177 protein-coding genes, 7 tRNA genes, 12 pseudogenes and 1 other annotated feature (1 of these 197 only partly in view) are annotated in these 230,686 nt (G+C 37.6%); of the genes and pseudogenes, 133 read left to right on the forward strand and 63 right to left on the reverse strand.

The window, feature by feature from the left end; translation table 11 throughout:
* Nucleotides 1-75: 75 nt before the first annotated feature.
* From cysD to O1449_RS04950, 4 genes are all read left to right on the forward strand, one after another.
* Entirely contained in the window at nucleotides 76-984 is a 909-nt protein-coding gene (cysD, locus tag O1449_RS04935) for a sulfate adenylyltransferase subunit CysD (protein WP_004663051.1), read from the forward strand.
* 83 nt (nucleotides 985-1,067) lie between these two features.
* A complete protein-coding gene (cysN, locus tag O1449_RS04940) occupies nucleotides 1,068-2,681 on the forward strand; it encodes a sulfate adenylyltransferase subunit CysN (protein ID WP_269239335.1) in 1,614 nt (537 codons plus the stop codon).
* Between the two features lie 199 nt (nucleotides 2,682-2,880).
* A complete protein-coding gene (locus O1449_RS04945) occupies nucleotides 2,881-3,396 on the forward strand; it encodes a hypothetical protein (RefSeq protein WP_004663047.1) in 516 nt (171 codons plus the stop codon).
* Nucleotides 3,397-3,448: 52 nt separating this feature from the next.
* Nucleotides 3,449-3,712 (forward strand): ribosomal protein L7/L12, encoded by a 264-nt coding sequence (locus O1449_RS04950; RefSeq protein ID WP_004663044.1) that lies wholly within the window; start codon nucleotides 3,449-3,451, stop codon nucleotides 3,710-3,712.
* A 33-nt stretch (nucleotides 3,713-3,745) separates the two neighbouring features.
* Here the strand turns inward: O1449_RS04950 and O1449_RS04955 are convergent, their stop codons facing one another.
* Both O1449_RS04955 and O1449_RS04960 read right to left on the reverse strand, forming a co-directional pair.
* Nucleotides 3,746-5,074 carry a hemolysin family protein gene (locus O1449_RS04955; protein WP_269228335.1) on the reverse strand — a complete coding sequence of 443 codons (1,329 nt, stop codon included), beginning with the start codon at nucleotides 5,072-5,074 and terminating at the stop codon, nucleotides 3,746-3,748.
* Between the two features lie 145 nt (nucleotides 5,075-5,219).
* Complete coding sequence (locus O1449_RS04960) at nucleotides 5,220-6,209, reverse strand: LysR family transcriptional regulator (protein ID WP_004663040.1); 990 nt, start codon at nucleotides 6,207-6,209, stop codon at nucleotides 5,220-5,222.
* Nucleotides 6,210-6,743: 534 nt separating this feature from the next.
* Between O1449_RS04960 and O1449_RS04965 the strand changes: the two genes are divergently transcribed.
* Entirely contained in the window at nucleotides 6,744-8,348 is a 1,605-nt protein-coding gene (locus O1449_RS04965) for an isocitrate lyase (protein ID WP_269239336.1), read from the forward strand.
* A 95-nt stretch (nucleotides 8,349-8,443) separates the two neighbouring features.
* Here O1449_RS04965 and O1449_RS04970 read toward each other — a convergent pair whose 3' ends face one another.
* The 3 genes from O1449_RS04970 to cysS all read right to left on the reverse strand — a co-directional run bounded on the left by O1449_RS04970 (nucleotide 8,444) and on the right by cysS (nucleotide 10,702).
* Nucleotides 8,444-8,917, reverse strand: coding sequence for a copper resistance protein NlpE (locus tag O1449_RS04970; protein WP_269239337.1), 474 nt, complete (start codon nucleotides 8,915-8,917; stop codon nucleotides 8,444-8,446).
* A gap of 225 nt (nucleotides 8,918-9,142) precedes the next feature.
* Nucleotides 9,143-9,218 (reverse strand) — tRNA-Gly (locus tag O1449_RS04975).
* 62 nt (nucleotides 9,219-9,280) lie between these two features.
* The gene (cysS, locus tag O1449_RS04980; protein WP_269239338.1) at nucleotides 9,281-10,702 is read right to left on the reverse strand and encodes a cysteine--tRNA ligase; all 1,422 of its coding nucleotides are present in this window, start codon (nucleotides 10,700-10,702) and stop codon (nucleotides 9,281-9,283) included.
* A gap of 225 nt (nucleotides 10,703-10,927) precedes the next feature.
* On the opposite strand from cysS, the gene O1449_RS04985 reads away from it, so the two are divergent.
* The 12 genes from O1449_RS04985 (at nucleotide 10,928) to O1449_RS05040 (ending at nucleotide 22,217) form a co-directional block, all read left to right on the forward strand.
* On the forward strand, nucleotides 10,928-11,269 hold the full coding sequence (locus tag O1449_RS04985; RefSeq protein WP_269228332.1) for a DUF6896 domain-containing protein: 342 nt from the start codon (nucleotides 10,928-10,930) through the stop codon (nucleotides 11,267-11,269).
* 147 nt (nucleotides 11,270-11,416) lie between these two features.
* A complete protein-coding gene (locus O1449_RS04990) occupies nucleotides 11,417-12,394 on the forward strand; it encodes a KpsF/GutQ family sugar-phosphate isomerase (protein WP_269239339.1) in 978 nt (325 codons plus the stop codon).
* Between the two features lie 3 nt (nucleotides 12,395-12,397).
* A complete protein-coding gene (locus O1449_RS04995) occupies nucleotides 12,398-12,937 on the forward strand; it encodes a KdsC family phosphatase (protein WP_046739681.1) in 540 nt (179 codons plus the stop codon).
* Between the two features lie 39 nt (nucleotides 12,938-12,976).
* The gene (gene lptC / locus O1449_RS05000; protein WP_005217281.1) at nucleotides 12,977-13,525 is read left to right on the forward strand and encodes an LPS export ABC transporter periplasmic protein LptC; all 549 of its coding nucleotides are present in this window, start codon (nucleotides 12,977-12,979) and stop codon (nucleotides 13,523-13,525) included.
* Nucleotides 13,509-14,057, forward strand: coding sequence for a lipopolysaccharide transport periplasmic protein LptA (gene lptA / locus O1449_RS05005; RefSeq protein WP_269239340.1), 549 nt, complete (start codon nucleotides 13,509-13,511; stop codon nucleotides 14,055-14,057). The genes lptC and lptA overlap by 17 nt, the downstream gene beginning before the upstream one ends.
* Nucleotides 14,057-14,803 (forward strand): LPS export ABC transporter ATP-binding protein, encoded by a 747-nt coding sequence (lptB, locus tag O1449_RS05010; protein ID WP_004663024.1) that lies wholly within the window; start codon nucleotides 14,057-14,059, stop codon nucleotides 14,801-14,803. Before lptA ends, lptB begins: the two co-directional genes overlap by 1 nt.
* A gap of 297 nt (nucleotides 14,804-15,100) precedes the next feature.
* Complete coding sequence (locus tag O1449_RS05015; protein WP_269239341.1) at nucleotides 15,101-16,636, forward strand: TolC family protein; 1,536 nt, start codon at nucleotides 15,101-15,103, stop codon at nucleotides 16,634-16,636.
* Nucleotides 16,633-18,774 (forward strand): type I secretion system permease/ATPase, encoded by a 2,142-nt coding sequence (locus O1449_RS05020; RefSeq protein WP_269239342.1) that lies wholly within the window; start codon nucleotides 16,633-16,635, stop codon nucleotides 18,772-18,774. The genes O1449_RS05015 and O1449_RS05020 overlap by 4 nt, the downstream gene beginning before the upstream one ends.
* Nucleotides 18,771-19,961: an HlyD family type I secretion periplasmic adaptor subunit gene (locus O1449_RS05025; protein ID WP_269239343.1), complete on the forward strand. Its 1,191-nt coding sequence runs from the start codon at nucleotides 18,771-18,773 to the stop codon at nucleotides 19,959-19,961. Before O1449_RS05020 ends, O1449_RS05025 begins: the two co-directional genes overlap by 4 nt.
* Before the next feature lie 89 nt (nucleotides 19,962-20,050).
* Nucleotides 20,051-20,653, forward strand: a complete 603-nt coding sequence (locus O1449_RS05030) for an IMPACT family protein (protein WP_269239344.1) — start codon at nucleotides 20,051-20,053, stop codon at nucleotides 20,651-20,653.
* The gene (locus O1449_RS05035) at nucleotides 20,643-21,260 is read left to right on the forward strand and encodes an acyltransferase (protein WP_269239345.1); all 618 of its coding nucleotides are present in this window, start codon (nucleotides 20,643-20,645) and stop codon (nucleotides 21,258-21,260) included. The genes O1449_RS05030 and O1449_RS05035 overlap by 11 nt, the downstream gene beginning before the upstream one ends.
* A 114-nt stretch (nucleotides 21,261-21,374) precedes the next feature.
* Entirely contained in the window at nucleotides 21,375-22,217 is an 843-nt protein-coding gene (locus O1449_RS05040) for a universal stress protein (RefSeq protein WP_269228326.1), read from the forward strand.
* A gap of 119 nt (nucleotides 22,218-22,336) precedes the next feature.
* Here O1449_RS05040 and O1449_RS05045 read toward each other — a convergent pair whose 3' ends face one another.
* The 4 genes from O1449_RS05045 to mutS all read right to left on the reverse strand — a co-directional run bounded on the left by O1449_RS05045 (nucleotide 22,337) and on the right by mutS (nucleotide 27,255).
* Nucleotides 22,337-23,005 carry an O-methyltransferase gene (locus tag O1449_RS05045; protein WP_018677296.1) on the reverse strand — a complete coding sequence of 223 codons (669 nt, stop codon included), beginning with the start codon at nucleotides 23,003-23,005 and terminating at the stop codon, nucleotides 22,337-22,339.
* 138 nt (nucleotides 23,006-23,143) lie between these two features.
* The gene (locus O1449_RS05050; protein WP_269239346.1) at nucleotides 23,144-23,857 is read right to left on the reverse strand and encodes a D-Ala-D-Ala carboxypeptidase family metallohydrolase; all 714 of its coding nucleotides are present in this window, start codon (nucleotides 23,855-23,857) and stop codon (nucleotides 23,144-23,146) included.
* Nucleotides 23,858-23,993: 136 nt separating this feature from the next.
* Nucleotides 23,994-24,323: a ferredoxin FdxA gene (gene fdxA / locus O1449_RS05055; RefSeq protein ID WP_004663008.1), complete on the reverse strand. Its 330-nt coding sequence runs from the start codon at nucleotides 24,321-24,323 to the stop codon at nucleotides 23,994-23,996.
* 274 nt (nucleotides 24,324-24,597) lie between these two features.
* Nucleotides 24,598-27,255, reverse strand: coding sequence for a DNA mismatch repair protein MutS (gene mutS, locus O1449_RS05060; protein WP_269239347.1), 2,658 nt, complete (start codon nucleotides 27,253-27,255; stop codon nucleotides 24,598-24,600).
* A 224-nt stretch (nucleotides 27,256-27,479) separates the two neighbouring features.
* Between mutS and O1449_RS05065 the strand changes: the two genes are divergently transcribed.
* The 6 genes and pseudogenes from O1449_RS05065 (at nucleotide 27,480) to O1449_RS05090 (ending at nucleotide 33,916) form a co-directional block, all read left to right on the forward strand.
* Nucleotides 27,480-28,841 (forward strand): tyrosine-type recombinase/integrase, encoded by a 1,362-nt coding sequence (locus tag O1449_RS05065; protein WP_269239348.1) that lies wholly within the window; start codon nucleotides 27,480-27,482, stop codon nucleotides 28,839-28,841.
* 64 nt (nucleotides 28,842-28,905) lie between these two features.
* Nucleotides 28,906-29,058, forward strand: a pseudogene (locus O1449_RS05070) (tyrosine-type recombinase/integrase); the annotation flags it as partial.
* 346 nt (nucleotides 29,059-29,404) lie between these two features.
* Nucleotides 29,405-30,564, forward strand: a protein-coding gene (locus tag O1449_RS05075; protein WP_269238047.1) for an IS3 family transposase whose coding sequence is annotated in 2 segments (ribosomal slippage) — nucleotides 29,405-29,639 and nucleotides 29,639-30,564 — 1,161 coding nt in all. Because the reading frame shifts where the segments join, the coding sequence is not laid out codon by codon here.
* Between the two features lie 24 nt (nucleotides 30,565-30,588).
* A complete protein-coding gene (locus O1449_RS05080; RefSeq protein ID WP_269239349.1) occupies nucleotides 30,589-31,851 on the forward strand; it encodes a hypothetical protein in 1,263 nt (420 codons plus the stop codon).
* Nucleotides 31,852-32,048: 197 nt separating this feature from the next.
* Nucleotides 32,049-32,999, forward strand: coding sequence for a YagK/YfjJ domain-containing protein (locus tag O1449_RS05085; RefSeq protein ID WP_269239350.1), 951 nt, complete (start codon nucleotides 32,049-32,051; stop codon nucleotides 32,997-32,999).
* A gap of 53 nt (nucleotides 33,000-33,052) precedes the next feature.
* Nucleotides 33,053-33,916, forward strand: coding sequence for a hypothetical protein (locus tag O1449_RS05090; protein ID WP_269239351.1), 864 nt, complete (start codon nucleotides 33,053-33,055; stop codon nucleotides 33,914-33,916).
* Nucleotides 33,917-34,015: 99 nt separating this feature from the next.
* Here the strand turns inward: O1449_RS05090 and O1449_RS05095 are convergent.
* A pseudogene (locus tag O1449_RS05095) lies at nucleotides 34,016-34,525 on the reverse strand (hypothetical protein).
* Between the two features lie 113 nt (nucleotides 34,526-34,638).
* Nucleotides 34,639-35,760 (reverse strand): hypothetical protein, encoded by a 1,122-nt coding sequence (locus O1449_RS05100; protein ID WP_269239352.1) that lies wholly within the window; start codon nucleotides 35,758-35,760, stop codon nucleotides 34,639-34,641.
* A gap of 800 nt (nucleotides 35,761-36,560) precedes the next feature.
* Here O1449_RS05100 and O1449_RS05105 point away from each other — a divergent pair.
* From O1449_RS05105 to O1449_RS05220, 23 genes are all read left to right on the forward strand, one after another.
* Nucleotides 36,561-36,878, forward strand: coding sequence for a hypothetical protein (locus O1449_RS05105; RefSeq protein ID WP_269239353.1), 318 nt, complete (start codon nucleotides 36,561-36,563; stop codon nucleotides 36,876-36,878).
* Nucleotides 36,879-36,941: 63 nt separating this feature from the next.
* The gene (locus tag O1449_RS05110) at nucleotides 36,942-37,997 is read left to right on the forward strand and encodes a DUF932 domain-containing protein (protein WP_269239354.1); all 1,056 of its coding nucleotides are present in this window, start codon (nucleotides 36,942-36,944) and stop codon (nucleotides 37,995-37,997) included.
* Nucleotides 37,998-38,143: 146 nt separating this feature from the next.
* On the forward strand, nucleotides 38,144-39,271 hold the full coding sequence (locus tag O1449_RS05115; protein WP_004801545.1) for a YqaJ viral recombinase family nuclease: 1,128 nt from the start codon (nucleotides 38,144-38,146) through the stop codon (nucleotides 39,269-39,271).
* Between the two features lie 146 nt (nucleotides 39,272-39,417).
* Nucleotides 39,418-40,320, forward strand: coding sequence for a recombination directionality factor (locus O1449_RS05120; protein ID WP_269239355.1), 903 nt, complete (start codon nucleotides 39,418-39,420; stop codon nucleotides 40,318-40,320).
* An 88-nt stretch (nucleotides 40,321-40,408) separates the two neighbouring features.
* Complete coding sequence (locus O1449_RS05125) at nucleotides 40,409-40,636, forward strand: helix-turn-helix transcriptional regulator (protein ID WP_269239356.1); 228 nt, start codon at nucleotides 40,409-40,411, stop codon at nucleotides 40,634-40,636.
* 539 nt (nucleotides 40,637-41,175) lie between these two features.
* On the forward strand, nucleotides 41,176-42,306 hold the full coding sequence (csm6, locus tag O1449_RS05135) for a CRISPR-associated ring nuclease Csm6 (protein WP_269239357.1): 1,131 nt from the start codon (nucleotides 41,176-41,178) through the stop codon (nucleotides 42,304-42,306).
* 185 nt (nucleotides 42,307-42,491) lie between these two features.
* Nucleotides 42,492-43,259 (forward strand): methyltransferase domain-containing protein, encoded by a 768-nt coding sequence (locus O1449_RS05140; protein ID WP_269239358.1) that lies wholly within the window; start codon nucleotides 42,492-42,494, stop codon nucleotides 43,257-43,259.
* Nucleotide 43,260: 1 nt separating this feature from the next.
* Nucleotides 43,261-44,022 (forward strand): alpha-ketoglutarate-dependent dioxygenase AlkB family protein, encoded by a 762-nt coding sequence (locus O1449_RS05145; RefSeq protein ID WP_269239359.1) that lies wholly within the window; start codon nucleotides 43,261-43,263, stop codon nucleotides 44,020-44,022.
* Between the two features lie 166 nt (nucleotides 44,023-44,188).
* On the forward strand, nucleotides 44,189-44,869 hold the full coding sequence (locus O1449_RS05150; RefSeq protein WP_269239360.1) for a vWA domain-containing protein: 681 nt from the start codon (nucleotides 44,189-44,191) through the stop codon (nucleotides 44,867-44,869).
* 29 nt (nucleotides 44,870-44,898) lie between these two features.
* Nucleotides 44,899-45,573 (forward strand): PP2C family serine/threonine-protein phosphatase, encoded by a 675-nt coding sequence (locus O1449_RS05155; protein ID WP_269239361.1) that lies wholly within the window; start codon nucleotides 44,899-44,901, stop codon nucleotides 45,571-45,573.
* 2 nt (nucleotides 45,574-45,575) lie between these two features.
* On the forward strand, nucleotides 45,576-46,994 hold the full coding sequence (locus O1449_RS05160; RefSeq protein ID WP_269239362.1) for a protein kinase domain-containing protein: 1,419 nt from the start codon (nucleotides 45,576-45,578) through the stop codon (nucleotides 46,992-46,994).
* Between the two features lie 4 nt (nucleotides 46,995-46,998).
* Nucleotides 46,999-50,343 (forward strand): DEAD/DEAH box helicase, encoded by a 3,345-nt coding sequence (locus tag O1449_RS05165; protein WP_269239363.1) that lies wholly within the window; start codon nucleotides 46,999-47,001, stop codon nucleotides 50,341-50,343.
* Nucleotides 50,327-51,844, forward strand: a complete 1,518-nt coding sequence (locus O1449_RS05170; protein ID WP_269239364.1) for a hypothetical protein — start codon at nucleotides 50,327-50,329, stop codon at nucleotides 51,842-51,844. The genes O1449_RS05165 and O1449_RS05170 overlap by 17 nt, the downstream gene beginning before the upstream one ends.
* Nucleotides 51,845-51,851: 7 nt before the next feature.
* On the forward strand, nucleotides 51,852-54,344 hold the full coding sequence (locus O1449_RS05175; protein ID WP_269239365.1) for an AAA family ATPase: 2,493 nt from the start codon (nucleotides 51,852-51,854) through the stop codon (nucleotides 54,342-54,344).
* Nucleotides 54,341-56,182: a hypothetical protein gene (locus O1449_RS05180; protein ID WP_269239366.1), complete on the forward strand. Its 1,842-nt coding sequence runs from the start codon at nucleotides 54,341-54,343 to the stop codon at nucleotides 56,180-56,182. The genes O1449_RS05175 and O1449_RS05180 overlap by 4 nt, the downstream gene beginning before the upstream one ends.
* A gap of 263 nt (nucleotides 56,183-56,445) precedes the next feature.
* Nucleotides 56,446-59,904, forward strand: coding sequence for a type I restriction-modification system endonuclease (gene hsdR, locus O1449_RS05185; protein ID WP_269239367.1), 3,459 nt, complete (start codon nucleotides 56,446-56,448; stop codon nucleotides 59,902-59,904).
* A gap of 210 nt (nucleotides 59,905-60,114) precedes the next feature.
* Nucleotides 60,115-60,816, forward strand: coding sequence for an IS1-like element ISPa14 family transposase (locus tag O1449_RS05190; RefSeq protein WP_001223318.1), 702 nt, complete (start codon nucleotides 60,115-60,117; stop codon nucleotides 60,814-60,816).
* Nucleotides 60,803-62,326 carry an HsdM family class I SAM-dependent methyltransferase gene (locus tag O1449_RS05195; RefSeq protein ID WP_269239368.1) on the forward strand — a complete coding sequence of 508 codons (1,524 nt, stop codon included), beginning with the start codon at nucleotides 60,803-60,805 and terminating at the stop codon, nucleotides 62,324-62,326. Before O1449_RS05190 ends, O1449_RS05195 begins: the two co-directional genes overlap by 14 nt.
* Complete coding sequence (locus tag O1449_RS05200) at nucleotides 62,323-63,810, forward strand: restriction endonuclease subunit S (protein ID WP_269239369.1); 1,488 nt, start codon at nucleotides 62,323-62,325, stop codon at nucleotides 63,808-63,810. The genes O1449_RS05195 and O1449_RS05200 overlap by 4 nt, the downstream gene beginning before the upstream one ends.
* 173 nt (nucleotides 63,811-63,983) lie before the next feature.
* Nucleotides 63,984-67,292, forward strand: a complete 3,309-nt coding sequence (locus O1449_RS05205; RefSeq protein ID WP_269239370.1) for an STY4851/ECs_5259 family protein — start codon at nucleotides 63,984-63,986, stop codon at nucleotides 67,290-67,292.
* Between the two features lie 2 nt (nucleotides 67,293-67,294).
* The gene (locus O1449_RS05210) at nucleotides 67,295-73,615 is read left to right on the forward strand and encodes a DEAD/DEAH box helicase (protein WP_269239371.1); all 6,321 of its coding nucleotides are present in this window, start codon (nucleotides 67,295-67,297) and stop codon (nucleotides 73,613-73,615) included.
* A 231-nt stretch (nucleotides 73,616-73,846) separates the two neighbouring features.
* Entirely contained in the window at nucleotides 73,847-74,047 is a 201-nt protein-coding gene (locus O1449_RS05215) for a hypothetical protein (RefSeq protein ID WP_269239372.1), read from the forward strand.
* Between the two features lie 93 nt (nucleotides 74,048-74,140).
* On the forward strand, nucleotides 74,141-74,623 hold the full coding sequence (locus O1449_RS05220) for a hypothetical protein (protein WP_269239373.1): 483 nt from the start codon (nucleotides 74,141-74,143) through the stop codon (nucleotides 74,621-74,623).
* Nucleotides 74,624-74,781: 158 nt separating this feature from the next.
* On the opposite strand, the gene O1449_RS05225 is transcribed toward O1449_RS05220, so the two are convergent.
* Complete coding sequence (locus O1449_RS05225) at nucleotides 74,782-75,486, reverse strand: A1S_2505 family phage non-structural protein (RefSeq protein ID WP_269239374.1); 705 nt, start codon at nucleotides 75,484-75,486, stop codon at nucleotides 74,782-74,784.
* Between the two features lie 285 nt (nucleotides 75,487-75,771).
* On the opposite strand from O1449_RS05225, the gene O1449_RS05230 reads away from it, so the two are divergent.
* From O1449_RS05230 to O1449_RS05240, 3 genes and pseudogenes are all read left to right on the forward strand, one after another.
* Nucleotides 75,772-76,371 carry a hypothetical protein gene (locus O1449_RS05230; protein WP_269239375.1) on the forward strand — a complete coding sequence of 200 codons (600 nt, stop codon included), beginning with the start codon at nucleotides 75,772-75,774 and terminating at the stop codon, nucleotides 76,369-76,371.
* 93 nt (nucleotides 76,372-76,464) lie between these two features.
* Nucleotides 76,465-76,875, forward strand: a pseudogene (locus O1449_RS05235) (guanosine-3',5'-bis(diphosphate) 3'-pyrophosphohydrolase); the annotation flags it as partial.
* Nucleotides 76,876-77,246: 371 nt separating this feature from the next.
* A complete protein-coding gene (locus O1449_RS05240; RefSeq protein WP_269239376.1) occupies nucleotides 77,247-77,648 on the forward strand; it encodes a hypothetical protein in 402 nt (133 codons plus the stop codon).
* A gap of 399 nt (nucleotides 77,649-78,047) precedes the next feature.
* Here the strand turns inward: O1449_RS05240 and O1449_RS05245 are convergent, their stop codons facing one another.
* Together O1449_RS05245 and O1449_RS16320 are read right to left on the reverse strand one after the other, a co-directional pair.
* Nucleotides 78,048-79,166, reverse strand: a complete 1,119-nt coding sequence (locus O1449_RS05245; protein WP_269239377.1) for a Fic family protein — start codon at nucleotides 79,164-79,166, stop codon at nucleotides 78,048-78,050.
* A 247-nt stretch (nucleotides 79,167-79,413) separates the two neighbouring features.
* A pseudogene (locus O1449_RS16320) lies at nucleotides 79,414-79,476 on the reverse strand (hypothetical protein); the annotation flags it as partial.
* Nucleotides 79,477-79,745: 269 nt separating this feature from the next.
* On the opposite strand from O1449_RS16320, the gene O1449_RS05250 reads away from it, so the two are divergent.
* On the forward strand, nucleotides 79,746-80,447 hold the full coding sequence (locus O1449_RS05250; RefSeq protein WP_001223318.1) for an IS1-like element ISPa14 family transposase: 702 nt from the start codon (nucleotides 79,746-79,748) through the stop codon (nucleotides 80,445-80,447).
* A 569-nt stretch (nucleotides 80,448-81,016) separates the two neighbouring features.
* Here O1449_RS05250 and O1449_RS05255 read toward each other — a convergent pair.
* From O1449_RS05255 to O1449_RS05285, 8 genes and pseudogenes are all read right to left on the reverse strand, one after another.
* Nucleotides 81,017-81,877, reverse strand: a complete 861-nt coding sequence (locus tag O1449_RS05255) for a hypothetical protein (RefSeq protein ID WP_269239378.1) — start codon at nucleotides 81,875-81,877, stop codon at nucleotides 81,017-81,019.
* A gap of 29 nt (nucleotides 81,878-81,906) precedes the next feature.
* Entirely contained in the window at nucleotides 81,907-84,024 is a 2,118-nt protein-coding gene (locus O1449_RS05260; protein WP_269239379.1) for a TonB-dependent receptor, read from the reverse strand.
* A gap of 92 nt (nucleotides 84,025-84,116) precedes the next feature.
* Nucleotides 84,117-85,238 (reverse strand): tetratricopeptide repeat protein, encoded by a 1,122-nt coding sequence (locus O1449_RS05265; protein ID WP_269239380.1) that lies wholly within the window; start codon nucleotides 85,236-85,238, stop codon nucleotides 84,117-84,119.
* Nucleotides 85,239-85,288: 50 nt separating this feature from the next.
* Nucleotides 85,289-85,528: a hypothetical protein gene (locus tag O1449_RS05270; protein WP_269228320.1), complete on the reverse strand. Its 240-nt coding sequence runs from the start codon at nucleotides 85,526-85,528 to the stop codon at nucleotides 85,289-85,291.
* 15 nt (nucleotides 85,529-85,543) lie between these two features.
* Nucleotides 85,544-87,037 (reverse strand): DUF4331 domain-containing protein, encoded by a 1,494-nt coding sequence (locus O1449_RS05275; protein ID WP_269239381.1) that lies wholly within the window; start codon nucleotides 87,035-87,037, stop codon nucleotides 85,544-85,546.
* A 195-nt stretch (nucleotides 87,038-87,232) separates the two neighbouring features.
* A pseudogene (locus O1449_RS16325) lies at nucleotides 87,233-87,381 on the reverse strand (transposase); the annotation flags it as partial.
* Between the two features lie 2 nt (nucleotides 87,382-87,383).
* Nucleotides 87,384-87,644: pseudogene (locus tag O1449_RS05280) on the reverse strand (hypothetical protein); the annotation flags it as partial.
* 77 nt (nucleotides 87,645-87,721) lie between these two features.
* Nucleotides 87,722-87,976, reverse strand: a pseudogene (locus tag O1449_RS05285) (IS5-like element ISAba27 family transposase); the annotation flags it as partial.
* 252 nt (nucleotides 87,977-88,228) lie between these two features.
* Between O1449_RS05285 and O1449_RS05290 the strand changes: the two are divergent.
* The gene (locus O1449_RS05290) at nucleotides 88,229-88,456 is read left to right on the forward strand and encodes a hypothetical protein (protein WP_004662973.1); all 228 of its coding nucleotides are present in this window, start codon (nucleotides 88,229-88,231) and stop codon (nucleotides 88,454-88,456) included.
* A gap of 196 nt (nucleotides 88,457-88,652) precedes the next feature.
* Here the strand turns inward: O1449_RS05290 and O1449_RS05295 are convergent, their stop codons facing one another.
* Nucleotides 88,653-88,883 (reverse strand): hypothetical protein, encoded by a 231-nt coding sequence (locus O1449_RS05295; protein WP_167249095.1) that lies wholly within the window; start codon nucleotides 88,881-88,883, stop codon nucleotides 88,653-88,655.
* A 289-nt stretch (nucleotides 88,884-89,172) separates the two neighbouring features.
* Between O1449_RS05295 and O1449_RS05300 the strand changes: the two genes are divergently transcribed.
* The 8 genes and pseudogenes from O1449_RS05300 (at nucleotide 89,173) to O1449_RS05335 (ending at nucleotide 96,095) form a co-directional block, all read left to right on the forward strand.
* On the forward strand, nucleotides 89,173-89,784 hold the full coding sequence (locus O1449_RS05300) for a LexA family protein (RefSeq protein ID WP_269228317.1): 612 nt from the start codon (nucleotides 89,173-89,175) through the stop codon (nucleotides 89,782-89,784).
* 4 nt (nucleotides 89,785-89,788) lie between these two features.
* A complete protein-coding gene (locus O1449_RS05305; RefSeq protein ID WP_269228316.1) occupies nucleotides 89,789-91,087 on the forward strand; it encodes a Y-family DNA polymerase in 1,299 nt (432 codons plus the stop codon).
* A gap of 326 nt (nucleotides 91,088-91,413) precedes the next feature.
* Entirely contained in the window at nucleotides 91,414-92,061 is a 648-nt protein-coding gene (locus O1449_RS05310; RefSeq protein ID WP_269239382.1) for a hypothetical protein, read from the forward strand.
* Between the two features lie 17 nt (nucleotides 92,062-92,078).
* Nucleotides 92,079-93,044 carry a 2-hydroxyacid dehydrogenase gene (locus tag O1449_RS05315; protein ID WP_269228314.1) on the forward strand — a complete coding sequence of 322 codons (966 nt, stop codon included), beginning with the start codon at nucleotides 92,079-92,081 and terminating at the stop codon, nucleotides 93,042-93,044.
* 102 nt (nucleotides 93,045-93,146) lie between these two features.
* Nucleotides 93,147-93,734, forward strand: a complete 588-nt coding sequence (locus O1449_RS05320) for a 1-acyl-sn-glycerol-3-phosphate acyltransferase (protein WP_269228313.1) — start codon at nucleotides 93,147-93,149, stop codon at nucleotides 93,732-93,734.
* A 124-nt stretch (nucleotides 93,735-93,858) separates the two neighbouring features.
* Nucleotides 93,859-95,301, forward strand: a pseudogene (locus O1449_RS05325) (M48 family metalloprotease).
* Between the two features lie 28 nt (nucleotides 95,302-95,329).
* Nucleotides 95,330-95,695, forward strand: coding sequence for a GFA family protein (locus tag O1449_RS05330; protein WP_269239383.1), 366 nt, complete (start codon nucleotides 95,330-95,332; stop codon nucleotides 95,693-95,695).
* Between the two features lie 40 nt (nucleotides 95,696-95,735).
* Entirely contained in the window at nucleotides 95,736-96,095 is a 360-nt protein-coding gene (locus O1449_RS05335; RefSeq protein WP_269239384.1) for a hypothetical protein, read from the forward strand.
* An 81-nt stretch (nucleotides 96,096-96,176) separates the two neighbouring features.
* Here the strand turns inward: O1449_RS05335 and O1449_RS05340 are convergent, their stop codons facing one another.
* Together O1449_RS05340 and rpsU are read right to left on the reverse strand one after the other, a co-directional pair.
* Nucleotides 96,177-96,623, reverse strand: coding sequence for a GatB/YqeY domain-containing protein (locus tag O1449_RS05340; protein ID WP_004808327.1), 447 nt, complete (start codon nucleotides 96,621-96,623; stop codon nucleotides 96,177-96,179).
* Nucleotides 96,624-96,652: 29 nt separating this feature from the next.
* Nucleotides 96,653-96,868 (reverse strand): 30S ribosomal protein S21, encoded by a 216-nt coding sequence (rpsU, locus tag O1449_RS05345; RefSeq protein ID WP_004652785.1) that lies wholly within the window; start codon nucleotides 96,866-96,868, stop codon nucleotides 96,653-96,655.
* Nucleotides 96,869-97,013: 145 nt separating this feature from the next.
* Between rpsU and tsaD the strand changes: the two genes are divergently transcribed.
* From tsaD to O1449_RS05365, 4 genes are read left to right on the forward strand one after another with little or no spacing between them, the layout of a single operon-like run.
* Nucleotides 97,014-98,021, forward strand: coding sequence for a tRNA (adenosine(37)-N6)-threonylcarbamoyltransferase complex transferase subunit TsaD (gene tsaD, locus O1449_RS05350; RefSeq protein WP_178883191.1), 1,008 nt, complete (start codon nucleotides 97,014-97,016; stop codon nucleotides 98,019-98,021).
* A 1-nt stretch (nucleotide 98,022) separates the two neighbouring features.
* Nucleotides 98,023-98,475, forward strand: coding sequence for an AAA family ATPase (locus O1449_RS05355; RefSeq protein WP_269239385.1), 453 nt, complete (start codon nucleotides 98,023-98,025; stop codon nucleotides 98,473-98,475).
* Nucleotides 98,475-99,230, forward strand: coding sequence for a tRNA(His) guanylyltransferase Thg1 family protein (locus tag O1449_RS05360; protein WP_241305985.1), 756 nt, complete (start codon nucleotides 98,475-98,477; stop codon nucleotides 99,228-99,230). The genes O1449_RS05355 and O1449_RS05360 overlap by 1 nt, the downstream gene beginning before the upstream one ends.
* A 40-nt stretch (nucleotides 99,231-99,270) precedes the next feature.
* Nucleotides 99,271-99,774, forward strand: a complete 504-nt coding sequence (locus tag O1449_RS05365) for a hypothetical protein (RefSeq protein ID WP_004662957.1) — start codon at nucleotides 99,271-99,273, stop codon at nucleotides 99,772-99,774.
* 79 nt (nucleotides 99,775-99,853) lie between these two features.
* Here the strand turns inward: O1449_RS05365 and O1449_RS05370 are convergent, their stop codons facing one another.
* From O1449_RS05370 to O1449_RS05380, 3 genes are all read right to left on the reverse strand, one after another.
* Nucleotides 99,854-100,771: a DMT family transporter gene (locus O1449_RS05370; RefSeq protein WP_269239386.1), complete on the reverse strand. Its 918-nt coding sequence runs from the start codon at nucleotides 100,769-100,771 to the stop codon at nucleotides 99,854-99,856.
* Nucleotides 100,768-101,346: a TetR/AcrR family transcriptional regulator gene (locus tag O1449_RS05375; RefSeq protein WP_269239387.1), complete on the reverse strand. Its 579-nt coding sequence runs from the start codon at nucleotides 101,344-101,346 to the stop codon at nucleotides 100,768-100,770. Before O1449_RS05375 ends, O1449_RS05370 begins: the two co-directional genes overlap by 4 nt.
* 150 nt (nucleotides 101,347-101,496) lie before the next feature.
* Nucleotides 101,497-102,039 carry an HPP family protein gene (locus O1449_RS05380; protein WP_269239388.1) on the reverse strand — a complete coding sequence of 181 codons (543 nt, stop codon included), beginning with the start codon at nucleotides 102,037-102,039 and terminating at the stop codon, nucleotides 101,497-101,499.
* A gap of 90 nt (nucleotides 102,040-102,129) precedes the next feature.
* Between O1449_RS05380 and O1449_RS05385 the strand changes: the two genes are divergently transcribed.
* On the forward strand, nucleotides 102,130-102,705 hold the full coding sequence (locus O1449_RS05385) for a TetR/AcrR family transcriptional regulator (protein WP_269239389.1): 576 nt from the start codon (nucleotides 102,130-102,132) through the stop codon (nucleotides 102,703-102,705).
* A 161-nt stretch (nucleotides 102,706-102,866) separates the two neighbouring features.
* On the opposite strand, the pseudogene O1449_RS05390 reads toward O1449_RS05385, so the two are convergent.
* Both O1449_RS05390 and O1449_RS05395 read right to left on the reverse strand, forming a co-directional pair.
* Nucleotides 102,867-103,517, reverse strand: a pseudogene (locus O1449_RS05390) (DUF6670 family protein); the annotation flags it as partial.
* A 105-nt stretch (nucleotides 103,518-103,622) separates the two neighbouring features.
* Complete coding sequence (locus tag O1449_RS05395; protein ID WP_269239390.1) at nucleotides 103,623-104,507, reverse strand: ATP-binding protein; 885 nt, start codon at nucleotides 104,505-104,507, stop codon at nucleotides 103,623-103,625.
* A gap of 177 nt (nucleotides 104,508-104,684) precedes the next feature.
* Here O1449_RS05395 and O1449_RS05400 point away from each other — a divergent pair, with 177 nt between their 5' ends.
* The 6 genes from O1449_RS05400 (at nucleotide 104,685) to O1449_RS05425 (ending at nucleotide 107,698) form a co-directional block, all read left to right on the forward strand.
* On the forward strand, nucleotides 104,685-106,193 hold the full coding sequence (locus O1449_RS05400; RefSeq protein WP_269239391.1) for a DUF3336 domain-containing protein: 1,509 nt from the start codon (nucleotides 104,685-104,687) through the stop codon (nucleotides 106,191-106,193).
* Nucleotides 106,168-106,992, forward strand: a complete 825-nt coding sequence (locus tag O1449_RS05405) for a protein kinase domain-containing protein (protein ID WP_269239392.1) — start codon at nucleotides 106,168-106,170, stop codon at nucleotides 106,990-106,992. Before O1449_RS05400 ends, O1449_RS05405 begins: the two co-directional genes overlap by 26 nt.
* Nucleotides 106,993-107,098: 106 nt before the next feature.
* Nucleotides 107,099-107,183, forward strand: a tRNA-Leu gene (locus tag O1449_RS05410).
* A 68-nt stretch (nucleotides 107,184-107,251) separates the two neighbouring features.
* Nucleotides 107,252-107,325, forward strand: a tRNA-Trp gene (locus O1449_RS05415).
* 150 nt (nucleotides 107,326-107,475) lie between these two features.
* A tRNA-Leu gene (locus O1449_RS05420) sits at nucleotides 107,476-107,560 on the forward strand.
* 64 nt (nucleotides 107,561-107,624) lie between these two features.
* Nucleotides 107,625-107,698: transfer RNA gene (locus O1449_RS05425), tRNA-Trp, on the forward strand.
* A 195-nt stretch (nucleotides 107,699-107,893) separates the two neighbouring features.
* On the opposite strand, the gene O1449_RS05430 is transcribed toward O1449_RS05425, so the two are convergent.
* Complete coding sequence (locus tag O1449_RS05430) at nucleotides 107,894-110,608, reverse strand: M66 family metalloprotease (RefSeq protein ID WP_269239393.1); 2,715 nt, start codon at nucleotides 110,606-110,608, stop codon at nucleotides 107,894-107,896.
* Nucleotides 110,609-110,801: 193 nt separating this feature from the next.
* On the opposite strand from O1449_RS05430, the gene O1449_RS05435 reads away from it, so the two are divergent.
* Nucleotides 110,802-111,503, forward strand: coding sequence for an IS1-like element ISPa14 family transposase (locus O1449_RS05435; protein ID WP_001223318.1), 702 nt, complete (start codon nucleotides 110,802-110,804; stop codon nucleotides 111,501-111,503).
* Nucleotides 111,504-111,735: 232 nt separating this feature from the next.
* On the opposite strand, the gene O1449_RS05440 is transcribed toward O1449_RS05435, so the two are convergent.
* A complete protein-coding gene (locus O1449_RS05440) occupies nucleotides 111,736-112,413 on the reverse strand; it encodes an IS1595 family transposase (protein ID WP_269239394.1) in 678 nt (225 codons plus the stop codon).
* 298 nt (nucleotides 112,414-112,711) lie between these two features.
* On the opposite strand from O1449_RS05440, the gene O1449_RS05445 reads away from it, so the two are divergent.
* Together O1449_RS05445 and O1449_RS05450 are read left to right on the forward strand one after the other, a co-directional pair.
* Nucleotides 112,712-125,494, forward strand: a complete 12,783-nt coding sequence (locus O1449_RS05445; RefSeq protein ID WP_269239395.1) for a YDG domain-containing protein — start codon at nucleotides 112,712-112,714, stop codon at nucleotides 125,492-125,494.
* A gap of 2 nt (nucleotides 125,495-125,496) precedes the next feature.
* On the forward strand, nucleotides 125,497-127,170 hold the full coding sequence (locus tag O1449_RS05450; protein WP_269239396.1) for a ShlB/FhaC/HecB family hemolysin secretion/activation protein: 1,674 nt from the start codon (nucleotides 125,497-125,499) through the stop codon (nucleotides 127,168-127,170).
* Between the two features lie 112 nt (nucleotides 127,171-127,282).
* Here O1449_RS05450 and purB read toward each other — a convergent pair whose 3' ends face one another.
* The 9 genes from purB to O1449_RS05495 all read right to left on the reverse strand — a co-directional run bounded on the left by purB (nucleotide 127,283) and on the right by O1449_RS05495 (nucleotide 136,467).
* Nucleotides 127,283-128,671 carry an adenylosuccinate lyase gene (gene purB, locus O1449_RS05455; RefSeq protein WP_269228297.1) on the reverse strand — a complete coding sequence of 463 codons (1,389 nt, stop codon included), beginning with the start codon at nucleotides 128,669-128,671 and terminating at the stop codon, nucleotides 127,283-127,285.
* Between the two features lie 54 nt (nucleotides 128,672-128,725).
* Nucleotides 128,726-129,457, reverse strand: coding sequence for a high frequency lysogenization protein HflD (gene hflD / locus O1449_RS05460; RefSeq protein ID WP_005217064.1), 732 nt, complete (start codon nucleotides 129,455-129,457; stop codon nucleotides 128,726-128,728).
* Between the two features lie 18 nt (nucleotides 129,458-129,475).
* On the reverse strand, nucleotides 129,476-130,609 hold the full coding sequence (gene mnmA / locus O1449_RS05465) for a tRNA 2-thiouridine(34) synthase MnmA (protein ID WP_269239397.1): 1,134 nt from the start codon (nucleotides 130,607-130,609) through the stop codon (nucleotides 129,476-129,478).
* Between the two features lie 4 nt (nucleotides 130,610-130,613).
* Nucleotides 130,614-131,102, reverse strand: coding sequence for an NUDIX hydrolase (locus O1449_RS05470; protein WP_269228294.1), 489 nt, complete (start codon nucleotides 131,100-131,102; stop codon nucleotides 130,614-130,616).
* Between the two features lie 111 nt (nucleotides 131,103-131,213).
* Nucleotides 131,214-133,622, reverse strand: a complete 2,409-nt coding sequence (locus O1449_RS05475) for a hypothetical protein (RefSeq protein WP_269228293.1) — start codon at nucleotides 133,620-133,622, stop codon at nucleotides 131,214-131,216.
* A gap of 27 nt (nucleotides 133,623-133,649) precedes the next feature.
* On the reverse strand, nucleotides 133,650-134,192 hold the full coding sequence (locus O1449_RS05480) for a gamma carbonic anhydrase family protein (RefSeq protein WP_269228292.1): 543 nt from the start codon (nucleotides 134,190-134,192) through the stop codon (nucleotides 133,650-133,652).
* A 90-nt stretch (nucleotides 134,193-134,282) separates the two neighbouring features.
* Nucleotides 134,283-135,431, reverse strand: a complete 1,149-nt coding sequence (gene dacC, locus O1449_RS05485) for a D-alanyl-D-alanine carboxypeptidase PBP5/6 (RefSeq protein ID WP_269228291.1) — start codon at nucleotides 135,429-135,431, stop codon at nucleotides 134,283-134,285.
* Nucleotides 135,432-135,544: 113 nt separating this feature from the next.
* On the reverse strand, nucleotides 135,545-135,946 hold the full coding sequence (locus tag O1449_RS05490) for an MCR_0457 family protein (protein WP_269228290.1): 402 nt from the start codon (nucleotides 135,944-135,946) through the stop codon (nucleotides 135,545-135,547).
* Between the two features lie 146 nt (nucleotides 135,947-136,092).
* Nucleotides 136,093-136,467: an MCR_0457 family protein gene (locus O1449_RS05495; protein ID WP_269228289.1), complete on the reverse strand. Its 375-nt coding sequence runs from the start codon at nucleotides 136,465-136,467 to the stop codon at nucleotides 136,093-136,095.
* A gap of 103 nt (nucleotides 136,468-136,570) precedes the next feature.
* Between O1449_RS05495 and surE the strand changes: the two genes are divergently transcribed.
* The 3 genes from surE to O1449_RS05510 all read left to right on the forward strand — a co-directional run bounded on the left by surE (nucleotide 136,571) and on the right by O1449_RS05510 (nucleotide 139,344).
* On the forward strand, nucleotides 136,571-137,341 hold the full coding sequence (gene surE, locus O1449_RS05500; protein ID WP_269228288.1) for a 5'/3'-nucleotidase SurE: 771 nt from the start codon (nucleotides 136,571-136,573) through the stop codon (nucleotides 137,339-137,341).
* 110 nt (nucleotides 137,342-137,451) lie between these two features.
* A complete protein-coding gene (locus O1449_RS05505; RefSeq protein WP_269239398.1) occupies nucleotides 137,452-138,282 on the forward strand; it encodes a peptidoglycan DD-metalloendopeptidase family protein in 831 nt (276 codons plus the stop codon).
* Nucleotides 138,283-138,414: 132 nt separating this feature from the next.
* Entirely contained in the window at nucleotides 138,415-139,344 is a 930-nt protein-coding gene (locus O1449_RS05510; protein WP_004662927.1) for a LysR family transcriptional regulator, read from the forward strand.
* Between the two features lie 40 nt (nucleotides 139,345-139,384).
* On the opposite strand, the gene O1449_RS05515 is transcribed toward O1449_RS05510, so the two are convergent.
* Nucleotides 139,385-142,012, reverse strand: coding sequence for a Lon protease family protein (locus O1449_RS05515; RefSeq protein WP_269239399.1), 2,628 nt, complete (start codon nucleotides 142,010-142,012; stop codon nucleotides 139,385-139,387).
* 186 nt (nucleotides 142,013-142,198) lie between these two features.
* Here O1449_RS05515 and O1449_RS05520 point away from each other — a divergent pair, with 186 nt between their 5' ends.
* From O1449_RS05520 to rpmE, 6 genes are all read left to right on the forward strand, one after another.
* Nucleotides 142,199-144,373 (forward strand): AmpG family muropeptide MFS transporter, encoded by a 2,175-nt coding sequence (locus O1449_RS05520; protein WP_269239400.1) that lies wholly within the window; start codon nucleotides 142,199-142,201, stop codon nucleotides 144,371-144,373.
* A 2-nt stretch (nucleotides 144,374-144,375) separates the two neighbouring features.
* The gene (gene gloA / locus O1449_RS05525; RefSeq protein ID WP_269239401.1) at nucleotides 144,376-144,777 is read left to right on the forward strand and encodes a lactoylglutathione lyase; all 402 of its coding nucleotides are present in this window, start codon (nucleotides 144,376-144,378) and stop codon (nucleotides 144,775-144,777) included.
* A gap of 132 nt (nucleotides 144,778-144,909) precedes the next feature.
* Nucleotides 144,910-145,875, forward strand: a complete 966-nt coding sequence (locus O1449_RS05530; RefSeq protein ID WP_269239402.1) for a bile acid:sodium symporter family protein — start codon at nucleotides 144,910-144,912, stop codon at nucleotides 145,873-145,875.
* 164 nt (nucleotides 145,876-146,039) lie between these two features.
* Nucleotides 146,040-147,776: an alginate export family protein gene (locus O1449_RS05535; RefSeq protein WP_269239403.1), complete on the forward strand. Its 1,737-nt coding sequence runs from the start codon at nucleotides 146,040-146,042 to the stop codon at nucleotides 147,774-147,776.
* Between the two features lie 31 nt (nucleotides 147,777-147,807).
* On the forward strand, nucleotides 147,808-148,797 hold the full coding sequence (locus O1449_RS05540) for an SDR family NAD(P)-dependent oxidoreductase (protein ID WP_269239404.1): 990 nt from the start codon (nucleotides 147,808-147,810) through the stop codon (nucleotides 148,795-148,797).
* A gap of 270 nt (nucleotides 148,798-149,067) precedes the next feature.
* Entirely contained in the window at nucleotides 149,068-149,292 is a 225-nt protein-coding gene (gene rpmE / locus O1449_RS05545; protein WP_004662919.1) for a 50S ribosomal protein L31, read from the forward strand.
* Nucleotides 149,293-149,380: 88 nt separating this feature from the next.
* Here rpmE and O1449_RS05550 read toward each other — a convergent pair whose 3' ends face one another.
* Genes O1449_RS05550 through epmB form a run of 3 tightly spaced genes read right to left on the reverse strand, consistent with a single transcriptional unit; the run spans nucleotide 149,381 to nucleotide 154,241 of the window.
* Nucleotides 149,381-151,477: an EAL domain-containing protein gene (locus O1449_RS05550; RefSeq protein ID WP_269239405.1), complete on the reverse strand. Its 2,097-nt coding sequence runs from the start codon at nucleotides 151,475-151,477 to the stop codon at nucleotides 149,381-149,383.
* Nucleotides 151,459-153,213: a GTPase gene (locus tag O1449_RS05555; protein WP_269239406.1), complete on the reverse strand. Its 1,755-nt coding sequence runs from the start codon at nucleotides 153,211-153,213 to the stop codon at nucleotides 151,459-151,461. The genes O1449_RS05550 and O1449_RS05555 overlap by 19 nt, the downstream gene beginning before the upstream one ends.
* An 11-nt stretch (nucleotides 153,214-153,224) precedes the next feature.
* Nucleotides 153,225-154,241, reverse strand: coding sequence for an EF-P beta-lysylation protein EpmB (gene epmB, locus O1449_RS05560; RefSeq protein WP_269239407.1), 1,017 nt, complete (start codon nucleotides 154,239-154,241; stop codon nucleotides 153,225-153,227).
* 86 nt (nucleotides 154,242-154,327) lie between these two features.
* On the opposite strand from epmB, the gene efp reads away from it, so the two are divergent.
* From efp to O1449_RS05600, 8 genes are all read left to right on the forward strand, one after another.
* Nucleotides 154,328-154,897 (forward strand): elongation factor P, encoded by a 570-nt coding sequence (efp, locus tag O1449_RS05565; protein ID WP_269239408.1) that lies wholly within the window; start codon nucleotides 154,328-154,330, stop codon nucleotides 154,895-154,897.
* Nucleotides 154,898-155,089: 192 nt separating this feature from the next.
* Nucleotides 155,090-157,195 (forward strand): carbon starvation CstA family protein, encoded by a 2,106-nt coding sequence (locus O1449_RS05570; RefSeq protein WP_269239409.1) that lies wholly within the window; start codon nucleotides 155,090-155,092, stop codon nucleotides 157,193-157,195.
* On the forward strand, nucleotides 157,195-157,497 hold the full coding sequence (locus tag O1449_RS05575) for a YbdD/YjiX family protein (protein WP_269239670.1): 303 nt from the start codon (nucleotides 157,195-157,197) through the stop codon (nucleotides 157,495-157,497). Before O1449_RS05570 ends, O1449_RS05575 begins: the two co-directional genes overlap by 1 nt.
* A gap of 78 nt (nucleotides 157,498-157,575) precedes the next feature.
* Complete coding sequence (locus O1449_RS05580) at nucleotides 157,576-158,535, forward strand: AAA family ATPase (protein WP_269239410.1); 960 nt, start codon at nucleotides 157,576-157,578, stop codon at nucleotides 158,533-158,535.
* Between the two features lie 13 nt (nucleotides 158,536-158,548).
* Complete coding sequence (locus tag O1449_RS05585; RefSeq protein WP_269239411.1) at nucleotides 158,549-159,451, forward strand: DUF58 domain-containing protein; 903 nt, start codon at nucleotides 158,549-158,551, stop codon at nucleotides 159,449-159,451.
* A gap of 4 nt (nucleotides 159,452-159,455) precedes the next feature.
* Nucleotides 159,456-161,444, forward strand: a complete 1,989-nt coding sequence (locus O1449_RS05590) for a transglutaminase family protein (RefSeq protein ID WP_269239412.1) — start codon at nucleotides 159,456-159,458, stop codon at nucleotides 161,442-161,444.
* 34 nt (nucleotides 161,445-161,478) lie between these two features.
* Nucleotides 161,479-161,555, forward strand: a tRNA-Val gene (locus O1449_RS05595).
* Between the two features lie 285 nt (nucleotides 161,556-161,840).
* A protein-coding gene (locus tag O1449_RS05600; RefSeq protein WP_269239058.1) for an IS3 family transposase occupies nucleotides 161,841-163,000 on the forward strand; the annotation gives its coding sequence in 2 pieces (ribosomal slippage) (nucleotides 161,841-162,075 and nucleotides 162,075-163,000; 1,161 coding nt in all).
* A 504-nt stretch (nucleotides 163,001-163,504) separates the two neighbouring features.
* Here the strand turns inward: O1449_RS05600 and O1449_RS05605 are convergent.
* Nucleotides 163,505-165,391, reverse strand: a complete 1,887-nt coding sequence (locus tag O1449_RS05605; RefSeq protein WP_269239413.1) for a M66 family metalloprotease — start codon at nucleotides 165,389-165,391, stop codon at nucleotides 163,505-163,507.
* A 941-nt stretch (nucleotides 165,392-166,332) separates the two neighbouring features.
* Between O1449_RS05605 and O1449_RS05610 the strand changes: the two genes are divergently transcribed.
* Nucleotides 166,333-166,566 carry a hypothetical protein gene (locus O1449_RS05610; RefSeq protein WP_269228223.1) on the forward strand — a complete coding sequence of 78 codons (234 nt, stop codon included), beginning with the start codon at nucleotides 166,333-166,335 and terminating at the stop codon, nucleotides 166,564-166,566.
* 52 nt (nucleotides 166,567-166,618) lie between these two features.
* On the opposite strand, the gene O1449_RS05615 is transcribed toward O1449_RS05610, so the two are convergent.
* Together O1449_RS05615 and argG are read right to left on the reverse strand one after the other, a co-directional pair.
* Complete coding sequence (locus tag O1449_RS05615; RefSeq protein WP_269228222.1) at nucleotides 166,619-167,302, reverse strand: pirin family protein; 684 nt, start codon at nucleotides 167,300-167,302, stop codon at nucleotides 166,619-166,621.
* A gap of 193 nt (nucleotides 167,303-167,495) precedes the next feature.
* Nucleotides 167,496-168,854 (reverse strand): argininosuccinate synthase, encoded by a 1,359-nt coding sequence (gene argG, locus O1449_RS05620; RefSeq protein WP_269228221.1) that lies wholly within the window; start codon nucleotides 168,852-168,854, stop codon nucleotides 167,496-167,498.
* A 276-nt stretch (nucleotides 168,855-169,130) separates the two neighbouring features.
* Here argG and O1449_RS05625 point away from each other — a divergent pair, with 276 nt between their 5' ends.
* Together O1449_RS05625 and O1449_RS05630 are read left to right on the forward strand one after the other, a co-directional pair.
* Nucleotides 169,131-171,161, forward strand: coding sequence for an NADPH-dependent 2,4-dienoyl-CoA reductase (locus O1449_RS05625; protein ID WP_269239414.1), 2,031 nt, complete (start codon nucleotides 169,131-169,133; stop codon nucleotides 171,159-171,161).
* Nucleotides 171,162-171,247: 86 nt separating this feature from the next.
* A tRNA-Ser gene (locus tag O1449_RS05630) sits at nucleotides 171,248-171,337 on the forward strand.
* A gap of 445 nt (nucleotides 171,338-171,782) precedes the next feature.
* Here the strand turns inward: O1449_RS05630 and O1449_RS05635 are convergent.
* Nucleotides 171,783-173,132 (reverse strand): hypothetical protein, encoded by a 1,350-nt coding sequence (locus O1449_RS05635; RefSeq protein ID WP_004801557.1) that lies wholly within the window; start codon nucleotides 173,130-173,132, stop codon nucleotides 171,783-171,785.
* A 149-nt stretch (nucleotides 173,133-173,281) separates the two neighbouring features.
* Between O1449_RS05635 and O1449_RS05640 the strand changes: the two genes are divergently transcribed.
* The 3 genes from O1449_RS05640 to O1449_RS05650 all read left to right on the forward strand — a co-directional run bounded on the left by O1449_RS05640 (nucleotide 173,282) and on the right by O1449_RS05650 (nucleotide 175,937).
* Entirely contained in the window at nucleotides 173,282-173,455 is a 174-nt protein-coding gene (locus tag O1449_RS05640) for a helix-turn-helix transcriptional regulator (RefSeq protein WP_228127864.1), read from the forward strand.
* A 216-nt stretch (nucleotides 173,456-173,671) separates the two neighbouring features.
* The gene (locus O1449_RS05645) at nucleotides 173,672-175,006 is read left to right on the forward strand and encodes a YagK/YfjJ domain-containing protein (RefSeq protein WP_004699698.1); all 1,335 of its coding nucleotides are present in this window, start codon (nucleotides 173,672-173,674) and stop codon (nucleotides 175,004-175,006) included.
* Nucleotide 175,007: 1 nt separating this feature from the next.
* Entirely contained in the window at nucleotides 175,008-175,937 is a 930-nt protein-coding gene (locus tag O1449_RS05650; RefSeq protein ID WP_004699700.1) for a hypothetical protein, read from the forward strand.
* Nucleotides 175,938-176,008: 71 nt separating this feature from the next.
* Here the strand turns inward: O1449_RS05650 and O1449_RS05655 are convergent, their stop codons facing one another.
* Both O1449_RS05655 and O1449_RS05660 read right to left on the reverse strand, forming a co-directional pair.
* On the reverse strand, nucleotides 176,009-176,518 hold the full coding sequence (locus O1449_RS05655; RefSeq protein ID WP_004699703.1) for a hypothetical protein: 510 nt from the start codon (nucleotides 176,516-176,518) through the stop codon (nucleotides 176,009-176,011).
* A gap of 113 nt (nucleotides 176,519-176,631) precedes the next feature.
* A complete protein-coding gene (locus tag O1449_RS05660; protein ID WP_269239352.1) occupies nucleotides 176,632-177,753 on the reverse strand; it encodes a hypothetical protein in 1,122 nt (373 codons plus the stop codon).
* 800 nt (nucleotides 177,754-178,553) lie between these two features.
* On the opposite strand from O1449_RS05660, the gene O1449_RS05665 reads away from it, so the two are divergent.
* The 4 genes from O1449_RS05665 to O1449_RS05680 all read left to right on the forward strand — a co-directional run bounded on the left by O1449_RS05665 (nucleotide 178,554) and on the right by O1449_RS05680 (nucleotide 182,310).
* Nucleotides 178,554-178,871: a hypothetical protein gene (locus O1449_RS05665; protein ID WP_269239353.1), complete on the forward strand. Its 318-nt coding sequence runs from the start codon at nucleotides 178,554-178,556 to the stop codon at nucleotides 178,869-178,871.
* Nucleotides 178,872-178,934: 63 nt separating this feature from the next.
* The gene (locus O1449_RS05670) at nucleotides 178,935-179,990 is read left to right on the forward strand and encodes a DUF932 domain-containing protein (RefSeq protein WP_269239354.1); all 1,056 of its coding nucleotides are present in this window, start codon (nucleotides 178,935-178,937) and stop codon (nucleotides 179,988-179,990) included.
* Nucleotides 179,991-180,136: 146 nt separating this feature from the next.
* On the forward strand, nucleotides 180,137-181,264 hold the full coding sequence (locus O1449_RS05675; RefSeq protein ID WP_004801545.1) for a YqaJ viral recombinase family nuclease: 1,128 nt from the start codon (nucleotides 180,137-180,139) through the stop codon (nucleotides 181,262-181,264).
* A 146-nt stretch (nucleotides 181,265-181,410) separates the two neighbouring features.
* Nucleotides 181,411-182,310, forward strand: a complete 900-nt coding sequence (locus O1449_RS05680; protein ID WP_004801544.1) for a recombination directionality factor — start codon at nucleotides 181,411-181,413, stop codon at nucleotides 182,308-182,310.
* Nucleotides 182,311-182,413: 103 nt separating this feature from the next.
* Here O1449_RS05680 and O1449_RS05685 read toward each other — a convergent pair whose 3' ends face one another.
* From O1449_RS05685 to O1449_RS05695, 3 genes are all read right to left on the reverse strand, one after another.
* Nucleotides 182,414-182,683: a hypothetical protein gene (locus O1449_RS05685; RefSeq protein WP_004722342.1), complete on the reverse strand. Its 270-nt coding sequence runs from the start codon at nucleotides 182,681-182,683 to the stop codon at nucleotides 182,414-182,416.
* 14 nt (nucleotides 182,684-182,697) lie between these two features.
* Nucleotides 182,698-183,579, reverse strand: a complete 882-nt coding sequence (locus tag O1449_RS05690; RefSeq protein WP_004801541.1) for a copper resistance D family protein — start codon at nucleotides 183,577-183,579, stop codon at nucleotides 182,698-182,700.
* A gap of 67 nt (nucleotides 183,580-183,646) precedes the next feature.
* Entirely contained in the window at nucleotides 183,647-184,027 is a 381-nt protein-coding gene (locus tag O1449_RS05695; protein WP_004722340.1) for a copper resistance CopC family protein, read from the reverse strand.
* Nucleotides 184,028-184,308: 281 nt separating this feature from the next.
* Between O1449_RS05695 and O1449_RS05700 the strand changes: the two genes are divergently transcribed.
* Nucleotides 184,309-186,672 carry a heavy metal translocating P-type ATPase gene (locus O1449_RS05700; RefSeq protein ID WP_004801539.1) on the forward strand — a complete coding sequence of 788 codons (2,364 nt, stop codon included), beginning with the start codon at nucleotides 184,309-184,311 and terminating at the stop codon, nucleotides 186,670-186,672.
* Nucleotides 186,673-186,750: 78 nt separating this feature from the next.
* Here O1449_RS05700 and O1449_RS05705 read toward each other — a convergent pair whose 3' ends face one another.
* Together O1449_RS05705 and O1449_RS05710 are read right to left on the reverse strand one after the other, a co-directional pair.
* A complete protein-coding gene (locus O1449_RS05705) occupies nucleotides 186,751-188,127 on the reverse strand; it encodes a heavy metal sensor histidine kinase (RefSeq protein ID WP_004801537.1) in 1,377 nt (458 codons plus the stop codon).
* Nucleotides 188,117-188,800, reverse strand: a complete 684-nt coding sequence (locus O1449_RS05710) for a heavy metal response regulator transcription factor (protein WP_004722337.1) — start codon at nucleotides 188,798-188,800, stop codon at nucleotides 188,117-188,119. The genes O1449_RS05705 and O1449_RS05710 overlap by 11 nt, the downstream gene beginning before the upstream one ends.
* A gap of 150 nt (nucleotides 188,801-188,950) precedes the next feature.
* Between O1449_RS05710 and O1449_RS05715 the strand changes: the two genes are divergently transcribed.
* The 3 genes from O1449_RS05715 to O1449_RS05725 all read left to right on the forward strand — a co-directional run bounded on the left by O1449_RS05715 (nucleotide 188,951) and on the right by O1449_RS05725 (nucleotide 192,229).
* Nucleotides 188,951-189,301 carry a hypothetical protein gene (locus tag O1449_RS05715; protein ID WP_004801531.1) on the forward strand — a complete coding sequence of 117 codons (351 nt, stop codon included), beginning with the start codon at nucleotides 188,951-188,953 and terminating at the stop codon, nucleotides 189,299-189,301.
* Between the two features lie 89 nt (nucleotides 189,302-189,390).
* A complete protein-coding gene (locus O1449_RS05720; RefSeq protein WP_151956188.1) occupies nucleotides 189,391-191,358 on the forward strand; it encodes a multicopper oxidase domain-containing protein in 1,968 nt (655 codons plus the stop codon).
* Entirely contained in the window at nucleotides 191,345-192,229 is an 885-nt protein-coding gene (locus tag O1449_RS05725) for a copper resistance protein B (RefSeq protein ID WP_269239415.1), read from the forward strand. Before O1449_RS05720 ends, O1449_RS05725 begins: the two co-directional genes overlap by 14 nt.
* 49 nt (nucleotides 192,230-192,278) lie before the next feature.
* On the opposite strand, the gene cadR is transcribed toward O1449_RS05725, so the two are convergent.
* A complete protein-coding gene (gene cadR, locus O1449_RS05730; protein ID WP_269239416.1) occupies nucleotides 192,279-192,683 on the reverse strand; it encodes a Cd(II)/Pb(II)-responsive transcriptional regulator in 405 nt (134 codons plus the stop codon).
* A gap of 84 nt (nucleotides 192,684-192,767) precedes the next feature.
* Here cadR and O1449_RS05735 point away from each other — a divergent pair, with 84 nt between their 5' ends.
* From O1449_RS05735 to O1449_RS05770, 8 genes are all read left to right on the forward strand, one after another.
* Nucleotides 192,768-194,048, forward strand: a complete 1,281-nt coding sequence (locus O1449_RS05735; RefSeq protein ID WP_004912829.1) for a cation transporter — start codon at nucleotides 192,768-192,770, stop codon at nucleotides 194,046-194,048.
* 10 nt (nucleotides 194,049-194,058) lie between these two features.
* Complete coding sequence (locus tag O1449_RS05740) at nucleotides 194,059-194,316, forward strand: FeoA family protein (RefSeq protein WP_269239417.1); 258 nt, start codon at nucleotides 194,059-194,061, stop codon at nucleotides 194,314-194,316.
* A complete protein-coding gene (feoB, locus tag O1449_RS05745) occupies nucleotides 194,306-196,135 on the forward strand; it encodes a ferrous iron transporter B (RefSeq protein WP_269239418.1) in 1,830 nt (609 codons plus the stop codon). The genes O1449_RS05740 and feoB overlap by 11 nt, the downstream gene beginning before the upstream one ends.
* 131 nt (nucleotides 196,136-196,266) lie before the next feature.
* Nucleotides 196,267-196,671, forward strand: a complete 405-nt coding sequence (locus O1449_RS05750; RefSeq protein WP_050041593.1) for a hypothetical protein — start codon at nucleotides 196,267-196,269, stop codon at nucleotides 196,669-196,671.
* A gap of 80 nt (nucleotides 196,672-196,751) precedes the next feature.
* Nucleotides 196,752-198,056, forward strand: coding sequence for a TolC family protein (locus O1449_RS05755; protein WP_269239419.1), 1,305 nt, complete (start codon nucleotides 196,752-196,754; stop codon nucleotides 198,054-198,056).
* Complete coding sequence (locus O1449_RS05760) at nucleotides 198,056-199,546, forward strand: efflux RND transporter periplasmic adaptor subunit (protein ID WP_004699726.1); 1,491 nt, start codon at nucleotides 198,056-198,058, stop codon at nucleotides 199,544-199,546. Before O1449_RS05755 ends, O1449_RS05760 begins: the two co-directional genes overlap by 1 nt.
* A 14-nt stretch (nucleotides 199,547-199,560) precedes the next feature.
* Nucleotides 199,561-202,695, forward strand: a complete 3,135-nt coding sequence (locus tag O1449_RS05765; protein WP_269239420.1) for an efflux RND transporter permease subunit — start codon at nucleotides 199,561-199,563, stop codon at nucleotides 202,693-202,695.
* Between the two features lie 33 nt (nucleotides 202,696-202,728).
* The gene (locus O1449_RS05770; protein WP_004699729.1) at nucleotides 202,729-203,091 is read left to right on the forward strand and encodes a copper-binding protein; all 363 of its coding nucleotides are present in this window, start codon (nucleotides 202,729-202,731) and stop codon (nucleotides 203,089-203,091) included.
* A 50-nt stretch (nucleotides 203,092-203,141) separates the two neighbouring features.
* Here O1449_RS05770 and O1449_RS05775 read toward each other — a convergent pair whose 3' ends face one another.
* Nucleotides 203,142-203,843, reverse strand: coding sequence for an IS1-like element ISPa14 family transposase (locus O1449_RS05775; RefSeq protein ID WP_001223318.1), 702 nt, complete (start codon nucleotides 203,841-203,843; stop codon nucleotides 203,142-203,144).
* 190 nt (nucleotides 203,844-204,033) lie between these two features.
* Between O1449_RS05775 and arsC the strand changes: the two genes are divergently transcribed.
* The 7 genes from arsC (at nucleotide 204,034) to O1449_RS16285 (ending at nucleotide 208,371) form a co-directional block, all read left to right on the forward strand.
* On the forward strand, nucleotides 204,034-204,468 hold the full coding sequence (gene arsC, locus O1449_RS05780) for an arsenate reductase (glutaredoxin) (RefSeq protein ID WP_004699732.1): 435 nt from the start codon (nucleotides 204,034-204,036) through the stop codon (nucleotides 204,466-204,468).
* A gap of 59 nt (nucleotides 204,469-204,527) precedes the next feature.
* The gene (locus O1449_RS05785; RefSeq protein WP_004699734.1) at nucleotides 204,528-204,848 is read left to right on the forward strand and encodes a metalloregulator ArsR/SmtB family transcription factor; all 321 of its coding nucleotides are present in this window, start codon (nucleotides 204,528-204,530) and stop codon (nucleotides 204,846-204,848) included.
* A gap of 6 nt (nucleotides 204,849-204,854) precedes the next feature.
* Nucleotides 204,855-205,328 carry an arsenate reductase ArsC gene (locus O1449_RS05790; protein ID WP_004699737.1) on the forward strand — a complete coding sequence of 158 codons (474 nt, stop codon included), beginning with the start codon at nucleotides 204,855-204,857 and terminating at the stop codon, nucleotides 205,326-205,328.
* A gap of 7 nt (nucleotides 205,329-205,335) precedes the next feature.
* Nucleotides 205,336-206,376, forward strand: a complete 1,041-nt coding sequence (gene arsB, locus O1449_RS05795; RefSeq protein ID WP_004699740.1) for an ACR3 family arsenite efflux transporter — start codon at nucleotides 205,336-205,338, stop codon at nucleotides 206,374-206,376.
* A gap of 5 nt (nucleotides 206,377-206,381) precedes the next feature.
* On the forward strand, nucleotides 206,382-207,086 hold the full coding sequence (arsH, locus tag O1449_RS05800; RefSeq protein WP_004699742.1) for an arsenical resistance protein ArsH: 705 nt from the start codon (nucleotides 206,382-206,384) through the stop codon (nucleotides 207,084-207,086).
* A gap of 18 nt (nucleotides 207,087-207,104) precedes the next feature.
* Nucleotides 207,105-208,055, forward strand: coding sequence for a thioredoxin-disulfide reductase (gene trxB / locus O1449_RS05805; protein WP_004699744.1), 951 nt, complete (start codon nucleotides 207,105-207,107; stop codon nucleotides 208,053-208,055).
* Nucleotides 208,056-208,212: 157 nt separating this feature from the next.
* Nucleotides 208,213-208,371: a hypothetical protein gene (locus tag O1449_RS16285; RefSeq protein WP_324097330.1), complete on the forward strand. Its 159-nt coding sequence runs from the start codon at nucleotides 208,213-208,215 to the stop codon at nucleotides 208,369-208,371.
* Nucleotides 208,372-208,392: 21 nt separating this feature from the next.
* On the opposite strand, the gene O1449_RS05810 is transcribed toward O1449_RS16285, so the two are convergent.
* Nucleotides 208,393-209,664 carry a tyrosine-type recombinase/integrase gene (locus O1449_RS05810; protein WP_004699746.1) on the reverse strand — a complete coding sequence of 424 codons (1,272 nt, stop codon included), beginning with the start codon at nucleotides 209,662-209,664 and terminating at the stop codon, nucleotides 208,393-208,395.
* Between the two features lie 451 nt (nucleotides 209,665-210,115).
* Between O1449_RS05810 and O1449_RS05815 the strand changes: the two genes are divergently transcribed.
* A protein-coding gene (locus tag O1449_RS05815) for an IS3 family transposase (RefSeq protein WP_269239421.1) occupies nucleotides 210,116-211,275 on the forward strand; the annotation gives its coding sequence in 2 pieces (ribosomal slippage) (nucleotides 210,116-210,350 and nucleotides 210,350-211,275; 1,161 coding nt in all).
* Nucleotides 211,276-211,385: 110 nt separating this feature from the next.
* Nucleotides 211,386-212,201 (forward strand): ATP-binding protein, encoded by an 816-nt coding sequence (locus tag O1449_RS05820; RefSeq protein WP_269239422.1) that lies wholly within the window; start codon nucleotides 211,386-211,388, stop codon nucleotides 212,199-212,201.
* A 409-nt stretch (nucleotides 212,202-212,610) separates the two neighbouring features.
* On the opposite strand, the gene O1449_RS05825 is transcribed toward O1449_RS05820, so the two are convergent.
* The 3 genes from O1449_RS05825 to O1449_RS05835 all read right to left on the reverse strand — a co-directional run bounded on the left by O1449_RS05825 (nucleotide 212,611) and on the right by O1449_RS05835 (nucleotide 216,859).
* Nucleotides 212,611-213,424 (reverse strand): IS5 family transposase gene (locus O1449_RS05825; protein WP_269239423.1). Its coding sequence is split into 2 segments (ribosomal slippage): nucleotides 212,611-213,043 and nucleotides 213,042-213,424, totalling 816 coding nucleotides; the frame shifts between segments, so codons are not numbered across the junction.
* Nucleotides 213,425-213,577: 153 nt separating this feature from the next.
* Entirely contained in the window at nucleotides 213,578-214,801 is a 1,224-nt protein-coding gene (locus O1449_RS05830; protein WP_269239424.1) for an HmuY family protein, read from the reverse strand.
* 21 nt (nucleotides 214,802-214,822) lie between these two features.
* On the reverse strand, nucleotides 214,823-216,859 hold the full coding sequence (locus tag O1449_RS05835; RefSeq protein ID WP_269239425.1) for a TonB-dependent receptor plug domain-containing protein: 2,037 nt from the start codon (nucleotides 216,857-216,859) through the stop codon (nucleotides 214,823-214,825).
* A 172-nt stretch (nucleotides 216,860-217,031) separates the two neighbouring features.
* Between O1449_RS05835 and O1449_RS05840 the strand changes: the two genes are divergently transcribed.
* From O1449_RS05840 to O1449_RS05870, 7 genes and pseudogenes are all read left to right on the forward strand, one after another.
* Nucleotides 217,032-218,018 carry a DUF6607 family protein gene (locus O1449_RS05840; protein WP_269228197.1) on the forward strand — a complete coding sequence of 329 codons (987 nt, stop codon included), beginning with the start codon at nucleotides 217,032-217,034 and terminating at the stop codon, nucleotides 218,016-218,018.
* Between the two features lie 10 nt (nucleotides 218,019-218,028).
* Nucleotides 218,029-218,186: pseudogene (locus O1449_RS05845) on the forward strand (hydrolase or metal-binding protein); the annotation flags it as partial.
* Nucleotides 218,187-218,747: 561 nt separating this feature from the next.
* Nucleotides 218,748-219,095, forward strand: coding sequence for a POTRA domain-containing protein (locus O1449_RS05850; protein WP_269239426.1), 348 nt, complete (start codon nucleotides 218,748-218,750; stop codon nucleotides 219,093-219,095).
* 47 nt (nucleotides 219,096-219,142) lie between these two features.
* Nucleotides 219,143-220,391, forward strand: a pseudogene (locus O1449_RS05855) (IS3 family transposase).
* Nucleotides 219,432-219,545, forward strand: a sequence feature (AL1L pseudoknot). It overlaps the preceding pseudogene by 114 nt.
* A gap of 419 nt (nucleotides 220,392-220,810) precedes the next feature.
* Complete coding sequence (locus O1449_RS05860; protein ID WP_004662783.1) at nucleotides 220,811-221,083, forward strand: hypothetical protein; 273 nt, start codon at nucleotides 220,811-220,813, stop codon at nucleotides 221,081-221,083.
* Nucleotides 221,084-221,215: 132 nt separating this feature from the next.
* Nucleotides 221,216-221,730 (forward strand): annotated as a pseudogene (locus O1449_RS05865) (IS5 family transposase); the annotation flags it as partial.
* 272 nt (nucleotides 221,731-222,002) lie between these two features.
* Nucleotides 222,003-224,468 (forward strand): acyl-CoA dehydrogenase, encoded by a 2,466-nt coding sequence (locus O1449_RS05870; RefSeq protein ID WP_269228193.1) that lies wholly within the window; start codon nucleotides 222,003-222,005, stop codon nucleotides 224,466-224,468.
* A gap of 51 nt (nucleotides 224,469-224,519) precedes the next feature.
* Here O1449_RS05870 and O1449_RS05875 read toward each other — a convergent pair whose 3' ends face one another.
* Nucleotides 224,520-225,818, reverse strand: coding sequence for a sigma-54 interaction domain-containing protein (locus O1449_RS05875; protein ID WP_269239427.1), 1,299 nt, complete (start codon nucleotides 225,816-225,818; stop codon nucleotides 224,520-224,522).
* Between the two features lie 192 nt (nucleotides 225,819-226,010).
* Between O1449_RS05875 and O1449_RS05880 the strand changes: the two genes are divergently transcribed.
* The 5 genes from O1449_RS05880 to O1449_RS05900 form a co-directional block, all read left to right on the forward strand.
* Nucleotides 226,011-226,694, forward strand: coding sequence for an MBL fold metallo-hydrolase (locus O1449_RS05880; RefSeq protein WP_269239428.1), 684 nt, complete (start codon nucleotides 226,011-226,013; stop codon nucleotides 226,692-226,694).
* Between the two features lie 10 nt (nucleotides 226,695-226,704).
* Nucleotides 226,705-228,363: a bifunctional protein tyrosine phosphatase family protein/NAD(P)/FAD-dependent oxidoreductase gene (locus O1449_RS05885; protein WP_269239429.1), complete on the forward strand. Its 1,659-nt coding sequence runs from the start codon at nucleotides 226,705-226,707 to the stop codon at nucleotides 228,361-228,363.
* A 106-nt stretch (nucleotides 228,364-228,469) separates the two neighbouring features.
* Entirely contained in the window at nucleotides 228,470-229,273 is an 804-nt protein-coding gene (locus O1449_RS05890) for a sulfite exporter TauE/SafE family protein (RefSeq protein ID WP_269239430.1), read from the forward strand.
* Nucleotides 229,274-229,497: 224 nt separating this feature from the next.
* Nucleotides 229,498-230,484 (forward strand): acyl-CoA desaturase, encoded by a 987-nt coding sequence (locus O1449_RS05895; protein WP_269239431.1) that lies wholly within the window; start codon nucleotides 229,498-229,500, stop codon nucleotides 230,482-230,484.
* Nucleotides 230,484-230,686: the beginning of an NAD(P)/FAD-dependent oxidoreductase gene (locus tag O1449_RS05900; RefSeq protein WP_269239432.1), read on the forward strand. It continues 1,072 nt past the right edge of the window; only the first 203 of its 1,275 coding nucleotides appear in the window; its start codon is at nucleotides 230,484-230,486; its stop codon lies beyond the right edge, outside the window. The genes O1449_RS05895 and O1449_RS05900 overlap by 1 nt, the downstream gene beginning before the upstream one ends.

Consider the following 230,686-nt stretch of genomic DNA (forward strand, 5'->3'; position numbering starts at 1 on the left):
CACACGGTCTTCCAAGTGGTGGTTTAATACCACTTATAGATTTTATGGGTCACATTGATAAGTGGGGATATGTACATGACTGAAAATAGATTAACGCACCTCAAGCAACTTGAGGCAGAAAGTATTCATATTATTCGTGAAGTTGCAGCTGAATTTGAAAATCCAGTGATGCTTTATTCAATTGGTAAAGATTCAGCAGTCATGTTACATCTTGCCTTGAAAGCATTTTATCCTGCTAAACTTCCTTTTCCACTCCTGCATGTAGATACAGGTTGGAAGTTTAAAGACATGATCACATTCCGTGACAACATGGCAAAAACTCATGGCTTTGATTTAATCGTACATCAAAATAAAGAAGGTCGCGATGCAGGGATTAACCCATTTGATCATGGTAGTTCAAAATATACCGATATCATGAAAACTCAGGGTTTAAAACAAGCATTAGATAAATATCAGTTTGATGCTGCGTTTGGTGGTGCGCGCCGTGATGAGGAAAAATCCCGTGCGAAAGAACGTGTTTATTCATTCCGTGATACGAAGCATCGTTGGGATCCAAAAAACCAACGTCCAGAACTTTGGAATCTTTACAATGGTAAAGTGAACAAAGGTGAAAGCATTCGTGTTTTCCCTCTATCTAACTGGACTGAGTTAGATATTTGGCAGTATATCTATTTAGAAAATATTCAACTTGTTCCTCTTTACTTTTCAGCTGTACGCCCAGTTGTAGAGCGTAGCGGTACGTTAATCATGGTCGATGATGAGCGTATGCGTTTAAAGGAGGGTGAAGTTCCTCAAATGAAATCGGTACGTTTCCGTACACTTGGTTGTTACCCATTAACTGGTGCAGTTGAGTCTGAGGCGGATACATTGCCTGAAATTATCCAAGAAATGCTTTTGGCTACCAGTTCAGAGCGTCAAGGTCGTATGATTGACCATGATGAAGCTGGCTCAATGGAAAAGAAAAAGCAGGAAGGTTATTTCTAATTTTCTTAAGCAAGTCCCTCTTTTAAAAGAGGGATTTAGTGAAATTACAAAATTCGATTTCAAATTTTGTGGAGTTTTGAGCAATGTCTCATCAATCAGATCTTATTAGCCAAGATATTTTGGCATATTTAAAACAGCACGAAAATAAAGACCTTTTGCGCTTCTTGACTTGCGGTAACGTCGATGATGGTAAGTCAACGCTAATTGGTCGTTTACTTTATGATTCAAAGTTGATCTATGAAGATCAATTACAAGCGGTAACACGTGATAGTAAAAAAGTAGGAACGACTGGTGATGCGCCTGATCTTGCTTTACTTGTTGATGGTTTACAAGCTGAACGTGAACAGGGGATTACGATTGATGTAGCTTATCGTTATTTCTCAACTGAAAAACGTAAGTTCATCATTGCAGATACACCAGGACACGAACAATATACCCGTAACATGGCAACAGGTGCATCAACGGCTGATCTTGCCATCATTTTGATTGATGCGCGTTATGGCGTACAAACACAAACTCGTCGTCATACTTTTATTGCAAGCTTACTCGGTATCAAGAATATCGTTGTTGCGATTAATAAAATGGACTTGGTTGAGTTTTCTGAAGCACGTTTTAATGAAATTCAAGTTGAATATGATGCATTCTTAAGCCAACTTGGTGAACGTCGTCCAGAGAATATTTTATTCGTTCCGATTTCGGCATTGAATGGCGATAACGTCGTTAATCCATCTGCAAGTACGCCGTGGTACAAGGGTCAAACCTTGATGAGCATTCTTGAATCGGTGGAAATTAAACGCGAATCAAATAAAAATGAATTCCGTTTCCCTGTTCAGTATGTAAATCGTCCAAACCTTGATTTCCGTGGTTTTGCGGGTACGATTGCGCTTGGTGAAATCAACGTTGGTGATGAAATCGTTGCCTTACCTTCAGGTAAAAAATCAACGGTTAAAGAAATTGTGACCTTTGATGGGAATCTTGAACAAGCAATTGCAGGTCAAGCGGTTACTTTAACGTTAAATGATGAAATTGATATTTCACGTGGTAATGTTTTGGTTCGTGCAGGTGAACAACCTCTTATTTCGCGTAGTGTTCGTGCATCTGTTGTATGGATGAATGAACATCCTTTAGTGAAAGGTAAATTGTATAACCTTAAAATCGGTACTCAAACTGTTCCTGCAAAAGTCAGTGCGATCAATTACCGTGTCAACGTAAATACACTTGAACATACTCAAGTTGAAGAAATTGAGTTAAATGCGATTGCAGATCTTGTGATTGAGTTTGATGCTCCAGTGGTATTTGACCAATATCAAGATAGCCGTTATACAGGTTCGTTGATCTTTATTGACCGCTTAAGCAATGTTACTGTTGGTGCAGGGATGATTGAAGCCGCAGTAGAATGGACTGCGCATAGTAATCCTGTGACAGCGGAAGATCGTGCTGCTCGCTTAGGTCAGAAACCTGCTGTGATTGGTGTTTCTGCGCAGTTAATCGAGAATGCACAAGCTTTAGAAAGTTTGTTGATTCAACAAGGTGTTGTTGCAATTGCCAAAGCAGGTCTAACTGCTGAGCAAATTGCATTGTTACGTGAAACAGGTGTGGTTGTGATTACCACTATTGTTGAGGGTACGGATACAAGTTTGACAGCTGATACTGCTGAAGAAGCTGCTGAAAAAATCGTGGAGTTAGTTCGTCTTTAATAGCTTGGACTGACTTCTAAAAGCCTGCTTATGCAGGCTTTTTTATTTTATAAATTCGAGATTTATATGTTTGAAGGTTCTTGATTCTTCGATTTAATTTAAAAATAGTGATAAATATATTGGGCTGATATTTTTTTATTCTGTTTTGAAATGTCTTTTATGAGACAATAGTTCTTTGAATTATTGTCTAAGGACTCCCATGACTGAGCAAACTCCTGAATATTTAAGCGATATCGAAATTTTAGACATTTTACAGTCTATGAAAAAAGATAAGCTTGATGCAGAAGCGAACGAAATCATCCGTAATGGGGGTAAGGCGGGGCGTCAAGAAGCGCACAAGCAAGCTTTGGTTGCACTGAATACAAGTTTTGAAGATAAATTTGTAGAAGCCGTAACACTTGCATTAGGTTTAAATTCTGGACAAGCTAAAAAAATTCGTTATAAAAAAGATCGTATTCGTATTTTAAAAGTGCGAGGTATTGATTATCTTGCGATTGATGGGGCTGAAACAGCTCAAGTTCTGTCTCAAGTTGCTCAAGCAATTGTGCGTGAAGATTCAATAGTGACTCACGATCTACATAACATCTTTCCATTTTGGAAAGAAGGATGGCCAATGGTTCAGTTCGATAATGCATATAAAATCCTGTCAGAAGACATTGCAATTCATTATCAAGCTACATTAGATCAATTAATTTCACTATATGGTGGAAATTAAATTTTCTACGAAATCAAAATAAATTATTATAAATAACAAGGATGTTAAATTTATGAGTTTGAATATAGAGATGCCACGTGAGGCTCTAGATGCTTTAAGAGCAGGTCAGTTGATAGATGCAATCAAAATTACTCGTGAGAAAACAGGTCTTGGGTTGAAAGAATCCAAAGACTTGGTCGAACGATATTTAAAAGAGCATCCACAAGAGCAAGCGCTAATTCAGGAACAGTTAGCCCAACGCAGTCGTGGCGGAATCCAAATCTTTATTTTGATTTTCATCATATTGGTGATTTTAGTTTGGTTTTTGACCAGATAAATTAAGCCCTTCAAAGGGCTTAATTTTTATGAGTTATTCAGTTGTTGTTGACGGCGGCTCATTTTCTAAGCTGGGAATAATTTGAGTGACCAGTAATTGATCGATTTTATAATGGTCAATATCAACTACTTCAAACTTAAAACCCGCATATTCTACCGCATCGGCAGGGCGAGGGATTTTGCGTAGACGATACATGATGAAACCCGCGATTGTTTCATAATTTTCATTTTCTGGAAATTCTTCAATTTCTAAGACATGTTTCACATCTTCAATTGGGGTGCTACCATCAATCAGCCATGAGTGGTTATCACGCTTAATAATTTGTTGATCTTCTTCCATTGGTGTTACCCAATCACCCATCACTGTAATCATAATGTCGCTTAAAGTAATCACTCCAACAACTAGAGCATATTCGTTAATAACGACTGCAAACTTTTCTTTGGTAGAGCGAAAACGATCAAGTACTTCGGATAAAGTTAAGGTGTCAGGAATGATTAAGACGGTGCGGATTGTAGATTCATTGAGTTGAAGTAGAGATTGATTATTTAAGATACGGACTAAAATATCTTTGGTATCGACATAACCAATGACTTGATCAATATGCTCATTACAGACTAAAAATTTTGAATAAGGATATTCAGCGAGTTTTTGGCGAATACTACTTTCATTTTCTTTAAGTGTGAAATAAACAACATTTTCACGCGTGGTCATGCTTGAAGGAACGGTTCTTTCTTCAAGTTCAAAAACATTTTCAATGAAGTGGTGCTCCTGTTTTTGCAAAACGCCAGCTTGAGCTCCTGCATCCATGACAGCAGAAATATCATCAAACGTAATATTGTCATCACGAATGGTATTTACTTTAAATAATCGGAACAACAAGTTTGCAATTGCATTGATTCCCCAAGCTAAAGGCTTACAAATTTTGATAAAAACTTGAATCGGCTCAATAACACGAATAGAAATTTTTTCTGGAGCAATCATTGCCAAACGTTTTGGCATTAGATCCGCAAACAAAATAAAAAGGGAAGTTACTAAGGTGAAGGATAAAGCAAAACCAATCGTTTCTAGCCAAGGCCCCACATAAAACTGTTTAAGCATTTCTACAAAAAATGGGCGAAAAGCTGCTTCACCTAAAATACCGCCTAAGATAGCAACAGCATTTAAACCGATTTGTGAGGCTGCAAAAAAGTCCGCAGACTGTTCCTGTAAATCTAAAACTTTTTGTGCTCGAATTTCACCAGATTCAGCCAAAATTTTTAATTTAACTTTTCGAGCACCAGCAAGTGCAATTTCAGTGAGCGAGAGAAAACCTGCCGCAGTTATGAGCAGAATAATGATAATAATATTTTGGAAGAGACTCACACATCACCTGTGGTTCATCGTTTATTATGAATATGTTGTAACATAAAAAAAGAAGAGAGGTAATTGGGTATTACCTCAGTATAACAATTTTGCTTATGAAACAAGAATATCCGTAGAGGAAATCATATTGTTACAAAGCAATATTTTAGTATTGTGAAAATTGTGAATTATTTAAAAGAAACTCACGATTTTCTTCTTCAATCATTTGGCGTGCAACAAAGAGGATAAGTTGTCTTAACCAACGATGTGCAGGATGATGGTGTAGTAATGGACACCAAGCCATTTTAAGCTCAAATTCTGGAATGTAAAAAGGAGGGTCTTTAATAAGAAGACGAGGATTTTGTGCTTGCAAACGTGCCATACGTGTTGGCAATGTTGCAATCAGATCAACATTCTGCGCTAACAGTGCAGGCATTTGATAGTGGCGAGTAAAAACTGAAATCTTACGACGTTGACCAATTCGTTCCAAAGCTTGGTCAATCCAACCAAGTCCTGCTTGTTTATCTGGATTTACACCAAAGCCAACGCCCATACCTGTTTTAGAAACCCAAATATGTTGAGCATCTAAATAGCTTTTAAGGTTGAGATGGGTTACAGCAGGGTGCTTATCATTTAAAATACAGCTAAAACTATCGCGCCATACCAAAACTTGATGGAAGCTTTGTGGGATTTCATTGAAGCGGTTAATGGCTAGATCAACTTTGCCTTGCTCCATATCTCGATAAGAAACATCACTTGGGGTTAAGAAGTCCAGTACAACATTTGGCGCTTCAGAGCGAAGTGCTTTTACAAGACGCGGTACAAGCGTTGCTTCAGCATAATCGGAAGTCATTATGCGAAAAACGCGCGTACTGGTATAAGGTCTAAATTCGGTGCGTGGTTCGAGAATCATCGACAAATCTGATAATGCATCACGAATACGTGGTTGTAATTCGAGCGCACGCTCAGTTGGTGTCATTCCTTCAGAAGAACGAATGAGTAGAGGGTCGTTAAATAAATTACGTAAGCGACGTAAAATATTACTCATTGCGGGTTGAGTGACACCCAGTTGTTCTGCAGCACGTGTGACATTTTTTTCACGAAGAAGTACATCAAGATAAATTAATAAATTGAGATCAACCCGCTCCAGATTCATAAAAAAAATACCGAAAATAAAATTTTTGAATTGTGATGAATTATGACATAACTAAAGCCGTTTGTGTAACTTAAAACGAGATAAAAGGTATAGCAAATAGTTGAATGGTTTGGTCTTATTAAATTTGAATAAGCTCGTAACAGATTCATTATCATGAGGAAATTATATTCAATATATAAAACACTATAGCCATTTCTGCATTTATTCGAGTTATTCATTCATATGCTTTGGTATTGGATAGTTGTTTTAAATGTATAGAAATAATACGAGTTAGATTGTTTAATGAATAATTTATGATGAATTTTATTTTTAAAAATATTTATATATCAAAGTCTTGGATTGTTATTTTGAATATTCTATATCGTTTTATCTGTATATTTCATAAATAAATACTGAAAATTAACCAAGAATATTGGATTAATCTGTTTGCACAGACTAAGCTGTGCAACATGTTGATGAAGTGCTTAAAATCTAGACTATAAAAGCATGGTTTTTTGCGATCATTCGATGCCAATCCCTCTAAAGGAATATATCATGTCTACATATTTAACAGCGATTGATGCAATCCGCGAATTAAAAGCAAAATTCGGCGACACTTGGCGCGATATTAGCCCAGAAGATGCTGCTCGTATGCAAATGCAAAACCGTTTCAAAACTGGTTTAGATATTGCTAAATATACAGCTGCGATTATGCGTCGTGATATGGCTGCTTATGATGCTGACTCTAGCAAATATACTCAATCATTAGGTTGCTGGCACGGTTTCATCGCTCAACAAAAAATGATTGCGAACAAAAAATACTTCGGTACTACTGAACGTCGCTATATCTACCTTTCTGGTTGGATGGTTGCTGCACTTCGTTCAGAATTTGGTCCACTTCCTGACCAATCTATGCACGAAAAAACTTCTGTTCCTGCATTAATTGAAGAAATCTATACTTTCTTACGTCAAGCTGACGCGAAAGAACTAAACGATTTATTCCGTGCGCTTAAAAAAGCTCAAGAAGCTGGTGACACTGCTAAAGCTGCTGAAATCACTGCTCAAATCGATGGTTTCCAAACTCACGTTGTGCCAATTATTGCTGACATCGACGCTGGTTTCGGTAACGAAGAAGCGACTTACTTACTTGCTAAGAAAATGATCGAAGCTGGTGCTTGTGCGCTTCAAATCGAAAACCAAGTATCTGATGCGAAACAATGTGGTCACCAAGCTGGTAAAGTAACTGTTCCGCACGAAGACTTCATCGCTAAAATCCATGCATTACGTTATGCATTCTTAGAAATGGGTCTTGATGACGGTATCATCGTTGCGCGTACTGACTCTGAAGGCGCTGACTTGACTCAAAAAATCCCAGTGGTTAAAGAGCCAGGCGACATCGCTTCTCAATACATCAGCTACTTAGAAACAACTGAAATTGACATTGCTGATGCTCAAGAAGATGAAATCTTGATCAAACGTAATGGTAAATTACACCGTCCTAAGCGTTTAGCTTCTGGTTTATATCAGTTCCGTGCTGACACTCAAATTGACCGTGTTGTACTTGACTGTGTATCTAGCCTTCAAAATGGTGCTGACCTTCTTTGGATCGAAACTGCGACTCCAAACGTTGAAGAAATCGCTCACATGGTTAACCGTGTACGTGAAACAGTTCCAAATGCTAAGCTTGTTTATAACAACAGCCCATCATTCAACTGGACGTTAAACTTCCGTCAACAAGCTTACGACCGTTGGATTGCTGAAGGTAAAGACGTTTCTGCTTACGACCGTGCTAAATTAATGAGCGCTGAGTACGATGCAACTGAATTAGCTGCTGATGCTGATGAGAAAGTACGTACATTCCAAGCTGATGCTTCTCGTGAAGCGGGTGTGTTCCATCACTTGATCACACTTCCTACTTACCACACTGCTGCTCTTTCTACTCATGAGCTTGCACAAGGTTACTTCGGTTCTGAAGGTATGTTGGCTTATGTTGCTGGCGTACAACGTAAAGAAATCCGTGGTGGTATCGCTTGTGTTAAACACCAAGCAATGGCGGGTTCTGACATCGGTGATGATCACAAAGAAATCTTCTCTGGTGACAACGCTCTTAAAGCGCACGATGATGCTAAAAACACAATGAACCAATTCGCTGCTCACTAAGCCTCGAATGATTCAAAAAAACCCTGCGTAAGCAGGGTTTTTTATTTTAATCATAAAAATGCCCGCAACAGCGAGCATTTAAAATTTAAAAAAGATTATTCAGCTTCTTTTTTGAGTTGATATTTATCAGCCAAATCACCAGTAATTTCTTTACCATCCATATCTAATGCTTTTAAATAACCCTCAGCAACAAAATATTTACGGCTATCACCAGCTTTATCTAATTCAATAATAGATGAATTTTTGCTATCGAATTTGAAACTACCCTTGCTTTCAAATGGTTTGCCATCACCCTTACCAAGATACGTTTCTTTAATCTCATAAGTTTTATCTGAATTAAGTTCTAATTCGGTTTTAATACCTTCACAATCTGCACAAGGCAGTATGCCTTTATATGTGCCATTCCAATCTAATGCATTTTCAGCAGTATGTGCAGTATCAGCTACAGTTGCTTCTGATACAGCTTCAGTTGTAGCTGGTGTTTGCTCTTCAACTTTTTTATTTTCAGTTTTACTACAAGCGACTAATACAAGAGAAGCTAAAGAAATTGCAATAATTGACTTTTTCATTTGGTATTAAACTCTTTTTTGAAAATATTGTTATTTAAACTATGGGATTTTAAGGAGAAAGGGTAGTGACAGTATGTAAGAGTTATTTAACCTTTGGTAAATCTATAAATGGCAGAATTTAAATTTATTATTTAACCTACTTATTGCAAAGTATTAAAATTTTAGAAAACAGTAAATTTTAAATATAAAAAAGCCTTTATCGTTAGATAAAGGCTTTTTAAATTTTGGAGCGGGAAACGAGACTCGAACTCGCGACCCCAACCTTGGCAAGGTTATGCTCTACCAACTGAGCTATTCCCGCAATAGGACGCATTATAGAGAGTTTCATTCAACTGTCAACTCTCGATGTTACTGAGTGTTGAATTAATCAGCACGTCGCCAAATTGTACCTTGGCGCGTATCTTCTAAAACAACACCTTGATCGAGTAAAGACTGACGAATGCTATCAGCTTTTGCAAAATCTTTAGCCTTTTTCGCATCAACACGTTGTTGAATAAAATCTTCAATTTCTGTATCAGAGAGATTAAGCGCTTCTTGACCAATATCAGACTTTAAAAAATCTTCAACATCATGTTGCACTAGACCAAGAATGTTCGTCAAATAACGTAGCGTTGAATAAAGAATAGTTGCTTGTTCAGCCTGTTCTTCTTTAACCGCACGATTTAATTCTTTATTGATTTCAAATAGTACTGCGATTGCTTCCGCAGTATTAAAGTCATCACGCATTGCACTGTTGAAGCGTTCAACAAGCTCTTGCGCTAAAGTTTCAACTGTTTTTTGACCATAAACTTGCTGATAAGCTTTAAATGAATGATAAAAACGACTTAATGTAGTCTTTGCTTCTTTTAATGCAACATCAGAGAAATTGACAGGGCTACGATAATGTGATGAGACAATAAAGTAACGAATCACTTCGGGATGGAATTTTTCCATGACATCGCGAATGGTAAAGAAGTTGCCTAAAGATTTAGACATTTTCTCGCCATCAACATTGATGAAACCAACATGCATCCAATAATTTACATATTGTTCACCTGTTGATGCTTCACTTTGTGCAATTTCATTTTCATGGTGGGGGAACATGAGATCTGAACCACCACCATGAATGTCGAAATGATTGCCAAGGCAGCAAGTTGACATTGCAGAGCATTCAATATGCCAACCTGGGCGACCATTGCCCCATGGTGAAGCCCATGCAGGTTCATTTTCTTTGGCATGTTTCCAAAGAACAAAGTCAAAGGGGTGTTTCTTGTCTACTTCGACATCAACACGCTCTGAAGCGCCAGCCTGCATATCATCCAATTTACGACCAGATAAGCGACCATATTTATCAAATTTAGTCACTTCAAAATAGACGTCGCCATTGGCAGCGGGGTATGCAGCGCCTTTATCAACCAGTGTATTGATCATGTTTTGCATTTGATCAATATATTCAGTTGCTTTAGGCGCTTCATCAGGTTCAGCACAGCCTAAGTTAGCCGCATCTTGATTCATTGCATCAATAAAACGTGCTGTGAGTTGTTGGATGCTTTCACCATTCTCATTGGCACGCGCAATAATTTTGTCATCAATGTCAGTAATGTTACGAATATAGCGAACTTTCCAGCCTTGGCTGCGTAAGAAGCGTATGATGTAATCAAATGCAACCATAACTCGAGCGTGTCCGATATGACAGTAATCGTAAACGGTCATACCACAGACATACATATCGATTTGACCTTCTTGACGTGGGACAAATTCAACTTTTTTACGTTGCTCAGAATTATATAGAACAAAAGGTTGCATAAGGGTTTTCAAACACTCTACAAAAATCGTGATTCATCATAACGTATGCATTGTATTTCATAAAGTTATCAGGTGAAAAAAATGGAGGAGTGATTGCCTTTATAAATGCCTATTTTTTAGCAATATGGCATATTATGATTTTTTACTCTTGAGTTTATGATGCATAGCAATCTCAGATGTCTCATTCTTGCTTATCAAAGTGCAGTATGTGAGGTTCTAGCTCTTATGCAAGAATCTGGTATAAAGCAACCTATTACAAATATTGAATGGGCATGTATGGATATCCCTCAACTTGGTAAATTGATAGGAGGTATTCCATATTTTAAACATGGTTTTGGCTGTAAGGTTAAATTACCTAGAGGTGCCGTAGATTTTGATTTTGGAGAGCAGGGGCAGATCAATGGTTTTGATTTATGGAGATTGCTTGATTTTGCTGATTCAAGATTATTTGAATATGGATTTTCTAGCGAAGCTGCTTTAAAGCAATGTTTTGAAGATGAAGTGAAAGCAGGTCGTTTAGTCTATTCAGGGTATATGCTTTATTACTTAGTAGATTCTAGCAATTAACATAAGTTCAATCTCTCTTCATTTTCGATGAAAACTACTACATTTAGAAACGTGCATATTTTTCAATTATGCTAGAATCAGCATCATTCTTTTGATTAAAATCATCTACCTTCAGGTGGATAGCGTATTATTCTGGGTCAAACTCATATGTCACAAGCCATAAATTTTCAAAAAAGCGCATTAGAGACCCTACGAATCGAGCAACAAGCCTTAGAGGTTCTTGCGAGACAAATTAATGAAAGTTTTAATCTTGCCTGCCAAATTTTGTTGCAGTGTAAAGGGCGTGTTGTTGTGACAGGTATGGGCAAATCAGGTCATATTGGTCGGAAAATGGCAGCTACATTTGCATCAACTGGGACACCATCATTTTTTATGCATCCAGGTGAAGCGGGGCATGGTGATTTGGGTATGTTGGTGCGTGGTGATGTTTTGATTGCCATTTCAAACTCTGGCAAGAGTGATGAAATCATGATGCTCATGCCCTTAATCAAGTATCTAGGCGTACCATTAATTACCATCAGTCGTGATGATAAAGGACCAATGCCACAGAATGCGGATGTTGCATTGACATTAGGTGAGGCGGATGAGGCTTGTCCTCTCGGTTTAGCACCAACGTCTAGTACGACTGCAACACTTGTGTTAGGCGATGCATTAGCCGTCGCATTGTTGGAAGCACGTGGTTTTACTGCCGATGATTTTGCCCGTTCTCATCCTGCGGGAGCATTAGGTAAACGCTTACTTCTTCATGTAAAACATTTGATGCATACAGGTGTTGAACTACCCAAAGTTAAACCCAATACACCGATGAATAAGGTGTTATATGAAATCTCAGATAAACGTTTGGGTCTTACCACGGTTGTTGATGAGAACGATATTTTATTAGGTATTTTTACTGATGGTGATTTACGTCGAATGATTGATCATCAACAAGGTTTTGATGTAAATCTCCCAGTTGCTGAAGTTATGACCAAAAATCCACTCACTATTTCTCAAGAAGCCCGTGCGGTGGAAGCATTGGAAAAAATGCATGAGAGAAAGATTAATCAATTTGTAGTTGTTGATCATACCAATAAAGTGATTGGTGTGATTAGTATGCATGACCTTATTCAGGCAGGAGTAAATTAAGCCATGGCATCTTATGCTTTACAAGAACAAGCACGTCATTTACAAGCATTAGTGCTTGATGTGGATGGAATCTTAAGCGATGGCTTTGTAACCTTAACAAATTCAGGTGATGAACTTAAATCATTTGATATTCGTGATGGTTTAGGTATGAAATTGGTTCAACAAGCAGGAATGAAAGTGATTATTATCACTGGACGTAAGAGCAATATTGTTGAAAAAAGAATGACAGATTTAGGCGTTGATCTTATTTTTCAAGGGCGAGAAGATAAAGGTGTGGCATTACGTGAAGCATGTGCTCAGTTAAATATTTTACCTGAAGATTGTTTATATATGGGCGATGACTGGCCTGATTTATCTGCATTTGCGATTGCTGGCATGAGTATTACTGTTCCCAATGGGCATGAAGAAGTTCGTCGTCGTGCAAATTTAGTCACTCAAGCGATGGGTGGACGTGGCGCAGTTCGAGAAGTATGCGATATGCTCTTATTTTCAAAAGGCGTTTACCAAGAGCTACTTGCAAAATATTTAGCTGTACCACATTAATAGTAGCGTGAATTACCCAAAGGTCAGGTAACTCTGTTTATGGATACCAAGGTTTTATATGTTGTTGCTGTTTTGATTGCTGCTTTAAGTGGTGGCTATTATTATTACAGCGGCAAAGCAAAAAAGTTGGATGTTGATTCAGCGAAAAATATGACTTATTCAGCGCAGGGTGTTCACTTAACACAGACTGATGAGCAGGGTAATTTATACATTCGAGCTGAGGTGAAACAGTTGCAGCAAAATATGCAGCAGAAAACATCCCAACTTGATCAATTAAATGCCGTGATGTACAAGCAGGGTAAGGCTGATGCAACGTTTTATGCAAAACAAGCACAAGGCTATGACGATAATACAAAGATCATATTACAAGGCAATGTCGTTGCAACTAAATTGTCTGATCAGGGGAAAATGGAGTTTCATACTAATGAACTCACAGGATATCCAAAAACCAGAGAATTAGAGACACAACACTCAGTCACTGTACAAACGCCAAGTTCTGAGTTTGTTAGTCAAGGTTTAAAGGCAAATTTGAATAATGGTCAATATGAATTCTATAAAATTCGAGGAAAGTATGCGCCAAGCTCTTAATTCTAAATTTCGTTTCACTTTCCTAAAACAAGCCACTTGTATTGCCGCTGTAGTATTTTCTTCGGCTTCAAGTTTTGCTTTGCCATCAGACCGCAGCCAACAGTTATCATTGGTTGCTGATCGTGCAACCTATAATGATAAAACAGGTGTAACAACCTATACGGGTAATGTAGTGATCGAGCAAGGCACGATGAAGCTTCAGGCTGATTCTATTATTGCGACATTGAATAGCAAAAAAGAAATACAAACGATTACAGCTAAAGGTCAGTTGGCAAAATTTCAGCAGCAAATAGATGCTAAAAAAGGTTTAGCGCGTGGTGAAGCGCAGACCATTGTTTATAATGCCGATACAGGAATTATTACTTTGACTGGTAAGGCATATCTGTATCAAGATGGTTCTAGTATTCGTGGTAATAGTTTGAAATATAGTATGAACAAAGGTGATGTAGAGGCACAAGGTTCTTCATCAAATCGAGTTCAAATTATTATTCCGCCATCAAGTTCTAAGAGTTCTCCAGGGGCGCGTGATTAATGGATCAATCAGTACAGCAATCACAAACTTTATGTATTAAACACCTAGCTAAAAACTATAGTAAACGTTGGGTGGTAAAAGATGTTTCATTTACGATGCAAAGCGGTCAAATTGTCGGTTTACTTGGACCAAATGGTGCAGGTAAAACTACAAGCTTCTATATGGTTGTTGGACTTGTTCGTATGGATAAGGGTGAAATCCATTTAGATAATTTAGATTTATCTGATCTAGCGATGCATGAGCGGGCACGTAAAGGTATTGGATACTTACCACAAGAAGCATCAATTTTTAGAAAGCTCACAATTTCTGAAAATATCATGGCAATTTTGGAAACGCGTAAAGACCTAAATAAACAACAAAGACAGCAACGTTTAACTGAATTATTGAATGATTTTAAAATTAATCATATTAAAGACTCGTTAGGAATGAGTGTATCTGGTGGTGAACGTCGTCGTGCTGAAATTGCTCGTGCCTTGGCTGCTGACCCAAAATTTATGCTATTAGATGAACCCTTTGCAGGCGTCGATCCAATTTCTGTAGGTGATATTAAAGATATTATCCAAACATTAAAGAGTCGAGGAATTGGTGTTTTAATTACTGATCATAATGTACGAGAAACCTTAGCAATTTGTGAAAAAGCTTATATTGTCAGTGAAGGTTCTGTGATAGCAGAAGGAACTCCGCAAGAAATTTTAGATAATGAGCAAGTACGTAAAGTCTACCTAGGCGATGACTTCGTTGTTTGAATCAAATTAAATCAAAAGAGAACCATTTATGGTTCTTTTTTTTATCTAAAATTATTATGAATAATAAATAGATACGTGATTAATGCATTTAAAACTAAAAGGTTTTAATTTTTAGATGATTGATTTTTAATTAATTTTTACTTTTTATTTTATGCTGTTGTTTGCGCATTATTACGAAACTATTTTACAAAAAACAAACACTTAAGTGTGTCCGAATTAGCTGAAAGAGCATAGTTTTTTGTTGGAAAAAGTGAGTAGAATGATTGTGCTTTTAAACGATAATAATATGAAAAGAATATGAGCATAAAGAAAGATATAAACGTCAATAGTAGAACATGGAAAATATATGGAGATATTAAGTGGCTATTTTCTATAGCACTTTTATCGGTACCGATTACGCATGCTGAGACACCCAGTGAACAGTACCATACTTTAAAAAATAATTTGTCGCAGCTGTTTGCACCAAAAAGTAATGAAGACTTTAAAATTGCGAATATGCAGAGACTAAGCAATTTTTCGTTTAATCCTTCTAACGTTGAATTACCTGTAGTTGGTGCTAGTCATGCGATTGATACAGTTCCAAGTGCTTTATGGCAAAGCCAGCTGAAAGTTTTAAAAGATGCGGTAAAAGTAGTGGTACAGAGAAATCCAGAAATTTCCCAAACACTCGCGACTTTAGCAGCACAAAATGCAAATATTGATGTTGCAAAAGCTGGCTACTATCCACAGATTACTGGGGGCATTAACACTGGTGATTTAACAAAAAAAGCAGCTCGTGGACAACAGATCCTTGCATTAAATGCGACACAAATGCTTTTTGACTTTGGAAAAGTGAAATCAGGTGTCAACACGGAACAGGCAAAACTTTCATTAGAACAAGCAAAAGTGCTTATTAAAATTGATGATATTTCATTAGATGTCGCTCAAACGATAATTAATATACAACGTTATCAGAAGCTTATTCAGATTGCGAATCAACAAATTTCTGGAATTCGACGGATTCAAGAAATGGCAAATTTAAGAGCAAATGCAGGAATTAGCAGCCAAGCGGACCCAGTACAAGCACAGTCTTATTTACAGTCTGCTCAGTCTGCTTTAATTGCGCAGCAATCTTTACTTGCCCAATACCAACAGCATTTAAATACTTTACTTGGGTTTGATGTAAATAACGTGCAATGGGCGATTCCAGATGATTTGGTTCAACAGTCAGACTTATATTCAGCTCCACAATTTAACATCATTCCTCAAATGATTGCTGCGCAAGCAGGAATTGACGTTGCTCGTTCGCAGAAACAGCAAACACAATTAAGTCGATATCCTACATTATCTGTGAAAGGTGAATTGAGTCAGGCTTTACATGGCCGAAACCCAAATAATGATAAAGAGGGAGGTTTCGATAGTGCCATTATGTTGGAAGCGACCAGTCAATTTTATCAAGGTGGCGCAACATCCTCACAAATTAAAGCGGCTAGCTTTGCCGAAGAGGCTGCTAAAGCTCAAGTAAATGCAGTCTATCTACAAGTACTTGACCAGATTCGGACGAGTCGAGAACAAATTGAAAATAAACAAAGACAAATGCAAGTTCTCATAAGTCGTCAAGCGACAACCGTGAGAACAAAAGAACTTTATCAAGAACAATATAAATTAGGTACACGATCACTTGTAGATTTATTAAATGCTGAACAGGCAATTCACGGCGCAAATTCTGAGTTAGAAAGTGCACGTTACGATATTTATAGCAGTATTGCGCAATATATAGCGACCACAGGACGTTCGCGTCAAGCCTACGACTTAAATAATATACAAATTCAGGGATTTGAAGTTCAGCCATGATGACTAAAATAAATTATCAGCCTTGGTTACAAGCGGTATTGACAATTGCAAAGCATTATCGTATAGAACCATCAGAAGAGAGAATTCGTTTACAACTGGATTGGAATCAGAACCAGAATTTAGATGAAATCTTATTATTAATGAGTCGGCAGGTTGGACTTAACTTACGAAAAGTTAAATTTAGCGATGATGTGTTCAATCCATGGCGTTTGCCCGTGATTGTTGAACTGAATGATGGTCAAGTTGGTGTTATTGATAAGGCTGATACAGAGGGTAACGTTAGTGTTCAATTAAGTGGTGATCAAGGGTTATCGCAAAAATTTGCTGTTGGAGTACTTAAACATATTGTCAAAGGTGTTTATATCCTTCGACCAGAAAAATCAGTACCAGATGCACGTATCGATGAATACATTAAGCCTTATGAAGCAAGTTGGTTTTGGTCAATTGTATTACAAGATTGGAAGCGTTATATCGATATAATGTTTGCCTCTCTTATGGCTAATATTCTGGCATTAGCCACCATCATTTTCTCTATGCAAGTCTATGATCGAGTTGTTCCATCGCAATCCATCCCCACACTTTGGGTGCTTGCAGGTGGGGTATTTATTGCTGCAATTTTTGAATTTGTACTTCGTGTTTCGCGTGTTTATTTGTCTGATATTATTGGGAAACGTGCAGATTTACGTGTTTCAGATCGGGTATTTGGTCATGCTTTAAGAATAAAAAATAGTGAGCGCTCTAAGTCTACAGGTACGTTTATTTCACAAATTAGGGAACTTGAAGGTGTTCGTGATCTTGTGACATCTACAACGATGGGTGCAATTGCTGATTTACCATTCTTCTTTTTATTCCTCGTGATCTTTGCAATTATTGGCGGTAATTTATTCTGGGTGATGCTAATTGTTGTCCCATTGATGATCTTACCTGGTATTTTTGTACAAAAAAAATTAGCGCAACTTGCACAAGAAGGGATGCGTGAATCTTCTATCCGCAATGCAATTTTGGTTGAAGCAGTTCAAGGTATTGAAGATATTAAATTATTACGCGCAGAATCTCGATTTCAAAATCAGTGGAATCATATGAATGAGGTTTCCGCAGATATTAGTATGCAGCAACGTAAAATTGTTGGCGTTCTAACGGCATGGACTCAAAAAATTCAAGGTTTGACTTATGCCGCAGTAATTTTGGTAGGATGTTTTGCGGTGATGGATGGTGAAATGACTACAGGTGCTCTTGTTGCTTGTTCAATTTTATCATCACGCATGTTGGCACCTATTTCTCAAATTACGGGCATTTTAGGACGGTTACAACAAGCCAAAGTTGCGAAAAAAAGCCTAGACGAACTCATGCAAAAACCTGTAGATCAAGCTGATCAAGCTCATTTAGTACATAAAGAAGTTTTAAACGGTGAGTATGAACTTAAAAATGTAATGTTCCAATATACTGAAGAAGACCCAAGACCCAGCTTAGCAATTCGCCAATTAAAAATTAAAGCGGGTGAAAAAATTGCGATTTTAGGACGTAATGGAGCTGGTAAGTCGACATTACTGCAAATTCTCTCGGCGATGCAGTTTCCTACCAATGGCTCAGTTCATTTAGATGGCTTGGATATTAGTTTAATTGATCCTGCTGATGTGCGTCGGGATATGGGATTATTGAACCAAAATGCGCATTTATTCTATGGAACTATTCGTGAGAATTTAACGCTTGGTGCGCCGTTGGCACGTGATGAAGATATTTTAAAAGCCTTAAAAGTTACGGGCGCTTTAAGCTTTGTACAAGAGAAAAAAGAGGGTTTAGATCATTTAGTTTTAGAGGGAGGCGTTGGGTTTTCTGGAGGACAACGACAGGCATTATTATTAGCACGGTTGCTTATTCGTCAACCTAATATTTTACTTTTAGATGAACCTACAGCTGCAATTGATGATGTTGCTGAGAAACAATTGATTGATCATTTAAAAGGTTGGCTTTCTCACCGAACTTTGGTGGTGGCGACTCATCGCCGTGCTGTTTTAGAATTGGTTGATCGTATTATTGTCATGAATGATGGCAAAGTGGTGATGGATGGACCTCGTGAACAAGTATTAAACCAATCTACTTTACAACAAAAACAAGTTAAGCAAGGGGATAATTCATGAGTGAACTAGAACAAGCCAATAGCCGTCCCATGAATGTTACCTATAAAGAACCAAGTTTACCGCGTTCTAGCTTTGTTATATGGGTTGTAGGAATCGGTTTACTTGTACTTCTAATTTGGGCGTGGTTGTTTAATTTAGAAGAAGTTTCAACAGGAACAGGTAAAGTCATTCCATCTTCTAAAGAGCAGATCGTTCAATCACTTGAAGGGGGTATCTTAACGAGATTGGATGTTCAAGAAGGGGATATTGTGCAAAAGGGGGAGGTTTTAGCTCAACTTGATCCAACACGTTTTGCTTCGAATGTTGGTGAATCCAAATCACTTCTTGTTTCATCTCAAGCGACAGCAGCTCGGTTGCGTGCAGAAGTAAATGGAACACCTTTGGTTTTTCCTGAAGAAGTTTTAAAAGAACCAAAATTGGTTAGGGAAGAAACAGCACTTTATTACTCTCGACGTGAAAATTTGGAACAGTCTTTAGCTGGTTTTCAACAAGCACTTAAGCTTGTGCAACAAGAATTGATCATGACAGAACCGTTAGTTGCTAAAGGCGCAGCAAGCGAAGTGGAAGTACTAAGATTAAAACGTGAAGCGAATGATTTACAAAATAAAATGAACGATACCCGTAATCAGTATTACGTTAAGGCAAGAGAAGAGTTGTCTAAAGCGAATACGGATACTCAAACACAACAACAAGTGGTTATGGGACGCAGTGATAGTTTACAACGTTCGGTTTTTAAAGCCCCAGTTCGAGGAATTGTAAAAGAAATTGATGTTACGACTTTGGGCGGGGTCATCCCTCAAAATGGTAAATTAATGACGATTGTCCCATTGGAAGATAAGCTATTAATTGAGGCACGTATTTCTCCAAGAGATATTGCATTTATTCGTCCCGGACAAGAAGCATTGGTAAAAATCACAGCTTATGATTATTCAATTTATGGTGGTTTAAAAGGTAAAGTGACAGTGATTTCACCAGATACGATTCGTGATGAAGTGAAGCAGGATCAATTTTATTATCGTGTCTACATTCGCACAGATTCTGATAAGCTCAAAAATAAAGCAGGAAAAACCTTTGGTATTACGCCAGGCATGGTTGCTACGGTTGATATTCGTACTGGTGAAAAAACAGTGATGGATTATTTATTAAAACCATTTAATAAAGCAAAAGAAGCTTTACGAGAACGTTGATTCTGATTAAACCTAAACCTCGCTTAAAGCGAGGTTTTTTATTGTCGTGTGAAAAGTTATAATCTCTTTTTAGTTTGTATTTATGTTTTATGCCTTTCACTATCGCAAATACAGTTACTTTTGAAGAAGACATTAAAAAAAGTCGTTTCCAAGCGATTGCCGCAGTTGTTGAGAATGAGCAGCAAGTTAAAAATTTTCTAGAACACACCAAAGATATTTCAACTACACATCAATGTTGGGCATGGAAAATTGGACATCATGTCCGGTTTAATGACGATGGCGAACCTTCTGGCACCGCAGGTCGCCCCATTCTTGCAACCATTGAAGGCAATGATCTAACTAATATCATCGTATTAGTCAATCGTTGGTATGGGGGTGTTAAGCTCGGTACAGGTGGTTTGGTTAGAGCGTATGGTGGATGTGCAGGTCAGTGTTTATTGCTCGCTGAAAAAATCGAATTGATTGAGAAAAAAAAGATTCAATTTGCCTGTCTATTTAATGAATGGGCAATTATTCAATATGAGTTGATGCAACAACAAATTGAATATCAAGAAAGTTACACTGAAACAGGTGTTCTTATTGAAGCACGATTACAAGTACATCAAATTGAACCTTTAAGAAACAAGCTTCAAGATGTGACACGTGGGCGTGAATCACTGAAAGTGATTGAGGAACAAGAGCATGACGACTGATCCTTTATTAAAATATCGAGAACAGCACAAGCATCGTTTGAATTATATGCCTTGGTTGTACTGGTCACTTAAGCCTAAACATCGAGAGTGGGCAGATGTATGGCAGGCTGAATATCAAGCGTATTTGATGGAAATGGAAACTATAGAAATCGGTAAAAATTGTTTCATTTCACCTTTAGCACATATTTTTGCTGAGCGCGGTCGCAAGATCAGCATTGGAGATAATACCTTCATTGCAGCTGATTGTACTTTACATGGACCTTTAGAGATTGGTAACGAAGTCGCGATTAATCATCATTCTATTTTAGATGGTGGTCGAGCAGGGATTAAGTTGCATGATCAGGTTCGAATAGCAGCATATAGTCATTTATATGCATTTGATCATGGAATGGATTTAGACCGACCAATATACCAACAAGCTGTTACCTCCAAAGGAATTGAGATTGGGCGAGATGTATGGCTAGGTGCTCATGTTGGAATAAAAGATGGCGTGAAAATCGGGCATCATGTGGTTGTGGGGATGAATAGTATGGTCACTAAAAATATAGAAGATTTTGCAATTGTGGCAGGTAATCCAGCTAGATTGATTCGTTATCGTACTGAATAAAATCAATTAAAAGCTCATGAGATTCTATACATAAATTTAACCCACCATACTTTGATCTGTGATAAGTTAAAAATAAGTAGAAGACCTAAGGTATATACCTAAAGAGAGGCGAAAATGAACCGTGTCATTGCATGTATCGATTCTTCACCCTGTATTGATGCTGTTGCTGAAGCGGCAGTTTGGGTTGCTAAGCAAACTCAAAGAGAATTAGTACTGTTGCAAATTCTGGACTATTATCCCGCAAGCTATCATTTAGGTGAAATTAGTGGCGTAATTGGTTTTGAAAGTAATGCGATGTTACTCAAAGAGCTAGCCGAACTAGAGCAAAAGCAAAGTGAACTCGCGCTTGATTATAGTAACAATTTACTTAAACATATTTCAGAATTCATAGAGAAACAATACGATTTAACCAGTACCAAGATTCAAGAAAAGGGCGATTTTCTTGAACAAAGTTTTAACATCTTGAAAGAAAATGATGTTGTGATTATTGGCCGTGTGGGTGAGCGAGCAGCAGAAAAGAATAAGCCCATAGGCAGCAATGTTGAAAACTTTATTCGTGGTGCAAACTGTACAGTGATTACAGTAGGTGAGCATTTTGAACCACCGAAACGCTTTATTTTCGCTTATGAGTATTCACCGACCTGTCAAAAAATGCTGCAACGTATAGCACAAAGTGATTTATTGAGAAAGTTACAATGTCATTTGCTGTATGTGGGTGATCATCCAGAAATGCTGGCAGAGCCAGAAAAATATTTAAAAGATGCGGGTTTAGATGTTATACCAATTTATCGATACGGGGATGTTGCACAAAATATTCTTGAATATCAAAGAGAACATGACATTCAACTGATTGTTTTAGGTGCTTTTAGCCATAGTAAAATTCATCAATTTTTCTTGGGGAGTATCACCACAACGATCTTCCGAAATGCCAATGTACCCTTACTCGTTGCTAAGTGATTCATTTTATTCCATATAGTTATCCGCAATTACTGTGGATAACTATATGGAAAAGCACTGTGGATAAATATAATACATTGATATTAAACAACTAATTATTTTAGATTGTTTTTTGATCTTTATTTCACAATTGCAATTGCAAAGCCATCATGTCCCTTTGAGCCAACTGTTTGTAATGCGGTGCAAGACAAAAGTTGAGGATGATCTTTTAATGCTGTGAATGCTTCACGAATGCCTTCAATACTAGGCTTCTTATTATTTTCATCTAAGATAGCACCTGCACGAATGACGTTATCAAGCACAATAATCGTTCCTGAATGAGAAAGTTGCAAGCTTAATTCAAAGTATTCACGATAACTTTGCTTATCGGCATCAATGAAAATCAAATCAAAGGGTTCACTGCCTTCAGCAATGAGTTGCTTCATAATATCTGCACCACGACCTTTCTTGAGCTCGATATTGGTTGGCATCTTGGCAAAATCAATATTTTCCTGAGCAATAATGACGTGGGTATCTCGACCTTCTACTGTGAGTAGATAGCCATCTTCAGGTAATGCTTTTGCAAGCCAAATGGTACTATAGGCACCAAAAGTTCCTAGTTCCAGTACCCGTTTGCATTGGTTCATCTGAATCAACATTTGCAAAAACATGCCTTGATTAGGCGCAACAGCCAAATGATTAGAAAATCCCTGCGTATCGGTATTGTCTAATGCATGTTGAAGTCTTGGGTCTGTGGGAATTAAATGTGAATTGATATAGTCATCAATGTCGGTCCACATCTGTTGCATAATCAAGTTTACCTACGAATCTGTTAGCTGCATTTTAAACATTTATGCTCAGAGTGCAATTTGATTACTGAATTAATCAGTGTCACTGAAATGAAAAAGAGACCGTTTAGATCTCTTCTTGATTTAAGTCTATTTAAATTAGACGTTACACATTGAACTATTACGGGTGAGGTCAGGTCCCCAAGTTCGATAACCTTGAGTATCAATATGAATTTGACCAGAACTGTACAAGCCGATTCCAAGATTTAAACTCTGCCCATGCTGCATCCAAAATTGGCAAAGTTTAAATTTGGTCTGTTCAATATATGCATAGTCTTGCGGTTGCGGTACTTCAGGCCCGATACGGAAGTCGATTGCTGAATTGAACAAATGCTTAGAAGAACCCGCACCACCTGCACATTGGTTTAATGGCAAATCACGGTAAACGGAGGTTACTTCGAAATCGGTGAGAACTTTAGCAGCAATCAGATATTTAAAGACGCGTAAGGTTGAAAGTGAATTATTCCATAGCTCACGATTCGGCACCATATATTCCGAACGACCACATTTTTGCCAATCTCTAGCGGTACGTAATAATTCAAAACTTGGAATAATATGTGCAACATTATTACGATTTAAAAACTGCTCGTATTCGCGGACGCGTGCATAGTTTTCACCTTGATTGAGCCATTGGCGGTAAGAGGTAGGTTCAACTTTATTGGGAATTGGGCGAGTAAAAGTGATTTGTTCTTCAGGAATATAAATTCTTTTACCCTGATTTTGATTCACTTTAGTGGCTGAACTGACACAACCGACCATCATCACAGGGATGATACAAAATGATAAGAGACCCTGTAATTTATTTCGCATCATAAAAAGGTGGTTCACAATCTATAGGTGATAGATGGATTATTTTAATGCAAAATAACGCACAGATAATGGTGCAATTGCAAAGAAATGTGTGATTCGAGTATAAAAAAAGACCAGTCCGTACTGGTCTTTTTTATGATTATTTTTCTAAATATTGCAATTTATTTGGTTTGCCATTCCATTCTTCACGATCAGCAGGTTGTTCACCAATTTGAGTGATGTTATTACCTGCCCATTTTTCAGAGAGTTCAGCATTCAGTTCAATAAACGCTTCTTGGCCTTCAGGTAGCTCATCTTCAGAGAAAATCGCATTTGCTGGACATTCAGGTTCACACAATGCACAGTCAATACATTCATCTGGATTGATGACAAGGAAGTTTGGACCTTCATAGAAGCAATCTACAGGGCAAACTTCAACACAGTCTTGATATTTACATTTAATACAATTTTCGGTGACAACAAAGGTCATGGCGGCAGCTACCTAAAAAATATGGTTTTCATTTTGCATAGTGTATTTTAGGCAAAAAATACCGATAGAAACAATTCCTTTTATTGATATTTATTATTCGTATCAATGAAATGGGCTTATTTATATGACTTTTATTGATAATAAGTCTCAATAACCTGCTAAATTCAAGAATGATCCTCTGAAAAATCGTTTGCCAATTGATACAACAGAGATATTTAAAGTGGTTATTGATTTAAATCAGCTCTAACTAAATGCTAGAGCTGATGATCTAGTCTTAATTTTCGAGGGTTTGACTGGATTTAAACAAGGCTTTGAGCTGATAAAGTTGTTCAAGTGCCTGACGTGGAGTTAGATCATCTACATCAATTTTATCCAATAACTCAAGAACAGGGGATTGAGCTTCCACTTCAACAATTTTCTCAACAACTTGAGTTTCAATTTCATGCTCAAGTGAACTGAATAAATCATTTTGAACTGTATTTTGCAAATGATGATGTTGTTGCTTTTCAAGAATCTTTAAGCGCTTTTGCGCCTCTTTAATTACGCTAGCTGGAATTCCCGCCAGTTTTGCAACTTGTAAACCGTGGCTTTGACTCGCAGGGCCATGTTGCACCTTGTGCAATAAAATTAAATTGCCATTCAGTTCTTGTGCTGTCACATGATAATTATCAATACCAACTTCACCACCAAGTTCGGTTAACTCAAAGTAGTGTGTTGCAAATAAACATAGACATTTCACACGCTTCGTCAAATCAAGTACACATGCCCAAGCTAAAGAGAGGCCATCATAAGTACTCGTACCACGACCAACTTCATCCATCAGAACTAAAGATTGACTTGTAGCATGATGTAAAATCTGTGAGGTTTCAGTCATTTCCACCATAAAAGTAGATTTACCTGTCGACAAATCATCCGCAGAACCGATACGGGTAAAGATTCGATCAATTGAACCCAGTTTTGCCGATTTTGCGGGAACGAAACTACCACAGTAAGCAAGTAAACTGATCAATGCAGTCTGACGCATAAATGTCGATTTACCCCCCATATTTGGACCCGTAATAATGGCCATACGGTGTTGTGGGTCTAGAGTCGTATCATTCGGTGTAAATGGTGCTTTATTTAAAGCTTCAACAACTGGATGACGACCAGCTTGAATTTTGATGCTGGTTTCAGCCGTAAATTCAGGTCTTGTCCAATTATTTAATCTGGCTTGATGTGCAAAATTTGCCAGTACATCAATATGTGCAATTGCTGCGCTCATCATTTGTAATTGAGCAATATTTTGGCGAAGCTCATCTAATAAGGATTCAAACAAAAGCTTTTCACGGGCAAGCGCACGTGATTCACTTGAAAGGACTTTATCTTCAAAGCTTTTTAGTTCAGGTGTGATATAACGTTCAGCGTTTTTGAGGGTTTGACGACGTATATAATCGGCTGGTGCTTGCTCTGCTTGGCTACGAGTCAACTCAATATAGTAACCACTGACACGATTATAACCAATTTTAAGTGTATTGATTCCAGTACGCTGGCGTTCTTTAATTTCTAAATCAATTAAAAATTGCCCCGCATGATCGCGAATTTTACGTAATTCATCCAATTCATCATCATAACCTTCAGCAATCACATTACCATCGCGTAATAATACTGGCGGATTTTCAACAATTGCCGCCATTAAATGTTGATGTAGACTTTTGAAATCACCTAATTGATTATCCAGTTGATTTAATAATTTAGATTGTTGGGTTTTCAGTACAGGTGCTAAAGCATGTCGTAAAAATGGAATTTGTGCGCATGCTTGACGCAGTTGAACTAAATCGCGTGGACGTGCACTGCCCAAAGCAACACGGCTCAGTACCCGTTCAATATCTCCAATCTCTTTTAGTACTAAACGAGCAGGAGACTCATGAAACCCTTTTAATAATTGCTCTGAGGCATCTAAGCGAGCATCTAATATGGCAGTATCACGAATCGGTTGCATAAGCGTTCGACTCAATAAGCGACCACCCATTGCCGTTTGACAATCATTAATTAGTTGGAATAAGGATGTACCATGATCAAATAACGGTTCAATAATTTCTAAATTACGGCGAGTAATGGGGTCGAGTGCAATAAAATCGGTACTTTGCTCAATCTGAATTGAACGAATATGCGGTAAAGCCGTCTTTTGTGTTTCTTTGGCATAATGAATTAAAGCTGCTGCTGCTGCTTTTGCCAAAGGGAGTGGATCTAGACCAAAGCCTGATAAAGTTGAAACTGAGAACTGGTCACACAAAGTTTTTTGTGCATTATTTAAATTAAAATCAACATTTGGACGTTTAGTAATTGGACAGTCTAGATTCTTTTTAATCTGTTCAATAATATTTTTATCAATCAGATCTTCATCAATCAAAATCTCACTTGGCATCAAACGAGCCAGTTCAATCGCCAATTGTTCAGGTTTATAGTCTTGTTGCTGAACCTTAAAAATACCAGCACTTAAATCGAGTAATGCAAACCCAATTTGATTTTGTTGAATACATAAAGCAACCAGATTTGAAGACTGATAACTGCTAAGTAATGCATCATCAGTCAAAGTTCCTGGTGTAAGAATACGAACTACTTTACGCTCAACGGGGCCTTTTCCTGTGACTTCCCCAACTTGCTCACAAATTGCAACTGTGCGACCAGATTTAACTAAGCGGGCAAGGTAGCCTTCGGCTGAATGATAAGGTACACCAGCCATTGGAATCGGTTGCCCACTCGCTTTACCGCGATGGGTGAGGGTAATCCCTAAAAGTTTGGCCGCTTGATGAGCATCTTCAAAGAATAGTTCATAAAAGTCACCCATACGATAGAACAGCAATGCATGTTGATAGTCTGTTTTGACTTTGAGATATTGCTGCATCATTGGGGTGTGGTTGGAAATATCTGCCATGTTGTTATTATCATTCATTGTTGTTAAGTCCTTTATTTTCAATGTGTTTGATAGTTTTTGGCATAAACAGAATATCCGAAGGTGTAGGAGAAAATCTAAGCAAATACAACCCAAGCCAAAACGTTAGTGTAGGTTTTAGTGTAGGTTGTTTTAGTTTAAACTAGCCATCATTCCTTATCAATATTGGAAAATAGGCAGCTTGAAAGGATAACAAATAATTCAATCTTTCTGTGAGGATTAAAGTGGTTCGTTCGATAGATCAACAAACGCCAATAAAAAAAGCACTTTCAGCCAAAGCTATCGAGAAGATGAAAATTGGTGATCCTGATAAAGCTGATATTGGGGAATATGTGGGGTTGCGGGTACATTGCGGCAAAACAGGTATGAAGACTTTTTTCTACCGCTATCGTAGTCCTGTGGATGATTCGATTAAACAATACAAGATTGGAACTTTCCCGCAAGTTACATTGGCGGAGGCTAGGATAGAACTGATTCGTTTAAAGGCTGAACGAAATCAGGGGATTTGTCCAAAACAAAAAAAAGAGCAGGAGAAGCTTCAACAACAGATTGAGCATGAGCTTGCACAAAAAGATATGTCTCAACTTACTGTACATGAAATGATAGAGATGTATTTGACGGAGGTGATTGAAGATCACTGGGTTGCTGACCCTCGGATAGGAGAAAGGAAGAAGGTCTTAGGGGCAAGAAAGCCCAAAGGCCAATCTGAAACACGACGAACCCTGTATGGCGATGCAGTACGAGTTTTAGGTAATCATGTTGCTTTAGAAGTAACACGAAAAGATGTGGTGGCTTTAACCAAGGAAATTATTGATCGTGGTTCTAATGTACAGGCTGGGCGAGTATTGTCTGAATTGACGTTAGCATATGAATACGCTATTGGACTAGAGCGATTTCCAGCCAATTTTGCCAATCCTGCCTTATTAGCCAAAATGAGTATCAAGCAGTCAAGGTTGAAAGTAACTTGTAAAAAGGGCACACGAGTTTTAAATGATCAGGAATTAAAACGTGTATTGGCTTGGTTGCCCACATCAGGATTTACAACCCATCAAAAACATATCCTTTATTTAACGTTGTGGACAGGTTGCCGGACTGGAGAGCTATGTGATGCTAAATGGCGGGATTTTGATTTGGATCATGGAACATGGCATCTAAAAGCTTCTAAAAATAGTACTGAGCGTTATGTGCAGCTATCAAGGCAGTGTGTCAGTTTTTTACGGAATTTATATCAACCAGATCAAGAATATTTGTTTGCCTCATCTCGAACAGGGCTACCTATTCAACAAAAGTCTCTTACAGAAATAAAGTGGCAAATGAAAAACCCAGATAAAGTTCAGGCTAATTTTCGTCCTGAACAGCTTTGGTTAACAGATATGGATGATTGGAATCCACATGATTTGCGAAGAACCGTAAGAACAGGGTTATCTAGATTAGGCTGTCCCACAGATGTTGCTGAAGCAGTTTTGGGACATTCCAAAAAGGGAATCGAGGGAACATATAACCTGCATAATTATGAAAGGGAATGTGCGGAGTGGTTACAGAAGTGGGCAGATCATTTGGATAGCATAATAAAAAATAACATTTAATGGTGGATGATAAATAATCAAAATGTGTTTTTCGTAATTTATTTATAAAGTATTGAATTAAGGAAATCTATTCAATCCTGATGCAATTGAACGTCAGCTTGCACATGTGCCAAAAAATAGAATTCGTTCAGCTTATAGCCGTGCTCAGTATTGGGATGATCGTGTAAAAATAATGGAGTGGTATGGAAGACGGATTAAGGACTGGTTGAATATTTAATTTATTCACTATTGAAGAAGACCTAGCTTTGAAAGTTAGGTTTTTTTATATGTGTTAAAAATGACTAACTTATAGGAGATAGGGGATCCAAAAGTACAACACTATAAAAAATCAGATACAAAGTTTTCTCTTAAGTAAAATAAATATATGTTTTTGATATTAAATATGATGTTATTTTTATACAAAATTATGTTTATAATTTTATGTAACTTATTGAGTAAATTGAATTATGTCTAATATATATGATAAATCAAGGCAAATTTACACTACATTTGATCCTAGCCAAAATAATGGACAGCATGTCCCTCTAAAGATAACGTAACTTCAATCTTTGGAGATCCAAGAAATGGCTAAACGTTTTAGTCCGGAATTTAAACAGCAAGCAATTGATCATGCACTTTCAAACTCCCACGAGCCTATAGCTGCAATCGCCCATAAATTAGGTGTGGGTTATTCAACCTTAGATAAATGGATTCGTGAAGCCAATCCAGTAGGTTCAAGCAAACGTCAACTTTCTCCTGAACAACAGCGGATCTTGGAATTAGAAAAAGAAGTCAAACAGCTCAAGGAAGCCAATGACATCTTAAAAAAAGCGCATGTGTACTTTCTGACAGATCATGCCAAGAAAAGTACACGGTAATTCAAGATATGGATATAAATGAAGTCACTGTGTCTTCTGTCTGTAAATGCCTAGATGTCAGCACTTCAGGCTATTATGCCTGGCGAAAACGCCAGACCAATACAGCGCAGAAATACAATGATTTAAAAGTTGTATATTGGCAGCATCATGCGCGCTTGGGTGCACCGTCATTGGTACATGACATGCGTGATTTAGGTTATCGCATGAGCGAACGTACCGTTGGAAGGATGCTAAAAAAGCTTGGTTTACGTAGTAGGATTGCACGTAAATACAAGCATACGACTGATTCAAACCATCGTTTGTCTACAGCATCAAATTTGTTGGATCGCCAATTTACAGTTACTCAGCCTAATAAAGTTTGGACAACGGATATTACCTATATCCGAACTAAAGAAGGCTGGCTGTATTTATGTGTGATGCTAGATCTATTCAGCCGTCGTATTGTGGGTTGGCAAACCAGCCATCGAATAGACCGCCAATTGGTGTGTGATGCGTTTAATTATGCAATGGCTCGTCAGGGTTATCCAACGGGTGTCATGGTGCATTCGGATCAAGGTAGTCAGTACTGTAGTCGTGATTTTAGGGCGCTATTATTGACGAATAACTGTATTCAAAGCATGTCTAGACGAGGAAACTGTTGGGACAATGCAGTGACCGAAAGCTTCTTCCATACCCTGAAGGGGCATGTAGTACATGGCAGTGTATTTTCTACGAGAAAAGAGGCAAATGCTATCTTGTTTGAGTATATTGAAGTTTACTACAATCGAATCAGAAGGCATTCTGCAAATGGCTGGTTAAGTCCAGAAGCCTTTGAACAGAAATATTTCAAGAATTTAGAGGGATCGGTTGTCCACGATACTGTCTAGGATCAATTCGAAGAAATGATAAAAATGTGGAGTGAGAATGGGTTCTATAGTCAGTACAATATAGGTAAAAGTTTAATAACAAACTTATATGATTTAAGAGATTTAGAGCTTTTTTTATTAGATATTGAGACTACAAAAACAGATTTGTTTTTAAAAAGAGGCTTGTTTACTCGCAACACTGACAAAGGGATTGGAAGTATCAATCAGCCACAAATATCATACATGGCATCTCATTATGCAAAAAAATGGTTCCCATTTACGCTAATTTTCAAAGAATATTTCTTTATAAATCAGATTAATGAATTTAAAGTAATGGAAATTAGTGACAGGCTTGAACTTTTTTATGCATTTTGGGGTTTTTGTATAAAAAATATAAGGGTTGATAACGGGATTATTCATACAGATCCCAACAGTTTTCCAGATAAAGATATTAGATTAAAATTAAAGTTTATTAGCCAAGCTCAAACTTTAGAGTCACTAGCTAACATAGAGGAGATATCAAATGAATCGGTTGAACTTATCAATGAGATGATGATCAGTTACAAAATACTTTTACAAAAAAATAGAAAAACTAGAAATTTAGACAGCGCCTTCAATAAGAAGAAAAAAGAATACACGCTATATGTAAAAAAATTACTAGAACAGCATGGTTCCCTTACAGCATGTTCAATTAATTTTTATATGGATAATTCACAACATTCTATAGATTATGCAAACGCCAAAAGGAAATTCTTGAATAAAATAAGATCTATTAGGAACTTAAGTGTTTTTGTTGGGTATATAGGAACTTGGGAATTCTCTTCAAAAAAAGGATATTACTTTCGTATCATATTTTTTATACCTAGCTATAGTTTGGCTGATCTTAAAAATTTCATAGACTTATTGATATATCAATGGGAAATTTTTAGTGATTTTTCTATTGATAATGAAATAAAAAAAATAAAATTTAGTGCGGCGCCTAGCTATATAAGTTATTCAATAGGTCATTTAAAACAAAATTACTGTGTTATTAAGCATGAAAAATCAAAAAAATTTAGCGATTTTATTGATAGTGCAGTTAATTATACAGTACTAGCTGAAAAATACTTTTTCCCCGCTGAGCTACAAATTTTTCTTTATTGCTATATTGCTCCAGAGAAACAACTTTACGATTCTAATGGGCAGTCAGTAGTTGGTCATTTTAAATATACCTTTTCTCGTTCTTTCCGAGGACACTTAAAGAAGCCTAATGCTGAAAAACTAACTTTAGCTCATCCAAGCAAAGAAAATGTTCGTGATTCAGGCTAAGTTTGCTTCATTGGGTTACGCTTGAGCGGTCGTTAGGTCTTAGTTGGTTTTTAAAGTTATTATAAGTAATTATTAATACTAACTATCAATGGCTTATAGGTTTAGATGGTTCATGGTTCTTTACTCATATATATGAGGCAGAATTTAAAAACTACAGATCAGGCAGTGATATGAATCCAATCAGATGAGTATCCTACATGATTACAGTAACTTGGAATGAAGCAAGCCTGACACATGCAATTGATCAGTTTGTTAAACAGGTTTGTTTTTATCCAATCTCTCAACAAGAATTCTTATTGAGCTTGAATGTGCTTTATCATGCATTTAAGCCAATCTATCAACCGCATTTGGTATATGCCAAAACAATCGAATGTTTTATTCAGTGTATGCAATGGATTGAGTACTTCGTTGGTGTATCCAAGCCACTTAGCTTGGAGCAGTTGGATGAACAGCAAATCTCAATTCTTCAAATGTGTTTACTTCAGTATCAACCATACTACTTTCATGAACAGTACTATCAAGTTCAATTAGAAGTTGCTAATAGAACATCCTTATCGCAGTACTTACAACAACTATTAAATCATTATTCTCAACTGCTATTTGTTCGAGTGGATTTGTCCTATGCAATGGAATACAGGCATTTAATTAACATTGAACAGGTCAAATCTGATCTTGGTATTTTACTCAATCGAATTGCGAATAAAGATACATACTTCTATGGCTTACAGGGATATGCATGGGCATTAGAGCAGGGTCCTGATAAAGGCTATCATTGCCATTTATTACTGATCTACGATCCATCCAAACGTCAGAATGACTGGTATCTCGCTGATCAAGTTGGACAATTATGGAAAGAGATCACTCAGCAACAGGGTATTTTCTATAGCTGTAATACATCAGAAATCAAAGCACATTATGAAAAATTGGGTCGTTTGGGTGTTGGACTGATTAATCGGAACAATTTAGATGAGGTATCCAATGCATTGAATGCAGCAATGTATCTGGTTAATCCTGAAAAGTCTGAACAGTGGCTTTTAGCTAAAGTACCGTATATGCGGACTTTTGGTATTGGGCAGTTTGATGTTGCTTGGCGTAGAGGTGTTGCTCAAACCTTGCAGCGATGTGGATTTAAGTCAAACAACAATTAAAAAACTACGGCACTCCTAGTGATATGAACAAATAACCTAGGATGTGTTTTCTCATGACGACCTACAACGAAGCTCAAACCTTTTGTGAAATTGAAAAATTTATCAAGGATGTGGTGGATGGCCAAATCAATTGTGAACAATTCAAGCAACAAATTATTCCCTTAATCATCAAGTCTAGACGCTTTTTTATTCAGGGTTATACCTATATTGATTCCATCATTATTTTTAAGCTAATTGAACGAGCCTTATTTCAAGCCAATAAATATAGATTGTATGAAAATATTCGTGACCTGCCCGATCATGTGATTGAGTTGATGATCGCTGATATCCAGTCGCAATTTGAACGGATACAGGACGGTCATCAATACGACCAAAAACAGAATAAGGCTGAAACGAAGAAGGTCGAACGTTTCTTATTGAATACCATGCAATACACAGATTGCTTAATGATTTTTCCAATACGATTTGGTATCAAGGAAGGTGTATCGTCATTAGGATTTAACGGTTTTGAGTGTTATGTCAATGCCTTATTAAGAGAGGTCAGGGCAAGGGAGACCAATGTATTCCGTTGCATCCACTCAGTGATTTGGAAGATAAAACATCATCCTGAACAGGGCTACTACCTCCAGATCTACTTTATTTATGCTGGACAAGCACAGGACACGACCTTATCTGACCATGCCAATAAACTGATAGCAAAGTGTGAGGAACTCAGTAATGGTTTTGGTGAAGTCTACATTGAAGAGCAAGCTAAAAAAGGATGGTCAGTGAATTGCCAAGATGACAGGCAGATTCAACGTAACCTGCAATTGCTGAAGAGTGATTTCAATGCGAATAGTAAAAATCATTATTTAAGGGTGATGCGAACTCGTCGCAAAACTTTTGACTGTGAACGCATCCCTTTAACGCTGAATTAGTTTTGTTCAGTAAAGTTAATGGAGTTGTTGTCGAATAGTGGTCTAAGGAAAACAATGCGCTTAGACCACTAATCCACTGAAACATGAATGGGCGAATGCCTAAAAATTATAAGTATAGGTCAAACCGCTATTGGTGGTGACCGTCACTTCACGCACATATTCAGCGGAACAACCAAGATAGACCTTTGCCACAGAACCATAGCGCATATTTTGGTAATCGTATGTGCCTTTGCTTTTACAATTGCCACGATTGATTAAAACGCCTGTAATGGTGGTTGGAGCATCGTTTAAAGACATGATGTTTAATAAATCGGTATAGCCTGTCATGGAGTATTGTGATTCTTAACGACGAACACGGACTTCAAACTGTTCTTGTACAGTGGGTTCAGTCACTTCCTCGGCATTATATGTTTCATCTTCTAAAAAGGATTTATCTACGGGTGGAAAATCATCTTCGGATTGAGGGGGAGTTTCAGTCGTATCAGCAGTGCTATGCTCACTTGTTTGAGTTGGGGTATCCTTTGGTTTTGGTGCATCGTTACCTGAATTACACGCAGTTAAAGTCAGTAGCAACACACTGGATAAAACAATCGATGGAATAAAATTCATTACACATGCCTATATTTAATCGAATATTGTGATCTACAGGGTTGGGTGAAAGCCCAACTCTGTGTATTTAATTGTTTGGTCAATCAATTTTTTACTTTTTATAAAAGTGGGAATTACTCATCGATCTTTTTAAATACCTTTTCGATCGGCGTGTAGTTTTCCAAGCTAAAATCAAAAGGAATTGGCTTTTTCAGTGTCACATCAAATTGCTTTAATCGAGCATTTTCTATGCCGTTGAAATGTTTGCGTTGAAAGGACATGGTGCTCGGTTCAAGGATGGCAATCGGTTCATTCGCAGAATCAGCTTGAGTGTTGTTGGCCTGATAAATGACTAAGCTCTCTAATTCCAATTTATGATTATTGAAGTTAAAAATGTAACCGACATACTTCTGTCCACCAGCCGTAATAATATTTTGTGCTAACTCTGGCGTGGATGGGGCTGTGAAATTCACAATAAGATCAGATGCGAAATTCATATTCTCAAAATGTAATTGTTTCGAATCAGCATCGTAATAAACAAAATTATCAATCGGACCATTTGGTCGATCATTCGGTGTATAGCTGCTTGGCATAAACAGACTTTGACCAGACGTAGCATTTAAACTGAGCTCTAAAAGTTTTAAGTCATAATTTAGATGGGCATTTTTAGTATCCAACTCATTTTGAAGTGTCTGAATACGTTGTTGATATTGTTCTGTACTCTCAAATTGATCTTTTTGTGGTGGAGTCACCTGCATTGTCGATCTTATATAATTGATTGCCGTATCATGCGCTGCACGCAAAGAATAGTCATCACCTAAAGCAAAAGTGAATGCAGGAAACTGTTGATCAGTATGTCCGATCACTAAAACTTGATTGTTTTTTAAAGCCAGCACATTTCTTAAATCATTGAGAATGGACTGGAAATACACGCAGTTTGCACAATAATCTGCAACATCGTCATTTTCAGCAAACATCTGCAATCCATAGATGGTTTTATACGGTGGATAAAAGGAAAAATACCCCTCATCTTTGATGAGTTCCTGAAAGTCTTTTCCTGTTTTGGTGAGCGGAGGTGTAATTTGATTTCGAGCGATAATCAAAGGGGACGAAACAGCCTGTGCAGGGGCAGCATCATTCAATGACATTTTTTCAATCTTTTGAGATAGCTCTTTTTTCTGTACATCATCTTGTTGTGGTTTTGAGCATCCGACCAACGTAAGGCTGGTGAGCAGCGCAATTGAAACGTATTTCATCCTATTATTTCCCCATCCAATATTTTTAAAGTTTTTAAAAATGAATTATGAAATTGACTGTAATTTCAAATACATTCTGCTTGGCTGTCATAGGCTCTAACTATGCTGTTACTGAGCACAATAAGGACAAGCCAAATAAGCTGTGCGATGAATTTCATGATTTTTACCCAGCACAAAACACCACTGACCAAAAAGGATGCAGCAGTTAATTGATGCCTTGAATCAATCAGGGCATAGCGAAAGCGTGCGATAAATGAATTGTAATGGAATGCCGAAGAGGCTTAGAAAGTGCAGGGGAAAAAGCACAGTAAATTGCGTCATGGTTGACTCCTAGATGAATTAGAAGTTCTACCGAATCACTGTCAATTGATTATGGTGGCAGAACGAAAGAGGGTTGACAGACTGGACATACAGAACCAGCACGCGCGAACGCGTCCCCCTCCCGTTCTACCGCAAAGGGGGACGAGAAGGTTTTACGCATACGGGGAATACTCAGAAGAATAAACCCTGATGCGCTGTATGAAACGGTCTGTCAAAACCGACTGACAATGTAGGTCAGCCCTTGCATCATAATCGCTGCTAAAAAACAGGTCAATTGATCTGTTTAAGCATCATTCAAAAATTGCCTAAAACTGATGATAAAAAAACCATTCTAAAAAAATACAAATACATAGCATCTAAATGAGAACGGTGCTTCTCCATTTGAGACAGCACTACTAATACATGCTTTAGCTACATTGCAATCACTTTGCCTGCTTCCCTCAGCAGGCTTTTTTTATTCATTTACAGGAAATACCACAATGAGTTTGCCATGTCCTTATTGCCAGTCTAGAGAGACGGTACAACTGCAATCCCCCCAATATTTACCTAATACCTCAACTAACAATCCTATTTCCAATAGTGTGATGTCACCGATGGCACTTGCCACATTAGGCGTGAGTGTTTCCAAAAGTCTAAATATCCCACCGATTGCAGGCGCGATCGTTGGGGTACTGATTGGTGGTATCTGGATGTTGATCACTGAAGATGAACAGCAACAACCGCTACACCCAACTTATCGCAGACAGTATTACTGCAATCACTGTGACCGCAGCTTTAGCCCAAATTTACGCAATTAAGTATTCAGCAAAATTTAAATCCAACGCTTTACCCATTTTTAAATTAATACAGGAATTATTCTTATGGCACATTTAGTTGAAACTATGGCATTCACTGGACAAACCCCTTGGCATGGACTAGGCAACCAACTCACTCCAAATCAGCCGTTGGAGGTCTGGGCAGAGCAGGCAGGTATGGACTGGCGGATTGAATCTTCCGATGTCAGTTATATGGCACAGAATGAAAAGGGACAAAGCATCATCATGCCTTTTGAGGAACAACGAGTACTTTACCGTTCTGATACTCACGCACCTTTATCCGTAGTCAGCCAACGTTTTCAGGAAGTCCAACCGATGGAAATCCTACATTTCTACAAAGATCTGACTGAGCAATCAGGCTTTGAGCTGGAAACCGCAGGCGTACTCAAAGGCGGTAAGAAATTCTGGGCATTAGCCAAGACTGGACAGACTTCAGCACTCAAGGGTAAGGATGTGAGTAATGGCTATATTCTACTAGCGACGGCTTGTGATGGCACTCTAGCAACCACTGCACAGTTCACCAGTATCCGGGTGGTATGTAACAATACTTTGGCAATTGCTCTCAAAGGACAAAATACCAGTGCAGGTGTGGTTAAAGTCCCACACAGCACTCGTTTCGATGCTGAGAAAGTTAAACAACAGTTGGGTATTTCAGTCCGTGCATGGGATGAACACATGTATGAAATGAAACAACTGAGCCAGCGTAAGGTAACTCAGCAGGAAGCAGCAGCCTTCTTTGATGCGGTGTTTAACAATACCAACCTAACTATGGCTGAACAAGATGAAAGCATCATTCAGTTCTATCGAAATGCTGCTATGCCAAACCAAGGCATCAACACCCCAACCAAAGCGGACAATAAAACCGAGCCAAATGGACGTGCCATGTCGAAAGTCATGACCATGTTTAACGGACATGGACGTGGTGCAGAACTGAGTTCAGCCAAGGATACCGCTTATGGATTATTGTGCAGCATCACCGAGTTCTGTGACCATGAACGTCGAGCGATGAGTACCGATCATCGACTCGATTCAGCATGGTTTGGTGCAGGGGCTGCCATTAAACAGCGTGGTCTGGAACAGGCATTGAGAATGATTGCCTAAATTCAGTTTCAATTAAGCCAGCTCCATTAGCCTAAGCATACAGTAACACCGTACAAGCACAGCAACACCTTTAGCCGCACCCTCATGCGGCTTTTTTATGCCCAAAATTCAGCTTTTACGATTTTATCGATACAGGAATAATTGCAATGAATAGTCATACTCAAATTCAAAACACGCTAAATAACCCACCACTACAACCCTATTTACCGAATCTAAATCAATCCATTCAGCAGATTGAGGTGGGAACCCGAACCAAACGAGATCGACCGAATACGCAACCACGAAAGACCAAAGCCCTTACAGCAAAAAGACTTGCCAACACCAAACAGATGAACTATCAACAATGGTTAGAAGTCAGAAAACAGGGTATTGGCAGCAGTGATGCAGCAACGGCCTGTGGACTGAATCCCTATATGTCGATGCTGGAACTGTGGATGATCAAGACAGGGCGGATGCAACAAAACATCGAGGATGAAAGTGCAGGTTACGCACCCTTGTACTGGGGAAAAAAGCTAGAACCTTTGGTGGCTGAATACTACAGCATGCACACCAATCATAAAGTCCGTCGAGTTAATGCAGTATTGCAACACCCTGATGAAGACAAACAGTTTATGTTGGCGAACTTGGATTATGCTGTAGTCGGTAATGAAGAAGTGCAAATTTTGGAATGTAAAACCGTGGGGGAATATGGCGCAAAACTATGGCGAGATGGCGTGCCTTTATATGTGCTGTGTCAGGTACAGCATCAATTGGCAGTGACAGGTAAACAGGCAGCGCATATTTGTGCCTTGATCTGTGGGCATGAAACCAAAATCTATAAAGTGACTCGTAATGAAACTGTGATTCAGCACATCATTAATGCGGAACGTCATTTCTGGCAATGTGTCGAAACAGGTATTCCACCCAGTGTAGATGCTTCGGATTCAGCAGCTAAAGCCTTGCAACAACTTTATCCTGAACAGATTCCATTAACAGTAGAAGACCTGACCCAAAATGAACAAGCTAATTATTTGTTTAATCAGTTACTAGAGGAGCGACATAAAGTTGAACAACACCAGCAGTATTTTGATGAACTGAAACATCAACTACAAATGATGATGAAAGAAGCAGAGCGAGCGGTATTTACAGGTGGTTCAGTCACATGGAAGAAATCACAAGACTCAATCAGCCTAGACAGTAAATCATTGCTTAAACAGCATCCTGAATACCTACAGCAATTTCCCCAAACCAAAGCAGGAACACGACGCTTTCAGATTTATCCGAATGGTGGATAGGGCTGATACCCAAGTAACCCATTTCAATTTAACTAACACCCCAACCAACTGATCCCATACCCCAAACAAGTATGGGATTTTTTATGCCCAAAATTTATTTATCCAAATTTAAACGCCATTTCAACATCTATATAGAGTACATCATCATGATTAAAGGTTTAGCTATTACCCCACCTGTGTTGGGGCGTATCAGTATCGGCAAAATTGTCGAAAAGAATGGAAAACGTCTGCCTGAAAAGGATGATCAATTTACCATTACCAGTCAAATCCAAAATAAAGAAGGGTGGGTGAAGCATCCACTGGATGAACAACTCCGTGCCAAAGCACCGAATCAGAATCAAAAGTTGAGAAGCATTCCAGTCCGTATGATCTTTAATGATCCTGAACTGAACCTACGGGCAGAGTACAGCCTATTTGACCGCCAAACTGGACGCTTAATCTGCTCAGGCAATGGCGAAACCTGTCAGCGACTCGGACAAAATGGCATTGAACAACACCCATGCCCATCACCTGATTTATGTCCACTGGCTCAAGGTGGGTTATGCAAGCCCTACGGACGGCTGTATGTGAATTTAGATGAATCAGATGAGTTTGGCACCTTCATCTTTAGAACCACAGGCTTTAATAGTATTCGTACCTTAGCAGCAAGGCTTCGTTACTACCACGCAGCATCGGGTGACTTACTTTCATGTCTGCCTCTGCAACTCACATTGAGGGGCAAAAGCACCATCCAAAGTTATCGTACTCCGATCTATTACGTGGATTTAACTTTACGTGATGGAATCAATTTACAGGAGGCAATTTCGTCAGCCAAACAGATAGATGAACAAAGCAAGGCAGCAGGGTTTTATCAGGAGGCGTTGGACCATGTGGCACGACAGGGCTATGGCAATGCCAGCTTTGAGATAGGTGGTGAAGAGGGCTTGGATATTGTTGAGGAGTTTTTTACTGAGGAAGCTAAATCTGAGCAACATCAGCAAACGCATGATTTAACTCATGTTCAGGATATTCAGAAAGGTTTACAGCAATCGGTTCAGGCTGTGAATTGAATGGGTGTAAGCAGGACGTTTTTTCTTACAGCGGGCTCTATTATTTGAGCGAAATCGCGCTCGCATCATTGATTGGGAGAAAAACATCATGAATGCGTTCACAGGTCAAACTTTTCAGGTACATCAACTCATTAGTATTAAACAAGTAGTAGAATATACAGGTCTTAGTCGTTCCACTGTTTATGACATAATGAACGAAAAATCTCCATACTACGATTCGACTTTCCCGAAAAAAATTAAGATGACAAAAAACCGTATTTGTTGGTCAGTTTTGGAAATCAATCAATGGATTGAGTCCAAGATGGCTCAACGCTGAGAGAGCTGATGCTCTCTTTTTTTGCAATTCTATTTATAGCTGTTGATTTATTTTTTGATTTTGTAGCAACAACGATTTAAATTTATTAATAGTGCACAGGCAAATTGATGTGTGCTGAATTAATAGGAGACTTTCACTTGGGAGATTTTAGACAGCTAGCTTGAAAAAGTCTTTTGCCGTTTGATTCAGTGTCTTGAAATTCAAGCCTTTTTGAATTCACTACTAATTATAAAATAGCTCGATGTATTTCGTAATACCTGCTTTTGCTTCTTCTCTACTTCTATAATTAGGATGATGAATTAATTCATTGTTTACCAAGTTAAAGTCTCCGTTTTTGTCTGCACACATCAAAATAGGAACGGGCAATTATTTGGCAAGCTTACATTCTACTATTCTGGATATAGTTGTTAATTAAAATTATGCTATAAAATTTTGGGTGTTTATCTCCATCTAGAGATAAAATTATAGAATTATTTATAGATCATAATTGTTATTGAGCGATCTAAAGTTTATTCAAACCGGGATGTGGGTAGAATTTGATGCAAAAAAATATTTTATTTTTGGTGGTTGGAATGACCCCTCAGATTATTACTGAAACCTTATATGCATTAGCTGTTGATCCTGAAAATTCTGATAGATGGCTGCCTAGTGAAATACATGTATTAACAACAGCTAAAGGTAAAATACAGATTAGATCGCGTTTGTTTAATGATGGTATTTTTGAACAATTCCTTAAAGATTTTGATTTGCCAGATATTAAATTTAATGATTCCAAACTTCATGTAATAACTCATGCTGGTGAAGAGCTAGAAGATCTTAAAACTTTGGATGATAACGAACTTGCTGCAAATGAAACTTGTCGTTTGATTAAGCTATTTACTGAAGATAAAAATTCTACATTACACGTATCAATTGCTGGTGGTAGAAAAACGATGGGATTCTATGCAGGTTATGCCTTATCGTTGTATGGTAGAGCGCAAGATAGCATGTCTCATGTTTTAGTATCTGAGGAGTTTGAGTTTGCGGAAGGTTTCTATTATCCGACCCCGTATGAATATTACGTAGGTAAGTACAATTCTCAAGAAAGATTAAATGCACAAAATGCAAAAGTATTTCTAGCAAACATTCCTTTCGTACGCTTAAGAAATACTCTACCCTCAACTCACCCATTAAAAATGAGTAATTATCAATTTTCTGATGTGATAGAACAACTAAACCAGGTGAATCAGACACTATCTTTAGAAATTAATGTTACTCAACAATATATTCAGGTCAACAATTCTATCAAGGCAGATTTACCACCACGTGAAATGGCACTTCTAATGTGGTTTGCTGATTATAAAATTCAAGGTAAAGCAGGTATAAAAGCTCCTACTGGGTCTCAAAAAGGAGAAATGAGCCTTGCTGAACAAGAATATATTCGTGAACTTACTGCGGAATATTTGATTCATTATGATGAGTTGAAGGATAGTGATACGAATATTGAAATAAGCAAGGATTTTTTTGATAGTACCAAGTCGAAACTTAAAAAACATTTAGAAAAACAGTTAGGTAATGAATTGGCGGCTCGTATTCTGCCAAAGCAGAATGGTAGAAGTACTCCTTTCTCTTTACCGATAGATAAAGACCAAATTGTTGTGATTAATAATTTTAGAGATAGAGTGATTTAATATGTATTGGAATGGCATGCCGTAAGCTTACGTTTTTTATAAGTTGCTGAGGCCTAAATACGCGGTACTTTATTCTATTTACATATTGGGATTATGCATTCCAGACATAAGCTTCCAAAATTTAAAGTTCACAAATCAGTTTATTTAACATGTACCCATAAATTAGATATTTAAAGGGTACTAAGATGAATGATGCTGTTATTAATGCAATTCAACAAAAAATCATGACACCAAAAAGTCTTACTTTCTCATCACTACGTAAGCTTGCTGGCCAAGATATGAGTGCACAATCAAGCTTAAATCGTGGTCGTGCAATTATTGACTGTCCAAGATTGCTGAATCAGTATTTGTATTCGTACGGTTTAATGGTCCAGCGTCAATGGAACCATGTCGTACCGAATATTGTTGAAATGTTGAGTGATAACAATGATCAAGATATTCACTTATACGATTATGGTTGTGGACAAGGATTAGCAACTTTACTTTTAATTGAAAATACTTTCGGTTTACAGGAAAAGATCTCTCAAATCACACTGATTGAACCCTCTGAAATTGCGTTAACACGTGCAAAGAGCATATTGCAATGTAAGTTACCTCATTTAAATATCCAAACATTTGCAAAAGAATTGGATGATGTAGAGGAAAATCATTTAAACATTAATACTGATAAAATGAATGTTCATATTTTCTCAAATATATTGGATATTGAGGGTTTTGATCAATTTAAGTTGTTTAATAAAATTTTAGTTGATGGTGGGACGCATTACCTTATTGCTGTAAGTAATGATCGTAATTGCTACGGTGGAACTGCTCGTCTAGGATCATTGTATAAAACCTTATTAAATATCGAGCAAGATGAAAGTTTGGCGATTTCTTATACAAAGTTTGAACGTTTTAGTGATGAGAAAAATATGAATCATGTTTTCTTCTGCTTGAAGATCGAGATTAACTAAAATGAATGATTTATTTGATACTTTAATTGATAATCCAATTAGAGAGCTTCCATTTACTTTACCTCAAGTTACTGGGTTTTTTAGTGAGTGGGATCAATCACGCCAAGGCTTTATCATTTATATTCCAAATGGCATGCTATTTTATGCACCTCTGTTTTTCTCTAAGAAAATCAGTGATCGTTCAGTAGAATATTTTTTGGAAAATGATATTTATGAGATAAATCAGATTGATTGGAGTGAAATTCAATCTGAAGCTTTTAAAAATATAAAATTTAAAAATATTTTATGGAAACAGGATTTTATCAATCTTTATGGGAAAAAAAATCCTTTACCAAGATTGACCAGTTGGTATGCAGATGAGGGTAAGGCGTATAAGTACTCAGGCATCTTGTCGCAACCGAATCCATGGAATAAAGGCTTACGGTATATAAAACAACAAATTGAAAAAGTTACGGATACACAATTCAACAGTGTCTTAATGAATTGGTACCGAAATGGAGAGGATTACCTTAACTGGCATACAGATGATGAACCTGAATTAGGTAGAAATCCTACAATTGCTTCCGTCAACTTTGGAGAGACACGGGATTTTCAGGTACGTCACAAAGATGACCATCAGCTTAAGTTTACGGTGCCATTACAACATGGTAGTTTGCTGATTATGTTTGGAGAAATGCAGCATTTTTGGGAACATGCAGTTCCTAAACGGAAAAAAATTCATGCTTCTAGATTTAATTTAACTTTCAGGACGATTTACGGATAATCCTTGTGAACTATTTTGTTAGGTATGTTTTTTGGGATAAAAATTAAACTAAGTGACAAATACAAATCTAGTTAAAGCATTGTTCTATAGCATATAATGTTTTAATAAATAACATTTAAAATTATATGATTATTCATATCTAATTATTTAGAGGGTAACAATTAACATGGCAATGCAACAATTTGCAGTGGTAACAGCACGACCTTTACCAGTCATTATTTTGGCTGATGTCAGTGGAAGTATGACACAAGATAATAATATTGGAGCGCTTAATGCTGCTTTAAAAGATTTTCTTAATACATTATCTCAAGAAAGTCGTTTAAATGCTGAAATCCAAGTCTCTATTATCACTTTTGGCGGTTTAAAAGCTGAAGTACATGTCCCTTTGACTCCTGCATGGCAAATTAATCAAACAAATGATTTAGTTGCTTCAGGTGGAACCCCAATGGGAGGGGCGTTTGAGTTGGCTGTAGAGATGATTGAGAATAAAGATATTATTCCTAGTCGTGCATATAAACCAACAATTGTTCTTATTTCTGATGGTATTCCTACAGACAATTGGGAAGCTTCTTTTGATAAGTTGAAAAATTCTGATAGAGCACAGAAAGCATCACGTATGGCTATGGCTATAGGAACAGGTGCTGATAAAAATATGTTAAAAGCATTTGTAAATGATTTAGAAGCATCAGAAGTATTTGAAGCACACAATGCAAAAGAAATACATCGTTTCTTTAGAGCGGTCAGCATGAGCGTTAGTAGTCGTTCACAGAGTAACACCCCTAATCAACTTCCAACGGTGGATTTTTCAAAATTACCTGATGATGAATTAGATCTAAGTGATTTTTAATCGTGTATTTATCACTATGTTCAGTTTCAGTGATTGGTCCACGCAATTTACGCGAAAAAAAATCTAATCAAGATGCTGTGATGCACCGGTTTTGGAATAAGAACTGGTGTATTGCAGTGTGTGATGGAATGGGATCTAAGCCCTTATCTCACATTGGATCAACCTTAGCTTGTCAGTCAGTATGTAATGTTTTAAAACATTGTGATTTTTCTTTAGCTGAAAAAGAAGTAGCGAAGAAAATATATTTACATTGGTTAAAACTATTGAAAGAAAAAAATATTTTACCCTCTGATGCAGCGACAACTTGTCTCTTTGCATGGGGCAATGGGGAGGGAGAAGTGCGACTGTTTCAGCTAGGTGACGGTGCTATTTATTATCAAGCAGAAAGTTTCGGTCATGTTAGTTTGAAGTCTGATGACTTATTTAGCAATCAGACTAATGCCTTGGGTTATTCAAAAAAATGGGATGATTGGGCTTATAAAAAAATACATCTAACCAGTCAAAAACACGGCATCGTGTTACTTACAGATGGGATAAGTGATGATCTATTTAATGAACAGCTATTTACATCGACGTTGATTCAAAAAGCTACATTGCAAAGTGTAAGGCGAATAAAAAAGTATATACAACACGAGCTGCACCATTGGCCTACCCCCCAACACAGTGATGATAAAAGCATTGGCATAGTTTTTTGGAAAAAATAAAGATGATGAATGAAAAGCAAAAAAGAATTGTAAAAGACCTCCACGGAGGTACTTATGAACTTCTAGGAAAGATTGGAGAAGGTGGCCAAGGTACTGTTTTAAAAACAGACCGAGTTAACTTAGTTGTAAAAATTACAAATGTACTGCCAGAAGTTCAATTAAAAGAAGTACGTAAGCAATTTCAAAATGTTATGCGTTTACCACTTCGAGATTTAAAAATTGCTTTGCCATTAAGTTTATTAACGTTAAAGAATCGTGCTGGTTACGTGATGGAGCTTATGGATGGCTTAGAACCACTTTCCGCACAAATAGAACGCATGTACACCTTAGAAGGGCAGCTTGATCTTATTAAGTATAGAGATACAGGTAGTTTCGCACGCCGGTTACTGATTTTAAAAGAACTTGCTGAAACCTTAGCTAGGTTGCATGGCAAAGGTTTGGCCTTTGGGGATTTATCACCTAATAATATTTTTGTATCAACTTCGATTGAGCATCATCGGGTGTGGCTAATCGATGCAGATAATATTCATTATGCGGAGCAATCTCATCAGCATCATTTCTATACCAAAGGTTATGCAGCCCCCGAACTGATTCGCAATGAAACGGGAACAAATGCACAAACAGATGCATGGTCATTTGCTGTCATCGCACTTCAGTTATTAACACATACTCATCCATTCAATCATGGAATTGCTGTTGAGGATGAAGATCTAGATATTGCTGAGGAAAAAGCTGCAAGGGGAGAATTTCCTTGGGTTTTTGATGTTGAAGATGATTCAAATGAAATAGCAGTACAAGGTTTTCCAGTGTTTGAAATGTTAAATAAGCGCTTATTTAATCTGTTTCAGCGTTGCTTTGGATCAAGCCGTTTAGCAGAAAAGTTAAATGAACGTCCTACGATGGCAGAGTGGCATTACGAGTTACATAGAACACTATCCTTACTTTTAATGTGTCAGGAAGAAGGCTGCAGTAGTACTTTTATTGTGAATAAAAGGATGTGCTGTCCTTTTTGTCTAGAACCCAAACCGCTAACTTTAGATCAATATGTTCGTATTAGATACTGGGGCTATGATCAAGATCCAATAATGGTTGAACAACCTTGGTTCGCAAGTTCTGAACAAGTGTTTTTAAGTTTAGGGCAAGAGAAGGCAATTTATCATGAGCCTCATAGCTATTTTGACAATGAAATGCTTAAACCTTGGTTTAGGATTGCCTTAACGAAAGATGGATTAAAAATTACGCCTGAAACAGATGATCATGTCATCTTGCAAAATGTTGATGGAACAAAATCTTATACTTTACATAAGACACAGATGTTAAAAAATCATCAAAAAGGCAATAAAGATCTTCTGATCACGCATTCTTCTTTACAAATGAATAGTGAAAAAATGCATTCTTTCTTTTGGCGTTTTACTTGGTAGTGCTATGAAATTACATGAGTTTAAACTTGCTCAGCTACAAGTGATTCAAGCTGAGTGTCTAGAAAAAATAGACATTTCTGAAAATCATCAAATTTACTTATTTTTAGAAGATGAACAATGCTATTTAGAGTTTGAAAACAATATCTACCCTATAGAATTGATCTCAACCAATTCTATTACAGCCTCATCAGCAAAAGAATTAATTAAACAAAATGGTTTGTGGTTTTTGACCCAGAAACAAAATACAACGCTATTTTTATCAGGTTTCATACCAGATGCAGATACTTTTTTGGATCTAGATATTGCCGTTGATGAAGCGATTACACATGTACTAGCAGATGATGGAAAAATTGCTCAGACTGATATTCCACTTGCAATAGATTGGTTAACAGAAGAGTTTTTGGTTGGTCTTGATGATTCCAAATTTATGGCATTCTCGGCTTTTTATAGCAATCAGAGTGAACGTCAAATTCTATTGATTGGCCAGAATCATCAATTAGAAATTAATGAAATCAAGGGTTACTGGCAAGTAGATAAAATTAGTAAAAAACGACCTAGAGGCAATTACCGTTTAGTTTTATTACAAGGTGAATTACGATTCAAAGATCGTTCAATTGCAAAAAAAATGGACAATTTTGCCCATGAAATTGCATTAAAAGAACATACAGCTCAACATGGTGACTATATTGAAGTATGGAAGCAATATAGTAATGCACAATGGGAAGATGCTGTACATCGTGCAAATCAAATTAATTACTTGAAATATTGTGCTTATGAATCAGCCCATAAAACGGGTTATTGGTATATTTATGTTGAAGATAGAGAAAAATTATTAGATTTTGAAAAAAAATGGAATAGTTTAGATCGAAAAAAAGATGAGCAAGTACAATTAAGTTTGAATATTGCTGATTGGTTAGATAATCAATTGGATGTCAAAGAGACAGGCTTAAACATTGAAAAAAAATCTTGGCGCGCAGAAATTATTCAGATTGAACCACAAAACAAACGCATTTTATTAAAATTTGCAGAAAAAAGAGATCGACGCCCACCGTTAGATCAGGATACCAAGCAAGGCTTTTTATGCTTATCTATATTTGCGGTAAATATTCAACGTAAGCGACAGCAAGAAGCGCTGAATTTAATTATCAGTCGTCGTAATCCTATGCCAAGCTTACACGCTCTCTTACAAGGCATAGAAGTTGAAGCACCTACTAGATCATTACGAAAAGAGAAATGGAAAAGCTCTAAAACCAAAGCACTTTTCAAAGGTGGACGTCCGACGATTAAACAACAAGAAGCCATAGAGCTGGGGTTAAATAGCTCTGACTTGACAATTATCATTGGTCCACCTGGTACTGGTAAAACCCAAGTCATCACTGCATTACAGCAACGTATTAGTGAGTTATCTCATGAATCGATTCAACGTAGTATTTTACTCACAAGTTATCAGCATGATGCCGTTGATAATGTAGTAGACCGTAGTAATGTGATGGGGATTGCAGGTTTACGAGTGGGTGGGAAAATCAGAAATGATGATGATGAGCCTACTGGTGTTAATACAATTGAAAAATGGGCTACACCAATTCAGAAAGAGCTTAATCAGTTAATTCAGAACAATGATTTTATAAGTTTATACCGTAATTTAGAAGAGCATTTACTTAAATTGCGTTTTGGTTCTATAGAGCAAAAACAAAAAAGTATCTTTGAAATACAAAATATTCTAGATCAACTTGCTGATAAATATAAAATTTATCTATCTCATGATTTAAAGCAATGGTGGGAAAAGTTTAAACAACCAAAACAATCATTGTCTATTGCAACAAAAATGATGGAGCTTTATCCACTCATTTATTCGTTAAGAACAAAAATCTCAAGTTTTATCGATGATGGAATCCAGCGTTGCCGTTTAGTATTGGCATCTCTACAAATTTTGCAACAGCAAAATGAAAATCAAACAATATTATTGGCTGAGGAACAAAAAGTTTTAGAGCATTTTATCCGTTTAGATTTAAATAGTAATGAAGAAATTGATTTTACAGCATTAAGCGTATTAAAAAATAAACTAATAGATCGGTGTTTACCTGATTTTAGGCCAAAGCATTTACAGCGTTTATTGGATGAGGATATCTGTCTAAAATTAGACAGTATACTCAACGACATTAATGATAAAGCCAAAAAATCTAAGACATTGGCACATTTAATGATTTTAGATAAATACCGTTATCGCTTAATGACGTCCACAGGTGATATTAAGGAAACGATAGCTCATTATACCGCTGTTCTTGCAGCAACTTGTCAGCAAGCTGCTGGTAATGCGATGCAAGATTTAAAAGCGATTGATAAGAGCATTGTTTTTGAAAATGTGATTGTCGATGAGGCGGCAAGAGCAACGCCTTTAGACTTAATGATTCCGATGGCAATGGCTAAACGACGTTTAATTTTAGTAGGGGACCATCGCCAATTACCACATATGTTGGATGATAAAATTGAAAAAGAATTATCAAAACAAGAGGATTGGAAAACGGTACAAAGTGAAATGCTAGAGCAGAGCTTGTTTCAGCGCTTAGTTGAAAATATGCAAAGTTTAGAAGAAGAAAAACAACAGCCTAAGCGGGTGATCATGCTAGATACCCAATTCCGTATGCATCCTATTCTAGGCGATTTTATTAGTAAAAACTTTTACGAAAATCATAAATTACCGCCGATTAAGTCTGGCAGACCAGAGACAGATTTTGTTCATGCAATTAGTGGCTATGAAGATCTCGTTTGTGGCTTCAAATGCATTCAGGATCAAAAGCAACAACGCCTAGGCACTAGTTGGCATCGTCCGAGTGAAGCAGAATGGATCGCTCAAGAAGCAAAAAGAATTTTGGATGAAAAACCTGAATTAAGTGTCGGTGTAATTAGTTTTTATAGTGGGCAAATTCAGTCTATCTTTAAAGCGATGGAGAATCCTAGAGTTGGATTAACTGTTGGTAATAAAATAGCAGAAAACTATCGAATCATTTCGACTGGTAAAAATATTGGAGACGAACGCTTACGGATTGGAACGGTAGATGCCTTCCAAGGTAAAGAGTTTGATGTTGTTTTTGTTTCATTGGTGCGTACTTTACCAAAAGATTTTAATGTCGATGGTTTAAATGATCGAGAGAAAGATGAAACAATGACACGTGCATACGGATTTTTACGCGTAGATAACCGTTTAAACGTTGCACTCAGTCGTCAACGTTCGTTATTGATTGTTACAGGGGATAAGGAACTCATTGCACATTCTGCAACTCAGGAAGCAGTGCCTGCATTACCTGCATTTTTAAAATTATGTGGAGGTCAGCATGGCAAAATTTTCTAACCAATTTTTATCTTATTATGATGCTTTTCCAAAAGGTAATGCCGAAAAAAATATGGTTTTTTTACCAATCTGGATTTGGAGAATTTGGGCACCGGTTGCTGGGAAAAAAACGGATATTAATGTCTTTCAAAAGACCCTTTTAGAGTTTTTGCATATTGGGCATCAGGATCGTCAAGAACTAGCGCATTGGATTGGTGTAGACTTAGAGTTAATTAATCTTATTATAGATACAGAATTAGTGCCTCGTGGCTTGATTCAGATTGACGTAAAAGATCAAAAAATTACGCTCACTCCTAAGGGTGTGCAGACATTGGATGATGAAATTGAGCGTACTGAAGATTTACAAGCATATTATTTAGTACAGGATGCTATTACAGGAGAATTGTGGCATCGTTTAATTCCAAATGATCTTGCATTGATAGATGTACAAGAGATCGACTCAAATATTTACATCCAAGGAAGTCGAGATTCAGGCAAATCGATCAGTGTTTTTTTAGCGGAGCCAAGAGAACATAAAGAACCTCTAGCACCTACACCCTATAAAATTACGCAAACCATCAAAAATCATAATATGGCAATGCGTGGAACTTTAGTGCGTGATCATGAGCATAGGGGAAAATATTTAGATGGACAAAATTTAAAAAACTATGAGTTTTATTCTCAAAAACCAGAAGCGTTCTTTGTTTTATCGCATTTAGAGGAAAGTTTAGATTCATCGCATGTTTGTCAGTTACAAGACCCATGTCATGTATCACCATATGATGAATGGATACAAAATTTGCATTTTGAACTTGCAACGAAACATCAGGGCTTCTCGAAAAAGGTTAAAAGATATTTAAAACAAGATATCCATAGTGAAGAAACGATAGATGAGTTTGAAACTCGCTTGTTGGAAGAAATCTCTTTTGAGCTGTCTGTAGATTTCCCATTTTCTGAACGTATTGAAAATCTAACCCAACATTTAAAAAGACTTTTAACGCGAAAGAAAAAATTGGAACAAACGGGTAATTACTACGATATCGATGACTTATTAAGCCAGTGCCAAAAGGCGTTAGAAGCCTGTTTTAAACACATGCTATGTTTTTGGAAGCATAAACATGCAAATACAACACCTCTAAAGTTAACTTATGATCAATTGATGAGCATTTTAATATTACAAGTAGGGGAGCTTTTTCCTGAAGAAAGTTTGGAGAAACTAAAAAAAGTTAATTCTGCACAGGTATATAGTGCGAATGGATATTCAGCAGGAAAATTTCCTGAAGTGAGAGTCTCTCTAAAACCTCTTATTTTTTCAAATCTATTATGTATATCAGAGTATCCACAACATCCCTTAATACGTCGTGATCTTTATCAAACTGATTTAGCAAAACTCATAGAAATTTGTGAGCGAAGAAATGAGGGTAACCATGATTCAGGCGAAGAAGTCGATATAACAACAGCATTAAATCTATCTGAATTTACTTTAGATTGGATTTCATTTTATACAGCAATTGAGGCGTAATATTTAAATGGCAAAAGCATCAAAAAAAGCGAATCGTTTTCAAAATAACGGCATACCATCGAGTCAAGTTGAGACGAAAGAAAAAGTTACTATTTCGCCTTTATTTCAGCAAATCACAGGTGTGATTGTTGATAAAGAAAAAGAGGATCTCTTGTTACGTGATGAAGTATTACGTCAGGAAGTGAATAATGCATTGCAAAAATTAGAATCCGCTTTAGAAGAATCACGCCTAATAAAAATCGATTATGAGGAAAAAGTAAAACTGCTTGCAGATGAAGATGAACGATTAATGACACAAGAAAATCGTTTACAAAAGCAAGAACAAGAACTCAAAATTTTAGAGCAAGATATCAATCTTAAAAAAGCTGAATTGATAGAAGAAAATAAAAAAGTTGCTTTAGATAAATCAAATCTAAAATCTGATCAATTGAAATTACAACAACAATTAGTTGAGTTAGCTGAGGTTAAAGCTAATGCTGAGTTAGGTTTTGCGATTGAAAAACAAAAAGCGTTAGAAGAGAAGCGTGAGGAATTAGATCGACTTCAAGCTGAAGCATTAGATAAATTATCGGTCAATGCACAGCGCTTAGCAGAAAAAGAAAAAATGTTACTTGAACGCGAAGAAAATCTTCGTATAAAAGAAGCTGAAGCACTTGCTGGTTTTGTGAATCAGAGACGAGAAATAATTGAACAACAACAAAGTGAAATTGAAACCTTAAAAAATGAATGGCTTCAAGAGAAAGAACAACAAAAAAAAGAATTAGGGCAAGTACAGCATCAGCTGGTTGTTAAACAAGTTGAAATTGAACAAGCGCAACAGAAACTGCAAAATGATCAAGATCAGTTTGATGCGACTATTGAAGCTTTAAGAAATAGTATCCAGCGCGAATTTAGTGTGCAGATCACCAAATTAAAATCATCTCATGAAAGTTTGGAACATAGTCATAATCAAGCTCTAGCAGAAATTGATGCCTTAACCGCAAAATTACAACAATATGCAGACTTAGAAAGACAACTTGAAGGATTAGGTGTACTTGAAATTCAAGAAGAATTGAGTCATTTACGTGAAAAAAACCGTGAATTAAGAATCAAATTAAGCGAACGATCAGAAGAAGGCTTGGAAGAAGAAAACGAGCGCCTTGAAGAATTGTGTGATGATCTAGAATCACAAGTTTTTGATTTGCGTCAAAAAAACAATGAATTGGAAAGTGAACTAAATAATTCACGTCTGAGTGTAATGGCCAAACATCATTTACAACAAGAAAAACGAGTTCTAGAAGAGCACAAGCGAGTTTTAGACACGAGTATTAATCAGTTGCGCACACAGATTGATGATTTAGTAGAGAAACAGCAAGGCGAATTACCCTTTAAAAGCCTTAGTGAAATGGATCAGATCTTTAGAAGTGAAGCGAGAGGTTTACAAGTTGTACCTGAGCTTCAACGATTTGTCTCTATCATGCAGTCAAATATTGCTAAACAAAAGTTTTACTACAGTCTAAAAGACATTCGTTTATTTATTGCTGGTTTAGCAATGAGTAAGCTTCATCTGCTACAAGGTATTTCGGGTACAGGTAAAACCAGTTTGGCGCGAGCTTTTGCAAAGGCAATTAACAACGCAATAGGTGAAGATCAGGAAAAATTATACTGTGAGATTGTCCGAGTACAGGCAGGATGGCGTGACCGTGAAGATTTATTAGGTCACTTTAATGCATTTGAAAAACGTTTTTATACAAAAGAAGCTTTACAAGCATTGTACCGTGCTCAACAGCCCAAGTTTAAAGATACTTTACAGATCATTCTGTTAGATGAAATGAATTTATCTCAGCCTGAACAATATTTTGCAGATTTCTTATCGTTAATGGAAACACCAGATCGTGCGGAAATTAATTTATTAGATAGTGCGAATGAAAAAGCACCAGAACTATTTGTCAATAAACGCGCCATTAAAATTCCACAAAATGTCTGGTTTATTGGTACAGCCAATCATGATGAAACGACAAAAGAGTTTGCAGACAAAACCTACGATCGTGCTCATGTCATGGAAGTTAAACGTAGTGAAGAAGAAATTGATATTACAAATGCCAATACTGAACAGTACTCGTTTACATCATTGATGCAGAGCTTTGAACAGGCCCAAAACAAGCATAAAGCTGTGGTGAAAAACATCTTTGTACAATTGCAAAATAGTTTGCTTGAAGAAGCTTTAAAAGCGGTCAGTGTAAGTTGGGGGAATCGTTTAGAACGTCAAGCATATAGCTTTATTCCTGTATATATCGAGATGGGTGGCTCAATATCAGAAGCACTTGATCATCTCTTTGCGACTAAACTGTTCCGCAAAGGTAAGGTTACAGGTCGATATGATACTCGAGCGGAGAAAATTGAAGACATTATTTCGTGTTTACAAGACGTTTGGTCTGATCTAGGTTTTACTGGTGAACAGCCTGTGATGAGCTTAGAGTTACTGAATCAAGATGTTGAGCGTTTAAAAGGTAATCTATGAAACTTATAGATCGACTTACGCAACAATCTTTACAAGCAGAGGAACTATTGCATCTTGATGCAATAGTTCCAGAACGATATGTTCTTCTAGAGCAAGATGAGCAAATTCAATCTGTAATGATACCAAAATTCAGTTTTTTGTTTGCTGATGGCGGTACAATTCGACTGAATTCAAGTAAAACACTACATACGTATATACCTGATATAACACTGACTATTACTGAATCGATCAAATATATTAGTGAACTTGTTAAAGCCTGCTGTCTTGAAGCATCTTTCCAAAGTTTACCAAACCCACTTGTACCAAACAGTGTTTTTAATGCTGAAACAAAACTAAAGCCTTTAGAGAAAATGCTTCAAGATGTGATCGAAAAAGGTCATTTGCATCATATTGCCTACAATCCTCGGATGGATATGCGTTATGACGAAGAGCTCGTTGATGTTAATCGTGCTAAAAAAATTTCGAATAAGGCACATCGTTATTTGGCAGGGCATTCAGAAACTTGGCAGCAACGTAGCTTGGTGGGTATTCGACCCAAAAAAGTGTTGGCTAGACTAAGTGATGATGAACTGCTGATTTATGAAAACAAGGTATTTGCGCAGTTGCTCGATAAATTAAGATTTTATGTGGCTTCACGTTTAAATGATTTGGTCGAGCAACATGCTAACCTACAAGCAGCTTTAAGCTTGGGGGATTCTTCAGATACCTATTATAAATTGAGTCATGAGTTGTGCGAGCTCTGGGCAGAAAATCTGACCGCAGATGAAACGGAAAATATTTTGTCTCAACTCGAGGAAACGATTTTCTATAATCAGCAGTTACTGTCAACCATTAAAAAACTTCAATCTTCTGGCTTATATGTGCAGATTCCACCACCACACCGTAAAGTGGCGGATCAACTGCATAAAACCAATATTTTGAATTATGACCAACATTATCGGCACTTAAATCGTTTGTGGTTAACGCTGTATGAACAGAAAAATAAAACACCAAGTTTTAAGGAAAAAATATCAAGCTATTGGAGATTTCAGCATGATTATGTTGAAGCGTATAGCTTGCTCATTATTCTAAAAGCGTTCTCAAGTTTAGGGTTTCAAATTAATAGCATGCGAGATCAAAGTTCTACCTATTCATTCCAAAGAGGAAGTTTAGATTTTACATTACAATTAGACATAGATCTGAAAATTTGGAAAATTAGTTCACAACTAGATGTCTTAAACATCGTCCCAATTGCGAATGATATTGATGAACACAGCTTAGAAGAATTAGGGCATCATCCAAATCTGGTCGTTTTTTCATTAGGTACAGAAGAAGCATCTAATCAATCCGATAGATTGGTTTGGGTGAATCCATTTAATTTTGAAGCCGTAGAAAAATTTATCGTTATTCTATTGGAATGGATCTATAAACCGATGTTGCAATCCTATTCTAAAGCATTGCAACTTGGCAGGATCCCTCAATCTGTCAGAAATGAACTCAGTTCACATAGTTATATTGTAAATAAGGATGAGCAAATAAAATTGGTTAATGTGCTCAATCCCCAGCAATTAAGTACTTTAGAAACAGTATGTATTTCATCTAATACTGAGAATATTTATCGAGCAATCAAAAAGAAGCATGATGACTACCTCCATCTTACTCACTGTCCGATTTGCTTATCTAAGGCAGATTTTGAACCTCGACCATCAAACCAAACATTTATTGCTGAATGTTCAAATCCGGAATGTGGGATAAATTACAAACTGGTCAGTAACGCCAATCAAGATAAAAATTTTTATTTACAGGCTGCCGGTGATTGGATGAATGGTGGAAGATGGCAGTTAAATTTTAAAGTGTAATAGCGATGGAAATAGATGCATCTAAATCAAACTCTGACTTGTTAACAGTGTAGCTGCTATCTATATTCCTTTTCACTTATGTTACCGGGTGATATATTTGGGAAACGTAATTATGATTTTTAAATTGGACAATAAATTTCTAAAGTAGAGAAGAAAGAATACAGAGATAAAAATATTTTTCTTAATTTATCAGGTAGTAAATGATATATTCATAATTAATAAATGCTTATAAATGCAATGTAGAATACGGTTAGTTATATAAAATGATGAATAATATTGTTGAATCTCAATTTGAATTTGTAAAAGAAATTGACCCATTAATGCATGCTTTATTAGCAAGTGCAGAATCTTCGTATTATTCAGCGCCAGCGCATACTTTGGTGCAAACACGTAAATTTGCTGAAAGCTTGGTCAATCGACTTGCAATCGCCAATAAAATTGAATTTACAGAACAAACTGACTTTGCAACACGTATTCGCCGTTTGGAAAATACCATTGATATAAAAGCAGATTTTATCTCGGTGCTGCATACATTACGCAAAAATGGCAATAAAGGGGCACACGATTTACAGACCAATCATAGTGATGCACTTGCATCCTTGACGCTTTCTTATAAGGTTGCACAGTGGTTGTATTTGGTGACACAAAAGAAATCTAAAGTGTTTAAACCTTACCAAGCACCAGAAGACCCGACTTTAGAAACTCGTCGTATGCGGGTTGAAGTGATGGAACTGCAACAACAATTACGCACGGCTTATGATAAACAAGCGGTCAATCATGAAATTCAGCAGAAGAATGCTGAGCTTGAAGCGGAAAATCAGAAATTAAAACAACAACAGCATGAAGAGGCTGAGAAATTAAAACAGCAATTGATTCAGCTTGAAGAAAAAGTCAAAACACTGGAGCAACAACCAGTCGTCACAACAGTCGCAGTGATTGATCAGGTGCAATTGACTATTGCAAACCAAAGTTTTGAACTTTCCGAAGCTGAAACACGATTATTGATTGATCAGCAATTGAATCAGGCGGGATGGATTACAGATACTGAATTGCTGACCTATGCAAAAGGTGTTCGCCCGCAAAAAGGTTTGAATCTTGCAATTGCAGAATATCCGACGTTACTGGATGGTGAAGAGGGTTTTGCGGATTATGTACTTTTTGAAGGCTTAATGCCTGTTGCAGTAGTTGAGGCGAAGAAGCAGAACAAAACCGTCAGTCAATACATTCGTCAGGCGGAGCGTTACTCACAAAGTTTTCAATTTGCGACTGATTTAGACAAGCCATACAAGAATACGCCGTGGACATCTGAGGAGAAGGTCTACCACATTCCTTTTGTGTATGCATGTAATGGTCAAAAGCAGTCTAAGCGTTTAGCTGATGAGGGCGGAATCTGGTTTCGTGATGTACGACATCCATCCAACATTTCTAAGGTGTTGCAAGGTTTCCATTCACCAGAAGGGTTGAAGCGAAAACTTGAGCAGGATATTGAACGTGCAGATGAATATTTAGAACAGACCGAGATCCTGCCATTCAATGATCGTGCCTATCAGCGAGAAGGCATTAAAGCGGTTGAGCAAGCCATTGCCAAAGACAAGCAACGTATTTTATTGGCAATGGCTACAGGCACAGGTAAAACGCGTTTAGCGACTGGTCTAATGTACCGATTAATCAAAAGCCAGCGTTTTAAGCATATATTGTTTCTAGTTGATCGTTCTACTTTAGGTACACAGGCATTTGATGCATTTGGTGCTGAAGTCATTGAGCAAGGCCAAACCCTGGCACAAATCTATACGGTTGCCGATTTAGGTGTAGATACTACTGAACGTCCTGAAGTTCAAGTTGCTACAGTGCAAAGCTTGGTACATCGTCTGTTTAACAGTGATGCACCACTGCCGATTGATTTTTATGACTGTATCATCATTGATGAAGCACACCGTGGTTATACCCTTGATAAGGAAATGACCGAAGGTGAGGAAACGATTCGTGATGAGGCGCAGTATCTATCTACCTATAAGCGTGTAATCGACTATTTTGATGCCACCCTGATTGGTTTGACTGCAACACCTGCCCTACATACAACAGAGATTTTTGGTAAGCCTGTCTTCACCTACAGTTTTACTCGTGCTGTAGAAGAAGGTTATTTGGTCAACTATGACAAACCGATTCGCTACATCACCAAGCTTAGTCAGGCAGGTATTGAAATACCTAAAGGGACAAGCGTTCAGGTGATGACTAATGCCACTGGGCAAAAGACCACGGCGCTAATACCCGATGATATGGATTTTGATGTCGCGGACTTTAACCGTCGTGTGATCAATGAAAGCTTCAATAAAGTGATTTGTCAGGCATTGGTTGAAGACCTCAATCCACTCGGTGATGAAAAGACCATGATTTTCTGTGTGACGGATCGTCATGCGGATCAGGTGGTAGCATTATTAAATGAGCTGTTCAAAGAGAAATATGGGAAAGACTGGAATAATGATGCTGTGGTGAAAATCACAGGCAATGCAGATCAGCCGAGCAAATTGGTAGAGAGTTATAAAAAGAACAAGTTCCCGAATATTGCTGTCACTGTAGATTTGCTTACCACGGGTATTGATGTACCTAAAATCTGTAATCTGGTGTTTATGCGTAAAGTTCGTTCACGTGTGCTGTTTGAACAGATGCTTGGTCGTGCAACTCGGTTATGTCCTGATATTGGTAAAACAGAATTCCGTATATACGACGCCGTAGATATTTTTTCGACCTTACAAGCGGTGAATACCATGCAGCCGATTGTTGTGCGTCCAAATATCAGTATTGATCAGCTGATTCGTGAGTTAAGTAATCCGGAGTTGATGCAGAAAGCTAAAGCAATCAATGTTCCTTGCATTGATGAAGTCAAGCGTACGCAAGCGGATATCGTTCTCGATGAATTTATTCAGAAAGTAACCCGTATTTTAGGTAAGGCTGAGAAATTTAAGCATCATCCTGATCAGGTCAAACTGCGTGAAGCACTTGGAAAAATCAAAGAAAACTTCGGGGTTGAGTCCTTTAAGCTACCTCAGATGCTGCGTGCTAAAGGTGTAGATGATCTTGGTACTTGGCTACAGCAAAACAGTGCGATTTTAGAAGCACGTTTGGCTGAGGTTCGTAGTGCTCTCGGCACCTTGGATTTACCAATTATCTCGGACGAGAAAGACGAACTGATTGAACGCGTCGTAGATACGGCACATCAACAGCCTGAAGATTATCTGGAATATTTCGATAGCTTCGTTAAAACAGCCGTGAATGACAATGCTGCGATTAAAGCAGTCGTAACACGACCATCTGATCTGACTCGCGAGCAGTTGCGAGAACTGGAAAACTTGTTGACTAGCAAAGGCTTTACCCAAAGCAAGCTAACCCAGGCACTAGGTGGCAATGAGTCCAATCAGACTTATGCATCACAGATCATCTCTATGATTCGCCGTTCAACATTGGGTGAAGAAATCTCTTCTGTCGAAGAACGTTATCAGCGGGGTCTAAACAGGATTTTACAGCAGCGTGCATGGACGGAAGATCAGAAGCAATGGTTGGCACGTTTAACCCTGTTTATTGCCAAAGAGGTGGTGGTTGACAAGAATATGATTCACCATCAATTCGCCAAAGATGGTGGGGTAAAACGCCTGAGCAAGTTACTTGATAGTGACGTTGAAAAACTGGTCGATGATATCCATGAAGGGTTGTGGCAGGCCTCTTAACTGCTACAATCCACCTGTAATTAAATTTCTATATTTTTCACATTTTCTGATGAAGTGCAGCACATGACACAAAATGATATTGTCCAAAAACTCTGGAATCTTTGCGATGTATTAAAAGATGACGGGATTAACTATAGCGACTATGTGTCTGGGTGGTGTTTCAAAAAGTATGCTGAAACAAAGCAGGTTGAATTTTGATAAAATAGAGAAATGCGAATAACTCTAGAAATCAAATGTCCAACCTGCCTCAGTGACAGTATAAAGAAAAATGGCATCAAAGTAGATGGGAAACAAAACTATCAGTGCAAAGACTGTAAACGTCAGTTTATTGGTGACCATGCTCTGAGCTATCTAGGATGTAATTCAGGCATTACTCGAAAAATATTACAGTTGATGGTCAGAGGTAGTGGTATACGAGATATCGCTGAAGTTGAGCGAATCAGTATCGGTAAAGTTTTACGTACTTTAACCGAATCGACCTACCAAATTCAGCCTAAACAAAGTCATTATGAGTCTCTTGAAGTTGATGAGTTTTGGACTTTTGTGGGAAATAAAAATAATAAACAATGGCTTATTTACGCCTACCATCGAGAAACAGGTGAGATTGTTGCTTATGTTTGGGGTAAAAGAGACTTAGCTACAGTTCAACGATTGAAGACAAAGCTTAAACAATTAGGTATTCACTACACCCGAATTGCAAGTGATCATTGGGACAGTTTCATAACTGCTTTTAAAAACTGCAAGCAAAGTATTGGTAAATTTTTTACTGTAGGTATTGAAGGTAATAATTGCAAAATAAGGCATCGAATTAGGCGCGGTTTTAGAAGGAGTTGTAATTTTTCAAAAAAGATTGAAAACCATTTTAAAGCTTTCGACTTAACCTTTTTTTACATCAATAATGGCTTCATTTAATGTCAGCATACTTTTTGAAACACCACCTGTGTCTGAACTGGTGATGCTGCTCTTTGTCAAAATGGTCGATGAACTGGATGACGAGTTTTCTACGCTTGCCAAGATTTATCCTGAACAATATAAATGGTCGCATTTTAAAGATCATAACGGCATTGAGCTATTAAACTTCTATAAGCAAATGCTCTTGGACTTGTCTCAAAATCAGAATGAACTGATTGCATCGATCTATGCCAATGCTCAAACCCGTTTACGTGAACCACGCCATTTACAGCAGTTGATCAATGAGTTTGACAAGCTGGATTGGTTCAGCATTAAAGCTGATGGTTTAGGTGACCTGTATGAAGGCTTGCTAGAAAAGAATGCCACCGAAACAAAATCAGGAGCAGGTCAGTACTTTACACCTCGTCCACTCATCAACAGTATTGTGCGTTGTATACAACCTAAGCCAAGTGAAGTGATTCAAGATCCAGCATGTGGTACGGCAGGCTTCCTGATTGCTGCGGATGCGTATATACGACAGCACAATGATTTGTATGCACTAACTGAACAAGAAACTCAGTTTTACACTTTAGATGCTTTTGTTGGTGTTGAGCTTGTTCCGAACACGCGCCGTTTAGCGCAAATGAACTGTTTGCTGCATGATATTGGTGGTGAGCAAGGTGCAATTAAACTGGGTAACTCATTAGGTCCTGTGGGGCAGGCGTTGCCAAAAGCGGATGTAATTTTAGCCAATCCGCCATTTGGTACATCTAAAGGTGGTGAAGCGAGTATTACCCGTGATGATTTGCCATTTAACACATCAAATAAGCAATTGGCATTTTTACAGCACATTTATAAGAACTTAAAACCAGGTGGTCGTGCCGCCGTGGTATTGCCCGATAACGTGTTATTTGAAGCTGGGCAAGGGACAGCGATTCGTCAGGACCTGATGAACAAATGTAATGTGCATACGATTTTGCGTTTGCCGACAGGGATTTTCTACGCGCAAGGCGTAAAAACCAATGTGTTGTTCTTTACCAAAGGAACAGAAGTCAATCCGCTACAAGACGAACACTGCACGGTAGAGACGTGGGTGTATGACCTCCGCACCAATATGCCAAGTTTTGGTAAGCGCACGCCATTTACCGAAGCGCATTTGAAAGGCTTTGAAACGGTCTACGGCGCTGACCCGAAAGGTTTATCAGTACGTGCAGAGGGTGAATGGTCTTTAACAGAAGAGAGCCAAGAGCAGACTTTAGAGAACAGCCGTTGGCGTAAGTTTAGCCGTGAATGGATTAAAGAACAGAAGGGTGATTCTTTAGATATTTCATGGTTAAAAGACAATGACGCCGTGGATGCTGCGAATTTGCCTGAACCGCATGTGTTGGCAAGTGAAGCGATGTCAGAACTGACTCAAGCTTTGGTTGAGTTGGATGCGTTAATGCAGGCATTAGGTCAAACCGATGAAGCCAATACACAAAAACAGCTTTTGGCAGATGCTTTAGGTTTGGGTGCAGAGGAACAGGCATGAGTTTAGATAATTTGCCTGTTGAGTGGGAAAAAGTAGCATTAGGTAATTTAGCCACCACCATTACTAAAGGTACAACACCAACTACGATGGGTTTCCCTTTTCAGTCTGCAGGGATTAATTTTATTAAGGTTGAAAGTTTAGGGAAAAATTATATTGATAAATCTTTGATTTATAGTTTTATATCTGAAGGTGCTCATGAGGCATTAAAAAGGTCGCAATTGGTTTCTGGCGATTTATTATTTTCAATTGCTGGCACTATTGGTAAAACAGCTTTAGTCCGAGATGAGGATTTACCTGCGAACACCAATCAGGCATTAGCGATTATCCGTGGTGTATCAGAATTTTTTGATGTAGATTTTCTTAAGTATCAATTAGATTTTTTTGTAAATACATTCAAAGAACAAGCACGTGGCGGAGCAATGAATAATATTTCATTGCAAGACCTTAAAAGTTTTAATGTAATCTTTGTGTCTCAGGCAGAACAACAAGAAATCGTTCGTCAGCTTGATGTGATGCTTGCTCAAGTGGAGCAAATTAAAGCCCGTTTAGATGCTATTCCTGCCATTCTTAAGAAATTCCGTCAGTCGGTTTTGGCGGATGCGGTGAGTGGTAAATTGACGGAAGAGTGGCGAGAGCAAGAGAAGATAAAACCACAAATAAAAGAATTGCAAGATTTGAAAGATAGTCTGATTAAGAGCAAAGAAATCAAAAAAGACTTAGAAGTCATAGGAGCTGAAACTCTATTTGAAATACCTGAAAACTGGGGAAATCTAGCTTTACAATCTTTCGCTTCAAAGATTACTGATGGTGAACATAGCACACCTAAGAGAGAATCTGCAGGTCATTATTTACTATCGGCAAGAAATGTTCGTGATGGTTATATTGATGTGTCGAATGTAGATTATGTTGGTATAGAAGAATTCTCAAAGTTAAGAAAACGTTGTGATCCAAATAAAGGTGATGTACTTATTTCCTGTTCAGGTTCAGTCGGTCGTATAGCATTAGTTGATAAAGATGATGAATATGTCATGGTTAGAAGTGCTGCATTAGTAAAGACGTTAGACTCATTCATAGATAATAAATTCTTAATGTATGTCTTGCAGTCACCATATTTGCAAAAGCAAATTGATGAAAAATCTAAATCTACGGCACAATCAAATCTGTTCTTAGGTCAAATTAAGGAATTATCAATTCCTTACCCTAGTTTAAAAGAGCAGAAAGAGATTGTTCAGCAAGTCGAAAGTTTATTTAAAAATGCTAGTCTAATTGAAACGGCAGTCCAATCAGCTCAAAAACGAGTGAATTTGCTGACTCAATCTATTTTAGCCAAAGCCTTTAGTGGTGAACTGACTGCCGAATGGCGTGAACAGCATCAAGAGCTGATTACAGGTGTCAATAGTGCGGAAAGCTTGCTTGCTAAAATACAGGCGGAAAGAGAAGCGAGTAAGTCTGCTAAAAAGACGCGTAAAAAGAAAGAAGTTTGAACAAAAAATGCCTCGAGGGGACGAGGCATTTTTTTTAATTGTGTTAAAGAGGAAATGATACGTTCAAATTATTTGAGTTATTAATCAATAGGCTTAATTAATCATTTTAAAAGTAACGTATTGAATATGATAGTGATGAGTATTTTAATATTTAAAATTCGAGTGTTTTAATAATGAGCAATTTAAATTTTAGTCCAAGAAAATATTTAGAGCAGATATTAACAACACGAGGATTAACATCTGCTGATGGGCGGGTACTTTATCAATATCAATTATCAGTTGGTGAATTTAAAGAAATTGAAAACATTCTTAAAAAAAGTTTCCCATTTCAAAATTTAAACCGTATAGGCGATGAATGGGCAAGGTTGTTTACACTGTATGCTGCCGAATGGTTTAGACGTGAATATACTGCAAAATGGACATGGGATCCGATTTTAACTGCATTAAATATCGTCAACTTACCCGTAAATACCAGAAATGAAGTTGTAATTAAAGGGCTGAGATTCTGGAAGCGCCCGATTATAAAATATAGTAAAGCCAATAACTACCTGGGTTCGATTTTTAAAGAAGGTGGATTCCCGGCACGCCTGTTAAAAGAGGATGGCAATCGCTATATCTCGATTTTTCAAAAAGTGACCTCATTATATTTAAACAATAAATATGATATTGATGAATTAAGAGCTGAAATTCAGCAAGAATTAAAAACGCTGCCCCAAGCATTTGAGCATGATGAGACATTATCTTTAGTAATTGATATTGTAAAATTAATCATCGAAAAAGTGGAAAAGTATGGATTAAATGTACAGCAAGATCCAATTACCATTTTAGATCAAGAATCAAGGAGCTGGCGTAAAGAATTTCCATTGCCAATTGATGAAGATCAAAGCATTGTAGATGATTTCTTAAGGCATTTATTTAAATCTACCACTGAAGAAATTTCTAAACATCACCAATTACGCCAGGCTTTCAAATGTACACATAGCTTGTCTGAGGATTTTAGAGAGCTATTTAGTACGGTTTATTTGCCTGAAGAACTTTCTTTTACATTGAAAGAAAACACTGAGTTACTTCGAACGCGGGGTCATTTGGTGATTAAAGAAGGCTTGAATAATAAAAGCCACTTTTTATGCATTGCTTATCTTTCTTTGCAAGGGAGCCAACAAGTCATTGCAGAAATTAACCGAGGGTTTTCAAAAGACATTCGCCGACAATCCTGCAATGAAACCTTATATTTGTGTCTAGAGGTAGATGGGGTAGTACTTAGCTATAAGGAATTAGAAGACAGTTCCCTGGATTTTGAAACTTTACCTGTAGCTTTTGAAATACAGGATAAACCAAAGTATATTGCACAAGGTGCGCTAAAAACTAAGGCATCTGAAGTCTTGCTTAGTCTGCCGGCTAGCGCAAAGTTTATCCATACAGAATCAGAAGACTCACCACAGTATATAGGGCAATTTTTAGCATTTGATCTGTATAAAATTAGTGGCCAACAACGGATTCTGACACAAGATGGTGATCAAATTTTCATTAAATGCGGTCACTCTCAAGTTGAATTTGAACAGTTATTATTTAGAACAAATAATATCAGCGCATTACAAACTTCACCCAGTTTAGCATTCACAGGAAAACCAGTATTAAAAACATTTGATACACATACTTTGTTTTGTGGCAAAGAGCCGATTGAAAGTATCCCTTTGCATCGGTTACTTGGAGAACAGATGCTAACTTTAAAAAATAGACAGGGTGAAAGTCTATTAAAAAAGAGAGTAATTGTTTTACCAAAACATTTTGAAGTAAATGTAAGAGCAGGTGCTGTACTTAATCAAGCTATACTTGATATTGAATCAGATACTGAAATTCAAATTGAAGTCTTAAATCCTCATTCAAGCTTAGTCTATGAAAAGACTGGAATATCGTATAAGTGCCAAGTGGAATGTGCAGTTGTACCTTTAGCATTAAACTTAAAAATAACCTTTAAATTTGGTGGAGAGTGTATTGTTACAGTTCCTTTTCCTGCAAGAGGATTCAAACTGATTCGTGAGCAGCAAGAGTTAATATCTACAGATTTAGTCATTCATGATTTATTAAATACAGAATTAACGGTTTATTCATACGATAGACCTGCTAAATTAGGCTTTGATCTTGTCTTAAAAACAAAAAATAATCAAAAACATGCTTTACCTTTTTATCGTACACAGCTGAAAGTAAAACAAGGAATTTCTTCAATTAATTTATATGAGTTTATGGAAGATTTGAAAAGTGTATTGAGTGTCGATGATGACTTGGATAGTTATGTTGAATGTACCGTCAGATATCAGCAGATTGAAAAAAAATTCAATATCCGTCATTACGCACATCAGTTAAATTGGGGGAAAAGTATTCAGGCGTACTATGCTGAAAATGCCTCAAATCATACCGAATCTTTATGCTTTAAACCGCAAGTGATGTCATTGGTGCAACCACAGGTTACACCACTCGATTTAATTGAAAAAAATGAATGGGTAGGGAAAGCTTTTCAAATACCAGAGTTAGATATGAGTCTTGCTCCTTATTTATTAATTCCGAGCAAAGGTTCTACATTATTTAGAGCAAAACTCATTCATAAGTTTGATTATCCTCAAGATGAAGACATTGAGCCTTTAACTGTCGCCACACGTGCATTTGGTCAGAATAAACTATCGATTAAGCAGTTTATACGTACAGTAAATTATGAAAATAATGAGGTGTTTTGGGAACATGTGAAAGCTTTATTACATAATTATGACCATTTGCCTTTAAATACTTTTGAAGTATTAAAAGGTCTAGCAAGTAATTATGATCAATTGGCTATCGCAATATTTAAACTTGATTTATCTCTCGATATTTTACGTCGTTTCGAAACCGAACTGTCGGTGATGTGGTATTTAATTCCTGTTTCATCATGGTTGAATGCAATTAATCAATTGATTCAATATTGGCAGAAAATACTTGGTGATGATGGAGGTTACGGTCGAGGAAAGGCAAAAAATATCTTAGAACGATTGAAGAATTCGACACCTTTGTTGGCTGAATCATTTCATTCATTTTATTTGAACAATCAACGTTCATTTGGGCCTGAGTTTAATTTTCACTTTTTAAATGACTGTATATTTGAAGGTAACTTTATTGGCGGTTTAGAAAACACTGAGTATCAACGTATGTTGCAACGAAATCATAGTGCAATAGAAGATCAAGCATGGCCAACTGCACTTTCGCAAAATAAATGGACTTACTTTGACTGTATGCAGAAGCTCCCTTTTAGCTGTCAATTGGCAAGTCAGTGGAATAAAGATGTGGTCTATTTACCATTTTGTTTAGCTTACATGAACGTAAAGCATCATTCCCAACTCCAATTGAGTGCCTACGATATATTACAAATCAAACAAACCATTGCATTTGATGAGCAATGGTTTAATCAAATTTTTAGTTCAATTGTTAAATATTTAATTTTAGAAGCGAAGTAACAATGTATAAGTATTTTAGTTCTTTAACACAAGAAAGTATCCAAAAAAATAAAGAAGCGACACTGAGTATATTGGGGATTTCGCATCCTGAACTACGTGATGTTTTAGGACAACAAATGTCCCAATTTGTGGGGGAAGATCAATCATTTTTATCTTCACCAGTGATTGAACAAATGTTCGCATGGGAAAAAGGTCAACCCACATTAGATGCTTTGGGTGGTGAATTACTTCATAAGAAAGTAATCGATGCTTTAGATCACTCAGAAAATGGCGCATATCGTTTTAATCGTAACTATCAACCTTATGTACATCAATTACAGAGCTGGAATGCTTTGTTAGAAGATAAAAAATCGATTGTTGTGACTTCAGGAACGGGTTCAGGTAAGACGGAATGTTTTATGGTGCCCATTCTAAATGACTTGTATGAAGAATTTATTCAAGCAGGGCAATCCTTAACTGGTGTGCATGCATTATTTTTATACCCACTCAATGCACTGATTAATTCACAACAAGAACGTTTAGATGCTTGGATGCGGCATTTTCTACCATCTAATGCTATTCGTTATTGTTTATATAATGGTAATACGCCAGAGCATAAATCCCAGAAAACTGGAGAACAAACTCTTCATCCGAATCAAGTATTCACACGTGAAGAACTAAGAACAAATCCGGCTCCTATTTTGGTGACAAATGGCACCATGTTGGAATATATGATGGTGCGCCAAATTGATGCACCTATTTTGCAAAAATCTCAAGGAAAATTGCGTTGGATTGTATTAGATGAAGCACATAGTTATATGGGCTCACAAGCTGCAGAACTTGCGATGCAGTTACGTCGGGTTCTGCATGCTTTTGGTGTGGAAGCAAAAGACGTTCGTTTTGTAGCGACCTCTGCAACTATTGCAGGTGCAGATGCAGAAGAAAAGCTTAAACAATTTTTATCTGAAATCTCAGGTCAAAGCACAGAGAATATTTTGGTGATTGGTGGTCAGCGCGAAGTCCCTGTATTACCTGTGGTTGAAAATCATCAGCAATCTTTTGATGAGTTAGTAGCAATTGATGCTCAACAAGAGATATCTTATGAGCGTTATCAACGATTAGCAGGGCATCCAATTGCATGTGTTTTAAGAGAAAGTATTTGCTCGCAACGTGCTTTAACCTTAGAGGATTTATTTAAAATTACCCGAGAAAAGGGTTTCCAACTTTCTCAACATGAAATTTTGGAATGGTTAGATCTATTAACCTATACAAAACCATCTGATGAAGAACAAGCTTTTCTTAAGATTCGTGTCAATTATTATCAGCGTGTAACTCATGGTCTATGGAGTTGTATAAATGACAAGTGTAATCAAAAAGACGACGATTTAAAAAATTGGAGCTTTGGCCAGGTCTATGCAACACATCAAGAAAATTGTGCGTGTGGAGCACCTGTATTGGAGTTAACGTTCTGTAAGAGTTGTAAGGAACCACATTTATTAGGTTTATTGGGTAGGGAAGATGTTCTTAAACAATGGACTGTTGAAGTCGAAGATGAATTTGCATTACTTATTGATAATGAAACAGAAGAGCAAGAAGAACGTGAATTTAAAAATGCGATAAAGAATCGTTTAGTGGTATTTTCTTCAAATGAAAATAAAGAGAAAAACTATCGTCGACAACAACTGAATCTAGATAATTTAAAACTTGGGCAAATTTCTAAAAATGCGTTAAATGTGCATTATTTTGAGCCTCATAACAGCGGTGATCCAGTTGAATGTAGTAATCCTGAGTGTGGTTCGAAGGGAACAAAATATGACTTACCATTCAGACGTGCGATCTTAGGTGCACCTTACTATATTACACAGACTGTTCCACATCTTTTACAATATTGTCCAGATATTGATCAGAATGAGATTGATGAAGCAAGCAAAAATTTTAGTGATCCGGAATTTATCGAAGGTGAATTCAAAGAGCTCAAAGACTGCACACCATGGGACATGCCAGCGAAGGGTAAGCGCTTAATTACCTTTACAGATAGTCGTCAAGGTACTGCACGTTTATCCGTAAAAATGCAACAAGAAGCAGAACGTTCGCGCTTACGTGGTGCGGTGGTTAAGATACTAATTGAACATACGAAAAAAGCGCCACAACAAACAGTAAATCCTGCTGAGGCAACATTCCGTCAATTATTAATTCAAGCGGAAAAAGATGGTGACATAAAATTAATTAACATTTGTAAGGAGCAATTAGAAGGTTTCGCTGTTAGCAATAATGCATTGGAAATTCCTGAAATGACTTGGGACGAACTGTGTAAGCTAATCGCCAAAGACTTTGATTTTAGAACAGGTATTTTGCTCGCGAATCGTCATATTGCGGGTGAGGTTTTTGACGATGCAGGACCGCTTAAGCTTGCACAAATGCTACTAACACGTGAGTTTTCACGTCGACCTAAAAATGCTAATAGCTTAGAAACTTTGGGGTTAGTAAAAGTTAATTACCAAGGATTAAAAGACTTAAGTGATCTACCTAACTATTGGAAAGAGCAAAAATTAAGTATTCAAGATTGGCAGGATTTTATTAAAGTTGTTTTAGATTACTATATTCGTGAAAATACAGTGATAGATCTTGCTGAAGAATGGAAACAATGGATGGGAGGGCCTGTACGCCCTAAGCATGTTGTAACTCATGAAGATCGAGACAAGTTTAAACAGCGAGATGATGGTTCGAAAAATAATAGTATTTTGGCATGGCCAATGGCATCAGTGTCTAAAAATCACCGTCTAGTCAAACTTTTAGTGTTAGGTGCAAAATTAGATCTAAGCTTGCAAGCACATCGAAATATAGCCGATGATTGGTTAAAAAAAGCATGGCAAGTATTAAAAGATGAATTTCTAGTAAAAGATGGAAATTCAAAATATCATCTTAGAAAGGAAAAACTAACCTTTAGTTTACTGGATAAAGTCTTTTTATGCCCAATTACGCATCGTTTAATAGACACTACTTTTAAAGGATTTACTCCGTATTTACCGATAAGTTTGCCACAAAATACTGATAAATATAAAACCGAAGAAATGGCTTTTCCAAAGCTTTGGAATATTAATACTGCAGATTTAACAGAACTTCATCAAGATTCAGCAGTGCAAAAGCTAAGGTCATTAAATTTATGGACAGACTTGTCGGATAATGCAGTATTGGGAGGATTCTTCTATCGTACAGCGGAGCATTCTGCGCAGCAGTCGGCAAATTTACTCAAGCAGTACGAAACTTACTTTAAGGCAGGTAAGGTTAATGTCTTAAATTGTTCGACGACCATGGAAATGGGGGTTGATATTGGAGGGATATCAACAGTGGTTATGAACAATGTTCCTCCACATCCTGCCAATTATTTACAACGTACAGGGCGAGCAGGACGTGGTAGTCAATCACGTGCTATTTCTTATACTATTTGTAAAAATAATCCACACGATCAGCAAGTGTTTAAGCAACCATTATGGGCTTATAACACAGCAATTCAGGCACCTCATGTGAGCTTTAATTCACAACGGTTGATTCAGAGACATATCAATGCACAGTTACTTGCCATATTTTTAATCAAAGAAATAGGGGAGACTGATATTGATCGACCTAAACTAGATTTGAAATGGTTTTATCTTAAACAAGATGGTCAATCTGATTCAATTTGCGACACCTTTGAAAAATGGTTAGTGGGCAAAGCAGTAAAAGATTATCAACTAGTATTAGAATTTTTGAAAAAAGGCACAGCATTAAAAGATATTGATAATGCAGAAATCATAGATGCTTGTGTGACAAAAATCCGAGAACTGAAGATAGAATGGTTGGAAGAATATGTCATCGTTGAAAGAGAGTATCAACAAGAACTAGCTACGAATCCTAATAGCAGTTATCTCTATCGATTAACATGCGAAAAATACCGTTTAACCCAAGCTTATTTATTATCTGAGCTAGCAATGCGTAACTTTTTACCAAGTTATGGTTTCCCAACAGATGTGATTACCTTTGATAATACGAATAAGCTAGAGAAAGATCGTTGGGATAAGCTTTCAAAGAGCAGAAAAACAAAGGATTTGGAAAGTCGTCTTGATCGCGAGGATAATTTATCGCGAGTAAAAGGCTTACCAAGCCGCAATATTGCTATTGCTATACGTGAATATGCACCAGGTGCAGAAGTCATCGTTGATGGTCGTGTCTATACATCGAGAGGGATATCACTTGCATGGCAAAATATTCATAATGAACATGACAAGAAACCACAGAAATTTGATTATGCTTGGATGTGTCATCACTGTGGTCAAACAGGGCTAACATCGGGTGTTTTGTCGAATGAAGAGCAGTTGATATGTACAAATATTGAATGTGGCGAAATTATTAAAGATGTTAAAAAGGTATTACGTCCGAATGGGTTTAGTGTCGATTTTTATGATAAACCTAATAATGATGTTACTATGCAAAAATATATTCCTGTTCAGATACCTTGGGTAGGTCTTTCAGAAACGGCTTTAAGTTGGTCATTGCCACATGCTAATTTGGGATATTTTAATGTAGATCCAAATGGGCATGTATTTCAATATAGTTCAGGTTTGAACGGCACAGGGTTTGCCATTTGTATGCAGTGTGGTCGAGCCGATTCTATGGAAGAAAGTTATGATGGTGAAGTGAAGTTCCCAATTACCTTAACTCCAGATCGTCCACATAAGGCACTTAAAGCGCAAAAAGATGGTGATAAATTTAAGCGACCAGATTGCGGTGGTTCAAGCGTTGTTAAATCTAATATTCATTTAGGTTGCCAAATTAAAACCGATGTATTGGAAATTGTTTTAAAACATCCGAATCGTAATGAATACATTTTAAAATCTGAAGAAGGTACAATCATTGCGACCACATTGGTTGTGGCTTTACGTCAGGCAATAGCGACTAAATTGGGTATTGCAGCTGATGAATTGGGTTATGGAATAAAAGTTAAGAAAATTGATGATAAAGCAGTTTTAGTTTTACAAATTTTTGATGATCTAAGTGGCGGTGCAGGTTTTTCGACTACAGCGGCCAATTATATTACTGAGGTTTTAAGATTACTCATAGAAAAACTGCACTGTGTAGATGATAGTTGTAATTCAGTTTGTGGCAAATGCTTGCTTGATAATCAAACGAGACATGACATTGAAAACTTAGATCGTACTTTGGCATTGGCATGGTTAGGAGATGATTTTTTAACTTACTTAGATTCTCCAATTGCTAATACAGATTTTATCGCGGGTACTCCATTTTCGATCATTGAGCAATATGTAAATCATGGTGCAACACAAATTACATTCAACCTCACTGGTAATAGTGAAGATTGGGATGTTTTGTGTACTGCAATCAGAAAAAAACTATTTAAATTTTTGAATAGTAATATAAAGCTAGTGGGGGTGGTCTCATTAGATATGAGTTTGACACCACAAATACAGCAAGAAATGTTGGCGTTGGAAAAAATGGGTATTTCATTTACGGTGAATAGCAATATTACCCCTGAATATTTGTATGTTCAGATAGTCAGTCAGGAGAAAGTAATCACCTTATACAATCAGTCGACAGAAGTAAGTTGTTTTAATGAGTTCTGGTTGGAGGGTCAAAGCCCAAGCTATAAATCAATTACTTCCCCAGAGTTGCAATTACAAAAATTTAGTTTTGATTTTAAAGCTATTGAATCTTATGAAAATGAGTTTCAACAAATCAAAGTTGGTAAAGATTTTGATGGTGAATCAGTAAATGATTTTGCTGAAAAATTTTGGGCTAAAGTTTTACCAATATCTAAGCTACACGATTTGGTGAATGATGAGGTTATAGAAATAGAATATTCAGATCGATATTTGCAATCCCCAGCAAATATTATTCTGATAACCAGTTTGTTAAAAGGAATAAAGAAATTATTAGCTATTCGCCCTCGATTAACGATAACAACTTGTTTTAGAAACAAACAAATACAAGATGAAAAATTATATTCAGATTTTAGCAAGCGTGAAGTATTTGATAGTTTTTTTATAAATTATTTTGAAGATCAGTTATCTCAGAAGCTGAATTTGCAGATACCCGACTCAAAAATTGATCATGCGAGATTTTTACTTTTTAGATTGAAATCTGGGAAGAAAATTGAGCTTCGATTAGATCAAGGAGTTGGATTTTGGCAGATAAAATACATTGAGTGGCCAAAAGTGAAAGAAGACAGAGATTTTCCATTTAATGAAAGTTTCCAAAAACAATTGTTGTGGGTAAAACGGCAAGAGACGAATCTATGTGTAAGAAGTGAAGAGAATTTTAAGACTGATTTATATATCACTAAATCTTAAAGTGCATATAAATAGAGTCATTATAGATTGCTAAGAGTATTCATAAGCCTGTACTTTTTACTAATGCTGAAAAGGAAGTTTCAGCATTAGTAAAGGAAGCTCATGAAGCCTTGGAAATCTTTAAAGAGTTAGGAAAAATTTACCATCGATGTTATGAGTTTATTTCTTAGATTGTTGCCTGTGGTGATAAAACCTTGAGTATCTAAGTGAACTTACACTGTATTGTTCTAGATGCTACGTGAGCAAGATGTCAGAGAACACTGGTATGATACTCAAATTCACAATAATCCACGTGAACAAGCGCTGTTAGGTGAATTTGATACAGCACTTGAGACGCTGTCCTGGCATAGCAATGCCGCATATGGAGCAAATGACACAGCTTATGAGCAATTCAACAAAGCCAGGCTGAAAGAGAAGCGAGTAAGCCTGTGAATAAGATGCGTAAAAAGAAAGAAGTTTGATTTTTAAAATGTAATCATTCGTGGGTACGTTTTTTGTTGAATGTTCAACTATTAGGAGAAAAAAATGAAAATCATAGGGTTAGATCGAAAAACAAGAGACTACTTAGAGAGTTTAAATATTGATTTAACTTATAATGAAGAGCGATTCATAGCAATAAACGCATTAATAAAAGCCAATATTGCATTTAAAACCAAACTTGAAAACTTTAAGCAATTTATTGACTGTTTAAGTGCAGATCGTTGTTTTTCTCTATGGATATGGGAAACGGAAGAACTGCTTGCTCAGTCTGAAGAAACGCTTCGCCATTTTTCACAAGACTATATTTCTGAAGATTCTCTAATTGAAACACATTATAAACTCGCAGAAAAAATGTGTGAGTTAACAGAGCGTGTTTACGAAGGACATTGGGAATATGGGGTTTCAAGTGCTGTAGATCGGCAATTTGATGATCTTACCGAATTATGTAGACGTATTTGGTCAAAAGAAAATAAAGCTTGGGTTAAATTGGCTAAGGCATGGAAAAGTTGTAACTCAAGGGTAATATGATTTGGCTAGCGATCAAAACAATTGCCCATTTCATTATTCTAATGACTGCCGCTGCTTAATTATGTGTAATTAATTTACCCTTTAATTAGCTTATAGATCATCGTTCACAAATAACGATGATCTATAAAAAGAAAATAAGGTTTAAAAAATTCTGTTGGTCACATCAGTTCAGAAAATAATAAAGCCTCTTCCTTTCTAAAATTTTCAATCGCTTGATCGAGTTGATTAAACTGCTGTTCATTGAGTGTGAGATATTGAATATTTTGATTGGTATTAATTCTTTCCCAAACATTTGGCTGCATGTTTAAGCGATGCTGGTGATCTAGCTTCAAACGTACAGTTGTTCCAGTGTTTAAAGGCAATTCAATATGTGTATCATCCGCTTTCCACACGTGTTCAATATCTTCTACAGAAAATACCGTTAAATCTTCTAAGAATGGAACAAAGCTGCGTGGAAAATAAATATTGGTCGGTGAGTCTTTAAATAAAGGGCCAATTTGATTTAGGCTGAAATTGGCAAACCCACAGCCAATCTCAGTGAGATAGAACTCAAGATGAGGATTGCTTTTGGCATATTGCTTAAAGTTATTGATATAGTTTTGGATAAGATTTAAATCCAAGACTTCCCCATTTTTAGCAATGGTTGGAATGCCATAAGACTGGCCTTGTCTTCCTTCACCTTGACCTAGTTTTGCACCAAAATGATGTAGAGCCGTTTGTGCATATCCAGAGTAATGCTTACCTAACTCATGACAGCCAAATACTAAGATTTGATCTTCGGAAAAGTTATAATCTTTAATTTCTTGATAATATTGATAAATCATAAAAGGTCCATTTGGAAAACGTTTCGTTGAAGAATGCATGTATATGTATGACTCAAACTCAATTTAGATTTGAAAAGTACATAAATATCTAGCTAATAAGTGAAGTAAAGTGTTTAAAAGATTTGTTTAATTTTCTATTAAATGCTAACACAGAATAATTTCAATTGAAGGGCTGTAGGTTCAATAAAAAATAGTTGGACGACAACTAATGTCGTAAAGATGCTCGATAGGTTTGCTAATTGAATATATAAGCCGTAGAGTAAGTTATGAAATTAATCCTTATAAACCAAATAACTATAATTCGCTTATCGTGAGGAAAAAAATATGTGTGTACATCAAACTGAAAAAACAGTTCAGGATTTAGATATTATCAATCAACTGATATTGGGCGATACTTCTAATGAAAAATCAGGAATCTATATCCTTCCAGTCTTCACCCGTAAAGTCGAAATCGCAGCTGCTTTATTTGGCTTAAAATATACGTTTGAACAGCTGAGTCTGCATTATTCAAATGCTAATGAAAAAGAAAATGGACAATTGTTTTTTTGGGTGAAACAACCCAAGAATTGTGAAGATTCAGTCTTTAATCAAAATATTCTAAAAATTTGTCACTACTTTCAAATCACATCGAAATGTCTACTCAGCATTCAAGATGAGGGCGCCAATATTAGACTTTACGTCAACAAAGAACCTTCACAAACAACCGTTAAAGTGAAAGATGCTGCAGAATGGTTAATGACTTTATTCTGGGATAAATTTCAAAATGAATCTCTAGAAACATTTGTTATCACTCCGGCAAATGAATATGTAGCCGTAGCTGAACCACAAACCAATATGGGCAGAATGGCAAGGAAGTTGAAATCTGATCAGCTTGTAAAAGAATTAGATTTAACCCAGATAAATTTGCCTAATGAGACGACATAAATTGACGTAATAGCTATGATTGAACTTTATTTATTTGCTGTAATTGATTAATATAATTGAATAAAATTTGATTAAATATAAAGGGAATATCATATCGCTACTTTAGAAAAAGCAATTTCCTTCGCAACTGAACGGCATTTGGGGCAAATAGATAAAGCAGGGCAACCCTACATCCATCACCCCTTGCGTGTCATGCAAAATGCACAACATCCTGATGCCAAAATTGTCGCTGTTCTGCATGATATTTTGGAAGATACAGCAACATCGGTAAATGATTTAAGATCACTAGGGTTTGATGAAAATATTATTCATGCAGTTTTAGCCGTCACAAAACAAGATGGTGAAAGTCGTTTTCAGGCAGTGCAAAGAACAGTAAAAAATCCGATTGCTTGCGAAGTTAAACTTGCAGATTTACGTGACAATATGGATTTATCGCGCCTGCCCAAAATATCTGCCAAAGATTTGATTCGCTATAAACAATATCAAAAGGTTCAGAAAATACTAAAAGAGGCTTATGCAATTCATCAGCATATAAATACTTTAGATCTGGATTCTGAATATCCAGAGTTTGAATACGGCAGTATGCAGTTTAATTTTCAATATCTACTGAATGTTCTATTTGATCAATTACATCCAATGGGTGGAAACCAAATTGGTATTGCTCAGGAATGGTGGATTTTATTCGAAGATGCAAGTGAGTATTTTGCCTACTGTAAGCGTAAAAAATTAAAACCTTTTCTAAAACATTTTATTCAATTATTTAATTCGACTGATCGTGATTTTTTTGGCAGTTCATTCCAAAAACCGGAAGATCAAGATATCTTGATGGAAATCTACAATAATGTTCTTGGTCATCATTTTAAGAAGGATATCGTATGATTTTGAAAGAGGACTTAATGATTGATGGATTGCACTACATACTCAAATTTGATCATTATAGTTTTTCCTTTTCTTTAAATAGACCACCCCGTGCCAGAGTCCAAATCAATTACCGTAAACATCCTGAATTAGCCCTATTTAGAGATGATCCCATATATGAAGATATCAACTTAAAGTTACCTGCCATGAAAGTTTTTAATGCGATTAGTCAGAGAGTTGAGGAGCTTATTTATAAGCATGATATTCATTATTGGTCTTTTAGTGCGACCTCAAATAAAAAAGCGAATGTCTACGAAAAACTTTTAAAGCGATGGATGACTCGGAACACCATGGCTTTTAAATATGATCGTGTGGGAAATGATTTTTATGTATATGTAGAGAACAATTTTAATGAGTAACATAGCCAAAATATAGAGAATTTGATGCTGATATTGATTAAAAATTCTTGAAGATCTAGAAAGTATAGATGTAGATGCACACAATCCAGATCTTTGGCAAAGCCATATAGTTTGGCATTTGGAGTATATTCAAAAACTTGGACAAGCATTTAAGCCTTTTATGAGCGAAGCTCATCAGGTTGAACCGTACCGGGATTGTCGGAGACTTTTTATTTAAGTTAGGCCACCTGTAATATAGAATTTAATTTTTGTATATCAGTATCTTGAATTTTAATATGATTGCAACTACTTCATCTAAGCTTTGTAAAAGAAATCAAAGGAATGCTTTGGTTTCTTTTATATTGAATAATACGTTAACCCACTTTAGAAATCTTAGTTGAAATTTTTGATAATTCAGACTTATATTTTTCTAATCTCATACCTCGTATTCCTCCCGCCACCCTCAAGTTTTGCAATACAGCCTTTTTCCAGTAAATCAGTAAGATGACGAGTTGCAGTGGCTCGGCTCACTTTAGCCACTTTCTGATACTGTGAAGCACTGATACCATGCTCAAAGCCATTCTCTCCACCATCAAGCAGTCGATTTAAAACCTTACGCTGTCCCTCATGTAAATCCACTTCTGAAAAATTCTGCCAAAATGTACTTTTTAAAAGTGTCCTTTCAATGCGCTTTAATGTCTGCTCAAGACTTTCATTGAGTGCCTGTAAAAACCAAAGCAACCAATCCGTAATATCAGAACTACCTTTTTGGGTAGCTTCAAGAATTTCATAATAGCTCTTACGCTTATTTAGGATGACAGGTGACATGGCATATAAACGGATACTCTGCTGATCCATCTGGGCTAAAGCCAAGTCAGTCAATGTACGGGTAATACGGCCATTACCATCATCAAAAGGGTGGAGTGTCACAAACCATAGGTGAGTAATTCCAGCACGAATTAATGGGTCAAGCAGGGTATTGGTTCTGCTGGTATTAAACCATTGAATAAACTCATCCACACGTTGTTCTAAACCATCTCGTGGTGGAGCTTCAAAATGCACAGTAGGGTAATCCATACGCCCAGAGACAACCTGCATAGGTTCGTGTCCACGTAATTGCCCAATTCGAATACGTTGCATCGTCCAGTCAGTTTCATTAAATAGCCATTGGTGCCACTGAAATAATCTTTCAGTTGATAGGTCTTGTTCAAAGTTATTTAAGGCATCTAGCATGATATTGGCTAGACCATCTGAACGTTCTGAGCTTGGATAGGGGTGCTCCAGCGAGACACCTAGACGTTTTGCGAGAGATGAACGCAGCGAATAAACATTCAGAGTTTCATTTTCAATCGCTGAAGATGAAACAAGATTAGCAATCAGATTGTCTAGGGTCAGGTGTTCTTTTTCAGGGTTATGCTGACTTTGCCCAAGCAATATGCCGATTTTTTGATGAATGTGTCTGGTGAGTGGAAGGATATTTTCATCTTTCCATGTAAAGGATGTCCAGTTAGGCTGTTTCCAAATCCAGTCATCATACATATTTGGCTATTTCCCTAAATAGTGAAGAATAGGAGTGAGCAGATTGTAGTGTATATTTGACTCATTAAATGAGTCAAATAAATTTATGATTCAGCTCATTCAATTATTAAATCTGATTGCTTATTTGATGGGCGTAAAAAATGGTGGTGAAAGTTGCGGTGTAGGCTGTTTTAATGATTTTGAAAAAGTGTAGGTTGTTGTGTAGGTTTTAAGATTTTGTTAAAAAATTATTTTATAAATCAATACACAGGTATTTCTGCATCATTGGTGTGTGAGAAGATAAGTCAGCCATGATTTCAGCGCTGTTCATGCGTATTAAGTCCTTAAATTTTTAAATAAATTAAAATATAGAAAGTCTAATTGTCTAACTGATAGGGAGTCAACAGGATCTCATCTAGGAAAAAGTATCGCTTTTATATCTAAGAATTGAGCCAATAGTGAGTGAAATCTTATTTTAAACCTAGAACAGCAGTTTTAATAAAGAAAAATGAAATTTAAAAAATGTCATAGTTTGTTATTTGGTGGTGTTTCAAAAAGTATGCTGAAACAAAGCAGGTTGAATTTTGATAAAATAGAGAAATGCGAATAACTCTAGAAATCAAATGTCCAACCTGCCTCAGTGACAGTATAAAGAAAAATGGCATCAAAGTAGATGGGAAACAAAACTATCAGTGCAAAGACTGTAAACGTCAGTTTATTGGTGACCATGCTCTGAGCTATCTAGGATGTAATTCAGGCATTACTCGAAAAATATTACAGTTGATGGTCAGAGGTAGTGGTATACGAGATATCGCTGAAGTTGAGCGAATCAGTATCGGTAAAGTTTTACGTACTTTAACCGAATCGACCTACCAAATTCAGCCTAAACAAAGTCATTATGAGTCTCTTGAAGTTGATGAGTTTTGGACTTTTGTGGGAAATAAAAATAATAAACAATGGCTTATTTACGCCTACCATCGAGAAACAGGTGAGATTGTTGCTTATGTTTGGGGTAAAAGAGACTTAGCTACAGTTCAACGATTGAAGACAAAGCTTAAACAATTAGGTATTCACTACACCCGAATTGCAAGTGATCATTGGGACAGTTTCATAACTGCTTTTAAAAACTGCAAGCAAAGTATTGGTAAATTTTTTACTGTAGGTATTGAAGGTAATAATTGCAAAATAAGGCATCGAATTAGGCGCGGTTTTAGAAGGAGTTGTAATTTTTCAAAAAAGATTGAAAACCATTTTAAAGCTTTCGACTTAACCTTTTTTTACATCAATAATGGCTTCATTTAATGTCAGCATACTTTTTGAAACACCACCTGTTATTTGATAGAAATTAATGAGAGTACAATAATTGTTGACTAGCGTACTGGTCTTTAAAAAAGATAGCTGGTTCTCGTAATTTTAAAGGACAGCAGCATGAAACAAGAAGAACAGTATATGTTGATATCTTTGAAAAATTAGGAGATAGACGGGTAGGTATTATTGTAAGAAAAGATATTGTGGAACTTGTTAAAAGTATTGTTGATCATGGGGTGTAAGTTCAAGCTAGAAGAAATCTATTAGAATTGATCGCTACTTGAGACTATGCTATTGGTTTGGACAAATTTTCAGAAAATTTTTCTAATCCTATTTTATTGGCTAAATCTAGTTTAAAACAAACGCGTATAAAACTTAGTTCGTATAAGCGTAGCAGAGCAGAGTGCTTTTCAGATTCTTGGTTGAAACAATTGTTTTCTCAGTTGTCAGAATCATGTTTGTCTAACTATCATAAAAGTATATTAACGATTGTGCTATCTGGATTGAATCACAAATAATTCCCAAAAAGAGAGTTTTTTAAATCTCTTTTTTTATTTTGAAAATTAAATATTAACAACAAAAGAATAAGCTTTTTCATTTAGATTATTATCTATTAGAATTGCATCAAACGACATGTTTTCTAATAATGATTTGAGCTTATGATCCATTTTCAATGACTCTGAAGAAAGATTAATAAGAATAATTCGATTAACTGGATCGATTATAAATTCAATATTTTCAGGTTTTTTGTTGGTTAAAGCTAAGCGATTTTCATGAAGTAGTTCTGTAATTTGTTCATTAAGTTGATTAATTTTAATTTCTTCTTCACTTGATGAAGTGGCTTTAGAGACATGAATTAAAGAAGAATAACGCTCAAAATCCTTTGGTGTGTCAATAATTTCAACTTTGTAAAAACTGAATGAGTCAGTTTCTGATTTTAAAGAAGATAATTGGTTCTTTTCTAAGAAGTCAGTTTCCATCGGTTTGATATTTGACTGATAAAGATTTGATACGTCTTTTGCTTCTTTTATAGCTTTTTTTGCTCTATTTTGTGCATTCAAGAGCGGGTCATAAGTATGCTCAATTTTTGATGAATTTACATGCTCATCGATACTAAAGAACTCTGGTACTTGATTTTCTGTTGGTGTATTTGCTGGTGCTGTACTATCAAATATTGTTTCACTGATTGGTTGAGGTTGAGGTTGATCGATTGTTGCTGTTGTTTGGGAATCTTTTGAAGACAAAAACATTGCATCTTTATGATTTATACTTGATGCCGAAATTAACGTAATCTTTATATTTGAAGTTATATGATCGTTTTTTTCAACTGTAAAATTTAAAATTACGATTACAATAAAAACATGCATGATAATGCTAAAGAGAAATGCGCTCTGTGAAACATTGAGTTTATTTTGAGACAACATATTTTTCTCCTCAGCATTTATCGCTCAGGTTAGAATAAATAGCGGAAGGTCATTCTGAGGTTTCTTCCCTCAGTAGGATGGATATGTCTATCATAAATTCCTTCACGTTCTGAAGAGTTAGGTGAGCATGAAGGCTCACTGAGATCTTGACGAGTGCATGATGCATAGTAGTATTCGATATCATTCGTTTTTTGATCGAATACATTAAAGAGTTCAACTTGTGCTAGAAAGTTTTTATTAAATTGATAGCTGCCTTGTAAGTTAACTAAAGTTGATGAATCGGAACGAACTGAGTTATCCTCAATCAAAGGGCGAGAACCAAAGTAACGTAAACGTCCTCCAAAATTAATTTGGTCATTCAGTTTATAAGTAAATCCAGCAGCTATAGTCTTTTCTATTGCCCCAGGAATATGATTTCCTTCCGAATTTTCATTTTTAAATCTTGCTTTTGACCAAGCCAGATCTAGATCGATAATCCAAGCATCAGTTGGTTGATAGAATTGTGAAATTTCGATACCTTGTCTTTTACTTGGCCGACTTGCTTCTGTCGTACCAGCATCGCCGATGAATACCAGTTCTGAATCTGAATCAAGTTGCCATAAAGCTATTGTTGAGGTGAGCTCAGGTATAAGTTTTGCTCTTAATCCCAGTTCTGAATTTATTGTTCTTACCAGTGGAGAAACGGGGAGAGTTGGTTTTAAATAGTTACTATCACGAGAATCAATGTTTAGGTGCGTTGTAGTTCCTCTAGCATCATTGCTATGAAAGCCATATGCATAATTAATGTAATACTCAATATTCTCCCACGGACCTAAAATTATGCTCATTTTAGGGCTGAAAATATGATCAGTTTTATGACCACTATTTTCTTGTTTATCAGAATTTACATCAAAAGAATAAAAATCACCACGAACGCCTAAAATAGTTTTTAACCATGGTTGCCACGTGGTTTGATTTTGTCCCCATATTCCAATAGACCATTGATTAACATCATCATTTCTTATCGTGTTGAAACGCTGTCGATCTTGTGTCTGGTAAAGGCCTAAGTTGTTAATATAATCATACCTAAGAGATGATCCAAATGAGTTTAAAAGCTCTTTGCTTGACCATTCACTTAATGAACCTTTTTGAAATTTAAATCCAAGTGTCGTTCGTTCTTCAGCTTGTTCAAACTGGTCTCCATGGACTGGATCATTTAAAAAATAACTAAAGTCAGAAAATAGATTCAGTTTGTTATATACGGCATAAGTGGAGATTGTGGAGTATTTCGTTTTCTCATAATTTTTAGCATTATACCAAATAGCAGTCCGAGCAGACTTACCACCATCACTCTTGTTTAAGCTATCGAAGCGATTAAGTTCACCGCTTTCAATCAGCCGCTCTGGAATTTGATCAGTAGCATCCCATCGTGCTTGATAATGTTGAAAGCTGATGGATTGATTTTTATTATGGTCACCAGTGAAATATTTTAAGAATACATTTTGTTTTGAAAGATTTTCAGGGTTAACCCAAGGTCCGTCACTGTTGATATTCTCAACTGCACCGATTAATTCCCCGTCATTAAGAACTAAGTTTCCAACAGCTAAAAATCTAAGTAAATTATGATTACCTAACGTTATTTGTGCGTAAGGATTATCTAGAGAATGGATACTCGAAATTTTTGCTGTACCTGCTGATGCAAAATCACCATCATCAATCGATACTGCTCCTTTGTGATATTGAATTGATTCAATCAGTTCGGGGATTAGAAAATTTAAGTCTGTGTAACCTTGACCGTGGGCATGACTCACCATGTTAATGGGTTGTTCATCAAATGATGTTGCAAAGTCAGTTCCATGATCTAAGTTAAAACCTCTCAGAAAGTATTGATTTGCCTTACCACTACCACTGTGTTGGGTCACAACGACACCAGGGATCGTTTCTAAAACTTCTGCTGGACGTGATAAAGGTCGAGTTTCAATTTGTTCTTTCGATATTGTTCCTTGGGAGGAAGTAAATGCGACCCCAAAAGTGCTATCTAAATTTGATGATGCTGTTATTTTAATTATAGGAAGGGTTGTTGTAAGTTCACCTCCAGCATGAGTAAGTTGAGCTAAATAGAAATGACTACTTCCTATCAACAAGCAATACAAAATTCTTTTTTTCATTTTTATTCCATTAATTTTATAAATTTTCGTGATTTTCACAAACATGAAATTATTATTCATTTCATGTTTTTAGTTGTTTATCAACTTTAGATTTAGAGTTGCTTTAACATTTGTTTTAATCTTTGAATGTAGGTCGGATTTTGATAGCCAGTCTCATTACTCCAATTTAATAATTTTTCTGTGCTTTCACGATTTTTACTATCAAGTGCAAGGGCAGCATAGACCTCAAAATCATCATTTTCTCTTTGCATATTCCAATTTTTGGCAGCTATGCGTAAACCTTCATCATATTTTTTTGAAACCCACAGGAATTGAGCTTGCTCTCTGAGATGTATGTGATCCTTATGGTCGAGTAGATTTTGTACTCTTTGGGTGAGTTCATTTAGGTCTTTTTCTGCAAGGGGATCGTTTAGTTTCTGTTTGCTTAAAATAATTCTATACAACGCACCATCATGATAACGATATGGGGTCAGAATTTTGATTGCGTTTGAATATTCTTGTTGAGAAATATACCAATTGGATTTAGCAAGAGCATTGGGTAAATTATCTACATTAAGTAATGGAATAGATTGGCTCGCAAGAGTTGGATCATCAAATCTTGTCGCTATTTCCATCATAATATTACCTAACCATTGCTGATCATTTTTATTTAACCTTGTGGCCATTTGAAGAAGTTCATTTGTTCTAGGTTTTATTTCCGAAATATTTTTTGTCATTGCATCCACTTGCAGGACACAACCAGCTTTATAAAGTTTCACACTCTGTTGATCTAATTGATCACATAATTTAAGTGACTGATTAAATTGACCTTGTAATCTATATATATTTGCGAGTTGTAAAATTGCATCATAATTTTTAGGGTCTTTTTTTAATACGTCATTAAGTATTGTTTCTGCTCTGCTGAAATTATGATTTGCTTGAGCGAGTCGAGTTTCTAACAATTTATTCTCTGTGTCTGATGAATTGAAGCTCGATTTCATTAAGTTTTCAGCTTGTTCTAAAAACTCACCGTCGCCTTTTGAATAAGCTTTTTCAAGTAACACATTAACGATCTGATTTCTCAGCTCATCATTATGATTGTTCTTTAATATTAATGAATAATCTGGATGTTCTGAACTCGATGAAGACTCTTCATGGTGATGTTTGGGGTGAGCGAAAGCAGTACTTAAATACAGTGAAGCCATTATTGATAATGTTAGCTGACGAATTAACATTTAAAACTCCTATAAAGACTCTTAACAGAAGTTTGTTAAGAGTCTTAATCTTAAAATTTCACTGCAACGGGTTCTGATTTGTTATCTATAGTAGATTCTGAAATGTCAGTAATACTTTTAGGTTCAGACTGTTCGTAGTTACTTTGAGGTTGATTGGTTAATGACAACGTTTCTTTAAGAACGGGGTCATTTTGAGATTGATTGTTATTATTTGGTTTTGAATTATTGTCATTACCACCACAGCCACTTAATCCAATACCAACCATGAACAGCAAAATGAATTTTCTCATGGTGACTACTCCTAATTATTTGCTAGCTGTATTAAATGGAGAGCCTGCTACTGGAGTATTTAAGTATGGGAAAGCAGTACCAAATTGTTGTGGTGATTGTAGAGCCCCATCAGTAAAGCCTATTCCTCCTGCTTTAGCATCGCTCGCTTTACAACCAACAGCGGTATTGACACCATCTATTGTGCAGAGTAAGCCCATAGCAACTCTAAGCTCAATATCGACGACATCATCACCAGGTCTACGACCGTTCGGGAATCCTGCAGTATCTCCACCGATTACACCAAGACGATTTTGTTTATCTTTTGCTGCTGGAGTAATAGCAGTATTTAGACGCAACATTTCAGATGCTTTTACATTTTTAGGTTGGTTTAAGCCAGGAATACCTAAAAGAAATGCGTTAACTAAGTCAGTTCTTGGGAAGTTTGTTGGCGCAACTACGGCACCACCAGTTGCTTCCTTAAAAAGAACTTCTATTAATGTAGGTAGGGTTGGGTTAGTCACATAGTCAGCAAATTGCCCATCATTCACAGGTTTACTTGCATTAAATTTATCTTTATCTTTAAGACCAATGACGACTTCATTAACTAAAGGCATACCTAAACGTGAAACTTGAGTCCAAGCACCACCAACTTTACTTGCACTGGTAAGATTGCTTTCAGGATTAGGGTTTAATAATGTGGCTTGAGGTAAGCTTGCTGTTGTCCATCCTCCAATCACTGTATCATTTGAAGCAATTAAACAAGATTGTGGAACTTCTAAAGCAATTGTAGTGACGTTTTTATTTGCAATAGTATTCAAGCCTTGATCTTCAGCATTTACGCCTGAAGGTGCGAGTTGAGTAGCAGGAATCTTAATATTCACTAAATCGAATACTTCACCTAGGTTAACAGCAAAAGGATCTTGACGTTGACCTACAAAAACTTTACCAGAACCGCAATTTCCAAAGTTAATGTTTTGGACAAATGTATCTGCGTAGGCTGGATAGTTTGGAATTGATTTTGCGCCAACATTATCGAATGGCTTTTTAAAAGAGCCTAAAGTACTTCGATCACCTTTACGTCGGTCACCTTTAATCATGGTAACAGTATATGTTTCAGCGGTATTTTGAGCTGAACTACTATCATTTGTTATTTTACCAATGTTAGATAATGGTACAGAAACATTCTTGCCACCTACAGGAACTTGTAAGTCTTTTAATTCTTGATTGAATTTAAATTGGAAAGTAACGTCCTCTTGCCCATCTCCGTTGTTGTCAATGTGTATTTCATATAAGGCTTTAGGATCTAAAGCGAAATAATTAGGACCTCCATAAGCATCTTGTAAAGGCTGATAGTTTGCTAGTATGGTTACGAAATTACTTCGGCTCGGCTCATAACTTTTAAACATATAAAAATCTGTAGCGTCAACCTTGGGTGTTTTACTGATTGATGGTGCTTCGCGGTGGCTTGAAGCGAATGATGTCACACTAAAACTACTTAGCATAATTGCTAAAAGTAGGCGAGAGTCCATTTTGTATCTCCTTGACCATGCTGATCTTGGCTATATTTTTGAATAATAGTTATTCGTCTTATAATTTCCTTATATGAATTTAGATCAGTATAAGACTCTTAATATTTATACTGGGTCGATAGTGAAGTTTCTGTGAGCAAGTTTTAATTTAAAAAATTTTTTGTGCTGTAGTAGATAAGATTAAATAAGTAACATCTAAAAAGTAAACATGTATTTATTGCCAAAATATTTTGATATCTGATACACCCAATTTTGTATTTGATTAGCCGTCATTACTTTGCAATCACGCCAATGATACTTCATCTGTCACCATACCACATCTCAATGCGATTTAATTCAGGGCTATTGTAAGAACACTCGGCCTACCTGAACGATGACCTTCTTGAATAGATTCAAATTGGTAGAGTTGCCAATGGCGACGTTGTAACCGTATAGTTTCAGGTATTCGACTTTGAAGTTTAGCTACTTCTGCTACAGTTTTACCTTCGGATAGCCACAATATGGTTTGTGCGCGTTGTCTTTCTCGCCAATGTGCAGCGTGTTTGGTGAGATCAATAAGTTGTTTTTGTTCAACTGGGTAGAGAGGGATTGAAACGATACGTGGCATAGTTGAGCAGCAGCTAATCAAACATACCTTTTCGCATGGTTAGTTTGATTAATCAACTTAATGTATCTTCAACCATTTTTAATGGTTCGATTCACATTACTTTCAGCGATATGGTAATTTTCCGCCAATTCCAATTGAGTGTTGTAATTACGCAAGTAATTGAGTGTTAATAATTGATCCTCTGTAGCTAAAGTATGAGGATGCCCTGATTTCTTTTTGAGTAATTCTAGTTCTTATAAAACCTTTACCATTTCACCAAAAACTGGTCGAGTTACGCCAACCAAACGTTTGAATTCAGAATCTGAAAAACGGTTTAATTTTTGATATATCATAAAATCTATATTGAGGCAGTTTTTACTTTCATAAGAGGTTTAATGTAAAATTTTCTGAAATATTTTTAAATAATATTGTAACTGTATGGTTAGTTTAATATTAAAGAAATTTCTAACCAGTGCTTAATTTCAACCACTTAGTCGTCTAAAAAATAAAAATATAATAGTTATAAGTCTTGTTACAAGCTATTAGTCGACAATCGATAGAAAATTTCCCATAGTCCTATCAACAATATTTTGGGAAGAAGTATTATGGATAAGATTACGGTAATTATTAAAGATCAAGAAGAAAATGAATCGATTGTTGTGGCACAGCTCAATGATTTAGAAGACCAAGATATTCCTTTTTTTAAACGAGTTGAGCATATTGAAGTAGAAGGGAATATCATTTTTCCAAATATCGATTTACTTTTTGAAAGTGATATAGATGGAAAGATTTATAAGTTAGTTGCACCTGTGAATGATAAAAGATTTATCTGACCTCAATCTTCTATTTTCAATACGATAAAAAGACCCACTTATGAGATTCAAATAAGTGGGCTTTTATTTGAGGGCAACGAAAGTGATTTAAATCTTGAATGAAATCTAAAATAAAAATAATGAGCTTGTCGGTTTAAGGTGATCGTACAAGCCCTTGGCCATAGCAAACAGTTGTTGAAAACACTGTTATGTTATCTTAATGAATTGGGTTAAGCCCTTTAACAATGTCATTAAACTCAGAGCCATTGAGCCAAAAAGATTTTTTTAGAAAAAGGGTAGTCATAATACTTTCCGCTGCTTCACTATTTTGGTTTTCACAAAATAGTCCATAGCTCTCACCTAATACAGTGTTGTTCTCGATGAGACGAATAAAGAAAGCATGTTGTTCGTCAGCATAACCTAGAATAGCATCACGTCGATTGTTCATTTTTCATGTCTCCACATCAAAAATCTTTTGAGTAAAATCTACTGCTAACAGATCAAATATATTCTTGAATTAGATCAATGATTTAAGTTGCAAAAGTAAATTTATTTTTTAAGTCATTGATTTTAAATACTAATATTGGCTTATTTCACATCCGTGTATTAGTTAAACAAGCCAAAATTTGATCTATTAAATCCATTGTTATGCAAAATTAATTGTACGTCAACTTGAATTTGTAACTTTTTCAAGTTAAATTGTTTGTAAGTATTTTAAACTTGGGTAAGGAGAAGTTATGTCCAAAAAAAATGAATTTGAGCATGGTGGCGCCCGAAGTAATGCAGGACGTAAAGCACAATTCAGTGAGCCAACTAAAGTCATCCGTGTTCCCGAATCTCAAGTTGATTTCATCAAAAATTGGTTACTGAATAATGTCAAAACCGATACTCGTACAGATTTGATTGGTCAAATGAGAATCCAAAATGTGCAAGTAAAGAATGACCGAATTTATCATATTCCACTTGCAACGGAACGAGTTGCTGCGGGTTTTCCATCGCCTGCCCAAGATCATGTTGAGCAATCACTCGATTTAAATGAATTTTTAATTCGTAACGAAAACTCGACTTTCATCGTCAAAGCCAATTCACTGTCGATGTTGGACGCAGGGATTGATATTGATGATCCATTAGTGGTGGATCGTAGTCTTACAGCGAAGTCTGGGGATATAGTGATTGCTTTGATTGACAATGATTTTACTGTCAAACGTTTGATGATTGATCATCATTTCAGCCCACCAAAGGTATGGTTAAAAGCTGAAAATCCAGATTACCAAAATATTTATATCACAGACGGACAGGAGTTACAGATCTGGGGTGTGGTGACGTATAACTTGAAGCCAATGAGGTAAGCCAATGAGCCTACCGCAACGTATTTTTGCTTTAATTGATGTGAATAACTGTTATGTCAGTTGCGAGCGCGTGTTCAATCCAAAGTTAGAAAAGCGTCCTGTGGTGGTTCTATCTAATAACGATGGCTGTGTGGTTTCCCGCTCTTATGAAGCAAAAAAGCTCGGCATTCGTATGGCTGTGCCATTCTTCCAAATTGAAGATATTATTCGTCAGCATCAAGTGCAGGTCTTTTCCAGTAATTATGCTTTGTATGCGGAAATGTCGCGTCGTTTTATGAACATATTAGGCAATTTTGTAGATCCCTCTGAACAGGAAGTTTATTCGATTGATGAATGCTTTTTAGAGTTGACTGCCTATCAGCGTAGTCACGATTTAACCGAATATGCACACCAAATTCTAGACACAGTGAAAAACTGGTTGGGTCTGCCATGTTGCATAGGCATTGGTTATTCCAAGACTCAAGCTAAACTGGCCAATAATCTAGCCAAGACACACGCCTGTTTTGATAGTGTTTGTAATATCGTTGCTGAAGACCCATGCGTGATTGAAGACTTGTTGCAGAAGATGTCTGTAGGTGAGGTGTGGGGTGTGGGACGAAAGATTCGTCAGCGCTTAGAAAAAATGAATATCTACTCGGTGTTGGATTTGGTTCAAGCCGATCCTAAAATGTTAGGTAAGTATTTTTCTGTGGTCATGGAAAATACGGTTAAAGAATTACAAGGCATGGCTTGCTTAGAAATTGAAGATGTTGTGACAGATCGACGACAGGTGTTAAGCAGCCGTTCCTTTGGTCAGCCGATTGAGGACAAAACTAGCCTGAGTGGCGCTTTAACTGAATTTAGCTTACGTGCTATTGAGCGTTTGCGAAAGCAAAAATTACTGTGCAAAGCTGTTGGCGTTAGCATTCGCACCAATCGTTTTGACAAAGATCAATATTATCGCCCCTATATAGTGATGTATCTATCTGACTATAGCGATGATCGTTTAGAAATTATCAAAGCCGTGTTACAGGGGCTTGATCGAATTTATCAAGCAGGGCATCGTTATAAAAAAGCAGAAGTGATTTTGTTGGATATTATCCCACAACATAGCCATGCAGTAGATTTATTCCATGACACCAATAAGCTCGTTGCTCGAAAAAATCTTTCGATCGCTTTTGATGATATTAATAAAAGATTTGGTCGGGATTGTATGACACTAGGGCGATTAATTACGCCACATGGGCGAGCGTGGCGTATGAATCAAAACCATAAGTCACCGAGTTATCTGACCAAGTGGGATGAGCTTCTAAGGGTTCTGTAAAGTATTAATACTACAGCTTATATTTTTCAATATTAACCTTGAAACTCATTATTTTTCCTTGAGAACGTTTGAATTTAACACAGCAAGATCCTAATTATTTATTGAAGTATTTGAATAAAAATGTAGAAAATAGATGAATGAAAAATTATCTGTTGTTGTTAAATAATTGCCTAAATTAAAGATAAGCATATCTTATTAAATAATGAATTGAATTTGTATTGGTTTGATTGAACAAAAGGAAGCCATTTTGACGAGATCGGTTTATGTTAGACTACTCAGCTTACGGTATCGCAAATTACCGTGAGTAACCAGAATGAGTAGGTAAGATGATTGGGCAGCAGAGAAACAGGCTAGCAGCTTTGGGAATAGATGTTTGGATTCCTCGGGAAGTTGTATGTCAAAAAAACACTGCACCAAGTCTATGGCGAGATCAATTAATTGATGACGTTTCTGAGTCTACAGAACTTACATTTGAAGTTGCACCGATTTTAGAAGATATTCCAGCAACATCTGCACATACGCCACCGATCACCGAAATTGAAGTATTGCATCAAACGAAAGTTGTTACAGAGCCTATTGCTAAAGCAGCGCTTGTTGAAAAAGAACAGATTGTTATTACTGCTCAGATTCAGTCATTTGAATTGCAAATGTATGTGTTGGAAAACTGTGCCATTTTATTAGAAAGCAGTCAGCTTAGTGATGCTCAAAGCCAACTTTGGCAAAATATTCAAAAGGCCAGATTAGGACAGTATGCTGAATTAAAATGGCCATTTCCTTTGGCTGCTTTTCAGGAAAGTCGGGGACTCTCCTCGTATATTCAAGGTTTTCTGGATGCAACCGCAACACAAAAAAAGATATTGTGCTTAGGTCAATTGGATTTTATTCAGCATTCTAATATCTTGCATTTAGCGAGTTTAGAAGAAATGTTAGCCCAACCTTTATTAAAAAGACGGTTGTGGCAGCTCATGCAATAAAGATCGGAAATCGAATCATGAAGAAAGTTGTTGTATTCAGCCAAATAGATCAAGACGTTTTAGCGCAGTTACAGCAAGATTATCGGGTCGTGGTACTTAATCCTAAACTGGGTGATATCAACGAACAGATTCGAACAGAAGTTGTTGATGCTGATGCCATGATTGGCGCAGGACGACTGTTAAATGAAAGTAATTTAGCACCAGCCCAAAAACTTAAAATCATTTCGACAGTGTCTGTTGGTTATGATAATTACGATGTTAGCTATCTTAATCAAAAGAAAATTTGGCTTGCTAATACACCACATGTTTTGACAGAAACAACGGCTGATCTTGCCTTTACTTTGTTGCTGAGTGCCGCACGCAAAGTTCCATACCTTGATGCATGGACCAAACAAGGTCAGTGGAAACGCACGGTATCTACTGAACAATATGGTATGGATGTTTTTGGTAAAACTCTAGGCATTATTGGCTTAGGGAATATTGGTGCTGCCATTGCCCGTCGTGGATTTTATGGTTTTAATATGAATATTTTATACCATAACCGCCGTGAAAAGATTGAGGTGGCTCAAGCATTTAATGCACAATATCGGGACTTAGACCAATTATTGCAACAGTCTGATTTTATTGTAGTTGCTGTCGATTTAAATCATGAATCCCAAGCATTGATTGGCGCAGAACAGTTTGACTTAATGCAAAAACATGCTGTCTTCGTCAATATTGCGCGTGGCTCTGTAGTCAATGAAGACGCTTTAATCGAAGCATTAAAACAAAATAAGATATTTGCTGCTGGATTAGATGTCTATGCCAAAGAACCTCTGCAAAATTCAGCATTATTTGAGTTGCCAAATGCAGTAACCTTGCCACATATTGGTTCAGCAACCGCAGAAACGCGTCAGAAAATGGTGAAACTTGCCTATCAAAATTTAGTGGACGCACTACAAGATAGAACACCTCGTTATCTCGTCAATCCAAAATTCGAATAATTACTTACAACTCGATTGTTGGATTTTTAATCTATATGGTCTTTTTAAGTTGATTAATATTGGTACACTTTCGCCTTTTGAAATTTTGTCTTCGGGGTGTCTGTGTTTGAGAAATTGGCTGAAAAAAGTTTAAATCTAATGGGTTGGGAACTGGATAATCATTGGGATTTGAATGTTGATCAATGTGTGATGATTGCAGCTCCACATACCAGTAATTGGGATGCTTTATATGCACGGTTGGCATTAAAAGCTTTAGGTGTAAATGTTCGTCTTACGATTAAAGATAGTTACATGAAGTTTCCATTTGGTCCATTTGTGCGTGCAATGGGTGGTATTGGGATTGATCGTAGCGCGAAACAAGAAGGACAAGCGCGACCGAGTATGGTTCAACTCATGAGTGACTTGTTCAAAACACATCCTAAGTTAGTGATGTTAGTGACACCAGAAGGGACGCGTGCTAAACAAGAACAGTGGAAAACTGGCTTTTATCATGTTGCAACCACCGCAGGGGTGCCGATTGCATTGGCGTATATGGATTATGCTAAGAAAAAAACAGGTGTAGGAAAAATTGTTTATCCTACGGGAGATTATGAAAAAGATATGGTTGAGATTATGTCTTTTTATGCAGAGATTAATGCAAAGTTTCCAGAGAAATTTAGTGTCGATCAACGTTATGTAAACACGAAATAATCGTGTTGCTTTCAAAAATATAAACTAAGGCAGGATTTTCCTGCCTTTTATAACACTTCGTTGCAAATATCTTCATTTTCTAATGTTATATTAAATTTCTTCATTAGAATCATAGAGAAACGACTTGAGATCGCTGCTGCTTGCATGTGGCTTATTGGCCACCACTCAATTGAGTCATACTCAGATCTTTTTGCCTACGCAGATAACTGGACAAACAGAAGTACCTGAAATTGGCAGTGGTATAGGTTTGCTTGATCAGCAGAAAGAAAAACTGATTGGTGAAAAAGTTTATCGTGAAGTTCATCGACAGATGCCAACAGTACAAGATGCGTGGTTAGAAGATCAATTTTTACAGGTTTTTTCAGGTATTCTTAGTCAGACTCAGCTTGGTCAACCGATTGGTTTAGTGGTTATAAAAGATCCACAAATTAATGCATTTGCAGTGCCTGGTGGTTTGTTTGCATTAAATACAGGCTTAATTACATCTGCAAAAAATTTGGATGAAATAGCAGGGGTCATGGCCCACGAGATCGCCCACGTTGCACAGCGACATTACAGTCGTTCACAAGAAGCATTTAAAGGACAGGGGTTACTTGCTCTCGCAGGTATTCTTGTCGGTGCGGCAATCGCATCTAAAGCGGATGGTGATGTTGGGTCAGCGGTGATGTTAGGCACACAAGCTGCGTTGATGGACAAGCAACTCAGTTATAGTCGTAATCAAGAGCGTGAAGCAGACCGTATTGGTATGCAGTTTATGTATTCTGCTGGATATAATCCACAAAGCATGGCAGATTATTTTGAAACTATGCATCGTGAAACAAGTCGTGTGAGTTTCCTACCTGATTTTTGGCTCACTCATCCACTAACGACAGAGCGTATGAGTGAAGCCCGACTACGAGCAAACCAACTCCCAAAAGTCAAATCAAAAATATATGATCTTGATTTTGAGATTTTAAAGTTATATACGCTCGTAATTTCAAACCAAGCGACAGAAACTCAATTACAAGCTTTTGCCAATCAAAAAAATACAGCTGCATAATTAGCGCTAAGTAAGTTTTATTTAGAACGTGGTGATTATACTCAGGCACAGGCAAATCTAGATTTGGTAAAAGCAAAGCTTAAATATCATGTATTGGTTCCACTGATTCAAACAGATATTTATTTAGGGCAAAATAAATTTGATCAAGCTTATAGTAGTGTAAATTTTATTCAAAAAACGATGCCTGAAAATAGGGCGCTATCTTACAAACTTGCAGAAGTTTTAATTCGGCAAGGGCAGGCTGCTCAAGCTCAAACATTAGTTCAACGGTTTATCCATAAAAACCAGAGAGATATTGAAGGTTGGCAACTGTTGCAACAAGCAACAAACTTAGATAAAAGTTCGCCACTGCAAGCAATTAATGTGCTTTGTTACCGTGCTGAAGCTGAGTATTGGTCAGGATATGAAGAAAATGCGATTAAATCCATGTTGCACGCTCAGCGTTTAGCCAAAGGAAATTTAGCCATGTCAGCAAAAATTGACTCTCGCTTAAAACAAATGCAAGATGATCGACGTATGAAAATTTAATCTTTATCAAGAATTAAGAGAAATAAAAATGATTAAAGGGCAGTGTTTGTGTGGGGGAGTGCAGTATCAATATCATGGTGAAATTGAAAACAGCATTTTATGCTATTGTAGCCATTGCCAACAGGCGCAAGGTTCAATCGCTGGTTGGAACAGCCCACTTGACCAAACACAATTTAAAATTCTATCAGGACGCGATCAGCTCAAAGAATACTTCCACACACCCAATAAAGCACGCGTATTTTGTCAAAATTGTGCCAGCCCACTTTATTCATATCGTACAGATTTACCTAATGTGATTCGTTTACGTCTAGGAACAGTGACTGATGGGAATCTTCCTGCACCAAAAGAAGAATTTTTTTCTGAGCACAAGCCAAACTTTATTGAATTAAGATAAGATGATCTGCGTAAAAAATCGCTGAGAAGTTAGAACATTTATGAAGAAAATTTTAGTTTTTATTTTTGCGATAAGCAGTGTAGGGATTAGCTCAGCAGCATCAGTTGAGCAATATGTGAATTCGGTTGAGAAAATTCGTAGTGTCTATGCACAGGATATTCGTAGTTTTTTACGTAGCCTTAATCCACAGATTTCACAGTTCACACCTGAGCAGCAAGCTCAGTATTGTGGTATTAATCAGCGTTATATTCAGGATATGTCAGATGCGATTGAAAAAAATCGCTCATCCTTGCCGCCACAATATGCAAATATGACTAAACAGGATGTAATCAAACAAGTCACTGAGTCAAATGAGATGCAAATGCTAGTGAAATATAATGTTCAATGTGGTTTTAAGTAAAAATAATCTCTTGGGTTCATTATTTAATGAATCCAATTTTTAAATAGAATAATTTGTATAAAATAGAGGAAATTAAGCAGATTAGCTTAATTTTGCTTTAATTTTAGCAGATACTTGTGCAGGATCGGCACGCCCGGCTATGATCGGACGTAGAGAATTCATCACCTTACCCATATCTTTCATGCTAGTAGCTTCTTGAGCAGCAATCGTTTGCTCAATGATGGAATCAAGTTCTTCCTCAGTCATAGCGGCTGGTAGAAATTGAGAAATAACCTCAACTTCGGCTTGTTCCTTACTAGCTAAATCATCTCGACCAGCGCCAGAAAAGGCCTTGATCGATTCTTTACGTTGTTTAATTTGCTTTTCAATGACCGCAAGAACCTGAGCATCGTCAAGCTCTATGCGTTCATCGACTTCGATTTGCTTAATTGCTGCTTGTACACCACGAATAACCGTTACTGTTGCCATATCTTTGGCACGCATTGAGTTTTTTAATACGTCAGTAATTTGGTTTTTTAAAGTATTCATAGTCTCTTCAGCAGTCAATCACAAATTAATTAGTAAAGGCGAGTAGTACGTACAGATTCGCGAGTCAATTTCTTTTGATAACGCTTAACTGCAGCAGCTTTTTTACGCTTACGTTCTTGAGTTGGTTTCTCATAGAATTCGCGCTTACGAACGTCAGCTAAAACACCCGCTTTTTCGCATGAACGTTTGAAACGACGGATAGCTACGTCTACTGGTTCGCCTTCTTTCAACTTAACTTGTGGCATGTAAAATCCTCTAAGATTATGGATAAGATCTAATGCACGATTGCACTAGATCGCAAGTGAAGGTCAGTATTTTACTCATTTACAACTCAGATCACAAGTCTATAATAGCTCTGATATTATTTTTGATCGTTGTAAAGGCAGTTTAATGATTGTTTTGGGCTTAGAAACTTCGTGTGATGAAACTGGGTTAGCACTCTATGATAGCGAGCTCGGCTTACGTGGACAGGTTTTGTATAGCCAAATTAAACTGCATGCAGAATATGGTGGGGTCGTACCAGAGCTGGCTTCACGTGATCATGTTCGTAAGATGATTCCGTTGATTAATCAATTGCTTGAGCAGAGTGGTGTTAAAAAGCAAGAGATTGATGCTGTTGCCTATACCCGTGGTCCAGGATTGATGGGTGCACTGATGACTGGAGCATTATTTGGCCGCAGTTTGGCGTTTGCATTTAATAAACCTGCAATTGGTGTGCATCATATGGAAGGTCATATGCTTGCGCCATTACTTTCGGAAACGCCACCAGAATTTCCATTTGTGGCTTTATTAGTTTCAGGTGGTCACACTCAACTCATGGCAGCCTATGGGATCGGTCAATATGAATTGCTCGGTGAGTCAATTGACGATGCAGCAGGTGAAGCCTTTGATAAAGTGGCAAAAATGATGAAATTGCCTTATCCAGGTGGGCCGAATATTGCGAAATTGGCGTTACAGGGTGATGCCAAGGCATTTGAATTTCCACGACCAATATTACATCAAGGTTTAGATTTTTCTTTTAGTGGTCTTAAAACAGCGGTTTCTGTACAATTGAAAAAGCTAGGTGAAGAGAATCGTGATGCCGATGTGGCAGCTTCTTTTCAAGAAGCAGTTGTTGATACACTCGCTAAAAAATCAGTGAAAGCTTTAAAGCAAACAGGTTTAAAACGTTTGGTGATTGCAGGTGGTGTGAGTGCAAATCTACGATTACGTGAGCAATTGGAAACATCACTTAAAAAAATCAAAGCTCAAGTCTATTATGCTGAGCCTGCATTGTGTACTGATAATGGCGCCATGATTGCCTTTGCTGGATATCAACGTTTAAAAGCTGGGCAACATGATGGTTTAGCGGTGACGACGACACCAAGATGGCCAATGACTGAGTTACAACCGACCTAAAATGGAACTTATCATTTTTGTAGGTGGGCAAGCTTCAGGTAAATCAACATTCTTTAAGCGATATTTCTCTGATACTCATATTCGTCTCAATCTTGATATGTTGAAAACCAGACATCGTGAGAAAATATTGTTTAATGCCTGTTTAGAAGCAAAACAGAAAGTTGTTATTGATAATACCAATCCAAGTAAACTCGATCGAAAGATATATGTTCAAGATGCAAAAAATGCACACTTTAAAGTGATCGCATACTATTTTGATAGCAGTTTGGATGATGCTCTTTTTCGGAATGAACGACGTGAAGGTAAGGCGAAAATTCCCCGAGTTGGTGTTATTTCAACTTTTAAAAAGTTAGAAATACCTGAACTTGATGAGGGTTTTGATGAAATTTACAGCGTTTCAATTGATCAAGAAAATGACTTTAATGTGAGATTGCTGTATCAAAGAGAACAATAATGAGATTTGAAGATTTAGATATAAGATTAAGAAAATATGAGACGGCTTACGATTTCTGTATTCCGCCCGAAAATTATATTGTCGTAAGGTTGGATGGTCGTGGATTTACACGGTTAACCAAAGATATTTGGCAATTTGAAGCACCATTTGATGTACATTTTAGAGATTTAATGGTAGAAACCACAACCCATTTATTACAGTGTGGTTTTAATATCGTTTATGGTTACACCCAGAGCGATGAAATTTCTCTTTTATTCCATTACCGTGATGAAAGTTTTAACCGTAAGGAACGCAAAATTCTTTCTATTTTAGCAGGTGAAGCCAGTGCAAAATTCTCAGTAATGCATGGTCAAATTGCTACTTTTGATGCTCGAGTTTGTGTTTTACCCAATTCGCAATTAGTAGATGACTATTTCCGTTGGAGACAAGAGGATGCTCATCGAAATGCATTAAATGCACACTGCTATTGGATGTTAAGAAAATCGGGTCATGCAGTAGCTGAAGCAACGGAACAAGTTAAAGGGTTAAATCGTCAAGAAAAGCATGATTTACTCTTTTCACAGCAGATTAATTTTAATGAACTTCCTGCATGGCAAAAACGTGGTACAGGTGTTTATTGGAAAGACGTTGAGAAAACGGGTCTGAATCCGAAAACTGGTGAAATTACACAAACGACAAGAAGGCAATTAGTTGCTGATTTTGATTTGCCTTTAAATGAGTTTTATAGTGAATTTATAGGTCAAAATTTTTTTTGAAAATATTTTTATGAACTAGCGTTCATAATGGAGTTGTAAGTTGAAAATTTCTTATATTTTTACATGTGGCCGATTAGAGTCTTTATTTAAGATTCTCTGTCTCACTCAACAAGGTGAGAAAAAGGTCGAGTCAAAAGAAAAGGTCGTTGAACAATATAGAAAAGACATCGCTTTAGGACGTCCTTTTGAAGAAACTGAACTTTATCAAATAATTGAACAAAGTGAAGAAAAGATTGTCATTAACCGTTTGAGTAATATTCTGCGTGAAAAACCTACTCAGCAGAAGGGTAGCTTTGATGCGGACGAATATAAGACCGGCGCATGGTCTGAGTTTAGTGATTATAAGCTGGCGGTTCGATTCTCAAATGCGAAAACTGAGTTAAGTGAAAAGCACTTTGCAAAAACGGGTGAATACATGACCAGTCGTGGTATTGCAAAATTGACAGGTTTTAATCCAAGCAATATTAAGAATATGCTGCATCATAAAAGAAGTGTGGTGAGAAAAATGCTCACAACCTTAGAGAAGTTAGCAAAAGAGTATTAATATTTAAGCTGTATTTTTGATGCAGAGAAAATTTATTTTCTGCATCAATTCTGAATATCTCTAATCTTAAATAAAAAAATTAATTTGGTTTATCTGCTTTAGACAACACGGCCAAACATACAAAAATCAATGCCATACCAACCCAACCAATCGGTGCCAATTGCTCGCCTACCAATAAGACCGCAAATAAAGCGGCAACCAGTGGTTCAAATAAGGTTAGTGTGGTGGCAGTGCTAGCTGAAATAGTTTTTAAAGCATAACCAAATAATAGATAGCCAAGAAACATCGGAATCAGCATCATATAACCCACTACATACAGATTCATAGGTTCATCAAACAGGTTTGAGCCAGTAAAAAATAATGTTGGTAATAGAATTAAAGCACCGAAACCAAAAATTAATCCCATGGAAGCCTTTGAGTCGACCCCACGGTCAATCATCTTCTTTGCAGCCCAAGAATATAACGAATAGGTCAGTGCCGCGATCAGTCCGAGAATAATGCCAATAGTTTTTTGGTCTGTAGTCATTATTTGTGTCGCACCTTGAGCGTGAAACTCTCCTAGAGATAACAGCAATACTCCTACAACACCAAAAACAAAACTAATAAACCATTTCCCCGAAAGTGCTTTTTTATCAAAGAATTTTTCTAGCAATGCAGTAAATAAAGGTGCTGAACCAATTGAAACGACAGTCCCAATCGTGATCCCCGCCATACGCATTGATGAATAAAAGGCGAGAGGATAGATCGCTACAGAGATCATGCCTATCAAAAGTAAAGGATAATAAGAGCCAATTTGAGGTAAATGACTGCGGATATTTCTATGGGCTAATAAAGCTTGTAATAAGCCACCGCCACCCATTGCGATTGCGCCAATCGCTAAAGGACTTAGATTTGGCGCGTAAGAGGCGGCTGTGCCTGTGGTACCCCATAAAATAGAGGCAATTAAAACGGCGATAAAGCCAGAATGAGTACTGAAATTAAAAGATGAACTACTCAATTTGAAATCTCGCGTTCTAATAAATTTTGAACCATTTGTTTTGCCGAAAATACTTTCTCACTGGAACTTTCTAAACCTGCACGGGCAATCGAGCCTTCTAATATGAAAGAAATAAGTAGCGCAAGTTGTTGGACTTTTTGCGGCTCTTTGAATAATTGTGATAAATGTCCAGCCACAATATTTTCGATTTCATCTTTATGATTTTTAACGGCTAAACGTTCAGGACTATATGCAGGAAATTCGGCTGCTGCATTCAGTAAACCACAACCACGAAAACCTTTTTCATAGGCAAATTCAGCATGGTCTTGATAGGCATCAAATATAGCTAAAATGCCATCCATCGGTGTTTTGATCTGAACTTTTCTTTTCTCATATAAGTCTAACCATTCTTGATGGCGAGCTTCGATATAACAGGTAATTAGGTCAGATTTGGTTGGGAAATTATTATACAAAGACATTTTTGCGACTTTGGCTTTGTCTGTAATGCTATTAATGCCTGTGTTAGTAATCCCATCGTTGTAAAACAGGATGGATGCGGCATCTAGGATTTTTTGTTTTGCTGATTTGGTGCTCATAATTAAATATAAATTAGGTATACCGATCTACCTATTATTGTGGAAAAGTATAATAATTAGCAAGAGAAATTTATTGAATTGATTGATAGAAAGTTTTCTATGAGCTTGCAGGGATGGAGAGAGCTTTGATCTCCTCCATCACAACTTTATTTATTTGATAGTCTTTTTACTATCAATCAATGCTAAACCATAAATTGGCCATTTGTTTTCTGATTTGAGGTTATTGACCAACCAAGCAATCAGTACAAGAGAAGTTGCACCGAGAAGTACAGGAAAAAACAAGAAGCTCCAATGGTATTCAATTGTATTCGCAGTAAGTAGAATGACTAAAGGATTTGCTCCAGCAGGTGGGTGAATACAACGTAAAAATTGCATGGCAGCAATCGCACAGCCAACAGAAAGTGCAATGCTGAATGCAGAGTTACCAAAAAGTTTAAGAAATAATAAACCAATCAATGCCGAGATAAAGTGCCCAAGAATAACATTACGAGGTTGGGCTAATGGCGATTGAGATACGGCATATAACAGTACGCAAGTTGCACCAAACGGTGCCATGATGAATAAATTATTTGTCAATTTACTGAGGAAAATCAGGATTAAAATACTCAGCGTTCCACCGACTAAGCTTCTAATTAGATCACTGGATTGGGGTGCTGGGGCGAGATGCTCTTTACCTTGGAATATTGATAACATTTCATTCTCATTGAATGGTTGCTTTGAAATGATGATATCGCTAAAATCACAAATAGTACAGATCTGTACTATTTGAGCGAGTAAATTTTTATGTCTAAATCGGCCCACAAAATATTGGATACAGCAGAAAAATTATTTTATGAAAATAGTTTTGTTGGTGTGGGTGTTGATTTAATTCGGGATGAGTCAGGCTGTTCAAAAACAACGATGTACACTTATTTTAAAAATAAAAATCAATTGGTGAAGTCGGTTTTACAGGCACGAGACGAAAAGTTTAGGAATAGTTTGGTTGCTTATGTTGCAGGTGAAACAGGGCGACCAGCATTAGATAAATTGATTGATTGGCATCTGTTGTGGTTTCAAGAAGATAATTTTAAAGGATGTCTATTTGTTCGAGCAGTAGCTGAATCGCATTTGGGTGATCAAGATATCATCATGGTTTCGAAAGACCATAAGGTCTGGATTCGAAAATTAATCGCGCAATATTTAGCATCTTTTTCGAATGCGGATGTATTAGTTGAAATTATTTATACTCTAATTGAAGGATTAATTAGCCGTTTTTTAGTTGAAGGTTATGATGTCAAAGTTGCAGCAGAGATCAAAAATTCAATTAGGCAAATTGTTGATACTTTTGCTTTAATTGATCTTAATCCAAAAGAAATTTAATCCTAAATCAATCAGCCTTTGAATCATATCCAAAGGCTTGTTTTACTTAATCAAAAGCTTTTAATCTTTAAAAGCATTTTGATCTTCGACATCAATATATTCAAGATAACCACGACCTTGAACTTTTGGGTTTTGATATTCAACCGTGAAAGTGTATGTACTTGCATAACCGATCCCGTGCCTGCGGCTCTAGCATATTCATAAGTACATAAGCCTTCCGCAAGCGTTGTTTGTCCTTGGTATTCGAGTTGCCCTTTAAATTTTGACAATAAACTAAAGTGATCATAAATCGGGGTTTTAATAAACCAAGAGGCTTGATCTGTAACATCCAAATCAAACTCAAACTTCAATCCATGATAAGCACCTTTGAGGTGAATGTTTGGTAAAGTGCCTTCAATCGAAACTTCTTGTCCCAACTCAATTTGCCAACCATTTTCTTGAATATGAGTCTCTTCAGGCATGATATAGGCTTTTAATAGATGTTCATCTAAAGCGGCAGTACTTGAAAAGAAAGTTGCAGTCTTGCGTGGATCACCTAAGGTAATTTCATCATGATCAAAAGCCAAAGCCCCAGGTGTACCAAGTAAGATCATAATATTCAAATAACGATGTGGCTCAGTTAGCAATGGAAAGAAGATGCCATAGTGTGTCCATGTATAGAATTTTTCTTCAGTTCTAGGACGAATGATTTCTGGTTCAGAAAAAGGAATCGTTGAATATTTAATCGCTTGATCTAAGGTGCTTTGTGCAAGTAATAAACTTTTACCCAAAATTTTGCTTGTAAGGGATGAGGGTGGCAATTGTTTTTTCATCTTGTTTCCTACGTTCTTTCCATACTGAAAAGCTAGGTTATGAAAAACAATTGCCTTTGCTAAGCGGAAATAAGGACAAAGCCAAAGCTTTTTAGGGCAATCTCCCTAAACCTTGTTAGACAATTTTTCAAGGTTTTGCGAACCGATCCAATGCTTAGAGAACTGATAGGCTGCACGTCCTGAACGTTGCCCACGTGCTTGGCACCATTTCAAACTTTCAGCACGAACAATGTCGTTATATTCCAAATTTGCTTGAACAATATAATGCTCAACAATTTCTAAATACAGTTGTTGATCCATTGGATAGAAGGAAAGCCACATACCAAAACGATCAGACAATGAAATTTTTTCCTCAATCGCTTCTTGAGGATGTAACTCGGTATATTGAGGAACATCCACTTTACGCACAGGCGTATTTTCATGCATAAATTCAGGTAATAAATGACGGCGGTTACTGGTTGCATAAATAATAAAATTACTTGAACCCGATTGAAGTGAGCCATCCAAGACACTTTTTAAACTACGATAATTTTCATCTTCTGCGTTAAACGCAAGATCATCACAATAAACAATAAATTTTTCAGGACGATGTTCTATTAATTTTTGGATTTTAGGTAAATCAGAAAGATCATCTCGTTCAATTTCAATTAAACGCAGACCTTGTGCTGAATATTCTGTGAGTAAGGCACGAACAATCGATGATTTCCCTGTACCGCGTGAACCTGTGAGTAAGACATCATTGGCAGGTAAACCATTGAGAAACTGTAAAGTATTTTGAATAATCTTGGCTTTTTGGCGTTCAATCCCTTTTAAATCTTCTAAATACATTTTTTTAGGTTGTTGAATTGCAAGCAATTGTTGATTTTCCCATCGAAATGCAATCGCCGAAAAATCTGTGGGTTGTTTAGGAGCAGGGAGAACTTGTTGTAACTGTGTCAAAACACTTGATAACGATTGGATAATAGATTCGGGTAAATCAAGAATAGCCATAAACACAAACCAAACTCAGTGATTAATGAATAGGGATACTATCATCGCTATAGTCGAAATGCAGAAAATATCATGAAAAATGTTGCAAACGATCAATTTTACCCTTGATTGTTGGTGTTGCTTTTTGCATTGTATAAGTGCGAGATGATAAGAATATAATGAAAAATAGGAATGCTAATGTTTAATAGAGCTCAAGAAAAAAGAAATACATATCAATTGCATAGAGTCGATATGTTAAAAGAAAGCTTGCAACAAGCGAGTTCTTATGCGGAATGGAAAGAAATTGCACTAAAATTGGATGAAGAAGCGGGGCATGAAGCATGGAAATATGACAATCAATCGCCTTACTTTGATGCAGAAATTTTGTCTAAACGATATAACCTATTAAAAAAATATCGAATGCAACATCGAACTTTAGATTTAATTTATGTTCTTCGTGAAGGCTTATCTTATGACTTCGCCAATATTGGTCATCCAATGTTATTTGCACAAACCTATATTGGTACCAAAAGAATTATCGAAAACTATGTGGAAGAAATGAGTGAATGTCTTCGCTATTTAGCTTCTAGTGAATGTATTACTTTTCAACTCAAAGAAAAAATTCAATTTTTTAAAGAATGTCAAAGAGCCTATGGACAACCTGCACTTATGTTCTCTGGTGGTGCGACACTGGGTTTATTTCATACAGGTGTATGTAAGGCTTTGCTCGAACAAGATTTGATGCCTCGAGTTCTGTCTGGTTCAAGTGCAGGGGCGATCATGACTGGCATGTTGGGTGTATCATCGGCTGATAAAATTCCAGAACTGCTCAAAGGTGAACATTTTTTTAGTGATGCCTTTAAATTTAGAAAAATGACTGAATTGATTCGAGGGAATGGTGGAATTGCTGATGTGATGTATTTGAAAAAATTCCTAATGAATAATTTGGGGGATATAACATTTGCAGAAGCTTATCAACAGTCAAAACGCCACATTAATATTGTGATTGCGCCCTATAACACGGCACAAAATCCACGGATTATGAATGCACTGACTGCACCGAATGTTTTGGTTTGGAGTGCGGTTTTAGCTTCCTGTGCTGTACCTGTATTATTTCCGCCGGTGCATGTAACCAGTAAGCGTTATGATGGTCAACATACGCCGTATCTAGCCAATACAAGGTGGGTGGATGGAAGTATGCGCAGTGATTTTCCACAAGAAAAAATGGCACGTCTATATAACATTAATTACACTATTGCTAGCCAAGTAAACCCACATATTGTGCCTTTTATGCAAAGTGATACGGAACGATTTCGTCGAGATGTGCTGAGTTGGCCTGAGCGAATTATTCGGCATCAGGGCAAAGCTATTGCGATGGAATTTCTTGATCTAACGCGCCATTATATGGGGGATTTTTTCCCGATTCGCCGTATTTTAGATCATGGCTATGGAATTTTAGGACAACGTTATTATGGGGATGTGAATATTATCGCCAAGTATGGACTTCGCCATTATCATTACATGCTCAAAAACCCACGTCCAAAACTTTTTAAAATCTTACAGCAAGAGGGTGAAAGGGCAACATGGCCTAAAATTTCCTCCATCGAAATACATGCACGGATTGGTAAAACCATTGAGCATTGTTTAACATCATTGCGAAAGCAGCAAGAAAAGCAGCAGAATGATTTTTACTACGTGGATCTCTGATTCAAACATTCAATGGGATGACTTAACTTTAACAACCAAATCTGAGAGCTATGCGTTTGGGCGGCGTTTATATACTTTTCAGGTCGCACAGCAACAGTACTGGCTCAAATTCCATCTAGCGAATACCCATGATGTGTTAGAGCAAGCTTTTCAGCGTGAATTAGATTTCTATCAACAACATGCCCAAATTGAGCAAACTTTTTTATTAGCACATCAAATTATTCAGCTTCGGGATATCACAAGTGGTATGGATTTTCCTGAGTGTGGGGTAGGGTTACTCAGTCCTGATACAAATCAATTTTTCGATACGATTGTAAATGTAGCGAATACTGAAGCGATTCAGCACAAGATTCTTATTGCATTAAATGCGCTAAACAATATGCATCAACTGGGTTGGATTCATGGAGACTTAAAAGTTGAACATTTCCGATTATATGAAAACTCATGCAAATTGATTGATTTTGAGCAAAGCTGCAAATTAGAGCATTCAATAGAGAATTTAACGGCGACTCCACGTTATATGGCACCTGAACTTTTCCATGGGAAGCCGAAAACCGTACAAACTGATTTATATGCATTCGGCATCATTCTTTATGAATGGTTGTCTCAAACGAGAGTATGTGCAAAAAATTATCATGATTGGGCAGTTTTACATTGCCAAAAACTAGAGATTCAATTGCCTAATGAGTTACAGTGTTTTTTACCTTTGCTAAATGGTCTATTGCACAAACATAAAGAACAGCGGTTGAACTCCGTTGTTGAAGCAAAACATTGTTTAAATGCGATTAATTTGCTGTAAAAATAAACATAAATAATTGATTTGAATATTATATGTGCATTTGGTAGGGTTTTTTATCAGAAAGACTTGTCATAAAGCATGTTTCTCACTAATATGCATACCCATCGGGGGCGTGGCGAAATTGGTAGACGCACTGGATTTAGGTTCCAGCGCCGCAAGGTGTAAGAGTTCGAGTCTCTTCGCCCCCACCAAATTTAAAAAGCAAGATTTTCTTGCTTTTTTTATGATTAAATCAGAAATGAGTTAATCATGCAGTTATAGAGGATTGGTGTAATGGTAGCATGACGGTCTCCAAAACCGTTCGTCAAGGTTCGAGTCCTTGATCCTCTGCCAAATATGAAAAGGAGCTTTAAATAAGTTCCTTTTTTTATTTCAATAATTTTTTCATTTGTATATGAAAAAAGCATTAGCTTTCAGATGCATAGTTTTTTTATAAAAAAGGCTTGTCAGCAAGAAAGTTTATCACTAATATACACATCCATCGGGGGCGTGGCGAAATTGGTAGACGCACTGGATTTAGGTTCCAGCGCCGCAAGGTGTAAGAGTTCGAGTCTCTTCGCCCCCACCAAATTTAAAAAGTAAGTGTTTTACTTTTTATGATTAAGTCAGAGATGAATTAATCATGCAGTTATAGAGGATTGGTGTAATGGTAGCATGACGGTCTCCAAAACCGTTCGTCAAGGTTCGAGTCCTTGATCCTCTGCCAAATAAATAAAAAAGCCCTTGTATTTACAAGGGCTTTTTTATGCTTTTTGATTCAATAATTCAATTGAATGAATATCAGTTTTTAATCACATTTGCTTAACGTATTAATCGTAATCAATCATCTATTCAATTGAAAAAACTAGAAAAAGCATAGGGAGCATATTCGCTCCCTATGCTTATTTTTGATCGTGTTTGATTATGGTGTTGCTAATGCTTTTGCCAATAGTGGTAAATTTTGACCTGTTGCAGCCGCTAAAATAAAGTTTTGACTTGGTGTGGTGATTGTCCATTTTTGATTATTTCCACCGCCACAGCCATAAGTAATTAATGTACCGCGACCATCTGCACTTGGCGCACCACCACCACTTAGATCTAAGCAACTACCACCTTGACGGAACTGTTGAGTTGAACCAGTAATAGGTGTTTCCCAAATTTGATTACTAACACTGTTATTGCAGGCAGCGAGAGTTGCACCTGATAAACAGAATTCAGGATATTGTACGCTGTGAATTTTGCCCACAGCATCATAGATCCATAGGCTAGAATTATCGCCAGTACAATTATTTCTACCACTCATAAATACACTTGGTTTGCCTGTGCTAGTCGAAATTTCAGCTTTGAGGCAAGCTGAATTCATATTTGGCATCACAAACATTGTTGCACCTGCCAGTGGATTGCTACTGGAAAGACCAAGTTGGGTGACAAAGCTTTTTAACGCATCATTTGCAGCGGTGATATTTGCAGTTAAGTCATTGCGATAGACGTTGACCCAACGGTTTAAACGGTATAATTGTGCTTGTTGGTTGCTGAAGCGATCAAACTCTTGGCGTGCGGTTGCTGAAAGCTCATTTTTAAAATTCTTATAAGAATCATAGAGAATTTTATTGTTTGGAGAGAGATTTGCAACAAGTTTACCTTGGTTGCTGAGTAGAGCTTGTTCTAATTGCGGGAGTTCAACTTTGCGTAAAGCTGTAAAGCCTTGTTGCTTACCAATCGTTACAGCAGCAGGGAGGGATTGTGCATAGCTTGGAATGACAATCGATGAGAGTTTGTTGGCTTGTTCATTGGCGCGTTTACAATATAAATCAACGCTTAGCGGTGCATCACTTTGAGCTAAATTAATATGTAATTTATTTGCATTACTGCCCATGCGATTTGGGGCGAGTGCGATATTTTCTTCTGCTTTGGATGCGTATTTGACATTGATCCAGCAGCTTGCATTTGCAAGACTCATCTGTGCTTGAGGCAGTGTGAAAATGTTCCCCCAGTTGCCGCGTGCAGCAGGGTAAAGCAGACCAACTTGGTTGACAGGGTCATAGCCACCTAAAATGGTAAAGACAGGTACACCAAATTGAGTTGGTTTTAGATAATTGCCATCAGGACGGTTGTACCAGACTTGACTTGAATTTGGAACTTTAGGTTGCGTGACATCCATTTGGCGTGTTGTCGCATTCCAACGTTTGTATCCTGTAGTGGAGCTTGCATCCCAAACTGGGCGATCAAATGCGGGTTGTATTCTGATCTTTGTACTATAGCCTGTATAATGAGTGAAACGAGACAGTGCGCTAGAGTAATTACCACCCGCCATGGCATCAGTACCATAGGTATAGGCATTTTGAAAGATAGGCGTGCCACCTAAACGATTGTCTAAATTTGTATTATTCCAGTTTAAATTGCCTCGCATACGATTACGATAGGCAATATAGCCCCAACCACTATCTGGATGATGAGCTGCCCAAAAGTAGTTCTCTCCGTTTTGTCCAGGATAGTGTCCTAAGCCATAGTGATGCCCAATTTCATGGCTAAATTCATTACCTGCTGAATCAATCAGCGTTAAAATACCGTTACCACCACTCAAACCATGACTGACATCACCATTTTCGTATTTACCCCAAGCATGGTGAATGACTGCACTTTGAGTCAGTTGAGGTTGCTGTTGGCTTGACATTGATGCACTGGTTACACCCCAGTTTGCAAGGTTAATTCCTGTACTAAAGGTAGATTTAGCAGTATTTTCTCGCATATCACCACTGTAGACATCACCTGTTGTGGCGCTTTTGTCATTATAAATGACACCACTTGCAACCATAACCTGATTCAGTTGCATGTCATCATACTTTGTGACGATCATTTTTGCCGCAGGAATCGTTTCAAAATAATCAGTACCCGCTTTTTCAGGTTCGTTCAGCATATAGTGACCACTAGATTGTCGAGGTGCGGTGAGCATGCCTAAACGAATGCTTTGAACCACTAATTCACCCGGCGCTCCAAAATCAATCGATTGTGCATTCAGTCGCCCGTTTTTAAGGCTAACAGGATCTACAATACGAATATTTAAACCCGGTTTGACTTCATCCCAATTAAGAGCTGCTGTCCATGTGCGTTTAGAGTATTGAACTCTTGGACGGGCATCACCGTTAGATTGATCTGAGGCGGGGATTTGAGTGGGTTCTTGTAATGCAACACGACGTATTAAACGACTATTTAAATAGATTTCTGCATTCAGTTGTTGCACCTCACCCATGTCGGTATTTGGGGTAACTAAAAGAAGAGCATCTTTTTCACTGGTAAGACGAGGCATACTTTTCGCCTCGTTACCATTTGGGTCTACGGTATGGTTTTGTGCAAATTGGATCATTGCTGCAAAACTACCGACAAGATCATTACGTAAAGGTCGTGTATTTCCTTGTAAGTCGTAATCGTAGAATCCCAGCGTATTTGAATCAAAAACATCTTTACTTGGCTCAGGATAAGCACCTGATGTCGTAAGTGCTTTTGCTTGACCATTTGTCGCCGAATCCGTTTTATTATTATCAGTTGTTTCTTGAGAGTTTCCTCCACAACCAGATAATAATAAGAGTGAAATACATAAGCTTAATGTGCTTATTGAGGGTTTTGTCACATTTTTCATTTTTTAATTAACCAAGTTAATAGAGTGTTAAATAGGAGTTAATTTAAAAATAATATAACTTATATTTAATTGATGAGTATATAAGTAATAAACAAAATAGTTATTTTGTTGTGTGATGTTGTTCTTGTTTTCTTGGTGGTGTTTCAAAAAGTATGCTGAAACAAAGCAGGTTGAATTTTGATAAAATAGAGAAATGCGAATAACTCTAGAAATCAAATGTCCAACCTGCCTCAGTGACAGTATAAAGAAAAATGGCATCAAAGTAGATGGGAAACAAAACTATCAGTGCAAAGACTGTAAACGTCAGTTTATTGGTGACCATGCTCTGAGCTATCTAGGATGTAATTCAGGCATTACTCGAAAAATATTACAGTTGATGGTCAGAGGTAGTGGTATACGAGATATCGCTGAAGTTGAGCGAATCAGTATCGGTAAAGTTTTACGTACTTTAACCGAATCGACCTACCAAATTCAGCCTAAACAAAGTCATTATGAGTCTCTTGAAGTTGATGAGTTTTGGACTTTTGTGGGAAATAAAAATAATAAACAATGGCTTATTTACGCCTACCATCGAGAAACAGGTGAGATTGTTGCTTATGTTTGGGGTAAAAGAGACTTAGCTACAGTTCAACGATTGAAGACAAAGCTTAAACAATTAGGTATTCACTACACCCGAATTGCAAGTGATCATTGGGACAGTTTCATAACTGCTTTTAAAAACTGCAAGCAAAGTATTGGTAAATTTTTTACTGTAGGTATTGAAGGTAATAATTGCAAAATAAGGCATCGAATTAGGCGCGGTTTTAGAAGGAGTTGTAATTTTTCAAAAAAGATTGAAAACCATTTTAAAGCTTTCGACTTAACCTTTTTTTACATCAATAATGGCTTCATTTAATGTCAGCATACTTTTTGAAACACCACCGTTTTCTTATTTAAGTGTTATTGGATTTTTATAAAAATAAAATATGTATAAGGTGTTCTCACCCGCTAAGATATTGTTATTATGTGACATTTATTGGCATATTTTAACAAATATTATAGTGTTTGATGTGTGTCTTTAAACTTTATCTTAAATTATCATTTATTTTAATTTTATATATTTAGTATTAATTTAGGGGCTTAGGAAGTTAAAGAGGGTTGTTACGGAGTATTTTAAGCAAATCAAGGTATAAATTACCATGACGATGATTGAAGCGATATTCCGTTTCTTTAAGATGCAAATAAAACATCTTCTTGTCAATTCCATTAAATTTACTGAGCCGCTTTTTCGCATAGCCCCAAAAGGATTCTATACCGTTAATATGACGTTCCCCACAAGCAAATTCATTGTCACCGTGATTTACTCTTAAGTGCTTATCAAAGCCAATATCAACCAAACCATCATACCCCCTCCATCCATCTGTATTGATGACTGAATCAAGTTCTATATGCCCACGGATAATGCCTTGTAGCGTCGCTTTTGAGCAATCTGGTACAATTTCCGTGTACACATTTCCATCCCGTTTGAGCAACCCAAATACAATGGTTTTTCCTGATGCCCCACGACCTCGCTTACCACGAACACGACGAGCACCAAAGTAAGATTCATCCAGTTCAACAATGCCATTGAAGGGAGATATTTCTTCACATTGGACAGCAATCTTTTTACGCAATTTGATATAAATTGTATTGATGGAGCGAACAGAAATATTGGTAAGTTTAGCAGTATCAGATGCAGTAAAATCCATGGCAAAAAAGCGAATGATTTGCCTGAATTTTGCTTCTGCGATTCTTGAACGGGAATAGTATCTATTTTTTGCTTTCATATAAGGAAGTTACCATACTTTTTAATATGCTTAACTTCCTAAGCCCCTAATTTAAAAATAATATGGTTTTAAAATAAATATAAATATTGTATCTTTGTGCTGATTTTATATGTTTTGGTATTTGTTATTTTTAAATGTGCTTATTATTTAAAAATAATGTGCTTTTATTATCTTTGTTTTATCTAAAATGATATCAAAGACACATAAATTATTTTTTTTGCGTCCATTTTGTTGAAAATTAAAATGAAATGGAAATTTAAAATTGAGCGCTGATATTTAGTTCTGGGGTAGCGTAGAGATGAATAAAGTCTATAAGACAGTATGGAATAAGAGTCTAGGTTGTTGGCAGGTGACTTCGGAATTAACACGAAGTCATTCGCGAGGCGGTCAGAGTTCAACGGTGACAGGGCATGTTAAAGAGACAAAAACTTGGTTTCAGACCCTACGTTTATCTTTATTAAGTTTAGCGCTGCTACCGATCTCGCTTTGGGCAGGAGTATCTGATGTACAATTGCCAACAGGTGGTAATGTCACAGTTGGCTCGGCACAAGTAAGTCAAAATAATAATACGTTAAATGTCCATCAAAATAGTCAGAACGTAGGTATCCAATGGGATACGTTTAACATTGGACAAAATGCGACGGTCAATTTCTATCAGCCAAATACTTCTTCGATTGCAGTAAATCGTGTTTTGGATAGTAACGCCAGTCAAATTATGGGGAAACTGAATGCCAACGGGCAAGTTTTTTTATTGAATCCGAATGGTGTGATTTTTTCTAAAACGGCACAAGTCAATGTCGGTGGGATTGTTGCATCAACACTGAATGTCACAGATAGTGATATTATCAGTGGAAACTTTACCCTTAAAAATCAATCTAATGCTGCCAGTGTTGAGAACTATGGTTCAGTTATTGCCAATGGTGGTGTCGTTGCATTTATTGCACCAACTGTCATCAATGATGGGCAGATTCAGGCACATAATGGTGTGATCCATTTAACCGCAGCAGATCAAGTCACTTTAAAATTACAAGATGGTCAACTGACTGAATACAAAGTTGAAATTGGGACGTTGCAAGGTCTGATTGATAACCGTGGCGCGATTCTTGCCAATAACGGTGCAATTTATTTAACTGCAAAAGCCAAAGATAGCTTAAGCAAAGCCGTGGTGAATCATAGCGGTATTATTGAAGCCAATCGTTTGAGTCAAAATGCCAAAGGTGAAATTGTTTTGGTTGCGGATATGCAACAAGGTACAACCAATGTCAGTGGTGTTTTAAAATCAGAAGGTCATAATGGTCATGCGGGTGGTTTCATTGAAACCAGTGCAGCGCAGGTGAAAATTGCCGATAGCACACACGTTTCGACTTTATCTGATGGCGGTAAAACAGGAACGTGGCTGATCGACCCAACTGATTTTAGTATCAATGCTGGCTCGGCTGCTCAAACGGGTAGTGGTATTGGTGCAACGACATTACAAAATAATTTGAACAGCACCTCCGTCATTTTAGAAACACAAAATGCTGGGTCAGAAAAGGGTGATATCAATGTTAATGCGGCAGTTACATGGAATAAAGACACCACACTGACACTAAAAGCACATAACGATATTAATGTGAATGCCAGTATTACGGCACAAAACCAAGATGGTAAAGTGGTGTTGTTATATGGGCAAAATGGCAGTGAAAGTGCCAATTATTATATTAAAAATGGCGCGAAGATAAATTTAAAAGCGGGGCAAAATTTTAGCACGCAAAAAGGTACGGATGTCAGCAAACGTATTGATTATAAGGTTGTGACTGATTTACAGGCTTTACAAAATATCAATAATGCACTGGCAGGTAATTACGTACTTGGAACAGATATTGATGCCACGGTGACCAAAGATTGGGGTGTTGGAGACGAAAAAGGTTTTAATCCACTCGGTAATGAGTTTGATTATTTTACAGGACGTTTTGATGGCTTAGGGCATACAGTGAGCCATCTCACGATCAATCGCCCCTATAGTTATGACGTTGGATTGTTTGGGCATATTGATGGTGCTGTCATTCGTAACGTCGGTTTGGTTGGTGGTTCAGTCATTGGTGACAGTTTTGTCGGCGGTTTAGTCGGGCAAAGTGGTCATCAAAGTTTAGTTGAGAATGTATTTAATACGGGATCTGTTCAAGGCTATGGGACTGTTGGTGGTCTAGTCGGAGGAAATTTTGATGGCAGTACCATTAAAAATTCTTATGCGACGGGGAATGTCACTGGCGCACAAAACTCAACTTATATCGGTGGTTTAGTTGGGGGGAATGATGGCGCAGTTATCGAGAATGTCTATGCTTCTGGAAATGTGAATGGTACTGATATTGTTGGTGGTCTGGTTGGAGATAATAATCATGGCGGTACAATCAATAATGCCTATGCAACAGGAGCTGTCACTGGCGAACAAAATGTTGGTGGTTTAGTTGGAAATAACTATTATGACGCCGAGGTTAAAAATGCTTATGCGACTGGAGCGGTTACAGGTACTGATCGTGTCGGTGGTTTGGTTGGAGAAAACCTTGCTGCAAAGATTGAAAATACCTATGCACTTGGAAAAGTGACAGGGGCGACAACAGTCGGTGGTTTACTCGGTAAAAATGTTCAGGGTGTAGTAAGTAATAGTTATTGGGATAAGAATAAAACAGGATTAGATACCAGCTCAGGTAGTGCGAATACCAGTGGTTTGACCAGCGATGAAATGTTCAATGCGAATAAGTTTATTGGCTTTGATTTTGATAAAATTTGGGCAAATGCTGATAATCAAACCACGCCGTATTTTAAAGATCATATTGGTCCAAACCAAGTCGTTAACAAACAAGATCAATTGGGCGGTTACTACAGCGTTATCCAAAATCTAAATCAACTACAAAACATAAATCAAAACCTTGCAGGTAATTACCTACTGGGTAATGACATTGATGCCAAAAACTCACAATTTTGGGGTGATGCAACTGGTATTGGCTTTAATCCGCTTGGTGATAGTAGTCACGCTTTTACAGGTAAATTAGATGGTTTAGGTCATCAAATTTCAGATTTATATATTTCTCGTGAAACCACGGATAACGTTGGCTTATTTGGCTATATTCAGAACGCCAATCTTAAAAACTTTGGTGTCGTGAATAGCAATATCAAAGGTCAAAACCATGTCGGTGCTGTCGTTGGAAGCAGTACACAGAGTTCACAACTTTATAGCATTTATAGTACTGGATCGGTTGTAGGTACGGGTGATGCTGTGGGTGGATTGGTTGGACAGCAACAAGATGGTTCAAAAATAGAAAGTGCATATTCAACCAGTCAAGTGACAGGTCAGAATCAGGTTGGTGGTCTGGTCGGTACTAATCAAAATGCAATCATTAAAGATACCTATGCAACTGGTGCTGTCAGTGGATTGAGTAATGTTGCGGGCTTAGTGGGAAGTAACCAAAACCAAGCAACGATCCAAAATGCCTATGCCACTGGGCGTGTTACAGGGAATAGTCTGGTTGGTGGTTTAGTTGGAAATAATAACAACGCAACCGTGAGTAATGGTCACTGGAATAAAGAGACCACGCTGCAAAATGCCAGCGCAGGGAGTAGTGCAAGTTCTGGTTTGACCAATGCTGAAATGAAAGATGCATCTAAGTTTACTTTTCTTGATGCTGATAGCACATTGGGGGGGAAACAGACGGCATGGCGTATTTATGACGGTCTAAGCGTACCTTTACTACGAAGCTTTTTGACGACTAAAGATTTATCTGTCACGGATAAAACCACAACCTATACAGGTAAAGAGCAACATTTTGCGGATGTTTGGGGATTAGACAGCAGCAAATATACTGCCAATGGTCAAACCAGTGGAACGGATGCAGGTCTTTATAAAGCGATTTATTATAGTGATAACCAACACGGCTATGATTTTATCGGGAATGAAGGCACTTTAACGATTAATAAAGCCAAAGTTACTATCACTGGAAATAGTGATTCAACAATCTATAACGGTAAAACTCAATCAATTAACAATCCACATTATACGGTTGATGGATTGGTGAATGGGGAAACTGAGTCATTGCTTGGAAATATCGCGATAACAGGCGCTTCAGGTAAAGATGCAGGGAATTATACCAACAAGGTAACAGGCGAAAATAGCAGTACCAAAAACTATGACATCGCGTATGTTGATGGCAAGTTTGTCATTAATAAAAAGAAAGCAACAGTTTACGCACTAGATGAAACACGTGAATATAATGGTTTTAACCAACAAATTAATAGTTTCCGTGCTGATGGCTTAATTGATGGAGAAACTGAATCTGTTCTCGCAGTAAATGCTGTTGCAACACGTAAAGATGCTGGAAACTATGTACATGCTGTTGCTTATAGTAATGCTGCAAAAGGTGATAAAAACTACGATCTCACCTTTGTAAATGGCACATATACCATTACTAAAGCCACTGCCACAATTAAAGGAAATAGCTTAGCAACGACCTATAATGGTCAGGTACAGAATGTCGCTGGATTTACGATTGCAGGTTTGAAAGGCAATGATGTAAACAATCAAGCAAATATTTTTAGTGGTGTTACTGCTTCTGGTGCGAGCGATCGAAATGCAGGTAGTTATACCAACACTGTAGCTGGAGCAGCATCCACTACGAACTATAATATCGTATATGAAAATGGTTCACTTAATATTGCCAAGAAACAAATTACAGGCGTATTAACAGCTCAAGACAAAGTGTATGACGGTACAACCAATGCGATCATCAATGGTAGCTTGAATGGTTTGATCACGGGTGACCAAGTTAATTTGAATGCCCAAGGACAATTTGCGGATAAAAATGCGGGTTCAAATAAGAATGTAAATGTATCAGGCAATTTAAGTGGTACAGATGCAGGTAACTATGATCTTGCAGCGAATACATCAGCACAAGCCAACATCAGCAAGAAGCAAGTCACAGGCAGCATCACTGCTCAAGACAAAGTTTATGACGGCACAACTAGTGCGATCATCAATGGTAGCTTGAACGGTTTGATCACAGGCGACCAAGTCAACCTGAATGTGGAAGGACAATTTGCGGATAAAAATGCGGGTTCAAATAAGAATGTAAATGTATCAGGCAATTTAACGGGTACAGATGCAGCCAACTACGATCTTGCAGCGAATACATCAGCACAAGCCAGTATTAGTAAGAAACAAATCATAGGCAGCATCACCGCTCAAGACAAAGTTTATGACGGCACAACCAGTGCGATCATCAATGGTAGCTTGAACGGTTTAATTACAGGTGACCAAGTCAACCTAAATGCGCAAGGACAGTTTACAGATAAGAATGCAGGCTCAAACAAGAATGTAAACGTATCAGGTAATTTAAGTGGTACAGATGCAAGTAACTACGATCTTGCAGCAAATACATCAGCACAAGCCAGTATTAGTAAGAAACAAATCATAGGCAGCATCACCGCTCAAGACAAAGTTTATGACGGCACAACCAGTGCGATCATCAATGGCAGCTTGAATGGTTTAATCACAGGTGACCAAGTCAACCTAAATGCGCAAGGACAGTTTACAGATAAGAATGCAGGCTCAAACAAGAATGTAAACGTATCAGGTAATTTAAGTGGTACAGATGCAAGTAACTACGATCTTGCAGCAAATACATCAGCACAAGCCAGTATTAGTAAGAAACAAATCATAGGCAGCATCACCGCTCAAGACAAAGTTTATGACGGCACAACTAGTGCGATCATCAATGGCAGCTTGAATGGTTTAATCACAGGTGACCAAGTCAACCTAAATGCGCAAGGACAGTTTACAGATAAGAATGCAGGCTCAAACAAGAATGTAAACGTATCAGGTAATTTAAGTGGTACAGATGCAAGTAACTACGATCTTGCAGCAAATACATCAGCACAAGCCAACATCAGTAAAAAGCAAATCACAGGCGTATTAACGGCTCAGGATAAAGTTTACGATGGCACAACCAGTGCAATTGTAAACGGTAGTTTGAATGCAAGTGATGTGATCACTGGCGATCAAGTCAGTGTGGGTACAACAGGACAATTTGTAGATAAGAACGCAGGTCAAAACAAAGTTGTTACAGCTTCAAGTAGCTTGGTTGGATTGGATGCAGGCAACTACGAACTCACCACCAATGGACAAGTGACTGCGAACATCAGCAAGAAACAAATCACAGGTGTATTGACAGCTCAAGATAAAGTTTACGATGGGACGACCAGTGCAATTGTAAATGGTAGCCTGAACGCAGGCGGTGTGATCACTGGCGATCAAGTTAGTGTTGGAACAACAGGACAGTTCGTAGATAAGAATGCAGGTCAGAACAAAGTTGTCACAGCTTCAAGTAGCTTGGTTGGATTAGATGCTGGTAACTATGAACTCACCACCAATGGACAAGTGACTGCGAACATCAGTAAGAAGCAGATCACAGGCAACATCACCGCTCAAGATAAAGTTTACGATGGCACAACTAGTGCGATTGTGAATGGTAGCTTGAATGGTTTGATCACAGGCGACCAAGTCAACCTAAATGCGCAAGGGCAATTTGCCGATAAAAATGCAGGCTCAAACAAGAATGTAAATGTATCAGGCAATCTCAGTGGTACAGATGCAGGCAACTATAGCCTACAAGCGAATAGCCAGACTCAAGCGAATATCAGCAAGAAACAAATTACAGGTGTATTAACTGCTCAGGATAAAGTCTATGACGGCACAACTAGTGCGATCGTTAATGGTAGCTTGAATGGTTTGATCACAGGTGACCAAGTCAACCTAAACGCGCAAGGACAGTTTGCTGATAAAAATGCGGGTTCGAATAAAAATGTAAATGTATTAGGTAATTTAAGTGGTACAGATGCAGGTAACTACGATCTTGCAGCAAATACATCAGCACAAGCCAACATCAGTAAAAAGCAAATCACAGGTGTATTAACGGCTCAGGACAAAGTTTACGACGGTACAACCAATGCAATTGTAAATGGTAGCTTGAATGGTTTGATTGCAGGTGACCAAGTCAACCTGAATGCGCAAGGGCAGTTTGCAGATAAAAATGCAGGTTCAAACAAGAATGTAAATGTATCAGGTAATTTAAGTGGTACAGATTCAGGCAACTATAGCCTACAAGCGAATAGTCAGACTCAAGCCAACATCAGCAAGAAGCAAATTACAGGTGTATTGACTGCTCAGGATAAAGTTTACGATGGTACAACCAATGCAATTGTAAATGGTAGCTTGAATGGTTTAATCACAGGCGACCAAGTCAACCTAAATGCGCAAGGACAATTTGCAGATAAAAATGCAGGTTCAAACAAGAATGTAAATGTATCAGGTAATTTAAGTGGTACAGATGCAAACAACTACGATCTTGCAGCGAATACATCTGCACAAGCCAATATCAGCAAGAAACAAATTACAGGCGTATTAACAGCTCAGGATAAAGTTTACGATGGCACAACCAATGCAATTGTAAATGGTAGTTTGAATGGTTTGATCACAGGTGACCAAGTCAACCTAAATGCGCAAGGACAATTTGCAGATAAAAATGCAGGTTCAAACAAGAATGTAAATGTATCAGGTAATTTAACTGGTACAGATGCAGCGAACTATAGCTTACAAGCGAATAGTCAGACTCAAGCCAACATTAGCAAGAAACAAATCACAGGTGTATTAACAGCTCAAGACAAAGTTTACGATGGCACAACCAGTGCGATCGTGAATGGCAGCTTGAATGCAAGTGATGTGATTACAGGCGATCAAGTCAGTGTGGGTACAACAGGACAGTTTGTAGATAAGAACGCAGGTCAAAATAAAGTTGTCACAGCTTCAAGTAGCTTGGTTGGATTGGATGCAGGCAACTATGAACTCACCACCACTGGACAAGTGACGGCTAACATCAGTAAGAAACAAATCACGGGCAGCATTACTGCTCAAGATAAAGTTTACGATGGTACAACCAGTGCGATTGTAAGTGGTGCATTAAACGCAGGTAGTGTCATCACTGGTGATCAAGTCAACCTAAATGCGCAAGGGCAGTTTGCAGATAAGAACGCAGGTCAGAACAAAGTTGTCACAGCTTCAAGTAGCTTGGTTGGATTGGATGCAGGCAACTATGAACTCACCACCACTGGACAAGTGACTGCCAATATTAGCAAGAAACAAATTACAGGTAGTATCACTGCTCAAGATAAAGTCTATGATGGTACAACCAGTGCGATCGTAAATGGCAGCTTGAATGGTTTGATTACAGGTGACCAAGTTAACCTAAATGCCCAAGGACAATTTGCAGATAAAAATGCAGGTTCAAACAAGAATGTAAATGTATCAGGTAATTTAACTGGTACAGATGCAGCGAACTATAGCTTACAAGCGAATAGTCAGACTCAAGCCAACATTAGCAAGAAACAAATTACAGGTGTATTGACTGCTCAAGATAAAGTCTATGATGGTACAACCAGTGCAATTGTAAATGGTAGCTTGAATGGTTTGATCACAGGTGACCAAGTCAACCTAAATGCGCAAGGGCAGTTTGCAGATAAGAACGCAGGTCAAAATAAAGTTGTCACAGCTTCAAGTAGCTTGGTTGGATTGGATGCAGGCAACTATGAACTCACCACCACTGGACAAGTGACTGCCAATATTAGCAAGAAGCAAATTACAGGTAGTATCACTGCTCAAGACAAAGTTTACGATGGTACAACCAGTGCGATCGTAAATGGCAGCTTGAATGCAAGTGATGTGATCACAGGTGACCAAGTCAACCTAAATGCGCAAGGGCAGTTTGCAGATAAGAACGCAGGTCAAAATAAAGTTGTCACAGCTTCAAGTAGCTTGGTTGGATTGGATGCAGGCAACTATGAACTCACCACCACTGGACAAGTGACTGCCAACATCAGCAAGAAACAAATTACAGGTGTATTGACTGCTCAGGACAAAGTTTACGATGGTACAACCAGTGCAATTGTAAATGGTAGTTTGAACGCAAGTGATGTGATTACGGGCGATCAAGTCAGTGTTGGTACAACAGGACAGTTTGTAGATAAGAACGCAGGTCAAAATAAAGTTGTCACAGCTTCAAGTAGCTTGGTTGGATTGGATGCAGGCAACTATGAACTCACCACCACTGGACAAGTGACGGCTAACATCAGTAAGAAACAAATCACGGGCAGCATTACTGCTCAAGACAAAGTTTACGATGGTACAACCAGTGCGATCGTGAATGGCAGCTTGAATGGTTTGATCACAGGTGACCAAGTCAACCTGAATGCGCAAGGACAGTTTGCGGATAAAAATGCAGGTTCAAACAAGAATGTAAATGTATCAGGTAATTTAAGTGGTATAGATTCAGGCAACTATAGCCTACAAGCGAATAGTCAGACTCAAGCCAACATTAGCAAGAAACAAATTACAGGTGTATTAACAGCTCAGGACAAAGTTTACGACGGTACAACCAGTGCGATTGTAAATGGTAGCTTAAATGCAAGTGATGTGATTACAGGCGATCAAGTCAGCGTGGGTACAACAGGACAATTTGTCGATAAGAACGCAGGCCAAAACAAAGTTGTCACAGCTTCAAGTAGCTTGGTTGGATTGGATGCAGGCAACTATGAACTCACCACCAATGGGCAAGTGACGGCTAACATCAGTAAGAAACAAGTCACAGGCAGCATCACCGCTCAGGACAAAGTTTACGATGGTACAACCAATGCGATTGTAAATGGTAGTTTGAATGCAAGTGATGTGATTACAGGCGATCAAGTCAGTGTGGGTACAACAGGACAGTTTGTAGATAAGAACGCAGGTCAAAATAAAGTTGTCACAGCTTCAAGTAGCTTGGTTGGATTGGATGCAGGCAACTATGAACTCACCGCCACTGGACAAGTGACGGCTAACATCAGCAAGAAGCAAATCACAGGTAGTATCACTGCTCAAGACAAAGTCTATGACGGTACAACCAGTGCAATTGTAAATGGTAGCTTGAATGGTTTGATTACAGGTGACCAAGTTAACCTGAATGCGCAAGGACAATTTGCAGATAAAAATGCAGGTTCAAACAAGAATGTAAATGTATCAGGTAATTTAAGTGGTATAGATTCAGGCAACTATAGCCTACAAGCGAATAGTCAGACTCAAGCGAGTATCAGCAAGAAACAAATCACAGGCAGCATCACCGCTCAAGACAAGGTTTACGATGGTACGACTAATGCGATTGTAAACGGTAGCTTGAATGGGTTGATTACAGGTGACCAAGTCAACCTAAATGCGCAAGGACAATTTGCAGATAAAAATGCAGGTTCAAACAAGAATGTAAATGTATCAGGAAACTTAACGGGTACAGATGCAGGTAATTACGATCTTTTAGCCAATACATCCGCACAAGCTAATATCAGTAAAAAGCAAATCACAGGTAGTATCACTGCTCAAGATAAAGTTTATGACGGTACGACCAGTGCAATTGTGAATGGCAGCTTGAATGGTTTGATTACAGGTGACCAAGTTAACCTAAATGCCCAAGGACAATTTGCAGATAAAAATGCAGGTTCAAACAAGAATGTAAATGTATCAGGTAATTTAACTGGTACAGATGCAGCGAACTATAGCTTACAAGCGAATAGTCAGACTCAAGCCAACATTAGCAAGAAACAAATTACAGGTGTATTGACAGCTCAAGACAAAGTTTACGATGGTACAACCAATGCAATTGTAAATGGTAGCTTGAATGGTTTAATTTCAGGTGACCAAGTCAAGCTAAATGCGCAAGGACAGTTTGCGGATAAAAATGCAGGTTCAAACAAGAATGTAAATGTATCAGGTAATTTAAGTGGTACAGATGCAGGCAACTATAGCCTACAAGCGAATAGTCAGACTCAAGCCAACATTAGCAAGAAACAAATTACAGGTGTATTAACAGCTCAGGACAAAGTTTACGACGGTACAACCAGTGCGATTGTAAATGGTAGCTTAAATGCAAGTGATGTGATTACAGGCGATCAAGTCAGCGTGGGTACAACAGGACAATTTGTCGATAAGAACGCAGGCCAAAACAAAGTTGTCACAGCTTCAAGTAGCTTGGTTGGATTGGATGCAGGCAACTATGAACTCACCACCAATGGGCAAGTGACGGCTAACATCAGTAAGAAACAAGTCACAGGCAGCATCACCGCTCAGGACAAAGTTTACGATGGTACAACCAATGCGATTGTAAATGGTAGTTTGAATGCAAGTGATGTGATTACAGGCGATCAAGTCAGTGTGGGTACAACAGGACAGTTTGTAGATAAGAACGCAGGTCAAAATAAAGTTGTCACAGCTTCAAGTAGCTTGGTTGGATTGGATGCAGGCAACTATGAACTCACCGCCACTGGACAAGTGACGGCTAACATCAGCAAGAAGCAAATCACAGGTAGTATCACTGCTCAAGACAAAGTCTATGACGGTACAACCAGTGCAATTGTAAATGGTAGCTTGAATGGTTTAATCACAGGCGACCAAGTCAACCTAAATGCGCAAGGACAATTTGCAGATAAAAATGCAGGTTCAAACAAGAATGTAAATGTATCAGGTAATCTCAGTGGTACAGATTCAGGCAACTATAGCCTACAAGCGAATAGTCAGACTCAAGCGAGTATCAGCAAGAAACAAATTACAGGTGTATTGACAGCTCAGGACAAAGTTTACGATGGTACAACCAGTGCAATTGTGAATGGTAGTTTGAATGGTTTAATCACAGGTGATCAAGTTAATCTGAATGCTCAAGGGCAATTTGCGGATAAGAACGCGGGTTCAAACAAGAATGTAAATGTATCAGGTAATTTAAGTGGTACAGATGCAGGCAACTATAGCCTACAAGCGAATAGTCAGACTCAAGCCAACATTAGCAAGAAACAAATCACAGGTGTATTGACAGCTCAGGATAAAGTTTACGATGGTACAACCAGTGCAATTGTAAATGGTAGTTTGAATGCAAGTGATGTGATTACAGGCGATCAAGTCAGTGTGGGTACAACAGGACAGTTTGTAGATAAGAACGCAGGTCAAAATAAAGTTGTCACAGCTTCAAGTAGCTTGGTTGGATTGGATGCAGGCAACTATGAACTCACCACCACTGGACAAGTGGCGGCTAACATCAGCAAGAAGCAAATCACAGGCGTATTAACAGCTCAGGACAAAGTTTACGATGGTACAACCAATGCAATTGTAAATGGTAGCTTGAATGGTTTGATTACAGGTGACCAAGTTAACCTGAATGCGCAAGGACAATTTGCAGATAAAAATGCAGGTTCAAACAAGAATGTAAATGTATCAGGTAATTTAAGTGGTACAGATTCAGGCAACTATAGCCTACAAGCGAATAGTCAGACTCAAGCGAGTATCAGCAAGAAACAAATTACAGGTGTATTGACAGCTCAAGATAAAGTTTACGATGGTACAAGCAGTGCGATCGTCAATGGTAGTTTGAATGGTTTGATCACAGGTGACCAAGTTAACCTGAATGTGCAAGGACAATTTGCAGATAAAAATGCTGGCTCGAATAAAAATGTAAATGTATCAGGTAATTTAAGTGGTACAGATGCAGCGAACTATAGCTTACAAGCGAATAGTCAGACTCAAGCGAATATTGCAAAAGCCAAAGCACAAGTCATTGGTAATAGTTTAACGACGACTTATAACGGTCAGCAACAACAAGTCAATGGTTTCACTGCTCAAGGCTTAGTGAATGGGGAACGTGCTGAAGTTTTAACAAATGTAACGGCGACAGGTGCAAGCGCCATTTCAACAGGGAACTATCAGAATCAGGTCAGTGGTCATGATCAGAACTATGATCTGACATTTACTGCTGGAATGTTGAAAATTGAAGCGCCATTGGTCGATCCAAAACCACCTATCGGACCTGAAAAACCGAGCCAACCTAATCTCTCAATTTGGCAAGATTTATTAGGTAATCCATATCAGCGAGCGATTCATTTTGCTCCACAAGCAAATAAACCAAAACAGTCGGATAACATCGAAATAGAAATTATTGGTGATGGTATCAACATGGATGGTATTCACACCTTAACGGGGAATTTTTAATTATGTTATATCCGAAGACAACATTATTGATGAGTATGCTTTCACTGAGTAGCTTTTCAGTTTTTGCAGATAATGTGCCAAATGCTGGACTACTTCTTCAACAGCAAACCATACAGCAATACCAACCTCAAGCTGAGGTGAATATTGAGCAGCCTGCACAAATGCAAATCGCGCAAGCAGATGCTCAACAGCAAGTTAAAGTTGAACAGATTGTAATTACAGGAAATCAAAGCATTAGCACAGCAGATTTACATGCTTTGGTTGCCGATGCTGAAACTAAGATGTTGACACTTGCTGATTTACAGCAATTAACGAAATGGATTACGACTTATTATCAACAACAGGGTTATCCCTATAGTCGGGCGTATTTACCTGTACAAAGTTTGAAAAATGGTGTGGTTAAGATTGCGATTTTGGAGGCAAAATATGATCGTATCATTATCAATAATCAAACCAAAACATCGCCACACTTAATCCAAGCTATTTTGCAGCCGTTACAGTCAGGCAATATTATTGACTCGGCGACTTTACAGCAGCAGCTTAAATTGTTGAATCGTTTAGATGGGATTCAAACACGTAATATCATTAGCGCAGGGCGTTATGCTGGAACCAGTGATTTAACAATTGATATTCAGCCAACATCATCACTGACAGGCTATGTCGGTTTAGATAATTATGGCAATGAATATACCCATGAAGTGCGTTTAAATGCTGGCGTTGCAGTCAATAATGCTTTGGGTTTGGGTGATCGCTTGACTGTGGATGGCATGACATCGGGCAATCTAAACTTTGGTCGACTGGGCTACGAAGCAACAATGAATGGTATCGGTACACGTCTAGGTGCGAGTTATTCTGATTTAGCCTATGAATTAGGTAAAGAATATAAAGCTTTAGATGCGACGGGCACAGCACAGCAAATCAGTGTATGGTTGAATCAACCAATATTATTGAATAATCGTAGTGAAGTGATTTTGGGTGTGCAATATGATCATAAACGCCTGAAAGATGATATTAACGTCGCAGAAATTTATCGGGATCGGAATATTGATGTCGGACGTATTCGTTTAGATGCTTCTCAATATGATGATTTTGCAGGTGGCGGTTTAACTCAACTTGGCGTTGCAACAGATATTGGACGGGTTAATTTTAAAAATGCGATGGCAGAACTTGGTGATCAAGCAACGGCAAAAACACAAGGTGAATTTGTTAGTGCCTTTATGAATGTCTCTCGCTTGCAAAATTTAAATGGTTCAAAAACCCAAATCTATGCAGCTTTACAAGCACAATATAGCCCTGATAATTTAGATAGCGCTCAGCAATTTAGTGTTGGTGGTGCGTCGAATATTGCAGGATATAAGAATAGTGCGTTAAGTGGTTCAACTGGATATTACGTTTTGTCTGAACTTAGACAGAGTTTATATGCTTCTGCACAAAATCAACTTGCAGCGAAGATCTATGTCGATACAGCAACGGTTAAACACCAAGCACGAGAGTGGAGTGGTTTAACAGGCAAAAATATAGAACAGATTAGTAGTGCAGGTTTTGGACTAAACTGGTCAAATGCGATGCAATGGCAAGCAGCATTAACTGTAGGGTTCCCGATAGGCTCACAACCTGATAGCGTTGATAAGCGTAATGACGTCGAAGCTTGGCTTAATTTAAGTAAACGTTTTTAAATAAGAACCGAGTTATGATCAGTTAAAATCGTTGGGATTCTGATGATTTTAACGAGCAAAATTAAGAAATAAAAAAGCAAAGCCGAGGCTTTGCTTTTTTAATCAACAAAACTTAGATTTTGCTAATTAGATCATTAATTTGTTTCGCTTGTTCAGCCGCATTACCTGTGTAAGTTGCAGGGCTAAGTTCAGCTAAGCGAGCGCGTTCATCTGCTGGAACTTGTGCAAGTTCATCACCTTTGACAAAGTTCACCATCATCTCACGCGTCATTGCTTGACCACGAGTCAATGCTTTTAATTTTTCGTAAGGTTTTTCAACGTTATAACGACGCATAACAGTTTGGATTGGCTCTGCAAGTACTTCTTGTGCTTGGTCTAAATCTTCATTTAAACGGTTCGCATTCAGTTCAAGTTTACCAATACCTTTTAAGCATGCATCAAAAGCGATCAAGCTTTGTGCAAAACCAACACCCATGTTACGAAGAACAGTTGAGTCAGTTAAGTCACGTTGCCAGCGAGAGACTGGAAGTTTTTCACCTAAGTGACCTAATACGGCATTGGCAATGCCCAAGTTACCTTCAGAATTTTCGAAGTCAATTGGGTTTACTTTATGAGGCATGGTTGATGAACCAACTTCACCGTCTTTTAATTTTTGCTTGAAGTAACCCAGTGAGATATAGCCCCAAACATCACGGTTAAAATCAATCAAGATCGTGTTGTAACGACGTAATGCATCGAACAATTCAGCCATATAATCGTGTGGCTCAATTTGTGTGGTGTATGGGTTAAATGCTAAACCTAAAGATTCTACAAATGCTTGAGCATGTGCAGCCCAGTCAATTTCTGGGTAAGCAGATAGGTGAGCATTGTAGTTACCTACAGCACCATTGATTTTGCCAAGTAATTCTACATTTTCAAATTGCTTGATTTGTCGCGCTAAACGATAAGCAACGTTTGCCATCTCTTTACCCAACGTAGTAGGGCTTGCAGTTTGACCATGTGTACGAGACAACATTGGTTGTTCAGCATGTGTGATTGCCAAAGCAGAAATCGCATTGAGGATTTGTTTCATGCTTGAAACTAAAACTTCACGACCATTTTTAAGCATTAATGCATGAGATAAGTTGTTGATGTCTTCAGAGGTACATGCAAAGTGAATAAATTCGCCCGCATTTTGTAGCTCATCAATATTGGCAATTTTTTCTTTAAGGAAATATTCAACCGCTTTTACATCATGGTTCGTTGTACGTTCAATTTCTTTAATGCGGTTTGCATCTTCTTCAGAAAAATTCGTCACAATCGCATCTAAAGCAGCATTCGTTTCAGCAGAAAATGCAGGTACTTCGATGATTTCTGCACGATTTGCAAGTGCTTGTAACCAACGCACTTCAACCGTAACACGAGCGTGGATTAAACCAAACTCAGACAAAAAAGGGCGTAACGCATCACATTTGCTTGCATAACGTCCATCAAGTGGTGAGAGTGCGGTTAAAGCATTCATACAGATTCCTTAATTTTGGAATAAACATAAAAATAAATTCGTCTTAGCATCGGTTTATACCACCTGATACTGTAAACGAGCGAGAGCTTGAATATCTTGTAATAACTTACGTTTAGTAAAAATCATACTCCAAGAGCTACCACCGAGCTGCTTCCATAAATGTGCAAGTTGTAAGCCAGTAAATAAACATGCACGAATACGGTTGGTATGATTGATGTCTTTAAATGCTTCAGCATTACCACGAACTAAAATGCGAGGATTGATTTGCCCCGCTGTTTCCACATAAGTTTGTGCAAGGTTGGCGATAATACTTGGATGCAAATAGTTGTTATCGAAAAATGAAAGCTGTTTTAATATTTTTTGCTGAGCTGCTTCGATAATTTTGACGTATTCAGGATTGCTATACACTTTCTTTTCTAATTGCAATAACGCCATTGCATAAGACATTGGGAGTTTAGCAGTCGACATTTTCGGAATACGAGATTTAGGCGCAGTATTAAAAGGTTGGGTTATACAACCTTCTAATGTTTTTAAACCAAGAGAGATATCTGCAAGTTGATTAAAAAAATCTAAAGTTTGAGTGGCATTATTGGTGGCTGGGCGAATATTAAGACTGGCTTTAATCAGTAGTTCAAAATAAAAATTACCGCTATCGCCAATACTTTGCTGACCCGCCATTGCAGTCATATGCGTGAGCTGAGTTGCTTGAAACACAGCAGCCAATGCCAAAGCACGATTTTGTCGAACATTCAACGCTTGGGCGTGCTGAAAGGGTAACTCCACCATGCTTCGCTTCCAATTTCCTTAAATAAAATCTGGTTCAGGTGCATTGGTATGGTGAATCACACCACCACCTAAGCACACTTCTCCAGAGTAGAACACCACGCTTTGTCCAGGAGTTACAGCTCTTTGTGGTTCATCAAACTCAACTCGAATACCATTTTCGGTTTGCTCATCACGATAAATTGTACACGCTTGATCAGGCTGGCGATAACGGGTTTTTGCCGTGCATCGGAATCCTGTACTTGGGATGTCCTGTTCACCTTCGACCCAATCAATCGACTCACTCCAAAGCTGTGTGCTTTGCATGAGTGGGTGCTCATGTCCTTGACCGATCACCAAGCGATTATTGGCAATATCTTTATGGAGTACGAACCATGCACCTTCTTGTACACCTTTCATACCACCGATACCAATACCACCGCGTTGACCGAGCGTATAGTACATCAAGCCATGATGTTCACCAACTTCTTTACCTGACTCTAAAACAATTTTTCCAGCTTGTGCAGGTAAATATTGTTTTAAGAAATCGGTGAAACGACGTTCACCAATAAAGCAGATACCCGTCGAGTCTTTTTTCTTGGCAGTTGCCAGATCTAACTCTTCTGCAATGCGACGAACTTCGGGTTTCTCAATTTCGCCCACAGGGAATAAGGTCTTGTTAATTTCACGACCATGTACCGCATGTAAGAAATAAGTCTGGTCTTTATTATTATCGACACCACGCAGTAATGGGGCATAGGTTTCGCCACGTGAATTCTGCATGCTTGCACCACGACGGGCATAGTGACCCGTTGCGATAAAGTCTGCACCCAAGGTCATGGCGTGATCTAAAAATGCACGAAATTTAATTTCTTTATTACACAGAATATCTGGGTTTGGGGTACGACCTGCCGCATATTCTGCCAAAAAGTGCTCGAATACTCGATCCCAATATTCCATCGCAAAATTAGCAGTATGTAGCTTGATACCAATTTTATCTGCAACGGCTTGTGCATCGGCTAAGTCTTCAAGTGCAGTGCAGTAGTCCGTACCATCATCTTCTTCCCAATTTTTCATGAAAAGACCTTCAACTTGATATCCTTGTTGAAGTAATAGTGCGGCAGAAACAGAGGAGTCTACACCACCAGACATACCGACGATGACACGTTGTTGCATCTAATTAAGCATCCAAATGAGAAGTGAATGAGGGAGAAAAAGGGTGCTCGTAAATAAGCGATAAAGGGTATTTTTTGCCAGCAAGAGCATCTTCAACAGCTTTTAAAACCAATGGGCTACGCGCACGAGCAGATTCTTGTAGTTCTTCTAAATTCATCCACACAGCACCAACAATACCTGTATCGAGTTGTGCATTTTCCTCAACTGTCGTGACATGTGCCAAGAAGCAAAAACGGTAATAGGTACGATCTGGAAACATCGGGGGAGTATAGGTATAAATACCGAGCAGATGATCAATTTCAACATGATGACCTGTTTCTTCTAAGGTCTCACGGATGGCTGCTTCAACAATGGTTTCGCCACATTCGACATGACCCGCAGGTTGATTAAACACGGTATGTACAAAGCCTTCGCTGTGTTCTTCAACAAACAGAAAACGTCCGTCTTTTTCGACTACAGTGGCGACTGTGACATGAGGTGTCCAAGCGGTCATAGAAAGCACCATGATTTTAAAAAACGTATTCTACAAAATTTGGGGCGTGCTGGCTAGGTTATACATGTCGGAGTCATTACAAATACAGCCTTTGATTGCTCAGCTAAAATATCAAGTTTTTAAAAAACCTAATTCATAGACTTGTGGGCGTAATTTATCACCCAAAGCAGTATAAGCAGTTTTAAACGCTTCAAACGACACGGGCGTATAATCATCGCTTTCATTGCGCGCAACTAACGCCATACGGATTTGATACCAACCAACATCAGTACGATTGAGTTTAAATTCTTCTCTCACCGTATGATTATCAGTATGTTTAAAGTAGGCTTGCCAGAGTTTTTTACCTTCGGCTAACACTTTTTTTGCTTCACTGCTGAATTTTTTGCCTTTTAAATATTGCAACATAAAATCACTTTCAAAACGGTCTGGCGCACCCACTTCGCTTTCACTAAAAGGAATAAAACGATTCACAATCGACCACTTTTGATTATTCCATTCTAAATCATTGGCACTGGCGGTTAAGTTACTGCCATTAAACAACATCCAGATTAAACAATCCTGTTTAAATTCATCGCTGAGTACTTCGGTCGGTTGTAAAAACTGGTCACGGTCATTGAGCCAAGTGGGTTTTATGAGGCGACGGACTGAAAATATAATCGCCGCTTGCCAAAGGTTTTCGGCGGTGACAAAAAAAGCACCTGCACTACAATAACCAGAAGACAGTAATGCGGTTTGTGTTGCGGCATTTTGAAAATCATTACCTTTACAAATCATGCTACCAATTGCACCATCTGCCCATTTATCACCTCGAACGTCTTTCGTATTTGTCGTTGGTGTAACCGCATTCTTTAATGGAATAGCATCTACTTTATTTGAACGTGGACGTGTAATCCATTCACTTAAAAAATTATCGGTTGATATGTTAAAGAACTGCTTTTCTCCAATCGGTTGAGCTTTTTTATCTATGGTTTCAGTTGTGATTGAGTCAATAACATTTTTATTTTTTGAAAGTTGATTGGTTTTCCAAACTAAAAACCCAATTGGAAAGTTTCCTTTTAAGCCATCAAAGGCTTTACTATGCACTACAAAACCACCTAAATATTGTGCACTCCATTGTTCTCTAAATGCTTGAAAATTAGGTGCGTTAACGTATTTTAGTGTTGAAAACATAGCCAAAGTAGCATTAGGAATTTCAATCGCTAAGCGGACTAGAAACTGAGTAAATAGTTCACGAGAAGCATAACCCATATCTTTCATAAATTGGGCTGTTTGTGTACTTGCAACTCCTGTTTTTACTTCGGCATTTTTACCAGCAGATTTTGTTACATTGTCTACATTCATAGCTTCCGCATAAGGCGGATTGATTAAAATCAGTATTTTTTTGCCTTCAGTAATCGCATCACGTAAGGCTTGCGGTACTTTATTGCTGAGGCTGTAATCAATTTTGCCATCATCAGTAATATCATCATTGAGATAATCATATTGAAAACGTGTCGCAGCCACACAAGTTTTAGTGGCTTTCATCACATCGACATCGGCTTGGTCAAGCGTACTCATAAAAATATTACGGTGGTTGGAATGTTTGACTTCCAAATTGCCCACGCCACAACACATATCCCACACCACATAATTTTTTTGCCAATTTTTGCCTAAAGTTTCACTTAACATATCATAGGCTTTATCCACCACATGCAAGGGCGTATAAAATGCGCCTTTAAAACTACGTTCATCAATGGCAATTAAACTGTCTCGGCGTTCAAGCAAGTAATTACGATATTCTTCTTTAGGCGGACGGTGATAAATCGCCCAAAACCGACGATAACCTTCTTTATTGCCTAACTCATACATATTGCCATTCAGCATAAATGCAGGTTTATCATCCATAAATATCAGTTTGGCAGGTAGGTCTTTATGGGTGCTGATTTTGCCATCATTCATAATATCCGCAAAAAACAGCAAGGCATAATCTTCATTGGCAACACCTAACAGCTCTTTGCCAATCATCACCACCCATTTATCAAACACTTGTTTTAAATTGTCAGGGGTAATTTGGGTACGAATAATATCGCCCGATTTTATGGCTGCTTTGACCGTAGAAATAAATTCTTCTTCATGTGTCGCCAATTTGAACGAGACAAAATATGTCCCAATATAGGCGGAAATCGCTTCTAATGCCTCTTGGGTATATTGGCTAGCAGATTTACCCCATTTTACGGTTTTCTTTTCTAAAAATGGAATTACATCACTGCTTTTCATAATTGCAGCTTTTTCGGTATCAATTACCGCAAGAAAGGGTGGAACAGTTTCGCCTTTATTCAGCGATTGTTGCACATAATGCAAAAGTTGGGTAAACATGGCATAACTGCTGTGTTTACCTGTATCTTTTGCTTCAAACCAAATCTCTTCGGTTTGAATGTCGATTAAACCTTTGGTGTAACCTTTTAGCCCCAATGCTTTAATATAAGCATCTTTAACGTCTTCTTCACTTTTTACTTTTTTTAAAGATTCATACAATGACATTTTAAAATCCTAAAATATATATTTCTATTATTGAGCTTGATCTAAATGATTATCCTTAACTTTCACATAATGGCGTGCTGAATAAGGTAAAAATTCCATTTCTTTTTCAGTCAGCGCACGAACTTGTTGTACTGGACTACCGACATAGAGATAACCGCTTTTTAACACTTTACGTGGTGGCACAAGGCTACCTGCTCCAATCATTACATCATCTTCAATAATCACGTCATCTAAAACAACGGTATTAATCCCGATCAGGACACGATTACCAATGGTACAACCATGTAAAGTCACATGATGTCCAACCGTCACATCTTCACCAATGACTAAAGGTGAACCATTTGGTTTAGCTTGGTTTTTATGGCTGACGTGTAACATACAGTGGTCTTGCACATTACTATTTTTGCCAATTTGAATCGAATGCACATCACCACGAATCACGGCAAAGGGCCAAACAGAAACATTCTCTGCTAATTTGACATCACCAATTACCACAGACATGTCATCTACATAACAGCTTGAATCAACATCAGGTGTTTGATCGAGATACGGACGAATGTTCTTAGTCATTAGAAGCTTCAAAACAAAATATGATGGAATTATAAAATAAAAAAGCATTCATGCCCAAGAGCATGAATGCTTAATTAGTCTATTCTAAAATTAGAATAAGTTACTGAAGAACATTTTGATATGGTCAATCATACGTGCAAAGAAGCTTGCTTCTTCAACAGGCTTTAATGCAACCAGTGGTTTCTCTGCAATGACTTTACCATCAAGGCTTGCCACTAATTTACCCACAACTTGACCTTTGGCTAAAGGCGCATTCAATTTAGGTTGAACTACAAGCTGAGTTTTGATTTTGTCCGCTTGACCTTTAGGCATGGTTACGTTGAAGTTTTCAGCAAGACCAATTTGAACATTATCTTCTTTACCAAACCATACTTTGGCTTTAGCAAGCACTTGGTTAGCAGGTTGTACATTTGCAGTCTCGAAGTTTGCAAAGCCCCATGCTAACAATGTACGAGTTTGACTAGCACGTTCATTCATGCTTGGTGTGCCAAAGATCACTGAGATCAAACGCATTGGTCCACGTTTACTTGAAGTGGTTAGGCAATAACCCGCTTCATCAGTATGTCCTGTTTTTAAACCATCAACACTTGGATCTGTATAAAGCAAAGCATTACGGTTGCCTTGTTTAATACCATTAAACGTAAATTCTTTTTCCGAATAGATTGGATAGTATTTAGAGCTATCTTTAATAATATGTTGCGCTAGTACAGCCATATCTTTAGCAGTTGAGTAATGACCTTCAGCAGGCATACCTGTTGCATTGATAAAGTGAGTATTCACCATACCAATACGTTTGGCTTCTTGGTTCATCATGTGGGCAAATGTACCCTCGTTGCCCGCAATGTGTTCGGCCATTGCTTTAGATGCATCATTGCCTGATTGAATAATAATACCACGTAACATTTCTAGAACAGTTGCTGTACCATTTAATGGTACATACATACATGATTCAGCACTGGTACCACGACACCATGCTGATTCATTCATACGGACTTGTTCGTTGTCTGTTAATTCACCCTTTAAAAGTTTTTGTTCTATGATGTAGCTTGTCATCATTTTGGTCATAGAAGCGGGTGCGAGTTTTTCATTTTCGTTTTTTGCAGCAAGGATTTGTCCTGTCTCGTAATCCATCAATACATAGGATTTATTATTTAATTCTGGTGGAGACGGTAGGACAGTCGCTGCATATGAAAGGCTTGGCAAAAGTAATAATGCAGCAAGAGCGCTTTTTTGAGTCATTCTAGGTGTTCCAATATCTTGTGTGAAGCAGATGAGCCTAGCATTTTAGGACAAAGCAAAGCCGACTTCTACGGCAGAAGTCGGCTTTTTCATGCAGTATTGTAACTAATCAGTTACTTAGAATAATAATTCCGAACATCATCGCAAATTTGACGATTATCATCTTCAGATGCAGCCTTGGCATCTTTACGCGCTTCAGCAAGAGGAGCTTGGAACTCTTTGGTTTTAGCACGTTTATTGAGGATGTCTACAGCATTTGGTTCATTTGATAAATATGATTTGACGAGGTTGTCATATGCTTTATTAAATTTTAGATCTTTGCCAATTAAATCTGGGCAGATTTCTGACAATACATAAATTGCAGCAAGTTCTTGAGGAGTCACGCCTTCAGATGTTGGTGTAACTTCAATTTTTTCAGGTTCAGATTTTTTTTCTGCGGCAAATACAGTTGTTGTGAAAAGACTAGAAGTAATGAGAAATGATAAACCTAGTGTTTTGAAAAAACTTTTCTTCATAAGAACTCAAACTCAGAAACAAGACTTAAAGAATTTGAATAGCTTATAGCATAAAAATATGAATAAATTGTATGTTTGCTGTAGGGAAGTGGGGTTGTGTGGCTTTAAATATTAAAATTTAAAACCACAAATTTGTGATTGAGCTATTAGCCTTCAAAATTCAATACATCGTCACATACTGACTTTTGTTCAGCTTTTTCAACTTCTTTCGCTGCTTCACGAGCATCTTTCAATAAAGATTGGAATTCTCCATCCTTTTGTAGACTCTCAAGGGAAGCTGACTTATCAGAATAGGTGCTTAAATAAGAAGCCACCATCTTTTTGATGTTTTCGTCAAATTTAGCATTTTTTCCAATTATGCTTGGGCACATTTCAATGAGGACTTGCGCATTGGCAATATCATCTTTGATAAGTGCATCTGCTTCTTTAGCTGAAACCGTTGTGTTTGCAAAAATTGCGGGTGCTGTTAGAAGTGAAAAACTTACCCCTAAAACACGGATAAAAGTAGATAAATGTCTCATGGCGGCATAAATTTCTAATACTATGAAGTTACAAATATATATAATTCACTGAATAATTCAATTGAAAAAACTACGTAGTAACATTTAAAGAGACAGGATCAAAGTGAATATTTTAATAGCAAATGATGATGGTGTTTTTGCACCAGGCTTACAGGCTCTAGCACAAGCGTTAAAGCCTTTAGGACGCGTCGTCGTGGTTGCACCTGAAAGTGAGCGTAGTGGTTACTCAAGTGCTTTAACTTTAGATCGTCCTTTACGACCTATTCCAATTGCAGAAGATGTTTGGGCTGTGAATGGAACGCCCGCAGATTGTGTTTATTTATCAATGAATGGTCTATTCGATTTTGAATTTGATCTTGTTGTCAGTGGTATTAATAGTGGCGCAAACCTCGGCGATGATGTTCTATATTCAGGTACGGTTGGTGCTGCATTTGAAGGTCGCCTAATGAAACATCCTGCAATCGCAGTTTCATTAGCAGGTTCAAATGTACGTTCCTATGAACATCCAGAGCATTATGCGAAAGCTGCACAATGGGTTCATGATTTTATTGCGAATGGGCTACCAATTTTGCCGCCCCGTCATATTTTTAATATTAATATCCCAGATGTTGAGCAAATTAAAGGGACACAAATCACCTATCAAGGTCGTAGAGCACAATCCAAACCAATTAGTAGCCATGTTGATCCACGTGGTCGCCAAGTCTATTGGATTGGTTTAGCCGGTGAGGCGGTTACAGAACCTCAATCCGCTTCAAGTCATATTCAGTCTGATTTCTTTGCTGTCGCGAATGGTTATGTCAGTATCACGCCGATTCAAATGGATGCAACTAATTATGCTGTACTCGACAATTTACATCTTCATGTAAATGGTTAGCAGTGGCTATGTTATAACTTTGTGAATATAGAAAGTGAGAACTCGTTTTTTCTCACTTTTTTGGTACTCTTAGGCGCAAATAAATTAAGGTTTTTTCGATGAGGGCGAAGATGCATTTAAACCATGTCTCGATTTTTCTGTCACGAAAAATGATTAAAACAATCGTGTTGTCTATGGCAGTAACAAGCATTGTCGTCGTTACAGGTTGTGCATCAAAACCACAAGCAAAAGGTGGTAATCGTTATGTACAGCAAGCACCCAATTATTACACAGTACGTTCAGGCGATACGCTGAGTGCAATTTCAAATCGTTATGGATTGAATTATTTAGATGTTGCTGCGCTGAATGATATTGCGCCGCCTTATCGTATTTATGTCAATCAATCATTACGTTTAAAAGGTTCTGTTGCACAACGAACGACATCTACACAAGCAGTGGCACAAACCACGCCGATTCAACGTCAAACGATTAACTTACCAACACAACAACCTGTTGTTCCTAAGACACAGCCTGTTATACCAAAAGCTGTTATTCCAGCAAATCCCGTTACACCGTCTTCAACGACGCTTGCTTCGAGTTTACGTTGGGTAAAACCATCAAATGGAGCGATTATTCAAAGTTTCAATTTGGCAAATAACGTCAAAGGAACACGTTACGGTGGTAATGAAGGTGATCCTATTTTTGCTGCTGCAAATGGGCAAGTGGTCTATGCTGCTGATGGTTTAAAAGAATATGGCAATCTAGTCTTGATTAAGCATATTGATGGTTATATTACGGCGTATGCACATAACAGTAAGATGTTAGTCAAGAGTGGGGATAATGTGATTGCTGGTCAAAAAATTGCAGAAATGGGTTCTTCAGGTGCTTCACGTATCATGCTTGAGTTCCAAGTTCGTTTAGATGGTAAGCCTGTGAATCCAATGACAGTTTTACCAAACTAAAATAGTCGAATTAATAATCTTTCAATAAATTATTAATAATCGCTAGTTTAAGGGTAGACTTCCCTGTATACTTATTTGAGATTGCTTTAATTAGAACAATAAGCATATTTTAATAAATTAAGAGGGAAGTCTATGCTAGATCAATTGCGTGCAATGGGGGTCTTCGCTTGCGTTGTTGAAAAAAGTTCTTTTAGTGGTGCAGCACGAGAATTAGGAATTACAACAAGTGCAGTCAGTCAACAAATTCGTTCTTTAGAACATGAAATGGATGTCACTTTACTTCATCGTTCTACTCGAAAACTCAGTCTTACAGAAGCAGGACAAGCATTTTTTCTCAGTTGTCAAGAAATGTTGGCTGCCGCTGAACGTGGCAAAATTCGTATCAATGAACTCCGCGACGATCTTGTTGGAGATTTACGTATTGCGACGACACCTGAATTAGGTGCCTTGCATGTCATTCCAGCACTATCTCATTGGATGTCAGCACATAAAGGTCTAGCGATTCATTTTGAAGCAGACCATCGTTATATAGATTTGATTGAAGAGCGGATTGATATCGCAATACGGATGAGCTTGCGTGTTGATGATCATCAGCTCACCGCAGTACCTTTAGCGAGAGTTGATCAGGTTCTCGTTGCATCGCCAAGTTATCTCAATCAAGCATCACCTATTACTCGCCCAGAAGATTTACGAAATCACGAATTATTACCTGTTACCTTGATGCAAAATTATCAACATTTTGCCTTCCGTCATGGTTTGAGTGGTGAAATTGTCAATGTTGATATGAAAACACGCTTAGGCACAAACAATGTTTTTGTTGCTAAATCCTTGTGCCAGCAGGGGCATGGTATCGCGCGTATTCTCTATATGGATATTCAAAAAGAGTTGATCAATGGGTCTTTAGTTGAAGTTCTACCTGATTGGCAACTTCCTGCATATACACTTCATGCTTTAACTTCTAAGCGTGAACAATACCCAATGAAAGTACATCGTTGTATTGATGCATTAAAACAATATTTTGCTCAATTACCTGGTGGGCGATCTCTACAGGGTGTAGCCTAAGAAAAAAGCCATGTTTATTTAAAAACATGGCCTTTTCATTTTACCTATTCTTCTTACGAAGTAATTTTAAGCTTTTAGCTTCAACAGTAGATTCTTCTGAAGATTTTGTCTCAGTTTCAGCTTTTTTGGTCTTTTTCCGCTTTTTCTTTTTCTTAGGCTCATCATCTTCAACAGCTTCGCCATCTTCAATTGCTTGCCAATACTCAAGTTGTTCCATAACGGCTGCATAGATTGAATTTTTACTATATCGACCTTTCTTATCTAGTGTACCTACTGGACGAGCCATTAGAATTTCTAAGGCTTGATCAATAGTTTCAATCGCATGGACATGGAACTGACCTGCTTGAACCGCTTCAATTACATCTTGACGTAGCATCAAATGTTGCATGTTTTGACGGGGAATAATGACGCCTTGTTTGCCTGTTAAGCCTTGAAGTTTACATGCATCGTAGAAACCTTCGATTTTTGCATTCACTCCACCAATTGGTTGTACTTGACCGAGTTGGTTCATAGAACCTGTAATCGCCCATGATTGATCAATCGGAATTTGAGAGATTGCAGAAATTAAAGCTGAAAGTTCTGCAACAGTGGCACTATCGCCATCCACTTGTCCATAGCTTTGCTCAAACGCCAATGCTGCGGAGAAATGTAAGATTTGTTCACGGCCAAAGTGTGCTTTTAAGAAGCTTGACATGAGCAACACGCCTTTGGCATGAAGCGAACCGCCTAACTCGACACTGCGTTCAATATCTAAAATATCACCACCACCTTGATAAACGGATGCGGTGAGACGAGAGGGTAAACCGAACTCAACATCTGCATAGTGAATTACAGACAAGGCATTGATTTGACCTAGGCGATGTCCTGTAGTTTCAATGAGCTGCGTACCACGTGAGAGATCTTGCCAATAAAGCTCTCTTAAATAGCCTAAGCGATATTGGCGATGATGTAGTGCTTGGTTGACATGCTGATCAGTGACGATTTTATCATCGGCTTTAAAGGCATGATGATGTGCTTCACGAATTAAATCACCGAGTGTAGAGGCATGTAGTGAGAGTGAACTTTGATCTTCCGCCTGACGGCTAGAATCAGTGAGTAAAGCTGCAAGTGCGGAACGATCAAATGGAAGTAATTTATCTGCTTGAACATAGTCTGCAATCAGTTGCATATAGGCTTGTTCATTGCTGTTATTGCGTTGCAAGGTATCGGTAAAATCAGCGCGAATTTTAAAGACACTGCCTAGCTCAGGTTCAACTTCTAAAATTTCATAGTAAATTTCAGGTTCTGCCAGTAAAACGACTTTGATATCTAAAGGAACAGAAGCGGGTTCAATCGAAATGCTGCCTGTTAATGTTAGCATGTGTTCCAAAGATGAAAGTTTGAGCTGACCTGACTTCAATGCACGTTTTAAACCTTGCCATGCATAAGGTTGTTCAAGCAACTGCTCTGCTTCAAGCATTAGGAAGCCACCGTTGGCTTGATGTAATGAACCTGGGCGAATTAAGGTGAAATCGGTGGTAATCGTACCATTATGTGTAAGTTGTTCAACATGACCCAATAAATTGTAGTGTGTTGGAAAATCTTCGAAAATAACAGGTGCGCCGCTATTGGGTTTATTGGCAACGATCACATTGGCTTGATAGCGTGAAGGAACACGGTTGAATAAAGCAGGTGTAAAGTCATCTTCTTCTTGCTCTAAAATTAGCTCGACATTATCAATAATGTCCTCAGCATAATGTTTTAGATATACATCGAGACCTTTTACTTCTTTGTTTTTATTTAAAATCAACTCCATACGTGGTGTAACCACTTGAGTGGCAATTTCACGGTTTAAAATTGATACTTGATCACGAGCATCATCTTCTAAATCACCAAGATGTAACCCTAAACGCTCTAGTTTTTTCTCCATATAACGCATGTTGGATGTGATTTCAGCACGGTCTTTGCTGCTTAGAGCATCAAGATCATTTTTTGTTAATTCTTGATATTCATTTTCTATGAGCTGCATTGGAATAAACACGTGTTTGTCATCACGAGAAATCAATTTTAAATCGAGTTCTTGTCCCTCTTTTGTGAGTTCTATCAACGCTTGCTGTTGGACGTCACCTGTATCTTGACGAATGCGTTCAATGCGATTGTGATAGCTTTCAGCACTAAAACGACGTTCCAATTGTTTTAGTATGATTTGCCATGTTTGCTGTAAAGCATTTTGAAATTTTATACCTTGTCCTGCAGGAAAGCGTAGTGCAATCGGTTGTCTTGGATTTTTGAAGTTATTGACATAAACCCAATCGTTTGGCGTAGGCATGCTTTTAGCGTGTTGCTGAAGCAAGCGTTTAATCATGGTGCGTTTGCCAAGACCCGCTGTGCCTACTGCAAAAATATTATAGCCAGAGTATGGCAAGGAAATACCAGCTTCTACTGAAGCACGTGCACGATCTTGCCCAAGAAAGTTATTAAGGGGTTTGATACGTTTCGTTGAACTCGGAATCTCAGCTAAATTTAGAAGATGCGTGAGTTGTTCAGGGTTTAGTGCTGTTTTCTTAAGTGTCGTTTGAATATCCGTCTGCTCAAAGGCGCTTGGTAAAGAATTGATTTTCGCTGTAGTCGTGTTTCTTGGTGTTGAAGATAAAGTTGTTGCAGTCATTTGATCAAGTTTTTGGGTCACTATTGCTATCCAACAAAGAAACGAAAGTTAAGTAATTAAAGGTATACAGTTTTAGGTCTAAAGATCAAGCGAACTTGTGTTTTTTATCGACAAAACAAAACAATGGTTGCATAAAGCAACTTGCAAGCAAGAGCAAGAAACGATTGAATAGGCACATTCACGCATGTTCATGGAAAATAATAACCAATGACAACTCAAGCCACTGGGTGGGCATCCGCATTTAAAGCTTTTTTAGATCGCCGTGCACTGATTATGCTATTTCTTGGTTTCTCGGCAGGGATTCCCATTTTATTGATTTTTTCTAGCTTGTCTTTATGGCTAGGTGAGGCAGGAATTGATAAAAGTGCTGTGACATTTTTTAGTTGGGCTGCATTGGGCTACTCTTTTAAATTCGTTTGGGCACCGTTGATTGATGAATTGCCCGTTCCATTTTTAACGAAAAGTTTAGGTCGCCGCCGTGCTTGGTTGTTGATTGCACAGTCTTTGATTATATGTGCAATTTGTATTATGGCATTTTCCGACCCAGCACTTGGACAAGGCTATTTAATTCAAATGGCAGTTGGTGCAGTCTTGCTGGGATTCTCCGCAGCGACCCAAGATATTGTGATTGATGCTTATCGTATCGAGCTTGCTGAAAGGGAGATGCAAACGGTTTTAGCTTCAACTTACAACGCAGGTTATCGTATTGGGATGATCGTTGCGGGTGCAGGCGCTTTATTTCTTGCTGCTTATTTAGGTACAGCTAAAGGCAATTATATCTATGAAGCATGGAAATATACTTATCTAACCATGGCAGCAGTCATGGTGGTTGGTATTATTACCACTTTATGTATTCGTGAACCACAAGTAAATCGTGTTGATAAACATTATAAAACTACAGATTACTATCGCTTAGTCTTTGTATTCTTTATTGCTGTTACAACTTTTGTGGTCAGTTATATTTACTCTGGCAATTTGACAGATACTATCGCTAAAGCAGCAAATATTAAAGACACTGCAGCTTTATTTGGTTTAGAAGCCCTGCGTTTTTTAACTGCTACAGCCACAGCTTTATTCGTTGGTTTTGGTTTGGTTAAAACTGGCGTCGTGAATCAACAAATGGCTAAAGAAACTTGGGTTGCCCCAATTTTAGATTTCTTCAAACGTTATGGTATTAAACTTGCCTTAGTTCTTTTGCTGCTGATTGGTTTTTTCCGCATCTCAGACATTATTGCAGGAGTGATTTCCAATGTGTTCTATCAAGATCTAAATTTCACTAAAGAACAAATTGCTGAGGCTGTGAAAATCTATGGTGTGATCTTTAGTTTAGTTGGTGGCTTTCTCGGTGGTTTATTAGCGCAGCGCATGAATATTATGAAACTCATGTTCGTGGGTGCAGTGTTGGCCAGTTCAACCAATTTAATCTTTATCGGCTTGGTCAAATCAGGAAAACCACTTGCTCCACTTGAGGTTCAGGTCGGAAATAAACATTATCAAGTGCAAACTGATGATGTTGGATATTGGAAATTACAAGTGCCGAATGACGTCTTAGCAAAAGCAAATTCGGTACAGGTAAGTACTCAGTACCAAAATCAGAGCGATACCAATGTAACTCTTGCAATACCATATTTAGTAAATGCTCAGCACGCTCAGATTCAACTATTACCTATCAGTAGTGATGACCATTTAACACCAAAAGAGTTAAAACAAAGTTTGGTGGTTAAAGGGCAACTGGCAGGGATTAAAGCTGAAGACTTAAATGAGGAGAAGCCTGTTGTTCTTCAATTAGATGGTCAAGAGTTTACTGCGAAAGTGGATGATAAAGGAATATTTACTGGTGCTGTAGATGGAAAGCTATTACAAGCATCTTCCACTAAAACCATTAAAGCTTTTGTTAATTTCAAAAATAATAGTGCAAGCCAGTTATTTGCAACAAGATCATATCGTATTAATACTGCATCACATGTTGAAACCGCACTCGATGTCGATATTCAGCCAATTGCTGTGGTCGATCCAAGTCAGTCAGGCACAATAGAACTCTCTGGCAAAGTGATTAAAGGCTATAGCTCATTGTGGCTCTATTTTGCCATTATTGTAGATAATTTAGCTTCAGGTTTGGCAGGTGCGGCTTTTATTGCCTTTTTATCGAGCTTAACCAGTGTGTCATTTACTGCGGTTCAATATGCGATTTTCAGTTCTTTAATGACGCTCACACCCAAATTGTTGGGGGGGTATTCAGGAACGATTGTGAGTAATATTGGTTACCCAAATTTCTTTTTAATGACGACTTTGATTGGGATTCCAATTTTGATTCTTGTGGTTTGGGTCGCGAAACTATTGCGTGACCATGAAAACCAAACAACTCAACAGACAGGTGAATAACTATGCGCATGTTACATACGATGTTACGAGTAGGTAATTTAGAACAATCTTTAAAGTTCTACACTGAGGTACTTGGTATGAAATTACTACGCCAACGTGATTATGAAGAGGGGCGTTTTACCTTGGCTTTTGTGGGCTATGGTGATGAAGAAAACAACACTGTGCTTGAGCTGACTCATAACTGGGATACAGCTGGCTATGATTTAGGCAATGCCTATGGTCATATCGCCATTGGCGTAGATGATGCATATAAAGCATGTGAAGAAATCAAAGCACGTGGTGGAAAAGTAGTACGTGAAGCAGGTCCTATGAAAGGTGGTGTCACGGTGATCGCTTTTGTTGAAGATCCAGATGGCTATAAGGTTGAATTGATTCAACAGGATCAAGATGCACGTAATAATTAATTTCGTATCTTGATCTACAATTTCTAATTTAAAGCCCTAGCTTTATTTATACAGCTCAGAATGATGTTTTGATCGAATGGTCAATAACCTCATGTTGGGCTGTATTATTAGTGAACAGATTGGGAAAAAGTTATGTTAAAGCTCTTGGCGCTAGATCGTTTCACAATATTATTAATTGCTATGGTGATACTGGCGACGCTCTTGCCTGTTGCAGGACAGATGGCGCATTATTTTAATATGCTGACAACGGTTGCTATCGCCATACTTTTCTTTTTGCATGGTGCAAAATTATCACGTGAAGCTGTGCTTGAAGGTATGCTGCATTGGAAAATGCATGCTTTAGTTTTTGCTTTTACTTTTGTGATTTTTCCTGCAATTGGGCTTTTAGCTAAACCTGTTTTGGAGCCACTTCTTGGGCAGCAATTGTACTGGGGCTTCTTATTTATGTGCTTCTTACCCTCAACGGTACAATCTTCAATTGCATTTACCTCGATTGCAAAAGGGAATGTTGCAGGAGCGATTTGTAGTGCATCTTTCTCTAATATCATTGGGATGTTTATTACGCCAGTCTTAGTGAGTTATTTTATCTTAGGCCAAAGCCAACATGGCTTTGATCCTACGCAATCGATTGTTCAAATTACCTTGTTACTATTGGTTCCCTTTGTCCTAGGTCAGTTACTTCGCCCTTATGTTTTTCCTTATATGATCAAATTACCAAGCTTAGTGAAAGCTTTCGATCAAGGATCAATCTTAATGGTAGTTTACGGTGCCTTTAGCAGTGCTGTAGTTGCAGGCCTATGGCATCAAATTAGTGGATTAGCTTTGCTGTATTTAGTACTTACATGCTCAGTTTTGCTTACTATTGTAATGTTGCTTGCTTTGTATTTACCAAAATGGTTGGGTTTTAATCAGGCAGATCAAGTTACGATTTTCTTTTGTAGCTCTAAAAAAACGCTAGCGAGTGGCGTGCCAATGGCGCAAATTCTGTTTATTGGTCAGCCTTTAGGTATGATTGTATTGCCAATTATGATTTTTCATCAAATCCAATTAATGGTCTGTGGTGTAATTGCGAATCGTTGGTCTAAGAAAGATAAATAACAATAATTTTTTACTCAAGCTATTAATTTATGTGAATGTAATCGGGTGTCTGCGACATTTAGCCAACATTCAATTTGATGTTTATTAGTAGCTATGTAATATTTATAGATAAAATTGATTAGAAAAATCTAATCAGATTAAAACTTACAACTACTAAGATTAATATGATGAAGAAAAATTTAAAATTAGCGTGCCCGATTTTATGTATTAGTATGGCATGCTTATTAATATCACCTATGACTTTTTCCAAATCATTTCCGTACGATGAACGGGGTAGTGTCAGGATTGATACAATACAAATTCATCTCATTAATCCGACTGAAGATCAATCCTTAAATCAAAGAATTATTGACCAAGTTCGGAAAAACATCGCAATTTTTCCTGGTGAAAGTATCTCAGAGGAAAAGTTAGATTTTATAACGGCTAGAGTTAGAAATAGTCTTCGATTAGACAATCTATCGTATGATGCTGAGACTAGCATGGGTGGCGGCTTAAATCTCACCTTAGAAATAACATTAAATGATAAGCAATCGGTCACAGAAAAAGGTTATTTGATTGATAGAAACAAGAAAACATTACCTTTGCTCTATGATAATAATGGTAAATATCTTAAAGCCAAATTAGAGTTATTAAGTATGTATTATGGCAATAATAATGCTTGGTATGCTCAGCCTGAAAAAATGCTCAACGGAAATCCATTGGTTAATGGAAGTCCAGCAGGCGGAGGTTATGATGATTGGCTAGAAGCTTTTGTTCATACTGGCTTATATGGAATGTATCCTTTAGGTATAAATACTTTTAGTTATGCAGGATTAAGTGGAATAGGTACTCTGTCTACAGGGCAAGAATTGTTTACTGACAAAACTCGAAATCATTTTGCGGTTGAAGATGCATATGTTGGCGTTGTAACAGGAAAAACGACGATGTCTGGAAATAGAATCGTTTCCAATACTTCCATAGGTCGTCAAAAATTCAGTTTGGGTGATGGTTTACTAATTATTAATACTGCATCTAATGGTTCTGATCGAGCCGCGTTACAATCAAATGCTCGTTGGGCTGGTGATCTAGTTTTTCAGTCTCAGCTTCAATATAACAAAACAAAATTTGAATTATTTTATGTAGACCCCGATGAATTACCTGTGATTGATTCCAAAACAAAGATTCAAGGTGTCAATATTCAAACCAATTTTTTTAATGGTATAGATGTTGGGGTGAGTTATTTAAAGGTTCCCCATTCAAGTTCTATATATTATTTGCCAGATGGTTCAACTCGAACTCGTGATGGTTTACGTGTAATAGATGGGCGCTTTAGATGGCAACCTTTAATAAATGGCAAGCCTTCTTGGTTTTTTGCAACAGAATATGCACAACAGTCTCATGAAGATTTCAATATGCGTGCACAGGCATCTAGTTATGAGCTGGCTTATCAATGGTCAGATTTAACGATGTCTCCTTCATTAGGTTATCGCTATGCAAGTTTTTCAGGGGATGATCCAAATACACAACAATATGAAAGATGGGATCCATTATTTTCAGGGGGGAATGGTGAACAATGGGTTCAAGGTGTAAATCATTTTAAGATTGTTCAGAACTCAAACTTAATTACACATCGTTTACAGGCACGCTTCAAGCCTAATCCAAAAGTAGAAATCGTGCCACAGTTTTGGTTATTTAGAGCAGATTCAAAATTAAACTTAGGGGGTAACCCAGCTTTGTCATTCATCGATTCAAAGGATTATGGTAGAGAGTTTAATATTTCTGCAAAATATTATTATTCAAGAAATTTGTATATTCACAGTCAATTGGCCTATACCCAACCTGGCGATGCGGTAAAAAATGTATTAGGTGATGGAGTCAAAGATTGGTGGAGCTCTATGCTTTTTGTTCGATACGCATTTTAATCAATTTAGTATCATTATTGAGGAAATTTCCATGTTTAAGAAAAAAGTAAAAGCAGGATTTGCATTTAGCTCAGTATTGTTATACTCAGCCCTTGTCACTAATGTTTATGCGATTGATGTGCAACCTATTTCAGATCAATACTTTACAAAAGATCGTTTTAAAGGAAAAACTTTGTTAATTACTGGCGGTGCGAGGGGGATTGGAAAGGCATCTGCAATTCGTGCATCGAAAGAGGGGGCGAATATTGTAATTGCAGATGTATTGGCTAAGGAAGGGCAAGAGACTGTTGCTGAAATTAAGAAAATGGGCGGTAGTGCTATTTTTGTACAAGCTGATGTAAGTAAAACACCAGCATGTAATATGATGGTTGAAGAAACAATTAAGAAATACGGGCAAATAGACGGTGTGTTAAATGCAGCAGGGGTTATGGATGCTGTACCACCAGATGCTGAGGTAAATGTTGAAAAACAAAAAAAAGAATTATTTGCTCCTATACATGAAGCTACGGATGAATATTGGAACCAGACTTTAGCAGTGAATGCAACGGGAATGTTTTGTTCGTTACGTTCTGAATTAAAGCAAATGGTGAAACAAAATAAAGGTGGAGCAATTGTAAATATTGGTTCGATTGCTGGCTTGACGGGGTTGGCTGGTAATCCTGCATATGTTGCAAGTAAGCATGCGGTTACGGGTCTCACTAAAAATGCTGCAATTGATTATGCACCCTATGGAATCAGAGTAAATTCAGTAAATATGGCCGCTACAGAAACTGCAATGACAGATGCAGCCTTTAAAAAAGTAGCTACTTTACAAAAAGAACGGGCAAAAAATCCTGAGTTAGCAAAAATGCCAAATACTGCTATGTTAAAGACACAAAGTCTCCTTATGTTTGCCGACTCCAAACATAGAATGTCTACACCAGCAGAACAAGCTAGTGTTATATTATTTTTGCTTTCAGACGAAGCTTCAAATATTACAGGAGCGACATGGGCCACTGATGGTGGATGGACCACTTATTAACTAAAGTTTTTGAATGCTGTGAGAGTTAATGTGTGCATGAGGAGTTGTATACACGTTTTGTTTGGTAGTTATATATTTTAAACCCACTAAAAATGTGTATAATGCTCTCCACTTGTTGGCTTTGCTCTGACCTAAGGGGTCTCGGTGAGTCAAAAGAAATGGTCTGTTGTGGTATTGATCTGCGAGTGTTAACACTCTGCTTTCCTCATCTTGAGAGTGATCAATTGCGATAACAGCTTAAGCCTTTCTTACTAAATAGGAGCATCGACCATGCGCGCCGATATTCACCCTAAATACGAAAAATTAGTTGCTACTTGCTCATGCGGTAACGTAATCGAAACTCGTTCTGCACTTGGTAAAGAAACTCTTTATCTTGACGTATGTTCAGCTTGCCACCCATTCTATACTGGTAAACAAAAGAATGTAGATACTGGTGGTCGTATCGACAAGTTCAAACAACGTTTCTCTGGTATGTCACGTTCTATCAAACGTTAATATCGAGAAAACAAAAAACGGGCAATATGCCCGTTTTTTTATGCTTCAGTTTTATTAAGGTATTTTGCAATCTATTGCGTACAAGACCTTATTGGTCTTGTACGTCAGTTAAACGATCAAGTTTCTTTTGGAAGTAGTTACCTTGTAAGAAGCGGGCCTCGACATTCCATGCATTCGCAAACAAACTCATATCATTAAGTTCGGTGAGTACAATCTCAACTTGCTTGTGAGCAATAAAATGAAGAATTTTCTCTTGTAGAATTGCCATTTCTTTTTCAGATCCTAGCATTTTCGCCAATTTGCGATGGAAGCTTAAATACTGCGTGTCGATCTGTTGAAGAATTGAGTCACTATAAAGAGAATCACCAAAGTTACGAATAGAGATCTCAGCACCGTGTTGACGAAGTGATGCAATCAGAGGTTGAGCCTGTGATAAATTTTGCTGAAGAGCTTGCTCTGAGAATTGCAGAATTAAAGGATGAGCTTGTTTGCTTCCAATAATTGTTAATAATTTAGCAACCAATTCAGATAATTTTCTGTCATTCAATAAAATATGATGGTTCAGATTAATAATTAATTTAGCTTTTGGATATTGGGTAATGAAGTTATGCAATTGCTTACAGGCTTCTACTAATACCCAACGGTCTAACTGAGCTGATAATTCATGATCATCTTTTAGATCACTAAGATCCATCAAGTCTAACCATTGATTATTATGAATAATACCGCCAGATACTTCATAAGTATGAGTGAATTGATCTTGTTTATCATAAAGCTGCTGATATTTTAGATGTATATCACCCTTATCTAATTTATTTCTGAGCTCTTGTAAAAGATTGAGTTCCATCGATATTGAAATTTTATCAGTTGTCAGGCTAATATCACTGTCAATCGCTGCATTTTTCAATAGTGGTAGCGCATGCGTAAATGCTTGGGAAATGATTTTCTCAAAATTAGCATCATCTAATATTTGTTGGTCTAGTTCTTGATAACCCAGTTTTAAATGTAATGGGAAAGTATGGTTTTCAGTGACCAATAATTGAGGTTTTTGTAAACTATTCAAACCAATAAGCAAAGAGTTTAAAACTGTTTTTGATTCAGCTTGAATAAGCCCAACATACAAAGCCGTTTCTATTTGATAAATTGGAACATTGACTTGTTCTTTAATGAAATTTGCAATATTTGAAAAATAAGCTTTAGTTCCGCGCCAGTCTGTTTGAAAAACTTCATTTGGACAATTATTTAAACTAAATAAAATCAGAGCATTTGAGTTTGCTGGGTGATTGGTTAAATGGCGATTAATGTGCTGTAGAGCAGTATTTATATTCGGTGCTTTTTCAGATGATGTTGTCGTTGAAGCAGTACTTGGTGTTGCAATCGCATTTAATGATTCACATTCTATATTGAGTTGTATTTCATCATCATTACCAGAGGCTAAGAACTCAACATGTAAAGAATTATTCTTCACCATTGGATTTTGGGTGCGAATTTCAAAGCGTGCTTGTTCGAATAAGCCTTGGGAAATTCTTTTAAAGCGTAATTTAAACTGACCTAAATCTTCAGGTTGTAAAATATCAAGTATTGGTAAGCCAATGACGTCGTCTTCGCTATCGAAACCAAATAGGTGCGCATATTCAGCATTTGCTTTGATATGAATACCTTCTTGTAGAATTGCAACTGCTTTATGTGTTTCAGCAACAAGTGATTGGGCTTGTGTTTGAGCTGCCTCTAATTCGGTAAGTAAACGGTGTTCTGCTTGTACTAAACGACTGAATGAAAGTGATCTAATAATACTGATATAAAATTCTTCTGGTGCCTTTAAGTTCACAACATCATAAATACCTTTATGAATGTAATTTTGATATAGCGCTGAATTATAGTCATCTGGCTCAAGTAGTAGGATGGGTAAACTTGGTTGTGCTGATGCATGAATAAGAGAAAGCGTTTGTTCAATTTTTAGATCGTAAGCACGCCCAAAAATTACAATATCCCAAGGCAAATTCAATTGTTTTTCAAAAGTTTTTAAGTCATCAAGTAAAATAGCCTGTACTTGGTGTTCTTGCTGCGCAAAGAGCTCTAAAACTTGATTATACCTTAATTGGTTATCATCAATAATGAGTAAGCGCGTTTCAGTTCGTTTCAACTTTTTAGAGAGTAAAGAATTTCTCACTTCAATGCTTCCCATAAATCTTGGTCATTTGTATCCATATTTTTTTGCGCAATAAATTTATTAAGAACGGGTTGTTCTTCTTCATTAAGTAGTTCAAAGTCGAATTGAACAAAACTTTGGGTAATTAGTTGTGCGGTTAACAGATACACTTTTACTTCCTCTTTCCCTAATCTCAAATGAACAGCTTGCTGTTCGCGAAAAATTTGCGAGCCTGGCAAAATTATTGTTGTTTTAGTTTCATCTAAATTTTGATTTTTTAAAATAAGCGCAGGGTGATAATTACTAATATGACGATCTGCTTGTACACGAACTGCACAAGGGAAAATTTCTTGTGCTAAAACCTCTAAGCCTAATTCTAAACTTTTTTCACTTGATTGCTTTAACCAACGAATTACACCGCCACGCCAATGTCCATGAGAGGTTTCTTTTACAAGAATATATTCACCTGTTCTTAGATTTTTTGGCGCTTCGGCTGACCATTTAATCCGATAACCATTGACACTAATATCTAAAATATCTGCTTGATAAATGGCTTTATTTTCTCGGCTTAAACGCTGGATTGAAGATTCTTGATTGCCAGAAGAGTCTTTTTTATCCCAAGTCGATAGAAATTTTGATTCACTTTGTAGTCCATACCCGTGTTCTAAGAGTAATGTTTCACCAAAGTTTTTTGCTTTGGATAAATAGAAATGGGCAGTTAAGAGTCCAAAACAAATATGTAGTTGAGCTGAATATTCATAGCGTTCATGGCGACGTTCCGCCGTAGATCCTAAAATCGTCTGAACGTGGAATTTTAGAGCGGGCGTGAGGTAAATTTTTTCATTCTTAGAAATATATTCAGCATTTTTATGTAATGTTGCTGTCACATGATCAAGTAAACCGTTTGTACTAATAAAGATATTAGGATTAAATCCTGAACTTTGTTTTTTGTTATATATTGGGGGATGATCTTTAGTTGTATCAACAACGTATTTTGTTAAATCAGTCTCTTTAGATAAGAGCTGTAGCATTTTGGCCCAGTCAAAACTGCATTGAAACAGGGCTTGAATTTCTGTTTGACGAATTTGATTAGTATTAAAAATATCCATCAAAATTAATTGAGCATAGGCCTGAGCAATATTATTCAGGCTATTTGGCTTAGTTTGCGCCTGTTCAATAGTCACATGATGATACTTATGTGTCACTGCTGCATCGTACAATTGATGTGCAATGAGCCACTGTCCTGCAACAGGTTCACTATATAACATGTGTTGTTGATAAAGGAGCTGTGTGAGCTGTTGTAATGCTTGGAATGTTGCAAGTGTTCTAGCAGTATTTAAATTTTTCTTTTGGTTCAGTGCAAAAATAGAAAATTTTTGATTTTCCAATTGTTCGCTACTGCGGCGAACAATATTGATATAAATAGCTGCAAAATAGCAGCGTAACAGCATCGCCAGTTCAATAATGTGCTCATTACGATCTGAACTGATTACACCCTGATTAAAAAAGTTTTTTTCTAAGCTGCCTAAGATATTTTCAATCGTTGGGTGTAAGGTCTGGATGAGATCAAAACGTAATGTTTCTGAACAATCTAATTCACAAAGCTCTAATAAGGCTGCAAACAATGCTTTTGAAGTGTCACCCAACTGCATGATTGAGAGGGTTGAAATCCATTCTGTTAAACTTTTTGCGTTTGCATCACAAAAACTGAGTTTATCCCGTCTTAAAACAGTAGGAATTTGAAAAATATCCGAAAATGCATTATTCATCATTGTAATCAATCTCAGAACGTTTGAACCCCAAAAAGCGGTGTTTTATTTTTTTCGCCCGCAATTTCCCTGACGAGTTTTGGAACTAAATATCCAGGTAAACTCGCTAATACATCACTGTATATATGATCTATCTCTGAAGATCTTAAGTCAAAATGTTGAGCACCTTTTACTTTATCCAATAGATGTAAGTAATAGGGCATAACCCTCGCTTCAAATAGTCGATAACTTAGATCAGTTAAAGCTGTTGCAGAGTCATTCACACCTTTAAGTAAAACTGCCTGATTTAACACAGTAATATGATGTAATGATAACTGTAAAAGCTTTGAACACGTGAAATCATCAAGTTCTGAAGCATGATTTGAGTGTATCACTACTATAATGCGTAGCCTACTGTTTTTTAAAATAGAAATAAACTCATCATCGATACGATTTGGAATAACAACGGGAACGCGTGAATGAATTCTCAATATTTTGAGTTGAGGTAAAGATTCTAATCGCTCTAACCAAAGTGCTATTTTTCGATTAGATAAAGTTAAAGGATCGCCCCCACTGAGAATGATTTCATTGATGGCAGGGTTGTCCTCAATATATTGTTTTATATTTAGCCAATCATCATTTTTAGGTAAATTTTCTTGATAAGGGAAATGGCGACGGAAACAATAACGGCAGTGAATTGCACATGCGCCTGTTAAGGTCAGTAAAAAGCGAGACTGGTATTTGTGTAAGACACCAGCCATTTGATTGGCTGCTTCTTCACCTAAAGGGTCAGTAACAAATTCAAGGTGTTCTTCAAGTTCAAGATGATGCGGTAGTACTTGTAAAAGAAGGGGATCAAAGGGATCACCAATGCGCATTTTTCCGACGAATGCACGCGGCACACGTAATTTAAACTGTTCAGAGGCAAGGATTGCCCCTGATAATAATTGCTCAGTCGATAATTCCAGCAGATTTAACAACTCTAAAGGATCAGTAATTAGATCACTGAGTTGTGATTGCCAGTTTTGCTCTTGATGTAAATAGTTTATCATGCAATACGTTAAAATAGTGTTAGCCTAAGCTGTGCGCGTAGTCTAACACTAATAGATTTGAGTTTTAAGTTTGGAGTGAGCCTTTCATGGCCTATTATTCTACAAATGATTTTAAAGCAGGCCTTAAGGTTATGCTTGATGGCAACCCATGTTCAATCATGGAAAATGAATATGTAAAACCAGGTAAAGGTCAAGCATTTAACCGTGTGAAATTACGTAACCTTCGCTCAGGTAAAGTATTAGAAAAAACTTTCAAATCAGGTGACTCTTTAGAAGCGGCTGATATTGTTGAAGTTGAAATGGATTACCTTTACAACGATGGTGAAATGTGGAATTTCATGGATCCAGTATCTTTCGAGCAAATCGCTGCGGACAAAACTGCAATGGGCGATGCTGCGAAATGGTTAAAAGATGATTCTAATGAAAAATGTACGATCATGTTGTTCAATGGTGTACCTTTAAACGTTAGTCCACCAAACTTTGTGGTGTTGAAAATCGTTGAAACTGATCCAGGTGTACGTGGTGATACTTCTGGCGGTGGCGGTAAGCCAGCGAAACTTGAAACAGGTGCAGTAGTACGTGTTCCATTATTCGTTCAGCAAGAAGAAAGTGTTCGTGTTGATACGCGTACAGGTGATTACCTAGAGCGCGCATAATCGTAAATGAGTAGCAATGCTACGTAAGCTATACGATTATCGAAGGGATGATTAAACAATCATCCCTTTTTTTATGCCAAAGTATTAGATAAATCATTTTTAATAACAGATAGACTTACAAAGATATTTCTTCTAAAGAAAATATAGACAGGGAAATCCAAAACTACAGCTTATGTATTTGAGAGGTTCTGAATGGAGACAGTACAAGCAAAGTCGACGCTATCCTCAAAAATTCTGTGGAGTTTAGTTGCCATCATTGGTGCAATTTCATTTGGAATTTTGGCGGTAAGTCGTGGAGAGCATGTCAATGCAGTTTGGCTCGTTCTTGCCGCGGTTTGTGTTTATAGCATTGCATATCGGTTCTACAGTTTATTTATTGCAACAAAAGTCTTTGAATTAAATCCTAAACGCTTAACACCAGCACATCGTTTGAATGATGGTCTGGATTATGTGCCCACTAATAAATACGTTTTATTTGGACATCACTTTGCTGCTATTGCAGGTGCAGGGCCTTTGGTTGGTCCAATTCTCGCAGCGCAAATGGGTTACTTGCCGGGCACCATCTGGCTTTTGGTCGGTGTGGTGATTGCAGGCGCGGTACAAGATTTTCTGGTGCTATTTATTTCAACTCGGCGTGATGGTCGCTCTTTGGGTGAAATGGCAAAGCAGGAGTTAGGTACTTTCGCAGGTGTTATTGTGATGTTGGGTACGCTCGGTGTCATGATTATTATTCTTGCGGTACTTGCATTGGTTGTCGTAAAAGCTTTGGCGCATAGTCCGTGGGGGGTGTTTAGTATCGCAGCAACCATCCCAATTGCATTATTCATGGGCATATATATGCGTTATCTACGCCCAGGGAAAATTGCTGAGGTTTCGATCATTGGTTTTGTGCTAATGATGGCAGCGATTGTCTTTGGTGGTGATGTAGCAAAAGACCCTTACTGGGGGCAATTGTTCACCTTAACTGGAACTCAGCTAACTTGGGCACTTATCATTTATGGCTTTATTGCGTCAGTATTGCCTGTGTGGTTATTGTTAGCGCCTCGAGACTATCTATCAACCTTCCTTAAAATTGGTGTAATTGCAGGTCTGGCGATTGGAATTATCTTTGCAATGCCTGAACTAAAAATGCCTGCGGTGACTCATTTTGTCGATGGTACAGGTCCAGTATTTGCGGGTAGCTTATTTCCATTTCTTTTTATTACCATTGCTTGTGGGGCAATTTCTGGTTTCCATGCCTTAGTATCCTCAGGGACAACGCCAAAGTTGGTTGATAATGAAGTCAACATTCGTATGATCGGTTATGGTGGTATGCTGATGGAATCATTTGTCGGTATCATGGCAATGATTTGTGCGACTGTACTTGATCCGGGGATTTATTTTGCGATTAATGCGCCTGCTGCTGTTTTAGGTACAAATGTTGATACTGCTGCTGAAGCCATTCGTAATCTTGGTTTTGTAGTTCATCCAGAAATGTTGACAGTATTAGCGCAGGAAGTCGGTGAAAGCTCAATCCTTTCTCGAACTGGTGGAGCGCCAACTTTTGCGATTGGTATGGCTCATATCATTTCGGAAATTTTCAATAGTCGTGCAATGATGGCATTTTGGTATCATTTCGCCATTCTATTTGAAGCACTATTTATTTTGACCGCAGTGGATGCGGGAACACGTGCTTGCCGCTTCATGGTACAGGATACAGTCGGGATTGTTGTGCCTGCAGTAAAGCAATCAGGTTCATTCTTTGGAAATTTGGTTGGGACGTCTGTAGCAGTTGCAGGTTGGGGCTTCTTTGTGTATCAAGGCGTGGTTGATCCTCTCGGTGGTATTAACTCTTTGTGGCCATTATTCGGAATTGGAAATCAAATTCTTGCTTCAATGGCATTGATCTTGGGTACGGTTATTTTATTCAAGATGAAGAAAGAAAAGTATGTTTGGGTGACGATTATTCCAACGATTTTCTTATTTATTACTTCTATGACAGCAGGATGGCAAAAGATTTTCCATGAAAATCCGAAGATTGGTTTTCTTGCTCAAGCGAATCGTTTCTCTGATGCAATTGCCCGTGGTGATGTTCTTGCACCTGCGAAGTCAGTTGCTGAAATGCAGACCATTGTGATGTCGAATCAGATCAATGCGGTGTTATGCGGATTTTTCATGATTGTTGCAATTGTTATGATTATTGCATCGATTGGAATTATTCGCCGTGCTTTAAAAAGTCCTGTGCCAACTGTAAATGAAGCGCCTGCAGTATTCACGGAAACTGCAATGACAGCAGAAACAGTGAGGGGAGAATCATGATGGATTTTAAAATTGCTCGGCAAGGCAGTGCTGTGATTGTGAAGATTATTAAATTCACCATCATGTCACAAAAGCATTTGATCTTTTCACCTAAAAATTGGTCTCGTATTGCAGTGTTATGGCAAAACTTGCAAAAAAGTTTTCGTTTGATGGTGGGTGTGCCTGATTATGAAAACTATGTAAAGCATATGCAAGCGCATCATCCAGATTTAACCCCAATGGATGCCAAGACTTTTTATCGTTATTGTGTTGATGCACGTTACCCATCGTCAGGTGGTAATATGAAGAAATGTCCTTGCTAGAAATTATTTGATTTCTTTGAAAAAAAACTAAAACAGTGTATGTTGAATCATGCACTGTTTTAGTTTGGGGATTGCGTTATGTGGGGCATGGAAAAAGCTTCTATTCAAGAAAAACAACAAAAAAATCAAGAAGTAGAGCAAAATATTAAAAATTTTAGTCAGAAAATCGAACGTTTTTTGATTGAAGTGAATCAACTTATTTTAGATAAACCACAACAAACCAAATTAGCGCTGACCTGTTTATTGGCAGGTGGGCATGTATTGTTTGAAGATTTACCAGGATTAGGTAAAACAACTCTAGCGAGTGCCTTAGCTCGTCTAGCAGGGCTGCATTTTCAGCGGATTCAATTTACCAATGACATGTTGGCGAGTGATGTGATTGGGATCAATATTTTTAATCAAAAAGAACATTTATTTGAGTTCAAGAAAGGGCCTATTTTTACTCAGATTTTATTGGCAGATGAGATCAATCGTTGTAGTCCAAAAACACAGAGTGCATTACTCGAAGCGATGGAAGAAGGTGCAGTCACTGTTGATGGAACTCATTATGAATTACCACAACCATTTTGGGTGTTGGCAACGCAAAATCCACTATTTCAAAGTGGAACTTATGCTTTGCCTGAGTCGCAACTTGACCGTTTTTTGATGCGTTTGTCGCTTGGCTATCCATCTCGTCAAGCTGAAAAACTACTGTTACAGCAAAGCTCACGTCAGGTTTTAATTCATCAATTAGAAGCAGTATTTACGCAAGTTGATATTTTGCAATTACGTGAATCGGCAAAACAGGTTTTTTTAAGCGATGCTGTACTCAATTATATTTTAGATTTGGCTGCTGAAACACGTAAACAACGTCATGGCTTATCAACACGTGGTGTATTGGCATTAAAAGCTGCTGCACAAGCTTATGCATTGGTTGAAGGTCGTAGCTTTGTAACCACTGATGATGTGCAAACCGTTTTTGTTGCCGTGGTTGCTCATCGTTTAAGTTTAGGTGAAATAGAGGTAAAACAAATTTTGCAATCAGTTGATGTCTTATAGTTGAGATTGGCTTATGCAAAGGATTCAGCAGTGGATTGCGAAACGCTTTCAAGTTGATGGGACTAAAACCCTGTTACAGAAAGATGTTTTGGTTTTTATTTATAAGCAAGGTTTTTTATATCTCGTTCTGATTTTGATTACCTTTATTGCAGGGATTAACTACGCAAATAACTTGATTTTAGGTTTCTGCTTTTTAATTAGCGCCATTTTATGTATTAGTTTTTATCTCACATTCAAGCAATTGCATGTTCTGCAAATTGATCTGATTGCAGCTGAGGTTGGGCAAGTCGATCAGCCTTTAATTTTAAAACTTCGGTTGAATCAGCCATCCATAATGACCCGATATTTACGTATCCAATGGCTGCAACAAGAGCAACTCATTTACTTAGATCAACAACAGCACACCGTAGAACTTGCTTTTTTTCCAAAGCAGCGTGGTTTATATGAATTTGGTGCGATGAAAATTTATTCGACCTATCCTTTAGGTTTGGTACGAGCGTGGACTTATTTATATCCAAAACATAAAGTTTGGATTGCACCTAAAGCTTATGACTGGCAAAAAGAACATAAAAACCAACCAACCAATGCCAATGATAGTCTAGATGAATTTAAGGAACTTAGAGCCTTTCAACAAGGTGATTCTTATCAAAATGTGGCATGGAAGCAAGTTGCTCGAGGACAGGGATTTTTTATCAAAATGTTTGAGGCTCAAGCCAATCATCAACATTTAGAAATTGATTATCAAAAAATTCCTGCGCAAAGTCATGAGGAAAAATTAAGCTTTATGATGGGCTTAATTGAGCAATGTGAACAACTTGGTAATGATTATGCATTGATACTGCCACATGCAAGATTGGAAAGTGGTCAGGGGCAAATACAGCTTCTTCAAGCAAAACTTCTACTTGCGCAGGCCTAAGATCATGACCAAAAAAATCTATTTTTGCATTTTAGCTGTATTAGCATTTGTATTAATTGGGCAAGTCACTTTTATTCCTGTGACATTGAGTGGGTTGTGGGGTGTTATTTGGCTTACATTGGTATGGCGATATAGAAAACAAAAAATTTCACCATTTCCACGCTTATTTTTAGTTTTTTTCTCTTTATTATCTTTAGGTCTGATTTATTTAAATTATCAAACTTTACTGGGAGTAGAAGCAGGAGTCGCATTTTTAAGTACGTGTTTATTTGCGAAAAGTTTGGAAGCTAAGAATACCCGTGATTTATTGATTGTATTTAACTTTGCCTTATTCGTCAGTGCCAGTTTATTGTTACATAGTCAGGCATTCTGGATGGCTGTTCTGGTTTTTTCAGCATTTGTGATGTGTTTGATGGGTTTGTATCGGATTCAAACTGGTCTATTTAACCAGCATCAATTATTATCCAATCAGTTAAAAAATGATGTTAAACAAATTCTAAAGTTTGTCGGGATTGCAACGCCGTTCTTTATTATATTATTTATTTTCTTTCCTCGTTTGCCGCCGCTTTGGGCAATTCCTATTCATAAAAATCAAGCCACTACAGGAATCAGTGATCGTATGTCTCCTGGAGATATTGCACAACTATCACAATCATCGGCTTTGGCTTTTCGTGTTGTTGCGGATATGAGGCAACTGCCCAACAGACAAGATTTGTATTGGCGTGCTTTGGTTTTGGATGAATATGATGGTACAACATGGACCAGTAGTTTTTATAATCAACAGATTAAAAGCGTAAACTCAAATTCTCATGGGGTTAGCTATCAATACTTAGCTGCTGATGAACAGGCAAATTGGATCATGGGCTTGGAATATTCCATTCCACAAGAACGTTATTTACAATTGTATCAAGATGATAGTATACGCCCATCAAAGCTGATTAAACGTAATCAACCCATACAAATGTTTTGGTTGGGGCGAACATCAACATCATCTGTTTTACTATCGCCACGTCAAATTGAATTTAATACTCGATTTGATCATGATCGTGATCAAAAAGCACAGCAATTAGCCCATCAACTGTTTGAACAAAGTCAGGGACAGCCTGAAAAATATATTAAAAAGGTGCTGAATTGGTATGGAGACCATAACTTCGTTTATACCTTGGCACCAGGGACACTTGGCAGTGATCGTATAGATCAATTTTTATTTTATAGTCGAAAAGGTTTTTGTGAGCATTATGCCTCTAGTTTTGTGATGTTAATGCGTTATGTTGGAATTCCTGCAAGAGTTGTCACAGGTTATCAGGGTGGGCAGTTTGCATTAGATAGAGAAAGTTGGGAAGTACGCCAACTTGATGCACATGCTTGGAGTGAAGTGTATCTAGAGGGTGAATGGCAAAGAATTGACCCTACAGCAATCATTGCACCACAACGTATAGATTCAGGTATGCAAGATTATTTAAGTCAATATCAAAACATCTGGGGGAATGGGGGAAGTCATTCATGGCAACTACAGCAATTTAAATTTTTAACAAATATACGTATTTGGAGCGATTATTTAAGTTATCAATGGCAGTCTAAAGTTGTTGGTTATGATGCAGATAAACAAAAAAATTGGTTATCTAAACTAGGTTTTAATTCAAGTTATAGTTATGTGCTGATCTTAATTATTGGTATTGCTGGAATTTTAGCTGTGTATGTTGGTTTTTATTGGTGGAGACAAACAAAGCAGCAAGAATTATATCAACGTGTCATTATTCAATTTCAAAAGCAATTGCCTAAACATTTGCATAAAAGATCAGGGGAAACATTTCAAGTTTGGATGCAGCGTTTATCAAGTGTAGATAGTGATCAAAAATCATTTCACCAAGTAGTTGTGTTATATCAAAAAATTGTGTTTTTAGAGCAGAATACTCAGCAAAATATTCAAGAATTTAGGAAACTGCTTAAAGTCTGTACGAACGCAATTAAACAGTCTCAAAAAAACTTGTGAACCTGATTAAAAATGAATATCATGCTCTCATTCTAGGTGTATAGCTCAGTTGGTTAGAGCGCTACGTTGACATCGTAGAGGTCTCCAGTTCGAGTCTGGATATACCTACCAAGATTTATCAAAGACTTATAAGCGAATCAGCAGCTTATAGGTCTTTTTTTATACTTATAAGTTGTGTACTATTCTTTGGATTATTTAAGTAAGCATCCGCTGAGCCTCTCTTTTTCTCATCTTAGATCCTAAAATGAAGTGTACAGAGATTAAATTATTAGGAAGAAGCAAGATGAGCTAGTATTTTGCTTCCGACCGATCAAGGTCAAAGTTGATCCTAGCCAAAATAATGGACAGCATGTCCCTCTAAAGATAACGTAACTTCAATCTTTGGAGATCCAAGAAATGGCTAAACGTTTTAGTCCGGAATTTAAACAGCAAGCAATTGATCATGCACTTTCAAACTCCCACGAGCCTATAGCTGCAATCGCCCATAAATTAGGTGTGGGTTATTCAACCTTAGATAAATGGATTCGTGAAGCCAATCCAGTAGGTTCAAGCAAACGTCAACTTTCTCCTGAACAACAGCGGATCTTGGAATTAGAAAAAGAAGTCAAACAGCTCAAGGAAGCCAATGACATCTTAAAAAAAGCGCATGTGTACTTTCTGACAGATCATGCCAAGAAAAGTACACGGTAATTCAAGATATGGATATAAATGAAGTCACTGTGTCTTCTGTCTGTAAATGCCTAGATGTCAGCACTTCAGGCTATTATGCCTGGCGAAAACGCCAGACCAATACAGCGCAGAAATACAATGATTTAAAAGTTGTATATTGGCAGCATCATGCGCGCTTGGGTGCACCGTCATTGGTACATGACATGCGTGATTTAGGTTATCGCATGAGCGAACGTACCGTTGGAAGGATGCTAAAAAAGCTTGGTTTACGTAGTAGGATTGCACGTAAATACAAGCATACGACTGATTCAAACCATCGTTTGTCTACAGCATCAAATTTGTTGGATCGCCAATTTACAGTTACTCAGCCTAATAAAGTTTGGACAACGGATATTACCTATATCCGAACTAAAGAAGGCTGGCTGTATTTATGTGTGATGCTAGATCTATTCAGCCGTCGTATTGTGGGTTGGCAAACCAGCCATCGAATAGACCGCCAATTGGTGTGTGATGCGTTTAATTATGCAATGGCTCGTCAGGGTTATCCAACGGGTGTCATGGTGCATTCGGATCAAGGTAGTCAGTACTGTAGTCGTGATTTTAGGGCGCTATTATTGACGAATAACTGTATTCAAAGCATGTCTAGACGAGGAAACTGTTGGGACAATGCAGTGACCGAAAGCTTCTTCCATACCCTGAAGGGGCATGTAGTACATGGCAGTGTATTTTCTACGAGAAAAGAGGCAAATGCTATCTTGTTTGAGTATATTGAAGTTTACTACAATCGAATCAGAAGGCATTCTGCAAATGGCTGGTTAAGTCTAGAAGCCTTTGAACAGAAATATTTCAAGAATTTAGAGGGATCGGTTGTCCACGATACTGTCTAGGATCAATTGTTGGTAAAAACCATCAGCAAGCATTAGTCTTTATTGTAGATCGGAAGACAGGTTGTTTATGGCTGAAAAATGTAGCTCACGTAAGGCAGATGAAATTTGCTAAACAACCATCAGTCTTCTTGAGCCGATCTAAGATCAGCTCAAGACTATTACTGCAGATAATGGCAAAGATGCGCGAATGAAAATATAAATGGTCTAATCAGACAATATATTAAAAAAGGCAGTAATTTAAATATCTATACGGATGAATATATCTCAGAAATCACTCTACGTTTGAATCATCGCCCAAGAAAAAAATTCAGATTTAAAAGTCCGTGTCAGGTATTATGACAACAACATGCTGTTGCACTTCAAATGATAATATAAGCCTATAGAAAAGCCACCTTGCGGTGGCTGTTTTCTTATAGTGGACTTAAAACTTAATGATTTTAAAATGTATTCTGTAACTACTATTTTTTAAATGTATAATCTTAATTTAAATCAAAACAAATGCTTTTATAGATCTCGACTTGCTAAAATCTTAGCTGATTTATCTAATCCATTTTTCCATAAAATCGGCGTACTTAATATTTCTATTTTGCTAATTTGATTTTCAGCAGGAATATTCATAGCAAATGTTCTAAAACTTTCAGAATTTTTGGGATCAAGTTTATTATCACTAAAATCATCCGATTCTTTAAACCAAGGTCTAAATCCACCTTGTATTGCAAAGTGTTTAGTCGTTTGATTTTTATAGTATACTTTTAGCGTATAATCACATCCACTTTCTGCACAGAAATTTTTATAAATACTGTCACTATTTCTACTAATTTTTGCTAAGTCATTAGCATCTGTTGGATCTATTTGTTTTAATAGATTTCCTGTATAGGTTTTAGATACAGGATATATTTGTGTCATGCCTTTGGTATTCGCATTACTGATAGTAAATACTACTGTTTTGACAAGTACATTTCTTTTATTTGCATAATTTTTATTTATTCCAAATCTTGCTCGATCCCATTTGTCATCGGTTGGATCATAGTCTATCCATTGATAATTTTTTTGATCCCATTTAGAATAATTGGTCAAACTTTTATCATTTATAATTGTTTTAGATTCAACATATTTTTGAATTCTTGCAGCATTATAATCTGAAAATATACCATATTGATATTTTTTAGATCTATCTTCACTACCAGACTCCATTACATCAACTTTGTAGCAATTTCCATTTTCATCTAATGGTCTCACATATCCATGAGATGTATATTTTTTACAGTTTGAGTAGTTTTGCGCATCACTGGTAACGAGATCTGAAATAAAAGTATTTGTACTTATATCAAATCCCCATTCTGAGCCTTTTATGCTTCCTCCGTAGTAGGGGAAGTTATTATCTTTGTATTCTCCTGCTGCATGACCAAGTCCAAAAGCATGTCCACTTTCGTGATTAAATATACCACTATAATAATGGTCTCCAACACTCACATTTCCCCATCCGACTCCGCCTCCTGGATACTGATATTCACCTTTAGAATTCATTTGAACAATAGGCCCATAGTATTGATAATTTAAACTAGAATTTCCACTTGCATAGTAGATCGTAGTAATAGTATTTAGAATTGTATTAATAACTCTTGAATCCTTTTCCAAAACTTTTTCAGCTTCTTTTCCATCGGAAGGAGGAACGATCATATAATCCCATTTAATTTCACCAATAGGATGCTGTTCAAAAATTAATTCTGATATTGGCCAAATATTTTCAAGTTCAGCTTTCTGTTGAGAAGTTGGCGAAATAACTTTGTCGTAAGCGATTAAGTTCGTAGATGCTCCAAATAAGTAAAATGGTAGAATTTGTATTTTTAAATTAGAATGTAATGAAAACTCTACTTCCTTAAAGCTGGATGGTTGAGCATTATCTGATATAACTCTAAATCTAAGCCCTTTTTGCATATATTCTTTTGGAATGTTTGCTATCCAAGTATTTTTTGAAAATGGTAAGGGTTTTACATTTCCATCTACTGAAAATGATTTATAGTCTTGTGATAGATTAATGCTTGTTATTAAATTATGAGACTTATATATCTCAATTTTAGGATTCTGATCACCATTTAAATTTAAATCTAAAAGGATTATTGCTGATTTATTTGGAGTAGCTCTATAAGTTAGTTCACTGCCATCTTTTAACTTCCATACTTTACCCTGTTCAGTTGGTAATATATGTGACTGAATAATATTTACTTTACTTAAAGTTATGGGAATCAATGTTTGTTTTTGTGTTTGTGTTTCAGTTAATTTTAATTCCTTATCCGTATTCATAACTTGATTTGGGGCTGATGATTCACCACCACAAGCAGAGAGGAAAATAGGAATGCTAAGTATTTTTAAAAATTCTATCTTTTTCATAAGATTAATCCTATAAGTGTAATAGTATTAATTTATCAAAAATTTTTTTTATTATCTATATTTATAATTTTGTTTATATTCACAAATAAATTTTTTAATGTCAATTTAAGCACGTATTTAGATATTTTTATGAAAATACAAATATATTTTAATGATACATTAGACCTCTTTTATAAATAAAATTTTATTCATCTCTAAATTATAAATAACTGCAATCAAATTAAATCTTAAGCCAATTTTTTCCTCTATTTCGGTAACTCTCTGCAAGGATTTTGAAAGTCTTTAATTTACCAAATAAGTAACATCTAAATAACAAACATGTTTGCTTTTTAGCTCTTACTTATTTGCTGTGTTTTATAGTGAATGATCGCTTGTACCTTAAATGTATGAGCTTTTTTCTTGCCGCTATAGCTTTTGTTCTGTTTTTAGGTCTTTGAATTGGAATTTGAGTGGCATCTTCGATTACAACATTGCAGTCTATACCTTCCCCTTCAGGCATATCTCTGGGAAACCTGGCTGAATTAAACTATCTTCAACTAGACGAACAGTTCTGGAAGCTATTGGCTCTGATACACCATAATTTGCAGTAACTTGAAATAAACTTCGGTATTCTCTTCAATAGCTTAAACAGGATTCGAGTTAGTTATGCTTGAACAATTTTTATCAGATATTGGAATCTTGACTAACCCTAATATTGGTGCTAATTTAATCAATAAGGAAGTCATATACTATTTGGGATTTAAGAGAAATCTTACCCAAATGAATAAAGATATGACAACCTGAATACACAGCTAACAACGAACGAGACGATTCAGATTGTTTTTAAAAATGTTCAAGGTTGTAGAAAAGCCCGTTAATCGGGCTTTTTTAATGCCGATTATTTTTTGGATAAAATTTAGGCTATAGTGAAATAAAGATTGGAGGAGCAATAGGGGATTGTGATGCTGATATTTATTATTTTGGTCATTGTGATTGGCTTAGTCTTATTAGCCTTCTTCGCAAAGAAAACAGATTCTACACAGGATACATCTGATTATAGTCATCCGTATTCTTCCACAACCTCTTCATGTGATTCTTCTCAGGATAATGTTTCTAGACATTCTGATGAATGTAGCTCAAATGATGATTCGAGCTCAGACTCAAGTAGTTGTGATAGTAGCAGCAATAATGATTAGAAAAAGCTTGTACCCCCTAAGGGGCAAGGGGTACAAGATAAACCGAGTTTAATTAAGGTAGATCAAACCAAATCATTTGGCTTTCTTGCAATGCAGTAATGGTTGCAATTTCATCGAATACTAAAGCATCACCTGCTTTAACCAAATGATTGGCAATCATTACTTCACCTGAAATCACATGCACGTAGTTCACTTTTTTTCGTGCTGTAATTTCTAAATGTTGATCTTTCTCAATGACAGCAGTTTTCACTTCCACATTCTGACGAATCGACATTGGTGCAGATTCATCACCAGCAATCAAGTGCCATTGGTTTGGATGGTTTTTTGGATTCAGCTGTATTTGCTGATAAGTTGGCTCAGCATCTTGTACATTCGGTTGAATCCAGATCTGTAATAGATGCACTGCTTTATCATGCTTGTTCATTTCACTGTGAGTGACCCCAGTTCCAGCACTCATCAACTGCCATTCACCTGCATTGATCTGACCTTCATTGCCCATACTGTCTTTATGGGAAATGGTGCCATCAAGTACACAGGTTAGGATTTCCATATTGTCATGGGGATGGGTACCAAAACCATTGTGAGCAGCAACCGTATCATCATTGATTACACGTAATGCGCTGACACCCATGTATTTCGGGTTATACCAACTACCAAATGAAAAGCTATGATAGGTGTCTAACCAACCCGCTTTGACATGACCACGGTTTTCACTACGATGTAGATAAGCATTCATCTTTCATCTCCCAGTTATTATGTTTTGCTTGATGCTTATATTATCGATTCATAATGGTGATAAGTAGTCTTTAAATACGACATATTGTTCTATAAATGCAATGATTCGGTAATGAGTATTTTCTTGGATAAAATAAAAAAGGCTGAATCAAATATTCAGCCTTTTCAAGTTGGTAAATTAATTTACCAATCTTTTATTTTGATTTATTTTCTAGCTGTGGAATTGCAGAGCCTTGACCCACTGCAAGCAAACCAGTTTCAGTATAGATACCCAATTTTGCACGGGTATCGGTAATATCAAGGTTACGCATCGTTAACTGACCGATACGATCCATTGGTGTAAATACAGAATCACCTTTCTCCATAGTTAAACGCTCAGCTTCATACGTGAGGTTAGGAGATTCAGTGTTCATGATGGTGTAGTCATTGCCACGACGTAATTCTAAAGTCACTGTACCCGTAATGGCTTTAGCAACCCAACGTTGTGCAGTTTCACGTAACATAAGTGCTTGTGAGTCGAACCAACGACCTTGGTAAAGTAGGCGACCTAAACGTAAACCGTTAATGCGGTATTGTTCAATCGTATCTTCGTTATGAATACCAGTTACTAAACGCTCATACGCGATGTGTAACAAAGCCATACCAGGTGCTTCATAGATACCACGAGATTTCGCTTCAATGATACGGTTTTCGATTTGGTCAGACATACCAAGACCATGACGACCACCAATACGGTTCGCTTCTAAAATGAATTCAACTGGATCTTCGATACGTTGACCATTGAGCGCAACAGGCATACCTTGTTCAAAAGTAATGCTCACTTGTTCTGGTTGGATTTCAACGTCATCTTTCCAGAATGCAACACCCATGATCGGATCTACGATTTTAATACCCGCATTCAAATATTCTAAATCTTTGGCTTCGTGCGTCGCACCCAACATATTTGAGTCAGTTGAATACGCTTTTTCCTTTGACATTTTATAGTCAAAACCGTTGTCGATGAGGAACTGTGACATTTCCGCACGACCGCCTAACTCATCAATAAAGGTTTGGTCTAACCAAGGCTTATAGATTTTGAGGGCAGGATTGGTCAATAAACCATAACGATAGAAACGTTCAATATCGTTACCTTTATAAGTTGAGCCGTCACCCCAGATGTTCACATCGTCTTCTTTCATCGCCGTTACAAGCATCGTACCTGTAACTGCACGACCCAAAGGTGTGGTATTGAAATAAGGAACGCCACCAGTACTAATGTGGAATGCGCCACATTGAATTGCTGCAATACCTTCAAGCGCAAGTTGTAAACGACAATCGATTAATCGAGCTTTGACTGCGCCGTATTGTTCAGCTTTCTTTGGAATTGCATCATAGTCATCTTCATCAGGTTGACCCAAGTTTGCAGTATAAGCATAAGGCTCTGCGCCTTTTTGCTTCATCCACAATAAAGCTGCTGAAGTATCGAGACCACCAGAAAAGGCAATCCCAACTTTTTTGCCTACAGGTACGTGCTGCAAGATAGTTGCATTATCAGTCATTGCTTGTCCTAACATTTATTAGTAAAGACTCCGAATAGGTAGTCTTGAGAATAAAAAATCGGAACTATTGTAACACTTTTCATTGAGCTTGTTTTCCTGAAAGAAAAACTAAGCAGAAAAATTATGTTCTAATACATTTGATTTTGGTTTTTTAGATTGGAAATCAAAATAGTTACATTGCTTTTGACTTTAGTGTCAGCATTTTCTTGAAAAGAGTCATAAACACATATAAAAATTCAGTTAAAGTACTATGCAACAAGTTGCAAAGCCAATAAATACAGAAGGAATACCATGACTAGCTATGCAAATATCTTAAAACCATTACATTTAGGGTTTACGACAATTAAAAACCGTGTAGTAATGGGCTCTATGCACACAGGTTTAGAAGATCGTTTCTTTAATTACCCTAAACTTGCAGCTTATTTTGAAGAAAGAGCAAAAGGTGGTGTTGGCCTAATCATCACAGGTGGTATTTCTCCAAATCGCCAAGGTTGGTTATTACCAGCTGGCGGTACAATGAATAGTTTAATGGATATTCCACAGCATCGTTTAGTGACGCATTCAGTTCATAAACATGGTGCAAAAATTTTAATGCAAATTCTGCATTCTGGGCGTTATGGCTATCAACCTTTTGTGGTTTCTTCGAGTGCTGTTAAATCGCCAATTTCACCATTTAAACCGCGTGAAATGAGCAATCAAAATATTTTGGATACGATTCAAGATTACGCACGTTGTGCGAGTATTGCGAAGAAAGCAGGCTATGATGGTGTTGAAATCATGGGTTCAGAAGGGTATTTGCTGAATCAGTTTTTAAGCCGACATGTGAACCAACGTACTGATCGTTGGGGTGGTGATATCGAAAATCGTATGCGCTTTGCAGTTGAAATTGTGAAAGCAATTCGTGCGAAAGTGGGCGAGAAATTTATTATTTGTTTCCGTTTATCAATGCTTGATCTAGTGCATGATGGTAATACGATGCAAGAAGTAACGGTTGTTGCTCAAGCATTAGAAAAAGCAGGTGTTACTTTACTAAATACTGGGATCGGGTGGCATGAAGCACGTGTACCAACAATTGTGACTTCAGTACCTCGTGCAGCATTTGCAGATTACACCGCTTTTGTAAAACAGCATGTTTCTATTCCTGTAATTGCATCAAATCGTATCAATATGCCTGATACTGCTGAAGATATTATTGCTTCTGGTAAAGCCGATATGGTGCAAATGGCGCGTCCATTATTGGCAGATCCATATTGGGTAAATAAAACTGCAACCAATCGTGTAGATGAAATTAATACGTGTATCGCATGTAACCAAGCATGTTTGGATCATAGTTTTAAGAATCAACGCGCAACCTGTCTTGTAAACCCACGTGCAGCATTTGAAACAGAATTGGTTTATATCAAAACTAAAAAACCTAAACGTATTGCGGTTGTTGGTGGTGGTGTTGCTGGAATGTCAGCTGCAACAGTTGCCGCAAGTCGTGGTCACGCCGTTACTTTATTTGAAGCAAGTAATGATGTTGGTGGTCAGTTTAATTTAGCGAAAGTTGTTCCTGGAAAAGAAGAATTCCACGAAACCATTCGTTACTTTAAGGTGCAAATCAAGCAAACAGGTGTCGATTTGCGTTTAAATACGCGCGTAAGCCGTGAACAGCTTGAACGTGAAGGTTTTGATGAAGTTATTGTGGCTACAGGTGTCGTTCCTCGCGCATTGAAAATTCAGGGCAGTACTGCGCCACAAGTATTATCTTATGCTGAAGTGTTACGTGGTGCTGAAGTTGGACAAAAAGTTGCTGTAATTGGAGCAGGGGGAATAGGTTTTGATGTATCAGAGTTTTTATTAAAACCACCGCATCAACCTCAGCCTCAACCTTTAGCAGAATGGCAACGTGAATGGGGGGTTGATCCAAACCCTAATTATATTTCTGAAGGTGGAATGCAACGTCCAGAAGTAGAAATGCCAATTCGCCAGATCTATTTATTACAACGCAAAACTACACCTTTAGGTGTTGGCTTAGGTAAGACTTCAGGCTGGGTACACCGCGCGCAATTGAAAAAGCATGCTGTTCGTATGCTTCGTGGTGTGCAGTATAAAGCGGTAACTGATGAAGGATTATGGGTTGAGCATAATGGTCACGATCAGTTATTGCGTGTAGACACAATTGTCGTGTGTGCTGGGCAAGAATCTGTAAAAGATTTAATGCCTAAAGATGGTGAAAATACTTTAGCGAACTATCATATTATTGGTGGTGCGAAGCTCGCTGCTGAGTTAGATGCGAAGCGTGCAATCCGTGAAGGGGCTGAATTGGCCGCTAAACTCTGATAATTGATGAAACATTATGCGTTTGAATACATTGCACTTAAATTTCTCTTGAATAAAGACAACAAGCTTTGTATTCTTACGCACATGGAAGCGTGGCAGAGCGGTTTAATGCACCGGTCTTGAAAACCGACGAGGGTGTGAGTCCTCCGTGAGTTCGAATCTCACCGCTTCCGCCAAATATTTAAATAAGCCCTTGTTTTTACAAGGGCTTGTTTTTTATCTATGATTTTACCCCTCAACCTACCCCTCATCAAACATTGGATTAGGTGATATCTAAAGAGACATCTTTTTACTTATTTGGACATCATATTAGTTGAAAGAAAATTTCTAGTAGAATTCCAAACTGATTTTAAGGTGGGGAATTTTGCAAATATCCACTTTGGTCTTATGCTTGAATGGTCTGTTGTATTTGGTTTTTTACTGTTGCTTATCTTTACTTTCATCTTGGATGAGTTTTCTTGATCTTATACATTCTGTTTATGAGATTTTATCGATTCATAATTATGGGCAGACTGTAAAAAAATAAATCTACCCATATTCTTTAGATGCTTGTAAGTGATGTTAAACCCATAAATTTGATGATACTGGTATATCATACGGACTGTTAAGTTGTCTGCATCCTTACAGATTGATGATCTCATATAAATTTTCTGGTGATAAATTTTTCACCATATCATTTAGACCTTTACTTAGACTTGCTTTACTAAATGTATGTTCATAAAGTATGTCCCTCATACCACAAGTGATAAATATTGTTGCTTTTTTAGGCTTTATGGTTTTTATATCTTTATCATTTTCAAGTAATTCATAAAGCGTTTGGAACAAATCGGAAAAATAATCCATGCCTGTATGATTGATTGAGTTGCGACGATCTTGATTGATAGCATTCTCAATTATAGTTTGGTTTGCAGAGCCGTGAATTTCACTTAGCATAAATTTAGAATAATTCGCTGATTCAAACTGCTGGATGTTACCCTTGTTGATCTTTGTTTCAAAAATTTTATCGTAGTAAATCAGGCTGATTAGCGCAGTAAGAATTGCATCAGCTCTTTTGAGTACTTCAAGTGAATTTGCACAATCATCTAAAATGATGCTCAAGCTATGAATTTTTTCAGAAACCTTATTGTCAATAATAGGCTGGGCATCTGTCCCATTTCTCTGATTATCTAATCTTGTAGCCATAAATTCATGTATAAATTTACTTAAAAGCACAGGCAGATTGCTAACATCCTCTTCTAGATTTAGATGAAGATTTATGAACTTTGAAGGTGGCAAATTGGCATCTAACGGAGAGCATCCAATAAATGATTTTGTGGACTTCTGTAGTGGTGTACCATAAATTTTCAATCCTTTAATTGCATTCCTAACTTCGTGATATGAAGGGACTTGAGTTATATTTGTGCCTTTTATATCTTTGCTATTCTTAAAATTATGATATTCAATATAAATTTTAAGATAATCCAAAAATAGAGATTTAATATCCCAGAATGGTAACAAGTCAGGTAAGAAATACTTTTCGTTCAAAATACGTTTGAGGTTTGTCGAAAAATTGGGGAATTGTGTCCATTCTTCATAACTTTTGATGTTTTCCCAAAATATGCAATAAAGTTCTTCAAATATTGATGTTAGTTCATCTGGTTGAAGTAAATGGTTTAACAAAAATATATCTTCATCCACTAATTGCCTTGTTTGACAATATCCCATTACATGGTTGAGTAACTGTCTGCCAAAGACAATTATCTCTACTTCAATCTTGATTTGCTCAATAGGTAGTGACTTTCTTTCTTTATATTTTTCAGTTAGCAGGTTGACCAGTTGCCTCAATATTACATCCCTAATACGTATTAACTCGTTATACAGATTTGGGAAAGTTGCTTGAAACTCTCTTGCTTTTACAGCTTGCTTTACTAATTTTTGCATTACAGGGTGAGCTATTCTGTAAATTTCATGATCGAAGACGGGATTACTCATTTAAATACGCTACTTAACAATTGTGAATCTTGTTTTGCTGATGTTTCTGAGGATTCTAGAGCATATTTATATCCGAAGACATCCACATCAGGTTTAAATCGGAGTAAACAATGCAAACCTCAGAAACCAAAAAAAATCAGATTCTTAGAATGAAAGGAGTAACAGAATTAGTCTGTTTAAGTAAATCAAGTCTGTATGACAAAATGAACCCGAAATCCAAGAGATATGATTCGTCTTTTCCTCGTCCGATTAGATTGGGACTATCAGCCGTTGGTTGGTTAGAGCAGGACATAATTGATTGGATCAATTCAAAAAAAAGCTAACCAGATTAGCAAGATATCTTTACAACTCTCACATACCCTATTAACCCTTATAACACTGTAATTCCTTGATTTCGAGGTCATGGGATTACAGTGATTTTTACGCCTGACCATTTGTGTTACTTATATGATCAGTATATCTAATAATATTAATTATTATATAAATTGACTTAATTAACAAATTGTTAGGTGTAATTACGTACAGAGAAGTTCATTATTATGAATCAATCATCCTATCTTATGAGTAATAATCAAACACCTGCTTTAGCACATGAATACTTAACACAAGTACCTGAACACTTTCTAAATCAGCAGACTGAAATAACTGATACTGATTCATCTAATCAGCCCATTCAGATTACAGCACCATTGGAAGAGCAACAGTCTTTACTCAATTCAATGTATGAAGAATGCTTCAATGCAGCAGACGATCAGCATTCAAGCTCATTGGCATTGGATTACTTATTAGATTTCAACACTGAATATAACCAATATGAAATTCGATCAAATCCTGAAGCTGAGAAAATATTCTCAGAAATTGAATTAGTAAAACAAATCTTAAAACACAACTATGTGCAGGCTTATCGTAAGATCAAAGGCACTCTGTATCATGGATGGTATGAGCCTATTGATAAAAAATTCATTGAATTATTAAAGCAAATACTCATCCAAGGGTTTGATCCTCTAGAGCATTATGATTGTGAGCATCATAAGATTGTTATGCAAGCGTATAACGAAATTCTAAAGGGTTATTTTCATGCTGATTTTTATCTACATTACCCCAATGATATTATTCAGCTAAGAAATACTGATGGAACAATAACTTCAATTTGTTATGCAGAATTAATTAATCTATTCATTGAACGTTTGTATTTGCTAACTCAAGAAAAGGAATTCAAATACCAACAGAAAAAACGAAGGGAACGTTCCCAATATCAGCAAAAGGTCGCTACAGAATGTGTAGATACGATACTGGCTAAACATTCGAGAATTGTCATTGCTCGTGTCGATTTTCGTTATGGAAAAACACAAAACCCTGAACTTGCCCAAGTCAAAGCAGATTTAATCACATGCCTTCGTTATTTAAAGCGTACTTCAAATTTACGTATATTGGGCTATCTATGGAAATTGGAATTTGCCGAAAAAACGGGCTATCACTACCACTGTTTTTTCTTTCTCGATGGTCGTAAACACTCACAGGACATTAAGTTAGCACAACAGATTGGTGAGGTCTGGAAAAGAGTGATTGGTGATGAGGGGACTTACTATAATTGCAATATTGATGCTCACAATGGCAAATACAAAGATGTCGGTATTGGCACCTTACATCGCAGTGATAAACAAAAATACGAGTATTTGATTAAAGCCATCCGTTATATAACCAAAAGAGACCAATTCATTGTGCATAAAAGGATTAAGCAGGATGAAGAGAATGAGCAAAACCTTAGAAATGATAAAGCCTACTTCATACGTGTATTTGGTAAAAATATTGCTAAGGATGTTGCGATAAAAATGGGTAAATCTCTTAAAAATACTGGTCAAAAGGAGGCATGAAATGACTCATTATTCAGCGACTCCTCAAGCACACTATATACCGCAGACACCAATTATCCCATTCATGCTGGATGTTAATACTCATTTGTTCTTAGGACAGAGTATTCAAAATGCAGCTCAAATTGAAAATGGGAAACTAGCGGTTATGGATAAACGATCACCCAAATGTTTGGATAAGAATTATCGTATATTTTTAAATTCTCTACCTTGGCTGCATTATCACCGTTTGGTATTACATGGATTTCAACTAAATCCTTATTGGGCTGCAATCTTTGATACAGTAGGCTTTTCTCATTACGGTAATATGAATTACCTTGTAGAGAATGCAGAGCTTATTCATGATCAATTTAAACATAAGTTTCTGAAACGACGGATTGCACTGGAATATACAAAATTTATTGAACCAATTAATGAAAGTATTAAATTCCAAAAGGCATTGTTTAAACGTTGTCTAGACAAACATAAGCAGATCAATTGTATGATCTATGATTTACCTTGTATGTTTACTATTCCCTTACAATTTGATGCCGAAGTTAAATTACCAAAACTTGCTAGTAAATGGCTGGAAAGATTACATCAATCCGAAGAATTAGCTGGCAAGCTGTATGATGTGCAATGGCGTATTGTGAAATCACTGAATGGATTTTATTCAGTCCATGCCATCATTTATGTGATTGGTGATGAGTGTAAATATTCTGATTTTATCTTACGGGTATGGAGAGGGGCTTGTTTACACAAGGGACATGAGCTTGTGCAAGGATCACCTTATTTGGTTTGGGAAAAACACTGTTACTTTGCGGACAGTGATATGCGTAGCTACTGGAGTAAACAGCTTGAGTTTCTAAATGGCCCCCTCAAACTTTATCGGTATATGAGTCAGCATATTTCCTATTTATGGCAAAGCTATACAGGGAATATCCCTGCTAAGTAAACTTTTCAAATATAAGGCGCTCTGATTAGAACGCCTTTTTTATGCTTGTATAAATCGCTGTGATTAAATCTCTAAAAATTATAGGTATAGGTCAAACCACTGTTGGTGGTGATGGTCACTTCACGGACATATTCAGCGGAACAGCCCAAGTAGACTTTTGCCACTGAGCCATAGCGCATATTTTGGTAATCGTAAGTGCCTTTGCTTCTGCAATTACCACGGTTGATTAAAACCCCTGTGATGGTGGTTGGCGCATCGTTCAAGGACATGATGTTTAACAAATCGGTATAGCCTGTCATGGAGTATTGTGATTCTTCACGACGGACACGGACTTCAAATTGTTCTTGTACAGTGGGTTCAGTCCCTTCCTCAGCATTATATGACTCATCTTCCAGAAAGGATTTATCAACGGCTGGAAAATCATCTTCAGATTGAGGCGGAGTTTCAGTCGCATCAGCAGTGCTATGCTCACTTGTTTGAGTTGGGGTATCCTTTGGTTTTGGTGCATCGTTACCTGAATTACACGCAGTTAAAGTCAGTAGCAACACACTGGATAAAACAATCGATGGAATAAAATTCATTACACATGCCTATATTTAATCGAATATTGTGATCTACAGGGTTGGGTGAAAGCCCAACTCTGTGTATTTAATTGTTTGGTCAATCAATTTTTTACTTTTTATAAAAGTGGGAATTACTCATCGATCTTTTTAAATACCTTTTCGATCGGCGTGTAGTTTTCCAAGCTAAAATCAAAAGGAATTGGCTTTTTCAGTGTCACATCAAATTGCTTTAATCGAGCATTTTCTATGCCGTTGAAATGTTTGCGTTGAAAGGACATGGTGCTCGGTTCAAGGATGGCAATCGGTTCATTCGCAGAATCAGCTTGAGTGTTGTTGGCCTGATAAATGACTAAGCTCTCTAATTCCAATTTATGATTATTGAAGTTAAAAATGTAACCGACATACTTCTGTCCACCAGCCGTAATAATATTTTGTGCTAACTCTGGCGTGGATGGGGCTGTGAAATTCACAATAAGATCAGATGCGAAATTCATATTCTCAAAATGTAATTGTTTCGAATCAGCATCGTAATAAACAAAATTATCAATCGGACCATTTGGTCGATCATTCGGTGTATAGCTGCTTGGCATAAACAGACTTTGACCAGACGTAGCATTTAAACTGAGCTCTAAAAGTTTTAAGTCATAATTTAGATGGGCATTTTTAGTATCCAACTCATTTTGAAGTGTCTGAATACGTTGTTGATATTGTTCTGTACTCTCAAATTGATCTTTTTGTGGTGGAGTCACCTGCATTGTCGATCTTATATAATTGATTGCCGTATCATGCGCTGCACGCAAAGAATAGTCATCACCTAAAGCAAAAGTGAATGCAGGAAACTGTTGATCAGTATGTCCGATCACTAAAACTTGATTGTTTTTTAAAGCCAGCACATTTCTTAAATCATTGAGAATGGACTGGAAATACACGCAGTTTGCACAATAATCTGCAACATCGTCATTTTCAGCAAACATCTGCAATCCATAGATGGTTTTATACGGTGGATAAAAGGAAAAATACCCCTCATCTTTGATGAGTTCCTGAAAGTCTTTTCCTGTTTTGGTGAGCGGAGGTGTAATTTGATTTCGAGCGATAATCAAAGGGGACGAAACAGCCTGTGCAGGGGCAGCATCATTCAATGACATTTTTTCAATCTTTTGAGATAGCTCTTTTTTCTGTACATCATCTTGTTGTGGTTTTGAGCATCCGACCAACGTAAGGCTGGTGAGCAGCGCAATTGAAACGTATTTCATCCTATTATTTCCCCATCCAATATTTTTAAAGTTTTTAAAAATGAATTATGAAATTGACTGTAATTTCAAATACATTCTGCTTGGCTGTCATAGGCTCTAACTATGCTGTTACTGAGCACAATAAGGACAAGCCAAATAAGCTGTGCGATGAATTTCATGATTTTTACCCAGCACAAAACACCACTGACCAAAAAGGATGCAGCAGTTAATTGATGCCTTGAATCAATCAGGGCATAGCGAAAGCGTGCGATAAATGAATTGTAATGGAATGCCGAAGAGGCTTAGAAAGTGCAGGGGAAAAAGCACAGTAAATTGCGTCATGGTTGACTCCTAGATGAATTAGAAGTTCTACCGAATCACTGTCAATTGATTATGGTGGCAGAACGAAAGAGGGTTGACAGACTGGACATACAGAACCAGCACGCGCGAACGCGTCCCCCTCCCGTTCTACCGCAAAGGGGGACGAGAAGGTTTTACGCATACGGGGAATACTCAGAAGAATAAACCCTGATGCGCTGTATGAAACGGTCTGTCAAAACCGACTGACAATGTAGGTCAGCCCTTGCATCATAATCGCTGCTAAAAAACAGGTCAATTGATCTGTTTAAGCATCATTCAAAAATTGCCTAAAACTGATGATAAAAAAACCATTCTAAAAAAATACAAATACATAGCATCTAAATGAGAACGGTGCTTCTCCATTTGAGACAGCACTACTAATACATGCTTTAGCTACATTGCAATCACTTTGCCTGCTTCCCTCAGCAGGCTTTTTTTATTCATTTACAGGAAATACCACAATGAGTTTGCCATGTCCTTATTGCCAGTCTAGAGAGACGGTACAACTGCAATCCCCCCAATATTTACCTAATACCTCAACTAACAATCCTATTTCCAATAGTGTGATGTCACCGATGGCACTTGCCACATTAGGCGTGAGTGTTTCCAAAAGTCTAAATATCCCACCGATTGCAGGCGCGATCGTTGGGGTACTGATTGGTGGTATCTGGATGTTGATCACTGAAGATGAACAGCAACAACCGCTACACCCAACTTATCGCAGACAGTATTACTGCAATCACTGTGACCGCAGCTTTAGCCCAAATTTACGCAATTAAGTATTCAGCAAAATTTAAATCCAACGCTTTACCCATTTTTAAATTAATACAGGAATTATTCTTATGGCACATTTAGTTGAAACTATGGCATTCACTGGACAAACCCCTTGGCATGGACTAGGCAACCAACTCACTCCAAATCAGCCGTTGGAGGTCTGGGCAGAGCAGGCAGGTATGGACTGGCGGATTGAATCTTCCGATGTCAGTTATATGGCACAGAATGAAAAGGGACAAAGCATCATCATGCCTTTTGAGGAACAACGAGTACTTTACCGTTCTGATACTCACGCACCTTTATCCGTAGTCAGCCAACGTTTTCAGGAAGTCCAACCGATGGAAATCCTACATTTCTACAAAGATCTGACTGAGCAATCAGGCTTTGAGCTGGAAACCGCAGGCGTACTCAAAGGCGGTAAGAAATTCTGGGCATTAGCCAAGACTGGACAGACTTCAGCACTCAAGGGTAAGGATGTGAGTAATGGCTATATTCTACTAGCGACGGCTTGTGATGGCACTCTAGCAACCACTGCACAGTTCACCAGTATCCGGGTGGTATGTAACAATACTTTGGCAATTGCTCTCAAAGGACAAAATACCAGTGCAGGTGTGGTTAAAGTCCCACACAGCACTCGTTTCGATGCTGAGAAAGTTAAACAACAGTTGGGTATTTCAGTCCGTGCATGGGATGAACACATGTATGAAATGAAACAACTGAGCCAGCGTAAGGTAACTCAGCAGGAAGCAGCAGCCTTCTTTGATGCGGTGTTTAACAATACCAACCTAACTATGGCTGAACAAGATGAAAGCATCATTCAGTTCTATCGAAATGCTGCTATGCCAAACCAAGGCATCAACACCCCAACCAAAGCGGACAATAAAACCGAGCCAAATGGACGTGCCATGTCGAAAGTCATGACCATGTTTAACGGACATGGACGTGGTGCAGAACTGAGTTCAGCCAAGGATACCGCTTATGGATTATTGTGCAGCATCACCGAGTTCTGTGACCATGAACGTCGAGCGATGAGTACCGATCATCGACTCGATTCAGCATGGTTTGGTGCAGGGGCTGCCATTAAACAGCGTGGTCTGGAACAGGCATTGAGAATGATTGCCTAAATTCAGTTTCAATTAAGCCAGCTCCATTAGCCTAAGCATACAGTAACACCGTACAAGCACAGCAACACCTTTAGCCGCACCCTCATGCGGCTTTTTTATGCCCAAAATTCAGCTTTTACGATTTTATCGATACAGGAATAATTGCAATGAATAGTCATACTCAAATTCAAAACACGCTAAATAACCCACCACTACAACCCTATTTACCGAATCTAAATCAATCCATTCAGCAGATTGAGGTGGGAACCCGAACCAAACGAGATCGACCGAATACGCAACCACGAAAGACCAAAGCCCTTACAGCAAAAAGACTTGCCAACACCAAACAGATGAACTATCAACAATGGTTAGAAGTCAGAAAACAGGGTATTGGCAGCAGTGATGCAGCAACGGCCTGTGGACTGAATCCCTATATGTCGATGCTGGAACTGTGGATGATCAAGACAGGGCGGATGCAACAAAACATCGAGGATGAAAGTGCAGGTTACGCACCCTTGTACTGGGGAAAAAAGCTAGAACCTTTGGTGGCTGAATACTACAGCATGCACACCAATCATAAAGTCCGTCGAGTTAATGCAGTATTGCAACACCCTGATGAAGACAAACAGTTTATGTTGGCGAACTTGGATTATGCTGTAGTCGGTAATGAAGAAGTGCAAATTTTGGAATGTAAAACCGTGGGGGAATATGGCGCAAAACTATGGCGAGATGGCGTGCCTTTATATGTGCTGTGTCAGGTACAGCATCAATTGGCAGTGACAGGTAAACAGGCAGCGCATATTTGTGCCTTGATCTGTGGGCATGAAACCAAAATCTATAAAGTGACTCGTAATGAAACTGTGATTCAGCACATCATTAATGCGGAACGTCATTTCTGGCAATGTGTCGAAACAGGTATTCCACCCAGTGTAGATGCTTCGGATTCAGCAGCTAAAGCCTTGCAACAACTTTATCCTGAACAGATTCCATTAACAGTAGAAGACCTGACCCAAAATGAACAAGCTAATTATTTGTTTAATCAGTTACTAGAGGAGCGACATAAAGTTGAACAACACCAGCAGTATTTTGATGAACTGAAACATCAACTACAAATGATGATGAAAGAAGCAGAGCGAGCGGTATTTACAGGTGGTTCAGTCACATGGAAGAAATCACAAGACTCAATCAGCCTAGACAGTAAATCATTGCTTAAACAGCATCCTGAATACCTACAGCAATTTCCCCAAACCAAAGCAGGAACACGACGCTTTCAGATTTATCCGAATGGTGGATAGGGCTGATACCCAAGTAACCCATTTCAATTTAACTAACACCCCAACCAACTGATCCCATACCCCAAACAAGTATGGGATTTTTTATGCCCAAAATTTATTTATCCAAATTTAAACGCCATTTCAACATCTATATAGAGTACATCATCATGATTAAAGGTTTAGCTATTACCCCACCTGTGTTGGGGCGTATCAGTATCGGCAAAATTGTCGAAAAGAATGGAAAACGTCTGCCTGAAAAAGATGATCAATTTACCATTACCAGCCAAATCCAAAATAAAGATGGGTGGGTCAAACATCCACTGGATGAGCAACTACGTGCCAAAGCGCCCAATCAGAACCAAAAGCTGAGAAGCATTCCAGTCCGCATGATCTTCAATGATCCCGATCTCAACTTAAGAGCAGAGTACAGCCTATTTGACCGCCAAACTGGACGTTTAATCTGTTCAGGCAATGGCGAAAGCTGTCAGCGACTCGGTCAAAATGGCATTGAACAACATCCTTGTCCATCCCCTGATTTATGTCCATTGGCACAGGGTGGATTATGCAAGCCCTATGGCAGACTCTACGTCAACTTAGATGAATCAGATGAGTTTGGTACTTTCATCTTTAGAACCACAGGCTTTAACAGCATCCGCACTTTGGCAGCTCGACTTCGTTACTATCACGCAGCATCGGGTGACTTACTTTCTTGTTTGCCATTGCAATTGACCTTGCGAGGTAAAAGCACCACACAAAGTTACCGTACCCCGATCTACTACGTGGATCTGACTTTACGTGATGGCACAAACCTGAAAGATGCGATTAGTTCAGCCAAACAGATGGATGAACAAAGTAAGACAGCAGGGTTCTATCAGGAGGCTTTGGATCATGTGGCACGGCAGGGTTATGGTAATGCCTGCTTTGAGGTGGGAGGTGAAGAGGGTTTGGATATAGTGGAGGAGTTTTACAGCGTTGAATCTCAAACAGAGCATCAGCAAACGCATGATCTCACTCATGTTCAAGATATTCAGAAAGGCTTACAGCAGTCGGTTCAAGCTCTGAATTAAATACTGTTGGGGGCTAAGAAGCCCCCAACAGTAATATTGCTACTATTTTTTATTAAAAAATTTGAACTACTTATTGAATCAATAAACATTACTTAAGTATCGTTTATTTGGAGGGCGGTAGTACGTTAGGCTTTTGTAACATTAATCCATTTATAACTTTTTGTTGTCTACTATCTTCATTACGTAGTTGTTTATCTTTAGAATGATGGTCTTTATTCTCTTCGACTTTGGTGTCGCCATGATTATGATCAGTGATATTACGTAATTCGGTATCATCTAAGGAGCGAATCGTTTTTGAAGTGCTAGGTTCAGCCCATGATGTCGTATTCAAAAAAATGAAAAATAATAAATTGTACTTCATCCATGAAGTCATAGCGTGATCCTTTTTTACTCAATACCGACTACAGTGGTGATATAACCAGTGGCTAAAAGAATTGATAGACCTAATGACATCTCAAATAAAATGGCATAGCCCAATTGTTTCGCAAATTTCGGGTCTTGTAAGCGAGGTGTGAAATACCATTTGTTAAAGGCTGCTAACAATAAAATACTTAGGACAAATAATATTTTAATAATAAATCCATGCCCATAAGGTGTATTGATTAGAGTATTAAAATCTTTAAAGAGTAATAAAGCAATACTAAGACCACAAGCGATGAGTATTCCTACAATAAAGGCTGCTATTTGCCCAAATAGATGCATACGTTCTTTAAGTGGTAAGCCATTAATTTTTTTGCTTGTTTTCCATAATGGATAAAGCGACCCCATCCATAAGGACATTACAAGTACATGTATTGATAACAAAGCTTGAGCGAATAAGGGTAAATTCGTGACGTGTCCGAGTTGTGAAAAACTTAAAACGATTGGTGTGAGCAGTATGGTAAAGATTGCTCCTTCAGTTTTGGAAATATCAATCGTCCCTTTACTAAGTTTGACTATCATAAATATGAGTAAAAGTGCAAAACTGATTGATCGAATGATAGAGACATGTCCAGTAGGAGTATTGACTAGTATATTTATATAGTTGCTATCCCACATACCTGAAAGGCCAGTGTTGGCAAAACTTCCTATAAGAATGAAGAAGCCGAGAACACTTGAAAAAAGGCCTAAACCTGTACCAATAGTCATGTATTTTAGAATAGTCTCCTTGATTTCAACATAACGTCCAAGTAAGAAATAGCAGAAAGCACCGCCAATAACAAATGCAATCCCTAAATATAAAATGACTTTAACCAACCATGTTGCATATATCCAAGTCTCAGGAATCATATTTTTCTCCCTTTATTATAGCAACATGCCAGCAAGCTGCTGGCATGTTGACTATTTTCACTCATTGTTATTTTGCCGATTTAATAGTGAAATTATATTCACCATTCATGTTATGGCCATCGGTACCCATTGTGGTCCAAACCACCGTATATTTTCCTTTTTTTAGTTTTGGAACCGCTACGTCAAATGATTTTTTCATATCATGAGTTATTTGGTAGTTCAAAGGGATATCCTTACGTTGGGCATCAAGTAACTTAACGTTCATTAGCATGACTTCTTCACCAAAATTGAGTGTTATGTTTTTTGGTTGACTTGCTACAGAAGCATTGATCGCAGGAATTGCACTTTCAAGTTTCACGTGTGCAAATGCACTTGAAGCAGTAACAATCAGTGTTGCACCTACGAGAGTGTTACGTAGAGCTGACATTTTATTTTTGAAAATTTTCATTTCTTCATCCTCTTTAAACTAATCTTGGGCTCAGTAATGACCGAATGAAATGCATCAATTGGTTGCTTGGTCATCACCTTTCTCATGCTTATTATTAAAGGATGAGAGAAACATCCCGATGACTTCAAAATTACATTTTTGTCATTTTAAAAATTAAAAAACCACAAGTGGTACACTGGCTTTAAAGAAAACAATGATCACTAAACAAACTAATAAGAGGGAGTCTATTTCCATCTTAATGAAATTATTAATTTAAAAAATTAAATATGAAGGAGGCTTTTATGGACCATCATCATGAAAACAAAGTACTCAATAACAGACTTACTGACCCTGTCTGTGGTATGACAGTTACAGAAGCATCCAAGTTTTATGAAGAAGTTAAAAATAGAACTTTTTACTTTTGTAGTGAGAAATGCCACATAAAGTTTAAAAGTGATCCTCATTTTTATATTACTAAAGTTGAGAATGTAGTTACGTTAAAAGAACCACAAAAGAGGGATGGTGAGGATTCAAATGAAGTTAATCAGCCTGCTCATGTTAATACCTTCACGATATACACTTGTCCAATGCATCCTGAAATTAGACAGAACCATGCGGGAAATTGTCCGATCTGTGGTATGTCGTTAGAGCCTTTACTTCCTGACTTAGATGACGCTGATGAAAACCCAGAACTCAAGAATTTTAAGCATAGATTTTGGTGGACCTTACCGCTAACCATTATTGTAGTTTTCTTAGCAATGTTTGGTCATCAATTGAACTGGTTCGAAATGCAGGTGCAAAGCTGGATTGAACTGGTACTGACTTTACCAATTGTTTTGTGGGCAGGAATGCCATTTTTTGTGAGATGTTGGCAGTCAATCTGGAATCGGAGTCCAAATATGTGGACCTTGATTGGAATAGGTACAGGAGCTGCTTTTATATACAGCCTTGTTGGAACAATAGTACCTCAAGTATTTCCAGACTCATTTGTATCTATGGGGCGTGTTGCTGTGTATTTTGAGGCGACCGCAGCGATTATTTCTCTCACATTGTTAGGTCAAGTGCTAGAGTTAAAAGCACGTTCCCAAACTTCAGCGGCAATTAAATCCCTACTTGGGCTAGCACCTAAAACAGCAAGAAAAATCAGTGTTGATGGTATAGAAGAAGATATTCCACTATCTCATGTACACGTAGGCGATTTATTACGGATACGCCCCGGTGAAAAAGTTCCTGTTGATGGAGTCATTACAGAAGGTTCAAGCTCTGTAGATGAATCGATGTTAACTGGTGAACCTGTGCCAGTTACAAAACGTGTGGGTGATCAAGTCATTGGTGCAACAATGAACATGAATGGTTCATTGGTGATGCGATCAGAAAAAGTTGGATCATCAACCGTACTTTCTCAAATCGTGCAAATGGTTGCTCAGGCTCAACGTTCAAAAGCACCTATGCAGCGGATGGCGGATCATGTTGCAGGACGATTTGTTATGGGGGTTATAGGTATTGCTGTTCTAACTTTTTTGGGGTGGGGGCTATTCGGACCTGAACCTAGTTGGGTTTATGGATTAATCAATGCAGTAGCTGTTTTAATCATCGCATGCCCATGTGCTTTGGGATTAGCTACGCCAATGTCAATTATGGTAGCAACAGGGCGAGGTGCATCAAATGGAGTACTTTTTCGAGACGCTGCCGCAATAGAGAATCTACGTAAAATTGATACATTGATTATTGATAAAACAGGAACTTTGACAGAAGGACAACCATCATTCAATAAAGTAGTAGCCACTTCAGGATATGAAAAGAATGAAGTCCTCCGTTTAGCTGCGAGTTTAGATCAGGGCAGTGAGCATCCTTTAGCAAATGCAATTGTACGTGCCGCCCGTGAGCGAAATCTTACTTTAAGTAAACCTACTTCATTTGAATCAGGTTCAGGTATTGGTGTTAATGGAGAGATAAACGGACAAAAATTAGCGCTAGGCAATACGGCACTGATGAAGCAATTAGGGATATCTGTTAACACTCTTATTCCACAAGCAGAGGTATTAAGAGCTGAAGGTGCCAGTGTTATGTATTTGGCAGCCGATGGAAAACTGCTAGGTCTTCTGGCAGTTTCAGATCCAATCAAAGCAAGCACTCCAGAGGCCCTTTTATCGTTGGAAGACTCAGGTTTAAGAATCATCATGGCAACAGGTGATGGGCTAACTACAGCAAAATCAGTTGGGGCTAAGTTAGGAATTAGTGAGGTTTATGGTGAGGTTAAACCTGCTGATAAATTAGATTTGGTCACAAAATTGCAAAAAGAAGGGAGAATTGTTGCTATGGCTGGTGATGGAATTAATGATGCACCAGCCTTGGCTCAAGCTGATATTGGAATCGCAATGGGCACGGGTACTGATGTAGCAATGAATAGTGCCCAAGTTACATTAGTAAAAGGTGACTTACGTGGTATTGAAATTGCTCGTTCTTTATCAGAGGCAACTGTTAAAAATATGAAACAAAACTTGATGTTTGCTTTCCTCTATAATGGATTAGGTATCCCTTTGGCTGCTGGTGTACTGTATCCATTTACTGGCTGGTTACTCTCGCCTATGATTGCTGCATTAGCAATGAGCCTAAGCTCAGCATCGGTAATTGGTAATGCCTTACGATTACGTCATCAAAAATAATCACGACTTACCACTCATTAGCGTAAGTTAATGAGTGGTAAGCATCATTAGAATGAGTGCTTAATAACCGAGATATCACTAATTTTTAAAGATAATTTTAAAAGAAATATGTCCCTCGTTATAAGTCGCTTGAATGGAAGCTCCATGCACATCAAGAATAGATTTGGTAATTGCTAAACCAAGGCCAGTACCTTCTTCAACTCTCTGTCTAGATACATCTGTTCGATAAAAACGATCGAATAACCGATTAAGTTGTTCTGATGATAGTGGGGAGCTTTCATTTTCAATGATGAATGTTGTTGTATCAAAGTTTTGTTGGCATGTGATTTTGATGACCGAATCTGATTTGCCATATTTAATTGCATTCGATAACAAATTACTTAAAGCGCGGCGTAGCATTAAAGGATCACCTTTTATACTACCTGAACCACTCTGTTCGAGTGACATTCCCTTTTCAGCAGCGATAGCATCATAAAAATCAAATAATGCTGAAACTTCTTTAACTAAATTAACCTGTTGTAGGTTAGGTAAATGTAGACCATGTTCTGCTTTTGCCAAAAATAGCATATCAGAGACCATGCGAGCTAAATGCTCAAACTCTTCTAAATTTGAAAATAGAACTTCCTGATAAGTATTAATATTTCGACTACGAGATAAACATACTTGAGTTTGAGTCATCAAATTGTTAATAGGTGTTCTTATTTCATGAGCAAGATCAGATGAAAAATCTGAAAGTTTTTCTACTGCGGCTTCTAGCCGATCTAACATATCATTAAAAGCGACAGCCAGTGATTTAAGTTCGGTTGGAGTATTTTCGACTTCTAAACGTTCAGAAAGATGTTGGGCTGAGATACCCTCTGCTACTTTTGCCATTTGTTGTACTGGACGTAGCCCTCGCCATGCTGCGAACCACCCTAAGAACATTAAACAAATTGTACCCACAAATCCAATGTATAAAAGTTGACGTCTAAAGTCATTTAAGAAATGTAGATGCTCAGAGGTATCGATTCCAACAATAATCTGAGCTGATATAAACGAGTCATTATGATCAAAAGTCTTTTTATAAATTAAGCCACGATAAGTCTTATTTTTAATTTTCCATTCAAGCCATGGATCTTGTTTTGATTTGTTGAGTGCTTGGGGATGAATTACTGATGGTGCTGAGCTAAAAATAACTTGACCTGTTGGACGTTCAATCTGAACAATCAGATCGTGATGTCCAATTAAGGCATCTTTTAAATATAAATTTAGTTCTTGAGAGTTAGATGGGTTCTGTTCAAGTAGATTCTCTATAAGTTGAATTTTGCCTTCTAATTGAGTTCGGTCTTGAGCTTCAAAATGATGCATTACGAGCTTGTGAATAACCAACCCCATAATCATTAAGATGATAACAGTAGAAAGAGAAAAGATGATTGCTATACGAAAGCTGATTGCATTAAACAATTTACGAGTCATCTTCTACCTCTAAAACATACCCCATTCCACGTATGTTCTGTATCAGCTTTGGGCTAAAATTACTGTCAATTTTACTGCGCAAACGTTTGATAGCGACTTCTACAACGTTGGTATCACTATCAAAATTCATGTCCCATATTTGAGAGGCAATGAGCGTACGAGGTAATATCTCACCACGTCTACGCATAAATAATTCCATCAGCGCGAATTCTTTAGCTGTTAAGTCAATACGTTGCCCAGCGCGAGTGACGCGGCGTTTACGAAGATCAAGTTCAAGATCAGCAATTGTAATAAGGTTACTATCTTCTTTTTGTTGTCCCCGTCGGAGTAAGCTTTTAATTCGTGCTAATAACTCAGCAAAAGCAAAAGGCTTGACTAGATAATCATCAGCACCTAAATCCAAGCCTTTCACACGATCTTCAATTTGATCACGTGCTGAAAGAAAAAGAATAGGCATAGTTTTGCCACTTTTTCGGATATCATAAATGATATCCCAACCATCTAGCTTTGGAAGCATCACATCTAAAATGATGAGGTCATATTCTTCGGAAAGCGCTTGATGTTTACCAGATAATCCATCCGTTACCCAATCCGTTATATACCCAGCTTCAGATAGACCTTGTTTAAGGTAGTCACCGGTTTTTTGTTCATCTTCAACTAGTAAGATTCTCATTGATAAAAATCCCATATCACTCATTAAGAACATAATAACGTTATAAATACGTGATTCGTTGTAGATTACAAAAATGTCATTTTCATGTCACATAGATGTTTAGTAAAGGCCTTTAAGGTATTTACATAAAGTTAATTTTTGGAGCAAAACATGAAAACTCTATTCAGCCGTAGCTTAACCACTCTTATGTGTGTTGGTACTTTAATTGTAGGAACTCAGTCTTGGGCAGCAGATGTGAAACAAGGAACTACAGTTGTGTCTGAAATTAAAGCCGATTCAAAGACGCAAGAGAAATGTCAAAAACCTTGTAATATGAAGAATGATGATAAAACCCAACAGGATCATAGTCAGCATGAGCATGGTAACATGACGGATATGTCTCAGATGGATCATTCTAAGATGATGAATATGGGGCAATCTAAAATGAGTAATATGGATAATTCCAGTATGATGAACATGGACCACTCAAAGATGAACATGTCAAATACATCAAATAAATAACAAATACGATAAATGAAAGATCGGGGGAAATTAAAGCGAATAATAGGTTTGCTTGATTCTCCCATCCTTATATTAGATAGGTGAAATAAATGTCTACAAAATTAACGCATGTCCTTTTAATAGGAGTCGGTTTATTTTCATCAACTTGGGTTGTGGCAGCAGTTAAAGAATATGATTTAACAATCGCTGAGCAAACGGTGAATATCACAGGTAAGCCTTTAAAACGAATTACGGTTAATGGGAAATTTGTTGCACCTCTTCTTGAGTTTGAGGAAGGTGATGATGCTATTATTCGTGTCCATAACAAGCTAAAAAAACAAGATTCTTCTATTCATTGGCACGGGTTAATTCTACCGGGCATCATGGATGGCGTACCCGGATTTAATCAGTTTGACGGTATTGCCCCTAATAAGACCTACGAATATAAGTTTAAGGTACGCCAAAATGGTACCTATTGGTATCATTCGCATAGTAAAGGTCAAGAACAAGAGGGCTTGTATGGTCCGTTAGTCATTTACCCCAAAAATAGGACACCTTTAACTGTAGCTGAGAAAACAGATAAGGATTATGTCGTATTACTTTCAGATTTTCATGATTCAACTAGTGATAAAATCATGAATAATCTAAAGAAAGAAGCTGACTATTATCAGAACCGTCGTGAAACTGTTTTTGATGTTTTTAAACAAATTAAAAAAGATGGTTTAAAAGCAACATGGCAAGACCGTTCGATGTGGAACCAGATGCGAATGCTCAAGACAGATATGTCTGATGTGACAAAATATACTTTTTTGATGAATGGTAAGACTCCAGAACAAAATTGGACTGGTAATTTTAAGACGGGTGAAAAAGTACGTCTTCGGTTTATTAATGCCTCAGCAATGTCATTCTTTGACGTCAGAATCCCTAACTTGAAAATGACGGTAGTCAGTGCAGATGGGCAACCAGTGAAACCTGTTCCGGTTGATGAATTCAGAATAGGGACGGCTGAAACGTATGATGTTATTGTAGAACCCAAACAATCAAATTATCAAATTGAAGCAGAATCAATTGATAGGAGTGGTTTTTCAGTTGGTTCCTTACATGATGAGAATACTCCTCCAATAAATCAAATCAAAATGCCGAAGTCACGTCCTCGTTCTTTATTAACTATGGAAGATATGGGGATGGGGCATGATATGTCTTCTATGGCGGGCATGAATCACGACATGTCTTCAATGAAAGGCATGGATCATGATATGTCGTCTATGACAGACAGCTCAAAAGATCAGTCAATGTCTGGAATGAACCATGACATGTCTTCAATGAAAGGCATGGATCACGATATGTCGTCTATGACAGACAGCTCAAAAGATCAGTCAATGTCTGGAATGAACCATGACATGTCTTCAATGAAAGGCATGGATCACGATATGTCGTCTATGACAGACAGCTCAAAAGATCAATCTATGTCAGGTATGAACCATGGCATGCAAATGACTACATCTAATGCACCTACACAAGAAAAGAATGGTGATGTTGTATATGGCTGGGCAAATGCTTCAACACCTGTTGGTCAAAAAGCACTTCAATATAGTGACTTACAATCTTTAAAGCCTCAACCAGATACTCGTGCCCCTGAACGTGAAATGGAAATCCGTCTTGGTGGGAACATGGAGCGCTATATTTGGACAATTAATGGTAAGAAGTTTAATGAAACAGAACCATTCAAAGTGAAATACGGGGAACGTATACGCTTGAAATTTGTGAATGACAGTATGATGGCTCACCCAATGCACTTGCACGGTATGTTTATGCAGCTTGAAAATGGTCAAGATCCAAGTAATATGCCAAATAAACACACGATCATTGTGCCACCGGGGAAAACAGTTACAACTTTACTTACTGCTGATGAATTGGGTGAATGGGCTATCCACTGCCATTTGTTATATCACATGGCAGCTGGAATGATGAACAAACTCATTGTGGCAAATGTAGATAGCAATGATGATGATACGAAAAGTATCGTTGCCCAACCTCAAACTAGCCATGAGGGAGTGAATCAACATGCACATCACTAAACAGTTATATTCAAAAACAATTTTATCTGTTGCTTTAATTGGCTTAGCGGGTATGGCATTTGCGAATGATAATTCGACTGAAAATCTAAATAAGAGTACGTCAAGTATGAGTGTGCTTTTACGCGAATCAGGCGGATTAGGCTATGTTGAACGTAATACTGATCAAAAGTCTTCAAACAGCAAAGGGTCTGAAACTTTAGCTTTTAGCCAAAATCATATGAACGAGCATGGTGGGCAAATTTATCAGACAACTAAATTTTCCAATGAGTGGATAGTTGATAAAGATGGAAAGGGCAGCTTAGGTTCGAGTTTCGAGGCATTGATTGGAACAGATGAAAATCGAATGTTTGTTGAAGCTAATATGAATAAAGCGGAGAGTAATGATCCCAAATATGATGTATCAGCTCTTTACAGTAGAAATGTTGCACCATTTTGGGATGTACAAGCTGGGGTAAGGTATAGTGAGGACAAAAATAACCGTAATAGTAATCGCATTGATGGCGTTATTGGATTATTAGGCCTTGCACCTTATTTCTTTGAGACAAAAGCCTACCTTTATGGTGGTGAAAATAATTTTTGGGGAGCTAGTTTTGATTTCGACCGTGATTTATTACTCACTCAAAAGTTGATTACTCAGCCATATATTGAAGCAGATGTTGTGTTTAATGATAATTCTGACTTTGCATCAAAGACGGGGTTGTCAGAATTGAAGACAGGTATTAAAACTCGTTATGAGATTACCAAACGTATCAGACCATTTGTTGATATAGCCTATCAATATGAGAAAGGAAAAAAATCAACTCCTTTTCAAGAAGCAACAGATTCTGAAAAGGGATGGCTATATGGTGCAGGTATTGAATTAGTTTTCTAAATATTTCATTAAGAATGAATAATGGTGATATTCCATTGTTCATTCTTAATTATTTTAAACTTACGGATAACCCTTCAAGTACTTTACAATAGTTAATTTCCAAAAAACCAGAGCATTTACTTCTTAAATCAGAAAGTTGTTGCTTAAGCTGAATCTGTTTTTGGATATTTTGTTCTAATTGATGAATATGTTTATCAACTAAGATGTTAATAGAATTACAGTTTCCACAAGGTTTGTCTTTGTATGCTAATAAAATTTTAATTTCGTCCAAGCTCATATTCAAAGTTCGGCAATTAAGAATAAATAGAAGCCGCTCTAAGTGGTCTTTGTTATAAAGTCGATAATTAGCTTCCGAACGATTAGGGGCTAGTAATAAAGCTTCTTTTTCATAAAATCGTATTGTAACAACAGGGCAACCAGATAGCTGGGATAATTCACCAATTTTTAAGTTCATTTCAAGTCACCTAATCTATTGACTCTATAGTAGCTATAGGGATTTTAATATGCAATACGTGAAGATATGACTATAGGCACATCAATGAGTGGTTGCGGTTGTAATCAAGAAAGTTCTTGTGAAGACACTAAGCAAAAACAAAATGAATCAAAAACAGATTCTTGTAAAATTAAAGATTTAGCTACAGAAGAAAGTAAAAGTTCTTGTTGCGATAATGAGGTACAGCAAGAACCTACCCCTGATGAAAAAGATTCCTGCGGTAGTAAGCAGTCGAATTCATGCTGTGGCCCAGATACTATAAATTTACCAGAGCAAGTTCGTGGCAATGAAAGTATAGTGGCTTTCATCAGTGACTATAGCATCCCGAAAATGGATTGTTCCACAGAGGAACAAATGGTTCGGATGACTTTATCTCCATTGGTAGATGTTAAGAGCTTGGTTTTTGATTTGCCGAATCGAAACCTAAAAGTTCTGCATAATGGTGAAAGTAATGAAATCACTGCAAAACTTGAAGCTCTTGGATTTGGGGCAAAATTAAATAAAACTGAAGTTTATGAAAATAAAGAACAAGCACAAGAAGCTAGTACTTTTCTGATTCCGAAGATGGATTGTTCGGCAGAAGAGCAAATGGTAAGAATGGCACTTTCTCCCTTGCATGAAGTTAAAGGTTTATCTTTTGATTTGGCGCAAAGACAGTTAGTTGTTTTCCATACCAATGGGATTAATGAAATTACCACAAAACTTGAAGCCCTTGGCTTTGGTGCAAAGCTTGTGGAAACGGTAAAAGCTACGGGGGAATTGCCTGAAGCACCTGATCCAACTAAGCAGGCGAAAGTACTAAAATTATTATTAGCGATCAATGGTGTTCTTTTTTTTATTGAATTCATAAGTGGCATTATCGCCGAATCTACAGGTCTTATTGCCGACTCTCTTGATATGTTTGCTGATGCTGCTGTTTATGGTATAGCACTTTATGTAGTAGGAAAAGCAGCTAAGTACCAAGTAAAAGCAGCTCATTTCGCTGGTTGGATTCAATTGTCATTAGCTCTTGTTGTTATTGTTGATGTGATTAGGCGCTTTATTCTAGGTAGTGAGCCTGAATCTAGCATAATGATTATTATTGCTTTCTGTGCACTTATTGCAAATGTTGCCTGTCTCTATTTATTGACAGGCCACAAAAATGGAGGTGCCCATATGAAAGCAAGTTGGATATTCACCGCAAATGATGTAATCGTTAATATGGGAGTCATTTTTGCCGGTGTACTTGTGACATGGACTAGCTCAGCTTACCCTGATTTGATTATTGGTATCCTCGTTTCATTGTTCGTGCTTAACGGCGCTAGAAAAATTTTGGCGTTGAAATAAGGTGCAGACAATGAATTTATTTCAAGTAAAGCAAGACCAAATTGTAAAAATCATTGATCTTAAAAAGGGTGATCAGTATCAAGATAAAAATGATCCTGTTCTAGAGCGTTTAGAACTGCTGGGCTTTAGAGTAGGTGAATCCTTACAAGTACTTGCAAAAGGGCTTTTTGGTGGTGACGCCGTATTGGTTCAAATTGAAACCTCACGTTTCGCATTAAGAAAAAATGAAGCAGAACGAATTTTTGTAGAGATTACCAATGAACACTAAAAATATTGCACTCGTTGGTAATCCCAATTGCGGTAAAACATCACTTTTTAACACCCTCACAGGGACTCGTCAAAAAGTTGCTAATTATGCTGGGGTAACGGTAGAACGGAAAGAGGGTTTTTTTAAATTACCTTCTGGCGATACTGTACGAGTACTGGATTTACCTGGGACTTACAGTTTAAAGCCAAGTAGTTTAGATGAAGAAGTAACTAGAGCAGTCTGTTTTGGCGAGTTAAAAGGTGAAGTTATACCTGATATTTTTGTATGTGTTGTGGATGCTACGAATCTTCATCTTCATTTAAGTCTTGTACTTGAAGTCAGAGCTTTAAACAGACCAATGTTACTTGTTCTTAACATGATGGATGAGGTTAGAAAACGTGGTATCTCGATTGACACATCAAAATTATCTCAGCTCTTAGGTATTCCTGTTGTTGAATCGATAGCTGTAAAGACAAAAGGGATTCAGGGTTTATTAACGCAGTTAGACCAAAAAAATTTGTTTATTTCCCCTTATCATTCTGATCTAAATCATTTCGACCAAATCAAAGATATTACAAAACAGGTCATATTGAAGAATGATAATGGTGATAAACGAACGGCTATCTTAGACAAAATATTCTTACATCCATTTTTTGGATTATTAATATTGACCTTTACCATGTTTGTAATGTTTCAGGCTGTTTTCATTTGGGCACAACCCTTCATTGCATTTATTGAAAATTCGATTACATGGTTTAGTGGGGCTGTTGGACCTTTAATTTCGCACCAACTTCTAAGAAGTTTGATTGTTGACGGTGTGATTGCGGGTGCAGGTAGTGTGCTTGCCTATATGCCTCAAATTCTGATCTTATTTTTCTTTATTTTAGTTTTAGAGGAATCAGGTTACTTACCTAGAGCTGCCTTTTTGTTGGATAAACTGATGTCTAAAGCAGGCTTAAGTGGGCGTTCATTTATTCCGTTGCTTTCAAGCTTTGCCTGTGCCATCCCAGGAATTATGGCAACACGGAGTATCAGTTCTGAAAGAGATCGTTTGGCAACGATTATGATTGCACCTTTGATGACGTGTTCTGCACGATTACCTGTATATGCTTTGCTGATCGCTGCATTCATTCCAAACAAGTTGGTTTATGGTTGGCTCAGTTTACAAGGTCTAGTTCTGTTCGGGCTTTACATGTCAGGAATCGTATCCGCTTTATTGGTTTCTTTATTCCTGAAATTAGTAAGAAAAGATAAAACTGAAAGTATTTTCATTTTTGAATTACCTACATACCGTATTCCAGATGTTCGAAATGTAGCTTTGGGGCTTTATGATAGAGCGACTATATTCTTAAAAAGAGTTGGTGGAATTATTGTCGCACTTTCTATTTTATTATGGTTCTTGGTAACGTTCCCATTACCACCTGATAACCCAACAATGCCACCAATCAATTATAGTATTGCTGGACAGTTAGGACATCTAATCCATCCAATATTTGCTCCGATTGGATTTACGTGGGAAATTTGTATTGCTTTGATTCCTGCCATGGCAGCTCGTGAAGTGATTATTGCTGCATTAGGGGTAATCTATGCAATGTCTGGTGATGAGAATGCAGTTACCCAAACCTTATTATCTCAAATATCGGGTCCTGATGGATGGGGACTAGCGACAGGGATGTCACTATTGGTTTGGTTTATCTTTGCTCCACATTGTTTAGCAACATTGGCAACTATCAGAAGAGAAACAGGGAGTTGGAAACAGCCAACCATAATGGCCATCTATCTTTTCTCGTTGGCCTACTTATTCTCTTTCATAACTTATCAAGTTGTGAGTCGTTTTTAATCTAGAGCATGGTTGTTGATTCATATCAACAACCATGCTCTTGTCTAAGTAATTATTTAAATTAATTATAGGATTGTTATTTTACTAAGAATCTGTAAAACTAAAAAAGCTTAAATTTTGGTCATGACATTATGCACTGGTTAAAAACATGCCTTTCGCTGTTTTTATCATTTGCTATCCTCATCGTAGGATCGGCAGCAGCAGCTGCATCTGTACATAGTCCATGTTTAATGTCATCTCAAGATATGCAACCCATGCAAATGATGAATTCTGAAGATCATGAAAAAGCAAGTGCTATGCACATGGATTGTATGAAAGCTGAAGTAAAGATTAAGAAGCAATTACATGATCCATCATGTATGTCTAAGCAAGATTGTATTATGTCATTTTCTAAAATTGCATATACATCTACAGCACTAGGTGTTTTGCAATCTATGGTTTCTTCCCCTGTGGAACAGTCTGCTTTTTCTCCATTAAATCAAAATTTCACCTCATCTGATCCTTCCAATTTATGGAAACCCCCACGCTCTAATTAATTTGATGACTAATCATCATTCATAGAGTTTTCTATGGATGTTCTGCACGTGCGCGTGTACATCATTTTAGAGCTAAAAATATGAACTTTAATAAAGAAAAGCTGTCCCTAAAATGGGGTGGATGCTCAATTGCGACGATCTGTTTTTTCTTGAGTTATGGTCATGCTTATGCCCAGCCATTGACTTTGGATACAGCATTGAAGCTTGCTGAGCAATATGCACCTACTCTAAGGGCCAATAGTGCTCAGATTGAAGGCGCTGAGAATATGGTTTCAGCTTCCGGTATCTTACCCAATCCTAAACTGTTTGTTGGCTTAGATAATTACCCCGTGTCTGGCGATGCCGCATGGTCAGTCACACAAGAAGGCATGACGATGAAAAAGATTGGCATCATGCAAGATTTTCCAAATCGTGCCAAAAGATTGGCCGAAATAGAATTAGCAAAAGCTGAATTGGGTTCAGCTAATGCTCAGACAGAAATTCTTCGTATTGAGTTACGTCAAAAAGTAGCATCGGTATGGCTTAAGCGTTTTTATCTTGAGCGTAAACTGGCCTTATATGATGACCTTCTTTCAGAAAATGGATTGTTATTCCAGATTACGCAGACACAGGTTACATCTGGTCGGACTATGGTTACTAATGCGATTTCCCCTAAGCTGGACAAAACGGTTTTACTTGATCAAAAAGATGATTTACTTCGAGATTTAAATAAAGCAAAGCTAGAATTACACCGATTAATCAGTGCGGATTCTAGTCGTACAACTGAAATAGAAAGTTTGCCTAGCCAAGAACCTGTAATTAATTTTGATACATCACGTTTATATCATCATCTGCATCAACTTCCTGAATTGAAAGCATTTCAAGCAGAAAGGCAAACTGCTGAAGCCAAACTTAAGCAAGCCCAAGCCCTTCAAAAACCAGATTGGGGTATTGAGCTTGCCTATCAGCATCGTGCTCCTGAATTTGGAGATATGATTGGTGTACAACTGACAACAGAACTACCAATATTTTCAAAAAAACGTAGTGGTCCGCTCATTCAGGCAGCATTAGCTGAACAAAATCGGATTACAGCAGATCAGGAGATAAAATACCGCGACCATCTCACCATGTTAGATGAGGGGCTATCGGATTTAAAAGCTCTTGAAAGACAAATCCAACGTACCGTTCAAAGTACACTTCCTTTGGCTAAAGAAAAAGTAACTTTACAGTTAGCAAGTTATCAGGCTGGTAAAGCCAATTTGTCAGATGTCATTGAGACACGACAAGCATTACTAAATCAGCGATTACGTCTCATCGATTTACAACAACAGCAAGCAATTATCAAAGCCCAGCTCTATTTTTCTTTTGTAGAACCCACCTTAAACCATGCTGAGGAGTCAAGATAATGTTAAAAAATAAATTGGCATTTGTAATTGCTGGCTTGATTGTGGGCAGCTTGGGAGTCGGTAGTGGGATTGGATATTGGTATGCGCATCAAAATGATGAAAAGCAAACTGTAAGTGATCAGGCAACTGCTAAAGTGTTGTACTGGTACGATCCAATGAAACCAGAACAGCATTTTGATAAGCCAGGGAAATCCCCTTTTATGGATATGCAGTTAGTCCCTAAGTATGCGGATGAAAGTACTTCTGGAATAACTGAAAGTGCAGGAGTAAAGATTGATCCAGCTCTTCAACAAAATCTAGCCATTCGTTATGCCACAGTCGAACAGGCTGTAATGGGCAATACCTTGTTAACCAATGGCATATTACAAGCGAATGAACGACAGGTAGCAATTCTGCAAACACGAGCAAGTGGTTTTGTTCAGCGTGTTTATGGCCATGCAGTCGGGGATATAGTGACTCAAGGGAGTCCGATTGCTGATATTTCAATCCCTGAGTGGACTGGGGAACAGACTGAGTTTTTGGCAGTACTTAAAATAGGAGACCGTTCTCTTATTCAAGCAAGTCGACAACGCCTACAGCTTCTGGGAATCCCACCAAATGTGATCCATCAAGTCGAACGGACACATCAAGTACAGTCTAATATGACTTTGAGTGCTCCTTTGAGTGGATTCATTGACTCACTAGAAGTTCGTAGTGGAATGGCTTTAGCTATGGGGCAAACACTTGCCACCATTAAAGGCGTGAATCCAATTTGGTTAGAAGCAGCAGTGCCTGAAACGCAAATTGCTGGGATAAAGCGAGGAGATAAAATCGAAGCAACTTTTGCTGCGTACCCTCAAAAAGTGTCTGGCAAAGTCATTGATATTTTACCGACATTAGATACTACAAGCAGAACCATAAAAGTTCGTATTGAGTTACCCAATAGAGAGGGGCAACTCAAGCCCGGAATGTTTGCTTCTGTCAAATTTTCCAACAATCCTCAAAGCAGTTTAGTTGTGCCAGAGCAAGCTGTTATACGTACAGGTACTCGTAATATTATTATTGTCGCACATGAAAAAGGGCGTTTCGAACCTGTTGTTGTACAGTTAGGACAGAGTGACGGAAATAAAATAGCAATTCTACAGGGTTTGAACGCTGGTCAGAAAATCGTGATTTCGGGACAATTCCTAATTGATTCTGAGGCCAATTTACAGGGTGTACTGGATAAGCTGAACACTGGACAATCGATTACATCATCTCAAGTGACTAAGGCATCAATATACCAAGGCATTGGTAAAGTGGAAAAAGTTACAGCTCAAGACATTACCATTTCACATCATGCAATTGCTGAATTGGGGTGGGGGGCTATGACCATGAGCTTTAAACAACCAGTACAACCATTTACCCAAATTCAGCAAGGCGAGCAGGTCAGTTTTCGTTTTACACGTGTTGGGGATGCTTATGTTATTTCTGACATTTCCAAGATGTCTATGACATCTATGCAGAACTAAACGGGAGAACCATTATGATCGCCCGTATTATTCGTTTTTCAATTACAAATCGAGTATTTGTCTTATTAGCTGCTGTAGTTCTTGCCGTTTGGGGAACTTGGGCTGTCAAGAATACTCCGGTTGATGCTTTGCCAGATCTGTCTGATGTACAAGTGATTGTGCGAACTAATTTTCCCGGTCAAGCACCACAAATTGTTGAAAATCAGGTGACTTATCCTTTAACAACGACCATGTTATCAGTACCCGGTGTTAAAGCTGTTCGGGGCTATTCTTTTTTTGGTGATTCGTTTGTTTATGTCATTTTTGATGAACATACTGATCTTTATTGGGCACGTTCTCGTGTATTGGAATATCTCAATCAAATACAAGAAAGAATGCCTGCAAATGCAAAATCTTCATTAGGACCAGATGCTACAGGTGTTGGTTGGATCTACGAATATGCTTTGGTTGATCCAACAGGGCAACATGATCTCTCACAACTGCGAAGCATACAAGATTGGTTTTTGAAGTATGAACTGAAGACAGTACCAAATGTGGCTGAGGTCGCCACAATTGGGGGGATGGTTAAACAATATCAAGTTGTTTTAGACCCAACCAAAATGGCAGCATTCGGTATAACTCAGCGAAGCATAATTGAAGCAATTCAAAAGGAAAATCAGGAAACTGGCGGTTCAGTCCTAGAAATGGCTGAAACTGAATATATGGTGAGAGCTTCAGGTTATTTAAAAACATTAGAAGATTTTCGGCAGATTCCGTTACGTACAAACGATTTAGGTGTTCCAATCACTCTTGGAGATGTTGCAACGATTCAACTCGGTCCTGAAATGCGTCGTGGAATTACTGAACTCAATGGACAAGGGGAAACTGTTGGAGGTGTTGTGATTTTACGTGCTGGTAAAAATGCACGTGAAACCATTACTGCTGTAAAAGAAAAACTTGCTGAATTACAACAAAGTCTACCGAAAGGTGTACAAGTTGTTTCTGTGTATGACCGCAGTCAATTGATTGATCGGGCGGTAGAGAATCTCAGCCATAAATTAATTGAAGAGTTTATTGTAGTGGCTTTGGTTTGTGGGCTATTCCTCTGGCATTTACGTTCAGCAATGGTTGCGATTGTTTCTTTGCCTTTGGGAATCTTGTCAGCCTTTTTATTGATGTATTATCAGGGACTAAATGCCAATATCATGTCATTGGGTGGGATTGCAATCGCGATTGGTGCTATGGTTGATGCATCTGTGGTTATGGTCGAAAATGCACATAAGCATATCGAAGCTTGGCAACATGAACATCCTGATCGAGTTTTAGAAATACAAGAGCGTTGGGACATCATTACACGTTCTGCCAGTGAGGTTGGGCCTGCTTTATTTTTCTGTTTACTCATCATTACTTTATCCTTTATTCCCATTTTTACTTTGCAAGCACAAGAAGGACGATTGTTCTCTCCATTGGCATTTACTAAAACTTATGCCATGGCTGCTGCTGCGGGGCTATCTATTACATTGATTCCAGTTTTGATGGGATACTGGATTCGCGGGAAGTTACCATCTGAACAACGGAATCCATTAAACCGTTTTCTCATCAAAATATACCGTCCTATGTTAGATAAAGTCTTAGCTTATCCAAAGACAACGTTATTAGGTGCGTTACTCATTTTTCTTATCAGTCTTTTTCCTTTAACGCAATTAGGTGGAGAGTTCCTGCCTAATATGGATGAAGGTGATTTACTGTATATGCCTTCAGCTTTACCGGGATTGTCCGCAGCAAAAGCTTCTGAATTACTTCAACAGACTGATCGAATGATTAAAACTGTTCCAGAGGTTGCCACTGTATTTGGTAAAGCTGGGCGAGCAGAGTCGGCTACAGATCCTGCACCTTTAGAAATGTTTGAAACCACGATTCAGTTTAAACCACGATCTGAATGGCGTTCAGGTATGACACCAGATAAGTTGATAAAAGAACTGGATAAAGCTGTTCAAGTACCGGGTTTAACAAATATCTGGGTGCCGCCTATTCGTAACAGAATTGATATGTTGGCGACCGGGGTTAAAAGCCCAATCGGGCTCAAGATTTCAGCAAATGATTTGCAAGATATTGATCGGGTAGCACAACAAATTGAACAGGTTGCCAAAAAAGTGCCCGGTGTTAGCTCAGCTTTAGCTGAACGACTCACTGGTGGGCGATATGTTGATATCGATATTAATCGAATGGAAGCTGCACGCTATGGTCTCAATATCACCGATGTACAGCAAATTGTGTCATCAGCAATTGGTGGGGAAAATATTGGTGAAACTGTTGAAGGGTTAGCAAGGTATCCTATTAATGTACGTTATCCGCGAGAAATTCGAGATTCACTTGAGGCATTAAGAAATTTACCAATTCTGACTGAATCAGGTCAGCAAATTGTTTTGAGTAGTGTTGCCAACATTCAAATCACAGATGGTCCTCCGATGTTAAAAAGTGAGAATGCTCGTCCAAGTGGTTGGGTCTATGTTGATGTACAAGGACGTGATTTAGCCTCCGTTGTTCGGGATTTGAAACAGTCTATTGACCAACAAGTGAAACGCTCTGCGGGTATGAGTATTAGTTATTCAGGTCAATTTGAATTTATGGAAAGAGCAAATGCTCGCCTAAAGGTAGTAATACCAATCACTTTGATGATCATTTTTCTATTGCTGTATCTGATTTTTAGACAAGTACAAGATGCTGCTCTGATTATGCTGACTCTACCATTCGCTTTAATTGGTGGTATTTGGGCAATGTATTTCAGTGGTTATAATTTCTCAATTGCCATTGCAGTAGGCTTTATTGCACTTGCCGGTGTTGCCGCAGAGTTTGGAGTGGTCATGTTGTTTTATTTAAAGCAGGCGATAGAACATGCTCAACAAAATTTATCATCTTTAACTGAGCAGCAACTCAATGATGCCCTTCGTACAGGGGCAGTACTACGGGTTCGCCCTAAAGCGATGACTGTAGCTGTCATTCTGGCGGGTTTGATTCCTATCCTTTTAGGAACTGGAACGGGCTCTGAATTGATGAGTCGTATTGCTTTACCTATGGTTGGGGGCATGATTTCAGCTCCACTTTTATCAATGTTTGTTATTCCCGCTGCATATCAGCTTTTAATCAAAAGAAAACTATCAAAATCTTGATAGTTTTCTTATTTCGTTCAAAGAGGTTTTATTATGTTTAAATTTATTAAAATTGTCGCTCTTGTTGCCACTGTTACTGCGTTAAGTGCATGTAGTAAAAATGAGGCGTCAGAGCAAAAGAAAGCGGAAGCGCCTATGGAGCAGATGAGTAAAGAATCATCTACAGCAACGACAACTCAAGCAGTTGGAGTGATTACGGCTATTGATACGAAAGAAAATATTTTGACACTCGATCATGAGGCAATTCCTGCGATTAAATGGCCTGCGATGACCATGGGCTTTAAAGTTGCTGATCCTGCATTATTGAATGGGCTTGCAGTAGGGCAAAAAGTTGATTTTGAATTAAAGGCTGAGGGAGAAACATACACAGTCGTAGCTGCTAAGTTAAAAAAATAGGATGATTTAGTAGATAGAATTTTGGTGGTGTTTCAAAAAGTATGCTGACATTAAATGAAGCCATTATTGATGTAAAAAAAGGTTAAGTCGAAAGCTTTAAAATGGTTTTCAATCTTTTTTGAAAAATTACAACTCCTTCTAAAACCGCGCCTAATTCGATGCCTTATTTTGCAATTATTACCTTCAATACCTACAGTAAAAAATTTACCAATACTTTGCTTGCAGTTTTTAAAAGCAGTTATGAAACTGTCCCAATGATCACTTGCAATTCGGGTGTAGTGAATACCTAATTGTTTAAGCTTTGTCTTCAATCGTTGAACTGTAGCTAAGTCTCTTTTACCCCAAACATAAGCAACAATCTCACCTGTTTCTCGATGGTAGGCGTAAATAAGCCATTGTTTATTATTTTTATTTCCCACAAAAGTCCAAAACTCATCAACTTCAAGAGACTCATAATGACTTTGTTTAGGCTGAATTTGGTAGGTCGATTCGGTTAAAGTACGTAAAACTTTACCGATACTGATTCGCTCAACTTCAGCGATATCTCGTATACCACTACCTCTGACCATCAACTGTAATATTTTTCGAGTAATGCCTGAATTACATCCTAGATAGCTCAGAGCATGGTCACCAATAAACTGACGTTTACAGTCTTTGCACTGATAGTTTTGTTTCCCATCTACTTTGATGCCATTTTTCTTTATACTGTCACTGAGGCAGGTTGGACATTTGATTTCTAGAGTTATTCGCATTTCTCTATTTTATCAAAATTCAACCTGCTTTGTTTCAGCATACTTTTTGAAACACCACCAGAATTTTGATAGTAATGAGGTTCTTTTCAAAAGAGCCTTATTCTCTAATAAAAAACAAAACATATGGTATTGCATATATATGGTAATTCGAATATAAAGATATTATAAATTATCAAAAGAGCTCAATTCGATGACAACTTCATCAACTGTGACGATTTATCACAACCCAGCTTGTGGGACATCTCGCAACACTTTGGCTTTGATCCGTAATACAGGGATTGAGCCAACTGTGATTGAATATCTCATTACACCACCTAGTCATGACGAATTAGTTAAATTGATTCAGGATGCAAAATTAACAGTAAGAGAGGCCATTCGCCAGAATGTAGATCCTTATCGGGATTTAGACCTTGATCGTAGTGATTTGAGTGATGAGCAGTTACTTAGTTTTATGCTTGATCATCCAATATTGATTAATCGACCATTTGTTGTTACTGAATTAGGCACTCGCTTAAGCCGTCCTTCTGAAGTTGTCTTAGATATTCTACCATTACCTCAGAAGGGTGCCTTTACGAAAGAGGATGGTGAAAAAGTGATTGATGAAAATGGTCAACGAGTGAATTAAAAATTTTACTTTTTGTATGTGATTATCCGCATATCCAAATAAGTGAATGGGAGTTAAGAATGGACCAAGTTAATTTTTTTAAATGCTTATCAGATGAAACTCGACTAAATATCGTGACTTTAGTCGCTGAGAATAAAGAATTATGTGTTTGTGATTTGACTGAAAAGTTGCAACTGAGTCAGCCAAAGATTTCTAGGCATTTAGCGTTATTGCGTTCTTCTGGTCTCTTACAGGACAGGAGACAAAGCCAATGGGTGTATTACAGCATTAATCCGCAATTACCAATGTGGTGCCATGACGTTCTGAATCTTTTGGTAAGCAGTCAAACCATAGTAAATAAAGATTCCCAAAATATCCAAATAAATAGCTATTGTGAGTAATAGAATATGAAATTTCTTTTTTTGTGTACTGGAAATAGTTGCCGTAGCATCCTCTCAGAAGTCCTTTTTAACAGTCGTGCGCCTGAAGGATGGAAAGCATACAGTGCAGGTAGTAAGCCATCAGGGCAAGTACATCCATTGACTATAGAAACTTTAGAAAATCTTGGTCTCTCAACAGATGGTTTGTGGAGTAAAACCATTGATGACTGCGAACAATATCAACCTGACGTCGTGATTACTGTTTGCGATTCAGCAGCTCAAGAAGCGTGTCCACTTTATTTAGGTGGAGCGATTAAGGCACATTGGGGCTTGGCTGATCCTTCACATTTAGATTTGCCGAAAGAAGAAAAATTAAAAGCATTCCAAGTTACTGTTGATCATATCAACCGCCGCTTAGACGCTTTATTGGCACTAGATACAACTCATATGTCTCGCCCAGATTTGATTGCAGCAATCAATCAAATTTCGCATATTGAATGAGAACATCATGGCTCAACAAAGATTATCTTTTCTAGATCGTAACCTCACTCTATGGATTTTTATCGCCATGGCATTGGGGATTGCGATAGGTGTGTTCTTTCCGCAAGCTTCCGTTACTTTAGACAAAATGAGTGTGGATTCCGTCAATATTCCAATTGCGATTGGTTTGATTCTGATGATGTATCCACCTTTAGCCAAAGTGGACTATGCTACTTTGCCACAAGTGTTTAAAGACAAGAAAACCTTAACTTTGTCTTTGGTGCAGAACTGGGTGATTGCGCCTGTATTAATGTTTGCATTAGCAATTATTTTTTTACATAGCTATCCAGAGTACATGACAGGCTTGATCCTGATCGGTTTGGCTCGCTGTATTGCAATGGTCTTGGTGTGGAATGGTTTAGCCTGTGGTGATAACCAATATGTAGCAGCGTTGGTGGCATTCAATAGTATTTTCCAGATTCTGTTTTTTAGTACCTATGCTTGGCTGTTCCTCACATTCTTGCCACCCTATTTCGGTATTGCAGGGCAAGTGATCAATGTTGATTTCTGGACGATTACCCATGCGGTGTTGGTTTACTTGGGGATTCCATTTCTTCTTGGTTTCTTGACTCGTTTGGTTTTGGTCAAAGCCAAAGGCTTAGATTGGTATCAAAATGTCTTTTTACCCAAGATCAGCCCACTCAGTTTATTGGCACTTCTTTTTACCATCGTGGCAATGTTTAGCCTAAAAGGTGGTGATGTAGTGAGCTTACCATTGGATGTTCTGCGTATCGCAATCCCACTCACGATTTATTTTATTGTGATGTTTTTCATCAGCTTCTTTATGAGTAAATGGATGGGCAATGACTATCCTAAAACCACAGCAATTTCTTTCACGGCTGCTGGTAATAACTTTGAGTTGGCTTTGGCTGTAGCGATTGCAACCTTTGGTTTGGCTTCACCTGTGGCATTTACCACCGTGATTGGTCCTTTAGTTGAAGTACCTGTATTGATCGCTTTAGTGAGTGTGTCTCTATGGCTCAGAAAAAAGTATTTTAAATCGGTGTAATTGTAATGAATCTTCCTAATGTTGATATGGAGCTACTTGAACAGCCAACTTTGGAAAAAGTTCAAGCTAAATCGTTAGATCATGCGCCACGTATTTTGTTGTTATATGGTTCTAACCGTGAGCGTTCGTATAGTCGTTTAGCCGTGATGGAAGCAGGTCGAATCTTGGAACAGTTTGGTGCTGAGGTTAAAATTTTTCATCCGAAAGGGCTACCTTTGCCAGAAGATGCGGATATGGAACACCCAAAAGCAAAAGAACTACATGAGCTTTTGGCATGGTCAGAGGGCATGGTGTGGTGTTCGCCTGAACGTCACGGTTCAATGAGTTCGATCTTTAAGTCACAGATAGATTGGATTCCATTGGCAGGTGGTGCGATTCGTGCCACTCAAGGAAAAACACTGGCACTAATGCAAGTCAGTGGTGGTTCGCAATCTTTCAATAGTGTCAATCAAATGCGTATTTTAGGGCGTTGGATGCGGATGATCACGATTCCGAATCAGTCTTCAATTCCAAAAGCATTTTTAGAGTTTGAAGAAGATGGGCGAATGAAAGCATCATCGTATTACGACCGTATCGTGGATGTGATGGAAGAGCTGTATAAATTCACCTTGCTGACACGGGGGCAAAGTCAGTATTTAACTGATCGTTATTCTGAGCGTAAAGAATCTGCTGAAGAATTATCAAAACGTGTTAATCAGCGAAGTTTGTAGAATGCTGGAGAAAATTAAATGCAAAATCAACATTCTCGTTTAATTATTTTAGGTTCGGGACCTGCGGGTTATAGTGCAGCCGTATATGCAGCTCGTGCCAACCTCAAACCAACATTGATTGCTGGACTACAATTAGGCGGGCAATTAACAACAACGACTGAAGTTGATAATTGGGTTGGCGATGCTGAGGGCTTAACTGGTCCTGTACTCATGGAGCGTATGCAGGCGCATGCAGAACGCTTTGGTACAGAAATGGTCTATGATCACATCAATGAGGTGGATCTCAAAACTCGCCCATTCGTACTCAAAGGTGACATGGGTGAATATACTTGTGATGCACTGATTATTGCAACAGGTGCAACGGCTCAATATCTAGGTCTTGAGTCAGAGGCAGCTTTCATGGGGCAGGGTGTGAGTGCCTGTGCAACCTGTGATGGTTTCTTCTATAAAAACCAAAATGTCATGGTGGTTGGTGGTGGTAACACTGCGGTTGAGGAAGCTTTATATCTGTCAAATATCGCTGCACATGTGACACTGGTACACCGTCGTGACAGTCTGCGTTCTGAAAAGATTTTGCAAGACCATCTTTTTGCCAAAGAAAAAGAGGGCAAAATCAGCATTATTTGGAACCATCAAGTTGATGAGGTTTTAGGTGACAACACAGGTGTAACGGCGGTACGTATTAAATCCACTCAAGATGCAAGTATCCAAGATGTTCAAGTGCAAGGCTTGTTTGTTGCGATTGGACATAAACCCAATACAGGAATGTTTGAAAGTCAATTGAACCTACGTGATGGCTATATCCAAGTCCAAAGTGGAACTACGGGTAATGCAACAGCTACATCTATCGAGGGTGTATTTGCTGCGGGTGATGTGGCAGACAGTATTTATCGTCAAGCGATTACCTCGGCTGGTTCGGGTTGTATGGCAGCATTGGATGCTGAAAAGTATTTAGACAATCAAGAATAATCAATACATTCACTGAAATAAATCAAGCTAACTCCACCTCTCATGGGTGGAGTTAGATTTTCTATATTGTTTTTTTATTTAGCTACTTATAGTGTTACGCCAGCGTTTCTCTATTTCGGATTCGCTTACTTAAAGCGAGTGTGGGATAAGTAAGCAGATCCTTTTTAGTAATTGGTATGCTCATTACAAATTCTTTTGGGAACATCAAATTAGTTGGATGGATGAGCAATTAAAATTCAGATTTATAAGAGATAAAATTCCTTTATCTCTTATTTTTATATTAAGTGTTTTTGTAATTGGGATTGTACTTTTTTGAGCTGTACCACATGGCTTCAGGCTATTTGTGCATGATATATGTTGCCCAATCAGCCATTAAGCCTTTACGTTTTTCTAAATAGCCTCCACGTAAATAAGAAGCTTCAACCTTATCTGGAAGTTTGTGTGCGAGAACATGTTCACACACTTCTCTACGGTAATCTGTTTTGTCTGCCGACCAATCACGGAAAGTAGACCGAAAGCCATGCGTTGTAATGACTCGGTTTTGTTTGGGATCAATATAGCCTAAGCCATTTTCTTTAAGCTTTTGCTCATGCAGTCGTTTGATTAGGGTCGTCAAAGACATATCAGAAAGCATCTCACCACTCCGTGGCGCAGGGAAGATGAAATCTTGAATTAGAGTATGATTTTGAATTGATTCAAGCAAACTTATCGCTTCTTTCGACAAAGGCACATGATGTTCCTTTTCTGCTTTCATACGTTCTTTAGGAATAATCCAGACTTTATTCTTAAAATCAATTTCCTGCCATTTCGCCCCAAAAATCTCACCAGAGCGACAGGCGGTTAAAATTGCAAATTCCAGAGCTTTTGGTGAAATTCCTTTTTTCTGTCTTAAGTGTTGGATAAACTCAGCAACCTGTTCATAGGGCAGGGATGGGTGAGGGCGTGATTCCTGCTTTAAATTACCTAATATAGGTTCAAGATTGCCTTTCCATTCGGCAGGGTTGTCACCCTCAAAATATCCCATTGCTTTGGCATAATCAAAAATGGTTTCTATACGACCACGGATACGTTTGGCTGTTTCGTTTTTCTCAACCCAAATAGGTCTTAAAACTTCAGCAATATCGGCTTTGGTAATGTTACTAATAGTAAGATTGCCCAAAGTTGGGTAAATATAAGTTTCTAGTGTTGATGACCATTGTCCAATATGTTTTTCATTTTTGAGTTCACGGGTTTTATTGGCAATAACAACTTTTGCACATTCCATGAATGTTTTGTTCCGTAGTTGCTGAACATGAAGCTTTGCAAGCTGTTCCTGTTGATGGACAATTGGATCAATACCACTTCGTATTTGTAATTTTAATTCAGTGGCTTTAGCACGAGCTTCAGCTAAAGAAACTTCAGGGTATGGACCAATACCAATATCACGTCGATGAGGTTTTAATTTTCCATCTTTATCCAGATGTTTTCCCACCACCGCACGTAAAATCCAGACACGGGAAGTTCCTTCGACGTTTAAACAAAGACCATCAACACCACCTACGTGATATCGACCAGTCTCTTTAATTTTTGCTACACTAAGCGCAGATAGCTCTTTAGCTTTCTTTGGCATGTTATTGTCTACCCCTCAAATTACCCCTCATAAAATACTGGAAATAGTCGGATTAGACAAGACTGAGTTGGATGGGTGTAATTGTAATTAATTGAAAAATATTAATTTATAATATTGGATTGGACTTCTTAGGATTGGTGTTAGACGGACACCGCTTCCGCCAAATTCAAGTTTCTGACACTGTTTAACACTATATAAGTTTATGATTTATAAGGTTAAAGTTGGAAATATATGACATGACAAGCCGCGACGCACTAAGCCAATCGGTAGTTATAAAGTAGTAAAAAATGCAGTAAGATTATTTCTTACTGCATTTTTTTATGTCTGAATTATGGCGACTCGTGGAATCAACAAGCTTAGTGCTTTACAAGTTAAAAATGTGATCCTAGCCAAAATAATGGACAATGCATCCCTCTAAAGCTAACGTAAAGTTAACTTTGGAGATGTAAAAATGGCTAAACGTTTTAGTCCGGAATTTAAACAGCAAGCAATTGATCATGCACTTTCAAACTCCCACGAGCCTATAGCTGCAATCGCCCATAAATTAGGTGTGGGTTATTCAACCTTAGATAAATGGATTCGTGAAGCCAATCCAGTAGGTTCAAGCAAACGTCAACTTTCTCCTGAACAACAGCGGATCTTGGAATTAGAAAAAGAAGTCAAACAGCTCAAGGAAGCCAATGACATCTTAAAAAAAGCGCATGTGTACTTTCTGACAGATCATGCCAAGAAAAGTACACGGTAATTCAAGATATGGATATAAATGAAGTCACTGTGTCTTCTGTCTGTAAATGCCTAGATGTCAGCACTTCAGGCTATTATGCCTGGCGAAAACGCCAGACCAATACAGCGCAGAAATACAATGATTTAAAAGTTGTATATTGGCAGCATCATGCGCGCTTGGGTGCACCGTCATTGGTACATGACATGCGTGATTTAGGTTATCGCATGAGCGAACGTACCGTTGGAAGGATGCTAAAAAAGCTTGGTTTACGTAGTAGGATTGCACGTAAATACAAGCATACGACTGATTCAAACCATCGTTTGTCTACAGCATCAAATTTGTTGGATCGCCAATTTACAGTTACTCAGCCTAATAAAGTTTGGACAACGGATATTACCTATATCCGAACTAAAGAAGGCTGGCTGTATTTATGTGTGATGCTAGATCTATTCAGCCGTCGTATTGTGGGATGGCAAACCAGCCATCTGATAGATCGTCAATTGGTATGTGATGCATTTAATTATGCAATGGCGCGTCAGGGTTATCCAACAGGTGTCATGGTGCATTCTGACCAAGGCTCACAGTACTGTAGTCGTGATTTTAGGGCGCTATTATTGACGAATAACTGTATTCAAAGCATGTCTAGACGAGGAAACTGTTGGGACAATGCAGTGACCGAAAGCTTCTTTCATACATTGAAAGGTCATGTGGTCCATGGCAGTGTGTTTGCCACTCGAAAAGAAGCTAATACTGTCTTGTTTGACTATATTGAGATTTATTACAATCGGGTCAGAAGGCATTCCGCAAACGGCTGGTTAAGTCCAGAAGCCTTTGAACAGAAATATTTCAAGAATTTAGAGGGATCGGTTGTCCACGATACTGTCTAGGATCAAGTTTACGGAATGAAATTGCATATGATAGTGCCTTGCGTACAGTAATGCCTTTTTTAATTCTTATGCCCATATTGCTACTTATTGTTGCTCATTTAGTTAGGAACATGTTTCAGCCTATTTCTACACTTTCAAAAGAAATAGACCAACGTGCTGAACATGACTTACGTCCTATTGAAAGTAGACATTTACCAACAGAAGTACGTCCCTTCATTATTGCAATCAACGCACTGTTTATACGTGTAGAACAGTCAATGGAGACTCAACGTCGTTTTGTTGCAGATTCAGCGCATGAATTAAGAACACCAATGACGGCTATTTCATTACAAGCTGAACGATTGTCAGAAGCTGAGATGTCTGAACTAGCTCGTGAACGATTACAAATATTAAGACAGGGGGTAAATAGGGGGCGGAATTTGTTGGATCAGCTTCTTGCTTTAGCTAAAGTTCAGTCTAATCCTGAATTTATGAAAACATTGCTACCTATTCAAAATATTTATTATCAGGTATTAGAAGATTTGATGCCATTAGCAGAAGCTAAGCAAATTGATATTGGAATTGAAGGAAAACTTAATGTTCAAATTTGGGCGAATGAGCTAGACCTCACTATGATTGTCAAGAACCTAGTGGACAATGCAATCCGTTATACACCAATAGGTGGCCGTGTTGATCTATCCATAATTCAACGTGATAATAGAATGATTTTACAAATACAAGATAACGGCCCAGGTATTTCTGTCGCTGAAAGGGAAAGGGTTTTAGATCCTTTTTATAGAATATTAGGAAATGATCAGATTGGATCAGGTTTAGGGCTATCAATTGTCAATGCTATTTCGAAGAGACTTGATGCAAAAATTTATTTCGACTTTACTGATAAGGAAACCCAGACAGGGCTAAAAATTCAAATTTCTATTCCACTTTAAAATTAATAGTTAGCCAAAGGGAAGTATAGAATGTTTTACTTATTAATATTGAATTTAATGAATCTTTAATAACACGGTAAAATTTTTAATAATATTAAAAATTTTTATGATGATGTTTTATCATATATTATTATATACAATCATTGCATTTTGTGTCTATTTTTAAGGAGAAAGATATTGTGTGAAATTTGTATTTATCAGATAGATTTTTAATTTGATTTAAGATGTAATTTTTATTTTCATATGTAGGTGAATCTAATATAAATGTTTTTTTACATACGTTACATGTAATTCTAATAATATCAGAGCCTTTTTTAAATGAAAAAATTGCTTGGTTGTCTTCTCTTTTATATCGGTGAATAAGCCTTTATCTTCAAATTCTTTTAAAATATTAGACCTCTTGCGAAAGTTATTTTTTGATCATCCAATTGATAAGCCCAGAAATTAAATTTACTCTTAATCCGAATCTTTTTCGTCTATTTCTATATCGTTCACTCAGAATACGAAAGACTTTAAGTCTTGAATTGATATGTTCAATCGGAATTCGACGACGACTTATTTCCTTGTTGATTTGCTTAGCTTCTTTCGGTAAGCTCATTTTCCTTGGTTTTTTAATTGGAATTAATAACTTACTCTTTATTTCTTTGAACCCTTTATAGGCCAAATCCCCCAAAACACATGTAAAATTGGCAAATTCTTTAGTATATTTTCGAGCTATTTTAAGATCATGCATTGTCCCTATTTCAACTTGAATACTCACAATTTGATTTAATTTTGGACTAAAAATAACCTGTGTTTTTAATGTATGCTTCTTCTTTTTCCCACTATAGAATTTTCTTTGTTTTTTTGGGACGTTCAATTTGTGATTCTGTAAAATCTATGATTACAAAATCATCATTTGCCACATGTTGATTTCGTTTAGGTAAAGCAAAATATCGAGATTGAATCAGGGCATTTTCAACTTTTTGAATCGTGCGATTAACATTACTTTCAGCTATACCATAATCAACTGATAATTCTAGCTGTGTTCTATATGATCGTAAGTAATTCAAAGATAATAATAATTGATCTTCTAAAGTTAAAGAATGCGGACGCCCAGATTTTTTCTTGGCGCGCTCAGAATTTTCTAAAATCGTCATCATTTTAGAAAATAAAGGACGAGGAACCCCAACTAAACGTTTAAATTCTTCATCATTAAATCGTGTTAAATTTTCATATCTCATAGAAAATAGTATAAACGATTTTATACTTTCGCAAGAGGTCTATTCTATCAAAGTAAGTTGCATTCATTTATAAATGCTGTGTTCCCTGAATGATAATAAATAGGTAGTATTTATCTTAAATAAAAAACGGAGCAATGCTCCGTTTTTTATGGCTTATTTTGCAGGTTGGACATCTAATTCGAAAGTCCATGTGGTTGCACTTGATGCATTACTTGGATCTGCGTATTTAACTTCTTTAAGTTGCAGACGTGCGTAGCTATTGCCTTTATTTCCTCTAATAACCGTTGCACTATCTGTATTTGCTTTCAACATATGCGCAGCCTGCAAGCCATCTGCTTGAGCGGCAGCTAATGTTGGGTAGTAGTTATACCAACCATACGATAATTTTTGCGGGTAGGTGCCTTTGAAAGCTGGATTTAAAATAGAAGTAATACTATTAGAAACCCATTTTACATTTGTTGTTGATACTGCCGCTTTTAGATCTGCTTCAGTTGTAACGTAAGCATTGCTGTCTTTAAATTTATCGGTAACGGGTTTACCGTCTGCCCCATAGAAGCCTGCTGGCTGTGATGTCACCATACTACCAATACCTTGGTTAAGCTGTACGTTATAACGGTTAAACGCCAATTGCCACTTTGCATTTGCACCTTTGGTGGTTGTTCCTGTGCTGAGATCGACATAATTCCAGCCTTGGGTTGCATCAATGGTTAAGGTTTTTACATCATGAGGAAGTTGGGTATTGATATAACGGATCGAGATATAACCAGAAGTTGTGCCTTGGTAATAATTATAAATCTGCACAGCGAAAACTGGCTTCTCATAAGTACCGACTACATTTTTAGAGCTTGAATCGGTTGTGACTAAGAATGTTTTGAAATTTGGTGACATCCGATGATCACCAAATAAATCATATTCGAAAAAGCTGTTACTGCCAGAAGTTGTATCCATAAATGCATTGCTATACGCATCTACACTCCAAGCCTGCGCTGGTAAGCTACCACTTTGCGTTGCATCCAGTTCTTTAGATAGATTTTCCCAAGTCGCATCAAAGGGTGAATAAAGCACACCACCATTGCCTGAGCCACTGACGCCACTGTTTGAAAAAAGCAGTGGGGTACGCGTACCCATGGCAAATTTCAAATCCCATTCAGCAGTTGTACAAGAAATTTCGGTTTGAGTGTCAATATCATAACAATAGGAATTGTTGGCACTGGGAGTCACTCTCCATTGTTTGCTTTTCAGCGTAAATAAATCTGTTTTGGTTGCGGGTGGTGTGCTATTTCCACCATTATCCGATGAACCACCGCCACCGCAGGCGATCAGTAAGGTACTTAGCGTGCTTAGTGCAAATAATTTAGCTAAATTTAAATGAGACATTGTTGAGTGATCCTTTAAAGATTATTTCAGATTGCTATTCCAGTTAAAGCGCAGCCCCATGTAGGTATATCGTCCTGCGATAGGTCGGTAATCTACTGCGTTAGAGAAATTACGTTGTTCATTGAATATATTGTCGATGCCTGCGAAAGCACTGATATATTTGTTGATGCGATAGTCAACTTGTGAGTCAAGAGTGATCCAGCTCGGTGATTGTTTTTGATTGGCACCGTCCCCGTATTCATCGCTTTGGTAACGACTACGTAGAGTCAGGTCTAACTGATCATTCAAGGCATAATCAGCCCCTAAGCGCGCAATATGTTTTGGACGTCGTGTTAGAAGTGTATTTGTGGTTTTATCCTTGGCTTCGGTATAGGTATAGGCACCATTGAGCGAAAGATAGGGGGTCAGATTCCATTTAACTGAGCTTTCAAAGCCTTTGGTTTCAGCCTTGGCAACGTTGCTATAGCTATATTGAGTAATACCATTCAGTGTTGTTGCGTTGTCAAAGTCTGTTTGAATGAGGTCCTTAACATCATTCCAGAATAGGTTGAAGTCAGCATTCCAGCGATCATTTTGAACAAGGCTTAATCCCAGTTGATAGCTATCCGATGACTCTGGTTTTAGATTCGGATTACCAATCACGATATAGCCTAAGTGACTATGGTCAAAAGAATAAAAGCGTTCTTTGAGATTAGGAACACGGTAGCCCTGACCATAACTTAAGCGTAAATCTGCCAAGAGATCATTTTGCTCGTAAAAGCGGTATTTAGTACTGAGTTTAAAGGCATTGTGGTCACCAAAATCATCATCATTTTGGAAACGCCAACCAATGACTGCATCGAGATTTGGGACTAAATTGAAATCATTTTGAACATAGAATTCATGGCGATCACGTTTAACGCTACCACCTTGCATCTCAAACTTACCATTGTTGCTCTGCTCTAGTTTTTCTTCATGCCAGTCATAGCCCAATTGCCAGTTTTGTTTTTGCCATTTAGGGAGTGTGAGTTGTGAGCTGAGATGATTATTTTCTTGTTTTGAGTTTCTCAATGCAGATAAATAACCATCTACAGTTTGCACTGAAGTGGAATCATATGTTTCATGGACTGCTTTTAAATCGACTTTGGCAGTGTTCATGAGATTAAATTGAGACCCTGCGCTAAAACGTTGGCGCTCAATATCTTCAACTTTGTATTGCTTTAGATTAAATGGAGATACAAAGAGTAGGCTGCGTTGATGATCTTTTTCTTTGTATTCATTGAAATCTGCCCAAAGCATAAATTGATCTGTAGCTTGCCATGCACCATAAACGGCATATTGTTGGCGTTTCTGTTCATCGCCTTGTTGTGCATAGTTCTCTGGTTCTACTGCAAATCCATCATTACTGAATTGATCTGCAATAATGCGGCCTTTCAAATTTGAATTTGCAGCTTCAATACTGATTTTCTGATGGTGATTGTTGATGGACGTGTTTTTTCCATCCGCATTTTGTTTGCCATATGAGCCAATATCGATTTGGCTTGAAATTGAAATACCTTCCTGAACTTTCTTCGTAATAATGTTAATCACACCACCCATCGCAGATGAACCGTATTGTGCAGATGCAGCACCTTTAACCACTTCAATATGTTCAATGCCACCAATTAAATATTGATCCAAATCAACAGTAGAACTGGTGCTGGCAGCAAGCGGTAAACCATCAATCAAAATCAGCACTTGGTCACTACTTAGACCTTGTAGTGAAATTTCATAGCCTGATTTGCCATGAATTTCTCTGAGCAGAATCCCAGGGATATTTTCTAAAGCATCTTTTAAGGTAATGGCATTGGTTCGTTTTAGTTCATCTTCACTGATAATTTCGGTTCGGATTGGGCTATCGATTAATTTTTTTTCTGAACGTGTTGCTGTGACCACAATAGTATCAAGGACATAATGTGGTAATTTGGCGCTAGCATTTGCTGATTGTTCGAAGGCGTGAATCGATGGAGACATTAAACCTACTGCTAAAAGGGAAGCAAATAAAAAAATAGGTCTAGAAGAAAATTGAGGAGGTCGCATATTCACAGCATTCAATAGTAATGAAAATTATTCAATAATATAAATGGTAATCATTATCATATTAATTTACAATACCCCACAGGTTTATTTCAAAAAGATACGTACAGCTATTTTTTTAAAAGTTGTTTTATCTAATTGAATCAATGATTTAATATTTTATTGAGATTTTTTTATGAAACTTAAGCTATCTTATGTTTTGGTTACAGCATTTGTGATGGGGATAACAAGTGTAAATGCAGCACAACAGCCAATAAAACTAGCTGAGGCATTACAGCAGCAATCTTTACATGAAAATCTGACACAGGAACAAGCGCGTCAAGCCATTTTGAAAATGGCTGGAGAGTACAAAGTCGATTTTCGTTTTGAAGAACTCTATTCACTTAAACAAGGTTATGAACTCAAAGATGATGATTTATCAAGTGGACATGAAACGGTCATTGTTTTAGAAAACACACCTAGTAAAGTGTCATTACAACATATCTTGGTTGCAGGTGGGCAAGTAGTGAAACACTGGCGTCAAGATTGGGAATACGAACCTACTAAAATGTGGAGCTATATTGGTGACTATCGCTGGAAAAGCATTGATCTAAAAAAAGCTGAAAGTAGCGGTAAATGGTTACAAACAGTATGGCAAGTTGATGATTCACCCCGTTATGCTGGTTTAGGAAAATGGATAAAAGACAATGGTGTTGTTGAATGGGTATCCAATGAAACCTACCGCCCATTGCCACGCCGTGAACATACCACACGTAATGATTATGATGTAATCATTGGTATCAATCGTCATGCACTCACAGCAACAGGTTGGGTACATGAGCAAGACAATATTAAATTTGATAGTAAAACCAATACTGCACTGGCACGTGAACTTGGGGTTAACAAATATAACAAAGTCGAAGGTTATGACTTTAAGCCTGCTTATGATTATTGGAAAAACAATGCGGCGTATTGGAGTGCAGTCAAGGGGGCATGGAGCGATGCATTTAATCAAAATCAAATTGTGGCATTAAAATTTGCAGAGAAAAATGAAAAGTCTCATTTTAGTTATTTTAATGACCAAGCTGAGTCGGTTGCAGGAAAAGCAGTAAAGGCTGAACAGTTACAATCACAAGCAAAAACTTTGCTTAATCAACAGTTACTTGAGGGCAAAGTTAATTGATTAGAATTAAAAGGCTTTGAATCATATAGTTTCTCAAGGCTATGGCAATGCCTACTTTGAGGTGGGAGGAAAAGAGTGCTTAATATTGTTGATGAGTTCTATACAGATTAATCAAAACTAGAGCAGCATCAACAATCTCATGATCTCACTTATGTTCAAGATATCTAAAAAGGGTTGCAGCAGTCAGTTCAGGTTTTTAATTAAATTAAAGAAGGAGAACAATGTTCTCCTTCTATTATGGCTAAGATTATTTTTTATTTATAGTCAGCTCAAAGGAGTTTAAATTTTTGACGAAATTAAATAGACCATACGAGTCTGTATAATAAATATGCACTTGATAATGATTTTCATTTTGTTTATTGCTTATCATGGAGCTTGTGTATAAATTTCGTATCAATTTAGATTGATCTCTATTAAATAATTTAGATGAATAAAAAAATATTTTTGGGATGCGTACTGAGCTACATTCCAATTTATAGCTATGCGTTAGAAGATATTTCACTTCCAGAAGTGATTAGATAAGATCAACGTTTAAATGAGCTAAAGAACCAACTTTTAGAGCAAGATCTGCAAGTCAGCCCTCAACAAAAGAAATCGAACAGTTACACAGTCAAAGATATTGTTGTAGAAGAAGCACCTTGTTTCCCGATTAAACAAGTTACACTTTCAATTAAAAATAATCATGACAATCAATATCAGGCTAAAGATTTCTCCTATTTATTAAAACCATTGAATAATGAAAAAAAAGGAATTATTGGTAAGTGTATCGGTACGCAAAGCTTACAAAATTTAGTCCGATATTCCCAAAATGAATTGCTCAAAAAGGGCATGATTACGACTCAAATTACAGCTCAACCACAAGACTTGAATACAGGTATTTTAGAGCTACAACTTGAACTAGGTCGATTACATAAAATCATTAGACAAAACGAACAACCTTCAAAATTAGAACTTTATTCAGCTTTGCCATTCAAAGAACAAGATGTACTCAATTTAAGACAATTAGATCAAGGTCTAGAGAATCTGAAACGCACTTCAAATCGTACTTTGGATATTGAAATTGTACCAGCAAGTTGAACCGTACTGGGTTTGTCGGAGAGTCAATATTCTGAGAGACTATCCCGATGACAAAATTAAAATATACCCCTGAAATCAGAGAAAGAGCGGTTCAATTATTGATTGAATCTGAAAAAGATTATCCATCGAATTGGGCTGCGATCACCGCTATTGCTCCCTGAGCAGTATACTGCGCAAGGGTTATACTCCTGAAACACTACGTGTTTGGTATCAAAAATATTTAGATAAACAAAATCCAGTTAAAGTACAGCAGCTTTCAGACCAAGAACGTATCAAACAACTCGAACGTGAAAATAAAGAACTGCAACGCGCCAATGAGATTCTACGTAAAGCAGCCGCTTTTTTCGCCCAGGCGGAGCTCGACCGCCCACACAAATAATGGTGGATTTCATCCATAACAATAAAGACTTATATGGTATTGATGCGATTTGTAAGATTTTACCGATCGCAGCTTCAACCTATTACCGAACTTTAGATCTCTGCGATGAGAAGCATTGCTTCGCAAGGGAACATCGAGCAAAGCGAGATTTACATGACTTGCATCATGCTGAACAAATTAAACGAATTTGGAAGGAAAGTTCAGGTCGGTATGGTGTGCGTAAGGTCTGGCAACAATTGAAACGTGAAGGTTATGTTATCGCACTTTGTACAGTTGCTCGATTGATGCAGAAGCTAGGTATACAAGGTGTTTGGCGTGGTAAGAATAAACAAACCACCCGTAGCCGAGATGACCAAAAACGAGCACCTGACTTGGTGAAACGGAATTTTAGAGCTGATCAGCCTAATAACTTGTGGGTTGCTGACTTTATCTATATTCAAACTCATTCAGGCTGGGTCTATACCGCCTTTATTATTGATGTGTTCTCACGAGCAATTGTTGGATGGAAAGTATCTACACGAATGAATACAGATATGGTGCTCGATGCATTGGAGCAAGCATTGCATGATCGGGGCATGCCAAAGAATGTGATTCATCATTCCGACAGAGGTGTGCAATATCTTTCTATTCGCTATACCCATCGTTTAGAAGCTGCAAATTTACGAGCATCAGTCGGTACGACTGGTGATTCATACGATAATGCTCTGGCTGAAACGGTGAATGGCTTATACAAAACAGAGGTGATTGAATATTTAAAAGCAGATTGGCAAGGTTTAGCAGATGTACAACTTGCGACACTAAACTGGGTAGATTGGTTCAACAAAACGCGTGTACATAGTGCACTGGGTTATGTATCGCCTTTTGAGTTTGAAGCAATGTACTATGATAAGATTAACCCGTTAGGTCAGGTGGCCTAACTTAAATAAAAAAGTCTCCGACAAACCCGGTACGGTTCATTATGTATTTAGGCATGTATAAATAATAATTTTATAGAACATCATTGGTTTTAATGGGAAGTATTATTAAGTGTATTTAAGCAATTAAACATGCGTAAAAAATCAAAAAACCACCATAAGTGATTGTATTTTTGTTTACTTTTTAGCTCTTACTTATGAGAATTTGCACTTTTTGATTTTATGCAGCCAAAGACCTACTCTTTATAGCCTAGCATTAGTGACAATTTTCGCCATTTAGCTTCCAGTCTTGTTGTTTATGTCAAAAATATGACTTAAATATTTAATAACTAAAAATAAATATTAAAAAATGGTTGAATAATAAGCAATTATCTATAAAGATAACTAATATTCACTTGGTCGTTCATTCTAGGAGGTAGATCATGATTGATGTGCAATATTCCGAAAATGTCTCTATACATCAGTTATCTGATGACGCATTCTTGTTAAGAGTCAATGATGCCAAGGTTTATCAATATTTGCTCAAGCAATGTGGCAAGGAATTCGGTTGGGAACGTTCGATACAAAAATCTCAAAGTTTTTTTAACGGTGATATTGAATATCAAATTAACCTTTCTGATATTCCATTGGAAAATTTTGGACGAGATTTCTTTATGTTGGAACCAGAGCTACTCGATAACATTGCGAAAAGTTAATACATAGCTTGATTATATGCTGTGTATAGTTAGTTATATATTTCAGTTTTTCGCCACGTCATCCCCTTGACGTGGTCTTTTTATATAAAACTACTTTATTGAAAATAGAATCAATTTTATAATTTTGATACTGAATATCATCGCCAATCGCGCAAACTTCATATTGGTATAGATGCTAACACCCTTCAAATACGAGCAGTTCAGCTCACAACAAATAATGTGAGTGATTCACAGGTGCTTGGTGATTTGCTTGATCAAATTCCGTTGGATGAACGAATTGATTCAGTCGATACAGATGGTGCTTATGACACAAAGCACTGCCGACAAGTCATTTTAGATCGAGATGCACATGCAGTCATTCCACCTAGGAACAATGTAAAGCTTTGGAAAGATAAGAAATTGAGATATTTAGAGAGAGGAATGAATTATTAAAAACAGTCAAACGGCTAGGTAGGTCACTTTGGAAAAAATGGTCTGGTTATCATCATCGAAGTTTAGTGGAAACCAAAATGCATTGCATCAAATTATTAGTTGATAAATTAACAGCAAGGAGTTTTCCTAGTCAGGTGAATGAGATTCATGCACGTGTAGCAGTTTTGAATAAATTCACAGTATTTGGTCGACCTCATACCCAAGTTGTGACTTGAATTTAGCTCAATTACGGTAGCATTGTCTTTCAAACCTTTGTACAACAAAGCCTCGCTGCACTAGTAAACCGGATAAACTTGCAATAACAAATTTCGCAAGATGTCTTATCTTGATACGGTTGTGTAATGTTTAATAGCGAATTTAAAAAAAATCAATCTGATCTGTAGAATAAAAATTCACGCTTTTTTCACCTATTTCCATCTAAGTTCAAACATGAAGTCATTCAAATAAATCATTTTTCTCAGTTCAAGTTGAAGGCAAAGGAGTAACTATGACTCTCGTATTGATATTGCTTAGCTTGTTGATTCAGTTTGTTGTGTTGTGGGCTGTATTTTATTTCGAACTCAATCGAACAATTGGTAGTATTGTTGCTATCGCCACTGCGATTCTCTGCGCGATTTTTATTACACCGTGGAGTTTAGTGGTTGGTATTCCCATCATTTTAATGAGTATTATTTTACTTGTTGCACCATTACGTGAAGCTTTAATTGCTAAACCTGCGTTTAATATTCTTTCCAAAGCAATGCCTAGCATGAGTATTACAGAAAGAGAAGCTTTGGAAGCAGGTACAAGTTGGTGGGAAAAAGAATTATTTATGGGAGCGCCTGATTGGGAAAAGTTCGATCAATATCCATATCCAAAACTTTCTGTAGAAGAACAATCTTTTATAGACAATGAAGTTCAACAACTTTGCGCCATGCTTGATGAATGGAAAATTCACCACAAAGATAAAAATTTACCTCCTGAAGTTTGGCAGTTTATTAAAGATAAAGGTTTTTTAGGACTCATCATTCCAAAATCATTTGGGGGAAAAGAATTTTCAGCATTTGCTCAAAGCCGCATTATGAGCAAGATAGCATCACGTTCATTGACTGCGGCAGTGAGTTGTATGGTGCCCAACTCGCTTGGTCCCGGTGAACTATTACTCCATTACGGTACAACTGCACAGAAGCAACGTTATTTACCCGGCTTAGCAAATGGTACAGAAATTCCTTGCTTTGGCTTAACCAGTCCAGAAGCTGGTTCTGATGCGGGAGCAATTCCAGATACAGGTATAGTCTGTTATGGGGCTTATCAAGGACAAGAAGTTCTTGGTCTAAAAATGAATTTTTCTAAAAGATGGATTACGCTTGCACCGATTGCAACGGTAATTGGTTTGGCATTTAAGTTGTACGATCCAGATGGTCTATTAGGTGATAAAAGTAAAAGTGAATATGGAATTACCTGTGCATTAATACCTGCAAGTCATGAGGGGATAAAAATAGGTGCACGCCATAATCCTGGTGCGCCATTTATGAATGGAACCGTGGAAGGAACAGACATTTTTATTCCAATCGACTGGATTATTGGTGGTCAACAAAATGCAGGTAAAGGTTGGCGCATGTTGATGGAGTGCCTTGGGGTTGGTCGTGGTATTTCTTTACCAGCATTGGCCACTGCTGCGGGTGAGATGAGCTACCTTTTAGTGGGTGCATTTGCTAGCGTTCGACAACAGTTTAAAGTGTCAGTTGGGCATTTTGAAGGTGTGCAAGAGGCAACCAGCGATATTGCCAGTGATGCCTATATGCTTGAGTCATTTAGATACATGGTGACTTGTGGTTTGAATCAGGGCGGGACCCCAGCCGTCATGACAGCCATGGCAAAATATTATGCGACTGAAACCATGAGAAAAGTGATTAATCATGGTATGGATGTCGTTGGTGGACGTGCGATTCAGCTAGGGCCACGTAATTTTCTGGCTTTGACCTACCAATCTATACCTGTTGCAATTACGGTAGAAGGGGCAAATATTCTTACGCGTTCTTTGATGATTTTCGGTCAAGGTTCCATGAGATGCCATCCGTATTTATTTGAAGAACTGCAATTATTGCAATCAGACAATAAAGCGAGTGCTCTAAAAAAATTCAATACCTTGTTATTCAAACATCTTGCTTATACTTTTAATCGTGCTGCTAAAGCGCTTGCATTTGGTCTCACAGGGGGCAGTAAAGAGGGTTCTTCAGCAGCTGATGATTTCTCAAAACCATATTATGCAATTATCAATCGGATGAGTGCTGATTTTGCTTTGACGGCAGACATGGCATTGGGAATATTGGCTGGAGATTTAAAACGTAAGGAAATGCTTTCAGGTCGTTTAGCGGATATTCATGCCCATTTATTTATTGCAACATCGATTCTTAATTATTATGAGCATGGACAAAGAACTGAACCGGATCAAAAACATGCAGAATTAGCATTAAATAAGGCTCTCTATAATGCTCAGGAAGCATTCTTTGGATTCTATGAAAATTTCCCTGTGAAAATTGCTGCGAAATTGGTGAAATTAATCAGTTTCCCATTTGGTCGACCAGTCACAAAGCCATCGGATGAACTCAAACAACAAGTTGCTCAATTACTGCTAAAAGAAAATTCTTTTAGGGCGGAATTGAAAAAACATGTTTATTACACAACCGATGAAACAGATGTGATGGGACGCATGGAATCAACTTTCCAAATGTTGCTAACATTGCAGCCGCTTTGGGATAAGTTTAAAAAAGCTGAATCGAAAGATCAGTTTAAGGGGCTGACTTTTGAGGAACATATTGCAGATGCCGTTGCAGTGGGTTTTATTACTGCAAATGAATCGGAACAGCTTTTAAAATATAACGCTAAACGCTACGACAGTATGCTGACTGATATATTTGATCAGCATTTAGAAAATGACTTGCCTCTTGGAAACCCTCATTTGAAAAGTTAGATAAGGTGATCAATAAAAAAGCGAGATGTTCAAGTCTCGCTTTTTTATTTTTTATAAATTAAATTTTTTACGATAACGCCAAAGTGTGGTTCGACTCATACCCAGTGCTTTTGCTGCGAGTGAAAGATCATTTTGGTATTGAATTAATTTTTTCCGTATCGTTTCTTTATTGATTTTATCCGAAAGCAGCAGTGGGTCTACTTCTATTACTAGGTTTGAAAGGATTGAATGTTGATTATCAATGATTTCATCGGGCAAATCGTAAATATCAATCTCAGATTTTTCATTTGCCATCGTCAGTGCATAGAGTAGGGTATTTTTCAGTTCACGAACATTTCCGGGCCAATCATAATCAATCAGTTTCTGTAAGGCTGCATCAGAGAGTTTTGGAGAAGCTCCAAAAACATTTTGTTGCTCAGTTAAAATATAATTGGCAATAAAAGGAATATCTTCTTTGCGATCACGGAGTGGTGGAACAAAAATTGGAATCACACGGAGTCGATATAATAAATCCTGACGGAAGCGTCCAAGACGAGCTTCTTCTCGTAACGCTCGATGAGTAGCGGTGATAATACGGACATTCGCTCTAATCGATTTTTCTCCACCTAAAGGTGTAAATTCACCAGTCTCAAGAACTCTTAATAATTTTGCTTGAAGTTCTAATGGAATTTCAGCGATTTCATCTAAAAAAAGTGTTCCGCCCGCAGCACGTTCAAAGACACCTTTATGTTCTCGAATTGCCCCTGTAAATGCACCTTTGACGTGACCAAATAATTCGCTTTCCAGAATGTTGGCATTTAAAGCTGCACAGTTAATGGCAATAAATACGTTATTTTTCCGCTGACTATGATCATGGATAGCCTGTGCAACCAGTTCTTTTCCACTGCCAGACTCGCCTCGAACTAAAACAGGAAACTCTGTAATTGCAACACGTTGAATGATTGAAAACATGCGTTGCATTTCAGCAGATTGGCTATGAAAAGTCTGCTCTAAAGCTGTGATCTTTTGATCTTGTTTTATTTTCTGTATGACTTGAGTGGATTGTAATAAATACATGGTTCCCTCAAAGCGCTGATCGATAATTCTAATGGGATGACGATGGCAAAACAGCTCAATGGATTGAGCTGCATCACTAATCATATGTCGTCCGATTTCAAGCTCATGATGTTGTATTGTTTTTTTTAAAGTTTGAAATAATGAATTATTGATTTTTTTATCGTTCAATTCATACACAAAGCGCTGCTTAGATTGATCTAAGATAAGAAGGGAACTGTCTAACATTAGGGTTTGCAATTTAAACAAAAAGCTCTCTAAATCAGCTTGAGTATAAAAATCAATCGCTTGGCTCATGATGTTTCATTATATGTTTTTCACTTGAAACAATTGAAACACATTATGCAACATTAATGAAATGGTGATTTTATTTAAAATTAAATATTATTAATTAATATATTGTTTTATTTGAATATAATTTATAACGCATAAAGTTGGCACTTAGTTTGCAAAATAAGAATATAACCAAGCATATCGAGACCAATTCAAATGATACTTCATCAGTTTTTTGAAAAAGAAAGTTCAACTTATACTTATTTGGTTGCATCTGAACAAACACGTGAAGCGGTACTGATTGATCCAGTTGCATCTGAAATAGAAAGTTATGAACAAATGCTGAATCAGTTGAATCTCAAGTTAGTTTACAGCTTGGATACGCATGTTCATGCAGATCATGTTACGGCTGCAAATTTACTCAGAGCACGTTTTGGCTGTAAAACAGTTTTACATCGTAACTCTGGCGTGGATTGTGGTGATATTTTTATCACTGACCGGAGTGCGATACGTGTTGGTGAATTCTTAATAGAAGCACGTTACACCCCTGGACATACTAATGCCTGCACAAGCTATGTCATTGACAATATGGTGTTTACAGGAGATGCATTACTGATAGATGGTTGTGGTCGTACTGATTTCCAAGAAGGAAATGCTGAAACCTTATACGACAGTATCCACCAACAGATATTCACTTTACCGGACGACACGATTGTTTACCCGGGACATGATTATAAAGGTCGTTTGTCTTCAACTGTAGGGCATGAGCGTGTACATAATTCCCGTTTAGGTCAGGGGCGTAGTAAACAAGACTTCGTTGAAATTATGAAAAACCTTGATCTTCCATATCCTAAAAAGATTGATATTGCTTTGCCTGCAAATAAAGCATGTGGGAAATAAGGGGAAAATTGTGAGTGACTTAAAACAAGTTAACCCTGAATTTTGGGTATCAGCTCAGATCAATCAATCTGATTTGGTTGAAATTGCAGCCAAGGGAATCAAAACGATTATTTGTAATCGCCCTGATGGTGAAGGTGTCGACCAGCCAAATATCATTGAGATCCAAGAAGCGGCCATTCGGCAGGGAATTCAGTTGGAATATTTGCCTGTTGTGAGTGGGCGGGTGACAGATGAACAAGCAATTGAATTTAAGTCACTTTATCAAAAATCCCAAAAACCTGTACTGGCATTTTGCCGTTCAGGAACTCGATCAATTACCTTATGGGCACTGTCTCAAGTGGCTGAACTTACCATTGATCAGATGTTGTTGCAGTCAAAATCACTGGGCTACGATTTACAAGGTTTAGTCCCTCGAATTTTGAAGCAAAACCCAACGCAGTTAAACAATATTCCGACTTTCTCTGTGGTGATTGTAGGTGCGGGTGCGGCGGGTATTTCAGTGGCATCGAGTTTGTTGTCTCGTCAACCGAATTTAGATATTGCCGTGATTGATCCTGCTGAAATTCATTACTACCAACCAGGATGGACGATGGTGGGCGGTGGGATATTTGCTCCTGAAAAAACGGTAAGAACAATGGCGAGTCTGATTCCTAAACAAGTTCATTGGATAAAGGCAGCTGTTGCAGCTTTTGATCCTGATAATAAACAAGTTTTATTAGAGGGATGTAAACCGATTAACTACGAAGTATTGGTCGTCTGTCCGGGCTTAAAATTAAATTGGCATGGAATAGAGGGTTTAGTTGAAACGCTAGGTAAAAATGGTGTGACTTCAAACTATCGTTATGATCTTGCACCATATACGTGGGACTTGGTTCGTAATATGAAACAGGGTAAAGCTGTTTTTACACAGCCACCTATGCCAATTAAATGTGCTGGTGCTCCGCAAAAAGCAATGTATTTGTCAGCTGATTATTGGCAAAAACAAGGTGTATTAAAAGATATTGAAATCAATTTCTATAATACAGGTGCGGTGTTATTTGGCGTACAAGCTTATGTTCCAGCTTTGATGGAATATATTAAACGTTACAATGCCAATTTAAACTTTAATCATCAATTGATTAAAGTCGATGGAAGCCAAAAGCGAGCTTGGTTTAATGTCAGTGAAGGGGAAAATACTTCAGTGATTGAAACTGATTTCGACATGATTCATGTTGTTCCTCCGCAGCAAGCACCTGATTTTATTCGAGCAAGTAACTTGGTTGATGCGGCAGGCTGGGTCAGTGTCGATCAGCATACCTTACAGCATAGCAAGTATCCTAATATCTTTGCTTTGGGTGATGTCACTAATGCACCAAATGCGAAAACGGCAGCAGCAGCGCGGAAACAAGCCCCTATTGTTGCAGTGAATGTATTGCAGTATTTAAAAGGCAATCAGAATTTTGCGCAATATGACGGTTATGGATCTTGTCCGCTTACAGTTGAGCGTGGAAAGATTGTGTTGGCAGAATTTGGTTATGGCGGAAAACTGTTACCTAGTTTTCCTAAGTGGTTGCTCGATGGGCAAAAACCTTCACAGCTTGCATGGTTGTTAAAAGAGCAAATTCTACCGCCGATGTATTGGGATGGAATGCTCAAAGGTCGTGAATGGCTGGTGAAGCCAAAACTTTAGTTTATTCAGCTTAAATAAATCAAATACTTAGTCCTGATTCAGAACTGAGTTAGGACAGTATTTTCTCCAGAAATGGGTTCATCCTTGTACGAGGACATTGCATATCATGTGGTTATTAGTCTTAGAAGGTCTTGCGATCGGATGTTTACTTGGACTGACAGGCGCAGGTGGCGGTATTTTGGCTGTACCAGCATTGATGGCGAGTCAAGGATGGACAGTGTCTCAAGCTGCACCAGTAGGTTTGTTGGCAGTAACACTTTCTGCATTTGTTGGTATGGTTCAAGGCTTATTCAAAAAAATTGTGCGTTATCGTGCAGCGATCTGGATTGCCCTGATTAGTCTGCCATCGGCACGCTATGGCATCCATCTTGCGAATATTATTTCTCCAGTTTGGTTAAGCCTTGGATTCAGTGTCGTGATGATGATTGTGGCTTATCGTATTTTCTTCAATAAGGTGAATGATTTTGAAGATCCGCCGTGTAAGGTGAATCAATCAACAGGACAACTGATTTGGAATGTTAAAACTGCTTCAGTATTGGGTATTATCGGTGTGATTGCAGGTCTATTAACTGGATTATTGGGGGTTGGTGGCGGTTTTGTGATTGTGCCTGCATTACGTAAAGTCACTGATTTGGATATGCGGAGTATCGTTGCAACGTCACTGATGATCATTTTCTTAATTGGTGGTGTAAGTATTTCAATACACATCATAGATGGCTTTCAGTATCCAATCGCTGTAACTGTTAGCTTTGTTGTGGCTTGTATTATCGGCATGTTAATTGGAAGAAGATTAATCAGCCTGATTGATATAAAAACGGTACAAAAGGTATTCGCTGTGGTGGTAATTTGTGTTGCCATTTACTTGGTGATTACAAGCTTAATGAAAATTTTACCTATACTTTCTCTTTAATTATATTGTTATCTCTTTGATTTTTAGTTTCTAAAATTGAACCTAGACTCAAGCCATGAGGTTTTGAGTTTAGGTTAAAAGATACATAAATTTATGTTTCCTATGTAATTTTGTATTATGATGCTAAGAGTTCACTAGCATGCCTAAAACGATGCTTCACATAAACTTCATATGATTTCTATTAATATCATAAATATAAAAAGAGATTGGGTCAGGAAGAATCAATGTTTAAATTTTTTCTGCGATGGATGGATAGTTGGTCACTGACTGATACTTTAGATAAACAGCATATTCCCTTTCAAGAAAGCTCAAAAGATACCAAGATTCAGTGGTTTAGAATTTTACCATTCATTTTGCTGCATATCGCTTGTCTTGCAGTTTTTTGGGTGGGTGTATCTTGGTTTGCTATCGCATTCATGCTGTTTTTTTATTTTATTCGTATGTTTGCGATCACTGCTTTTTTTCATCGTTATCTTTCGCATAAAACCTTTCAAACTTCGCGTCCAATACAATTCTTTTTTGTGTTGATCGGAACCATGAGTGCACAGCGAGGGCCTTTATGGTGGGCAGCTCATCATCGTTATCATCATCGTTTTACTGACACAGATCACGATCCACATTCATCTACACACGGATTTTGGTACAGTCATATCGGATGGTTTTTAAATGAACAGAATTTTTCTACACGAAAAGAAGTCATTAAAGACTGGTTAAAGTTTCCTGAAATTGTTTGGTTAGATCGCTTTAGTTTACCTGTGGTCTTGTTCACTGCTTTTGCAATTTATGGTTTAGGTGAGTGGTTGAGTATTGCTTATCCGAGTTTAGGTACATCAGGCTTACAGCTATTGGTCTGGGGTTTTGTCATTTCGACAGTTTTATTGATTCATGCGACTTTATGTATCAATTCACTTGCGCATTTATATGGCAGTCGAGACTTCGAGACGAAGGATAACAGCCGAAATAATTTATTTTTATCAATTATTACATTGGGTGAGGGTTGGCATAACAACCATCATTATTATGCGGGGAGTACTCGGCAAGGTTTCTTCTGGTGGCAAATCGACATTACTTATTACATTTTAAAAATGATGTCTTTTTTTGGGTTGATTTGGGGAATTAAACCTGTACCACAACGTATTTATGATATCCATAAAAGTCATCAATTAAATCTCAAAATAAACACAAGCAAAATTCAAAGCGAGGAGTCTTGATGAAGATTGCAATCGTAGGCTCTGGTATTTCAGGTATATATGCTGCATGGAAATTATCAAAGCAGCATGAAGTCACAATCTTTGAGAAAGAACAGTATTTCGGTGGACATACGGATACACATGATCTTTGGATTGAACGTAAAAACGTTGCTGTAGATAGCGGTTTTATTGTATTCAATGATTATAATTATCCTCTATTCAG

The organism is Acinetobacter sp. TR3 (genome assembly GCF_027105055.1).
Lineage (GTDB): Bacteria > Pseudomonadota > Gammaproteobacteria > Pseudomonadales > Moraxellaceae > Acinetobacter.

Coding starts and splice junctions, on each gene's coding strand:
- lptC (WP_005217281.1), top strand. CDS start 12,977: ATGGATACCAAGGTTTTATATGTTGTTGCTGTTTTGATTGCTGCTTTA.
- O1449_RS04985 (WP_269228332.1), top strand. CDS start 10,928: ATGCAAGAATCTGGTATAAAGCAACCTATTACAAATATTGAATGGGCA.
- O1449_RS05435 (WP_001223318.1), top strand. CDS start 110,802: ATGCGAATAACTCTAGAAATCAAATGTCCAACCTGCCTCAGTGACAGT.
- O1449_RS05335 (WP_269239384.1), top strand. CDS start 95,736: ATGAAGAAAATTTTAGTTTTTATTTTTGCGATAAGCAGTGTAGGGATT.
- O1449_RS05445 (WP_269239395.1), top strand. CDS start 112,712: ATGAATAAAGTCTATAAGACAGTATGGAATAAGAGTCTAGGTTGTTGG.
- O1449_RS05660 (WP_269239352.1), bottom strand. CDS start 177,753: ATGAAATACGTTTCAATTGCGCTGCTCACCAGCCTTACGTTGGTCGGA.
- O1449_RS05165 (WP_269239363.1), top strand. CDS start 46,999: ATGAAATTACATGAGTTTAAACTTGCTCAGCTACAAGTGATTCAAGCT.
- O1449_RS05590 (WP_269239412.1), top strand. CDS start 159,456: ATGACCAAAAAAATCTATTTTTGCATTTTAGCTGTATTAGCATTTGTA.
- O1449_RS05760 (WP_004699726.1), top strand. CDS start 198,056: ATGTTAAAAAATAAATTGGCATTTGTAATTGCTGGCTTGATTGTGGGC.
- O1449_RS05670 (WP_269239354.1), top strand. CDS start 178,935: ATGGCACATTTAGTTGAAACTATGGCATTCACTGGACAAACCCCTTGG.
- O1449_RS05265 (WP_269239380.1), bottom strand. CDS start 85,238: ATGTTAATTCGTCAGCTAACATTATCAATAATGGCTTCACTGTATTTA.
- O1449_RS05225 (WP_269239374.1), bottom strand. CDS start 75,486: ATGCATTCTTCAACGAAACGTTTTCCAAATGGACCTTTTATGATTTAT.
- O1449_RS05085 (WP_269239350.1), top strand. CDS start 32,049: ATGATTACAGTAACTTGGAATGAAGCAAGCCTGACACATGCAATTGAT.
- O1449_RS05755 (WP_269239419.1), top strand. CDS start 196,752: ATGAACTTTAATAAAGAAAAGCTGTCCCTAAAATGGGGTGGATGCTCA.
- O1449_RS05305 (WP_269228316.1), top strand. CDS start 89,789: ATGAGCCTACCGCAACGTATTTTTGCTTTAATTGATGTGAATAACTGT.
- O1449_RS05505 (WP_269239398.1), top strand. CDS start 137,452: ATGCATTTAAACCATGTCTCGATTTTTCTGTCACGAAAAATGATTAAA.
- O1449_RS04960 (WP_004663040.1), bottom strand. CDS start 6,209: ATGAATCTGGAGCGGGTTGATCTCAATTTATTAATTTATCTTGATGTA.
- O1449_RS05640 (WP_228127864.1), top strand. CDS start 173,282: ATGAAAGGAGTAACAGAATTAGTCTGTTTAAGTAAATCAAGTCTGTAT.
- O1449_RS04950 (WP_004663044.1), top strand. CDS start 3,449: ATGAGTTTGAATATAGAGATGCCACGTGAGGCTCTAGATGCTTTAAGA.
- O1449_RS05520 (WP_269239400.1), top strand. CDS start 142,199: ATGACAACTCAAGCCACTGGGTGGGCATCCGCATTTAAAGCTTTTTTA.
- arsH (WP_004699742.1), top strand. CDS start 206,382: ATGAATCTTCCTAATGTTGATATGGAGCTACTTGAACAGCCAACTTTG.
- O1449_RS05475 (WP_269228293.1), bottom strand. CDS start 133,622: ATGTCATTGTATGAATCTTTAAAAAAAGTAAAAAGTGAAGAAGACGTT.
- O1449_RS05275 (WP_269239381.1), bottom strand. CDS start 87,037: ATGGACTCTCGCCTACTTTTAGCAATTATGCTAAGTAGTTTTAGTGTG.
- O1449_RS05645 (WP_004699698.1), top strand. CDS start 173,672: ATGAATCAATCATCCTATCTTATGAGTAATAATCAAACACCTGCTTTA.
- tsaD (WP_178883191.1), top strand. CDS start 97,014: ATGATTGTTTTGGGCTTAGAAACTTCGTGTGATGAAACTGGGTTAGCA.
- O1449_RS05150 (WP_269239360.1), top strand. CDS start 44,189: ATGGCAATGCAACAATTTGCAGTGGTAACAGCACGACCTTTACCAGTC.
- O1449_RS05190 (WP_001223318.1), top strand. CDS start 60,115: ATGCGAATAACTCTAGAAATCAAATGTCCAACCTGCCTCAGTGACAGT.
- O1449_RS05245 (WP_269239377.1), bottom strand. CDS start 79,166: ATGTATGATGACTGGATTTGGAAACAGCCTAACTGGACATCCTTTACA.
- cysD (WP_004663051.1), top strand. CDS start 76: ATGACTGAAAATAGATTAACGCACCTCAAGCAACTTGAGGCAGAAAGT.
- O1449_RS05875 (WP_269239427.1), bottom strand. CDS start 225,818: ATGAGCCAAGCGATTGATTTTTATACTCAAGCTGATTTAGAGAGCTTT.
- O1449_RS05625 (WP_269239414.1), top strand. CDS start 169,131: ATGACTAGCTATGCAAATATCTTAAAACCATTACATTTAGGGTTTACG.
- O1449_RS05125 (WP_269239356.1), top strand. CDS start 40,409: ATGAATGCGTTCACAGGTCAAACTTTTCAGGTACATCAACTCATTAGT.
- O1449_RS05380 (WP_269239388.1), bottom strand. CDS start 102,039: ATGTTATCAATATTCCAAGGTAAAGAGCATCTCGCCCCAGCACCCCAA.
- O1449_RS05395 (WP_269239390.1), bottom strand. CDS start 104,507: ATGGCTATTCTTGATTTACCCGAATCTATTATCCAATCGTTATCAAGT.
- O1449_RS05215 (WP_269239372.1), top strand. CDS start 73,847: ATGCTACGTGAGCAAGATGTCAGAGAACACTGGTATGATACTCAAATT.
- O1449_RS05610 (WP_269228223.1), top strand. CDS start 166,333: ATGCTGATATTTATTATTTTGGTCATTGTGATTGGCTTAGTCTTATTA.
- O1449_RS05255 (WP_269239378.1), bottom strand. CDS start 81,877: ATGTTGTCTCAAAATAAACTCAATGTTTCACAGAGCGCATTTCTCTTT.
- O1449_RS05175 (WP_269239365.1), top strand. CDS start 51,852: ATGGCAAAAGCATCAAAAAAAGCGAATCGTTTTCAAAATAACGGCATA.
- O1449_RS05080 (WP_269239349.1), top strand. CDS start 30,589: ATGTGGAGTGAGAATGGGTTCTATAGTCAGTACAATATAGGTAAAAGT.
- O1449_RS05050 (WP_269239346.1), bottom strand. CDS start 23,857: ATGATGCGAAATAAATTACAGGGTCTCTTATCATTTTGTATCATCCCT.
- lptB (WP_004663024.1), top strand. CDS start 14,057: ATGGATCAATCAGTACAGCAATCACAAACTTTATGTATTAAACACCTA.
- O1449_RS05580 (WP_269239410.1), top strand. CDS start 157,576: ATGTGGGGCATGGAAAAAGCTTCTATTCAAGAAAAACAACAAAAAAAT.
- O1449_RS05115 (WP_004801545.1), top strand. CDS start 38,144: ATGAATAGTCATACTCAAATTCAAAACACGCTAAATAACCCACCACTA.
- O1449_RS05450 (WP_269239396.1), top strand. CDS start 125,497: ATGTTATATCCGAAGACAACATTATTGATGAGTATGCTTTCACTGAGT.
- O1449_RS05440 (WP_269239394.1), bottom strand. CDS start 112,413: ATGAAAGCAAAAAATAGATACTATTCCCGTTCAAGAATCGCAGAAGCA.
- rpsU (WP_004652785.1), bottom strand. CDS start 96,868: ATGCCACAAGTTAAGTTGAAAGAAGGCGAACCAGTAGACGTAGCTATC.
- O1449_RS05300 (WP_269228317.1), top strand. CDS start 89,173: ATGTCCAAAAAAAATGAATTTGAGCATGGTGGCGCCCGAAGTAATGCA.
- O1449_RS05685 (WP_004722342.1), bottom strand. CDS start 182,683: ATGACTTCATGGATGAAGTACAATTTATTATTTTTCATTTTTTTGAAT.
- O1449_RS04945 (WP_004663047.1), top strand. CDS start 2,881: ATGACTGAGCAAACTCCTGAATATTTAAGCGATATCGAAATTTTAGAC.
- O1449_RS05140 (WP_269239358.1), top strand. CDS start 42,492: ATGAATGATGCTGTTATTAATGCAATTCAACAAAAAATCATGACACCA.
- O1449_RS05480 (WP_269228292.1), bottom strand. CDS start 134,192: ATGACTAAGAACATTCGTCCGTATCTCGATCAAACACCTGATGTTGAT.
- O1449_RS05765 (WP_269239420.1), top strand. CDS start 199,561: ATGATCGCCCGTATTATTCGTTTTTCAATTACAAATCGAGTATTTGTC.
- O1449_RS05870 (WP_269228193.1), top strand. CDS start 222,003: ATGACTCTCGTATTGATATTGCTTAGCTTGTTGATTCAGTTTGTTGTG.
- feoB (WP_269239418.1), top strand. CDS start 194,306: ATGAACACTAAAAATATTGCACTCGTTGGTAATCCCAATTGCGGTAAA.
- O1449_RS04995 (WP_046739681.1), top strand. CDS start 12,398: ATGGCATCTTATGCTTTACAAGAACAAGCACGTCATTTACAAGCATTA.
- O1449_RS05820 (WP_269239422.1), top strand. CDS start 211,386: ATGTTTCAGCCTATTTCTACACTTTCAAAAGAAATAGACCAACGTGCT.
- O1449_RS05310 (WP_269239382.1), top strand. CDS start 91,414: ATGATTGGGCAGCAGAGAAACAGGCTAGCAGCTTTGGGAATAGATGTT.
- O1449_RS05695 (WP_004722340.1), bottom strand. CDS start 184,027: ATGAAAATTTTCAAAAATAAAATGTCAGCTCTACGTAACACTCTCGTA.
- O1449_RS05355 (WP_269239385.1), top strand. CDS start 98,023: ATGGAACTTATCATTTTTGTAGGTGGGCAAGCTTCAGGTAAATCAACA.
- O1449_RS05100 (WP_269239352.1), bottom strand. CDS start 35,760: ATGAAATACGTTTCAATTGCGCTGCTCACCAGCCTTACGTTGGTCGGA.
- O1449_RS05295 (WP_167249095.1), bottom strand. CDS start 88,883: ATGAACAATCGACGTGATGCTATTCTAGGTTATGCTGACGAACAACAT.
- O1449_RS05830 (WP_269239424.1), bottom strand. CDS start 214,801: ATGTCTCATTTAAATTTAGCTAAATTATTTGCACTAAGCACGCTAAGT.
- O1449_RS05770 (WP_004699729.1), top strand. CDS start 202,729: ATGTTTAAATTTATTAAAATTGTCGCTCTTGTTGCCACTGTTACTGCG.
- O1449_RS05785 (WP_004699734.1), top strand. CDS start 204,528: ATGGACCAAGTTAATTTTTTTAAATGCTTATCAGATGAAACTCGACTA.
- epmB (WP_269239407.1), bottom strand. CDS start 154,241: ATGATAAACTATTTACATCAAGAGCAAAACTGGCAATCACAACTCAGT.
- O1449_RS05260 (WP_269239379.1), bottom strand. CDS start 84,024: ATGAAAAAAAGAATTTTGTATTGCTTGTTGATAGGAAGTAGTCATTTC.
- O1449_RS05200 (WP_269239369.1), top strand. CDS start 62,323: ATGAGTTTAGATAATTTGCCTGTTGAGTGGGAAAAAGTAGCATTAGGT.
- fdxA (WP_004663008.1), bottom strand. CDS start 24,323: ATGACCTTTGTTGTCACCGAAAATTGTATTAAATGTAAATATCAAGAC.
- O1449_RS05710 (WP_004722337.1), bottom strand. CDS start 188,800: ATGAGAATCTTACTAGTTGAAGATGAACAAAAAACCGGTGACTACCTT.
- O1449_RS05615 (WP_269228222.1), bottom strand. CDS start 167,302: ATGAATGCTTATCTACATCGTAGTGAAAACCGTGGTCATGTCAAAGCG.
- O1449_RS05705 (WP_004801537.1), bottom strand. CDS start 188,127: ATGACTCGTAAATTGTTTAATGCAATCAGCTTTCGTATAGCAATCATC.
- O1449_RS05680 (WP_004801544.1), top strand. CDS start 181,411: ATGATTAAAGGTTTAGCTATTACCCCACCTGTGTTGGGGCGTATCAGT.
- mnmA (WP_269239397.1), bottom strand. CDS start 130,609: ATGCAACAACGTGTCATCGTCGGTATGTCTGGTGGTGTAGACTCCTCT.
- O1449_RS05330 (WP_269239383.1), top strand. CDS start 95,330: ATGATTAAAGGGCAGTGTTTGTGTGGGGGAGTGCAGTATCAATATCAT.
- O1449_RS05120 (WP_269239355.1), top strand. CDS start 39,418: ATGATTAAAGGTTTAGCTATTACCCCACCTGTGTTGGGGCGTATCAGT.
- O1449_RS05340 (WP_004808327.1), bottom strand. CDS start 96,623: ATGAATACTTTAAAAAACCAAATTACTGACGTATTAAAAAACTCAATG.
- O1449_RS05530 (WP_269239402.1), top strand. CDS start 144,910: ATGTTAAAGCTCTTGGCGCTAGATCGTTTCACAATATTATTAATTGCT.
- O1449_RS05195 (WP_269239368.1), top strand. CDS start 60,803: ATGGCTTCATTTAATGTCAGCATACTTTTTGAAACACCACCTGTGTCT.
- cysS (WP_269239338.1), bottom strand. CDS start 10,702: ATGCAACCTTTTGTTCTATATAATTCTGAGCAACGTAAAAAAGTTGAA.
- O1449_RS05570 (WP_269239409.1), top strand. CDS start 155,090: ATGGAGACAGTACAAGCAAAGTCGACGCTATCCTCAAAAATTCTGTGG.
- O1449_RS05550 (WP_269239405.1), bottom strand. CDS start 151,477: ATGGGAAGCATTGAAGTGAGAAATTCTTTACTCTCTAAAAAGTTGAAA.
- O1449_RS05375 (WP_269239387.1), bottom strand. CDS start 101,346: ATGAGCACCAAATCAGCAAAACAAAAAATCCTAGATGCCGCATCCATC.
- O1449_RS05030 (WP_269239344.1), top strand. CDS start 20,051: ATGCCTTTCACTATCGCAAATACAGTTACTTTTGAAGAAGACATTAAA.
- trxB (WP_004699744.1), top strand. CDS start 207,105: ATGCAAAATCAACATTCTCGTTTAATTATTTTAGGTTCGGGACCTGCG.
- cadR (WP_269239416.1), bottom strand. CDS start 192,683: ATGAACTTAAAAATTGGTGAATTATCCCAGCTATCTGGTTGCCCTGTT.
- O1449_RS05360 (WP_241305985.1), top strand. CDS start 98,475: ATGAGATTTGAAGATTTAGATATAAGATTAAGAAAATATGAGACGGCT.
- O1449_RS05290 (WP_004662973.1), top strand. CDS start 88,229: ATGGATAAGATTACGGTAATTATTAAAGATCAAGAAGAAAATGAATCG.
- argG (WP_269228221.1), bottom strand. CDS start 168,854: ATGTTAGGACAAGCAATGACTGATAATGCAACTATCTTGCAGCACGTA.
- O1449_RS05555 (WP_269239406.1), bottom strand. CDS start 153,213: ATGATGAATAATGCATTTTCGGATATTTTTCAAATTCCTACTGTTTTA.
- hflD (WP_005217064.1), bottom strand. CDS start 129,457: ATGGTGGAGTTACCCTTTCAGCACGCCCAAGCGTTGAATGTTCGACAA.
- O1449_RS05650 (WP_004699700.1), top strand. CDS start 175,008: ATGACTCATTATTCAGCGACTCCTCAAGCACACTATATACCGCAGACA.
- O1449_RS05540 (WP_269239404.1), top strand. CDS start 147,808: ATGTTTAAGAAAAAAGTAAAAGCAGGATTTGCATTTAGCTCAGTATTG.
- arsB (WP_004699740.1), top strand. CDS start 205,336: ATGGCTCAACAAAGATTATCTTTTCTAGATCGTAACCTCACTCTATGG.
- O1449_RS05430 (WP_269239393.1), bottom strand. CDS start 110,608: ATGAAAAATGTGACAAAACCCTCAATAAGCACATTAAGCTTATGTATT.
- O1449_RS05635 (WP_004801557.1), bottom strand. CDS start 173,132: ATGAGTAATCCCGTCTTCGATCATGAAATTTACAGAATAGCTCACCCT.
- O1449_RS05490 (WP_269228290.1), bottom strand. CDS start 135,946: ATGAAGAAAAGTTTTTTCAAAACACTAGGTTTATCATTTCTCATTACT.
- gloA (WP_269239401.1), top strand. CDS start 144,376: ATGCGCATGTTACATACGATGTTACGAGTAGGTAATTTAGAACAATCT.
- O1449_RS05715 (WP_004801531.1), top strand. CDS start 188,951: ATGAAAACTCTATTCAGCCGTAGCTTAACCACTCTTATGTGTGTTGGT.
- O1449_RS05835 (WP_269239425.1), bottom strand. CDS start 216,859: ATGCGACCTCCTCAATTTTCTTCTAGACCTATTTTTTTATTTGCTTCC.
- O1449_RS05750 (WP_050041593.1), top strand. CDS start 196,267: ATGCACTGGTTAAAAACATGCCTTTCGCTGTTTTTATCATTTGCTATC.
- hsdR (WP_269239367.1), top strand. CDS start 56,446: ATGATGAATAATATTGTTGAATCTCAATTTGAATTTGTAAAAGAAATT.
- O1449_RS05025 (WP_269239343.1), top strand. CDS start 18,771: ATGAGTGAACTAGAACAAGCCAATAGCCGTCCCATGAATGTTACCTAT.
- O1449_RS05790 (WP_004699737.1), top strand. CDS start 204,855: ATGAAATTTCTTTTTTTGTGTACTGGAAATAGTTGCCGTAGCATCCTC.
- O1449_RS05740 (WP_269239417.1), top strand. CDS start 194,059: ATGAATTTATTTCAAGTAAAGCAAGACCAAATTGTAAAAATCATTGAT.
- dacC (WP_269228291.1), bottom strand. CDS start 135,431: ATGACTCAAAAAAGCGCTCTTGCTGCATTATTACTTTTGCCAAGCCTT.
- O1449_RS05690 (WP_004801541.1), bottom strand. CDS start 183,579: ATGATTCCTGAGACTTGGATATATGCAACATGGTTGGTTAAAGTCATT.
- O1449_RS05240 (WP_269239376.1), top strand. CDS start 77,247: ATGATTTTGAAAGAGGACTTAATGATTGATGGATTGCACTACATACTC.
- O1449_RS05015 (WP_269239341.1), top strand. CDS start 15,101: ATGAGCATAAAGAAAGATATAAACGTCAATAGTAGAACATGGAAAATA.
- O1449_RS05675 (WP_004801545.1), top strand. CDS start 180,137: ATGAATAGTCATACTCAAATTCAAAACACGCTAAATAACCCACCACTA.
- O1449_RS05045 (WP_018677296.1), bottom strand. CDS start 23,005: ATGCAACAGATGTGGACCGACATTGATGACTATATCAATTCACATTTA.
- csm6 (WP_269239357.1), top strand. CDS start 41,176: ATGCAAAAAAATATTTTATTTTTGGTGGTTGGAATGACCCCTCAGATT.
- O1449_RS05040 (WP_269228326.1), top strand. CDS start 21,375: ATGAACCGTGTCATTGCATGTATCGATTCTTCACCCTGTATTGATGCT.
- O1449_RS04965 (WP_269239336.1), top strand. CDS start 6,744: ATGTCTACATATTTAACAGCGATTGATGCAATCCGCGAATTAAAAGCA.
- arsC (WP_004699732.1), top strand. CDS start 204,034: ATGACAACTTCATCAACTGTGACGATTTATCACAACCCAGCTTGTGGG.
- O1449_RS05220 (WP_269239373.1), top strand. CDS start 74,141: ATGAAAATCATAGGGTTAGATCGAAAAACAAGAGACTACTTAGAGAGT.
- O1449_RS05470 (WP_269228294.1), bottom strand. CDS start 131,102: ATGACCGCTTGGACACCTCATGTCACAGTCGCCACTGTAGTCGAAAAA.
- O1449_RS05205 (WP_269239370.1), top strand. CDS start 63,984: ATGAGCAATTTAAATTTTAGTCCAAGAAAATATTTAGAGCAGATATTA.
- O1449_RS05035 (WP_269239345.1), top strand. CDS start 20,643: ATGACGACTGATCCTTTATTAAAATATCGAGAACAGCACAAGCATCGT.
- O1449_RS05090 (WP_269239351.1), top strand. CDS start 33,053: ATGACGACCTACAACGAAGCTCAAACCTTTTGTGAAATTGAAAAATTT.
- O1449_RS05230 (WP_269239375.1), top strand. CDS start 75,772: ATGTGTGTACATCAAACTGAAAAAACAGTTCAGGATTTAGATATTATC.
- O1449_RS05605 (WP_269239413.1), bottom strand. CDS start 165,391: ATGAAAAAGATAGAATTTTTAAAAATACTTAGCATTCCTATTTTCCTC.
- O1449_RS05510 (WP_004662927.1), top strand. CDS start 138,415: ATGCTAGATCAATTGCGTGCAATGGGGGTCTTCGCTTGCGTTGTTGAA.
- O1449_RS05180 (WP_269239366.1), top strand. CDS start 54,341: ATGAAACTTATAGATCGACTTACGCAACAATCTTTACAAGCAGAGGAA.
- O1449_RS05145 (WP_269239359.1), top strand. CDS start 43,261: ATGAATGATTTATTTGATACTTTAATTGATAATCCAATTAGAGAGCTT.
- O1449_RS05250 (WP_001223318.1), top strand. CDS start 79,746: ATGCGAATAACTCTAGAAATCAAATGTCCAACCTGCCTCAGTGACAGT.
- O1449_RS05725 (WP_269239415.1), top strand. CDS start 191,345: ATGCACATCACTAAACAGTTATATTCAAAAACAATTTTATCTGTTGCT.
- rpmE (WP_004662919.1), top strand. CDS start 149,068: ATGCGCGCCGATATTCACCCTAAATACGAAAAATTAGTTGCTACTTGC.
- O1449_RS05880 (WP_269239428.1), top strand. CDS start 226,011: ATGATACTTCATCAGTTTTTTGAAAAAGAAAGTTCAACTTATACTTAT.
- O1449_RS05105 (WP_269239353.1), top strand. CDS start 36,561: ATGAGTTTGCCATGTCCTTATTGCCAGTCTAGAGAGACGGTACAACTG.
- O1449_RS05655 (WP_004699703.1), bottom strand. CDS start 176,518: ATGAATTTTATTCCATCGATTGTTTTATCCAGTGTGTTGCTACTGACT.
- O1449_RS05385 (WP_269239389.1), top strand. CDS start 102,130: ATGTCTAAATCGGCCCACAAAATATTGGATACAGCAGAAAAATTATTT.
- O1449_RS05735 (WP_004912829.1), top strand. CDS start 192,768: ATGAGTGGTTGCGGTTGTAATCAAGAAAGTTCTTGTGAAGACACTAAG.
- O1449_RS04990 (WP_269239339.1), top strand. CDS start 11,417: ATGTCACAAGCCATAAATTTTCAAAAAAGCGCATTAGAGACCCTACGA.
- O1449_RS05840 (WP_269228197.1), top strand. CDS start 217,032: ATGAAACTTAAGCTATCTTATGTTTTGGTTACAGCATTTGTGATGGGG.
- O1449_RS05400 (WP_269239391.1), top strand. CDS start 104,685: ATGTTTAATAGAGCTCAAGAAAAAAGAAATACATATCAATTGCATAGA.
- O1449_RS05405 (WP_269239392.1), top strand. CDS start 106,168: ATGATTTTTACTACGTGGATCTCTGATTCAAACATTCAATGGGATGAC.
- O1449_RS05895 (WP_269239431.1), top strand. CDS start 229,498: ATGTTTAAATTTTTTCTGCGATGGATGGATAGTTGGTCACTGACTGAT.
- O1449_RS05720 (WP_151956188.1), top strand. CDS start 189,391: ATGTCTACAAAATTAACGCATGTCCTTTTAATAGGAGTCGGTTTATTT.
- mutS (WP_269239347.1), bottom strand. CDS start 27,255: ATGAATGATAATAACAACATGGCAGATATTTCCAACCACACCCCAATG.
- O1449_RS05535 (WP_269239403.1), top strand. CDS start 146,040: ATGATGAAGAAAAATTTAAAATTAGCGTGCCCGATTTTATGTATTAGT.
- O1449_RS05585 (WP_269239411.1), top strand. CDS start 158,549: ATGCAAAGGATTCAGCAGTGGATTGCGAAACGCTTTCAAGTTGATGGG.
- O1449_RS05110 (WP_269239354.1), top strand. CDS start 36,942: ATGGCACATTTAGTTGAAACTATGGCATTCACTGGACAAACCCCTTGG.
- O1449_RS05810 (WP_004699746.1), bottom strand. CDS start 209,664: ATGCCAAAGAAAGCTAAAGAGCTATCTGCGCTTAGTGTAGCAAAAATT.
- O1449_RS05775 (WP_001223318.1), bottom strand. CDS start 203,843: ATGCGAATAACTCTAGAAATCAAATGTCCAACCTGCCTCAGTGACAGT.
- O1449_RS04970 (WP_269239337.1), bottom strand. CDS start 8,917: ATGAAAAAGTCAATTATTGCAATTTCTTTAGCTTCTCTTGTATTAGTC.
- O1449_RS05210 (WP_269239371.1), top strand. CDS start 67,295: ATGTATAAGTATTTTAGTTCTTTAACACAAGAAAGTATCCAAAAAAAT.
- O1449_RS05665 (WP_269239353.1), top strand. CDS start 178,554: ATGAGTTTGCCATGTCCTTATTGCCAGTCTAGAGAGACGGTACAACTG.
- purB (WP_269228297.1), bottom strand. CDS start 128,671: ATGAATGCTTTAACCGCACTCTCACCACTTGATGGACGTTATGCAAGC.
- O1449_RS05860 (WP_004662783.1), top strand. CDS start 220,811: ATGATTGATGTGCAATATTCCGAAAATGTCTCTATACATCAGTTATCT.
- O1449_RS05315 (WP_269228314.1), top strand. CDS start 92,079: ATGAAGAAAGTTGTTGTATTCAGCCAAATAGATCAAGACGTTTTAGCG.
- O1449_RS05160 (WP_269239362.1), top strand. CDS start 45,576: ATGATGAATGAAAAGCAAAAAAGAATTGTAAAAGACCTCCACGGAGGT.
- O1449_RS05270 (WP_269228320.1), bottom strand. CDS start 85,528: ATGAGAAAATTCATTTTGCTGTTCATGGTTGGTATTGGATTAAGTGGC.
- efp (WP_269239408.1), top strand. CDS start 154,328: ATGGCCTATTATTCTACAAATGATTTTAAAGCAGGCCTTAAGGTTATG.
- cysN (WP_269239335.1), top strand. CDS start 1,068: ATGTCTCATCAATCAGATCTTATTAGCCAAGATATTTTGGCATATTTA.
- O1449_RS05495 (WP_269228289.1), bottom strand. CDS start 136,467: ATGAGACATTTATCTACTTTTATCCGTGTTTTAGGGGTAAGTTTTTCA.
- O1449_RS05890 (WP_269239430.1), top strand. CDS start 228,470: ATGTGGTTATTAGTCTTAGAAGGTCTTGCGATCGGATGTTTACTTGGA.
- O1449_RS05575 (WP_269239670.1), top strand. CDS start 157,195: ATGGATTTTAAAATTGCTCGGCAAGGCAGTGCTGTGATTGTGAAGATT.
- O1449_RS05020 (WP_269239342.1), top strand. CDS start 16,633: ATGATGACTAAAATAAATTATCAGCCTTGGTTACAAGCGGTATTGACA.
- O1449_RS05700 (WP_004801539.1), top strand. CDS start 184,309: ATGGACCATCATCATGAAAACAAAGTACTCAATAACAGACTTACTGAC.
- lptA (WP_269239340.1), top strand. CDS start 13,509: ATGCGCCAAGCTCTTAATTCTAAATTTCGTTTCACTTTCCTAAAACAA.
- O1449_RS05170 (WP_269239364.1), top strand. CDS start 50,327: ATGGCAAAATTTTCTAACCAATTTTTATCTTATTATGATGCTTTTCCA.